The sequence below is a fragment of the Bradyrhizobium sp. HKCCYLRH3059 genome (assembly GCF_051168035.1).
GTDB lineage: Bacteria > Pseudomonadota > Alphaproteobacteria > Rhizobiales > Xanthobacteraceae > Bradyrhizobium.
This window is the reverse complement of sequence record NZ_JBNPUF010000006.1, coordinates 1-227544: the sequence shown is the minus strand read 5'-3', so window position 1 is coordinate 227544 and position 227544 is coordinate 1. Positions and strand designations below refer to the sequence as shown.

Annotated in this window: 211 protein-coding genes and 4 tRNA genes (1 of these 215 only partly in view); 67 read left to right on the top strand and 148 right to left on the bottom strand. The window is 65.5% G+C overall.

Features of this window, described 5'->3' with window-relative positions; all coding sequences use genetic code 11:
• From ACQR13_RS20205 to eno, 20 genes are all read right to left on the bottom strand, one after another.
• On the bottom strand, positions 1–200 hold the beginning of the coding sequence (locus ACQR13_RS20205; protein WP_316172811.1) for a substrate-binding domain-containing protein. Its footprint begins 853 nt before the window's first position; only the first 200 of its 1053 coding nucleotides appear in the window; it begins with the start codon at positions 198–200; its stop codon lies beyond the left edge, outside the window.
• 199 nt (positions 201–399) lie between these two features.
• Positions 400–876: a GNAT family N-acetyltransferase gene (locus tag ACQR13_RS20200; protein ID WP_434863133.1), complete on the bottom strand. Its 477-nt coding sequence runs from the start codon at positions 874–876 to the stop codon at positions 400–402.
• 47 nt (positions 877–923) lie between these two features.
• Positions 924–1640 carry a tetratricopeptide repeat protein gene (locus ACQR13_RS20195; RefSeq protein ID WP_409977886.1) on the bottom strand — a complete coding sequence of 239 codons (717 nt, stop codon included), beginning with the start codon at positions 1638–1640 and terminating at the stop codon, positions 924–926.
• A 103-nt stretch (positions 1641–1743) separates the two neighbouring features.
• On the bottom strand, positions 1744–3468 hold the full coding sequence (gene ilvD, locus ACQR13_RS20190) for a dihydroxy-acid dehydratase (protein ID WP_315711667.1): 1725 nt from the start codon (positions 3466–3468) through the stop codon (positions 1744–1746).
• Positions 3469–3704: 236 nt separating this feature from the next.
• Positions 3705–4676: a tripartite tricarboxylate transporter substrate binding protein BugD gene (locus ACQR13_RS20185; protein WP_315827501.1), complete on the bottom strand. Its 972-nt coding sequence runs from the start codon at positions 4674–4676 to the stop codon at positions 3705–3707.
• A 90-nt stretch (positions 4677–4766) separates the two neighbouring features.
• The gene (locus ACQR13_RS20180; RefSeq protein WP_315750955.1) at positions 4767–6008 is read right to left on the bottom strand and encodes a threonine synthase; all 1242 of its coding nucleotides are present in this window, start codon (positions 6006–6008) and stop codon (positions 4767–4769) included.
• A 125-nt stretch (positions 6009–6133) separates the two neighbouring features.
• Positions 6134–7555, bottom strand: coding sequence for a dihydrolipoyl dehydrogenase (lpdA, locus tag ACQR13_RS20175; RefSeq protein ID WP_316175307.1), 1422 nt, complete (start codon positions 7553–7555; stop codon positions 6134–6136).
• Positions 7556–7587: 32 nt separating this feature from the next.
• Complete coding sequence (locus ACQR13_RS20170; protein WP_315827498.1) at positions 7588–7824, bottom strand: hypothetical protein; 237 nt, start codon at positions 7822–7824, stop codon at positions 7588–7590.
• 39 nt (positions 7825–7863) lie between these two features.
• Entirely contained in the window at positions 7864–9219 is a 1356-nt protein-coding gene (locus ACQR13_RS20165) for a pyruvate dehydrogenase complex dihydrolipoamide acetyltransferase (protein ID WP_434843750.1), read from the bottom strand.
• 2 nt (positions 9220–9221) lie between these two features.
• Positions 9222–9527 carry a DUF5076 domain-containing protein gene (locus tag ACQR13_RS20160; RefSeq protein WP_015666657.1) on the bottom strand — a complete coding sequence of 102 codons (306 nt, stop codon included), beginning with the start codon at positions 9525–9527 and terminating at the stop codon, positions 9222–9224.
• A 12-nt stretch (positions 9528–9539) separates the two neighbouring features.
• On the bottom strand, positions 9540–10937 hold the full coding sequence (locus ACQR13_RS20155) for a pyruvate dehydrogenase complex E1 component subunit beta (protein ID WP_315711660.1): 1398 nt from the start codon (positions 10935–10937) through the stop codon (positions 9540–9542).
• A 30-nt stretch (positions 10938–10967) separates the two neighbouring features.
• A complete protein-coding gene (gene pdhA, locus ACQR13_RS20150; protein WP_315711659.1) occupies positions 10968–11990 on the bottom strand; it encodes a pyruvate dehydrogenase (acetyl-transferring) E1 component subunit alpha in 1023 nt (340 codons plus the stop codon).
• A gap of 198 nt (positions 11991–12188) precedes the next feature.
• Positions 12189–12506, bottom strand: coding sequence for an FtsB family cell division protein (locus tag ACQR13_RS20145; RefSeq protein ID WP_316175304.1), 318 nt, complete (start codon positions 12504–12506; stop codon positions 12189–12191).
• Between the two features lie 84 nt (positions 12507–12590).
• On the bottom strand, positions 12591–13298 hold the full coding sequence (locus ACQR13_RS20140; protein ID WP_434863132.1) for a GNAT family N-acetyltransferase: 708 nt from the start codon (positions 13296–13298) through the stop codon (positions 12591–12593).
• Positions 13299–13324: 26 nt separating this feature from the next.
• The gene (locus tag ACQR13_RS20135) at positions 13325–14116 is read right to left on the bottom strand and encodes an aldolase (RefSeq protein ID WP_316225535.1); all 792 of its coding nucleotides are present in this window, start codon (positions 14114–14116) and stop codon (positions 13325–13327) included.
• 145 nt (positions 14117–14261) lie between these two features.
• Positions 14262–14819 (bottom strand): NADPH-dependent FMN reductase, encoded by a 558-nt coding sequence (locus ACQR13_RS20130; protein WP_316165286.1) that lies wholly within the window; start codon positions 14817–14819, stop codon positions 14262–14264.
• Between the two features lie 147 nt (positions 14820–14966).
• On the bottom strand, positions 14967–16136 hold the full coding sequence (locus ACQR13_RS20125; protein WP_316225536.1) for a serine hydrolase domain-containing protein: 1170 nt from the start codon (positions 16134–16136) through the stop codon (positions 14967–14969).
• Positions 16137–16384: 248 nt separating this feature from the next.
• Positions 16385–17380 (bottom strand): MBL fold metallo-hydrolase, encoded by a 996-nt coding sequence (locus tag ACQR13_RS20120; RefSeq protein ID WP_316186344.1) that lies wholly within the window; start codon positions 17378–17380, stop codon positions 16385–16387.
• 119 nt (positions 17381–17499) lie between these two features.
• On the bottom strand, positions 17500–18642 hold the full coding sequence (locus ACQR13_RS20115; protein ID WP_434863131.1) for a zinc-binding dehydrogenase: 1143 nt from the start codon (positions 18640–18642) through the stop codon (positions 17500–17502).
• A gap of 39 nt (positions 18643–18681) precedes the next feature.
• A complete protein-coding gene (gene eno / locus ACQR13_RS20110; RefSeq protein WP_315738192.1) occupies positions 18682–19965 on the bottom strand; it encodes a phosphopyruvate hydratase in 1284 nt (427 codons plus the stop codon).
• Positions 19966–20134: 169 nt separating this feature from the next.
• Between eno and queF the strand changes: the two genes are divergently transcribed.
• Both queF and ACQR13_RS20100 read left to right on the top strand, forming a co-directional pair.
• Positions 20135–20611, top strand: coding sequence for a preQ(1) synthase (gene queF / locus ACQR13_RS20105; protein WP_316165282.1), 477 nt, complete (start codon positions 20135–20137; stop codon positions 20609–20611).
• 25 nt (positions 20612–20636) lie between these two features.
• Positions 20637–20942, top strand: coding sequence for a hypothetical protein (locus tag ACQR13_RS20100; protein ID WP_316165280.1), 306 nt, complete (start codon positions 20637–20639; stop codon positions 20940–20942).
• A gap of 314 nt (positions 20943–21256) precedes the next feature.
• Here the strand turns inward: ACQR13_RS20100 and ACQR13_RS20095 are convergent, their stop codons facing one another.
• The 6 genes from ACQR13_RS20095 to secG form a co-directional block, all read right to left on the bottom strand.
• Positions 21257–21838 (bottom strand): hypothetical protein, encoded by a 582-nt coding sequence (locus ACQR13_RS20095; RefSeq protein WP_316165278.1) that lies wholly within the window; start codon positions 21836–21838, stop codon positions 21257–21259.
• Between the two features lie 736 nt (positions 21839–22574).
• A complete protein-coding gene (locus tag ACQR13_RS20090) occupies positions 22575–23783 on the bottom strand; it encodes an MFS transporter (RefSeq protein ID WP_316165277.1) in 1209 nt (402 codons plus the stop codon).
• On the bottom strand, positions 23783–24646 hold the full coding sequence (gene kdsA / locus ACQR13_RS20085; RefSeq protein ID WP_316165275.1) for a 3-deoxy-8-phosphooctulonate synthase: 864 nt from the start codon (positions 24644–24646) through the stop codon (positions 23783–23785). The genes ACQR13_RS20090 and kdsA overlap by 1 nt, the downstream gene beginning before the upstream one ends.
• Positions 24647–24763: 117 nt before the next feature.
• Positions 24764–25090, bottom strand: coding sequence for an NIPSNAP family protein (locus tag ACQR13_RS20080; RefSeq protein ID WP_316165273.1), 327 nt, complete (start codon positions 25088–25090; stop codon positions 24764–24766).
• A 198-nt stretch (positions 25091–25288) separates the two neighbouring features.
• Entirely contained in the window at positions 25289–26920 is a 1632-nt protein-coding gene (locus tag ACQR13_RS20075; protein ID WP_315750932.1) for a CTP synthase, read from the bottom strand.
• A 167-nt stretch (positions 26921–27087) separates the two neighbouring features.
• Positions 27088–27471, bottom strand: a complete 384-nt coding sequence (gene secG / locus ACQR13_RS20070) for a preprotein translocase subunit SecG (RefSeq protein WP_315711638.1) — start codon at positions 27469–27471, stop codon at positions 27088–27090.
• 210 nt (positions 27472–27681) lie between these two features.
• Here secG and ACQR13_RS20065 point away from each other — a divergent pair, with 210 nt between their 5' ends.
• Complete coding sequence (locus ACQR13_RS20065; protein ID WP_315711636.1) at positions 27682–28248, top strand: helix-turn-helix domain-containing protein; 567 nt, start codon at positions 27682–27684, stop codon at positions 28246–28248.
• A gap of 2 nt (positions 28249–28250) precedes the next feature.
• Positions 28251–28778 carry a GNAT family N-acetyltransferase gene (locus ACQR13_RS20060; protein ID WP_315711635.1) on the top strand — a complete coding sequence of 176 codons (528 nt, stop codon included), beginning with the start codon at positions 28251–28253 and terminating at the stop codon, positions 28776–28778.
• Between the two features lie 27 nt (positions 28779–28805).
• Here the strand turns inward: ACQR13_RS20060 and tpiA are convergent, their stop codons facing one another.
• Positions 28806–29561, bottom strand: coding sequence for a triose-phosphate isomerase (gene tpiA, locus ACQR13_RS20055; protein ID WP_315750930.1), 756 nt, complete (start codon positions 29559–29561; stop codon positions 28806–28808).
• A gap of 222 nt (positions 29562–29783) precedes the next feature.
• Here tpiA and ACQR13_RS20050 point away from each other — a divergent pair, with 222 nt between their 5' ends.
• From ACQR13_RS20050 to ACQR13_RS20030, 5 genes are all read left to right on the top strand, one after another.
• On the top strand, positions 29784–31691 hold the full coding sequence (locus tag ACQR13_RS20050; RefSeq protein WP_316170138.1) for a peptidylprolyl isomerase: 1908 nt from the start codon (positions 29784–29786) through the stop codon (positions 31689–31691).
• 22 nt (positions 31692–31713) lie between these two features.
• On the top strand, positions 31714–32727 hold the full coding sequence (trpD, locus tag ACQR13_RS20045) for an anthranilate phosphoribosyltransferase (protein ID WP_315711632.1): 1014 nt from the start codon (positions 31714–31716) through the stop codon (positions 32725–32727).
• A gap of 16 nt (positions 32728–32743) precedes the next feature.
• Positions 32744–33562 (top strand): indole-3-glycerol phosphate synthase TrpC, encoded by an 819-nt coding sequence (gene trpC / locus ACQR13_RS20040; RefSeq protein ID WP_315827486.1) that lies wholly within the window; start codon positions 32744–32746, stop codon positions 33560–33562.
• Between the two features lie 2 nt (positions 33563–33564).
• Positions 33565–34059, top strand: a complete 495-nt coding sequence (gene moaC / locus ACQR13_RS20035) for a cyclic pyranopterin monophosphate synthase MoaC (RefSeq protein ID WP_316165272.1) — start codon at positions 33565–33567, stop codon at positions 34057–34059.
• A gap of 152 nt (positions 34060–34211) precedes the next feature.
• Complete coding sequence (locus tag ACQR13_RS20030) at positions 34212–36923, top strand: bifunctional diguanylate cyclase/phosphodiesterase (RefSeq protein ID WP_434863130.1); 2712 nt, start codon at positions 34212–34214, stop codon at positions 36921–36923.
• A gap of 234 nt (positions 36924–37157) precedes the next feature.
• On the opposite strand, the gene ACQR13_RS20025 is transcribed toward ACQR13_RS20030, so the two are convergent.
• Positions 37158–38492, bottom strand: coding sequence for a S41 family peptidase (locus ACQR13_RS20025; RefSeq protein WP_315750922.1), 1335 nt, complete (start codon positions 38490–38492; stop codon positions 37158–37160).
• A gap of 420 nt (positions 38493–38912) precedes the next feature.
• Here ACQR13_RS20025 and ACQR13_RS20020 point away from each other — a divergent pair, with 420 nt between their 5' ends.
• The 3 genes from ACQR13_RS20020 to ACQR13_RS20010 all read left to right on the top strand — a co-directional run bounded on the left by ACQR13_RS20020 (position 38913) and on the right by ACQR13_RS20010 (position 41551).
• Positions 38913–40049 (top strand): alpha-hydroxy acid oxidase, encoded by a 1137-nt coding sequence (locus tag ACQR13_RS20020; protein ID WP_315750921.1) that lies wholly within the window; start codon positions 38913–38915, stop codon positions 40047–40049.
• 45 nt (positions 40050–40094) lie between these two features.
• Positions 40095–40724, top strand: coding sequence for an HAD family hydrolase (locus tag ACQR13_RS20015; RefSeq protein WP_315750920.1), 630 nt, complete (start codon positions 40095–40097; stop codon positions 40722–40724).
• A gap of 182 nt (positions 40725–40906) precedes the next feature.
• Complete coding sequence (locus tag ACQR13_RS20010) at positions 40907–41551, top strand: hypothetical protein (protein WP_316172812.1); 645 nt, start codon at positions 40907–40909, stop codon at positions 41549–41551.
• A 26-nt stretch (positions 41552–41577) separates the two neighbouring features.
• On the opposite strand, the gene ACQR13_RS20005 is transcribed toward ACQR13_RS20010, so the two are convergent.
• A complete protein-coding gene (locus ACQR13_RS20005; RefSeq protein WP_315750918.1) occupies positions 41578–41841 on the bottom strand; it encodes a hypothetical protein in 264 nt (87 codons plus the stop codon).
• On the opposite strand from ACQR13_RS20005, the gene ACQR13_RS20000 reads away from it, so the two are divergent.
• The 4 genes from ACQR13_RS20000 to ACQR13_RS19985 all read left to right on the top strand — a co-directional run bounded on the left by ACQR13_RS20000 (position 41840) and on the right by ACQR13_RS19985 (position 45504).
• Entirely contained in the window at positions 41840–42457 is a 618-nt protein-coding gene (locus tag ACQR13_RS20000) for an alpha/beta fold hydrolase (protein ID WP_315750917.1), read from the top strand. The genes ACQR13_RS20005 and ACQR13_RS20000 overlap by 2 nt on opposite strands.
• A 216-nt stretch (positions 42458–42673) precedes the next feature.
• Positions 42674–43885 carry a molybdopterin molybdotransferase MoeA gene (locus ACQR13_RS19995; RefSeq protein ID WP_315750916.1) on the top strand — a complete coding sequence of 404 codons (1212 nt, stop codon included), beginning with the start codon at positions 42674–42676 and terminating at the stop codon, positions 43883–43885.
• Between the two features lie 205 nt (positions 43886–44090).
• The gene (gene lexA, locus ACQR13_RS19990) at positions 44091–44789 is read left to right on the top strand and encodes a transcriptional repressor LexA (protein WP_172109545.1); all 699 of its coding nucleotides are present in this window, start codon (positions 44091–44093) and stop codon (positions 44787–44789) included.
• Positions 44790–45063: 274 nt separating this feature from the next.
• Positions 45064–45504: a hypothetical protein gene (locus ACQR13_RS19985; protein WP_315711618.1), complete on the top strand. Its 441-nt coding sequence runs from the start codon at positions 45064–45066 to the stop codon at positions 45502–45504.
• Positions 45505–45897: 393 nt separating this feature from the next.
• Here ACQR13_RS19985 and ACQR13_RS19980 read toward each other — a convergent pair whose 3' ends face one another.
• Positions 45898–48189 carry a ComEC/Rec2 family competence protein gene (locus ACQR13_RS19980; RefSeq protein ID WP_315750915.1) on the bottom strand — a complete coding sequence of 764 codons (2292 nt, stop codon included), beginning with the start codon at positions 48187–48189 and terminating at the stop codon, positions 45898–45900.
• Between the two features lie 142 nt (positions 48190–48331).
• Here ACQR13_RS19980 and ACQR13_RS19975 point away from each other — a divergent pair, with 142 nt between their 5' ends.
• A complete protein-coding gene (locus ACQR13_RS19975) occupies positions 48332–48544 on the top strand; it encodes a hypothetical protein (protein WP_315711615.1) in 213 nt (70 codons plus the stop codon).
• Between the two features lie 30 nt (positions 48545–48574).
• Here ACQR13_RS19975 and ACQR13_RS19970 read toward each other — a convergent pair whose 3' ends face one another.
• Positions 48575–50263 (bottom strand): glutamine--tRNA ligase/YqeY domain fusion protein, encoded by a 1689-nt coding sequence (locus ACQR13_RS19970; RefSeq protein WP_315750914.1) that lies wholly within the window; start codon positions 50261–50263, stop codon positions 48575–48577.
• Positions 50264–50399: 136 nt separating this feature from the next.
• Here ACQR13_RS19970 and gltX point away from each other — a divergent pair, with 136 nt between their 5' ends.
• Together gltX and gltA are read left to right on the top strand one after the other, a co-directional pair.
• Positions 50400–51824: a glutamate--tRNA ligase gene (gene gltX / locus ACQR13_RS19965; RefSeq protein WP_434863129.1), complete on the top strand. Its 1425-nt coding sequence runs from the start codon at positions 50400–50402 to the stop codon at positions 51822–51824.
• Positions 51825–52127: 303 nt separating this feature from the next.
• Positions 52128–53432, top strand: a complete 1305-nt coding sequence (gene gltA / locus ACQR13_RS19960; protein ID WP_434863128.1) for a citrate synthase — start codon at positions 52128–52130, stop codon at positions 53430–53432.
• 102 nt (positions 53433–53534) lie between these two features.
• On the opposite strand, the gene ACQR13_RS19955 is transcribed toward gltA, so the two are convergent.
• Complete coding sequence (locus ACQR13_RS19955) at positions 53535–53900, bottom strand: response regulator (protein ID WP_316188245.1); 366 nt, start codon at positions 53898–53900, stop codon at positions 53535–53537.
• A gap of 136 nt (positions 53901–54036) precedes the next feature.
• On the opposite strand from ACQR13_RS19955, the gene ACQR13_RS19950 reads away from it, so the two are divergent.
• Positions 54037–55275, top strand: a complete 1239-nt coding sequence (locus ACQR13_RS19950) for a GAF domain-containing sensor histidine kinase (RefSeq protein WP_434863127.1) — start codon at positions 54037–54039, stop codon at positions 55273–55275.
• Here ACQR13_RS19950 and lpxB read toward each other — a convergent pair whose 3' ends face one another.
• From lpxB to ACQR13_RS19850, 20 genes are all read right to left on the bottom strand, one after another.
• Complete coding sequence (gene lpxB / locus ACQR13_RS19945; RefSeq protein WP_315750911.1) at positions 55276–56433, bottom strand: lipid-A-disaccharide synthase; 1158 nt, start codon at positions 56431–56433, stop codon at positions 55276–55278.
• A gap of 26 nt (positions 56434–56459) precedes the next feature.
• Positions 56460–57317, bottom strand: coding sequence for an LpxI family protein (locus ACQR13_RS19940; protein WP_315750910.1), 858 nt, complete (start codon positions 57315–57317; stop codon positions 56460–56462).
• 4 nt (positions 57318–57321) lie between these two features.
• Positions 57322–58131 carry an acyl-ACP--UDP-N-acetylglucosamine O-acyltransferase gene (gene lpxA, locus ACQR13_RS19935; protein ID WP_315711606.1) on the bottom strand — a complete coding sequence of 270 codons (810 nt, stop codon included), beginning with the start codon at positions 58129–58131 and terminating at the stop codon, positions 57322–57324.
• Positions 58132–58160: 29 nt separating this feature from the next.
• Complete coding sequence (fabZ, locus tag ACQR13_RS19930) at positions 58161–58619, bottom strand: 3-hydroxyacyl-ACP dehydratase FabZ (RefSeq protein ID WP_284418776.1); 459 nt, start codon at positions 58617–58619, stop codon at positions 58161–58163.
• Positions 58619–59686, bottom strand: a complete 1068-nt coding sequence (gene lpxD / locus ACQR13_RS19925; RefSeq protein WP_315711605.1) for a UDP-3-O-(3-hydroxymyristoyl)glucosamine N-acyltransferase — start codon at positions 59684–59686, stop codon at positions 58619–58621. Before lpxD ends, fabZ begins: the two co-directional genes overlap by 1 nt.
• Positions 59687–59803: 117 nt before the next feature.
• Positions 59804–62344, bottom strand: coding sequence for an outer membrane protein assembly factor BamA (gene bamA / locus ACQR13_RS19920; RefSeq protein WP_315711604.1), 2541 nt, complete (start codon positions 62342–62344; stop codon positions 59804–59806).
• Positions 62345–62518: 174 nt separating this feature from the next.
• Positions 62519–63670 (bottom strand): RIP metalloprotease RseP, encoded by a 1152-nt coding sequence (rseP, locus tag ACQR13_RS19915; protein ID WP_315750909.1) that lies wholly within the window; start codon positions 63668–63670, stop codon positions 62519–62521.
• Positions 63671–63709: 39 nt separating this feature from the next.
• The gene (gene dxr, locus ACQR13_RS19910; protein ID WP_315711602.1) at positions 63710–64933 is read right to left on the bottom strand and encodes a 1-deoxy-D-xylulose-5-phosphate reductoisomerase; all 1224 of its coding nucleotides are present in this window, start codon (positions 64931–64933) and stop codon (positions 63710–63712) included.
• 41 nt (positions 64934–64974) lie between these two features.
• Positions 64975–65862, bottom strand: coding sequence for a phosphatidate cytidylyltransferase (locus ACQR13_RS19905; protein ID WP_315750908.1), 888 nt, complete (start codon positions 65860–65862; stop codon positions 64975–64977).
• A complete protein-coding gene (locus tag ACQR13_RS19900) occupies positions 65859–66617 on the bottom strand; it encodes an isoprenyl transferase (RefSeq protein WP_315750907.1) in 759 nt (252 codons plus the stop codon). Before ACQR13_RS19900 ends, ACQR13_RS19905 begins: the two co-directional genes overlap by 4 nt.
• A 12-nt stretch (positions 66618–66629) precedes the next feature.
• A complete protein-coding gene (gene frr, locus ACQR13_RS19895; protein WP_315711599.1) occupies positions 66630–67193 on the bottom strand; it encodes a ribosome recycling factor in 564 nt (187 codons plus the stop codon).
• Between the two features lie 162 nt (positions 67194–67355).
• Entirely contained in the window at positions 67356–68072 is a 717-nt protein-coding gene (gene pyrH / locus ACQR13_RS19890; protein WP_315750906.1) for a UMP kinase, read from the bottom strand.
• Positions 68073–68146: 74 nt separating this feature from the next.
• Positions 68147–69070, bottom strand: coding sequence for a translation elongation factor Ts (gene tsf / locus ACQR13_RS19885; protein WP_315711597.1), 924 nt, complete (start codon positions 69068–69070; stop codon positions 68147–68149).
• Between the two features lie 129 nt (positions 69071–69199).
• On the bottom strand, positions 69200–70189 hold the full coding sequence (locus ACQR13_RS19880; protein ID WP_315711596.1) for a 30S ribosomal protein S2: 990 nt from the start codon (positions 70187–70189) through the stop codon (positions 69200–69202).
• A gap of 154 nt (positions 70190–70343) precedes the next feature.
• Positions 70344–70865 (bottom strand): hypothetical protein, encoded by a 522-nt coding sequence (locus ACQR13_RS19875; RefSeq protein ID WP_315711595.1) that lies wholly within the window; start codon positions 70863–70865, stop codon positions 70344–70346.
• A 90-nt stretch (positions 70866–70955) separates the two neighbouring features.
• Positions 70956–71918, bottom strand: a complete 963-nt coding sequence (locus ACQR13_RS19870) for an FHA domain-containing protein (RefSeq protein ID WP_315711593.1) — start codon at positions 71916–71918, stop codon at positions 70956–70958.
• Positions 71915–73207 carry a S1C family serine protease gene (locus ACQR13_RS19865; RefSeq protein ID WP_315711592.1) on the bottom strand — a complete coding sequence of 431 codons (1293 nt, stop codon included), beginning with the start codon at positions 73205–73207 and terminating at the stop codon, positions 71915–71917. The genes ACQR13_RS19870 and ACQR13_RS19865 overlap by 4 nt, the downstream gene beginning before the upstream one ends.
• Before the next feature lie 182 nt (positions 73208–73389).
• Positions 73390–75699 carry a caspase family protein gene (locus tag ACQR13_RS19860; protein WP_434863126.1) on the bottom strand — a complete coding sequence of 770 codons (2310 nt, stop codon included), beginning with the start codon at positions 75697–75699 and terminating at the stop codon, positions 73390–73392.
• A 170-nt stretch (positions 75700–75869) separates the two neighbouring features.
• On the bottom strand, positions 75870–79400 hold the full coding sequence (gene dnaE, locus ACQR13_RS19855; protein ID WP_316185787.1) for a DNA polymerase III subunit alpha: 3531 nt from the start codon (positions 79398–79400) through the stop codon (positions 75870–75872).
• Positions 79401–79863: 463 nt separating this feature from the next.
• Positions 79864–80577 (bottom strand): outer membrane protein, encoded by a 714-nt coding sequence (locus ACQR13_RS19850; protein ID WP_315750905.1) that lies wholly within the window; start codon positions 80575–80577, stop codon positions 79864–79866.
• 269 nt (positions 80578–80846) lie between these two features.
• Between ACQR13_RS19850 and ACQR13_RS19845 the strand changes: the two genes are divergently transcribed.
• Positions 80847–81182 (top strand): DUF3551 domain-containing protein, encoded by a 336-nt coding sequence (locus ACQR13_RS19845; RefSeq protein WP_315711587.1) that lies wholly within the window; start codon positions 80847–80849, stop codon positions 81180–81182.
• A gap of 106 nt (positions 81183–81288) precedes the next feature.
• On the opposite strand, the gene ACQR13_RS19840 is transcribed toward ACQR13_RS19845, so the two are convergent.
• The gene (locus tag ACQR13_RS19840; RefSeq protein ID WP_315711586.1) at positions 81289–82062 is read right to left on the bottom strand and encodes an outer membrane protein; all 774 of its coding nucleotides are present in this window, start codon (positions 82060–82062) and stop codon (positions 81289–81291) included.
• 445 nt (positions 82063–82507) lie between these two features.
• Positions 82508–83278 carry a helix-turn-helix transcriptional regulator gene (locus ACQR13_RS19835; protein ID WP_315827155.1) on the bottom strand — a complete coding sequence of 257 codons (771 nt, stop codon included), beginning with the start codon at positions 83276–83278 and terminating at the stop codon, positions 82508–82510.
• Between the two features lie 140 nt (positions 83279–83418).
• On the opposite strand from ACQR13_RS19835, the gene ACQR13_RS19830 reads away from it, so the two are divergent.
• On the top strand, positions 83419–84498 hold the full coding sequence (locus ACQR13_RS19830; protein ID WP_315827156.1) for an alcohol dehydrogenase catalytic domain-containing protein: 1080 nt from the start codon (positions 83419–83421) through the stop codon (positions 84496–84498).
• Between the two features lie 12 nt (positions 84499–84510).
• On the opposite strand, the gene ACQR13_RS19825 is transcribed toward ACQR13_RS19830, so the two are convergent.
• The 10 genes from ACQR13_RS19825 to ACQR13_RS19780 form a co-directional block, all read right to left on the bottom strand.
• The gene (locus tag ACQR13_RS19825; protein WP_231324716.1) at positions 84511–85212 is read right to left on the bottom strand and encodes an ABC transporter ATP-binding protein; all 702 of its coding nucleotides are present in this window, start codon (positions 85210–85212) and stop codon (positions 84511–84513) included.
• A 7-nt stretch (positions 85213–85219) separates the two neighbouring features.
• Positions 85220–86503, bottom strand: coding sequence for a lipoprotein-releasing ABC transporter permease subunit (locus ACQR13_RS19820; protein WP_315711581.1), 1284 nt, complete (start codon positions 86501–86503; stop codon positions 85220–85222).
• Between the two features lie 94 nt (positions 86504–86597).
• Positions 86598–87932, bottom strand: coding sequence for a proline--tRNA ligase (gene proS, locus ACQR13_RS19815; protein ID WP_434841176.1), 1335 nt, complete (start codon positions 87930–87932; stop codon positions 86598–86600).
• 207 nt (positions 87933–88139) lie between these two features.
• A complete protein-coding gene (locus ACQR13_RS19810) occupies positions 88140–88637 on the bottom strand; it encodes a TlpA family protein disulfide reductase (RefSeq protein ID WP_434844843.1) in 498 nt (165 codons plus the stop codon).
• The gene (locus ACQR13_RS19805; protein ID WP_434863230.1) at positions 88634–89815 is read right to left on the bottom strand and encodes an exo-alpha-sialidase; all 1182 of its coding nucleotides are present in this window, start codon (positions 89813–89815) and stop codon (positions 88634–88636) included. The genes ACQR13_RS19810 and ACQR13_RS19805 overlap by 4 nt, the downstream gene beginning before the upstream one ends.
• Before the next feature lie 53 nt (positions 89816–89868).
• Positions 89869–92256, bottom strand: a complete 2388-nt coding sequence (locus ACQR13_RS19800; RefSeq protein ID WP_434844842.1) for a TonB-dependent receptor family protein — start codon at positions 92254–92256, stop codon at positions 89869–89871.
• A gap of 91 nt (positions 92257–92347) precedes the next feature.
• Complete coding sequence (locus tag ACQR13_RS19795; protein ID WP_315729327.1) at positions 92348–92788, bottom strand: DUF2946 family protein; 441 nt, start codon at positions 92786–92788, stop codon at positions 92348–92350.
• Between the two features lie 65 nt (positions 92789–92853).
• The gene (locus ACQR13_RS19790; RefSeq protein WP_316170117.1) at positions 92854–93372 is read right to left on the bottom strand and encodes a copper chaperone PCu(A)C; all 519 of its coding nucleotides are present in this window, start codon (positions 93370–93372) and stop codon (positions 92854–92856) included.
• A 135-nt stretch (positions 93373–93507) separates the two neighbouring features.
• On the bottom strand, positions 93508–93873 hold the full coding sequence (locus ACQR13_RS19785; RefSeq protein WP_315711572.1) for a DUF2946 family protein: 366 nt from the start codon (positions 93871–93873) through the stop codon (positions 93508–93510).
• Between the two features lie 544 nt (positions 93874–94417).
• A complete protein-coding gene (locus tag ACQR13_RS19780; protein ID WP_315750897.1) occupies positions 94418–95263 on the bottom strand; it encodes a metallophosphoesterase family protein in 846 nt (281 codons plus the stop codon).
• Between the two features lie 197 nt (positions 95264–95460).
• Between ACQR13_RS19780 and ACQR13_RS19775 the strand changes: the two genes are divergently transcribed.
• From ACQR13_RS19775 to ACQR13_RS19765, 3 genes are read left to right on the top strand one after another with little or no spacing between them, the layout of a single operon-like run.
• Entirely contained in the window at positions 95461–96483 is a 1023-nt protein-coding gene (locus ACQR13_RS19775) for a sugar ABC transporter substrate-binding protein (protein ID WP_315711569.1), read from the top strand.
• A gap of 10 nt (positions 96484–96493) precedes the next feature.
• Positions 96494–97999 carry a sugar ABC transporter ATP-binding protein gene (locus tag ACQR13_RS19770; protein ID WP_316202908.1) on the top strand — a complete coding sequence of 502 codons (1506 nt, stop codon included), beginning with the start codon at positions 96494–96496 and terminating at the stop codon, positions 97997–97999.
• A 10-nt stretch (positions 98000–98009) separates the two neighbouring features.
• Positions 98010–99047, top strand: coding sequence for an ABC transporter permease (locus ACQR13_RS19765; protein ID WP_315711566.1), 1038 nt, complete (start codon positions 98010–98012; stop codon positions 99045–99047).
• A 166-nt stretch (positions 99048–99213) separates the two neighbouring features.
• Here ACQR13_RS19765 and mtnK read toward each other — a convergent pair whose 3' ends face one another.
• From mtnK to ACQR13_RS19660, 21 genes are all read right to left on the bottom strand, one after another.
• Positions 99214–100515: an S-methyl-5-thioribose kinase gene (gene mtnK / locus ACQR13_RS19760; RefSeq protein WP_410052224.1), complete on the bottom strand. Its 1302-nt coding sequence runs from the start codon at positions 100513–100515 to the stop codon at positions 99214–99216.
• 101 nt (positions 100516–100616) lie between these two features.
• Positions 100617–100892, bottom strand: a complete 276-nt coding sequence (locus ACQR13_RS19755; protein WP_315711565.1) for a DUF1467 family protein — start codon at positions 100890–100892, stop codon at positions 100617–100619.
• A gap of 15 nt (positions 100893–100907) precedes the next feature.
• Positions 100908–101312 (bottom strand): methylmalonyl-CoA epimerase, encoded by a 405-nt coding sequence (gene mce, locus ACQR13_RS19750; protein WP_315711564.1) that lies wholly within the window; start codon positions 101310–101312, stop codon positions 100908–100910.
• A gap of 47 nt (positions 101313–101359) precedes the next feature.
• Positions 101360–103030: a ribonuclease J gene (locus ACQR13_RS19745; RefSeq protein WP_315711563.1), complete on the bottom strand. Its 1671-nt coding sequence runs from the start codon at positions 103028–103030 to the stop codon at positions 101360–101362.
• On the bottom strand, positions 103031–103834 hold the full coding sequence (locus ACQR13_RS19740) for a biotin--[acetyl-CoA-carboxylase] ligase (RefSeq protein ID WP_315711562.1): 804 nt from the start codon (positions 103832–103834) through the stop codon (positions 103031–103033).
• Positions 103835–105262 carry an NADH-quinone oxidoreductase subunit NuoN gene (nuoN, locus tag ACQR13_RS19735; RefSeq protein ID WP_315711561.1) on the bottom strand — a complete coding sequence of 476 codons (1428 nt, stop codon included), beginning with the start codon at positions 105260–105262 and terminating at the stop codon, positions 103835–103837. It lies immediately after the preceding gene.
• Between the two features lie 29 nt (positions 105263–105291).
• Positions 105292–106800 (bottom strand): NADH-quinone oxidoreductase subunit M, encoded by a 1509-nt coding sequence (locus tag ACQR13_RS19730; RefSeq protein WP_316185777.1) that lies wholly within the window; start codon positions 106798–106800, stop codon positions 105292–105294.
• Positions 106797–108869, bottom strand: a complete 2073-nt coding sequence (gene nuoL / locus ACQR13_RS19725; RefSeq protein ID WP_315750892.1) for an NADH-quinone oxidoreductase subunit L — start codon at positions 108867–108869, stop codon at positions 106797–106799. Before nuoL ends, ACQR13_RS19730 begins: the two co-directional genes overlap by 4 nt.
• A 65-nt stretch (positions 108870–108934) precedes the next feature.
• A complete protein-coding gene (nuoK, locus tag ACQR13_RS19720; protein WP_315711558.1) occupies positions 108935–109243 on the bottom strand; it encodes an NADH-quinone oxidoreductase subunit NuoK in 309 nt (102 codons plus the stop codon).
• Positions 109240–109878, bottom strand: a complete 639-nt coding sequence (locus tag ACQR13_RS19715) for an NADH-quinone oxidoreductase subunit J (protein ID WP_015666525.1) — start codon at positions 109876–109878, stop codon at positions 109240–109242. Before ACQR13_RS19715 ends, nuoK begins: the two co-directional genes overlap by 4 nt.
• A 9-nt stretch (positions 109879–109887) precedes the next feature.
• Positions 109888–110376, bottom strand: a complete 489-nt coding sequence (nuoI, locus tag ACQR13_RS19710) for an NADH-quinone oxidoreductase subunit NuoI (RefSeq protein ID WP_006611003.1) — start codon at positions 110374–110376, stop codon at positions 109888–109890.
• Positions 110377–110383: 7 nt separating this feature from the next.
• Positions 110384–111454 carry an NADH-quinone oxidoreductase subunit NuoH gene (nuoH, locus tag ACQR13_RS19705; protein ID WP_315711556.1) on the bottom strand — a complete coding sequence of 357 codons (1071 nt, stop codon included), beginning with the start codon at positions 111452–111454 and terminating at the stop codon, positions 110384–110386.
• A gap of 10 nt (positions 111455–111464) precedes the next feature.
• Positions 111465–113534, bottom strand: coding sequence for an NADH-quinone oxidoreductase subunit NuoG (gene nuoG, locus ACQR13_RS19700; RefSeq protein WP_315711555.1), 2070 nt, complete (start codon positions 113532–113534; stop codon positions 111465–111467).
• A gap of 99 nt (positions 113535–113633) precedes the next feature.
• Positions 113634–114959 (bottom strand): NADH-quinone oxidoreductase subunit NuoF, encoded by a 1326-nt coding sequence (gene nuoF / locus ACQR13_RS19695; RefSeq protein ID WP_315750890.1) that lies wholly within the window; start codon positions 114957–114959, stop codon positions 113634–113636.
• Between the two features lie 22 nt (positions 114960–114981).
• Positions 114982–115197, bottom strand: coding sequence for a hypothetical protein (locus ACQR13_RS19690; RefSeq protein WP_315711550.1), 216 nt, complete (start codon positions 115195–115197; stop codon positions 114982–114984).
• A complete protein-coding gene (gene nuoE, locus ACQR13_RS19685; protein ID WP_172109602.1) occupies positions 115194–115805 on the bottom strand; it encodes an NADH-quinone oxidoreductase subunit NuoE in 612 nt (203 codons plus the stop codon). Before nuoE ends, ACQR13_RS19690 begins: the two co-directional genes overlap by 4 nt.
• Positions 115806–115819: 14 nt before the next feature.
• Positions 115820–116779, bottom strand: a complete 960-nt coding sequence (locus tag ACQR13_RS19680; protein ID WP_315750889.1) for an FkbM family methyltransferase — start codon at positions 116777–116779, stop codon at positions 115820–115822.
• Positions 116779–117975, bottom strand: coding sequence for an NADH-quinone oxidoreductase subunit D (locus tag ACQR13_RS19675; RefSeq protein WP_434863125.1), 1197 nt, complete (start codon positions 117973–117975; stop codon positions 116779–116781). The genes ACQR13_RS19680 and ACQR13_RS19675 overlap by 1 nt, the downstream gene beginning before the upstream one ends.
• A 14-nt stretch (positions 117976–117989) precedes the next feature.
• On the bottom strand, positions 117990–118595 hold the full coding sequence (locus ACQR13_RS19670; RefSeq protein WP_315750887.1) for an NADH-quinone oxidoreductase subunit C: 606 nt from the start codon (positions 118593–118595) through the stop codon (positions 117990–117992).
• 12 nt (positions 118596–118607) lie between these two features.
• Positions 118608–119192: a NuoB/complex I 20 kDa subunit family protein gene (locus tag ACQR13_RS19665; protein WP_173424458.1), complete on the bottom strand. Its 585-nt coding sequence runs from the start codon at positions 119190–119192 to the stop codon at positions 118608–118610.
• Positions 119189–119554, bottom strand: a complete 366-nt coding sequence (locus ACQR13_RS19660; protein WP_008964559.1) for an NADH-quinone oxidoreductase subunit A — start codon at positions 119552–119554, stop codon at positions 119189–119191. The genes ACQR13_RS19665 and ACQR13_RS19660 overlap by 4 nt, the downstream gene beginning before the upstream one ends.
• Positions 119555–120143: 589 nt before the next feature.
• On the opposite strand from ACQR13_RS19660, the gene ACQR13_RS19655 reads away from it, so the two are divergent.
• Entirely contained in the window at positions 120144–120344 is a 201-nt protein-coding gene (locus ACQR13_RS19655) for a hypothetical protein (RefSeq protein WP_315711542.1), read from the top strand.
• 193 nt (positions 120345–120537) lie between these two features.
• Here ACQR13_RS19655 and ACQR13_RS19650 read toward each other — a convergent pair.
• Positions 120538–120614, bottom strand: a tRNA-Asp gene (locus ACQR13_RS19650).
• A 681-nt stretch (positions 120615–121295) separates the two neighbouring features.
• On the opposite strand from ACQR13_RS19650, the gene pepT reads away from it, so the two are divergent.
• On the top strand, positions 121296–122552 hold the full coding sequence (gene pepT, locus ACQR13_RS19645; RefSeq protein WP_316170111.1) for a peptidase T: 1257 nt from the start codon (positions 121296–121298) through the stop codon (positions 122550–122552).
• Between the two features lie 17 nt (positions 122553–122569).
• On the opposite strand, the gene ACQR13_RS19640 is transcribed toward pepT, so the two are convergent.
• Together ACQR13_RS19640 and ACQR13_RS19635 are read right to left on the bottom strand one after the other, a co-directional pair.
• Positions 122570–123427, bottom strand: coding sequence for a class I SAM-dependent methyltransferase (locus ACQR13_RS19640; protein WP_316170110.1), 858 nt, complete (start codon positions 123425–123427; stop codon positions 122570–122572).
• Between the two features lie 112 nt (positions 123428–123539).
• Positions 123540–124094, bottom strand: coding sequence for a hypothetical protein (locus tag ACQR13_RS19635; RefSeq protein ID WP_315750882.1), 555 nt, complete (start codon positions 124092–124094; stop codon positions 123540–123542).
• 206 nt (positions 124095–124300) lie between these two features.
• Between ACQR13_RS19635 and ACQR13_RS19630 the strand changes: the two genes are divergently transcribed.
• Positions 124301–125128 carry a metallophosphoesterase family protein gene (locus ACQR13_RS19630; protein ID WP_434863124.1) on the top strand — a complete coding sequence of 276 codons (828 nt, stop codon included), beginning with the start codon at positions 124301–124303 and terminating at the stop codon, positions 125126–125128.
• On the opposite strand, the gene ACQR13_RS19625 is transcribed toward ACQR13_RS19630, so the two are convergent.
• From ACQR13_RS19625 to ACQR13_RS19595, 7 genes are all read right to left on the bottom strand, one after another.
• The gene (locus tag ACQR13_RS19625; RefSeq protein ID WP_316165221.1) at positions 125067–125552 is read right to left on the bottom strand and encodes a Crp/Fnr family transcriptional regulator; all 486 of its coding nucleotides are present in this window, start codon (positions 125550–125552) and stop codon (positions 125067–125069) included. The genes ACQR13_RS19630 and ACQR13_RS19625 overlap by 62 nt on opposite strands.
• A gap of 335 nt (positions 125553–125887) precedes the next feature.
• Positions 125888–125961, bottom strand: a tRNA-Val gene (locus ACQR13_RS19620).
• Positions 125962–126147: 186 nt separating this feature from the next.
• Positions 126148–128571: an endopeptidase La gene (lon, locus tag ACQR13_RS19615; RefSeq protein ID WP_315711533.1), complete on the bottom strand. Its 2424-nt coding sequence runs from the start codon at positions 128569–128571 to the stop codon at positions 126148–126150.
• 327 nt (positions 128572–128898) lie between these two features.
• Positions 128899–130173, bottom strand: a complete 1275-nt coding sequence (gene clpX / locus ACQR13_RS19610) for an ATP-dependent Clp protease ATP-binding subunit ClpX (RefSeq protein ID WP_012044595.1) — start codon at positions 130171–130173, stop codon at positions 128899–128901.
• A gap of 444 nt (positions 130174–130617) precedes the next feature.
• The gene (locus ACQR13_RS19605) at positions 130618–131250 is read right to left on the bottom strand and encodes an ATP-dependent Clp protease proteolytic subunit (protein ID WP_315711531.1); all 633 of its coding nucleotides are present in this window, start codon (positions 131248–131250) and stop codon (positions 130618–130620) included.
• Positions 131251–131548: 298 nt separating this feature from the next.
• Positions 131549–132907: a trigger factor gene (tig, locus tag ACQR13_RS19600; protein ID WP_315711530.1), complete on the bottom strand. Its 1359-nt coding sequence runs from the start codon at positions 132905–132907 to the stop codon at positions 131549–131551.
• Between the two features lie 172 nt (positions 132908–133079).
• A tRNA-Leu gene (locus tag ACQR13_RS19595) sits at positions 133080–133164 on the bottom strand.
• Between the two features lie 174 nt (positions 133165–133338).
• Here ACQR13_RS19595 and ACQR13_RS19590 point away from each other — a divergent pair.
• Both ACQR13_RS19590 and ACQR13_RS19585 read left to right on the top strand, forming a co-directional pair.
• Positions 133339–134643 carry a multicopper oxidase family protein gene (locus tag ACQR13_RS19590; protein WP_434843818.1) on the top strand — a complete coding sequence of 435 codons (1305 nt, stop codon included), beginning with the start codon at positions 133339–133341 and terminating at the stop codon, positions 134641–134643.
• 27 nt (positions 134644–134670) lie between these two features.
• A complete protein-coding gene (locus tag ACQR13_RS19585) occupies positions 134671–135753 on the top strand; it encodes an enolase C-terminal domain-like protein (protein WP_434863123.1) in 1083 nt (360 codons plus the stop codon).
• 106 nt (positions 135754–135859) lie between these two features.
• Here ACQR13_RS19585 and ACQR13_RS19580 read toward each other — a convergent pair whose 3' ends face one another.
• A complete protein-coding gene (locus ACQR13_RS19580; protein ID WP_434863122.1) occupies positions 135860–137359 on the bottom strand; it encodes an NAD(P)H-hydrate dehydratase in 1500 nt (499 codons plus the stop codon).
• Positions 137360–137897: 538 nt separating this feature from the next.
• Here ACQR13_RS19580 and ACQR13_RS19575 point away from each other — a divergent pair.
• From ACQR13_RS19575 to ACQR13_RS19565, 3 genes are all read left to right on the top strand, one after another.
• On the top strand, positions 137898–138236 hold the full coding sequence (locus ACQR13_RS19575; RefSeq protein ID WP_009027873.1) for a P-II family nitrogen regulator: 339 nt from the start codon (positions 137898–137900) through the stop codon (positions 138234–138236).
• Between the two features lie 222 nt (positions 138237–138458).
• Positions 138459–139868 carry a type I glutamate--ammonia ligase gene (gene glnA, locus ACQR13_RS19570; RefSeq protein ID WP_006611030.1) on the top strand — a complete coding sequence of 470 codons (1410 nt, stop codon included), beginning with the start codon at positions 138459–138461 and terminating at the stop codon, positions 139866–139868.
• Between the two features lie 218 nt (positions 139869–140086).
• Positions 140087–140479: a COG4315 family predicted lipoprotein gene (locus ACQR13_RS19565; RefSeq protein WP_434863121.1), complete on the top strand. Its 393-nt coding sequence runs from the start codon at positions 140087–140089 to the stop codon at positions 140477–140479.
• Between the two features lie 426 nt (positions 140480–140905).
• Here the strand turns inward: ACQR13_RS19565 and ACQR13_RS19560 are convergent, their stop codons facing one another.
• From ACQR13_RS19560 to ACQR13_RS19550, 3 genes are all read right to left on the bottom strand, one after another.
• Positions 140906–141481, bottom strand: a complete 576-nt coding sequence (locus ACQR13_RS19560; protein ID WP_410052617.1) for a hypothetical protein — start codon at positions 141479–141481, stop codon at positions 140906–140908.
• 58 nt (positions 141482–141539) lie between these two features.
• Entirely contained in the window at positions 141540–142148 is a 609-nt protein-coding gene (locus tag ACQR13_RS19555) for a hypothetical protein (RefSeq protein WP_434863120.1), read from the bottom strand.
• Between the two features lie 82 nt (positions 142149–142230).
• Positions 142231–143001: a gamma-glutamyl-gamma-aminobutyrate hydrolase family protein gene (locus ACQR13_RS19550; protein ID WP_316175240.1), complete on the bottom strand. Its 771-nt coding sequence runs from the start codon at positions 142999–143001 to the stop codon at positions 142231–142233.
• 235 nt (positions 143002–143236) lie between these two features.
• Here ACQR13_RS19550 and ACQR13_RS19545 point away from each other — a divergent pair, with 235 nt between their 5' ends.
• On the top strand, positions 143237–144385 hold the full coding sequence (locus tag ACQR13_RS19545) for an AI-2E family transporter (RefSeq protein ID WP_315711522.1): 1149 nt from the start codon (positions 143237–143239) through the stop codon (positions 144383–144385).
• An 18-nt stretch (positions 144386–144403) separates the two neighbouring features.
• On the opposite strand, the gene ACQR13_RS19540 is transcribed toward ACQR13_RS19545, so the two are convergent.
• The 4 genes from ACQR13_RS19540 to ACQR13_RS19525 all read right to left on the bottom strand — a co-directional run bounded on the left by ACQR13_RS19540 (position 144404) and on the right by ACQR13_RS19525 (position 147915).
• The gene (locus ACQR13_RS19540; protein WP_316175239.1) at positions 144404–145573 is read right to left on the bottom strand and encodes a M20 aminoacylase family protein; all 1170 of its coding nucleotides are present in this window, start codon (positions 145571–145573) and stop codon (positions 144404–144406) included.
• A 161-nt stretch (positions 145574–145734) separates the two neighbouring features.
• On the bottom strand, positions 145735–146283 hold the full coding sequence (locus ACQR13_RS19535) for an HD domain-containing protein (RefSeq protein WP_434863119.1): 549 nt from the start codon (positions 146281–146283) through the stop codon (positions 145735–145737).
• A 37-nt stretch (positions 146284–146320) separates the two neighbouring features.
• Entirely contained in the window at positions 146321–146623 is a 303-nt protein-coding gene (locus ACQR13_RS19530; protein ID WP_434863118.1) for an antibiotic biosynthesis monooxygenase family protein, read from the bottom strand.
• A 68-nt stretch (positions 146624–146691) separates the two neighbouring features.
• Positions 146692–147915, bottom strand: coding sequence for a diguanylate cyclase (locus ACQR13_RS19525; RefSeq protein ID WP_434863117.1), 1224 nt, complete (start codon positions 147913–147915; stop codon positions 146692–146694).
• 390 nt (positions 147916–148305) lie between these two features.
• Between ACQR13_RS19525 and ACQR13_RS19520 the strand changes: the two genes are divergently transcribed.
• Positions 148306–150405 (top strand): LamG-like jellyroll fold domain-containing protein, encoded by a 2100-nt coding sequence (locus ACQR13_RS19520; RefSeq protein WP_316226256.1) that lies wholly within the window; start codon positions 148306–148308, stop codon positions 150403–150405.
• Positions 150406–150501: 96 nt separating this feature from the next.
• Here ACQR13_RS19520 and rpsI read toward each other — a convergent pair whose 3' ends face one another.
• From rpsI to ACQR13_RS19505, 3 genes are all read right to left on the bottom strand, one after another.
• Positions 150502–150984, bottom strand: coding sequence for a 30S ribosomal protein S9 (rpsI, locus tag ACQR13_RS19515; protein ID WP_172109671.1), 483 nt, complete (start codon positions 150982–150984; stop codon positions 150502–150504).
• A gap of 1 nt (position 150985) precedes the next feature.
• On the bottom strand, positions 150986–151450 hold the full coding sequence (gene rplM, locus ACQR13_RS19510) for a 50S ribosomal protein L13 (RefSeq protein WP_315711511.1): 465 nt from the start codon (positions 151448–151450) through the stop codon (positions 150986–150988).
• Positions 151451–151608: 158 nt separating this feature from the next.
• Positions 151609–152037, bottom strand: coding sequence for a PaaI family thioesterase (locus ACQR13_RS19505; protein ID WP_315750870.1), 429 nt, complete (start codon positions 152035–152037; stop codon positions 151609–151611).
• Positions 152038–152107: 70 nt separating this feature from the next.
• Between ACQR13_RS19505 and ACQR13_RS19500 the strand changes: the two genes are divergently transcribed.
• The 3 genes from ACQR13_RS19500 (at position 152108) to ACQR13_RS19490 (ending at position 155262) form a co-directional block, all read left to right on the top strand.
• Complete coding sequence (locus tag ACQR13_RS19500; RefSeq protein WP_315750868.1) at positions 152108–152929, top strand: enoyl-CoA hydratase; 822 nt, start codon at positions 152108–152110, stop codon at positions 152927–152929.
• A gap of 239 nt (positions 152930–153168) precedes the next feature.
• Positions 153169–153753 (top strand): CoA-binding protein, encoded by a 585-nt coding sequence (locus tag ACQR13_RS19495; protein ID WP_315750866.1) that lies wholly within the window; start codon positions 153169–153171, stop codon positions 153751–153753.
• 225 nt (positions 153754–153978) lie between these two features.
• A complete protein-coding gene (locus tag ACQR13_RS19490) occupies positions 153979–155262 on the top strand; it encodes an O-acetylhomoserine aminocarboxypropyltransferase (protein WP_315750864.1) in 1284 nt (427 codons plus the stop codon).
• A 330-nt stretch (positions 155263–155592) separates the two neighbouring features.
• On the opposite strand, the gene ACQR13_RS19485 is transcribed toward ACQR13_RS19490, so the two are convergent.
• A complete protein-coding gene (locus tag ACQR13_RS19485) occupies positions 155593–155865 on the bottom strand; it encodes a hypothetical protein (RefSeq protein ID WP_315750862.1) in 273 nt (90 codons plus the stop codon).
• A gap of 240 nt (positions 155866–156105) precedes the next feature.
• On the opposite strand from ACQR13_RS19485, the gene ACQR13_RS19480 reads away from it, so the two are divergent.
• Positions 156106–156444 carry a hypothetical protein gene (locus ACQR13_RS19480; RefSeq protein ID WP_315750861.1) on the top strand — a complete coding sequence of 113 codons (339 nt, stop codon included), beginning with the start codon at positions 156106–156108 and terminating at the stop codon, positions 156442–156444.
• A 111-nt stretch (positions 156445–156555) separates the two neighbouring features.
• On the opposite strand, the gene ACQR13_RS19475 is transcribed toward ACQR13_RS19480, so the two are convergent.
• Positions 156556–157188 carry an RraA family protein gene (locus tag ACQR13_RS19475; RefSeq protein ID WP_315750859.1) on the bottom strand — a complete coding sequence of 211 codons (633 nt, stop codon included), beginning with the start codon at positions 157186–157188 and terminating at the stop codon, positions 156556–156558.
• A 130-nt stretch (positions 157189–157318) separates the two neighbouring features.
• Here ACQR13_RS19475 and ACQR13_RS19470 point away from each other — a divergent pair, with 130 nt between their 5' ends.
• Together ACQR13_RS19470 and ACQR13_RS19465 are read left to right on the top strand one after the other, a co-directional pair.
• The gene (locus ACQR13_RS19470; protein WP_315711504.1) at positions 157319–158218 is read left to right on the top strand and encodes a LysR family transcriptional regulator; all 900 of its coding nucleotides are present in this window, start codon (positions 157319–157321) and stop codon (positions 158216–158218) included.
• 172 nt (positions 158219–158390) lie between these two features.
• A complete protein-coding gene (locus tag ACQR13_RS19465; protein ID WP_315750858.1) occupies positions 158391–159299 on the top strand; it encodes an amino acid ABC transporter substrate-binding protein in 909 nt (302 codons plus the stop codon).
• A gap of 175 nt (positions 159300–159474) precedes the next feature.
• Here ACQR13_RS19465 and ACQR13_RS19460 read toward each other — a convergent pair whose 3' ends face one another.
• The 4 genes from ACQR13_RS19460 to ACQR13_RS19445 form a co-directional block, all read right to left on the bottom strand.
• Positions 159475–159711, bottom strand: coding sequence for a transcriptional regulator (locus ACQR13_RS19460; RefSeq protein WP_315750857.1), 237 nt, complete (start codon positions 159709–159711; stop codon positions 159475–159477).
• 109 nt (positions 159712–159820) lie between these two features.
• Positions 159821–160021 carry a hypothetical protein gene (locus tag ACQR13_RS19455; RefSeq protein ID WP_315738305.1) on the bottom strand — a complete coding sequence of 67 codons (201 nt, stop codon included), beginning with the start codon at positions 160019–160021 and terminating at the stop codon, positions 159821–159823.
• A 4-nt stretch (positions 160022–160025) separates the two neighbouring features.
• Positions 160026–160319 (bottom strand): BrnT family toxin, encoded by a 294-nt coding sequence (locus tag ACQR13_RS19450; protein WP_315750855.1) that lies wholly within the window; start codon positions 160317–160319, stop codon positions 160026–160028.
• 638 nt (positions 160320–160957) lie between these two features.
• Positions 160958–162046 (bottom strand): COX15/CtaA family protein, encoded by a 1089-nt coding sequence (locus tag ACQR13_RS19445; RefSeq protein ID WP_315755012.1) that lies wholly within the window; start codon positions 162044–162046, stop codon positions 160958–160960.
• Positions 162047–162148: 102 nt separating this feature from the next.
• On the opposite strand from ACQR13_RS19445, the gene ACQR13_RS19440 reads away from it, so the two are divergent.
• Entirely contained in the window at positions 162149–162370 is a 222-nt protein-coding gene (locus tag ACQR13_RS19440; protein WP_315711497.1) for a DUF2842 domain-containing protein, read from the top strand.
• Here ACQR13_RS19440 and ACQR13_RS19435 read toward each other — a convergent pair whose 3' ends face one another.
• On the bottom strand, positions 162371–163432 hold the full coding sequence (locus tag ACQR13_RS19435) for a polysaccharide deacetylase family protein (RefSeq protein ID WP_315755015.1): 1062 nt from the start codon (positions 163430–163432) through the stop codon (positions 162371–162373).
• A gap of 275 nt (positions 163433–163707) precedes the next feature.
• On the opposite strand from ACQR13_RS19435, the gene ACQR13_RS19430 reads away from it, so the two are divergent.
• Positions 163708–164940 (top strand): GNAT family N-acetyltransferase, encoded by a 1233-nt coding sequence (locus ACQR13_RS19430; RefSeq protein WP_315755017.1) that lies wholly within the window; start codon positions 163708–163710, stop codon positions 164938–164940.
• Here ACQR13_RS19430 and ACQR13_RS19425 read toward each other — a convergent pair.
• Both ACQR13_RS19425 and ACQR13_RS19420 read right to left on the bottom strand, forming a co-directional pair.
• Positions 164937–167240 (bottom strand): GumC family protein, encoded by a 2304-nt coding sequence (locus tag ACQR13_RS19425; RefSeq protein WP_315755019.1) that lies wholly within the window; start codon positions 167238–167240, stop codon positions 164937–164939. The genes ACQR13_RS19430 and ACQR13_RS19425 overlap by 4 nt on opposite strands.
• A gap of 325 nt (positions 167241–167565) precedes the next feature.
• Positions 167566–167718, bottom strand: coding sequence for a hypothetical protein (locus ACQR13_RS19420; protein ID WP_315755033.1), 153 nt, complete (start codon positions 167716–167718; stop codon positions 167566–167568).
• On the opposite strand from ACQR13_RS19420, the gene ACQR13_RS19415 reads away from it, so the two are divergent.
• The 3 genes from ACQR13_RS19415 (at position 167668) to ACQR13_RS19405 (ending at position 171783) form a co-directional block, all read left to right on the top strand.
• Entirely contained in the window at positions 167668–168738 is a 1071-nt protein-coding gene (locus ACQR13_RS19415; protein ID WP_315712597.1) for a glycosyltransferase family 4 protein, read from the top strand. The two genes, ACQR13_RS19420 and ACQR13_RS19415, sit on opposite strands and share 51 nt — an antisense overlap.
• A gap of 153 nt (positions 168739–168891) precedes the next feature.
• Entirely contained in the window at positions 168892–170421 is a 1530-nt protein-coding gene (locus tag ACQR13_RS19410; RefSeq protein ID WP_315755021.1) for an undecaprenyl-phosphate glucose phosphotransferase, read from the top strand.
• Between the two features lie 87 nt (positions 170422–170508).
• Entirely contained in the window at positions 170509–171783 is a 1275-nt protein-coding gene (locus tag ACQR13_RS19405) for an O-antigen ligase family protein (RefSeq protein WP_315755022.1), read from the top strand.
• Here the strand turns inward: ACQR13_RS19405 and ACQR13_RS19400 are convergent.
• The 3 genes from ACQR13_RS19400 to ACQR13_RS19390 form a co-directional block, all read right to left on the bottom strand.
• The gene (locus ACQR13_RS19400) at positions 171780–172958 is read right to left on the bottom strand and encodes a saccharopine dehydrogenase family protein (protein WP_315755025.1); all 1179 of its coding nucleotides are present in this window, start codon (positions 172956–172958) and stop codon (positions 171780–171782) included. The two genes, ACQR13_RS19405 and ACQR13_RS19400, sit on opposite strands and share 4 nt — an antisense overlap.
• Before the next feature lie 39 nt (positions 172959–172997).
• A complete protein-coding gene (locus tag ACQR13_RS19395; protein ID WP_315755027.1) occupies positions 172998–174176 on the bottom strand; it encodes a saccharopine dehydrogenase family protein in 1179 nt (392 codons plus the stop codon).
• A 131-nt stretch (positions 174177–174307) separates the two neighbouring features.
• Positions 174308–175093: a DUF169 domain-containing protein gene (locus ACQR13_RS19390; protein ID WP_315755029.1), complete on the bottom strand. Its 786-nt coding sequence runs from the start codon at positions 175091–175093 to the stop codon at positions 174308–174310.
• Positions 175094–175279: 186 nt separating this feature from the next.
• Here ACQR13_RS19390 and ACQR13_RS19385 point away from each other — a divergent pair, with 186 nt between their 5' ends.
• Positions 175280–177127, top strand: a complete 1848-nt coding sequence (locus tag ACQR13_RS19385; protein WP_315755031.1) for a tetratricopeptide repeat protein — start codon at positions 175280–175282, stop codon at positions 177125–177127.
• On the opposite strand, the gene ACQR13_RS19380 is transcribed toward ACQR13_RS19385, so the two are convergent.
• Positions 177124–177912 carry a YdcF family protein gene (locus tag ACQR13_RS19380; protein ID WP_315755032.1) on the bottom strand — a complete coding sequence of 263 codons (789 nt, stop codon included), beginning with the start codon at positions 177910–177912 and terminating at the stop codon, positions 177124–177126. The two genes, ACQR13_RS19385 and ACQR13_RS19380, sit on opposite strands and share 4 nt — an antisense overlap.
• A gap of 130 nt (positions 177913–178042) precedes the next feature.
• On the opposite strand from ACQR13_RS19380, the gene ACQR13_RS19375 reads away from it, so the two are divergent.
• The 3 genes from ACQR13_RS19375 (at position 178043) to ACQR13_RS19365 (ending at position 180786) form a co-directional block, all read left to right on the top strand.
• Positions 178043–178984: an acetamidase/formamidase family protein gene (locus ACQR13_RS19375; protein ID WP_315711483.1), complete on the top strand. Its 942-nt coding sequence runs from the start codon at positions 178043–178045 to the stop codon at positions 178982–178984.
• Positions 178985–180025: 1041 nt separating this feature from the next.
• Positions 180026–180223, top strand: coding sequence for a hypothetical protein (locus ACQR13_RS19370; protein ID WP_006614936.1), 198 nt, complete (start codon positions 180026–180028; stop codon positions 180221–180223).
• 86 nt (positions 180224–180309) lie between these two features.
• On the top strand, positions 180310–180786 hold the full coding sequence (locus ACQR13_RS19365) for a GcrA family cell cycle regulator (protein WP_434863116.1): 477 nt from the start codon (positions 180310–180312) through the stop codon (positions 180784–180786).
• Positions 180787–180871: 85 nt separating this feature from the next.
• On the opposite strand, the gene ACQR13_RS19360 is transcribed toward ACQR13_RS19365, so the two are convergent.
• On the bottom strand, positions 180872–181303 hold the full coding sequence (locus tag ACQR13_RS19360; RefSeq protein WP_315752903.1) for an endonuclease domain-containing protein: 432 nt from the start codon (positions 181301–181303) through the stop codon (positions 180872–180874).
• 106 nt (positions 181304–181409) lie between these two features.
• The gene (locus tag ACQR13_RS19355) at positions 181410–182378 is read right to left on the bottom strand and encodes an SDR family NAD(P)-dependent oxidoreductase (RefSeq protein WP_315711480.1); all 969 of its coding nucleotides are present in this window, start codon (positions 182376–182378) and stop codon (positions 181410–181412) included.
• A 224-nt stretch (positions 182379–182602) separates the two neighbouring features.
• Here ACQR13_RS19355 and ACQR13_RS19350 point away from each other — a divergent pair, with 224 nt between their 5' ends.
• The 8 genes from ACQR13_RS19350 to ACQR13_RS19315 all read left to right on the top strand — a co-directional run bounded on the left by ACQR13_RS19350 (position 182603) and on the right by ACQR13_RS19315 (position 191916).
• A complete protein-coding gene (locus tag ACQR13_RS19350; protein ID WP_315711478.1) occupies positions 182603–182758 on the top strand; it encodes a hypothetical protein in 156 nt (51 codons plus the stop codon).
• Positions 182759–183157: 399 nt separating this feature from the next.
• Positions 183158–184267, top strand: a complete 1110-nt coding sequence (locus tag ACQR13_RS19345; RefSeq protein WP_315827194.1) for a BMP family ABC transporter substrate-binding protein — start codon at positions 183158–183160, stop codon at positions 184265–184267.
• Positions 184264–185373 (top strand): ABC transporter permease, encoded by a 1110-nt coding sequence (locus ACQR13_RS19340; protein ID WP_315752905.1) that lies wholly within the window; start codon positions 184264–184266, stop codon positions 185371–185373. The genes ACQR13_RS19345 and ACQR13_RS19340 overlap by 4 nt, the downstream gene beginning before the upstream one ends.
• A gap of 3 nt (positions 185374–185376) precedes the next feature.
• On the top strand, positions 185377–186303 hold the full coding sequence (locus tag ACQR13_RS19335; protein WP_315752906.1) for an ABC transporter permease: 927 nt from the start codon (positions 185377–185379) through the stop codon (positions 186301–186303).
• A gap of 15 nt (positions 186304–186318) precedes the next feature.
• Complete coding sequence (gene biuH, locus ACQR13_RS19330; RefSeq protein WP_315752907.1) at positions 186319–187002, top strand: biuret amidohydrolase; 684 nt, start codon at positions 186319–186321, stop codon at positions 187000–187002.
• Positions 187003–187052: 50 nt separating this feature from the next.
• A complete protein-coding gene (locus ACQR13_RS19325; RefSeq protein WP_315753017.1) occupies positions 187053–188528 on the top strand; it encodes an ABC transporter ATP-binding protein in 1476 nt (491 codons plus the stop codon).
• Between the two features lie 153 nt (positions 188529–188681).
• Positions 188682–190241 (top strand): oleate hydratase, encoded by a 1560-nt coding sequence (locus ACQR13_RS19320; RefSeq protein WP_315752908.1) that lies wholly within the window; start codon positions 188682–188684, stop codon positions 190239–190241.
• Positions 190242–190356: 115 nt separating this feature from the next.
• Positions 190357–191916 (top strand): oleate hydratase, encoded by a 1560-nt coding sequence (locus ACQR13_RS19315; protein WP_315752909.1) that lies wholly within the window; start codon positions 190357–190359, stop codon positions 191914–191916.
• A gap of 528 nt (positions 191917–192444) precedes the next feature.
• Here the strand turns inward: ACQR13_RS19315 and ACQR13_RS19310 are convergent.
• The 9 genes from ACQR13_RS19310 to ACQR13_RS19270 form a co-directional block, all read right to left on the bottom strand.
• Complete coding sequence (locus tag ACQR13_RS19310) at positions 192445–193326, bottom strand: AraC family transcriptional regulator (RefSeq protein ID WP_315752910.1); 882 nt, start codon at positions 193324–193326, stop codon at positions 192445–192447.
• A 101-nt stretch (positions 193327–193427) separates the two neighbouring features.
• Positions 193428–194303 carry a class I SAM-dependent methyltransferase gene (locus tag ACQR13_RS19305; protein ID WP_315711465.1) on the bottom strand — a complete coding sequence of 292 codons (876 nt, stop codon included), beginning with the start codon at positions 194301–194303 and terminating at the stop codon, positions 193428–193430.
• Positions 194304–194490: 187 nt separating this feature from the next.
• Positions 194491–194568: transfer RNA gene (locus ACQR13_RS19300), tRNA-Pro, on the bottom strand.
• Between the two features lie 205 nt (positions 194569–194773).
• The gene (locus tag ACQR13_RS19295) at positions 194774–195337 is read right to left on the bottom strand and encodes a MerR family transcriptional regulator (protein ID WP_315752911.1); all 564 of its coding nucleotides are present in this window, start codon (positions 195335–195337) and stop codon (positions 194774–194776) included.
• A 135-nt stretch (positions 195338–195472) separates the two neighbouring features.
• Positions 195473–195829 carry an integration host factor subunit alpha gene (locus ACQR13_RS19290; protein WP_315711462.1) on the bottom strand — a complete coding sequence of 119 codons (357 nt, stop codon included), beginning with the start codon at positions 195827–195829 and terminating at the stop codon, positions 195473–195475.
• Between the two features lie 120 nt (positions 195830–195949).
• Positions 195950–196924 (bottom strand): beta-ketoacyl-ACP synthase III, encoded by a 975-nt coding sequence (locus ACQR13_RS19285; protein WP_316188491.1) that lies wholly within the window; start codon positions 196922–196924, stop codon positions 195950–195952.
• Positions 196921–197982 (bottom strand): phosphate acyltransferase PlsX, encoded by a 1062-nt coding sequence (gene plsX, locus ACQR13_RS19280; protein ID WP_315752912.1) that lies wholly within the window; start codon positions 197980–197982, stop codon positions 196921–196923. Before plsX ends, ACQR13_RS19285 begins: the two co-directional genes overlap by 4 nt.
• Before the next feature lie 319 nt (positions 197983–198301).
• Positions 198302–198928 (bottom strand): YceD family protein, encoded by a 627-nt coding sequence (locus ACQR13_RS19275; RefSeq protein WP_316188492.1) that lies wholly within the window; start codon positions 198926–198928, stop codon positions 198302–198304.
• Between the two features lie 4 nt (positions 198929–198932).
• Positions 198933–199469 (bottom strand): ubiquinol-cytochrome C chaperone family protein, encoded by a 537-nt coding sequence (locus ACQR13_RS19270; protein WP_315711454.1) that lies wholly within the window; start codon positions 199467–199469, stop codon positions 198933–198935.
• A 129-nt stretch (positions 199470–199598) separates the two neighbouring features.
• On the opposite strand from ACQR13_RS19270, the gene ACQR13_RS19265 reads away from it, so the two are divergent.
• From ACQR13_RS19265 to ACQR13_RS19255, 3 genes are all read left to right on the top strand, one after another.
• Positions 199599–200060: an outer membrane protein assembly factor BamE gene (locus ACQR13_RS19265; protein ID WP_315711452.1), complete on the top strand. Its 462-nt coding sequence runs from the start codon at positions 199599–199601 to the stop codon at positions 200058–200060.
• 156 nt (positions 200061–200216) lie between these two features.
• On the top strand, positions 200217–201224 hold the full coding sequence (locus ACQR13_RS19260) for a Bug family tripartite tricarboxylate transporter substrate binding protein (RefSeq protein WP_315752914.1): 1008 nt from the start codon (positions 200217–200219) through the stop codon (positions 201222–201224).
• Positions 201225–201443: 219 nt separating this feature from the next.
• On the top strand, positions 201444–202526 hold the full coding sequence (locus tag ACQR13_RS19255) for a DUF2336 domain-containing protein (protein ID WP_316202687.1): 1083 nt from the start codon (positions 201444–201446) through the stop codon (positions 202524–202526).
• A gap of 85 nt (positions 202527–202611) precedes the next feature.
• Here the strand turns inward: ACQR13_RS19255 and ACQR13_RS19250 are convergent, their stop codons facing one another.
• From ACQR13_RS19250 to ACQR13_RS19195, 12 genes are all read right to left on the bottom strand, one after another.
• A complete protein-coding gene (locus ACQR13_RS19250; protein WP_434863115.1) occupies positions 202612–204732 on the bottom strand; it encodes a sodium-translocating pyrophosphatase in 2121 nt (706 codons plus the stop codon).
• Positions 204733–204933: 201 nt separating this feature from the next.
• Entirely contained in the window at positions 204934–205926 is a 993-nt protein-coding gene (gene thiL, locus ACQR13_RS19245; protein WP_316202688.1) for a thiamine-phosphate kinase, read from the bottom strand.
• Between the two features lie 196 nt (positions 205927–206122).
• Complete coding sequence (gene nusB / locus ACQR13_RS19240; protein WP_315752916.1) at positions 206123–206632, bottom strand: transcription antitermination factor NusB; 510 nt, start codon at positions 206630–206632, stop codon at positions 206123–206125.
• Between the two features lies 1 nt (position 206633).
• On the bottom strand, positions 206634–207125 hold the full coding sequence (gene ribH, locus ACQR13_RS19235) for a 6,7-dimethyl-8-ribityllumazine synthase (protein WP_315752917.1): 492 nt from the start codon (positions 207123–207125) through the stop codon (positions 206634–206636).
• A gap of 182 nt (positions 207126–207307) precedes the next feature.
• The gene (locus tag ACQR13_RS19230) at positions 207308–207916 is read right to left on the bottom strand and encodes a riboflavin synthase (protein WP_315752918.1); all 609 of its coding nucleotides are present in this window, start codon (positions 207914–207916) and stop codon (positions 207308–207310) included.
• Complete coding sequence (gene ribD, locus ACQR13_RS19225; protein WP_315752919.1) at positions 207916–209067, bottom strand: bifunctional diaminohydroxyphosphoribosylaminopyrimidine deaminase/5-amino-6-(5-phosphoribosylamino)uracil reductase RibD; 1152 nt, start codon at positions 209065–209067, stop codon at positions 207916–207918. Before ribD ends, ACQR13_RS19230 begins: the two co-directional genes overlap by 1 nt.
• Positions 209064–209549, bottom strand: a complete 486-nt coding sequence (nrdR, locus tag ACQR13_RS19220; protein WP_006612773.1) for a transcriptional regulator NrdR — start codon at positions 209547–209549, stop codon at positions 209064–209066. Before nrdR ends, ribD begins: the two co-directional genes overlap by 4 nt.
• Before the next feature lie 14 nt (positions 209550–209563).
• Positions 209564–210868 carry a serine hydroxymethyltransferase gene (gene glyA / locus ACQR13_RS19215; protein ID WP_315752920.1) on the bottom strand — a complete coding sequence of 435 codons (1305 nt, stop codon included), beginning with the start codon at positions 210866–210868 and terminating at the stop codon, positions 209564–209566.
• A gap of 459 nt (positions 210869–211327) precedes the next feature.
• A complete protein-coding gene (locus ACQR13_RS19210) occupies positions 211328–211549 on the bottom strand; it encodes a hypothetical protein (protein ID WP_315711437.1) in 222 nt (73 codons plus the stop codon).
• A gap of 25 nt (positions 211550–211574) precedes the next feature.
• Positions 211575–211790 carry a hypothetical protein gene (locus ACQR13_RS19205; protein ID WP_315711436.1) on the bottom strand — a complete coding sequence of 72 codons (216 nt, stop codon included), beginning with the start codon at positions 211788–211790 and terminating at the stop codon, positions 211575–211577.
• A gap of 194 nt (positions 211791–211984) precedes the next feature.
• Complete coding sequence (gene ldtR, locus ACQR13_RS19200; protein ID WP_008962376.1) at positions 211985–212497, bottom strand: transcriptional regulator LdtR; 513 nt, start codon at positions 212495–212497, stop codon at positions 211985–211987.
• Between the two features lie 360 nt (positions 212498–212857).
• Positions 212858–213325, bottom strand: coding sequence for a DUF6163 family protein (locus ACQR13_RS19195; RefSeq protein WP_315711435.1), 468 nt, complete (start codon positions 213323–213325; stop codon positions 212858–212860).
• A 218-nt stretch (positions 213326–213543) separates the two neighbouring features.
• Between ACQR13_RS19195 and hemB the strand changes: the two genes are divergently transcribed.
• The 3 genes from hemB to ACQR13_RS19180 all read left to right on the top strand — a co-directional run bounded on the left by hemB (position 213544) and on the right by ACQR13_RS19180 (position 216201).
• Complete coding sequence (gene hemB / locus ACQR13_RS19190; RefSeq protein ID WP_315752921.1) at positions 213544–214605, top strand: porphobilinogen synthase; 1062 nt, start codon at positions 213544–213546, stop codon at positions 214603–214605.
• Positions 214606–214799: 194 nt separating this feature from the next.
• Positions 214800–215333: an RDD family protein gene (locus ACQR13_RS19185; RefSeq protein ID WP_315827208.1), complete on the top strand. Its 534-nt coding sequence runs from the start codon at positions 214800–214802 to the stop codon at positions 215331–215333.
• Positions 215334–215424: 91 nt separating this feature from the next.
• Positions 215425–216201 (top strand): arginyltransferase, encoded by a 777-nt coding sequence (locus ACQR13_RS19180; protein WP_315711431.1) that lies wholly within the window; start codon positions 215425–215427, stop codon positions 216199–216201.
• A gap of 71 nt (positions 216202–216272) precedes the next feature.
• On the opposite strand, the gene ACQR13_RS19175 is transcribed toward ACQR13_RS19180, so the two are convergent.
• The gene (locus tag ACQR13_RS19175; RefSeq protein WP_315827210.1) at positions 216273–217652 is read right to left on the bottom strand and encodes an Nramp family divalent metal transporter; all 1380 of its coding nucleotides are present in this window, start codon (positions 217650–217652) and stop codon (positions 216273–216275) included.
• A gap of 202 nt (positions 217653–217854) precedes the next feature.
• On the opposite strand from ACQR13_RS19175, the gene ACQR13_RS19170 reads away from it, so the two are divergent.
• On the top strand, positions 217855–218646 hold the full coding sequence (locus ACQR13_RS19170; protein ID WP_316172059.1) for a class I SAM-dependent methyltransferase: 792 nt from the start codon (positions 217855–217857) through the stop codon (positions 218644–218646).
• Positions 218647–218748: 102 nt separating this feature from the next.
• Positions 218749–219975, top strand: coding sequence for an MFS transporter (locus ACQR13_RS19165; RefSeq protein WP_315711428.1), 1227 nt, complete (start codon positions 218749–218751; stop codon positions 219973–219975).
• On the opposite strand, the gene ACQR13_RS19160 is transcribed toward ACQR13_RS19165, so the two are convergent.
• From ACQR13_RS19160 to parC, 5 genes are all read right to left on the bottom strand, one after another.
• Complete coding sequence (locus ACQR13_RS19160) at positions 219972–220406, bottom strand: universal stress protein (RefSeq protein ID WP_315805837.1); 435 nt, start codon at positions 220404–220406, stop codon at positions 219972–219974. The genes ACQR13_RS19165 and ACQR13_RS19160 overlap by 4 nt on opposite strands.
• A gap of 63 nt (positions 220407–220469) precedes the next feature.
• A complete protein-coding gene (locus tag ACQR13_RS19155; RefSeq protein WP_316191345.1) occupies positions 220470–221744 on the bottom strand; it encodes an adenylate/guanylate cyclase domain-containing protein in 1275 nt (424 codons plus the stop codon).
• A gap of 37 nt (positions 221745–221781) precedes the next feature.
• Positions 221782–222186 (bottom strand): arsenate reductase (glutaredoxin), encoded by a 405-nt coding sequence (gene arsC / locus ACQR13_RS19150; RefSeq protein ID WP_315711425.1) that lies wholly within the window; start codon positions 222184–222186, stop codon positions 221782–221784.
• A 206-nt stretch (positions 222187–222392) separates the two neighbouring features.
• Positions 222393–223364, bottom strand: a complete 972-nt coding sequence (locus tag ACQR13_RS19145; protein WP_316191346.1) for a cation diffusion facilitator family transporter — start codon at positions 223362–223364, stop codon at positions 222393–222395.
• Between the two features lie 262 nt (positions 223365–223626).
• Entirely contained in the window at positions 223627–225879 is a 2253-nt protein-coding gene (parC, locus tag ACQR13_RS19140; protein WP_316185752.1) for a DNA topoisomerase IV subunit A, read from the bottom strand.
• Between the two features lie 397 nt (positions 225880–226276).
• Here parC and ACQR13_RS19135 point away from each other — a divergent pair, with 397 nt between their 5' ends.
• Complete coding sequence (locus tag ACQR13_RS19135) at positions 226277–227107, top strand: alpha/beta fold hydrolase (protein WP_315752930.1); 831 nt, start codon at positions 226277–226279, stop codon at positions 227105–227107.
• Positions 227108–227544 lie beyond the last annotated feature (437 nt).

Below are 227544 nucleotides of genomic sequence, written 5' to 3'. Positions count from 1 at the left end.
ACCGCTTCGACCGCGGCCCGACCCGCGCTGGCGGCGGTTGCGCCGGCGTCGATGACGATCAGCTCGACCTGTCGGCGGCGGATGCCGGCGGCCTGGTTCAGCTCGGTCACGGCCAGCCGCCCACAGGCTTCCGCGGAGGGGGCCCACAACCCCGCCGAGCCGCGCTGAGGAATGATCAGGCCGATCCGAACGCTGTGCAAACGTGCCGCCTCTGCTGTTGCAGAGGATTTGCACTCACGAATCGTGCCAAGCGCGTTTTGGCGTCATCGCGGTCGTTCGTGTACCAAAGTTCGCCGATTTTGGTTCTGGAACCTGACGCTGGTCAGAACATCGGCGCGCCGACGCCTATTCGTTAGGCATCCGCTGCCATGGCCTCGATGTGTCGTCGCGACCCGCGACTCACCGCGCGGGACCGAGGGTTTTGCGCATCGGATAGGAGGCCGCGGCGCCGAACTTGCCGGCGGGCACGCCGACATCGGCGTAGCCGCGGGCGAGATAGAATCGATGCGCGGTCTCGGTGCTCAACAAGGCGATCTCCCTTGCACCAAGCGCGAGCGCCCGCCGCTCCAGCTCGGCCACAAGCGCCGAGCTGATGCCGCGAAACCGGGCTCGCGGCGACACGTAGTTGACCGTGATCTCGCCGGGATGGGCGAGCCCGCCGACCGCGAGAATCGCACCATCCTCGACCGCGACCAGCAGTGAGCGCCCCTGCCCGTCCGCCCACTGCGCCACGTTCTGGGGTGTCTTGTTGGCCAGCCAGCGCGCCAGGATCTGCGGGTCGCCGCGGTGGTCGTCCCTGCACAATTCGGAAATCGAGGCCCGCAACACGGCGCAGGCCGCCTCGGCATCGTCAGCCGTCGCATCGCGGATGATCATCGCAGCCCCTCGCTCGAACGGAGGGAACGCGATGCATTCCGCTCCTGCTACTCGCGCTTGCCCTGCACCCAGCTCTCGAGCATCTGCAGCGCCGAGGCGCGGTCATCGTCCGAGGCCTTGGCGAAGGCGCGGTTGTAGCTCTCCTTGATCCAGGCTTCGTCCGGACCGGCGCTGTCGCGCGCCAGCGTGAGCCACATCAGTCCGCGCGCCGGCTGGCGCGGCAGCCGGTCGCCGTTGAACAGCATCTGACCAAGCAGCGCCTGGGCCTGGTGCTGGCCCTTCTGCGCGGCGAGGCCGAGCCAGCGCGCACCATAACGGAAGTCGTCGCGCGAGGCATCCGCGGTCTTCAGGTACATCCGCGCCAGGTCGTACTGGGCGTCCGCATTGCCGAAGTAGGACGCCGCATAGGAGAACATCTCCCGCGCGCGATCCGGATCGGCCTTGACCTTCGTGTTGGGGATGCCGCTCAGGTAATAGCGGCCGAGCGCGACGAAGGCATTGGCGACGATCTGCGCCTGCGGCGCCGACGGGCTGTCCTCCGCATGCGCATTGGCGATGCGGCTGAAATAGTCGAAGGCGCGCATGTCGTCGCGCGCAACGCCATCGCCCGCCGCATACATGCGGCCGAGCTTGAACTGCGCAATCGGGTGACCTTCCTCCGCCGCGTATTGCAGCGCCGTCAGGGACTGCGTGGGTGAGGTCGAGGACGTCGTCGCGGGCAGCGCCTTGCGCAGCGCGCCGGCGCCAGCCTGCTGTCCAGCCACGGGGATCGCCGGCTCCTGGTTGACCGGAGCGCCATCGAACGCGAACGATGGCGTCGGCAACGCGAGCGGGGCAACCCCCAGCATCAATGCGAAAAGGATCCGATCAGATGTCCGCATAGCAATACTTCTCTTGCGCACCACCTGGATGGGTCACGGCGCCCGCCACGGCCGGCCCCACCTGCTGGGCATATTTCCAAAGTGCACCTGACGTGTGATGCGTCTCACGCGGCGTCCACTTGGTCTTGCGTGTCGCCAGCTCGGCATCGCTCAACTTCACGTTAAGGATGCCCGCCTCGGCGTCGATCTCGATGATGTCGCCATCCTCGACCAGCGCGATCGGTCCGCCGACCGCCGCCTCCGGTCCGATATGGCCGATGCAGAAGCCCCGGGTCGCGCCCGAGAACCGGCCGTCGGTGATCAGCGCGATCTTGCCGCCCATGCCCTGCCCTGTCAGCGCCGCCGTGGTCTGCAGCATTTCCCGCATGCCCGGACCGCCGCGCGGCCCCTCGTAGCGAATGACGATCACGTCGCCTTCGCGATAGGTGCGCTTCTGGACGGCGTCAAAGGCGTCCTCTTCCCGATCGAAGCAGCGGGCCGGCCCAGAGAATTTCAAGTTCGACATGCCCGCGACTTTCACGATCGCGCCCTCTGGCGCGAGATTGCCTTTCAGACCGACGACACCCCCGGTTGCAGTGATCGGCTTGTCAGCCGGCACCACCACGTCCTGGTGCGGATTCCACTTCACGCCTTTGAGGTTTTCGGCGATCGTCCGGCCGGTGACTGTGAGGCAGTCGCCGTTCAAATAGCCATGGTCGAGCAACGTCTTCATCAAGAGCGGAATGCCACCAGCCTCGAACATGTCTTTGGCGACATAGCGGCCACCCGGCTTCAAATCCGCGATATAAGGTGTCTTTTTGAAGATTTCGGCGACGTCGAATAAGTCGAACTTGATGCCGGCCTCGTGTGCAATCGCAGGTAGATGCAGCGCAGCATTGGTCGACCCGCCGGACGCCGCCACAACCGCAGCGGCATTCTCCAGGGATTTTCGCGTGACGATGTCGCGCGGGCGGATATTGGCGGCAATCAGCTCCATGACCTGTTCGCCGGCGGTCATGCAGAAGGCATCGCGGATTTCGTAAGGCGCCGGGGCCCCGGCCGAATAAGGCAGCGCCAGCCCGATCGCTTCGGACACCGTCGCCATCGTGTTGGCCGTGAATTGGGCGCCGCAGGCGCCAGCCGATGGGCAGGCGACGCGCTCGAGCTCGTCGAGGTCGTCGTCCGACATCGCACCCACCGAATGCTTGCCGACAGCCTCGAACATGTCCTGCACGGTGACCTGCTGGCCGCGGAAATTGCCGGGCAGGATCGAGCCGCCATAGATGAAGATCGAGGGCACGTTGAGCCGGACCATCGCCATCATCATGCCCGGCAGCGACTTGTCGCAGCCGGCGAGGCCGACGAGCGCATCGTAGGAATGGCCGCGAATCGTCAGCTCCACCGAATCGGCGATCGCCTCGCGCGACGGCAGCGACGAGCGCATGCCGTCATGGCCCATCGCGATGCCGTCGGTCACGGTGATGGTGCAGAATTCGCGCGGCGTGCCGCCGGCGTGGGCGACGCCCTTCTTCACCGCCTGGGCCTGCCGCATCAGCGCGATGTTGCAGGGCGCAGCCTCGTTCCAGCACGAGGCGACGCCGACGAAGGGCTGATGGATCTGCGCCGTGGTGAGGCCCATGGCGTAGAGGTAGGACCGATGCGGCGCACGCTCGGGCCCTTCCGTCACATGACGGCTGGGCAGCCTGCGCTTGATGTCGGTCTTCGCGTCCATCGCTGTTTTGGCCTCCCGGTGCTGCGGAGAACGCTCAAAATCCGGCAAGTGGATTTTCGGCAGCCTCACACGCACTGGTTATGTTCTGATCAAAGTATTTCACGACCAGGTGTGGCTAAAAAGCGGCGCGTTTGCGGAGCGCCGGAGATTGTTACCAAAACTTCGTAAACTGTGGCGACGTCGCAACATTCGTGGCCGATGCGCAACCATGTGCGATTGGGCGTGGCAGGGTGAGCCTACTCCGGCACCACCCCAGCGGCGCGGATCATCGGCCACCATTTGCGGATCTCGGCGCGCTGCAAGGTTCCAAGCGCGGCGGGGCTGCGCTGGTCGGCCGTCGGCATCTGCAACCCCAGGTTTTTCAATTGATTTTTCACATCCGGCTCGTCCAGCGCGGCCACCGCCGCCGCATTGAGGGTGTCGACGATCTCCTTGCTGGCGCCCTTCGGCAGCCAGAGGCCCGACCACAGGGTCATGTGGAAGCCCGGCAGGCCGGCCTCGTCGGTGGTCGGAATCTCCGGCGCGGACTCGAGCCGCTTGGCGTCGGTGACGGCGTAGGCGCGGATCGTCCCGGCACGAACCTGGTTGATGGCGTTGGAGGTCTGGTCGACGATCAGATCGATCTGGCCGGCGACCAGATCGTTCATCGCCGGTCCCGTGCCGCGATACGGCACATATTGCAGCCTGAGGCCGGTGATCTGCTCGAAATAGAGCCCCGCGATGTGGCTGCCGGAGCCATTGCCCGCGGTGCCGGCCGACACGGGATTCGGCTGCGACTTCACCCAGGCGAGAAACTCCGGCAGCGACTTCGCCGGGATATTGTTCCTGCTGACGATGATCATCGGATTGCTCGGCAGCAGCACCACCGGCTCGAGATCGGCTTCGAGGTCATAGCCGAGCCGGTAGACGGCGCCGTTGGCGACATGGGTGCCGAGATGGCCGAAGCTCACGGTGTAGCCGTCGGGCTTCGAGCGGACGGCACGGCCCACGCCGATCGAGCCGCCCGCCCCTGTCACGTTCTCGATCAGAACGGGCTGGCCGAGCGTCTGTCTCATGTGCTCGGCGAGGATGCGCATCATCGCATCCGATGGGCCGCCGGCAGCGAATGGCACGATCACGGTGATCGCGCGCGAGGGATAATTGTCGGCGCGCGCCGGCTGCATCAGCGCAAGACACACCAACAGCACGGCGCAAAGAGCTCGTCGCATCACGTCCTCCCTTGTGTCGCACGCACCGGCGGCAGACGCGAATGCGTCTGCGCCGGAGCATGTGCCCGAGGCCGCGGTGCCGGTTGTTAGTTAGAACTGCCCGAAGTCGATCGGCTGGTGACGATCGAGCGTGCGGGTGACCGGCGGCAGCGGATATTTAAGTCCTGTCGCGCAATTGAACAGCATGACGCGATCGTTTTTCGTTACGCGCCCGTCGGCCAGGCTCTGCTTGTAGGCGGCATAGGTCGCCGCGCCTTCCGGGCACAACAGCAGCCCCTCCTCGCGCGCGACTTCGCTGAGCGCAGATGAAATCTTCTCATCATCGACCGCGATGGCGAAACCTTTGCTCTCGCGCACCGCGCGCAGGATGAGAAAATCACCCACCGCCTGGGGCACGCGGATGCCGGACGCGATGGTGTGGGCGTCTTCCCACCGGGTCGCATGCTCGACGCCCTGCTCGAAGGCCCGCACCATCGGCGCGCAGCCCGACGCCTGCACCGCGACCATGCGCGGACGCTTGGAACCGATGAAGCCGATCTTCTCCAGTTCGTCGAACGCCTTCCACATGCCGATCAGGCCGGTGCCGCCGCCGGTCGGATAGAAGATCACGTCGGGCACGTCCCAGCCGAGCTGCTCGGCGAGCTCCAGGCCCATCGTCTTCTTGCCCTCGATGCGATACGGCTCCTTCAGCGTCGACGTATCGAACCAGCCAACCTTGGCCTTGCCCTCGCCGACGATCTTGCCGCAATCGTCGATCAGTCCGTTGACGCGGTAGACGGTCGCGCCCTGCAGCTCGATCTCGCTGACGTTCACCTCCGGCGTATCGGCCGGACAGAAGATCGTGGTCTTGATGCCGCAGGAGGTCGCATAGGCCGCGAGCGCAGCACCGGCATTGCCGTTGGTCGGCATCGCCATGTGCTTGATGCCGAGCGCCTTGCCCATCGACACCGCCATCACGAGGCCGCGCGCCTTGAACGAGCCGGTCGGCAGCCGGCCCTCATCCTTGACGATGATCTCGCCGCCGCCGAGCTTCTTGGACAGCTTCGGCAGGCTGATCAGCGGCGTCATGACTTCGCCGAGGCTGACGATGTCCTGGCATTTGCGCACCGGCAGCAGTTCGCGATAGCGCCACATGTCGGCCGGACGCTGCGCCAGCGCGTCCTTCGTGAGCGCCCGCTTCACGCCTGCGAGATCGTAGCGCACCAAGAGCGGCTTGCCGGCCTTGGAGAGGTTGTGGACCTGATCCGCCGGATAGTGATCGCCTTCCATCGCGCATTCGAGATGGGTGACGAAGGTCGGACGTTCGATGGTGAGATTGTCGCTGGATTTCACGGCAGTGACTTTCTGGCTGCTGTCGTCATTGCCGGGCTTGACCCGACAATCCATCCGCTTCGCAGAATTTCCCGAAGCGCGATGGATGCGCGGGTCAAGCCCGCGCATGACGAGCGGGGACGGAGCTACATGTTCAGCACGCGGCCGTAGGCGTCGAGCACGGCTTCCTTCATCATCTCCGACAGGGTCGGATGCGGGAAGACCGTGTGCATCAGCTCTTCCTCTGTCGTCTCGAGGTTCATCGCCACGACATAGCCCTGGATCAGCTCGGTGACCTCGGCGCCCACCATGTGGGCGCCGATCAGTTGTCCGGTCTTCTTGTCGAAGATCACCTTGACCAGGCCCTGGTCCTCGCCGAGCGCAATTGCCTTGCCGTTGCCGACGAAGGGGAAGCGGCCGACTCTGACGTCGCGGCCCTGCTCCTTGGCCTTGGCCTCGGTGAGGCCGACCGAGGCGACTTGCGGATGGCAATAGGTGCAGCCCGGAATGAGGTTCTTGTCCATCGGGTGCGGATGCAGGCCCTTGATCGCCTCGACGCAGACCACGCCCTCATGCTCGGCCTTGTGCGCGAGCATCGGGGGACCCGCGACGTCGCCGATCGCGTAGAGGCCGGGGACGTTGGTCTTGCCGTAGCCGTCGATGACGATGCAGCCGCGATCGGTCTTCACGCCGAGCTTCTCGAGCCCGAGATTCTCGATGTTGCCGACGACGCCGACCGCCGAGATCACGCGATCGAACTCGACCGTCTCGGTCTTGCCCTTGCCGTCGTCGATCGTCGCCACCACGCTGTCGCTCTTCTTGTCGAGCTTGGTGACCTTGGCGCCGGTCATGATCTTGAGGCCCTGCTTCTCCAGTTGCTTGCGCGCGAGGCCGGCGATCTCGGCGTCTTCCACGGGCAGGATCTGCGGCAGCACCTCGACCACCGTCACCTCGGAGCCCATGGTGCGGAAGAACGACGCGAACTCGATGCCGATCGCGCCAGAGCCGACCACCAACAGCGACTTCGGCATCTTGTCAGGAACCATCGCCTCGAAATAGGTCCAGACCAGCTTCTTGTCCGGCTCGAGTCCCGGCAGCACACGCGGCCGCGCGCCGGTGGCAACGATGATGTGCTTCGCCTGATAGGTCCCCTCGCCCAGCGCGCCCTTGGGCGCCTCGACGTCGGATTTGGTCACCGTGATCTTGCCGGGCGCGTCGATCGCAGCCTTGCCCCAGATCACCTGGACCTTGTTCTTCTTCATCAGGAAGCCGACGCCGTCATTGAGGCGCTTCGAGACGCCGCGCGAGCGCTGCACAACCGCCTTCGGATCGTAGGAGATCTTCTCCGCCGACAGGCCATAGTCCTTGGCATGCTGCATGTAGTGATAGATCTCGGCCGAGCGCAGCAGCGCCTTGGTCGGGATGCAGCCCCAGTTCAGGCAGATGCCGCCGAGGTAGGACTTCTCGATGATCGCGGTCTTGAAGCCGAGCTGGGCGGCGCGGATCGCGGCGACGTAGCCGCCTGGGCCGGACCCGATGATGATGATGTCGAAGGATGTGTCGGCCATGACGGCTCCCATTCAACTTAAGCAGTCGGAAATCAGACGGTGGGGCTGCGGACGGAGCGTCGCCAGATCATGGCTCGCATGACGGCTTCCAGGAGCATCAGCAGGGTGCAGATAGCGAATCCGGCGAGCGCGATTGGCGCCCAGATGCCGCGCGACAGCGCCTCGCCGGAGAAGAAGGCAGAATAGATGACGTCGATCCCGAGCGGATTGGCGAACAGCGCGGCGCTCACCAGCGCCGTGATCCAGGGCCACCGCGTTCTGATGCGCATGCGTTGGCCCCGTTTGCCATCCCGCTCCGGAAAGCAAGATCACACCATCATCATCACGGGATTCTCGATCAGTTGCTTGAAGGCGCCGATCAGCTCGGCGCCGAGCGCGCCGTCGATCGCGCGGTGATCGCACGACAACGTCACGCTCATCATGCTCGCGATCTCGATCTTGCCGTTGCGCACGACGGGGCGTTCTTCCGAGGTGCCAACCGCGAGGATCGTGGCGTGCGGCGGATTGATCACGGCGGTGAAGTGGTTGATGCCGTACATGCCGAGGTTGGAGACGGCCGTGGTGCCGCCCTGATATTCCTCCGGCTTCAGCTTGCGCGAGCGGGCGCGCGCGGCAAAGTCCTTCATCTCGCTGGAGATCGCCGACAGCGTCTTGGTCTCGGCCTTGCGGATGATCGGCGTGATCAGTCCGCCGGGCATTGCGACGGCGACACCGACATCGGAATGCTTGTGCTTGACCATGCCGCCTTCGGTCCAGCTGACGTTGCAGTTCGGGATCTTCTGCAGCGCCACCGCCATCGCCTTGATGACGAAATCGTTCACCGAGAGCTTGTAGAGCGGCTTCTTCTCCTTGTCCTTTGGAGCTGCCGCATTGATCTCCTCGCGCGCAGCCAGGAGCTTGCCGATGTCGCAGTCGATCGTGAGATAGAAGTGCGGGACGTTCTGCACCGACGCCGTCAGGCGCTGCGCGATGGTGCGGCGCATGCCGTCATGCGGGATGACCTCGTAGGAGCCGGGCTCGAACAGCGCCAGGATCTGCTTGTCCGACATCGACGGCGCCAGCGCGGGCGCGCCTGCCGCGGCGGGTGCCGCCGACGGCGCGGCCTTCAGGCCCTTGCCGGACTTGGCGTCCTCGACGTCGCGCGCAACGACGCGGCCGTGCGGGCCGGTGCCGGTGATGCGGCCGAGATCGATGCCGGCATCCTTGGCGAGACGTCGCGCCAATGGCGACGAGAAGATGCGCGCATGACCGTTGACCTGAGGGGCCGCCGCAGGCGCGGCTGGCGCAGGAGCCGTAGCCGGCTTCGGCGCGGGCGCCGCGGCCGGTGCAGCCGTCGCAGCGGGAGCCGCCGAGGCGATGGGCTTGGCCTCGGGCTTGGGAGCTGCCGCAGCCGGTGCGCTGCCGGCGGCCTTGACGTCCTCGCCCTCGCCGGCAAGCACCGCGATCACGTCGTTCACGGGCACGTCCTGCGTGCCTTCCGGCACCAGGATCTTGGCGAGGGTACCTTCGTCGACCGCCTCGACTTCCATCGTGGCCTTGTCGGTCTCGATCTCGGCGATGACCTCGCCGGACTTGACCTGGTCGCCTTCCTTCTTGAGCCAACGAGCGAGGTTGCCCTTCTCCATCGTCGGCGACAGCGCGGGCATGAGAATGTTGATCGGCATGATCAGTGACCTTGTTTCGACCTGGGGCTGGTGGTGCCCGTATCGGTCGGCCGAGCCAGCTCGGCTTCGAACATCTCGACGATGCGCTGCAGCGCCTCGTCTTCGGAATAATCGCTCTCGCGCGCATAGGCGCGCGCAGCATGACGGGCGACGTCGACCAGGAGCAGCCCCCACACGTCGGGCTCCTCGAACGCGCGCTGGAAGGCGATCGAGAGCCCGCCATCGAGCACGAAGGCGCGCAACACTTCGGTGGCGTCCTCGCGGCCGATGACGTCCGGCGGCAATGGCTGCTCCTTGGGTCCGGCCATCTGGGCTTTCCCTTAGCGGTAGCAGACGGATTTGGCGGCCTGAACGACCTCCGCGGCCGAGGGCAGCGCGAGCTTCTCGAGATTCGCCGCATACGGCATCGGCACGTCCTTGCCGGACACGCGCGCGACTGGGGCATCGAGATAGTCGAAGGCGTGCTCCATGATGCGCGCGGCGATCTCGGCGCCGACGCCGCTCTGCTGCCAGCCCTCCTCCACCGTCACCGCGCGGCCGGTCTTCTTGACCGAGGCGACGATGGTCTCGGTGTCCATCGGACGCAGCGTGCGCAGGTCGATCACCTCGGCCTCGATGCCCTCCTTGGCAAGCTCATCGGCGGCCTTCAGCGCGTAGGTCATGCCGTTCGACCACGAGATGATGGTGACGTCCTTGCCGCTGCGGGCGATGCGCGCCTTGCCGATCGGGATCACGTAGTCGTCGAGCTTCGGCACCTCGCCGGAGTGTCCGTAGAGCACCTCGTTCTCGAGGAAGATCACCGGGTTCGGATCGCGGATCGCGGCCTTCAGCAGGCCCTTGGCGTCCGCCGCGGAATACGGCGCGATCACCTTCAAGCCCGGCACGTGCGAGTACCAGGACGCGTAGTCCTGGCTGTGCTGCGCGGCAACGCGGGCGGCAGCACCGTTCGGGCCGCGGAATACGATCGAGCAGCCCATCTGGCCACCGGACATATAGAGCGTCTTCGCCGCGGAGTTGATGATCTGGTCCATCGCCTGCATGGCGAAGTTGAAGGTCATGAACTCGACGATCGGCTTCAGGCCGGCCATCGCGGCACCGACGCCGATGCCGGCGAAACCGTGCTCGGTGATCGGCGTGTCCATCACGCGGCGGGCGCCGAACTCCTGCAGCAGGCCCTGGGTGACCTTGTAGGCGCCCTGATATTCGGCGACCTCCTCGCCCATGATGAAGACGTCGCCGTCGCGGCGCATCTCCTCGGCCATGGCGTCGCGCAGCGCCTCGCGGATGGTCTGCGTCACCATCTCGGTGCCCGCGGGCACCTCGGGATCGGGCTCGGCCACGCTCTGCGGCGCAGCCACGCCGGTCGGCGCGGGTGATGCCTGCATGGTCGTAGCCGGCTCGGATGGCGGCGCGGATTGCGCGGCCTTCATCTCAGCGGCCGGCGCTGCCGCCTTGCCGAGATCGGCGGCGGTCTCACCATCTGCGAGGATTGTGGCGATCGGGGTGTTCACCGCGACGTCGGCGGTGCCTTCGGGGATCAGGATCTTGCCGAGCGTGCCCTCGTCGGTCGCCTCGACCTCCATCGTGGCCTTGTCGGTCTCGATCTCGGCGATCACGTCACCCGACTTGATCGCCTCACCTTCCTTCTTCAGCCATTTGGCGAGATTGCCCTTTTCCATCGTGGGCGACAGCGCAGGCATCAAAACTTGAATAGGCATATCAGCTCCAGAGAAACAGCTTGCGCGCGCTCAGCGGTAAACGTCGGTGTAGAGCTCGGCGACATCGGGCTCGGGATCGGCCTGCGCGAAATCGGCGGCCTCGTTGACGATCTTGCGCACGTCGGCATCGATCGTCTTGAGATCCTGCTCGCTGACCTTGGCCGCCAGCAGGCGGTTGCGGACCTGCTCGATCGGATCCTGGTCGTGACGGACCTTCTCGACCTCCTCGCGGGTGCGATACTTCGCCGGGTCCGACATCGAGTGGCCGCGATAGCGGTAGGTCTGCATTTCCAAAATGTAAGGGCCCTTGCCCTCGCGGCACCAGGCAACGGCCTTCTCGCCCGCAGCCTTCACGGCGCGGACGTCCATGCCATCGACCTGCTCGCCCGGGATGTTGAAGGAGATACCGCGCTTGGAGAAGTCGGTCTGCGCCGAGGCGCGCGACACCGCCGTACCCATCGCATAGCGGTTGTTCTCGATGACGTAGATCACCGGCAGCTTCCAGAGCTCCGCCATGTTGAAGCTCTCATAGACCTGCCCCTGGTTGGCCGCGCCGTCGCCGAAATAGGCGACGCTGACCGAGTCGTTGCCGCGGTAGCGGTTGGCGAGCGCAAGGCCGGTGCCGAGCGAGACCTGGGCGCCGACGATGCCGTGGCCGCCGAAGAAGTTCTTCTCCATGCTGAACATGTGCATGGAGCCGCCCTTGCCCTTGGAGTATCCACCGCGGCGCCCGGTGAGCTCGGCCATCACGCCCTTGGCGTCCATGCCGGTGGCCAGCATGTGGCCGTGATCGCGATAGCCGGTGATGACCTGATCGCCCGGCTTCAGCGCCATCTGCATGCCGACCACGACGGCTTCCTGGCCGATGTAAAGATGGCAGAAGCCGCCGATCGCACCCATGCCATAAAGCTGACCGGCCTTTTCCTCAAAGCGGCGGATCAGCAGCATGTCGCGGAGCGCAGCCAATTCCTGTTCTCTGGTGAATTCCGGCGGCGGGCCGTTGTCTCTGTCCTGCCCTTGTTCCTTTGCGGCGGTTTTCTTGGGTGCGGCCATGGCAATTCCGGATGAGAGAAAAAGTAGCTCTCTCTAGCTCAACTCCAAGGCACGTAAAAGGACTGCGTGAATTGCGGTTCATTTTGCTTTGCCGCACTGCAAACGAGCGCGAAATAATCGAATGCTGATGAGCGGTTTTTTGAAATTCCCGACGCCACGGCCTGCTAAAGTTTAGGCACCGCGGCGAAGGGACACGCGTCACTGCGGCCGATTGATCCGGATCAGATCACGCGGGTTAGCGTAGCCGAGCTGGAAGCGGGCGCGCTCATCGAGCATGTCGGGATCGACCCGGTCGGAGCGCAGCAGCGACACGCGCTTTTCACCCTCCGCCCGCTCCTGCTTCAGCCGGGCGAGCTCGGAGGTGAGCGCAATGATCTCCTGGTCGAGCTCCTGACGCGCGGTCAGGCCGTAGCGGCCGGTATAGGCGTTGATGCCGAAATAGCCGATGATGGCGGCCGCCATCGTGTAGAGGGCGAGCCCGGTCAGGAACGATTTGAGCCGCGCGCGGGAGACCATGGGCCGGAAGATGGGGGGGGCTTGGTTAAGGATCTGCTAATCTGCGCCGCGGCGGCTTCTTTCCGAAGGTCCCATCACCCGTCACTAGCTGACGGATTGCCGAAGCACCGTGAAACACAAGGTGGCTCGCGACACGAAGCCGAGACGCTCATACAGCGCGATCGCGGCATGATTGTCGTCTATGACGTGGAGAAACGGCGTCTCGCCCCTGCCCCTGATGGCCGTCATCAGGACCGTGACGAGCCTCTGGGCATAGCCAAGGCCGCGATAGTCCGGATGGACACAGACTGCGCTGATTTCCGTGAACCCGTCGAGGCGCATGCGCTCCCCGGCCATGGCCGCCAGTCGCTCCCCGTCGCGAATGCCGATGTAGCGGCCCAGCTCGCGGGTCCTGGCCAGGAACGGACCGGGCTTGGTCAGCGCAGTCAGTTCCAGCATCGCCGGGATGTCGCGCTCGTCCAGCACCTCGACCGCGGCATCCCCCACGGGATCGACCGCCCCGACGGCAACCATCTGGCGGACGCTGGCTCTGAGCCGGGCGTCAAGGCCACGCACATCGCCCGGGGGTGCAGGGGTCACGATCGCAACGACATCCTCGTTGGCAAGGTCGGCGAGTTCAGACCACGCAGCATCGCTGTCGTCCGACATGGCGGCAAATGGCGCAATCGCCGCCGGATAGCGACGAGCATGCGCGGCGCCCTCCGCAAGCGCTCGGTGCCCGGTGGTCAGGGCTGACCAGACGGGGCGATCCAGCGCTGCGTGCTGCTCGGCAGAAAGCTCCAATTTGGACATCGAACCAGCCTCCAGACGATCCGTCCTCAGCTCCGGTAGACCGGCTCTTCGAGGTCGAGCATGCGCTTGACGGCCTCGAGGTGCAACCGAGCCGATTCCGCATCTCCTTCGCGCATCTGGCGATAGGCGGCCTCGGCGATCTCGGGCGCGACCGGCACCACCTTGCGGCCGGTCGACAGCGCCAGGCACTGCACCTGGCAGGCGCGCTCAAGGTAGTAGAGATCGTCCCAGGCTTCGGCGATGGTCGGCGCCAGAACCATGACGCCATGATGCTTCATGAAGACGATGTCGGCATCACCGACAGCCCCGGCGATGCGATCCCCCTCCCGCGCGTCGAGCGCCAGCCCGTTGTAGTTCGCGTCGACCGCGGTTCGCCCATAGAATTTCAGCGCCGTCTGCCCGGCGAAGATCAGCGGGTCGCCTTCGGTCATCGACAGCGCGGTGGCGTAGGGCATGTGGGTGTGGAACGCGACCTTGGCGCGCGGCAGCGCCTTGTGGATGCGGGCGTGGATGTAGAAGGCGGTCGCCTCCGGGCGGCCGTCGCCGGCAATGACGTTGCCGTCGAAGTCGCACACCAGGAGCTTCGAGGCCGTCAGTTCGCGGAACGCATAGCCGTAGGGATTGACGATGAAGAGGTCGTCATAGCCGGGGACCAGCGCCGAGAAGTGGTTGCAGATGCCCTCCTCGAACCCGTGCCGTGCCGCCATCCGGAAACAGGCCGCGAGGTCGATCCGCGTCTGCCAGACGGCCTCCGAGTCGAGATCCGGCTGGTTCGGGCCGGGCCTCGACGACGACGCGGGTGTGAACGAATGGGCCATCGTGCTTCCTTGGCAACGCGCATCCTTGCGCAAGTCCGGCATCGCCTTGAAACGGATCGGGCAAGGCGCGTCAACGCCCTGCCCGCATCATACCCGTCATGCAGTTGCCGACCGCCGCAGGTGGACGCGGCGGCGGCGAACGCGATCAGCCGTTCTGCTTGGCCACGAATGCGGCGAATGCATCCAGATATTGCTGCAACACCGTCTTGAGCGAATCCTTGACCAGCTCGCCCTGGGCGTCGAAGGCGTCGCCGACGCCATTCAGGTAGATTTCCGGCTGCCCCATGACCGGGCCAGAGATGCCAGGCATGATGTTCTGCAGATGCTTGGCCGCCGCCACGCCACCGAGCGGGCCCGGCGAATTGGAGATGAGGCCGACCGGCTTGCCCAGGAACGAACTCTGCCCATAGGGACGCGAGGCGACGTCGATCGCATTCTTGAGCACGCCGGGAATCGAGCGGTTGTATTCCGGCGTCAGGATCAGCACGCCGTTCGAGGCCTTCAGCTTCTCCCGCAGGGCGAGCCAGTCGGCCGGCGGATTGGCTTCGAGATCCTGGTTGAAGAACGACAGGCCGTTGAGCGTGGTCACGTCGATCTTCAGGCTGGCCGGCGCCAGCTTGGCGAGCGCATTGGCGATCTTCAGGGTGAAGCTCTCCTTGCGGAGACTGCCGACGAGGGCGACGATCGAATAAGGTGCGGGCATGGGGAATCCTTTGAGGAGCGGGGTGTGGAGCGCACTTAAGGCGCGCGAGCAGGAACATGCAAGTGCATGGACCATCCTCACGCGAAACACTGCGTTTCATCGCAAGCAACGCCCGAGTGTTCCCGACCCTTGCCCGCGTCGTGGAGCTCAGCCGGTCCCCTTGAGACAGCGCGTGAATTCCGCCACCGCCTGATGTGTGAGCCAGATCGCCTGCCCGTCGACCGGCTGCGCCCATGACGAGACCTTGGCGATCACGATGCCGTTGGCGGCATCGACGAACAGGTTCTGGCCGTGAATGCCCATCGCGAACATCAGCTGCGGCGCGTCGTTTGTGACGTACCAGCCGCTGCGATAGTGCATGTTGCGGCTGATCGCGGCAAAACTGTCGCGCCATTGGCCGTCGCGCCAGGCCTGCACATCGCCATTGTGCCTGATGTCGTCGATCCAACCTTCGGGAATGATCGTGTGAGAGCCCCGCCGCCCGCCTGACAGCACGAGCTGGCCGAGCCGGGCGACGTCGCGCAAGGTGGCGCAGAAGCCGCCGGTGCAGCGCGGCGCGCCGTTGCGGTCGAGGGTGATGAAGGCCTCGCCGCTCGCCCCCATCGGCTTCCACAGCAGGCTGCCGGCGAGGCTCGCGAAGCTGCGGCCGGTGGCGCGCTCGATCGCCCATCCCAGCAGATCGGTGTTGGACGAGACGTAGCTGAAGGCGCCGCCATGCGGCGCCGCCTGAGCGCGCATCGTCGCAAAGAAATCGTGCAGGTTTGGCGTCGTGCCCGGCGCGACCGGCTCCCAGCCCGCGGCGTCGGCATAGGCCTGCAGGCCGGCACCATCGAACACGACGCCCGCACGCATGTCGAGCAGCTGCCGGATCGTGGCGCCGCGATAGGCCGTGGCGGCCACTTCCGGCACATAGCGCGTGACCTCGGCGTCGACGTCGAGCTCGCCGCGATCCGCGAGGATTCCGACCATCAGCCCGGTGATCGACTTGGTCGCCGACATCAGGATGTGCGGCGTGTCGCGGTCGGTGCCGCCGTCATAGTGCTCGAACACGATGCGGCCGTCGTGGAGGATCAGGAGCCCGTCCGTCGCCGTCGCTTTCAGGAATCCGTCCAGATCGAGCATGCCGCCCTTCGGCAGCCGCAGGCTGAACTGATCGAAGGAGATCGGACTTGCCGGCAGCGGCCACGCGCTGCCGGGCGCGCTCTCGATGTCGGCGACCGGGAGGATCGACCGAATGTTGTGGAAGGCCCAGCGGCTGAACGGCGCGGAGCGCCAGTTGGAAAGATCGGCGCTGGAAGCTGAGAGATCGGTCGACATGCAAGGCCCTGCGGACATCCCGGGAGGTTCGACATAGGCGCTCGCGCGAGCCGCGGAAAGCCCGACATTTCGCATATGCAAAAACGAGCAGGCCGCCCGAAGGCGGCCCCCTCTCTCCTCCGTCATTGCGAGCGAAGCGAAGCAATCCAGGGCTCGGTTGGGAGTCTGGATTGCTTCGTCGCGGAGCCTGTCCTCGGGCTCGCCGGAGGCGAGACCCGGGGGCTCCTCGCAATGACGCTAACCGATATTCAGATCACCGGATTCCACGGCGCCGGAATCAGCCGGTACTTGGCGCCGTCCTTCTCGACATAGCCCACTGAAGGGAAAGAGAAGTGGAAGCCGATCACCTTGGCCTTCTCGGCGGCGGCCATGTCGTAGAACCTGTGCCGCGTGGCCTGCGCCATCTCGGCATCGGTGTCGAACATCACGTGCCAGTCGGGGTTGCGCAGGAACAGCTCGGGGACGTTGGTGACGTCGGCCTGGATCAGGACCCTGGCGTTGCCGGACGCGACCGCGAACGAGGTGTGTCCCGGCGTGTGACCGGGCGTGCCGAGCGCGGTGATGCCGGGCGCGACCTCCTTGTCCCACTCGTACTGAGTGACATTGCTCTCGAGCCCGCCGAACACCTTCTTGAAGTTGGCGAAGTTGCCCTTCATCAAGTCGGTCTGCGCCTTGGCGGCGTTCTCGTCGCTATTCCAGAACGCCCACTCCTTGGCCGGCACCTTCAGCTCGGCGTTCGGGAACGCCAGCGAGCCGTCCGCGAGCTTGAGGCCGTTGATGTGGTCGCCATGCATGTGGGAGAGCACGACGACGTCGATGCTCTTCGGATCGACGCCGGCGGCAGCGAGGTTCTGCAGCGTGCGGCCAACCGCGCCCTTGCTGGCCTCGAAGGCGCCAGCGCCGTTGCCGGTGTCGATCAAGACCAGCTTGGAGCCGGTGTTGATCAGCTGCGGATTGAAGGGGATCGTGATCATGCCCTTCGGCATGTAGGCGCTTTCGGCAGCCGCGAGCGCGTCGTCCTTCGCCGTGTTGACGACGAACGTGTCGGGCATCGGGAAGGTGCGCGCGCCGTCATTGACGGAGGTGCATTCATAGTCGCCGACCTTGTAGCGATAGAAGCCGGGCGCCTGCGCGCCGGCGGGTGCAACCGCTGCGCGTGCCCGTCCGGCCAGCGGCGGCAAAGCGGTTGCAGCCCCGGCGAGGGCCGCACCGGCCAGAAATCGACGGCGATCCAATCGGGTCATGACAAATCTCTCCTCAGTGCTCCATGCGGCTGACACCGCCCCCAGACAAACGGGGCGGATTGTCTCCGCATGCGGGCCAAACGCAAGCCCGTCAGCAACGTCCGAGGAGCGACGTTAGGTCACTTCTCTTTGTTGGGGTCGATGAGGAATTTTTCGCCGGTGGCCCGTTTGGCGTACGCGGCGAGGTTGGCCGGATCGAGCGCCTCGGACAAGGAAACGACCTTGGTGTAGTGGCTCGCAAAGGTCGTCTTCAGCTCGTCGACGACGCGCTGGCGCAGCCGCTCGGTATCCGCCTTGCCGATCTTCATCAGGAACGGAAACAGCAGCCAGCCGCCGACGCTCCAGGTCATGCCGAAGCCGCGCGTGATCTCGGTCGGGCGCGTGTCCAGGCTGCCGTAGATGTAGACCTGCTTGTGCACGTTCGAGCCGTAGCGGCTGTAGGGATGCTTGCCGGACTTGTTGATCGCGGCTTCCATCGCGTTGAGGATCTGGCCGGCGAGCTTGCCGCCGCCGATCGCATCGAAGGCGATGGTCGCGCCGGTCTCGACCAGCGCCGCGATCAGGTCGTCCATGAAGGTCGGCGCCGTCGAATCCACGATGTATTTCGCGCCGATGCCGCGCAACAGCTCGGCCTGATCAGCGCTGCGCACGATGTTGACGAGCGGGATGCCGTCCTTGAGGCAGATCTTGTTGAGCATCTGCCCGAGATTGGACGCGGCGGCCGTGTGCACCAGCGCAGTATGGCCCTCGCGCCGCATCGTCTCGGTCATGCCGAGCGAGGTCAGCGGATTGACGAAGCAGGAGGCGCCCTCGGCCGGCGTGGTGCCGGCCGGCAGCGGCAGGCATTCGGAGAGCTTCAGGCAGCGATACTGGCTGTACATCGCGCCGCCGATGGCCGCGACCGTGCGGCCCATCAGCGCCTTGGCGGCATCCGAGGAGCCGGTCTTGACCACCACGCCCGCGCCCTCGTTGCCTACGGCCAGGGACTCGTCGAGCCGGCCGGCCATCGCCCGCATCCCCGCCTCCGACACCTTGGCGGTGATCACGGGCCGCTCCTTGGTGCCGGACGCCTGCATGGTCGCGAGGTCCGCCGCGCCGACGAGGAGGCCGAGATCGGACGGGTTGATCGGCGCCGCCTCGATCCGCACCACGACCTCGTCTGGTCCCGGCTCGGGGGTCGGCACGTCGACCAGCGAGAGCTCGAGCTCGCCGCTGCGCCTGATCAACGTCCGCAGTTGCAGGCCCTGTGTCTCGACACCCATGCGTGCCTCCCTTTTTCTTTGCTTTAGCTTGGTCCAGACTCAGGCCAGCGCCTTCAGCGCCGCCCTGCCCGCATACTTGGCCTGCGCGTCCAGCTCCTGCTCGATGCGCAGCAACTGGTTGTACTTGGCGGTGCGGTCGGCGCGCGCCAGCGAGCCGGTCTTGATCTGCCCGCAATTGGTGGCGACCGCGAGATCGGCGATCGTGGAATCCTCGGTCTCGCCGGAGCGATGCGACATCACGGCGGTGTAGCCGGCCTTGTAGGCCATCTCGACCGCGGCCAGCGTCTCGGTGAGCGTGCCGATCTGGTTGACCTTGATCAGGATCGAGTTGGCGCGGCCGTTGCGGATGCCGTCGGCGAGACGGTTGACGTTGGTGACGAACAGGTCGTCGCCGACGAGCTGGCACTTGTGGCCGATCAGGTCGGTCAGCTCCTTCCAGCCGTCCATGTCGTCCTCCGACATGCCGTCCTCGATCGAGGCGATCGGGTAGCGGGCGACCAGATCCGCAAGATACTTGGCCTGCTCGGAGCGCGAGCGCGACTTGTTCTCGCCCTCGTAGACGTACTTGCCGTCCTTGAAGAATTCGGTCGCGGCGCAGTCGAGCGCCAGCATGACGTCCTCGCCGGCGGTGTAGCCGGCCTTGCCGATCGCGCTCATGACGAAGTCGAGGGCTGCGTCCGCCGACGGCAGGTTCGGCGCGAAGCCGCCCTCATCGCCGACATTGGTGTTGTGGCCCGCCTTCTTCAGCTCGGCCTTGAGCGTGTGGAAGATCTCCGAGCCGCAGCGCAGCGCCTCCGCGAAGCTCGGCGCGCCCACCGGCATGATCATGAACTCCTGGAAATCGATCGGATTGTCGGCGTGGACGCCGCCATTGACGATGTTCATCATCGGCACCGGCAGGGTGCGGGCCGAGGTGCCGCCGACATAGCGATACAGCGGCATGTCGTAGGAGATCGCCGCGGCCTTGGCGCAGGCGAGCGAGACGCCGAGAATCGCGTTGGCGCCGATCCGGCTCTTGTTCTCGGTGCCGTCGAGCTCGATCAGGATCTGGTCGATCTGGACCTGGTCCTGCACCGACATGTCGCTGAGCGCCTCATAGACCTCGTCGTTGATGGCTTCGACGGCCTTCAGCACGCCCTTGCCGAGATAGCGGTGCTTGTCGCCGTCGCGCAGCTCGACCGCCTCGTGGGCGCCGGTGGAGGCGCCGGACGGCACCGCGGCGCGGCCGACCGAGCCGTCCTCCAGCACGACGTCGACCTCGACCGTGGGATTGCCGCGGCTGTCCAGGATTTCGCGGCCGATGATGTCGACGATGGCGGTCATGGGGTCCTCTTACGGCGTTTCCGGGTGGGCATTGCTGCGCCGCTTCTACCGCAAGGTCACGGGGGCGAAAAGGCCAAGTGGAGCAGAACTCGCGTCGAAATCACGAACCGGATGACGCACGCCCGGCGATTGGCTAAACGGGCGCCAATCGCGACAGGTGACACGACATATGGCGAAAAGATCCAACACCACCATGACATCGGCCGGCCTTCAGCTGGGCCGCCATGTGGCCGCCCCCGACAGTCCGGAAACGGCAACGCTCGACCGCGTTCCCAATCCGCAGAAGGACACGGATTACCTGGCCCGCTTCACGGTGCCCGAGTTCACCTCGCTGTGCCCGGTGACGGGACAACCGGATTTCGCCCATCTGGTCATCGACTATGCCCCCGGCCCCTGGCTGGTGGAATCCAAGTCGCTGAAGCTCTATCTGGCCAGCTTCCGCAACCATGGCGCGTTCCACGAGGACTGCACCGTCGCCATCGGCAAGCGCCTCGCCGCCGAGATCAAGCCGAAATGGCTGCGCATCGGCGGCTACTGGTACCCCCGCGGCGGCATCCCGATCGACGTGTTCTGGCAGACCGGCAAGCTGCCGAAGGGCCTGTGGGTGCCAGACCAGGGCGTGGCGCCGTATCGTGGGCGGGGGTGAAGCTGATCGAGGAAGGAGGTACGCCGTGAACGGCGCAGTAAAGCATGCCCGCCTGTCGGTGCACTGTCCCAAGTGCACCATAACCGTCACGTGGCCGCCCTCGCTGTCAGCAGAACACAAGGCGAGGATCGCAAGGGAAATCCGCCGCAGTCAGATTGCGGGCCACAAATTGCTCGCCGCCGAGTTCGGCTTCTCCATGGCGGAAGCAAAGGCCCTGACGCTACACGTCACACAGACCGCGGGCACGTGTCACCGCTGCCGCCGTCCCCTTTCCCGGAAGGACGATGTGATCGTCTGCGAGATGTGCCGGTCGGCAAATCTCGACTGGTAGTCGCCGATCGCGCGCGGGCCTGAAGGCCGCCGGTCCCCGGCGCCTCGTACGCACTTTCGCACTACCGCTAAACTACATTATTGAGAAGTGCTTCCAAACCTCTCCCAGGCGGGTCTTACGAGATTCAATTTGCATGGATTTGATCTCTTTCGTTTTTACATCTCTCCCCCGCATCACACATCCTTCTCCGCTTATGACAAACTTGCTTTCCTGCAAAAACGACTTCGGGAAAGGAGTCGCCAAAACGAAATCCAGGAGGGAGGCAAGATCGCTTTTCGATCGATTCGAGTTCTTCTTCGACCCCTTCAACATGATTACCCCGTACATTCTTCCGTTTGAAAACGGGTAGGCTGCATCATCATTGAAGTCGGTATCAAAAGAGACGAGCGTGTATCCGAGCCGCGAGCAGTACTGGAATGAAAGTCGTCAGACCGACCCTGATTGCCTAGCTCTACCGCACTAAGCACCTTCACCTTCTTTTTCCACCAAGATCGCTTCCTAAAATTATCAATGATCGACGCTGGAATATTTTCGTCGAAATACAAGAGCGGCTTCTGCTTGCCCGTTTCGCCGGTGCTTAGCCTAATACCACTCAAGCTCAACCGAGGTGCTTCGGCAACGCCAAAGGTTGCGCCACAAAGGCTTTCAATGACCGCCGGAACGAACCCAGTGAACTCCAAACGCTTCTTTGCTTGGGTCCTCGCGATGGCGTTGCAGCGTCGTGGGACGACCAGCGGTGGCGGACCGTAAATGCGGGTACAGCAGCCGCAGCCCAGCGTCGATCCATGGTTCTGAGTCGCCCGACGGGTGCGTTCCCGTTTGACTTTCCCGTTCTCTGCAACCACCAAACCGCTGCTCCTGAAAGCCGATTTTTCCTGCGCCTTCAAACCGATCACCCCTGTCCAGACCTTCCGCGAAAAATATTCTACTTTCGTTTTATCAGAATTCGTGATTGACTATCGTCGTCCCGTCTCGATCAGAGGGGCGCTTCGCGGTCGTCACGGACGTTGAGGCGGGATGCGGTGGGCGTGTCGGGTTCGCAGCGTGATCAGTCATGCGGACGAACGAGCCTGATACGCCGGCGAAGTCGTATGGTCCTGGCCTCCCGACGCTGAGGCTCCGCTGGCGGTGATGATGATCCGCCGGTCACGGGGGCAAGACAGCCCGGTCCCCGGGGAGAGTACGTATAAGCCGCCCAACCATCGCGCGGGGAATGCCGGGATGTCTCGGCTGAACCTGTGGTTCCTGCCGCCTGCATTTTTTTCTGCAGGCGGGCCATGGGGGCGGCCAGCTCCCGGCATTCCCCGCGCCCTCTTCTCAGAAAGAGGGCATGTCCCAAGGCAAAGCTCGGACGCAGACGCGCCGCGAGATGGCGGCGGTGCGTCCCGCGGCCAACGAAAGCGCCGATATGTCTCAGCCGCGCATCTTCAGCATCGAGAGCGAGAAACGCCCTCGCCGCACTTCCCCAGGACCATCGCAGCTAACGATGGGCATTTTACCCTCGCCCGTCTCCACGTCGTCATGCCCGGGACAAGCCCGGCCATGACAGAGCAACAAATTAGCAGGCGTTGCTGCCGCGACGGGACCATGTCTTCAGATGCAATGGGCCCGCGCCCGTGTCCGACATGGCCGTCAGCTGACCGCCGCATCTGCCGGCGGCCGCTGCCGCAGCAGCGCGGCGCAGGCGAAGCCGAGCACGACCATCATGATGGCGGCGATCAGCAAGGTCGGCTGCTTGCCACCGTGGACCAGGCCGAAGCCGTAGGCGATCGGGCCGACCGTCTGGCCCATGAAGAAGAAGAACGAGTGCAGCGACATCGCGGTCGCGCGCGCCCCGATCGACAGCTCGCTGGCGAACACCTGCAGGCAGCCATGGATCATGTAGAAGCCCCAGCCCATCAGCAGCATGCAGCCGAACTGCAGCTTCCAGCCCGGGCCGAAGGCGAGCGCGGCGAGCTGCAACCCGACCAGGGCAGCGCCCGTGATCATCATGCCCTTGACGCCGAGCCGCGGCAGGAAGTTCGAGACCGTGAACGTGTAGAACAGGCCGCCGACCGCGAAGCCTGCGATGACGATGCCCGCGATCGACAGCGAGGTCTCGCCGAGATCGAACAGGAACGAGGCGATGAACGGAAACAGCCCGAACACGCAGCAGCCTTCGACGAACACCGCCGAGAAGCAGAAGCGCGAATTGGGGTTGGTGAAGATGGTGCGGTAGCCCTTCCTCAGCGCGGCGAGATCGGTGGTCGGCGCATGCGTGACCTTGGCGCCGCGAAAGCCTGCCGCCACCGCGAAGGAGGCGATCAGCCCGAGCGCGCCGAGGATCGCGAGCACGCCACGCCAGCCGATGAAATCGCCGATGATGCCGGATGCCGTCGCGCCGAGCAGGTTGCCCGCCATCGAGCCCGCGAGCGTGCGGCCGATCGCGACCTGCCGCTTGTCGGGCGCGACGAGATCGCTGGTCAGCCCGAGCGCCACCGGAAACACGCCGCCCGAGGCGATGCCCGCGAGGATGCGCGTCGCGAACAGCAGCGGAAACGAGGTGGCGAGCGCACCGAGGATGCTGGCGACGCCGAGCAGCGCCAGGCACAGCGTCATCAGCCGCGCCTTGCCGAACAGATCGGCGGCGGCGCCGATTGCCGGCTGGATCAATGCGTAGATCAGCGCATAGCCGGCGGCGATGCTCGCCGCCGTGGTGATGCTGATCGCGAAATCCTCGGCGACATGCGGCAGCACCGGATCGAGCGCCCGCGTCGACAGCGCCGCCGAGAAGCCCGCCAGCGCGATGATGTTCACCGCTGGTGGAAACTTTCCCGCGGACTTGGCGACGGTCTGGTGCATCAGCGCCCGGCGTCCGCCGACGGCGCCTTGGCGAGTGCGTCGAAGGCCATCAGCGTTCGCAGCAGCCCCTCGAACTGCGCGAGCGGGACCATGTTCGGCCCGTCGGAGGGCGCGTGATCGGGATCGGGATGGGTCTCGATGAACACACCGGCGACGCCGACGGCAACGGCCGCGCGTGCGAGCACCGGCACGAATTCGCGCTCGCCGCCCGAGGACGTGCCCTTGCCGCCCGGCTGCTGCACGGAGTGGGTCGCATCGAAGATGACCGGCGCGCCCGTCGTGCGTGCCATGATCGGCAGCGCGCGCATGTCGGAGACCAGCGTGTTGTAGCCGAACGAGACGCCGCGCTCGGTGACCAGCACGTTGCGATTGCCGGAGCCCGTGATCTTGGCGACCACGTTGGCCATGTCCCAGGGCGCCAGGAACTGGCCCTTCTTGACGTTGACGACCTTACCCGTCGCCGCGGCCGCGAGCAGCAGGTCGGTCTGCCGGCACAGGAACGCGGGGATCTGCAGCACGTCGACGGCCTGCGCCACCTCGGCGCACTGGCTGGCGTCATGCACGTCGGTCAGCACCGGCAGGCCGAGCGAAGACCGGATCTCGGCGAAGATCGGCAGCGATTGCGAAAGCCCCAGCCCGCGGGCCGCCGAGGCGGAGGTGCGGTTGGCCTTGTCGAACGAGGTCTTGTAGACGAGGCCGATGTTCAGCCGCGCCGCGATCGCCTTCAGCGCCGAGGCGACCTCGAGCGCATGCGCGCGGCTCTCGAGCTGGCATGGGCCGGCGATCACGGCGAGCGGCAGGTGGTTGCCAAACTTGACGGAGCCGAGGCTGACGACCGGCGCGGCAGAGATCGAAGCGTTCACGACATCATCCTCATGAGAGCGCGCGACCATGGCCCAGCGCCGGCTGCCGGATCAACCGGCGTTTGCCAGCGAATAGCAGGGTTGCGGGGATCGGTCATCCCAGCCCCTCCCCGGGCTCTATTTCAACGCCGAGAACGCCGTCGGCACCAGGAACTGGCTGGTGATGTTGGCAACGATCTGGCCGTCCTCCTCGCTCTTGGCACGCGCCGAGATCCAGTCGGGATCGGACATGAACTTGGTCCACTTGGTCTCGCGCTCGGCGAGCGATTCCCAGGCCAGGAAATAGGTCAGGTCCTGGTTGGATTCGCCGATCAGGGTCGTGAAGAAGCCCACGGGGCGGATGCCGTGCTTCTCCCACAGCTTCAGCGTCGTGGTCTCGAAGCGCTTCAGCAGCGCCGGCAGCCGGCCCGGAATGCAGCGATAGATGCGGCTCTCGTAGATCATCTGATCCTCCCTGATCTTTTCTGGCTTCGCGCGATCGGGGAGCGTTGTCGCAACAATCGTCGCGGCCGTCAAAGGTCGCGTTGCGCGCCTCGGCCGTCATTGCGAGGAGCGTCAGCGACGAAGCAATCCGGAGTCCCGCCCGCGACTCTGGATTGCTTCGCTCCGCTCGCAATGACGGCACTTGGCGACAAAGGCCTGCTACACAAGCCGGCTCTGCACCACCGCGGCCTGAATGAACGACGCGAACAAGGGATGCGGCTCGAACGGGCGCGACTTCAGCTCGGGATGGAATTGCACGCCGATGAACCAGGGATGGTCCTCGTATTCCACGATCTCCGGAAGCACGCCGTCCGGCGACAGGCCGGAGAACTTCAGACCGTGCTGCTCGAGCCGATCCTTGTAGGCGGTGTTGACCTCGTAGCGGTGGCGATGGCGCTCGGAGATCTCGGTGGCGCCGCCATACACCTCGGAGACGCGGCTGCCGCGCTTGAGCGCCGCAGGATAGGCGCCGAGCCGCATCGTGCCGCCGAGATCGCCGCTCTTCGAGCGCTTCTCCAGCTCGTTGCCACGCAGCCATTCGGTCATCAGGCCGACCAGCGGCTCCTTGGTCGGGCCGAACTCGGTCGAGTTGGCCTCGGTGATCCCAACCAGATTGCGCGCCGCCTCGATCACCGCCATCTGCATGCCGAAGCAGATGCCGAAATACGGCACGTCGCGCTCCCGCGCGAATTGCGCCGCACGGATCTTGCCCTCGGCGCCGCGCTGGCCGAAGCCGCCGGGCACCAGGATGCCATTGACGTGCTCGAGGAACGGCGCGGGGTCTTCGTTCTCGAACACCTCGCTCTCGATCCAGTCGAGCTTGACGCGGACCTTGTTGGCGATGCCGCCATGCGACAGCGCCTCGATCAGCGATTTGTAGGCGTCCTTCATGCCGGTGTACTTGCCGACGATCGCGATCGTGACGTCGCCTTCCGGGTTGCGGACGCGCTCGTTGATCGTGTGCCAGCTCGAAAGCGCCGGCGGCACCCGCGGCTCGATGCCGAACGCGGCCAGCACCTCGTCGTCGAGGCCGGCGGCATGATAGGCCTCCGGCACGGCATAGATGTTGTCGACGTCACGCGCCTCGATGACGGCGCTTTCGCGCACGTTGCAGAACAGGCCGAGCTTGCGCCGTTCCTCCTTCGGGATCGGGCGGTCGGTGCGGCACAGCAGGATGTCAGGCTGGATGCCGATCGAGCGCAGCTCCTTGACCGAATGCTGCGTCGGCTTGGTCTTCAACTCGCCGGCGCTCGGGATGTAGGGCAGCAGCGTGAGGTGGATGTAGATCGCGTGATGGCGCGGCAGCTCATTGCCGAGCTGCCGGATCGCCTCGAAGAACGGCAGGCCCTCGATGTCGCCAACGGTGCCGCCGATCTCGACCAGCACGAAATCGTACTCGTCATTCCCGGACAGGACGAAATCCTTGATCGCATTCGTCACGTGCGGGACGACCTGGATGGTCGCGCCGAGATAGTCGCCGCGCCGCTCCTTGGTCAGGATGTCCTGGTAGATCCGGCCCGTGGTGATGTTGTCGGCCTTGGTCGCCGGTCGGCCGGTGAAGCGTTCGTAATGTCCGAGATCGAGATCGGTCTCGGCGCCATCATCGGTCACGAACACTTCGCCGTGCTGATACGGCGACATCGTGCCTGGATCGAGGTTGAGATAGGGGTCGAGCTTGCGAAGCCGGACCTTGTAGCCGCGGGCCTGCAGCAGCGCGCCTAACGCGGCTGAAGCCAGACCCTTTCCGAGCGAGGAAACCACGCCGCCGGTGATGAAGATGTACCGCGCCATGGGACCCTACCTTTAATGCCGCGCGCTCGATTCGCCAAAACGAATCGCTTGCAGCCCGCAACGCTGTCGCGGGCCTGTGGGTTACTTCAAAATCTGAATGGTCTCAGGTACTTGAGACCGCCTCATGACGCAGGACGCCAATTGCGTTCCTGCATGGCTTATCCGCGTTATTGCGATTGCGGTGCCTGCGGCGCAGCCGGAGCCGCGGGAGCCTGCTGCTCGTCGGCCTTCTTGAGCTGGTCGAGCACGCCGCCCCCGGTCGGCGCCACCGGCGTCGCACCGCCTGACTGGGTCTGCCCAGGCAAGGTGCCGAGAATCGAGGTCGGCTTGCGATCCAGACCCGCGAGCCAAGTCAGCGCCAGGCTGGTGAGGAAGAAGAGGAGTGCCAGGATCGCGGTCGTGCGCGTTAACAGGTTGGCCGTGCCGCGGCTCGACATGAAACCGGCGCCGCCGCCCATGCCAAGGCCACCGCCCTCGGATTTCTGCAACAGCACCGTACCGATCAGGACGGCGACAATCATGAGGTGGATGACGATCAAGACAGTCTGCATGGTGACCTTCCGTCACAAGCCCTCGCAGGCCCCGGCCGGAGGCCGGGATCGCGAGAGCTTCGCGGGCTATTCGGAAATTTGCGCGGTGTTACACGATCATGTCGGGCAACGCCACCCCGCAGATAATCGCAGCCGCGCTTCTCACAAGCGCTGCCGCGCCGCCCGTCGTCGAGGCTTGCCCGACCATCCATTTTCTACTATTAGAGACATATGGATCAAATAATAGACGACTTCAGCCAGCGGCTGGCGCGCCGCCTGCTGCTGGAACGGGACAGCCGCGGCTGGTCGCTGGCCGACCTTGCCGAGCGCTCGGGAGTGTCAAAGGCCACCATCAGTAAGATCGAGCGCGCCGAGGTCAGCCCGACGGCGGTCATCCTGGTCAAGCTGGCAAGCGCGTTCGATCTCACGCTGGCCGGCTTGATGCTCCGAGCCGAGGCCCAGTCGGAGCGCCTGTCCAAGGCGGCCGAGCAGCCGGTCTGGCGCGATCCGGACACGGGCTATGTCCGGCGCCAGGTCTTTCTCAGGCCGGATCATCCGATCGAGTTGGTGACCGTCGAGATGCCGGCGCACCGCAGCGTGACCTTGCCGGCCTCCTCATACATCCACATCCGCCAGCTTCTCTGGGTGCAGAGCGGGCAATTGACCATCACGGAAGGCGCGGAACGCCACGTCCTCGGCCCCGGCGACTGCCTCGGCTTCGGCCCACCGATCGACACCACCTTTGCCAACGAGTCGGACGCACCCTGCGTCTATGTCGTGGCGCTTGCCCGGAGTTGAGAATGTCCGCGATTCGAATTGCATCCCTATCGGACACACCGGTCGTTCGAAGCGCGCTTCGCGCCATGCTGATCGAGACGGTCGCCGATGGTGGCTCGGTCAGTTTCATGCACCCGCTTCGCGAGGAGGATGCCGACGCCTTCTGGCGGGAATCGCTTTCGGCCGCGGCGCGCGGCGAACGAGCCGTTCTTGGCGCCTTCGACGGCGAGGATGTGATCGCGACCGTCACGTTGCAGCTGAAGCTGCCGCCGAACCAGCCGCACCGCGCCGAGATCGCAAAGATGATGACGCGCATCAGCCACCGCAAACGCGGAATCGCGACCGCGCTGCTGCGCGCGGCCGAAAACCTCGCCCGCGCGCACGGTCGGACGATGCTGGTCCTCGATACCGCCGAGGATGGGGGCGCCTCACGGCTTTATGAAAGCGTCGGCTTCCAGCTGAGCGGAACCATTCCGGACTATGCCTTGAAGCCGCATGGCGGCCTTACCGGCACGAAGATCTATTGGAAGCGAATCGAACAGGCGGACTGAGGCGTGCGCTTTCGCTCACGTTGCTTCTCAACAGCCCTTCGCAATGGCGAGAAAGTCTGAGGCTTTCAGGCTGGCGCCGCCGACCAACGCGCCGTTGACATTCGCGACCGCCATCAGCTCGGCCGCATTGGAGGGCTTCACCGAGCCGCCATAGAGGATGCGCGTCCGCGCTCCCTCCTGCTTGAAGCGATCGATCAGCAGCTCTCTGATAAAGGCATGAATCTGCTCGACATCCTTGGCAGTCGGGGTCAGGCCGGTGCCGATCGCCCAAACCGGCTCATAGGCCACGACCAGGTTGCCGGCCCGTGATTCCTGCGGCAGGCTGAGGTTGAGCTGGCCGCGCAGGATGTCGAGCGTCTGCCCTGCATCGCGCTGCTGCTGGGTTTCGCCGACGCAAACGATCGCGACCAGCCCGGCGCGCCACACCGCCTCGGTCTTCTGGTGCACCACAACATCGCTTTCGCCATGATCGGCACGCCGCTCGGAATGGCCGACGATGATGGCGGTGGCGCCAGCATCGGCCAGCATCTCCGCCGAAATGTCCCCGGTATGGGCTCCCGACGCCTTGGGGTGGCAATCCTGAGCGCCAACCGCGATCGCGTGGGAGCCGCGCGCCCTTTCGGCGAAGCCTGCCACCAGGGTGGCGGGAGGACAGACCAGCAGGTCGGCCTTTCCGGTGACCTCGGCGGCTCCGGCCAGCATGGCGTCGAACTCGGCGGTCGAGGCCTTCAGGCCGTTCATTTTCCAATTGCCGGCGATCAGCGGCCGGATGCGGTCGGTCATGGCGGGATTCCAGCAAATGTTGTGACAGACATCGGCTAGCAGAGCCCTTCGACGAGCACCAGAGCGGGAGCCGTCTTCCCACCGCTTCAATCGGCCTCAGGGCCGAGGTTGCGACCGGGCGGCCGCCTCTTTATAAGCCGTTTCAACTCGGTGACGGCCTTTTGCGGAATCTGCTTTAAGGCGCGGCCTCTTCATCCTTTTTCCTGCAGACAGACTGGACCCATGCTTCGAGGATTACGCAAGGCCTCATCAAACTGGCTCGGCAAGACCATCATGGCGGTGGTCATGGGCGTTTTGATCGTCAGTTTCGGCATCTGGGGCATCGCCGACATCTTCCGCGGCTTCGGGCAGTCGACGGCTGCAACCGTGGGACGCACGGAGATCTCGGTCAACGAGTTCCGGCAGATCTATACCGACCGGCTGCAGCAGATCGGCCGCCAGCTCGGTCGTCCGCTGACCACCGAGCAGGCCCGCATGTTCGGGCTCGACCGCTCCGTGCTGCAGCAGACGATTGCGGAAGCCGCCCTCGATGAGCAGGCTCGCCGTCTCGGTCTCGCCCAGTCCGATGCGGAGACCATGCGGGTGATCCTCAGCGATCCCAACTTCAAGGGCCCGAACGGGGCGTTCGACCCGCAGCGCTTCCAGGCCATCATCCGCAATTTCGGCTTCACCGAGCAGCGCTACCTGGCTGACCAGCGCCGACAGTCGCTGCGGCGGCAGATCACCGGCACGATCGCGGCCGGGCTGGAGCCGTCCAACACGATGCTCGAGGCGCTCGGCCGCTTCCAGAACGAGCAGCGCTCGATCGATTACATCAAGCTCGACGCGGCGCAGGCCGGCACCATCGATGCGCCCTCGCCCGAGGTTCTCGCGTCCTATTTCGAAGAGCACAAAGCCCAGTTCAAGGCGCCGGAATATCGCAAGATCTCCTTCGTCGTGGTGACGCCCGAAGAGATCGGCAAGTCGACCGACGTTTCTGACGAGGACGCCAGGAAGCTGTTCGACCAGCGCAAGGCGCTGATGGGCACGCCGGAGAAGCGCCAGGTCCAGCAGATGACCTTCCCCACCATGGAGGAGGCACAGGCGGCGCGCGCCCGGATCGCCGCGGGTGAAGTCACGTTCGACGAGCTCGCCAAGGAGCGCAACCTCAACCCGGCCGATCTCGATCTCGGTCTGGTGACGAAATCGGCGATTCTCGACCCTGTCGTTGCCGATACCGCCTTCTCGCTGCCGACCGGCGAGGTCAGCCAGCCGGTCAAGGGCGCATTCAACGTGGCGCTGGTCAAGGTCAGCGCGATTCAGCCGGGCCAGCAGCCCGAATATGAGAGCGTCGCTGCCGACATCAAGAAGGAGATCGCAGCCGACCGCGCCAAGTCGCAAGTCGCCAATCTTCGTGACAAGATGGAAGACGAGCGCGGCGGTGGCGCCAGCGTCGCCGAGGCAGCCAAGAAGCTCGGTCTCAATGCCATCACGCTCGAAGCCGTCGACAGGTCCGGCAAGCAACCCAACGGCCAGCCCGTTTCGAACATCCCGCTTGGCCTCGATGTCGTTGCGCAGGCCTTCACCAGCGATGTCGGTGTCGACAACGAGCCGATCTCGTTCCGCGGCGGTTATGTCTGGTTCGAGGTTCTCGGCATCACCCCGCCGCGCGATCGCCCCCTCGACGAGGTCAAGGATCAGGTCGCCGCGCGCTGGCGCGATGACGAGGTCGCCACCAAGCTGCGCGCAAAGGCCACCGAGCTGGTCAAGAAGCTCAGCGAGGGCGGCAAGCTCGCCGACGAGGCGGCATCGCTCGGCGTGAAGGTCGAGACGGCCAGTGCGTTCAAGCGCGACGCCTCGGTGCCCGGCGTCCCCACCGGCGCGATCACCGCCGCATTCCGCACGGCGAAGGACGGCGTCGGCCAAACCGAGGCTGATGGCGGCCGGCGGTGGATTGTGTTCCGTGTCACCGACATCATCGAGCCTAAGGTCGACCTCGCGTCCGAAGATACCAAGAAGCTGAAGGACCAGTTGCAGCGCGCGCTCGCCGACGAGCAAGGCACGGCCTATGTCATGAAGCTCGAGAAGGACATCGGGACGACGATCAACGAGGCTGCGGTGGCCCAGGTGGTCGGCGGCAACAATCAGTGACGGTTTGCTAGGGGCACGCGTGATGGACGATCTCAAGTCGATCATTGGCAAGGTGGCGACCGGCGCGCCGCTGTCCCGCGAGGAGGCGGCGTCCGCCTTCGACAGCATGATGTCGGGCGAGGCGACGCCGTCGCAGATGGGCGCGCTGCTGATGGCGCTGCGCGTGCGCGGCGAGACGGTCGAGGAGATCACCGGCGCCGTCAGCGTGATGCGGGCGAAGATGCTGCGCGTCGATGCGCCGGCGAGCGCGGTCGACATCGTCGGCACCGGCGGTGACGGCTCCGGCTCGGTCAACGTCTCGACCTGCGCCTCCTTCATCGTGGCCGGCGCCGGCGTGCCGGTCGCCAAACACGGCAACCGCGCACTGTCGTCCCGCTCCGGCGCCGCCGACGTGCTCGCCGCGCTCGGCGTCAAGATCGACCTGAAGCCGGACCAGGTCGGGCGCTGCGTGCGCGAGGCCGGCATCGGCTTCATGTTCGCGCCCGCGCATCATCCGGCGATGAAGAACGTCGGGCCGACCCGGGTCGAGCTCGCCACCCGCACGATCTTCAATCTGCTCGGTCCCCTGTCCAATCCGGCCGGCGTCAGGCGCCAGATGGTCGGCGTGTTCTCGCGGCAATGGGTCGAGCCGTTGGCCCACGTGTTGAAGAATCTCGGCTCGGAGGCCGCCTGGGTCGTGCACGGCTCCGACGGGCTCGACGAGATCACCTTGACCGGCCCGACCTTTGTCGCCGCGCTGGAGAACGGTCATATCCGCACCTTCGAGGTCACGCCCGAAGAGGCCGGGCTTGGCCTGTGCGGCAGCGACGGTCTGAAGGGCGGCGACGCCGAAGCCAACGCGGTGGCCCTGCAGAGCGTGCTGGACGGCCTGCCGAGCCCCTATCGCGACGTGGCGCTGCTGAATGCCGCGGCGGCGCTGGTCGTTTCCGGACGCGCCAAGACGCTGAAGGAAGGCGTCGCAATCGGCCGGGATTCGCTCGACAGCGGCGCCGCGGCGGCGCGGCTGAAGCAGCTGATCGAGGTCTCCAACAGCTGATCCACCGGAGCGTGCCATGTCGGACATCCTGACCAAGATCGAAGCGTATAAGCGCGAGGAGATCGCGGCCGCCAAGCGGGCATGCCCGTTGCCGGAGCTCGAGGCCCGCGCGCGTGACGCTTCGCCGCCGCGCGGCTTCGTTGCCTCGATCCGAGCCAAGCATGCGAACGGCGACTACGCGCTGATCGCCGAGGTGAAGAAGGCCTCGCCGTCCAAGGGACTGATCCGCGCCGATTTCGATCCGCCGGTGCTTGCCAAGGCCTACGAGGCCGGCGGCGCGGCCTGCCTGTCGGTGCTGACAGATACGCCGTCGTTCCAGGGCCATCTCGACTTCATGGTCGCCGCGCGGGCCGCGACCGCCCTGCCCGTGCTGCGCAAGGACTTCATGTTCGACACCTACCAGGTGATCGAGGCGCGTGCTCACGGCGCCGACTGCATCCTCATCATCATGGCCGCGCTGGACGATGCCGCCGCTGCGGACATCGAGGCTGCCGCGCTCGCCCACGGCATGGATGTGCTGATCGAAATCCATGATCGCGCCGAGCTCGATCGCGCGCTGAAGCTGCGCTCGCCGATGATCGGCATCAACAACCGCAACCTGCGAACCTTCGAGACCACGCTGGCGACCTCCGAAGCGCTGGCGCCGCTGGTCCCGGTCGAGCGTCTTCTGGTCGGCGAAAGCGGCATCTTCACATCGGCCGATCTCGCGCGCCTGGCGCGCGTCGGCATCCAGACCTTCCTGGTCGGCGAGAGCCTGATGCGGCAGGCGGACGTCACGGCGGCGACGCGCGCGCTGCTTGCGCGCAATGCCGCCTCCGCCAGCGCGGCTGAGTGACCATGGCCGACAAGTCGCCCGACGCTCCCGCCCTGACCCACATCGACGCCCGCGGTGAAGCCCGCATGGTCGACGTGTCGGACAAGGCCGCGACCGAGCGAACCGCGACCGCCGAGGGCCGCGTCGTCATGAGCCCGGCGACGCTCGAGCTCATCCTGTCCGGCAACGCCAAAAAAGGTGACGTGCTCGGAACTGCCCGCATCGCAGGCATCATGGCCGCCAAGCGGACCTCCGAGCTGATTCCTCTGTGCCACCCGCTGGCGCTGTCCAAAGTCACCGTCGACATCACGCCCGATGCCGCACTACCCGGCTGCCTTGTCAGCGCCACCGTCAAGGTGACCGGGCCGACCGGCGTGGAGATGGAAGCCCTGACGGCCGTGTCCGTCGCCTGCCTGACCATTTACGACATGATCAAGGCGGCCGAGCGCGGCGTACGCATCGAAGGTATCCGCTTGACCGAAAAGATCGGCGGCAAGTCCGGGCACTATCGCGCCTGAAGAGATTACCAAGCCAAATACAACTTCGAATTAATTGTTCGCTAACTCAACTTCCTAACCTCACTTCCATTGCGGACCGATAGCAATGGTTGTGGGAGGGACATCGTAGCGGTTCCATCCCGAAGCGCCGATCGCAAGCGTATTCAGGACCGATGACGACCAACGCTAGTCCAGGGAATGCCCTCAGAGCTTCGACCGACCGCGGTGGACCGATCCGCTGGCTGGTCGGCGGAGGCCTCGTGCTGATTGCAGCCATCGCGATCGGTACGACCATCATGGCCGACAGTTTCCGGGAACGCGCGCTGAACAGCGCGACGCGTGAGCTGGAGAACACCGTCCTTCTGCTGGCGCGCCATTTCGATCAGCAGATGGAGGATCTCGGCGCGATCCAGCGCGATCTCGCCAACTACGTCCGACAGAACCACATCGACAGCGGCGCCCGCTTCAAGGAGCAGATGGGAAGCGCCGCCGTCAATGCCATGCTGAAGGACAAGCTGAGCGCGGTGACCTATGTCGGCGGTTTGAACATCTTCGACTCCGACGGCAACCTGATCAACTCCGGAGCGGCCTGGCCGGTGCCGCCCGTCAACATTGCCGATCGCACCTTTTTCAAGCGGCTGAAATCCGATCCGACCGCGCCGCAACTGCTGATCGAGCCGGTGGTGGGCCGGATCACCGGCACATATGTCGCAGTCATCGCCCTGAAACTGACCAGTCCCAACGGCGAGTTCCTGGGCATCATCAGCCGCAGTCTCGAACCCATCAATGTCGAGCGGTTCTTCGCCTCGGTCGCGCTCGGGCCCGACGCGGCGATCTCGATGATGCATCGCGACGGAACCCTTCTGGCCCGCCATCCACGCCATGAGGGCATGCAGAACCAGAACTACAAGAACGCGCCGATCTTCCGCCAGATCCTGGCCGGCGATGGCAACACCACGGGCATTTTCAGCAGCCCCGTCGACGGCGAGCACCGCATCGGCGCATCGCACCGGCTGACGAGCTATCCCTTGATCGTGACTGCGACGACGACGGTCTCGGCGGCGCTCGCCGACTGGCGCGAGCAGATGCGCTTCCTGATCGCCGTCGGCGTGACGTCGGTGCTGCTGATCGCCGGCATGCTTTACGTCGTGGTGCGCCGGCTGATCAGCGACCACGACGCCTCCAGCCGCCGCTTGACGCTGGAGAAGGAACGGCTCGACAAGGCCGTCAACAACATGACCCAGGGCCTCTTGCTGTTCGATGCATCGGAGCGCCTGGTCATCAGCAACCAGCGCTACGTCGACATGTACGGCCTGTCTGCTGACGTCGTGAAACCAGGCTGCACGTTTCGCGCGCTGATCGCGCACCGCAAGGTCACCGGCTCGCTGGCGGGCGACGACGTCGAATATGCCGATGCGGTGCTGCGCGACATCGGCCGCAAGACCTCGCAGATCATCGAGACCACGGACGGTCGCTGGACCCAGATCGTCAACGAGCCGATCGCGGGCGGCGGCTGGCTCGCCACCCACGAGGACATTACCGAGCGCAAACGGTCCGAGGAGCAGATCACGCATCTGGCGCACTACGACGCCCTGACGGATCTGCCGAACCGCACCCTGTTTCACGAGCGCCTCAAGGAGGAGCTGACCGGCGTCCCCCAAGGCCGGCGCCTCGCGCTGCACTACATCGACATCGACGAGTTCAAGGGCGTCAACGATTCGCTCGGCCACCTCATCGGCGACGAGCTGTTGAAATCCGTCGCGGCGAGCCTGAGCGCCTGTGTCGGCACCGCGGGGTTCGTCGCCCGCCTTGGCGGCGACGAGTTCGCCGTGGTCCAGACGGCGATCCGCAACCGGGAGGATGTCGAACAGCTGATCGAGGATATTCTCGGCGCGATCCGCGCCCCGCGTGACTGCCTCGGCCATCAGCTCACCGCCGACGCCTCGATCGGCGTGGCGCTGATCCCCGAGCACGGCACCGATCTCGACCAGATCATGAAGAACGCCGATCTGGCGATGTACGCCGCCAAGGCCGCGGGACGCCGCACCTGGCGCTTCTTCGAGCCCGAGATGGACGCCCAGATCAAGGCGCGCCACCAGCTCGAGGTCGACCTGCGCCAGGCCATGGCCGACGATCGACTCGAGGTCTACTACCAGCCTTGTCTGAGCCTGCAGGACGACCGCATCGTCGGTTGCGAGGCGCTGGTGCGCTGGAAGCATCCGACCCGCGGCGCCGTCTCGCCGGCCGAGTTCATTCCGATCGCCGAGGACACCGGCCTCATCAACCTGCTCGGCGAACGCGTCCTCCAGGTCGCCTGCACCGAGGCGGTGAGCTGGCCGGACGACATCCGGCTCGCCGTCAACGTCTCGCCGGTGCAGTTCAAGAGCGGCACCCTGGCGCTCAAGGTCGCCAATGCACTTGCGACCTCCGGCCTGCCGCCGCATCGGCTGGAACTCGAGATCACCGAAGCGGTGCTGATCCGCGACGACGACGCGCTCGACACCCTGCACCAGTTGCGCGCGCTCGGCGTCCGCATCGCGCTCGACGATTTCGGCACCGGCTATTCGAGCCTCAGCTATCTCCAGCGCATTCCGTTCGACAAGATCAAGATCGACCGCTGTTTCGTCAAGGACATCACCGATAGCGAGGGTTCCGCGGCGATCGTCCAGGCCGTGGTCAACATCGCCGCCATCCGCAAGATGTCGACGACCGCCGAGGGCGTCGAGACCGAGGCGCAGCGGCAGGTGCTGAAGCGGCTCGGCTGCTCGGAGATGCAGGGCTATCTGTTCAGCCCTCCGAAGCCCGCAGCCGACGTGCGGCAATTGTTCGCTGCGCAGCGCGCCAATCCCTCATCCGGCCGCCGTTCGCGCTCGGACGCCGCCTGAGCCGGTTCCGAACCGATAAATACCGTTGCAATTTGAGGCTTTTCCGCAAGCCAGATTCAAACCCTGCCGACCGGTCGTGCCTTGAAGTCCACGGCTCCGCCATGATCTACGGGACACAGACGGACATACTCCGTGTTCGCCTGTACACACTGGTCGAAAACCACGGCGGGACGGCCTCAGGGCCGCCCCGTCGGGTGTGAGCATCGCAAGCCGCGCACCCGCCCGCTTCGCAGATCAGTTCGGCACCGCCGCCTTGGCGCGGACGTCAGCGTTCACCGTGACGCCCCGCAGCACGTTGAATGCGGCGTGCAGCGCCTTGTCGTCCTTCTCGTCCGGCGGAACGTAGGACTGCGAGCCGGTCTGCTCGGTGCCGTCGGGCGCCGAGAGATGGCCGCGCATGCCGGCCTCACCCTTGAGATCGCCGCGATCCTTCAGCTCGTCCGGCACGTCCTGCTTGACCTCGATGTCCGGCGCGATGCCCTGCGCCTGGATCGAGCGTCCCGACGGCGTGTAGTAGCGCGCCGTGGTCAGCGCCAGCGCGCCGTTGCCGGCGCCGAGCGGAATGATGGTCTGCACCGAGCCCTTGCCGAACGAGCGCGTGCCGACCAGGGTCGCACGCTTGTGATCGTGCAGCGCGCCGGCCACGATCTCCGACGCCGAGGCCGAGCCGCCATTGATCAGCACCACCAGCGGCTTGCCCTTGGTGAGGTCGCCGCCGCGCGCGGTGAAGCGCTGCGTCTCCTCCGGATTGCGGCCGCGGGTGGAGACCACCTCGCCCCGCGGCAGGAATGTGCTGGAGACCGACACGGCCTGATCGAGCAGCCCGCCCGGATTGTTGCGCAGGTCGACCACGTAGCCGGCGAGCTTCTCCTGCGGGATCTCCTTGGAGATGCTGGCGACCGCCTTGCGCAGACTCTCGGTGGTCTGCTCGTTGAAGGATGTGATGCGGATATAACCGATGTCGCCGCCTTCGGTGTGATAGCGCACCGGGCGCACCTTGATGATCTCGCGCGTCAGCGTAACGTCGAGCGGTGCGTCCTTGCCCTTGCGCATGATGGTGAGCTTGGTCTTGGTGTTGACGCCGCCCTTCATCTTGGCGACGGCCTGCTCGAGCGTCAGTCCCTGCACCGCCTCGCCGTCGATCTTGGCAATGAGATCGCCCGAGAGAACGCCGGCCTTGGACGCGGGCGTGTCATCGATCGGCGCGACGACCTTGACCAAGCCCTCCTCCATGGTGACCTCGAGACCGAGTCCGCCGAACTCGCCGGACGTGGTCTCCTGCATGTCGCGCCAGGACTTGTCGTTCATGTAGCGCGAATGCGGATCGAGCGACGACACCATGCCGTTGATGGCGCCTTCGATCAGCGCGGGATCGCTCGGCTTCTCGACATAGTCGGCGCGAACACGCTCGAACACCGCGCCGAACAGATTGAGCTGCGAATAGGTGTCGGCCATGCCGGCCGCGGCCTTGGCCTTCGCAACGAGTTGCGCGCCGTCGGGACCCGTCACCATCAGGGTCAGACCGACGCCGGTCATCGTGCCCGCCAAGAACAGCCAGTTTTTTCGCATTGTTTGCTTCCCGAGCGTTTGTTGGATGGCCGGCCGATCAAATGGTCCGCACGCATCGCCGGCGCGATTTGTGTTGCGAACACACACCACATTTCCGGTTTCTTCAAGGCCGATATTGCGCCGCCGTACCGGGGCCCGACCGCCGGCGCTCGCATCCGAAATGGACGTTCACAGGCTGAAATCAAGCTCAAGGCTGCGCCGGCGCCGGGCCCGGCTGAACATACCCCGGCTTTCACGGACACCCATGATCACAATTCGACGAGCCGTGTACCACGCCGCGATTTGATGGCCTGGGCCTGCGGGGCGCCGCTCCCCGCGCGCGCCCGGGAAGCTCGAGTTCGGAATGGCTTGCTCCCGGCCCGCTCGATGGGCAATGCTCCGCAGCAAAACCGCAAGCATGACAGTCGCTGGGAGGCAAACATGAACCAACGGACCCCGATCGAAGCCGGGTGGCGGAACGTCGAACTCGGCTCGAGCGACGAGAAGTTCCAGAACCTGCACGAGCTCATCCGCAAGGCGCGCGCCCAGCTCAACCAGAACGCCTGGGACTACATCATCGGCGGGGCCGAAACCGAGACCACGCTGCGTCGGAACCGGATGGCGCTCGACGAGATCGCGTTCCGTCCGCGCGTGCTGCGCGACGTGTCCAGGGTCGATGCCTCGGTCGAAACTTTCGGACGCAAGCTGCGCCTGCCGGTGGTCATGGCCCCGGTCGGTGCGCTCGAAATCTTCGATCCGGCAGGGGCGGCCAGCGTGGCCCGTGGGGCGGGCCGATTCGGAGCCGCGCACATGCTGAGCTCGGTGTCGGAACCCGGGCTGGAGAAGACCGCCGAGGCCGCGCCCGACGCGCTGCGAATCTTCCAGCTCTATGTCCGCGGCGACGACGCCTTCGTCGAGGACTATGTGAGCCGGGCGGTCGCCAACAGCTACACCGCGTTCTGCCTGACCGTCGACACCGCCCATTACAGCCGGCGTGAGCGCGACATCGCCAAGCGATACGTCCGCGAAAGCCGGCTGCGCGCAACCGGCGGCGACCACCAGAAGGCGCTGAGCTGGCACACCGTCAAGCTGATCAAGGACAAGTTCAAGCTGCCGCTGATCATCAAGGGCATCGCGACCGCCGAGGACGCGCAGATTGCGGTCGATCACGGCGTCGACTGGATCTACGTCTCCAACCATGGCGGCCGCCAGCTCGACCATGGCCGCGGAGCCATGCATGTGCTGCCGGAGATCGTCGCCGCCGTGAAGAGCCGCGCAAAGATCATGGTCGACGGCGGCTTCTGCCGCGGCACCGACATCGTCAAGGCGATCGCCTCCGGCGCCGACCTCGTCGGCATCGGCCGGCTGCAATGCTGGGCGCTCGCCGCGGCCGGCGAGGACGGCATCCTGCGCATGCTCGAGCTGCTGGAGGACGAGGTCATCCGCGCGCTCGGCCTGCTCGGCGTCACCTCGTTCGCGGAGCTGAACGCGTCCTATCTGCATCCGGCGGCCGCCACCAACCTGCCGAGCGTGGTCAGCGCGTTTCCGCTGGTCGACATCGAGCCCTACCGGTATTGAGGAGGCGCCGCTTCCGTCCCACGCAAGGCATCGTCGACCCGCCCCATGCCCGCCTCCGCTCTCCGCCCCGGCGCCGCCGACGCGCTGCTGTTCGACCTCGGCCGCGTCGTCATCGACATCGATTTCGTCCAGGTTGTCTCGCGCTGGGCAGCGCATGCCGGCTGTCCGCCGGAGCGCATCGCCGCGCGCTTCGTGCGCGACGAGATCTATCACGGGCACGAGCGCGGCACCGTCTCCGATGCCGCGTTCTTCGCCAACCTGCGCCGGCAGCTCGGCATCGACATCACCGACGCGCAGTTTCTCGAGGGCTGGAACGCGATCTTCGTCGGCCCGATGCCGGGCATCGCCCCGCTGCTCGCACGCGCGGCTTCGAGACTGCCGCTCTATGCCTTCTCCAACACCAACCAGCCGCACATCGATCACTTCTCGCCGCGCTATGCCGACCTGCTTGGTCACTTTCGCGAGATCTTCCTGTCGTCGTCGATCGGCCTGCGAAAGCCGGATGCCGAGGCGTATGATCACGTGGTGCGGGCGATCGGCGCGCCGGCCGAGCGGATCGTTTTCTTCGACGATCTCGCTGAAAACATCGACGGCGCGCGAACGAGCGGGCTGCAGGCGGTGCTGGTGCGCTCGACGGCCGACATCGCCGCGGCGCTGGAGGCGCTCGGGATCTGATCGCGTCGCGCAAGGGTGCGTCATGGCCGGCGGCGTGACGTTCTGAAAGGCTGCGCTCGCAATGACGGTGCCCACTCGTGCAAAATTGTTCTCGCGACACGATGTGCCCGAGCTTTGCTGCTCTCATTTCACCCTCCTCCAATCGGAGGGCGCAGGGAATGCCGGGCTGCAGGCCGCAACCCATGGCCCGCCTGCAGAAAAAAAGCAGGCGGCAGTCACCACAGGTCCAGCCGACATCCGGCATTCCCTGCGCGATGGTCTTCACGCTTATACGCGATCTCCCCGGTGCCCGGCTTGTTGGCCACCGTCGCCGACGGGATCATCAGCACCCTTCGGCTTGGCATCAGCTTCGGGATGCCAGGACCACGCGACTTCACGTCCGCGCCATGCCGTTCGTCCGCGCGCCATCAGGGCACGCTGCGACACGTCGCGGCCACCGCATCCCGCGCTCCACGTCCGTGACGATCGCGAAGCGCCCCTCCTGTCGAGCACGGGACCAAATCAGCATAGCAGCTTTTTCCGAAAAAGCGAATCCTAAATGCGACCGCCGGCAACGGCGCCATCCGGCCCGTCTCCCGCCACATCCGCTGGCCGCAGACGAGCCGGCGCCTAAGCGCATCGGCATCGGCGGCGAGATCGTCAAGATCGCGCCGTGCTCGATGACCATCGTCGGCACGCTCGCCGATTGGTCGCAATGGACCGGCGTGACCTTCGACAGCTCGGGCGAGATCGAGGTCCCCGGTGCTCTCGTGCCCGTGCTCGCGTCGGTCGAGCACGACCATGCCGCCTATGTCGAGCCGAATGTCTGGATTCGGCATCCGCTCTGACGCGGTGCAGGTCGTCCGCGCGACGATCAACGCGCCGGCACGACGCGCTCGTTGAGAAATCCGATCACCACGTCGAACGCCTGCCGTCGATTCCGCTCCATCAGGATCATGTGCGTGCCCTGCCCGATCTCGACCAGGCGCTTGTATGGCGCGCTCACGAGGCGAACGAACAGGTCGTGCGCCATCCCGAAGCGGACATCCACATCCCATTCCGTCGCGAGCACGAGAACCGGGCAGTCGATCGTGCTGGGATCGTAGATCGGCTGGTCCACGGTCCAATGCTCGTCCATGTGGCGCGTGCAGATCGAGGGCGTCGCGGCAACGCATATGACGATCGCCTATGACCGGCGCGGATTTGGTGAGACGGTCGCCTATGAGGAAGCTCATTCTCCGGTCGAGGACCTGCTCGCCGTCGTCGACGCGCTCGCGCCGGCGCGGCCGGCGACGCTGATTGCCTGCTCGCAAGGAGGCCGCATCGCGCTCGACTTCGCGCTTCGCCATCCGTCACGTATGGCATCGCTGGTGCTGATCGCACCTTCGATCAGCGGCGCGCCGGAGCCGGTCTATCCACCGGAGATCAAGGCGCTAACGGCGTCGTTGGCCGCTGCCGAGGCCGCACAGGATTGGGATCGGGTCAGCGCTATCAAGGCGCATCTGTGGGTCGACGGTCCCTTGCAGCGCGAGGGACGCATCTCCGGCGAGCCGCGCGAGACGTTCCTGAAGAAGAACGCCGCCGCACTCCGCGCGCCGCCAACCGGCGCGACTCTCGATGTGGCACCAGCCTTCCCACGCCTCGCGGAGATCGTCGCGCCATCGCTCGTCATCCGGGGGGACTTGGACTTTCCTCACATCCAGCAGCGAAGCAGGCTGCTCGCCGCAACAATGCCGAACGGGGTCAGGACATGAGCTGGCCGGAACGGCGCACCTGCCGAGCCTGGAACGTCCGCAGGAGGTCATGCGGTTGATTGCGGACTTTCTCGCGCGATCGTGAGGCAGCGGCCCGGAAACGGCCCACAGCAGACGGTCAGAACGCAGGGAGCGGCCTAGGCCCTTGGCCGCGCCGTGCGCGTTCGGTTAGAAGGCGATTCATTCGATCTGCCGTCTCCGTCCGAAGGAAATCCCATGGCCCTGATGCCGGTGTCTGATGCGTTGTCCGCCGTGCTCGCCGGCGCCGAACCGCTGGCCGAGGAGCAGGTCGGGCTGGACGAAGCGTTTCACCGCATCCTGGCGCGGGACATCGCGGCGCTGCGGACGCAGCCGCCCGAGGCGATGTCGGCGATGGACGGCTATGCCGTGCGCGCGGCGGACGCCGCCCAGGCCAAGGCGCGGCTGAAGATCATCGGCGAGGTTGCGGCGGGGCGGCCGTTCGATCGCGTGGTTGGACCCGGCGAGGCGGCGCGGATCTTCACCGGTGGCGTTGTTCCGGAGGGCGCGGACGCGGTGGTGATCCAGGAGGACACGATCGCCGAAGATGGCCACGTCGTGATCACCGAGGCCGCGATCAAGGGCCGGCATATCCGGCCGGCGGGCGTCGACTTTCACCAGGGCATGGTGCTGCTGAAGTCCGGGCGCCGGCTCAGCGACCGCGACCTGTCGCTGGCGGCCAGCATGAATCATCCGGCGCTGCCGGTGCGGCGCCGGCCGAAGGTGGCGCTGCTCGCCACCGGCGACGAGCTGGTGATGCCGGGCTCGACGCCCGGCCCGGGCCAGATCGTCTATTCCAACGGCTACGCCTTGCGGGCGCTGGTGCGCAACGAGGGCGGGACCCCGATCGATCTCGGCATCGCCGCGGATACGATGGAGGCGACGATCGCCGGCATCCGCCGGGCCCGAGAGGCCAAGGCCGACATCTTGATCACGACCGGCGGCGCCTCGGTCGGCGATCACGACCTGGTCAAGCAGGCGCTCGAAGCCGAGGGCGTCGAGATGGCGTTCTGGAAGATCGCGATGCGGCCGGGCAAGCCGATGATGCACGGACGGCTCGGCGACATCAGGGTGATCGGACTGCCCGGCAATCCGGTGTCGTCCTATGTCTGCGCCCTCCTGTTCCTGGTGCCGCTGATTCGGCGGCTGCTCGGCCGCGACGAGGCCGTGATGCCGCGCGAGGCCGCCCTGCTCGGCCGCGAGCTCGGGCCGAACGATTCGCGCGAGGACTATCTGCGGGCGCAGCTCGAAGAGCGCGCCGACGGCACGCTGGTTGCGACCCCGGTGAGCCAGCAGGATTCGTCGCTGCTTGGGAATCTCGCACTCTCGCAGGCGGTGGTGATCCGGCCGGCGTTTGCGCCGAAGGCGCCTGCCGGCAGCCCGTGCGAGATCCTGCGCCTGCCGAATTGAGCCGCTTCCCCGGTAAAGCCCGGTCTGTTCATCATATTTTTAGGATTGCGGAACACACATCGAACATATAGTGTCCGTTCATGATTTGTTTTTAGTATGTTGCGGGCGACGCGATGACGGTCCGACTCCAGGGCGCTCTCAGCCAGTTTGTGCGCGAGGCGCAGCTCTTGGACTCGGACGACAACAAACCGGGGACCAGGTCGAGATGCTGACGCGCAAACAGTACGAACTTCTGCGGTTCATCAACGAGCGGCTCAAGGAAGCCGGCGTGCCGCCGTCCTTCGACGAGATGAAGGATGCGCTCGATCTGCGCTCGAAGTCCGGCATTCATCGCCTGATCACGGCGCTCGAGGAGCGCGGCTTCATCCGCCGGCTGCCCAACCGCGCCCGCGCGATCGAGGTGATCAAGCTGCCCGAGCTGTCACAGGCCGCCAACAACCGCCGCGGCTTCACCCCATCGGTGATCGAGGGCAATCTCGGCAAGGTGCGCACCAGCACTCCCGCGCTGGACGATGGCGAGCGCCCCGTCGCAGTGCCGGTGATGGGCCGCATCGCCGCCGGTACCCCGATCGAGGCGCTGCAGACCCGCAGCCACACCATCAGCGTGCCTGCCGACATGCTCGGTAACGGCGATCACTACGCGCTCGAGGTACGCGGCGACTCCATGGTCGATGCCGGCATCCTCGACGGCGACATGGCGCTGATACAGCGCAACGAGACCGCCGACACCGGCGACATCGTGGTGGCGCTGATCGACGATGAGGAAGCGACGCTGAAGCGCTTCCGCCGCCGCGGCGCATCGATCGCGCTGGAGCCGGCCAACACCGCCTACGAGGTACGCATCCTGCCGCCGAACCGGGTGAAGATCCAAGGCAAGCTGGTCGGGCTGTACCGCAAGTACTGATCGCGAATGGGATCGGTCGATGGGCGGCGGGCGCACGCGCTTTCGCCGCCGATCGGAGGCTGCCCAGCAAAATACGTCACGCGCGAATGCACCTCATGATGTGCAGCGCGGCATGCTCAAACGCTTGTGATCGGCCGCGGGCACACGCGATGCAGATCAGCGCAGAATTGCCGCGAAGCGCGCGCTAACATCACCATCGATGTCCACTCTGATAGAGGCCTGCGCCTGTCCGGGGGGAGCGTGGGTCGGCTATCTCTCAACGAGGAGCGATCCGATGTGTGACTACAGCCTCCATGCGGTTGCGTCCCGTCCCGCCAAGGTCGGCGAGACGTTGATCTCGATGACCTTCCGTGGCACCGCCACCCGCGGCTTCGCGCTGGAGAGCGAGCCGACCGTCGCAGTTTGCATGCTGCCCGGCACCGAGTTGGCCTTCGCCGAGGACGTCCGCTACGACAGCCGCTGGCTCTGGACCCGGACGATCCGCGAGCGCGTCGCAAAGTTCAACAGCATCGAGACTCACATTCCCGATCGCCATCACGACGCGATCGAATTCGCCGATGGCCGCCACGTGCTGGTGACCCAGCTCTGCGAGGGCCAGCGCGTCACCGTGCTGCAATTGCCGGTCAGCAAGCAGCCGGCGGAGCGACGCCCGGACATCGCCGAGGACGTGCCGCCTTCGCAGGCCACACCGATTCGCCGCATCAGCATCACCTGAGGGGTCTCCGCATCGGCATTTCTCTCGGTCGTGAGCGAGCTTTCGACCGTGGGAGATTTGGGTTCTGCAAGCGCAAAGTCCTCTCAGGCGAACCTCACGCCCCGGCATCGCATCGAATAGGAACGACATCCCTCGGCCGGCATGATGTGCCGGGGGAGCCTGCCGCCGTGGTCAACAAGATCGATTGGAACAAGGCCGCCGGGATCACCGAGCCCGGCTGCAATATGCTTGTGTTCGGATGGCTGACAGTCACGGCTGACGACATCGCCATCTGGCAACGCTATCCGCGCGCTGCGTTCACGCTGGCCGAAAGCCCCTCGCTGTTCGATGGACTTGGCAACATGGACCTGGCGACACCGAGTATCATCTCGGCACGTTCGAGCTGCCCGGCACTCAGTCTTCCTCGCCCTGCTCCGTCTCCGGCGGCGTCGCGTCCTGAGGCCGCACGGCCGGCGCGCGCGGCGTCAGCGTCGTGTCGAACTCGCCGGCCTCGGCGGGCGCCGGCCACCATGGGCGGTCGGTGCCGCCGGCGCGCGCCGGCGTGACGGCGAAGCTCCTGCCCCGCTGCACCAGCATCAAGGCGCCCTGCTGCCGCAGCCGCCCGCGATCGATGACGGCCGCCGCGCAGGATGACGGCGCGGCGCGCGCGGTGACGATGAGCGCGACGCGGGCGCAATCATCGGCGAGCGCCTCGGCGCGCAGGGTCAGGGCGGCGAATCGGCCGTCGGCCATTGCGACCACGCAGCCCGCCTCGTCGCAGGAGACGCCATCGGTGAGCGATGAATCCGCCGGCAGCCGGGCATCGGCGTCGGCCGCGAGCCACTCCTTGGTGGCGAACACGTCCTTGCCGATGCGCATCGCATGCAGACGCCCGTCACGGCCGCGCACCGCCACCGCGCGCCCATCGCCGGCGATCAGCACGTCGGGCAGCGGCGTCGCGGCGGCCCACACGGTGGCCACCACGAGCCCCACGGCGCCCGACCAGCGCAGCGGTGTGCGCAGCAGGCCGATCAGGATGACACCGAGGCTGGCCAGGATCAGTGGACCGATGCCGAAGGCCGGGATGCGCCCGACCGCGCCGGGCAGCGCCGCCACCCAGCGCGTCACCGCGATCATCCAGTCGATGCCGAGGCCCATCAGCGTCCACCAGGGACCGTCGAGCCCGAACGGCGCCGCCACGAGGCCCATCAGGCCGGCCGGCATCACCAGCGCCGAGACGACCGGCATCGCTGCGAGATTGGCGAGCACGCCATAGGGCGTGACGCGATGGAAATGGAAGGCGGCATAGGGCGTGGTGGCGAGCCCCGCGATCAGCGAGGCCAGCAACAGCATCGCAAGCTCGCGGCCGCCCCACAGCGCGATGCGCTGGGTGGCCGAGCTGTCCGGCGTCGCGAACAGTCTGGGCAGGCCGAACTGCACCAGCGCGACCAGGCCGAGCGTTGCCGCGAACGACATCTGGAAGCTCGGATGCACGAGCGCTTCCGGGGCCGCCACCAGCACGATCATCGCCGCGACCGCGAGCGTGCGGAAGGTGACGGCGCGGCGGTCGACCATGACCGCGATCAGCACGACGGCCGTCATGAAGAACGACCTTTGGGTCGCGACCTCCGCGCCTGAGAGCAACAGATAGAACGCCGCCGCGACCAGCGCCGCGGCCGCCGCCCATTTCTTGATCGGATGGCTGATGGTGAGGCCGGGGATCAGCGCCAGCAGCGCGCGCACGGCGAAGAACACGACGCCGGCGACGACCGCCATGTGATAGCCGGAGATCGACAGCACATGGCCGAGACCGGAGACGAACATCGCGTCGTTGACATCGGGCGTGATGGCGTCGCGCCGGCCGGTCAGCAGCGCGGTGGCGATGGCGCGCTCGTCGCCCGACAGGCGGCCGCGGATGCGTGCGTCGATCGCATCGCGCAGACCCTGCATGGCCGCCGCATAGCCCAGGCCGAAGCCGGCGGCCTGCGGCGGCGTCGCCGTCGTGATCGCGCCCATCACGAAGCCGGAGGCGCCGATGCCCTGGAAGAACATGTCGCGCGCGAAGTCGTAGGATCCCGGCCGCACCGGGGCCATCGGCGGCAGCAGCCGCGCCTTGAGCTGCACGAAGCTGCCGACCTCGGGCGCCGCGCCCTTGCGCACCGCGAGCCTGACACGCGCGATGGTGACGGCGTTGCGCGGGCTCTCCATCGACGTCACCCGCAGCACGATGCGGTCGCTGCGCTCGCGGATGTCGCGCGCCTCGACGAAGCCGGACAGCGCCACCGAATACAACGGCCGCGCCAGCACCGGATGCGCGACGCGCGCGGTCTTGACGGTCGCCGCGGCGAAGCCGCACGCCGCCGCCGCGATCATCACGGCAACCGGAAACAGCCGATGCCGCCGCATCATGATGGCGACGATGCCGAGCAGCGCCGCGGTGGTGGCGGCAATCCAGAGCACGGGCTCGTGATCGGCGGTGAAGTACAGCGCGATGCCGGCCCCGAACGCCACCGGCACCCAGGGTAGCAGCCGGCCCGCCCCGGCCTCCTCGGCCGCCCAGCTCTTCAGGCGGGCGGCGAACACCGACGACGCACCGGCCCCGATCGCGGGCCAGCCGCCGGCCAGCGCGCCGCGCGGCGGCCAGACATCGGCCATCACGCCCGCGATCCCGCGACGCCCTCCCGGCGGCCTGACCGGCTCCGCCATTGCCCCCACACCACCCGTTACCCGACGGGCGGAAAGGCTACCGGAAGCTGCGCGAGCGCGCCTAGCAGAACGGAACGGGAATCCTGGAAATCTGCACGGCCGCTGCGGGGGAACTTTTTGCGCCGCACGTGCTTTTCAGGGGATGGACGCCCACGACCCTGAAGACCCCTTCGCCGACCTCGCGCTCGAGAAGGCGATCCACCTGCGCTGGACTCTCCGGGACATCAAGGCCCACCGGCTGACGCTGTCCCCTGTCGCCGACGAAGATCTTTCGCTGCTCACCGAGCGCGGCCTCGTCGAACTCACCGACGGCGTGCCGACGCTGACCGAGGCCGGGCAGGACGCGATCAGCTGAGCCACACGCGTCCCGCGGTCTCCGCTTGCCTCACCCCTTCGCGACTTCCTTGGCGAAGGTGTCGCGCAGGCCGATGGTGCGGTTGAACACGAGCTTGTCGGGTGTCGAATCCGGATCGCGCACGAAGTAGCCCTGGCGCTCGAACTGCATCGGCGCGTCGGAATTGCTCTCGGCGATCGCCGGCTCGATGCGCGCGTCGGTCAGGACCTCGAGCGAGTTGGGATTGAGATCGGCGGTGAAGTCGGCCGCATTGGGGCTCGGATTGGCGAACAGCTGGTTGTAGAGGCGGATCTCGGCGGTCAGCGACTGTGCAGCGGGCAGCCAGTGCATCGTCGCCTTGACCTTGCGGCCATCAGGCGCGTTGCCGCCCTTGGTCGCCGGATCATAGGTACAGCGCAGCTCGACGATCTCGCCGGCGTCGTTCTTGATGACGTCGCGGCACTTGATGAAATAGGCGTAGCGCAGCCGCACCTCGTTGCCCGGCGACAGACGGAAGAACTTCTTCGGCGGATTCTCCATGAAGTCGTCCTGCTCGATATAGAGCTCGCGGCCGAACGCGATCCTGCGCGTGCCGGCTGCGGGATCGTCGGGATGGTTGATCGCCTCGAGCTCCTCGACCTGGCCTTCCGGATAGTTCTCGATCACCACCTTCAGCGGCCGCAGCACCGCCATCCGGCGCAGCGCCGTGCGATTCAGCTCCTCGCGGATGCAGAATTCGAGCATGCCGACGTCGACGATGCTGTTCGCCTTGGCGATGCCGATGCGTTTGATGAACTCGCGCACCGCCGCCGGCGGCACGCCGCGCCGCTTCAGGCCGGCGATGGTCGGCATGCGGGGATCGTTCCAGCCGGAGACATGGCCGTCCTGCACCAGCCGCGTCAGCACGCGCTTGGATAGCAGAGTATAGGTGAGATTGAGGCGCGCGAACTCGTACTGGTGCGGATGCGACGGCACCGGCAGCTTGTCAAGGAACCAGTCGTAGAGGGGCCGGTGATCCTCGAACTCGAGCGTGCAGATCGAGTGCGTCACGCCCTCGATCGCGTCGGACTGCCCGTGCGCGTAGTCATAGCTCGGATAGATCTTCCAGGCGTCGCCGGTGCGCGGGTGGTGGGCGTGCAGGATCCGGTACAGCACGGGGTCGCGCAGGTTGATGTTGCCGGCGGCCATGTCGATCTTGGCGCGCAGCACGCGCGCGCCGTTCGGGAATTCGCCGGCCTTCATGCGCCGGAACAGGTCGAGATTCTCCTCGACCGAACGGTCGCGGAACGGGCTGTTCCTGCCGGGCTCGGTCAGCGTGCCGCGCGACAGCCGAATGTCTTCCTGAGACTGGTCGTCGACATAGGCCAAGCCGGCCTTGATCAGGCCCTCGGCCCAGTCGTAGAGGCGTTCGAAGTAATCCGACGCGAAGAACAGGTTGTCGCCCCAGTCATAGCCGAGCCAGCGCACGTCGGCCTGGATGGAATCGATATATTCCTGCTCTTCCTTGGTCGGATTGGTGTCGTCGAAGCGCAGATTGCAGCGGCCGCCGAACTCCTGGGCAATGCCGAAGTTGAGGCCGATCGACTTGGCATGGCCGATATGCAGGTAGCCGTTCGGCTCCGGAGGGAACCGGGTGACGACCGTCTTGTGCCTGCCGCTGTCGAGATCGGCCTGGACGATGTCGCGGATGAAGTCGCGCCCTGCCTCTGCCGTCGCCGCCGTGTCTGTCGTCGTGGTCATCAAGAATATCCTGCTCCGGAATTTGGCAGCCTATCTGCCAAATCCGCTTCCCCCAAGGAAGGCTTTAGTTATGCGATAGGCCTGCTATACACCCCCCGCCCTCTTGAGCCCCTGCCTGGATTTCGTGCTGCCGCCCATGACCACCCCGATCGTCACGCGCTTTGCCCCCTCCCCGACCGGCTTTCTCCACATCGGAGGCGCCCGGACGGCCCTGTTCAACTGGCTGTATGCGCGCGGCCGCGGCGGCAAGATGCTGCTCAGGATCGAGGACACCGACCGCGAGCGCTCGACCAGTGCGGCGATCGACGCCATCCTCGACGGCCTGAAATGGCTCGAGCTCGATTGGGACGGCGAGGTCATCTACCAATATAGCCGCGCCGCGCGCCATCGCGAGGTCGCCGAGCAACTGCTCGCCAGCGGCATGGCGTATCGCTGCTATGCCACCGCCGAGGAGCTGGCCGCGATGCGCGAGAAGGCGCGCGCGGAAGGCCGCACCCGGCTCTACGACGGCATGTGGCGCGACCGCGATCCCAAGGAGGCGCCCGAAGGCGTCAAGCCGACGATCCGGCTGCGCGCGCCGCTGACCGGCGAGACCGTGATCGAGGATCAGGTTCAGGGCCGCGTGGTCTGGCAGAACGAGAACCTCGACGACCTCGTGCTGCTGCGAGGCGATGGCAATCCGACCTACATGCTGGCGGTCGTCGTCGACGACCACGACATGGGCGTCACCCACGTCATCCGCGGCGACGACCATCTGATCAACGCCGCGCGCCAGAAGCAGATCTACGATGCGCTCGGCTGGACGGTGCCGTCGATGTCGCACATCCCGCTGATTCACGGGCCCGACGGCTCGAAGCTGTCGAAGCGCCACGGTGCGCTCGGCGTCGACGCCTACCGTGCGATGGGATATCTGCCGTCGGCACTGCGCAATTACCTGGTGCGGCTCGGCTGGAGCCATGGCGACCAGGAGATCTTCTCCACCGAGGAGATGATCAAGGCGTTCGACCTGCCGGCGATCGGCCGCTCGGCGGCGCGGTTCGACTTTGCCAAGCTGGAAAATCTCAACGGCCACTACATCCGCCACAGCGACGATGCGGCGCTGGTGCGCCAGTTCGAGGACGTGCTGAATTACGTGCCGAACGGCGCGGCTCTCAAGGCCAAGCTCAACGACGCCACGCGCGCGCAGCTCACTTTGGCGATGCCGAGCCTGAAGGAGCGCGCCAAGACGCTCTTGGAGCTGATCGACGGCGCCGCCTTCATCTTTGCCGACCGGCCGCTTCCGATCGACGCCAAGGCCGCGGCCCTGCTGACGCCGGACAGCCGCGCCTTGATCGGCCGGCTGCGTGACGCGCTGGCCGCTGTCGAGTCCTGGAGCGGACCGGCCACGGAAGCCGCGCTGCGTGCGTTTGCTGAAGCCAACAATCTCAAGCTGGGCGCGGTGGCGCAGCCGCTGCGCGCGGCGCTCACCGGCCGAACCACCTCACCCGGTATTTTCGACGTTCTGGCGATCCTGGGGCGTGATGAATCCTTGGGCCGTCTGGAGGACCAGACCACCTCATAAGGTCTCATGGTCCCCCATCTTGCAGCGCACAGGGCAATACGATACGCATTTGCGCGGCACCCACTGGTTTTCCCGGCTCGAACATCCTTCACACGTTGCGGCGGGCTCGTTGACGGATGTTAGGGCCGAAGGACACTAGTAAGTATAAGATTCCAGTACGGTTTCGGATTTGACCCTCGCTTAAGCTGTTGGCAGCGACAGTGACGCGAATGTCAAAGCCACCGCACTGGATAAAGTCCACCTGCCCTGCCATCTCTCAAAAAGAACAAGGGCCAAGCCTAACGATCTCATCGGGGACAAACGATGGACGCAAAATCCGCAAGCAAGACCGCGACCCTCACCGTCGGCAACAAGAATTTCGATCTTCCGATCCTGAGCGGCACCGTGGGTCCCGACGTCATCGACATCGGCAAGCTCTACGCCCAGACCGGGATGTTCACCTATGATCCCGGCTTCACCTCGACCGGCAGCTGCCAGTCCAAGATCACCTATATCGACGGCGACGCCGGCGTCCTGGAATACCGCGGATATCCGATCGAGCAGCTCGCCGAGAAGGGCGACTTCCTGGAGACCTGCTATCTGCTGCTGTACGGGGAGCTTCCCACCAAGGCCCAGAAGCAGGATTTCGACTATCGCGTGACCCACCACACGATGGTGCATGAGCAGATGTCGCGCTTCTTCCACGGCTTCCGCCGCGACGCGCATCCGATGGCGGTCATGGTCGCTTCGGTCGGCGCACTCGCCGCGTTCTACCACGACTCCACCGACATCAACGATCCGAAGCAGCGCATGATCGCGTCGATGCGGATGATCGCGAAGATTCCGACCCTGGCGGCGATGGCCTACAAATACACCATCGGCCAGCCTTTCGTTTATCCGAAGAACTCGCTCTCGTTCGCCGAGAACTTCCTGCACATGTGCTTCGCGGTGCCGTGCGAGGAGTACAAGCCGAACCCGGTTCTCGCCGACGCGCTCGACAAGATCTTCATCCTGCACGCCGATCACGAGCAGAACGCCTCGACCTCGACGGTGCGCATCGCCGGCTCGTCGGGCGCCAACCCGTTCGCGTGCATCGCCGCCGGCATCGCCTGCCTGTGGGGTCCGGCGCATGGTGGCGCCAACGAGGCGGCGCTGAACATGCTGGCCGAGATCGGCAGCGTCGACAAGATTCCGGACTTCATCGCCAAGGTGAAGGACAAGAACAGCGACGTGCGCCTGATGGGCTTCGGCCATCGCGTCTACAAGAACTACGACCCGCGCGCCAAGATCATGCAGAAGATGTGTCACGCGGTGCTCAAGGAGACGGGCCACGCCGACGATCAGATGCTCAAGGTCGCGATGGAGCTCGAGAAGATCGCGCTCAGCGATCAGTACTTCATCGAGCGCAAGCTCTATCCGAACGTCGACTTCTACTCGGGCATCACCCTGAAGGCGATGGGCTTCCCGGTGTCGATGTTCACCGTGCTGTTCGCCGTCGCCCGCACCGTCGGATGGATCAGCCAGTGGAGCGAGATGATCGAGGATCCGCAACAGAAGATCGGCCGTCCGCGCCAGCTCTACACCGGCGTCGCGACGCGCAACTATGTCGAGATGGACAAGCGCGGCTGAGCGCAGCGCAATTCCGCTTTCGAACGGCGCCGTCGATCCCGACGGCGCCGTTTCGTTTGTGAGGTCGCACCTTTCTGACTCGCGGCATCGGCCGGGAGTGCATCAGGCCAGCGCCTCGAGATGAGACCTGAGCTGCTCGGCCCCGTATGGCTTGGCAAGGAAGCGCGCGCCGGACGGCAATTCCGAAGGGGTCACCTGACCTGACGTCACCAGGAGCGCGACCGGGGGCCAGCGGTCCCGGATGACGGCGACCAGCCGCAGGCCGTCCATCGAACCGGGCATTTGGATATCCGTGAAAACGACCGATATGCGTTCACAGCGTTCGAGAAGGGAAATGGCCTGATCGGCGTCAACGGCCTCGATGACCTCGAAACCGAGGTCTCTGATCATATCGACGGCATTGGCACGGATGAGACCCTCGTCCTCAACGACCAGAACTGTTTTTCTTGTGCGCAGAACGCGGGACACGGCGTCTCCTGTCCAATCCGATTCAATCGCACCACGATCATTTGGTTCCGGCGAACGTTCCGACGCTCCGTGCGTTGAACGGTGCAAGTTGATGATCCGGCTTGCATCCTGGATCGGGGACCAGCTCGAGCATACGATGACGCCCAATTCCAACCCGGACGTCGACGCTGTCCAGCAGCTCGGCGCCGTTCCCAAAATTCTGGACTCGGTGAGCAGGATCACCGGGATGGGATTCGTTGCGGTCGCGCGCGTGACCTCGGATCGATGGGTCTGTTGCGCGGTTCGCGACGACATCAATTTCGGCCTGAAGAAGGGCGGCGAGCTGCGCGTCAAGACGACGATCTGCAGCGAGGTCCGGGAGCGAGGCGAAGCCGTCGTCATCGGGGACGTCGAGACGGATCGCCTGTTTCGCGATCACCCGACGCCAAAGCTCTACGGCTTTCGCAGCTACATCTCAGCTCCGATCACCCTGTCCGACGGGACCGTCTGGGGCACCCTGTGCGCGATCGATCCAGCGCCGCGCGAGCTCGACCGGCCCGAAATCGTCAGCACGTTTCAGCTGTTCGGGGAGCTGATCGCCGCCCAGCTGGAGCTTCATCAGCGCTTCGCGCTCAGTCAGGCCAGCCTCGGCCTCAGCGAGAAGCGCAGGTTTTCGACCGAGGAACGGCTGAAGATCACCCAGGCTGACCTGCTCGACGAGCGCCGGACCGCCGAGCTGAGAGAGCAATTCATCGGCGTTCTCGGCCATGACCTCCGCAATCCACTGGCTTCGATCGACGCCGGAATGCGCGTGCTGCTCCGCAGTCAGGACAGCGCCAGAGCGCCTGAGATCATTTCCATGATTCAGAAATCAGTCATGCGCATGGCCGGACTGGTCGACAACATCATGGATTTCGCCCGGGGGCGCCTCGGCGGCGGCCTGACGATCAAGCCCGACGCGCGGCAACCGCTGGCGCCGGTGATCGAGCAGGTCATCTCCGAGATCCGGCTGACCTGGCCCGATCACGAGATCGAGACCCGGATCAACATCGCGGAGCCGGTCAAATGCGACCGCAGCAAGATCGGGCAATTGTTCTCGAACCTGCTCGGCAACGCCATCTCCTACGGCGACAAGGACAAGCCGATCCAGGTCTCCGCAACAACGAGCGAAGGCTCTTTCGTGCTCGCCGTCACCAATCACGGACCGCCGATCTCGGACAAGGCGATGCAGAATCTGTTCAAGCCCTACATGCGTGGCGAGCGTCCGAGCCAGCATGGTCTCGGGCTCGGACTCTACATCGCCTCTGAGATTGCGCGAGCGCATGGCGGCACGCTCCAGGCCACGTCGACCGGCGACAGAGCGACCTTCGAATTCAAGATGCCGCTTCAGGCCTGATCAGCGCCGTCCGTTGCGCATCGTTGCCAGCACGATGTCGGCCGCGCGCACGCTTGGCGAGGCCGCGCCCGTGGACATGATCGCGTCGAGGCGATCGAACGCTTCGACCTGGCGCGAACGTATCGGACCGTCGCCCAGGAGATCGGCGAGAACGGGCGCGAGATTGTCGGCCGTGCAGGCTTCCTGAAGGAATTCCGGAATGACGTTCTCGCCGATCACGAGATTGGCGAGAATGACCGATTGCACGTTGACGACTCGCCGGAGAATGAACGCCTCGATCTCGCCGACGCGATACGCCGTCACCATCGGCACGCCGGACAGCGCGAGCTCCAGGGTCACCGTGCCGGACTTGGCGAGCGCGGCGCGCGCGCGCCTGAAGGCTGCCCGCTTCTCGGCCTCGCCCGTGATGATCTCCGGAACGAGCGGCCAGTTTGCGACTCCAGCCCGCACCGCGGCTTCGAGATGCGGCGTGGTGGGCAGCACGGCTTCGAAGGCCAGGTTTTGGGCGCGCAGCCGCGCCAATGTCTCGCCGAACACGGCGATGTGGCGAGCGACCTCGCTGCGCCGGCTGCCAGGAAGCACCAGCAGAACGGGAGGGGCGGCATCTCGGCGCGCCTGCTCTGCCGCATTGGGCCGCAGGTTGGCGAGCTGCTCGATCAGGGGATGGCCGACATAGGTACAGGGCGGACCATTGAGCCTTCGGAACGCCTCCGGCTCGAACGGCAGCAAGCCCAGCACGTGATCGACGTAGCCGCGCATCGCGCGTGCCCGGCCCGGGCGCCACGCCCATACGGTCGGTGCCACGTAGTTCACGATCGGAATCTCGGGATCGCGCGCGTGAACCCGCTTCGCCACGCGCTGGGTGAAATCGGGACTGTCGATGATGACGAGCACGTCGGGCTGGTCCGCAACGATCGCATCGACGGTGCCGCGGATCAGGCGGAGGATCTTGGGCAGCTGCTTCAGCACCGCCGCGAAGCCGACGATCGAGAGCTCCTCGATCGGAAACAGCGAGGCGAGCCCCTCGCGTGTCATGCCGCGGCCGCCGACGCCGGAGAATTCGACGCCGTCGCCGAGCCGCTGGCGCAGCACCTTCATCAGGCTGGCGCCGAGGCGATCACCGGACTCTTCGGTCGCGACCAAGCAGATCCTGCGCATGGCCGGGCCTGCCGGAGGCCGGGGCGTCACGCCGTGACACCCGTGATGAACACGCCTGCCCGATCGGCGGCAGCCACTGTCTCCTGGGGATCGGCGAGCAGAGTATAGGCGGCAGCGACGGCGACTCCGGCGAGACCCGCGGCCGAAAGTCCCTCGATGGTTCGCGGACCGATGGTCGGCAGGTCGTAACGCAGGTCCTGGCCAGCCTTGGGCGCCTTCACCAGCACGCCGCGCCCGGCAGCAGCACGAATGCGGCGATCGGCGCGCAGCCGCGCCACGCGGGCCAGCAGCCCGTCGGTGCCCTCGATGTCCTCGAGCGCAACGACGTGGCCGTCGATCACGACCACGGCCTGCCCGACATCGAACGGCGCCATGGCGCGGAGCACGGACATTCCTTTGGCGATGTCGCCAGTCACCAGATCGTTGGGCCCGCTCCGCGTCAGCCGCCCTTCGGGCACGAGCAGATTGGGGGCGACGTCCTTGACGCCGATCATGTGAAAGCCGTGACGCTCGAAGATGCGGCCGACGCCGGACAGCAGATGATCGTCACCGCCGCGAAAGGCCGACCAGATGTAGGGCAGCTCGCGCAGCGTGCCCCAGTCGAAGCGGATCTCCGACACGGCCGGACGAACGAGATTGCCGATGAACATGAGATCGCGAACGCCCTCGGCCTTCAGGAGCTTCAGGGCATTGCCGAGTTGGCCGAGGCCGATCCAGTGATGACGGAAGCGCGCCAGCGGCTTTGGATCGCAGATGCCCTTCAAGGCGAACAGCACCGGCGTCTGGCCGCGCGCGACGATGGCATCGGCGACCGCGAAAGGCAGCACCCCGCCCGCGGCGATCATGCCGATCGGCGGAGAGGTCACGGCGGCCGGCGTCGCCATGGCGCTACGGCTCGATGGCCGGCCTGCCGATCTCGGGCAGGCACAAGGCGCGATGTCGGCCGCCATCGATGAAGGCGAGGATCTCGGCAATGGCGGGATCCTCGCCGGCCAGCGGCCGCACCGCCGCGAGGCGATCGGCGAACACGCCGGGGCCATGGAAAAGCTTTTGATAGAAGGCACGCACCGTGGCGAGGCGCTCGCGTGTGAACTTGCGGCGCTTCATGCCAATGACGTTGAGACCTTCGAGCGCGGCATACTGGCCGTTGGCGAGGCCATACGGAATGATATCGCCGCGTACGCCGCAGACGCCGCCGACCATCACGCCATGGCCGATGCGGGTGAACTGATGCACCGCGGACAGACCGCCGATGTAGACGGAATCACCGACCTCGACATGGCCGCCAAGTGTCGCCGAGGTCGCGAAGATCACGTTGTCGCCGACAACGCAATCGTGGGCGACATGGGCATTGTTCATGAAGAACCCGGCATTGCCGACCTTGGTCAGGCCGCCGCCTTTCGTGGTGCCGATGTTCATCGTCACGCCTTCACGGAAGGTGCAGCCGGAGCCGATCTCGAGCCGATGCGGCTCGCCGCGATAGCTGAGATCCTGCGGCGCGCCGCCGAGCACGACGAAGGGCGAGATCACGTTGTCATCGCCGAGCGTGGTGTGGCCCATGATCTGGACGTGGCTGATCAGCTTGCAGTTGGCCCCGATCACGACGTTGGGGCCGACGATGCAGTAAGGACCGATCACGGTCCCCTCACCGATGACGGCGCCATCCTCGACGCGTGCGGTGGGATCAATCTTGCTCATTTCGACGCAATCAACTTTCTACCAGCCCGTCAGTCGGTCAGCATCGCGCCGACATCGGCCTCGGCGACGACGACGCCGTCGACCTTGGCATCGCCGTGGAACCACCACATCGTCTTGCGCCGGCCGATCGAGCGCATGTGATACTCGATGGTCTGGCCGGGCAGCACCGGCTTGCGGAACTTGCACTTGTCGATGGTGAGGAAATACACCGCGCGCGGCTTTTCCGTGCCCTCGACCGACTTGATGCCGATCACGCCGGCGGTCTGGGCCATGCCCTCGATCATCAGCACGCCCGGATAGACCGGCCGCTCCGGAAAGTGCCCCTGGAAGCAGGGCTCGCCGATCGAGACGTTCTTGACGCCGATGCCGCTGTAGTCGGCCCGGATGTTCTTCACGCGGTCGATCAGGAGAAATGGATAACGGTGCGGCAGCGTCTTGAGAATCTCGTTGATGTCGACGTCCGCAAACCTGATGGGTGACTCCTCCATCACTCCCGTCCCTCGTCCCTGTTCGTCGCGGTCGAATCTCGCACCAGCCGTTCCACCGCAACGATCTCGCGGAACCACTGCTTGGTCGGCTTGGCGAAGAAACCGCCCCACCGGCCGTTCGGCGGAATGTCGTCCTTGACGCCGCTCATCGCCGTCACCTGCGCACCATCGCCGATCGTCAGGTGATTGTTGATACCAACCTTCGCCCCGAGCGCGACGTTGTCGCCGATCGTGAGACTTCCTGCCAGCCCGATCTGGGCCGCCAGCAGGCAATGCCGTCCGATTGTGACATTGTGGCCAATCTGCACCTGGTTGTCGATCTTGGTGCCCTCGCCGATCACCGTGTCGCGCAGGCTGCCACGGTCGATCGTCGTGCCGGCGCCGACCTCGACATGGTTCTGGATCAGCACCCGCCCGGTCTGCGGCACCTTGGTGTGCCCATCCGCGCCGAAGAAGATGAAGCCGTAGCCATCCTGGCCGATGCTGCAGCCAGGATGGATCAGGACGTCGTTGCCGATCAGCGCGCACTGGATGACGGTGCGGGCGCCGACATTGCAGTCGCGACCGATCTTGACGTGGGGACCGATCACGGCACCCGCACCAACGATCGTCCCCGAGCCGATCTCGACATGGGCGCCGATCACCGCCAGCGGCTCGACGATGACGCCGTCCTCCAGCCGCGCGGTGGGATCGATGATGGCTTGAGGCGAGATTCCATCGTCGCCGAACCAGGGCTGCGGCCGCAGTGCGTCGGCATGGAACTCGCGCGCGAGCTGCACGAAGGCGCGGAACGGCTGATTGGCGCGAAGCACTGCGACGTGGGACGGCACGCGCGCCTCGAATCGCGGACTGACCAGGCAGGCGCCCGCTTTGGTCCCGGCGAGCTGGCCTGCGTATCTGAGGTTGTCGAAGAACGCCAGATGCATCGGGCCGGCCTCGTCGAGCGACGCCAGTCCCTTGACGACCTGCTCGCCGCGGGATGGGTCGACCAGGGTGGCCTTGGCGGCGGCGGCGATCGCCGCCAGGGTCGTGGGCGGCGGCGATTGGAAGAAGGTCGGCTGGGCCATTCCGTCGTACTCTCAAGACAAAAAGTCAGAGCCCGGCTCCGGTGTCCCGGAACCGAGCTCCCATTTCTTACACCGGCGAGGTTGGTCGATGCCAACCCGGATTCGATCGGCCCAGGCTCAGAACGAGGTACCGCCGCCGAACCGGAATTCCTGCGTCCGGTCGAACTGACCCTTGGTGAGCGGGATCGCGTAGTCGAAGCGCAGCGGACCGAACGGCGACGCCCACACCAGACCCACGCCGACCGAGGTCCGGACCTTGTTCTGGTCATCGAACTGCAGACCAAGGCAGGTGCCGGCGTTGTTCGGGTTGCGCGTCGGCTTGATGCAGCCGGGGGTATTAACCTCGCCCGTCGCAGCCCAGGACGTCGGACCCTGATAGCCCCACAGGCCGCCAGCGTCGGCGTAGACGGCCCCCTTCAGGCCCGTCTCCTTGGGCAGGAACCAGAACGGCATCTGCAGTTCGAGCGAAGCGCCCCAGTACTTGGTGCCGCCCAGCGCGTCCTGCGTGCCGAACGGATTGATATCGCGCGGACCAATGCCGTTCGGAGCGAAGCCGCGAACCAGGTTTGGACCCATCTGGAAGTGATCGAGCATGCGCAGCTGCGTATTGCCGATCTTGTTCAGGATGCCGCCCTGGAGGTGGACGATGCTGACGATGTCCGACACCAGCGGGGTGAAGTACTTCGCATCGAACGCGGTCTTCAGGTACGACACGTCGCCGCCGACACCCGCGAAGTCCTGCTTGAAGTCGACCAGCAGGCCGTCGGTCGGGTTCTTGTTGTTGTCGAGCGTGTTGTAGTTCAGCGTGTAACCGAGCGCCGAGGTCAGCGTCGCGCCGTTCGCCAGCTCCTGGCGGACCGGCAGCGAGGCCTCGCCATTGGCAAAGCAGCCGAGACCGCCGTTCGGATCGGCGAGACCATTGGCATTGATGAACGCCGGCGTCGGATTGAACGGCACGAAGCGGTTGCCGATCAGGGTGCCGGCCGCGACGTTGTTACAGTCCGACAGCGTCGCCGGCAGCGAGATCTCCTGGCGGTAGATCGAGTAGCGCAGTTGCAGCGACAGGTCTTCACGCAACTGGAAGCCGAGGCGCGGGCTGAAGCCGAGCGTCTTGGTGCCGTAGGAGATGAAGTTGTTGGCGAGCTGCTGGCGCTGGTACAGGTCGAGGCCCAGCGCGACCCGGTAGTCGAGCAGATAGGGCTCGACGAACGACAGCGAGTAGCCGCGGGCGAACTGGCCGTAGGTCACCGACGCCTTGGCGAACAGGCCGCGGCCGAGGAAGTTGCGCTCGGAGATCGAGACCTCGGCGAGCGCACCGTCCGTGGTCGAATAACCGCCGGAGATCGAGAAGTCACCGGTCGACTTCTCTTCCAGGTTGACGTTCAGGACCACGCGGTCGCTCGAAGAGCCCGGCTCGGTGACGATCTTCACGTCCTTGAAGAAGTCGAGGTTCTTCAGGCGGCGCTCGGCACGGTCCACCAGGGCGCGGTTGTAGGCGTCGCCCTCGGAGATGTCGAACTCGCGGCGAATGACGTAGTCACGGGTGCGGGTGTTGCCGCGGATGTTGATGCGCTCGATATAGGTGCGCGGGCCCTCGTCGATGGCGAACACGACCGACACCGTATGAGCCTCGAAGTTGCGATCGCCGCGCGGACGGACCACCGCGAACGCGTAGCCGCGCCGCGAGGCCTCGATCTGCATCTCCTCGACCGACTTCTCGATGTTCTCGACGTTGTAGAGCGAGCCGACGCTGACGCGCGAATATCCGCGCAGCGTGGTGGCGTCGAGCGTCGCGATCGACGACTGGAAGTCGACCGAACCGACCCGGTACTGCTGGCCTTCCTCGATCTTGAAGGTCACGAGGAAGCCCTTGCGCTCCGGATCGTACTCGCTGAGCGCAGCCACGACCTGCACGTCGGCATAGCCGTTCTTCAGGTAGAAGCGGCGAATCAGGTCGCGGTCGGCCTCGACACGGTCCGGATCGTAGACGTCGCCCGAGCCGAGGAAGCTCAGGAGGTTGGTCTCGCGGGTCTTGATGACGTCCTTGAGGCGATAGGACGAGAAGGCGTTGTTGCCGACGAACTCGATCGACTTCACGCCGGTCTTCGCGCCTTCCTCGATCGTGAAGATCAGGTCGACGCGGTTGTTCGGCTGCTCGATCATTTCCGGCGTGACGCGCACGTCGTAACGGCCCGAGCGGCGATAGATCTCCGCGATGCGCTGGGCGTCGGACTGCACCATCGGGCGCGACAGCGTGCCGCGCGGCTTCGACTGCACTTCCGCCTGGAGCTGCTCGTCCTTGACCTTCTTGTTGCCCTCGAACGCGACGCGGCCGATCACCGGGTTCTCGACGACCGTGACGATCAGGCGCCCGCCCTGGCGGTTGATCTTCACGTCGGAGAACAGGCCGGTCTCGATCAGCGCCTTGAGGCCGTCATCGACCCGGCCGGCGTCGAGCGTCCCGCCGGGGCCCGGCTTGAAGTACGAGCGGATGGTCTCCAGCTCGACGCGGCGGTTACCGACCACTTCGATCGAGTTGACCGTCTGAGCCGCAGCTGGCGACGAAAGAACCACGCTCGCCAGCGGCAAAGCCACCGGGCCGGCGAACATGATAAAGGCGGCCGCCAAGCCCCCCCGCACCCGCAATCCGAACTTCATGCGCTACGCGCCCTTATATTCCGTTGCCGGTTCCGTACCCCTACGAACCCGACAGATTCCCATTTGTCGTTCGCTTGTAGCCAATTTGGACCCGGCGGCAAACGCCGGATCTCTCTGAATTTTCAAATTCGTTTCAAAACGTTGCCCAACGGCCACGTCGTAAAAAAGCCGCGCTCAGGACCCGGCGAGGTGAAGGATATCGTTATAGGTTGCAAAGACCATCAGCATGAGGACCAGCCCGAGGCCGATTCGGAACCCCATCTCCTGCGCCCGCTCCGACAGCGGCCGGCCGCGGACGGCCTCGACCCCATAGAACAACAGGTGTCCGCCATCGAGCAGCGGAACCGGGAACAGGTTCAGGAGCCCGATCGAGACCGACAGCGTCGCGCACAGTTGCACAACGAACTGGAAGCCGAGGCTGGCTGCCTGTCCCGAGAGTTGTGCGATTCGGATCGGACCGCCGACGTCGCCAGCGCTTCCGGCGCCCGCGAACAGCGAGGCGATGAACTTGAAGGTCGTGGAGATGATGAACCAGACCTGCTCGAAACCGATCTTGATCGACTCGAGGAACCCAACGGGGATCGACCGCGATTCGTCCGGCTTGGCGTTGTACTGGATGCCGAGCACGCCGATCCGGTGGCTGTTGCCGAACAGGTCCTTGACCTCCTTGAGCGCCGGCGTCGCCTTCAGGGTGAGTTCCGTGCCGTCCCGCTTGATCAGGAAGGACAATTCGGTGCCGGCGCTGACCGAGACGACGCGCTGCATGTCGGCGAAGGTCTCGATCGCCCGGCCGTCGATGGCGGCGACGACGTCACCGTCCTTGAAGCCGGCCTGGGCCGCGACGCTGTCCGGCTGGACGGCATCGACCCGCGGGGTCGTGTTCGGCTTGCCGAAATACAGCGCCATGCCGGCGAAGATGATGACCGCGAGGATGAAATTGGCGATCGGGCCGGCCGCGACGATCGCAGCGCGCTGACCGACGGTCTTGTGGTGGAAGCTGTCGGCCCGCTCCTCGGCCGTCATCTTGGCGAGCGCCTCGGCCGAAGGCGTCGAGGCCTCGGATTCGTCGCCGAAGAACTTCACGTAGCCGCCGAGCGGGATCGCCGAGATCTTCCAGCGGGTGTTGTGGCGGTCGTTGAAACCGATCAGTTCTGGGCCAAATCCGAGCGAAAACGTCAACACCTTCACGCCGGCCCAGCGTGCGATCAGGAAATGGCCGAGTTCGTGGAAAAACACCACGATCGTCAGCACGAACAGGAACGGGACGATGTAGCCGAGAAGGCCGTGGCTCAACGTATTGAAGATATGGTGGAAAAATTCCGACATCGATGACCTTCCCGATGGGCCGGTGGCCCGTCCAACCCTTTAAGATGCTTTTGCGGCGATTTGAGGCAAGAGGCCGGAGGCCCTTTTTCGCGCGTCATGGTCAATGGCGATGGCGTCGTCCGCCGAGGTCAACGGTGCCAGATTACCCGAACGCGTCCAGTCCTCGAGGGTCGCCTCGACCAGCCGGGCGATCGCACCGAACCGGATGTGACCAGCGATGAAGGCCGCGACGGCGACCTCGTTGGCCGCGTTGAACACCGTCGTCGCGCCGCGCCCGGTGCGCAGCGAATCGTACGCCAGCCGCAGACCGGGGAACCGCTCGAAGTCCGGGGCCTCGAAGGTCAGCGTGCCGATCTTGGCGAGATCGAGCCGGGCCGACGGCCCCTTGATGCGCTCCGGCCAGCCCAGGCAATGGGCGATCGGAATCCTCATGTCCGGCGCGCCGAGCTGCGCCACCACCGAACGGTCGGAGAACTCGACCATGCCGTGGACGATCGACTGCGGATGCACCAGGACGTCGATCTCGTCGGGCGACAGCGCGAACAGGTAGGACGCCTCGATCACCTCGAGGCCCTTGTTCATCATCGAGGCCGAATCGATCGTGATCTTCTGGCCCATGCTCCAGTTCGGATGTTTCAGCGCCTGGGCCAAGGTCGCCTGCTCGATATCGGCCGGCGCCCAGGTGCGGAACGGGCCGCCCGAGGCGGTGATGATCACCCGCACCAGTTCCTCGCGATTGCCCGAGGACAGCGCCTGGAACAGCGCGTTGTGCTCCGAATCGGCCGGCAGGATGCAGGCGCCAGCCCGCGCGGCCCGCTCCATGAAGAAATCGCCGGCACAGACCAGGCATTCCTTGTTGGCGAGCGCCACGGTCGCGCCGCGGTCCACCGCGGCGAGCGCCGGCTTGAGGCCGGCGGCGCCGGAGACGGCGGCCATGACCCAGTCGGCGGGACGGGCTGCCGCCTCGATGATGGCGCTCTCCCCTGCCCCGCATTCGATCCCGGTGCCCGCCAGCGCGTCGCGCAGCTCGTCGAGGCCGGCCGGATCGGCCACCGCCACGAAGCGCGGGTTGAACTCCCGGGCCAGCTTCACCAGGCCCTGGACGTTGCTGTTGCCGGTCAGCGCCTCGACGCGGTAGCGCTCCGGCGCGCCGCGCACGAGGTCCATGGTCGAATCGCCGATCGAGCCGGTGGCGCCGAGCACGGTGACGCTGCGCACCTCCGCGAGACCGGCCTTGTTGTTCCGCAATGGCACTGCGCTCATGTTCTCACCAAACAATCTCGACCGGCCAGCCGCGCTGCCGGTCACCAAACCAGAAGACCGCGGCCGACGCCATCGAGGCCGCCGCGCAGCAAACCGAGCAACGCGGCGACGACGATCGCCGCGACATAGCCGTCCAGGCGATCCAACAGACCGCCATGGCCGGGAATGATGTGACTGGAGTCCTTGACCCCGAACTGCCGCTTCACCGCAGATTCGAGCAGGTCGCCGAGCTGCGAGACCACCGACAGCGCCGCGGCGAGCATAAGCATCGCCATCAGGCCGCCGGCGCCGGCCATCGACCAGGCGGCCGCGGCGACGAGGCTGGCGGCGAAGCCGCCGACGGCGCCGGCCCAGGTCTTGTTCGGGCTGATCCGCGGCGCGAGCTTCGGCCCGCCGATGCTGCGGCCCGCCACGTAGCCGCCGATGTCGCTGGCCCATACGACCAGAAACACCAGCACCAGCGCATGCCATCCCTCGGCGGCATCGAAGCGCACCAGCACCGAGCCGAGCTCGGCGGCCGACGCGTAGGCGAAGCCGGCGGCCACCCAGGCGCGACGTCCCGCAGCGAGCGCAGTGACGGCGACCAGGCCGAGCCCAAGCACGACGACGGCGAAGTCGATCAGGCCATAGGCGCAGCAAAGGCCGGCAACGCCGATGGCCAGTGCGCCGGCCGTGCCGACGCTGGCCGTGCGAACCTCGCCCACCACCATCAGCCATTCGAGATACAGGCCGACCGCGACCACCGTGACCAGTGCGGTCCAGAATACGCCGCCGGCATAGGCGGCGCCGAGCGCCAGCGGCACCAGCACCAGCGCCGCGGCAACCCGCATCACCAGATTGCTGGTTGCAGCCTTTTTCGGCGGCGCGGGATCATTGCGCTGCGCGGCGTTGGCGGCGTCTCTCACGGCAGCGGTATCCCGTTTGGTCACGAGGCGGTTTTCGCCACGAGACCGCCGAAGCGGCGTTCACGCCGGCCGAACTCGGCGATCGCGCCCTCCAGCGCGGCCTTGTCGAAGTCGGGCCAATGGATCGGCACGAACACCAGCTCGCTATAGGCCGCCTGCCACATCAGGAAGTTGGACAGCCGCTGCTCGCCGCTGGTGCGGATGATGAGATCGGGATCTGGAATATCGGGCGCATCGAGATGAGCGCCGATCGCATCGGCATCGATCGAAGCCGGATCGCGCCGGCCCTCGGCGACCTCGCTGGCCAGACGCTGCGCCGCGCGCGCGATCTCCTGGCGCGAGCCGTAGTTGAAGGCGACCACGAGCGTCAGCTTCGTGTTGCCCCGGGTCAGTTCCTCGGCCTCGCTGAGGAGCGCGCAGATGTCGGGCTCGAGCCCGTCGCGCTCGCCGATCACCCTGACACGCACGCCGTCGCGATGCAGGGTCGCGAGATCGTTGCGGATGAAGCGGCGGAGCAGCCCAAACAGGTCGCCGATCTCGCTGGCCGGACGCGACCAGTTCTCGGACGAGAACGAGAAGATGGTGAGATAGCGAATGCCGAGCTCATGCGAGGCGCGCACCACGCGGCGCAACGCCTCGACGCCACGGCGATGCCCTTCCGCGCGCGGCAGCCCGCGGGCCGCAGCCCAGCGGCCGTTGCCATCCATGATGATGGCAACATGGGCCGGTCCGTCGGACCGGTCCGGCGCCTCCGTCATCGGGGCCGCGGCATTGGACATCAAGCGCATCCTTCAGACGGTGAGGATTTCCTTTTCCTTCGCCGCCAGCAGCTGGTCGATCTCCGAGATCACGCTGTCGGTCGCCTTCTGCACATCGGCAGCGAGGCGCTCCTGATCGTCCTCGGACATCTCGTGATTCTTCTCGAGCTTCTTGAGGGTATCGAGACCGTCGCGGCGGACATGGCGGACGGCGACACGGGCAGCTTCCGCATATTTATGCGCGACCTTGACCAGCTCCTTGCGCCGCTCCTGGTTGAGCTCGGGAATGCGCAGCCGGATCACCTGGCCTTCGGTCGCCGGCGACAGGCCGAGGTTGGAATCGACGATCGCCTTCTCGACGGCCTTGACCATGGAGCGGTCCCAGACCTGCACCGAGAGCAGGCGCGGCTCGGGCACGGAGACGGTCGCGAGCTGGTTGAGTGGCATGTGCGAGCCATAGGCCTCGACCTGGACCGGCTCCACCATCGATGCCGAGGCGCGGCCGGTGCGCAGGCCGCCGAGCTCGTGCTTCAGCGCCTGGGTCGCGCCCTGCATGCGGCGCTTCAGTTCGTTGAGGTCGAAATTGCCCGTGCTCATCACGCTTTCCTTTCTGCAATCCGGAGCGTTGCGGCCGGCTCTGCCAGGCCTTGAAATGCCTGCGGCCGGACTCGGGCGACTCCCGGATGAATTCCTGTCTCGCTTACGCTTCTACCGCAGGCTCGGGATCGGTCCAACACCGGCGGCCGACGGTGCCGCGGCTCACCCCGCGACGATGGTGCCGCGCCCTTCGCCCTGCAGCATCGCGCCGATCGAGCCCGGTTCGGCAATGGAGAACACAATGATAGGCAGCAACGTTTCCCGGGCAAGGGCGAATGCGGTCGCGTCCATGACCTTGTAGCCGCCCTCGATGGCCTGCGAATGGGTCAGCCGGTCGAAGCGCTTGGCGGCCGGATCCTTCTTGGGATCGGCGCTATAGACCCCGTCGACATTGGTGGCCTTGAGCACGGCCTGGGCACCGATCTCGGCCGCCCGCAAGACCGCTGTGGTATCGGTCGTGAAATAGGGATTGCCGGTGCCGCCCCCGAGCACGACGATGCGTCCTTCGGCCAGCGACTTGTGCGCCGCAGCGCGCGTGAACAGCTCGCACACCTCCGGCATGACGAAAGCCGAGAGCGCCTGCGCCGGGGTGCCCTTGCGCTGGATGGCGGCTTCCAGCGCCAGGCAGTTCATGACGGTGGCGAGCATGCCCATGGTGTCGCCGGTCGGACGCGACACGCCCTGCGACGAAACCTCGACGCCGCGCACCATGTTGCCGCCGCCGACCACGACTGCGATCTCGACGCCGAGCTTCTGGGCCGCGATGAGGTCATCGGCGATGCGATCGACGGTCGGCTGGTCGATGCCGAAGGAATGAGGGCCCGCGAGATATTCGCCGGACAGCTTGACCACGACGCGACGATAGACCGGCTCAGCCATGTGCCAATGCTCTCCTATCCCGCGCGTTGAGATCCGGCGCGAACGCCGCGCCGGATCGTGACTGTGCTCAGTCGTTACTTCTTGCCGCTGGCGGCGGCGACTTCGGCAGCGAAGTCGGTCTCTTCCTTCTCGATACCCTCACCGAGGGCATAGCGGACGAAACCGGCAACCTTGATCGGACCGCCGACCTTGCCTTCGGCTTCCTTCAGCGCCTGCGCGACCGACTTGCCGCTGTCGTGGATGAAGGCCTGCTCGAGCAGGGTGACTTCCTTGTAGTAGGTCTTCAGACCGGACTCGACGATCTTCTCGATCACGTTTTCCGGCTTGCCCTGCTGACGATACTTGTCGGCGAGCACGTCCTTCTCGCGCTTGACGAGCTCCGGATCGAGACCCGCCGCATCGATCGCCTGCGGATTGGCCGCGGCGACGTGCATCGCGAGCTGACGGCCGAGCACGGCGAGCTCGTCGGTCTTACCGGGCGACTCCAGCGCCACGATCACGCCGAGCTTGCCGGCACCCTCGATGACGGCGCCATGGACGTAGCTCGACACGACGCCTTGGCTCACTTCGAGCGAAGCCGCACGCCGCAGCGTCTGGTTCTCACCGATGGTGGCGATCGAATCGGCAATCGCGGCCTCGACCGTGATGCTGCCCACCTTGGCGGCCTTGATCTTCTCCACGTCGGCCCCGACGTCGAGCGCGACCTGGGCAATCATCTTGACCAAACCCTGGAAGTGCTCGTTGCGGGCGACGAAGTCGGTCTCGGAATTGACCTCGACGACCACGCCCTTCTTGCCGGAGGTCAGCGCGCCGATCAGGCCCTCGGCCGCAACGCGACCGGCCTTCTTGGCGGCCTTCGACAGGCCCTTCTTGCGCAGCCAATCCTGCGCGGCCTGCATGTCGCCGCCGTTCTCGGTGAGCGCGGCCTTGCAGTCCATCATGCCCGCGCCGGTCGACTCGCGCAGGTCCTTCACCATCGCTGCGGTGATATTAGCCATCGTTGAACGTCCTTTTGCCTGTCCAAAGCGCGACGCAGCGGATGGCTCGTCGCCGCCCGCTGCCAGGAAAAACCTATCTCAGTCGCGATGGCCGGCGTGAGACGCCGGCCAGAATGGTGTTGTGTCGTCTTACGCGTCGGCGAGCGACTTGGCCTGCGCGACCCAGGCATCGGCCCGGCTCGGGAGACCGACTTCTTCGCCGATCTGGTGCGCGGTGTCGTGGTTGAGCTCGGCGAGCTGCCAGTAGTGGAAGATGCCGAGGTCGTTGAGCTTCTTCTCGATCGCACCGGACACGCCGGTGAGCTTCTTGAGATCATCGGCGGTGCCGCGCGGACCAGGCAGACCCTGGAACGTCGAAGTGGACGCAGCCGGAAGATCTTCCTCGAGCGGAGCCGCCGAGGCGCCGACGTCGATCCCGAGCTCGCCCTGCGCGCGCGAGATGCCGTCGATGGCGGCCCGCGCGATCAGGTCGCAGTACAGCGAAATGGCGCGGCCGGCGTCGTCATTGCCGGGCACGACATAGGTGATGCCCTTCGGATCGCAATTGGTGTCGACAATCGCGGCCACCGGGATCTTGAGGCGCTGGGCCTCCTGGATCGCGATGTCTTCCTTGTTGGTGTCGATCACGAAGATCATGTCGGGCAGACCGCCCATGTCCTTGATGCCGCCGAGCGAGCGGTCGAGCTTGTCGCGCTCGCGCTGCAGGGTCAGCCGCTCCTTCTTGGTGTAGGAGTTGGCTTCGCCCGAGGACAGCACCTCGTCGAGATGACGCAGGCGCTTGATCGAGGCCGAGATCGTCTTCCAGTTGGTCAGCGTGCCGCCGAGCCAGCGCGAATTGACGAAATACTGCGCGCAGCGCTTGGCTGCATCGGCCACGTTGTCCTGCGCCTGGCGCTTGGTGCCGACGAACAGGATGCGGCCGCCCTTGGCGACGGTGTCGCTGACGGCCTGCAGCGCCGTGTGCAGCAGCGGCACGGTCTGGGCGAGATCGATGATGTGGATGTTGTTGCGGGCTCCGAAAATGAAATCGGCCATTTTCGGATTCCAGCGGTGAGACTGGTGACCAAAGTGCACGCCAGCTTCGAGCAGCTGACGCATCGTGAATTCAGGCAGCGCCATTGGATATTCTCCGGTTGATTCCTCCGGAAACGCGTGAGCAAAAACGGGCCGTCAAGGCCCGGCTTGCCACCGGACGCCCTCTAGGAGAGCCAAGTTTCCGTGTGAGATGGCGCGCTATATAGCCGGATTTTGGCGCAACGCAAGGAAAATGGGCTCATTCGGCCTGCAGAAGCTCGACCATCGCCGTCCGGGCCTGCCCCTCCTGCAGCGGAACGAAGTCGACCGGGCCCTTGTTGTCAGCGCCCGACGAGGCCGCGGCCATGACGCCCATGCCGAGCAGGCCGAACGCCATGCCGCCGCCCTGCATGGCCCTGGACCGATCACTGGGCCTGATCGAGAAGAAATAGGTCCGCCCCGGCTCGGTGTTGAAATCGAGCACCGAGTCGCCTGGGAACAGGGTCTGGGTGGCGACGAGGTGGTGCGGACCGGCCGGACGGTCGACGTAGACATAGGTTCCGGGGATCAGGCGACTCAGCGCGACGCCGTCGACCTTGGCGTCGCACGTGGTCCGGTCCAGCCAGGCATCCTTCAAGCTCATGATGATGATGCGGGACTGCCCGGCACGCGGTGCCCCGATCTTCTGTGACACCACAGCGTATTCGGTGCCTTCCTTGCCTGTCAGGCATCCTGATACCAGAAATGCCGCTCCCAATCCCAGCAGCGCTCGCCTGTTCATTGCCCCCTCCCCGTAGAAACCCGGGGTTCGAGGCTATGACGGGAACCAGGGAACTTTCAACCTCCGGGAGCAAAGACAGTGGAACTGTGATCAGCGCTCCACACCGGCCGGGGCCAGCGCGGCGCGGTCGGCATCGAGCTTCGCCCTCAGCCGCGCGGCGTCTTCGAAGAAGGTCTGCTCGTCCTGCACCGGGACCAGGCGCAGGGACGGCGGCATCAGCACGTGGCTGACATTGGGACGGCCGGAATTCGCCAACGCCTCCGACCGCTGCACGGTCTGGATCGCGATCGCGACCACCAGCAAAAGGCCGACCACCAGGCCCTTGGCGAGCATATGGGTGCGTCCGACCTCACGCAGATGCAGCAAGCAGGTCGCGGCGAGAACGATCCACGAAACGACGTAGCCGTAGGTGAAGACAGCGCTCCAGGTCAGGGCGAACGAGGCAATCTGGGCGAACTCGCTGTAGACCCAGAACGCAATCAGACCCGCCTGCGCGATCAGGAGGTGGCGCAGAAAATGCGAGCGGCCGGAAAACAGCCGCGCCAGCAGCGCCCAGACGCCAACCCATGCGACGACCACCCCGATCATCGTGACGGTCGGCACAAGATAATCGGACAGATGCGCCTCGGAGGTCTGCGCAAACCAGGTCATCACCGCGTTGATCGCGAGCAGGACGACACCGAGGGCGATCGCGGCGATGATCGGCAGCGCCCCGCGTTCGGAGCCCGCGAGCCGCTCCGGCTCGACGGCATGGCCGGCGTCGCGGATCCGAAGCAGCGTCTGGCCGATCCGGATCGGCTTGGCGCCGTCGAGGACGAGCTGCGGCTTCCGGCTCTTGCCGCGATCGAGAAAGAGGCCATTGGCGCTGCCGAGATCCTCGGCGACCAGGCGCCCCTCGCCGTCGCGGAAAATTCGCACATGGCGCGCGGCGACATAGGGATCGTCGAGGATGACGTGATTGTCGTAGCCGCGGCCGATGCTGATCTCGGCGGCATCGACGCGGAAGCGGCCGGCGACGTCGCGATGCTTGGAGAGGATCTCGATCCAGATCATCGTGCGACCTGCAGGCGTTCGAGGAAGCTCTTGCCGAGGCGCAAGGCGTCGTCATAGGCGATCGCCTGCAGGTTCAGCCGCGACACCAGCGCCTCGTCGGCATGGTCCTGCGTCACCGCGACCAGCACGACGTCATAGAGGCCGTCGAACTCGCGATAGCCCTGCGCACACCACAGCACGCGTAGCGACGGATGAGCGGCCGCCGGCGTCACGCCGACGAAATCGGCATGGCAATGCTGCGGCGTGTACCATTTGCGAAAAGAACCGCCCTGGGTGAGTCGCGGCTGCGCCAGCTGCGTCAGCACGGTCGCGAACTGGAATTGATTGAGGTCGATCGATTTCGCGTAGGAGTGGCTGACCTCCACCACGCCGGTGTTGAGGTCGGAGGCGACATAGACGCTGGCCTCGGCCTTGCAACTGGTCGAATTGATGCTGGCGCGCGGCTTCGGCGATGCGCTGACATTGGTGCTCGCCCAGCATTCGAACCAGCCCGCGCGCGTCTCCGGCGCCTGATAGGACCCGAACACCCGATCGCGGAAGCCCTCCTCGCCCAGCGACTTGTAGAGCGCTCCACGCCAGCTCGTAAGCTGCGCGATCACGTCCTTGCGCAGATCGGCCGCGGCCGGCCTGGCGTCCTGGCCGCGCGCCAGGAGCGCGGCCGCGAAGCGGGCGGGCACCAGGAAGCTGATGAGCTGGCCGCCGCGGCGCGTGGCGACGTTGATGCCGACCACCTGGCCTTGCGCATTCACCGCGGGCCCGCCGCTCATGCCGGGATTGAGCGCGCCGGTGAAATGGATGTGATCGTTGTAGCTGTGCTCGACGAGACCGTTATACGTTCCCTCGATGATGGTGAAGCCGAGGTCGAGCGGGTTGCCGAGCGAATAGAGCCGCTCGCCTTTCGGCAGGCTGCCGTCGAGCGCGGCCTTGTCGAACGAAAAGAACGGCGCGTTCTGCTTGTCGACGCGAACGAGCGCGAGATCGTTGGGCAGGTCGACAGCGAGCAACGTGACGCCGCCCTGCGTGCCATCGGCTCCCGTATATTCGAGCCGGTATGTCTTCGGCTCGAGTGCTGCATCCGACACAACGTGATAGTTCGTGACCGCGAGCCCGTCGGCGGAGACCAGAAAGCCGGATCCGGTCGAGGTCTGGCGGCCGGCATCGGCCACGAGCGTGCGGATCTGGAGCAGGCGCGGCGGCGCCGAGGCATAGACGGCTTCGGCGCCCGGCAGCGCTTGAGCATCGCTTGGCGATGGCAGGCCGGCGATACCGACGCCGCAAAGCGCGGCCATGATTGAGCTTCGCAAAGACAGCGTGCGCAAGGTCCCGACAAACGCTGATATCACTGATGCCCCCGCAACACGTCGTCGGCCGCCGACGTCCTGCGCCCACGATCGATCAGTCCGGCGGTCCGGCCATATCGAAAACAGGCCGATGTTGCAACCGCGCCGACCTCAGGCCAACGCGCCGCGGCTCAGCAATGCGGGACGTTCGGCGGACATCTCTTGCCCGGCGGCGGGGCCGCCGGACGTGGCGGCGGCGGCGCGGGCCGTGCCATCGGCGGCGGTGGCGGCGCTGGCCGGGCCACGGCGGCCATCGGCGGCGGACTGGGACGCGCCATCTGCGGTGGAGGCGCAGGACGCGCCATCGGTGGCGGAGCGGACGGACGCATGACTTGCGGCGGCGGCGGCGCCGGCCGAGGTGGCGGAGCCGCCCGAACCATCGGTGCAACCGGCGGTCGTGGCGGCGCCGGTGGCGGGCTCAGACGCGCCGTCGCCGGTGGTGGCGGCGGGCGGCGCTGGATCTGCGGTGGCGTCGCCTGCTGAATGCGCGGGCTCACCTCAGGCCCGCGCGGAGCGGCTGACGGCATGACCTGACGGGACGGCGTCACCGATGGCCTTGCGGGCGGCGGCACGACTGCGCCCGGCGGCGTGCGGTTCGCGCGCAGATCCTGGCGCGCGGGCGGTGGCAGCGCGGCAGAGGGCGATGCCGGTGCCGGCTGGCGCAGACTAGGAGCCTGAACCGATGGTGGCACCGGCGGACCACCGCGACCGGGCACCGGCAGCGGATTGACATTGGCATGCCCCTGCCCGGGTCCCGTCATGGCGGGCGAGGGTCCGCCCGGCGGAGCGTTGGCCTGAATGGCCGGTGCTGCACCGGGCCGGACCGTGGGATTGGTGAGCGGTCCTCCCGGCGGCGGGACCTTGCCCTGCTGGATCAGCGTGGCGCGCTGCGCGACGGCCGGCGGCAAGGCCGGTGCCACCGCCACGGCCGGCGTCGTCACGGCCGCGGGGCCGGCAGTGATCGGCGCGGCCGGCGGCGCCGGACGATTGATCACGGTGTTGATGACGGTCGGGTTGTGGATGTTCTGGTAGATGATGTTGTTCGGCGGCGGGGCAACGAAAGCCGGCGGCCGGACATAGACCGGGATCGGCACGAACACCGGCCGCGGCAGGATGAACAGGCCGACCGGAGCGAACGGCGGCGGCAGCTCCACGAACTCCGGCAGAGGCGGCGGCAGGATGTAGACCGGCGGCGGGGGCGGCGGCACGAAATCGAATTCGGGATCCGAGAACAGCAGCACCGGACGTTCGACATAGATCACCTCGTCGAGCGGCGGCGGCGGCACGTCATATTCGATCATCGCGAAGGTCGGCGGCGGCGCCGGCTGTGCCGACAACATCGCCAGCCGCCGCCGGGCGTCCTCGGCATGCGCGCCATAGGGATAGCGCTTCAGGTAGGACCAATAGGCCTCAGGGCTGTCGGTGCGAAACGTCCGTCGCCAGGTCAGCGCCTCGCGGCGAGCGGCGACGAGGGCGCGCACGCGCCGCGCCAGCGGGTCGCTCGGATAGGCGGCGATGAAATCCTCATAGCCCTGCAGCGTGTCGCGCTCCAGCGCCGCGGCATAGGCCTCCTGCACCGGCAGCTCGCGGATCGGGCGCGAGCGCAGCGCCGCGGTCTGCTCCGGCGAATCCGGCGTGGCGGGCGCGTCCGGCGCCCGCTCGAAGAAGGTGAAGGCGGCCTGGATCTTCTGCGCATCCCACGGCACCTGCGCGCCCTTGGTCTCCTCGTTGACGCGCAGCCGCAGCCGGTCGAACACCTCCGGCAGCGACAGGCCGCCGGTGCGGATCATCTCCGCGAGCGAGCGCGCGTAGACGCCGTAGGCGCCGGTCTCGTTCGGCGCGATCGTGCCCGGCGCCGCATTGAAGGCGATCAGCATGTTGGCATCGGGCTCGACCAGCGCCAGGCCGCCGGCGATCGCCGGACCGCTGGCGATGAAGGGCTGCTGGCGGGCGGCATCGAGCACCACCACGCTGGCCTTCACCGGCGTCGCCGCAAGCTGGCGGATGTAGTCGCTGAGGCGCAGGCCTTCGGTCGGAATGTCGACGTCGCTGCCGATGTTGGCGTCGACGGGAAGAAAATAGTTCTCGCCGGCGAGCTGCATGCCGTAGCCGGCGAGATAGACCATCGCGACGGTGTTGGTGTCGGCTGACTGGGCCTTGTGAATGAAATCGCGAAAGCTCTTGCGCAGCGTGTCGGCATCGAGATCGCGCGCGCCGACCACATCGAAGCCCGCGGCCTGCAGCGTCTGCGCGATCAGACCGGCGTCGTTGGCCGCCGTCGCCAGCGGGCCCTTGGCATAGGCCCCGTTGCCGATCACCAGAGCGATACGCTTTTCGGCGCCGGGCTGCTGCGCTGCGGCAAGCCGCGGCAAGGCCGCCAAGGCGAGCAGGCAGAGCGAGACACTCAGGACGATCTTCGCGGTGATCTTGGTCAAGCGCATGGTTCAAGCCCCTTCGAGGCACCCGCCGCGGATTCAGCGGGAGAATGGCTGAACCGCGGTTGAACGGAGGCATGTCCGTACAGCCCGCGCGCAGCTTTTTTGTTCCTCGTCCCCCCGTTCGACCAGCAAGATCGCCGAACGCAGCCGCTCCAGCGGAACGATCGCCTCGATTACAGCTGCTGCACGTCGACCACGCCGGTCACCGCCTTGATGGCACCTGCGATTTGTGGCGAAACCTTGAAGCGCCCCGGCAGTTTCATCTCGACCTCGGTTTCGAGGTCCAGCATCATGACCAGCGACACCTCGCCTTCGCCTGCTGCGGTGCGGGGCGCCAACGGCGGCGCGGCGCTCTTGGCGATCGCCCCGTTGCCATTGACCGCGGCACCTTCCGGCCCCTGCAGGCGCTTGACGATGGAATCGAGCGGCTTGGTGTCGCGCAGGAAGATGCGCAATCCGCGCTGCGTCTTGGCGGCGGCATCATCGAGCGGCTCGGCATGCAGCACCCGCGCGCGGACATCCTCGCCCTGCAGCTCGGCGCCGAGCTGCAGCAGCACCGCCGCGCCCGGCTCGAGCACGTCGCGATATTGTGCGAGGCCCTCAGAGAACAGCACGGCCTCGAAATGGCCGGTCGGATCCGACAGACCCATGATGCCCATCTTGTTGCCGGTCTTGGTGCGCCGCTCCATGCGCGACACCACGGTGGCGGCAACCTTGCCCGCGGTCGCGCCGGTCTTCACCGCACGCGAAAACTCGGCCCAGCTCTGCACGCGCAGGCGCTTCAGCGCCGCCGCGTAGTCGTCGAGCGGATGGCCCGACAGGAAGAAGCCGATCGCATCATATTCGCGCCGCAGACGCTCGGCCGGCAGCCAGTTCTCGATGTTCGGCAGGATGATCGCGGGCGCATCGGCGGCGTTGCCGAACATGTCGTTCTGGCCGGAGGTGGCGGCCTCGTGCGCGCGCTGGCAGGCGGCGACGATCGCGTCCGCGCCGGCGAACACGCGGGCGCGGTTCTTGTCGAGCACGTCGAACGCACCGGCCGCCGCCAACGTCTCGATGATGCGCTTGTTGATCGCGCGCGGATTGACGCGAGAGGCGAAGTCGGCGAGCGAGGTGAACGGGCCGCCCTTGTTGCGGGCCTCGACGATCATCTCGATCGCCTGCGGGCCGACGCCCTTGAGCGCGGCGAGCGCGTAGAAGATGGTGTTGCCGCTGACCTCGAAGGTCGGCCCCGAGCGGTTGATCGACGGCGGCTCGACCTTGATGCCGAGGCGCTGCGCCTCGGTACGAAATTCAGAGAGCTTGTCGGTGTTGTTGAGATCGAGCGTCATCGACGCCGCGATGAACTCCACCGGATAATGCGCCTTCATGTAGGCGGTGTGGTAGGACACCAGCGCATAGGCGGCCGCGTGCGACTTGTTGAAGCCGTAGTCGGCGAATTTGGCGAGCAGGTCGAAGATCGTGTCGGCCTGGTCCTTCGGCACGCCGTTCTTGACGGCGCCTTCGACGAAGCGGACGCGCTGCTTGTCCATCTCGGCGCGGATCTTCTTGCCCATGGCGCGCCGCAGGAGGTCGGCCTCGCCGAGCGAATAGCCGGACATCTGCTGCGCGACCTGCATCACCTGTTCCTGGTAGATGATGACGCCGAAGGTCTCCTTCAGGATCGGCTCCAGGATCGGGTGCAGATATTCCGGCTCCTCCTCGCCGTGCTTGCGGGCACAGTAGGTCGGGATGTTGGCCATCGGACCGGGACGATACAGCGCCACCAGCGCGATGATGTCCTCGAAGCGGTCCGGGCGCATGTCGATCAGCGCACGCCGCATGCCCTGGCTTTCAACCTGGAACACGCCGACCACGTCGCCCCGCGCCAGCATCTGATAGCTCGGCGCGTCGTCGATCGGCAGGGTCGCGAGATCGACGTGGACGTCGCGCTGCTTCAGCAGCTTCACGGCGACGTCGAGCACGGTCAGCGTCTTCAGGCCGAGGAAGTCGAACTTGACGAGGCCGGCGGGCTCGACCCACTTCATGTTGAACTGGGTGACCGGCATGTCCGATTTTGGATCGCGATACATCGGCACCAGCTCGCTCAGCGGCCGGTCGCCGATGACGATGCCGGCGGCGTGGGTCGAGGCATGCCGCGTCAGGCCTTCGAGGCGCATCGCGATGTCGAAGGCGCGCGCCACCACCGGGTCCTCGTCGCGGAAGGCCTGCAGCTTCGGCTCGCCCTCGATCGCGGCGGCGAGCGTCACCGGCGCGGCCGGATTCTGCGGCACCAGCTTGGTGAGCTTGTCGACCTGCCCGTAGGGCATCTGCAGCACGCGGCCGACGTCGCGCAGCACGCCGCGCGCCTGCAGCGTGCCGAAGGTGATGATCTGCGCCACCTGGTCGCGGCCGTAGCGCTGCTGCACGTAGGAGATCACCTCGCCGCGGCGGTCCTGGCAGAAGTCGATGTCGAAGTCCGGCATCGAGACGCGCTCGGGATTGAGGAAGCGCTCGAACAGCAGCGCGAACCGCATCGGGTCGAGGTCGGTGATGGTCAAGACCCAGGCGACCAGCGAGCCTGCACCGGAGCCGCGCCCCGGTCCCACCGGGATGCCGTGCGCCTTGGCCCATTTGATGAAGTCCGACACGATCAGGAAGTAGCCCGCGTACTTCATGCGCATGATGACGTCGAGCTCAAAGGCGAGCCGCTTCTGATAGTCCTCCTCGGTCATGCCCGGCGCCATGCCGTGCACCTTGAGGCGCCGCTCCAGACCCTCCTCCGCCTGTCGCTTCAGCTCGGCGGCCTCGGCGCTGGCGGCGTCCACGGCATCGCTGCCGGTGCCGGCGCCGACCGTGAAGAACGGCAGGATCGGCTTGCGCGTCCGCGGCCGGTACGAACAGCGCTCGGCGATCTCGACCGTCGAGGCCAAGGCCTCCGGAAGGTCGGCGAACAGCACCGCCATCTCGGCACGGGTCTTGAAGCGGTGATCCGGCGTCAGCTGCACGCGCTCGGTGTCGGCGATCAGATGGCCGCCGGCGATGCACAGCAGCGCATCATGCGCCTCGTAGTCGTCGGCGGTCGCGAAATACGGCTCGTTGGTCGCGACCAGCGGCAGGCCCTTGCCATAGGCGATATCGATCAGGCCGCCTTCGACGCGGCGCTCGCGGTCGACGCCGTGGCGCTGCAGCTCGATGTAGAGGCGGTCGCCGAACAGGCTTGCCAGCCGCTCGCAGCGCTGCGTCGCAAGTGCCGCCATGTCGTGCTGGATCGCGAGCGAGATCGGCCCATCGGGCCCGCCCGTGAGCGCGATCAGACCATCGACACCCTCGTTCAGCCACTCGAACTTGATGTGCGGCGCCTGGTGCGTCGGCGTCTCCAGGAAGGCGCGCGAGTTCAGCCGCATCAGGTGGCGGTAGCCCTCCTCGCGTGCGGCGAGCAGGACGATTCGCGAGGGCTGCGCGACCGCGCCGGCATTGCGGGCATTCGGGTCCATGTCGCCGAAATCGATGGCGAGCTCGCAGCCGGCAATCGGCTGGATGCCATAGCTCGCCATCTTGTCGGAGAATTCGAGCGCACCGAACATGTTGTCGGTGTCGGTCAGCGCCAGCGCCGGCTGGCGGTCGGCCTTGGCGAGTTCGCCGAGCTTGCCGATCTTGATCGAGCCCTTCAGCAGCGAATAGGCGGAATGGACGTGGAGATGGACGAATCCGGCGCTGGACATGCTCGCCTTGCAGCTTCCCTGGGGCTTGTTCCGAGATCACGGTGCGGGGCCAAGCCTTGGGCTTGGCTCGAAGTCATGAACCGCCATGCCCCCGACCCCGACCGACTCGCTCCGCATCATATCGGACGACCTCCGGCGAGTCCGGCGCCCTCGCCTGCCTTGTCCCCAGCCGCTGCGCTCGGAAAACTAAAGCTGTGGAATGATTTGCGCCCAGAGCGCGATCATGCCGACGAACAGCGTGATCGACGCCAGCGCGGCGGCTTCTTGAACGAAAACCTTCAGCATCGGGACCTCCCTGAGTCAGAACATATGAAGAACAATGTTCCTTTTCTGTTCTCAGGTCAAGCGCGCTGATCGGCTCATCGCCGCGCCGGCACAGCAAATGGTTAACCCGCCTCCGCAAACAAAAAGCCCCGGCGCGAACGCCGGGGCTTTCCAATCCGCCGATCGAGCGAGGATCGACTCAGTACCGCGTCGCGACCGGGCCGCCGAAGCGGTAGTTCAGGCGGGCGGTGAACAGATCGACGTCCTGCTTGATGCTGTCGGAGCCGAGCGCGCCGAAGCTGACGGTCTGGCGGTCCATGAACAGATGGTCGTACTCGACGCCCAGCGACCAGTTCGGCGCAAAGCCGTATTCGACGCCGGCACCGACCACGCCGCCCCAGCGCGTGTCGTCGTTGGAGGCGAGGAACGCGCCGGTCGCCGCATTGGTGATCGTGTACTTGTTGCTGGTCACGGCCGCGCCGCCCTTGGCGTAGAGCAGCACGTTGTTGATGGCGTAGCCGACCTGGCCGGTGAACAGGCCGAACGCATCGGTCTTGGTGCGGTTACGCGTTCCGAACAGCGCGCTCTGATTGTCGCCGGTGAGGTCGGCCCAGTTGCCCTGCGCCTCGACGCCGAACACGATCTGGCCCATCTGCCAGCGATAGCCGACCTGGCCACCGACGGTGCCGCCGGATGCATCATGCGAACCCTCGCGGCCGCCGCCGACCAGATCCCAGGTGTTCTCGCTCCAGCCGCCGCCACCGTTCGCGCCGATGTAGAAGCCGCTCCAGTCATAGATCGCAGCCATCACCGGCGGCGGTGCCTTCGTGTAGGGACGCGCAGCGAGATCCGCGGCAAGCGCCGGCGAGGCCAGCACCACGAGCGCCGTCGTCGTCAACAGAAGTTTCTTCATCACAGGTCCAGTCTCGTCTCATTTGGCCCCCAGGCCAGCCGCACCTCTTACCGATCTGCGCCACAATTGCTGTAGCCGCTCGGTCACAGCTCGCTGCTGAAAGGCCACGAGACATGTTAGGAAATTAATCTTTAATCACAGTGTGTTGATGGAACTTTCCAGCTTGCAATCGAGGGCCGACCGACTACACACGCGTGAGGGCCGTCGCGCCGGCGCTTCGCCATGAAGCGCGCGCGTTCTGGTCATCAAGGGATGAAGGGAGATCGTTGATGCGTGAGGTTTTATTTGCGGCCCTGGCTGCAGCCGGCCTCGTGGTCGCAACCCATGCGCCGGCTCACGCCGTCGGTGTCAGGCATGCGTTCTGTCTGCAGGGTGATGAGTTTCCGGGCTTGAGCCACTGCACCTTCGACACTTACGCGCAATGCCAGGCGACGGCGTCGGGACGCCTGCTGAACTGCATCGCGAACCCCTATTTCGCCGGTGTCAGCAATGACCCGCGCGCGACGCCCTATCCGTATCCGCACAGGCAGCGGATCAGGCCGCGTCCGCCGGCGCCGAATCCCTACGCGCCGTTCCCCAACCCGTTCGTGTTCGAAGAGGACTGACCCGTCCCCGCCTTCGACGCAGCGAGCCGCCGTCTCAGGCCACACCATCGAAGGTTCGTCGAAGCCGCGGCTTCGACGAACCGGAGCAATCGAGGGTGACGTTGCGTCAGCGCATCATCCCGAAACCCGGACCGAACTTGTAGTTCAGCTTCACGAGCCCGATGTCGACATCCTGCTTGATGCGATGAGTCATCGCGGGCGCGCCGGCCGCGGCGACGAAGTTCAGGTTCTTGTTGCCCAGGAAGATGTGGTCGTACTCGACGCCGACCGACCAGTTCGGCGCAAAGCCATATTCGAGGCCGGCACCGATCGTACCGCCCCAACGCGTCGTGTTGGCGCGATCGAGCATCACGTTGGTGCCCGTGGTGAAGGTGTCGTAGCGATCGCCGACGACCGCGGCACCGCCCTTGATATAGCCGAGAATGTTGTCGAAGGCATAGCCGACCTGGCCGGTGAACAGGCCGAAGCCGTTGGTGCGTGAACGGTCGCTGACATTGGGAAGAATCAGGTTGCGATTCGTGCCCTTGAAATTCGCCCAGTCGCCCTGCGCCTCGACGCCGAACACCCAGTTGGCCATCTGATAGCGGTAGCCGACCTGGCCGCCGACGGCCGCGCCGCCGCCCCCGGAGCAGCCTTCGCGGTTGGCTGCCGGGTTCACCGCCACACCGGCGTTCGAAACCAGATTCCAGCAATCCCGGCTGGAACCTCCGCCGGCGTTGAAGCCGACATAGAAGCCGCTCCAGTCATACACCGTCGCCACGACGGCGGGCGGCGCCTTGGTGTACGGCCCCTTCTTCATTGGAAGATCAGCTGCGAATGCAGACGTCGCCGCGGCGATTGCGCCGAGCCCCACCGTTGCGCCGAAAAGCGTCTTCATCATCGAACTCCGTAGCTTCTGTCCCAAAGTCCCCAGGCCCCCTGGTTCCGTGCGAAAAACATGCAGCGCGACGAAGCGACTATGCCACCCGCATTCGCTCCGCCGACATCAACCGATGTGCAGATCAGAACCATTCTTTCCGGCTTTTATGGGATTGGACGCAAATGCCTGTTTTTCAAGGCTTTGCCGGCAACATGAACAAACAACTAATAAGATGTAAGGAGGAGTCGTGGCCGGCGTCCATCCATGGCCACAATGCGAGCGACGGCAAAATCGTGATCGGGAAACTCCCGGTCACGGAACGACCCCTGTCACGTCTCAGTCGTGAATTCTTCAGGGCAGCACGACGAGTCTTGCGAATGCGTAGCATCATCATGCGCAAAGCGGACGAATGTGTGGTGCTTCCCGGCCGACGCGGAATGCACGCTCGTCCGGAGCGGCATCGTCATCACGTGTAGTAGATCGCCAACTTCAGCGCGGGATCGTCGTTGGACTGGAAGGTCGCGTATCGCAGCCTCACGCGGCCCTTCTTCGGATGCTCGAGCAGCTTTTCGCCCGCAGCAAGCGCATTGACGTCGTGCGCCGCCCACAAGCCATCGAACTCGCGGCTGCCACGCCGCAGCCGCGCGATCAGATCGACGAAGGCGGGATCGCCCGCCCACAGATCATAGGTCGCGCGAAACTGCGCGACCATGCGTTGCGCCAGCTCCTTCCATTGCGCGCCGAACAGCCGGCGCACGCCGGGCTTGCACAGCATCAGCACCAACGTGTTGCGCTCATCGTCGGCGAGTTGCGAGAAGCCGAAGATCTCGTCCGCCGCCGCATTCCAGGCGAGCACATCCCATCGCCGTCCGGAGATGTAGGCCGGCTGGTTCAGACTCTGCACGAGTTCGCGCAGTCGGGGCGGCACCTGCTCGCGCACGAACGGCTTGCGCGCAGGATCGCGCACCAGCGCCTTGAGATGAGCATGCTCGGTTCGGCTCAGGCGCAGGGCGCGCGCCAGCGCATCGATGGTGGATGAGGACGGCTTCACCGCACGGCCCTGCTCGATTCGGATGTACCAGTCGACGCCGATGCCAGCGAGCTCGGCTACTTCCTCCCGCCGCAGCCCTGCGGTGCGTCGCCGCCGCCCGGCTGCGAGCCCGACCGCCTGCGGCGTCAGCTTCTCGCGCCGCGAGCGCAGGAAGTTTCCGAGTTCGGCATGTCTTGGATCACTCATCTCCGAGATCACTCATGGTTCGCCCCCGATGGCGGTGCGCCCAGCCTGGGCTTCTTCAATCCTAGGATAATACCAGGCCTTCTTGCGCGTAGGATAGACCGGCAGACTGGTGCCTCGCCATCGCGAAAATGGAGAAGATCATGAAGGCCGCAGTGCTCAAACGATTTGGATCGCCGCTCGAGATCGAGCATGTCGAAGACCCCGTGCTCGGCACCGGCGAGGTGATCGTCGACATCGCCGCAGCCGGCGTGCTGTCCTATGCGAATGAAGTGTTCAGCGGAGAACGCAAATATCTGCTGGAACTGCCGGTCATCCCGGGAACGAGCGGCATCGGCAGGGTCAGCGCGCTCGGTCCCGATGCCACGCATCTTGCGATTGGCGACTGGGTGTTCTGCGATCCGACGGTGCGCTCACGTGACAATGCGCTCGCCCCCGACATAACCCTGCAAGGCCTGAGCGCGCGCGGACCGGGCGGGCTCAAGCTACAACGGCATTTCCGGCACGGCTCGTTCGCCGAGCGCATGCGGCTGCCAACGGAGAACGCCAAGCCGATCGGTGTCATCGATGCCCGCGACGCGGCGCGGTGGTGCGCGCTCGGCACCCTGCTCGTGCCCTATGGCGGCTTTCTTGCCGCCAATCTGCAGGCGGGCGAGACCGTGCTGGTCAGCGGCGCCACCGGCAGGTTCGGCAGCGCCGCAGTCGCGGTGGCGCTCGCCATGGGCGCCGCTGCGGTCGTGGCGCCCGGTCGCAACGAGGCCATGCTGGCCGAGCTCAAGCGCCGGTTCGGCGCACGCATCCATCCAGTCAGGCTGTCGGGCCATGAAAGCGAGGACACCGAGCGCATGAAGCGCGCCGCGCCCGGCCCGATCGACTGCGTGCTCGACATCATGCCGCCCTCCGTCACGACCAATGTCGTGCGGACCGCCGTGATGACCGTACGTCCCTATGGGCGCGTGGTGTTGATGGGCGGAGTCGGCATGCTCGGCGGCCCCGGGCTCGAGCTGCCCTATCCCTGGATCATGCGCGACTGCATCACCATCCGCGGCGTTTGGATGTGCCCGCCGACAGCGACAGTGAAGATGGTGGGACTGATCAGGGCCGGACTGCTCGACCTCGCGCAGTTCGAGCCGACCTGTTTCGACCTCGACCATGCCAACGACGCGGTCGCCCATGCCGCCGCCCATCGCGAGCCGTTCAAGATGACGGTGATCAGGCCCTGACTGCGGCCGGACTCAGTCGAGCTCGACGACCTTGCCGCCGACGATGGAGACGCGCCGGTCCATGCGGCCGGCCAGCTCCATGTTGTGGGTCGCGATCAGCATCGCGACCCGCGTGGCCTTCACGAGCTGCATCAGCGCGTGAAAGACGTGATCGGCGGTGCCAGGATCGAGATTGCCGGTCGGCTCGTCCGCCAGCAGCGCACGCGGCGCATTGGCGACCGCACGCGCGATCGCGACGCGTTGCTGCTCGCCGCCGGAGAGCTCGGCCGGGCGGTGCTTGATGCGCTCGCCGAGCCCGAGATAAGCCAGGATCTCGGTCGCCCGCTTCACCGTCTCGGACCGTTTCAAGCCGCGGATCATTTGCGGCAGCATCACGTTCTCCAGCGCCGTGAACTCCGGCAGCAGCCGGTGCGACTGGTAGACGAAACCGATGTCGGTCCTGCGCATCTGGGTGCGCTCGATGTCGGTCAATTGCGACGTCGGCACGCCCCCGACATAGACCTCGCCCTCGTCGGGACTCTCCAGGAGACCCGCGATGTGCAGCAATGTCGACTTGCCCGAGCCCGACGGCGCCACCAGCGCCACCGACTGACCGGCCCACAGCGCCAGCTTGGCGCCGTCCAGAATGGTCAGCTGCTGCTCACCCTGCATGTACCGCCGCTTGATCTCGTGGAGATAAACGACCGGCACATCCTCGGCCCCCTGCTCGTCCATCAGCGCCTCACTCGTAGCGAAGCGCTTCGACCGGGTCTAATCGGGCCGCGCGCCAGGATGGATACAGCGTAGCCAGGAAAGACAGGGTCAAGGCCATGATCAGAACGGCCGCAGTCTCGCCGGCATCGATCTCAGCCGGCAGCTTCGACAGGAAATAGAGTTCATTGGGAAACAGATCGGTGCTCGTCAGCCAGGACAAAAACTTCCTGATCGAATCGATGTTCATCGAGATCAGGAGGCCGACGACGAATCCGGTGAGCGTGCCGACCACCCCGATCGAGGCGCCGGTGATCAGGAATATCCGCATGATCGCCCCCTGCGAAGCCCCCATGGTCCGCAGCACGGCGATGTCCTGGCCCTTGTCCTTGACCAGCATGATCAGTCCCGAAACGATGTTGAGCGCGGCGACCAGCACGATCAAGGTCAGGATCAGGAACATCACGTTACGCTCGACCTGCAGCGCATTGAAGAAGGTCGAGTTACGCTGGCGCCAGTCGACGAGAAAGATCGGGCGGCCGGCCGCCTCGGTGACCGTCTTGCGAAACTCCTCCACCTTGTCGGGATTGCTGGTGAAGATCTCGATCGCGGTGACGTCGTTGTTGCGGTTGAAATAGGCCTGCGCCTCGGCCAGCGGCATGAAGACGAAGCTGGCGTCGTATTCCGACATGCCGATCTCGAACACCGCCGCGATCTTGTAGGGCTTGATGCGCGGCGTGGTGCCCATCGGCGTCACGGCGCCCTTCGGGGCGACCAGGGTGATGCTGTCACCGGCATGCAGCGACAATTGGTCCGCGAGCCGGCGGCCGATCGCGACGCCCTGGCCTTCGTCGAAACCTTCCAGCGAACCCTGCTTGATGTTCTTGGCGATCGACGTCAGGTTCGTGAGGTCCTGCGCGCGAATGCCGCGGATGAACACGCCTGACGCATTGAATGGCGACGAGCCCAGACCCTGTCCGTCAACCACCGGCGCGGCAAGTCGGATGCCCTGCACCTGCGCGATCCGCTCGGAGACGTCCTTCCAGTCGGTGAGCGGCGACTCCAGCGGCTGCACCAGCAGATGCCCGTTCAGACCGAGGATCTTGTCGAGCAGCTCCTTGCGGAAGCCATTCATCACCGCCATCACGATGATCAGGGTGGCAACGCCGAGCATGATGCCGAGGAAGGAGAACCCCGCGATGACGGAGATGAACCCCTCCCGGCGGCGCGCACGCAAATAGCGCCCCGACAGCATCCACTCGAAGGGAGCGAAGGGGGTGGTGGTCTGCACCGGTTCGGTCATGGCGTCATCCATTGTGCGATCATCCCATGATTCGGGCCGAATGTGGCCGGATTGGCCTGAAGGGACGGGCAGCCCCGGTGGATAATCCGATGATCGAACGCGCGTCTCAGCCAGCCAATGTCCCGCCGCCGAGCCGTGCCACGACGTCCGCGGGGGACATCATCTGGCGGGCGCCGTCGCTGCGGGTCTTCACCTCGACCTTGCCTTCGGCGAGGCTCTTGGGTCCGACCATGATCTGCCAGGGGATGCCGATGAGGTCCGCCGTGGCGAACTTGCCGCCGGCGCGCTGCTCGGTGTCGTCGTAAAGCACGTCGACCCCCTTGGCGAGGAGATCGCGATAAAGCTGCTCGCAGGCGACATCGGTGTCGGAGCCGCCCTGCTTCAGGTTGAGGATGACGGCACGGAACGGGGCGACCTCCTCCGGCCATTTGATGCCGGCCTCGTCGTGACAGGCCTCGATGATCGCACCAGCCAGCCGCGACACGCCGACGCCATAGGAGCCGCCATGGATGGTGACCTCCGCCCCATCGGGGCCGGCGACCAGCGCCTTCATCGGCTCGGAATATTTGGTGCCGAAATAGAAGATCTGGCCGACCTCGATGCCGCGGGTATGGACCCGCCGCTCGGCCGGCACCTCGGCCTCGAACCGGGCCGCGTCATGGACGTCCTCGGTCGCCGCGTAGAGCGACGTCCATTGCTTGATGATCGGGGTCAGGTCGCCGTCATAGTCGACGGACGCCGGCGGGATCGGCAGATCGAGCACGTCGCGGTCGCAGTAGACGCCGGATTCACCGGTCTCCGCGAGCACGATGAATTCGTGGCTGAGATCGCCGCCGATCGGACCGGTCTCGGCGCGCATCGGGATGCCCTTCAGGCCCATGCGCGCGAAGGTGCGCAAGTAGGCGACGAACATCTTGTTGTAGGCACGCCGCGCGCCAGCTTCGTCGAGATCGAACGAATAGGCGTCCTTCATCAGGAATTCGCGGCCGCGCATCACGCCGAAGCGGGGACGCTGCTCGTCGCGGAATTTCCATTGGATATGATAGAGATTGAGCGGCAGGTTGCGGTAGGACTTCACATAGGCACGGAAGATCTCCGTGATCATTTCCTCGTTGGTCGGCCCGTACAGCAACTCACGCTTGTGGCGGTCGCTGATACGCAGCATCTCCGGGCCATAGGCATCGTAGCGGCCGCTCTCGCGCCAGAGGTCGGCGAGCTGCAATGTCGGCATCAGCAGTTCCAGCGCTCCGGCGCGGTTCTGCTCCTCGCGCACGATCTGCTCGATCTTCTTCAGCACCTTGAAGCCCAGCGGCAGCCAGGCATAGATGCCGGCCGCCTCCTGCCGCAGCATGCCGGCGCGCAGCATCAACCGGTGCGAGACGATCTCGGCTTCCTTCGGATTTTCTTTCAGAATGGGCAGGAAAAACCGCGACAGACGCATGGGCGAGGCCTTCGAGATTCGGTTCGGGCTGGCGCAGTCAAACCGGATCAGGCGGCAAAACACAAGGCTGGGTTTGAAAAAAGGCGGCTAAGCCGCCGGATTCCCAATCAATTTACCGGTTCCGCTGAAGTGGAGGATGAACGGCGCACGTCGCCGTGATGAGGCTCGCGCAGGGCGACCGAGCAAGATCCCCGCGCCCCGGCCGTCTTAGGGCCCCCGCCCCTGCTCCGAGGACCATTTGTCGAGATCGCCGATCTCGGCGCTGCCTTCGATGGTCGAGACCGCGCCCTCGCGGGTCACGAGTATCGTGCGCGGGATATCACCCTGCCAGGACGGATCGATCTCGAACCGGAGACGCTCGACATATCCGTCGTTGAAGATGAAGTTCTCCGCCGTGGTGAGTCCGGCCTTGTCCAGCATGGCCTGGGTCGCAGCGTTCAGGTTCGGCACCAAATCGGCGCTGACGGTGACCACGTCGATCTCGGGATGATCGGACATGAACTTGCCGAGCTGCGGCAGCTCGATCTTGCAGGGGCCGCAGGTGACGCCCCAGAAATGGATCAGCGTCGGACGACCCGCATGGGCCCGCAGCACCTCGCGCCAGGTGCCGCGCTCGAACGGCTTGAGCGATGGCGGTGCTGCGGTGCTCGACGCCGTCAAGGCGACGAGGCCAAAGATCGCAAGGGCGGCGAATGGGCGTTTCATGACTCATCTCCGATCGGCTGCAACCGATAGCCATCCGACTTGGTCATCCAGGACAGGAAGATCTGCCTGCCATGGGCGACCAGCAGCGGGTGATCCGACGCATTGTCCGTGCTGGCAAGGGCGCGCGGCTTCGACCACGTCTCGCCATCGTCCCGCGATTGCATTCCCATCACCGTGGTGCGCTCGCCGTCGAACTCCTTCCACACCAGCGTCGTGCTGTCCTGGGTCGCGAGCACATAGGGCCGCGTCGGATTGCGGTCGGCCTGGCCGATCGCCATGGGTTCCGAGAACGTCCGGCCACCGTCGCGCGAATGCGCGTAGAACAGCCCTTTGCGAACCTTGCCGCTGGTGAACCAGGCGACATGATACGTGCCCGCCGGCGACACGGTCAGGCTCGGCCCCTGATGCGGGCAGGCCTTGATCTGCCAATCATCGGTGCTGACCCGGTGGACCTCGCCGGGGGTGCCGAGGTCGCTGAACGTGACCACCGCATGGTCGCGCACGCTGCCTTCGAAGATGTTGCGGAACATCACGACCGGACGTCCCGGCCCCGCGAAGGCAACGCCGAGCCGGCAACATTCGCAGGTGTTGTCCTGGGCCAGCGTCGCTTCGGCATAGGTGGCGCCGCCATCGCGCGATGATGAGAAGAACAATCCCGCGCCCTCGTAGGCGCGCCCGGCGGCCTTCGCCGGCACCCGATTGCGCTTGTCGAGCCACGCCACGAAGACGGTGCCGTCCTGGTCCAGCGCCAGCGCCTCGAAGCGCTGGCTTTCGTTGTTTGGCGTGATGGGACGAGGCGCCGCGAAGCTTTTGCCGCCATCCTCCGACCGGGAGTACAGCACCTGCCCGTTGAACGCCTGGTCGCGGAAGATCGAGAACGCCACCGCTATGACGCCTTTGCCGTCGACCACCAGCTTCGGACGGGCATCGGGCCCCCAGTCGAGATTGAGCTGCTGCTCGGTGACCGGTACGGCGGCGGAATACGTTTTCCCGCCGTCGGTCGAGCCCGCCACCGACACCCGTCCTCCGGCCATCCAGACGAGCCAGAGCTTGCCGTCTTCAGCGAAGAACGGCGTCACCTTGGTGGCGCATCGGAGCTCGGTGCCCTCGCATGCTGCGTCCGATCCGTGCTGATGTGCCATCTGGGCCCGCACGGACAGCGGCCACATCAGGGCCATGGCGAGTCCGACGACGCAGCCTCGAAGCAATGACGTGCTTGTCATGTTGTGCCTCATCGGAATGCCACCTTCATGCCAGCGACGAAGGCGCGCGGTGAGCCGGCATAGATCGAGCCGGTGGTATTGGCCAGAACGCTGGCGGGATTTTGAACGCCTGCAGACGTGACCGAGTTCGCGATGTTGTTGGCCGACGCAATATAGGTGCGGTCGAACACGTTCCTGACCTCGAAGAAGACGTTGAGCGACTTGAAGGCTTCGGACGCAAGCTCGGTCCTGTAATGGACGTTCAGATTGACCAGCTCGTAGCCGGGCGCCCTGAGCAGGTTCGCATTGTCCATATAAAAGGAATCCTTCCATTGGACCTCGACGAAGGCACCCAGCCCTGCAAGCCTTCCGCTGGCGTGATCATACCCCAGCCGGGCCGTCAGCTCGTTCGGGGAGATCCCTGGGATCTTGTTGCCGGCGCGGTTGAAGCGGAAGACCGTGCCATTTGTCAGGTTCTCGGTATAGTCGGTGTAGATTTCGTCGAGATAGGTGTAGGCGGCCGTGAAGCGCCAGCCGGACAGGAATCTCCAGTCTGCTGCCAGCTCGACCCCGCGATGCTCCGAGCGCGGGGCATTGAACGCATAGGTCACGCCGGCAACCGGCGTTGCCTGGTTGACGATCTCGTTGCGGAAGAATTCGTAGAAGCCGGTTGCGCTCAGGGTGACCGACTTGTTGGGAGTCCAGTCGAAGCCCAAATCGTAGCCAAGATTGCTTTGCGAGGCGAGATTGGTGTTGTTTCCGGCTGTGCCGCTCGGGAGCACAAACAGGTTCGAGACCTGCGGCGTGCCATATCCCGATGCGACGCGCGCCCGCACCAGCCAGTCGCTGTTCACCTTGTAGAGCAGCGCAAACTCGGGCGCGAGATTGTCGAACTGCCGGTCCGCGGTCGTGAGCGTCGTCCCTGTCCCCCCTGCCGTGTTCACGCCGCGCAGATGGGTGCGCTCCCAGCCGAGACCGGCCACCGCGGTCAAGGCCGACGTCAGCTTGAGCTCCTCGCGCGCCCGCACGCCGAAATTCGTCGTCTCGCTCAGAAGGTTGGTCGACAAGCGGCCGAGCGTGCCGTTGCCGCCCGGCATGACGTTGAACGTGTCTCCGGACGCGGTGAGCGTATTGTAGAAGGCGCCGAAGAAGCTGGTCGATTCCAGGCCGAAGATCTCGCCCCGCCGGGTGATGTCGCTCATGTAGTTGTAGGACGGATAGTCGCCGACCGCGCTGGTCGACCCGGTCGGCTGGCTGATGTTGCGGTCATCGAACACGAACTGATTGCGCCAGGTCGTGTTGTTGTCGAAATCGTGCTCCCAGCGCCCGCCGGCGATGGTGCGGCGGTCGTTGCGGCCGAGCCCGGCCTGCAGCGCCGTCTCTTTGTCCGTTCCAGCCGAGTTGTTGAACCCGTTGTTGAACAACGTGACGCTGCCGCAGCCCGCGGCAGCTGCCGTCCATGTCGCGCAGCCCTGCTGATAGGGATTCTGATAGTACTGATTCAGCGACGACCGGATCGGCAGCCGCGTGAACAGGTCGTTGTTGATGATCTTGACGGTGAAGCGGTCGTCGGGCGTCGCCTTGTAGGTGCCGAGGAAGTTGACGGTCTGGGTGTTGAACCAGCTGTTGCCGAGATAGCCATCGCCGCGGACGTCGCTGGTGAACAACGAGCCCTCGAAATTGCCGACCTTCTTGCCGAACGTCATGTAGTTGCTGAGATAGCCGAAGCTGCCGCCTTCGCTGCCTATCTCCGCACCGTCGATGCTGCTGCCCGGGCGGGTGCGGAAATTGATCGCGCCTCCGGTCGCATAGTTGCCGTAGAGCGCCGAGGACGGCCCGCGGATCACGTCGACCGCACCATAGGCGTGGGGATCGATCAGGTCGCTGCGCGACAGCCCGTCCGGCTGGGTGACTGGAAATCCGTCCTCGAACAGCACGATGTTGCGGATGCCGAACCCGTTGCGGGCATTGGAGCCGCGGATCGAGATGCCAAGGTCGCGCGGTCCGTTGCCCTGCTTGAGCGAGACGCCGGGGCTTTCGCGCAGGATGTCGCCGACGGAAAACGCAGGCCGGTCATCGTAGCGGCTGCGGTCGATCGTGGTCGCGGTCTGGCCGGTCGGCGACTGGCTGAGCTGGTTGCGGGCGGCGCCGGCACCCGAGGCTGGATCGGACACCGCTCCTCCCTGTCCGGAGCTGCTGGCCACGGATGCGGCAGCCGGCTTTGGCGCGCGCGTGCGGACGGACGTTGCCTGCGTGACCGGCTTGCGCACGGCCCGTTGTGGTGCGGCACGCGGCGCGTCGACGGTGACTGACGGCAATTCCTTCTCGGTCTCGGCGCGCGCGATCGTGGACGATTGCAGCAGCAAGAGCTGCAGTGCGAGCACGCTCACACCACCCAGGGCATGACGACGGAACATGTTTGACTTCCCCGATGCCGGCTCTGCACGGCCGGTCTTCCTGATTCAAAACGGATCGGCGCGCGGCTGCGGCCGATGACGATTTCTGTCCTCAGGAGAGGGAGGGAGGTCCTCTTGGTTGCGCCTGTGCCCGGGCAAGCAGATGAACGAGGCGGAGCTCGCGCGCCGTCCAGACGATGGACGCCGTCAGACGCAGCGGAGCCGCATCGAACGGCGCGGGCGGCGCATCGAGCGCCGCGGCGGCGTGCAGCACGCAGCACATGACGCAGTCAAGGCCGCAGGCGGTGCGGTCGGTATCGCCACCAGGGGGCGCCGCATCCGTCTCGGCATGACAGATCGCCATCCCGCCGAACGGATCGGCCGTCGCGATCGTCGCGGCGCTCAGGGCGGACGCCGCCACTGGCGCCAGCACCTGCAACAGCATTGCTAGCAGCGCGACCGGCAGATATCGGCCGAGCTTCTGACGGACATTGGCAGGACGTCGGGCGCGGTCAGCCGCCACCAGCCGGCTCGCGCGCGAACCGGCTGTCATGGCGGCGTTCAACACCCGTTGGTTCATCGAGGCCGGCCCTCCGTCGGAGTCGCGAGGCGCCCGGCCTACATCTTCATGCCGGAATGATCGTGCTGCTTCATCATGCTGCCGCCCTCGCCCCCCGGCCCCTTGGCGCCGACCGCCTGCACCTCGAGCGTCACGGACACCTTGCCGGCCTTCTCGAACTCCAGCGTGACCGGCAGCTTGTCGCCCTGCTTCAGCGGGCTCTTCAGATCCATCAGCATCAGGTGATAGCCGCCCGGCGCCAGCGCGACGGTCTTGCCCGGCTCAATCGTGAGTCCCTTGTCGAGCGGACGCATGGTCATCACGCCGTTGGTGACGGCCATCTCGTGAATCTCGACCCGCCCGGCGACAGCGCCGGTCACCGCGACGAGGCGGTCCGGCGCGCTGCCCTTGTTCTCGATGGTCAGATAGCCGGCGCCCGTCTTGGCGCCACCCGGCGTGGCGCGGCTCCATGGCTGGGTGATGACGAGGTCACCGGCCTTCACGTCCGCGGCGAAGGCGGCAGAAGATCCTCCCAACAGGAGAGCGAATGCAAGCAGAGAGCGTCCGAGGAAGGTCATGTCGTCATCCTTTTCTTGGCGGCGATGCGCCAGCTTGATCGATTGGCGCGTATCCGCACGGCTAGGGCCGAGCAGACAACGCAGGTCGTAATCTTGCGATTTGGAGATGAGGGCCGCACAGCGGCCAGCGCGGCGTCACGCTGCGGGCGGAGCCCTTGCCTGCGCGTTCGAGAAGGCCTTGGTCATCCGGCCGGCCGGATCACCGGCCCGCCACACGACCTCGCCCGAATCCCGTTGCGGCGTGGCGATGACGGACAGCTCCGGCCCATCCAGGGTGACCGGCTGCGCCAGGCAGCACAGCGAACAGCCGTGGAGCGCGGGCTTAGCCGGCGACTCGTCGTCCACCGACTGGGAACCGGGCTGGCTGTGGCAGATTTCGAGGCCGTGCAAGGGATCAGCCACGGCTGACGCGGCCGCCCAGGCAACGCCGATCGGCGCCAGGATCTGCACCATCAGTGCGATCAGCATGATCGGGAGAAACGCCTGCAGCCGCTGCCGCATGAAAGCCTGCCAAATGAACTGAATTGTTGTGCCCGAGCGAACGCCCGGAGTCGAGGTCGCGCAGGGCACAGTCAGCACATTTCGCCAGCGGTCGTTGATTAAGAACAATCCGCTACGCCCGGATGGGCCTTCGCGGGACGCCAGCCTCCAAGGTAATTCAGCACCTACCGCGAGAAGACTCGAAAATAAAGCTCGTCAATTGCAAGCACTTACCGATCATTTCAGGAAGTGCGCGAAATTTGAACAATCGTTGCCGAAAAGGATGACAAACGCCAAAAGATCGTCTACGAATTCGGGCCTCAGGCTATCGCTTGCGGAAGTCTGGTGGTCCAAGTCTCGGGAGGAGCCCTGGCGCGCAACAAGCAGCGTCACCCCGCTTAACAAGATCAAATCTGAACTTGCGGGATATCTAAAGGGTCGACACAATTTCCGAGCAGGGCCCGCTGCCCTGCTCTATTTTTTTGGCAGTCATCGCAGCGCGCCACGATATTCTCCGTTGACGGTATCGCGGGCCGCATGAACGCTGTCTGAACACGCAATCACCTCAGGCCATCGCAGCAGTCGCAAAGCACGACAACGGAGCGCACCACCGCGCCTTGGCCCTCGGCCATGGCAGTGTCACCGACAGCGGTTCGCGGCCAGTCACCGTCCAGCGCAACGAACCATCGCCGATCGTCAGGATGCCCGCCGCTTCGGCTGGATCGCCCGAGATGAACGTCTCCGTCAGCGACTGCAAGGTCAGATGCGGTGTGCCATCGACCGTTGTCAGCGTATTCCAATGAACGTGGCCGGCGAGTCCGACGATCGGGCACGGCGCATCCGCGATCGCCGCGCGGATCGCGTCGGTCTCGGCATAGGCCGCGTGTCCCGGATTGGCTTCGAAGTAGTAGTTGCCGGTCTGAGCATGTCCTGACAACGGCACGTGGCTGACGAGCAAGGTCGGCCGGTCATCCTGAGCGAGCAGCTGGACCAGCGCGTCGAGATCGCTCGCGGACAGGCGAAAGCCGCGCGTCGGCGTCAGACTCACGTCGGGCTGCCAGAACACACATCTGACATCACCGACGATCACCGCGCGCGATCCGCTCGGACGATCGAGGATCGCTTCATTGTCGGCGAGGCTGAGCAATGCGACATCATGATTGCCACTGACGTGATGATGCGTCGGTGCGAGCTTCGCGAAGCACATCGCGACATCGCTTTGCAGCAGCCGATCGCGCTCGGGATCTTCGTCAGAAATCCGGTCGCCGAGATCGATGACCGCATCGATGTCTTCGGCATTCACTTCCGTGACGAAGCGCTCGAGCAATTGCAGCGCCACCGATCCCCGCTTCGTGGGCGTATCCCGGCCGTGATGGATATCGGCGATCACGGCGATGCGCGTCGTTGCCAAAGGCTCTCTCCCAAAGCTGCGCTGCCGCGTACCACGGGCGCATCACGGTTTTCTGACATCGCGCGTGCAGCGCGAAGGTCACTCGGTGCAACGCACAACATCCGGCTGTGGCGTGATCAATGGGGTTGTGAAACACTGCTGCTCTCGGCGGCGCGATCAATGACGCCGCCGGACAACGATGGGACAGGGAGCACGGGATGTCCGGCACTAAGAAAACGTCCACGACGAGGCGCGATCTTCTCCAGGCGGCGACGGCCGCGGGCTCTGCGGCGGCCCTTCTCGCCGGCTTTGGCATCAATCCGGCGATGGCTGCCGAGATGGGCCGCTCCGAAAAGCCGCTCAAGGCAGCCTTCTCCAATGCCGGCTTGCAGGCGACCTGGTGCGCCCAGGGCAAGCAGGCCGCGGAATGGTGGGGCAAGCTGCTCAATGTCGAGGTGACCTGGTTCGACGGCCAGCTCGATGCGGTGAAGCAGCGCGCCGCGATCGACAACATGGCGTCGCAGAAGTGGGACTTCGTCGCGATCCAGGCGTTCGGCATCGGAACCCTGACTCAGCCGGTGCAGAAGATGATCGATGCCGGCATTCCCGTGATCGACATGGACACGCTGATCGCGCCGCTCGATCAGATCAACGTCCACTCCTTCCTCGCACCCGACAACGAGTTCATGGGCGCATCGGTCACGCAGGCTCTGGCGACTGCGATGGGCGGCAAGGGCAAGATCATCATGACGCAGGGCGCGCTCGGCCACACCGGCGCGCAGGGCCGCGCCAAGGGCTTCAACTCGGTGATCAAGCAGTTCCCGAACATCGAGGTGCTGGACACGCAGCCGGCCGATTGGGACGTGTCCAAGGCGGCACGGCTGTGGGAGACCTATCTCACGAAATATCCGCAGATCGACGCGGCGTTCTTCCACAATGACGACATGGCCCTCGCCGCCTACAACATCATGAAGGCGCGCAACCGCACCAACATCCTGATCGGCGGTGTCGACGCCATGCCGCCGGCGATCCAGGCGGTCAGCGAGGGCCGCATGTTCGCGACCGTGCGCAATCCGTCCTGCCGCATCCATGGCGGCGCGATCGTCGCAGGCGTCGCCGCGGTCACCGCCGGCGAAAAGAGCGGCCAGGGCATTCCGAAGCACGTCATCACCGACGGACCCGTCGTGACCAAGGCCAATGCCGCCGGCATGCAATGGATGGAGGATCACTTCCTGATCTGAAGTCCCTCCCATGTCGAACAGCCGCCCGCCTCTTCTGGAATTGCAGGACATCACCAAGTCGTTCGGCGGCGTCACCGCGTTGCGCGGCGTCGACTTTACTCTTCGCCCCGGCGAGATCCATGGTCTCGTCGGGGAGAACGGCGCCGGCAAGAGCACGCTGATGAAGATCATCGCCGGCGTGCACACCGGTTTCTCCGGCCGTTTCCTGCTCGACGGCCGCGAGGTTCATTTCAACTCCGTGCGGGACGCTCGCGCGGCCGGCATCGCGATGGTGCACCAGGAACTCAGCGTCGCGCCGGACCTCACCGTGGCCGAGAACGTGTTTCTCGGCAACCAGCCGACCAATGCGCTGGGCATCGTGCAGTGGCGTCGCATGGCACGCGAGGCCACCGAGCAGCTCAAGCGACTCGGCATCGACGCCGATCCGATGAGCCGGCTGGGAGATCTGCCGATCGGCGTTCAGCAGCTGATCGAGATCGCGCGGGTGCTGTTCTCCGGCGCGCGCATCATCATCCTGGACGAGCCGACCTCGGCGCTGTCGCCGCCCGAGGTCGAGCGGCTGTTCGCGGCGTTGCGCAGGCTGCGCGAGCAGGGCACCGGGATCGTCTTCATCTCACACTTCATCGAGGACATCCTGCTGATCTCCGACGAGGTCACGGTGTTCCGCAACGGCCGCAAGATCATGGAAACGCGTGCCGCCGACACCAGCAAGGCCGCGCTGATCGAGGCCATGATCGGCAAGGGACGCGATGCGCTGGAGGACAGCTACACCCACGACATCACCCTGCCCGCGCCGACGGCCGACAAGCCCGTGGTCGTCGAAGCCGACGGCCTGTCGCTGGCGCGCAATCTGAAGCGCGTCTCGTTCGCCGTGCGCGCCGGCGAGGTGCTCGGCATCTACGGCTTCATGGGCTGCGGCCAGCTCGAGCTGGCGCGCATCCTGTTCGGCAAGCTTGCGCCCGACGCCGGCGAGCTGCGCGTATCAGGCCAGCGCAACCGCTTCAAGAGCACGGCGGATGCGCGCCGCGCCGGCATCGCCTTCGTGCCGGAGAGCCGGCGCGACATGCTGTTCCTGCAGGAGCCCGTCTACAAGAACATCTCGATCAGCATCCTCGACCGCATCAACGCCGTGCTGTTGAAGCCGGCGCGCGAGCGCGCGCTCGCCAAGCGCCAGGTCGAGCAGTTGCAGATCAGGCCCGCGGATGTCGAGATCGACCTCGGCCTGCTCTCCGGCGGCAACCAGCAGAAGGTCGCGCTGGCCAAATGGCTGAGCCATCCGCCGCGGCTGCTCGTGCTGTGCGAGCCGACCCGCGGTATGGATGTCGGCGCCAAGAGCGACGTCATCGGAATCGTGCGGAAGCTGCGCGACCAGGGCATCGCCGTGATCGTGCTCTCGACCGAGCCGGAGACCGTGCTGTCGATGGCCGACCGTGTCATCGTGCTCAAGCGCGGCGAGGTCGTGCGCGAATTTGCCGGCGAAACCATCAGCAAAGACCGTCTGCTCGAGGCGGCGTAGGGAGATTGTCATGGCGCATGGCGAGACCGTTCCGATGCCGGAGGCGCCGTCGCGGCGCGCAGGCGGGGTCGCATCGCTGCTGCGTTCGCAGATGCGCAACATCGCGCCGTTCCTGACCTTGATCTTCCTCACGGCGTTCTTCGCGATCGCGAGTCCGTCCTTCGCCACGCTCGACAACGTCGGCAACATCCTGACCCAGGTGTCGGTCACCGGCATCATCGCGGTCGGCCTCACCTTCGTGATCCTGTGCGCCGAGATCGACCTGTCGATCGCCGCCATCGCCAACGTGACCGGCATCGCCGTTGCCTACTTCACGATGCAGGAGTCCTACGTCAACATCGCCAACGTGCCGATGCCCGGTTTTGTCGCCATCCTGCTCGCGCTGGCGCTGTGCGCGTTGCTCGGGCTGGTCAACGCCTTCGGCCTGACCGTGATCGGCATTCCCTCCTTCATCATGACGCTCGCGATGATGCAGATCGCCGCCGGCATCTCGGCGATGCTGGTGCGCGGCCAGATCGCCTACAAGGTTCCCCCCATCATCACGACGCTCGGCTCCAGTTCCGTGGCGGGGGTGCCCTGGATCGTGATCGTGGCCGCCCTGATGCTGTTGCTCGGTCACCTCGTGCTGACCTACACGCGGTTCGGCCGCTACGTCTACATGGTCGGCGGCAACCGCGAGGCGGCGGAGTATTCGGGGCTGAACGTCAAGCTGATCCTCGGCAGCGTGATGGTGATCTCAGCCGTCTGCTCGGGGATCGGCGGCATGCTCGGCGTAGCGCATTTCGGCAGCGCGCAGCAGAACGAGTTCGACACCTACCTGCTGGATTCGATCGCCGCCGTCGTGGTCGGCGGCACCAGCCTGTTCGGCGGCCGCGGGGGCATCGGCAACACCATCGTCGGCCTGTTCGTGCTCGGCGTGCTCAACAACGGCCTCGACCACGTCAACATCGACAGTTTCCTGAAGATCCTGATCCGCGGCCTGATCCTGCTCGCCGCCCTGGTGATCAACGTCTATGCCCAACGGCTGCGGGCGAAGGCGGCGGATTGAGCGGGCTGCGACGCGCGCTGCCGTAGCCCGGAAGCGACATCCGCGATCACACGAGCCGTATCGGAAAACCCGGATGTCGCTTCGCTCATCCGGGCTACGAGCTCTTCCGCGACGTTGCGAGCGCAACTCGCTCCTCATAACGACGCAAAAAAACGAGGCGACGAAATTAAAGCCCCGGCTGCCAGTGGCGCAACTCGCGGGCAGCCCGCGTCACCGCCCCGATCGTCGTGAACGTCGTCGTCTCCACCATCAGCGACCGTGCCAACCGCAGTGCCCGCACCTCGCAGGTCGCGCGCCGCTTGGCGTCCTCGATCAGTTCGAAATCGATGTTGTGAGCGAGGCCGAGGATGCGACGAATGATCTTGGCTGCGGTGAAACCGATGGCGTCCTGGAACAATCTCGCCACGTAGGCCTGACGCTCGGTCTCCAGGCGTGCGGCGCCCGCTTCACCCGGAAACAGTGACCGCGGATACGCATCGCCGGTCGCCTCGCTGCGCCACAGCGCCAGGAACTTGTCCGCGAAACCGTTCCAGACCTCATCGACTGCCGCCAGCACCCATCCCTCGAAGTGCTCCCGCTCGCCCGCCCGCTGCTCGTGTCCTTCGGACGCAAAATAGGCCATCAGCAGATTGGCGAGGACCGCACCGACGTCGAATCCCATCGGACCGTAGAAGGCGAATTCGGGGTCGATCACCTTGGTCTCGGTGTCCGTCACCATGATCGACCCGGTGTGCAGGTCGCCATGGATCAGCGCCTCGGCACACGACAGGAATTTCAGCTTGAGCCTGGAGATCGCGACGTGCAGATCGAGATCGCCGCGAATGTCGGCCGCGGTCGCGTCGAGCCACGGTGACGTCCAGCGATTCTGTTCGGCGATGCGATAGGGATCGGTGAAGATCAAATCCTCGGTGATCTTGCACAGCGCATGATTGCCGGCAAAGCTTGCGATCGCCTCCTTCTTCTCGGCGGCAGACAGTGCGAGGTCGGACGAGAAGAACAGCGTCCGCGCCATGAAGGTCGTGATGTGATCGACGAAGGCCGGATAGGTTGTGCCCGCGACCAGCCCCTTGCGCATGATGATGTGCGGCTCCAGCAACTCCATCGCCGTCAGCGCCAGCGCCGGATCATGATGAACGATGGCCGGCACGAGGCCGGGGGCAAGGCGGTTCTGATGCGTCAGCGCCAGATGCTCATAGTGGGCGCGTGACAGCGGCAGCGGCCAGCTCTCGCCGACCAGCCGCACGTAAGGCAGCGCCTGCTTCACCGCGAGACCGCCGGACGATCCCTTGACGATGAAGACCAGATTGAGGTTGCCATCGCCGACCTCGGTGATTGACCAGCGCTCGGCCGGTCCGCCGAGTTGCCCTGCAACTGAAGGGATCCCCGCGAGATAGTTTCGAAGATCAACCTCGTTCAGAATGCGATAGCCCGATTGCGTCCCGTTCCGGGCCTCGGCCGATGTCATCACGCGCAACCTCCCTGTCGGTCTTGTTTTGACCTCCTATAGCAAAAAAGCCGACGCACGTCCGCGCATCGGCTTCGAGAGAACGTTGTGCGATGCGAGCGGGGCTAGAACGGAATCCCCATCAGCCGCGAAAGCCGCTCAACGCTGAGATAGCCGGCCTGATAGGCCACGAGTGACAGGGCGAAGATCGCGGCCGACAGCAGCGTCGTCCAGATCAGGCGCCGCCCCATTCGGCTGATCGTCGGCGCACCGGGGTCGGTGCCTAGCGGGCCTCCGCCGGACTCGTGCTGGCTGCGGATGCCGAACGGCAGGGTCACGAACAGCGTGACCCACCACATCACGAAGTAGATCGCGAGCCAGGTGGAGATCGTATAGGCCATGGTCGCCCCGCTGCCTCAGGCCTGCTCGATCTCGACGAGCGCGCCGGAAAAATCCTTCGGATGCAGGAACAGAACCGGCTTGCCATGCGCGCCGATCTTCGGCTGGCCGTCGCCGAGCACGCGGGCACCCTCCTTGATCAGGGTGTCGCGCGAGGCGATGATGTCGGCCACCTCGTAGCAGACGTGATGGATGCCGCCGTCCGCGTTGCGCTCGAGGAATTTGGCGATCGGTGACGCCTCGCCCAGCGGCTGGATGAACTCGATCTTGGTGTTGGGCAGAGTGACGAACACCGTGATCACGCCATGCTCCGGCAGCGGTACCGCCGCCGAAATCTCAGCACCGAATGCCGCGCCATAAATCCTGGCGGCCTTTTCGGCGTCCTTGACCGCGATGGCGACGTGGTTGAGCCGGCCCAGCATGACATCCTCCACTTCTTCTTTTTGAAAGGCCGTTCAGCAGGCCCGCGTCAGACTTCCAACACATGGACGAGACAGATCGGCTTCTTGCCCCACTGCTCATTGACCGCCGAACGCACGGCCCGCCGGACGGATTCTGCCGCTGCGTCAGAATCGCGCCGACGCGCCCGCGGAAGACCTTCGAAGGTGGAAACGACAGCATCGAAGACGATGTCGTCCATCTCCTCGCCCGCCGCATTCTTCTCGGGGATGCCGACCATGTCGACCTCGGGATCGTCGGCCAGCTCGCCCTTCTCGGTGATGGCAAGCGCCACGAAGATGCAGCCGGCAAAGGCCATCTTGCGACGCTCGACCACGGCGCGCGACTTCGAATCCTCGACGATGCTGCCGTCCTTGTAGAGCCGCCCCGCCGGCAGTTGGTCGATGATCCCGGGATCACCGGGGCCGAGCTTGACGAGGTCGCCATTGCGGCAGGTGATGACCTTGGGCACGCCGCAGGCGCGCGCCAGCCTCGCGTGCTCGTGCAGATGCAGCGCCTCGCCATGCACGGGGATCAGGAGCTGCGGCCGCGTCCACGCGATCATGTCGCGCAGCTCGTCGCGGCGCGGGTGGCCGGAGACATGGACGAGATGGTTGCGGTCGGTGATGATCTCGATGCCCTGCTGCACCAGCCCGTTGATGACGGCGCCGACCGCCTTCTCGTTGCCGGGGATGGTGCGCGACGAGAAGATGACGGTGTCGCCCTTGTTCAAGGTGACCAGCGGATGATCGTCATTGGCGATGCGCGAGAGCGCCGCGCGCGGCTCGCCCTGGCTGCCGGTGCAGAGCGCGAGCACCTTGTCGGCCGGGAAATGGCCGTAGAGATCCATGCCGCGGAAGTTCTGCACGCCGTCGAGATAACCGGTCTCACGCGCGACCTGGACCACGCGTTCCATGGCACGGCCGACGATGACGACCTCGCGCTCGGCCTCGCGCGCCGCTTCGGCAACGGCGCGGATACGCGCGACGTTGGAGGCGAAGGTGGTCACGGCCACGCGGCCCTTTGCTTCCTTCACCAAAGCCGCGATCGTCTTGGCAACCTCGGCCTCGGACGGCGAGCGTCCCTCGCGCACGGCATTGGTGGAATCGCCGATCAGTGCGAGCAATCCGGCATCACCGAGCTCGCGCAGCCGCTTCTCGTCGGTCGGCGCGCCCAGCACCGGCGTCGGATCGATCTTCCAGTCGCCGGTATGCAGGACAGTGCCGACCTCGGTGTGGATCGCCAGCGCGTGCGATTCAGGGATCGAATGCGCGACCGGAATGAACTCGACGTTGAACGGACCGATGTCGACGCGGCCGCCGGAGGGGATCACCTTGACCGGGATCTTGGCTGGGAGGCGCTCGGCCTCGCACTTGGCCTCGAACAGTGCGGCGCTGAACTTGGTCGCGTAGATCGGGCATTTCAGCCGCGGCCACAGGTCTATGATCGCGCCGAAATGATCCTCATGCGCGTGGGTCAGCACGAGGCCGACGAGATTGTTGCGCTCCTTCTCCAGGAAAGCGACGTCGGGCATGATCAGGTCGATGCCCGGCAGATGCTCCTCGTCGCCGAAGGAGACGCCAAGATCGATCGCGAGCCACGAGCGCTGGTGGCGATTGCCGAGCCCGTAGATCGACAGGTTCATGCCGATCTCGCCGACACCTCCGAGCGGCGCAAATGTCAGTTCGTCGGGACGTGCCATCTAGACCGCTCCTTTGGATGCGACCGAGCCGAAATGAACATCACCGGCCGTGATCGGCTCCAATCGTCCCTCCGCGGTCCGCACCAGCATACAACCCTGTTCGTCGATCGTGTCGAAAATCCCCTCGATGATAGCATGTCCGGACCTGATGGCGACCGGCTGGCCGAGGCCTGCGGCGCGCTCGAGCCAGAGTTTCCGGATGTCACCGAAGCCCCGTCCCTCGTTCCAGATGCCGAAATACTCGACCCAGGCATCCGACAGCGCCGAGAACAGGTCCTCGGCGGTCACCTGGATGCCGAGGTCCGCCAACGACACCGCCGGTGTCGGGGTATCCAGCGGCGCCGCGACCACGTTGGTTCCAATACCGGCAACCACCGCAAGCCCTTGAGCCACCTGCTCCGCCTCGAGCAGCATGCCGACGATCTTGCGGCCGTCAGCCAGCACGTCGTTGGGCCATTTCAGCGCGAATGACGCGCGTGCTCCGGACCGCAGCGCGGCCTCGATGCTCACCTGGCGCAACGCGCTCTCGATGGAGAGGCCGGCGGCGAAGCCGAGTGTGGCTGCGATCGCAGGAGCCACGTTCAGCACTTCCAGCACGCTCGAGGCCAGATTGCCGCGCGGGGCGATCCACGGGCGCTGGCGCCGGCCGCGCCCGGCCGTCTGCTCAGATGTGACAAACCAGCACGGCGCCTTGCCGCCCTCTCGGGCCGACTTCAGCGCCTCGACATTGGTTGAGCCGGTCTGGTCGAACGTGACGAGTCGGTAGCCAGCCTTGTCAGCCTGGGACCCTAGCGCAAACGTCATCTAGAACAGCGACTTCGCCGCGGCCGCGGCCGCGCTGACCAGCGGGCCGGGATAGGCGAAGAACAGGATGTTGAAGACGCCGGAGATCGCGAGCACCGTGCGCAGCTCGATACGGACCGGATCGAGCGTCGGCAGCGGCTCGTCGAAATACATCGTCTTGACGATCAGGAGATAATAGTAGGCGCCGACCACGCTGGTGAGCACGCCGATCACCGACAGCGTGAACAGCCCGGCCTTGATGGCAGCGACGAAGACGTACCATTTGGCGAAGAAGCCCGCGAGCGGCGGCACGCCGGCCAGCGAGAACAGCAGCATCGCGAAGAAGAAGGCAAGCAGCGGATTGGTGCGCGACAGCCCCGAGAAGTCGCTGATCTTCTCGAACGACTGGCCGTTGCGCTTGATCGCCATGATCACGGCGAACGAGCCGAGCGTCATCGCGACATAGATCGCAATATAGGTCAGCACGCCCTGCGCGCCCTCGACCGTACCGGCGGCGAGACCGACCAGCGCGAAGCCCATGTGGCCGATCGACGAATAGGCCATCAGGCGCTTGATGTTGGTCTGGCCGATCGCGGCGAACGAGCCGAGCGCCATCGAGGCGATCGAGACGAACACGATGATCTGCTGCCACTGGAAGGTGATGCCGGGAAACGCCGTCAGCGCGACGCGCGCGAACACGGCCATCGCCGCGACCTTGGGCGCGGAGGCGAAGAACGCCGTCACCGGCGTCGGCGCGCCTTCATAGACGTCCGGTGTCCACATGTGGAACGGCACCGCCGAGACCTTGAAGCACATGCCGGCGAACAGGAAGACGAGGCCGAAAATGATGCCGACGCTGCCGGTCTTCGTCGCCGCCGCGATCCCGGCAAAGCTCACCGTGCCGGTGAAGCCGTAGATCAGCGAGGCGCCGTAGAGCAGCATGCCGGAGGACAGCGCGCCCAGCACGAAATACTTCAGGCCGGCTTCGGTCGACTTGACGTTGTCGCGATGGCTGGCCGCGACGACGTAGAGCGCGAGCGACATCAGCTCGAGGCCGAGGTAGAGCGTGATCAGGTCGCCGGCCGAGATCAGCACCAGCATGCCCAAGGTCGAGAGCAGCACGAGGATCGCATATTCGAAGATGCGACGATCGGGCTTCGACAGGAACTCCGCCGACATGATCAGGGTCGCGATCGAACCGATCAGCGCCAGGATCTTCAGGAAGCGCGCATAGCTGTCAGCGATGAAGCTGCCGCCGAAGGCCTGGCCGCCCGGCTGCCTGAGCACGAGGATGCCGACCACGATCAGCAGAGCGACCGCCAACCACGTGACGAGCCCCGTCGTCTCCTGCCCGCGAAACGCGCCCAGCATCAACAGCGCCATGGCCCCCACGGCCAACAACAGCTCCGGCAGCACCACCCAAAGCTGAGGCCCAAGATTCTCGATCATCGTCTGTGTCCCGACCCCTCAAGGTCTCATCATTGGAGCAGCGCGGCGGCCTTCACGGCCGTCACGGCGGTATTGTAGTTGTTGACGAGCTGCTGCACCGACGCCGCCGACATGTCGAGGATCGGCTTCGGATAAACGCCGAACAGGATGGTCAGCGCCACCAGCGGAAACAGGATCACGCCCTCACGCAGGGTGATATCTTTGATGCTGGCGAGCGACGGCTTGGTCAGCGCACCGAACACCACCTTGCGGTAAAGCCACAACGCGTAGGCCGCCGAGAGGATGACGCCTGATGTCGCGAAGAACGCGGTCGGGATCGACACCTTGAAAGTGCCGAGCAGGGTCATGAACTCGCCGACGAAGCCGGACGTGCCGGGCAGGCCGACATTGGCCATCGTGAACACCATGAACACCAGCGCGTAGACCGGCATCCGGTTCACGAGGCCGCCGTAGGCCGCGATCTCGCGGGTATGCATGCGGTCATAGACCACGCCGACGCAAAGGAACAGCGCGCCCGAGACGATACCGTGCGAAATCATCTGGAACACGCCTCCGGCGACACCCTGCATGGTGCCCGCGAAGATGCCCATGGTGACGAAGCCCATATGCGCCACCGATGAGTAGGCGATCAGCTTCTTGATGTCCTCCTGCATCAGCGCGACCAGCGAGGTGTAGATGATCGCGATCGCCGAGAGCGTGAACACCAGCGGCGCGAAGTCGTGCGAGGCCAGCGGGAACATCGGCAGCGAGAAGCGCAGGAAGCCGTAGCCACCCATCTTCAAGAGGATCGCGGCCAGGATCACCGAGCCCGCGGTCGGCGCCTCGACGTGCGCGTCCGGCAGCCAGGTGTGCACCGGCCACATCGGCATCTTCACCGCAAAGGAGGCGAAGAACGCCAGCCACGCCCAGGTCTGCAAGGACCGCGGCACCGCCGTATGCATCAAGGTCGGAATGTCGGTCGTGCCGGCGTTCCAGTACAGCGCCATGATGGCGAGCAGCATCAGCACCGAGCCGAGCAGCGTGTAGAGGAAGAACTTGAACGAGGCGTAGACCCGGCGCGGACCGCCCCAGACGCCGATGATCAGGAACATCGGGATCAAGCCGCCCTCGAAGAACAGATAGAACAGCACGAGGTCGAGCGCCGAGAACGTGCCGACCATCAGCGTTTCCAGGATCAGGAACGCCATCATGTATTCGCGCAGCCGGTTGGTCACCGACTTCCAGCTCGCGATGATGCAGAACGGCATCAGGGCGGTGGTCAGGATCACGAACGGCAGCGAGATGCCGTCGACGCCCATGTGGTAGCTGATGCCGGCCGCCAGCCAGTTCGACTTCTCGACGAATTGGAAGTCGGTCTGGGCGGGATCGAAGCGCAGCACCAGGATCACCGACACCCCGAACGTGATCAGCGTGGTCCACAGCGCGATCCAGCGCGCATTGCGCCTAGCCGCCTCGTCGTCGCCGCGGACCAGATAGATCAGCAGCGCACCGACGATCGGCAGGAAGGTGACGACGGAGAGAATTGGCCAGGTGGTCATTGCTGGCCCCCCATGAACATGAACCAGGTGATCAGGCCGGCGACGCCGATCAGCATGGCAAAGGCGTAATGATAGAGGTACCCGGTCTGGATCTTGACGACGTTGCGCGTGATGTCGAGCACCCGCGCCGAGACACCGTCCGGACCGAAGCCGTCGATGACGAAGCCGTCGCCCTTCTTCCAGAGGAAGCGGCCGAGCCACTTCGCCGGACGGACGAAGATCACGTCATACAGCTCGTCGAAGTACCACTTGTTGAGCAGGAACTTGTAGAGCAGCGGCTGCTGCGCGGCGAGCTCCTCCGGGATGTCCGGACGTCTGACGTAGAAGATGTAGGAGACCACAAATCCCAGCACCATCATGACGAAGGGAAGCTGAGCGAGCCAGGCCGGCATGTGCTCCATGTCTTCGAGAATGTGCGGGTTCATCTTCAGCGACTCGCCGAAGAAGTGCTCGACGCCATGGGGATCGGTGAACACGCCCTTGAACGGGAGGCCGGCCAGGATCGAGCCTGCCGCGAGCACGCCGATCGGGATGAGCATCCAGATCGGGCTCTCGTGTGCGGCATCATAATGATGCTGATCGTGCGGCGTGCCGAAGAAGGTCTTGAACACCAGGCGCCAGGAATAGAACGAGGTCAGGCCGGCGGCGACAATGGTGAGGAAATACGCGTAGGTCGCGAACGGATTGTGCGCGGCGTACGCCGCCTCGATGATCGCATCCTTGGAGAAGAAGCCTGCGAAGCCGGGGAAGCCGGTGAGCGCCAGGGTGCCGACCGTCATCACCGCGAAGGTGTATGGGATCTTGCGCCACAGGCCGCCCATGTTGCGGATGTCCTGCTCGTGATGCATCGCGTAGATCACCGAGCCAGAGCCCAAGAACAGCAGCGCCTTAAAGAAGGCATGCGTGAACAGATGGAACATGCCGACCGAATAGGCCCCTGCTCCCATCGCCACGAACATGTAGCCGAGCTGCGAGCAGGTCGAGTAGGCGACGATGCGCTTGATGTCGTTCTGCACGAGGCCGACGGTCGCAGCGAAGAACGCCGTGGTCGCGCCGAAGAACATCACGACGGCCTGGGCGTTCGGGGCGAGCTCGAACAGCGGAGACAGGCGCGCGACCATGAAGACGCCGGCGGTGACCATGGTCGCGGCATGGATCAGCGCCGAGACCGGGGTCGGACCTTCCATCGCGTCCGGCAGCCAGGTATGCAGCAGGAACTGTGCCGACTTGCCCATGGCGCCCATGAACAGCAGCAGGCAGGTCAGGGTCAGCGCGTCGGCATGCCAGCCGAGGAAGTTGATCGTCTTGCCGGCAAAGCTCGGCGCGGCGGCGAAGATGGTCTCGAAGTCGGTCGACTTCGCCAGCAGGAACACGGCGAAGATGCCGAGCGCGAAGCCGAAATCGCCGACGCGGTTGACGACGAAGGCCTTGATGGCGGCAGCGTTGGCCGACGGCTTCTGGAACCAGAAGCCGATCAGCAGGTAGCTCGCCAGACCGACGCCCTCCCAGCCGAAGAACAGTTGCACGAGGTTGTTCGCGGTCACCAGCATCAGCATCGCGAAGGTGAACAGCGACAGATAGGCGAAGAAGCGCGGACGGTTCGGATCCTCGTCCATATAGCCGATCGAATAGAGGTGGACGAGCGAGGACACGCTGGTCACAACGACCAGCATCACCGCCGTGAGCGTGTCGACACGCAGCGCCCAGGACACCTGCAGCTCGCCGGAATTGATCCAGGGCAACAGCTCTTTCACACCCGCCTCGTGGTGCATGAAGCCGACGCTGATCAGCATCGCCCAGGACAGGCCGGCCGACACGAACAGCAGCGCCGTCGTGATCACCTGCGCCGCCCAGGTGCCGGAGGCCGGCGGCTCGGCGACATGATGGTCGTCGTGTCCGTGGCCGTGATCGTCATGCGCGTGCGCGTCGGCGGCGCCGTGGTGATGACCGTCGTCGTGATGATGCTCGACCGTATCACCGCTCGGATGGCGCGCATGCGCGCCGAGCAGCGCGATCAGGCCGGCCAGGATCGCGCCCAGCAGCGGCAGAAAGACAATGGCCTGGATCATTCGCCCGTTCCCTTACGCATGACCTTGCCGGCGAGCCGGCCCCCATCTGTGCGGATCATGCGCCCTTAGCCCTTCATCATATTGACGTCTTCGACCGCAATCGAGCCGCGGTTGCGGAAGTAGACCACCAGCACGGCAAGGCCGATCGCGGCTTCCGCCGCCGCAACTGTCAAAACCAGCAGCGCGAACACCTGCCCGACGATGTCGCCCAGGAATGTCGAGAACGCCACCAGATTGATGTTCACCGCGAGCAGGATCAGCTCGACCGACATCAAGATGACGATGATGTTCTTGCGGTTCAGGAAGATGCCGAGGATGCCGAGCGTGAACAGCATGGCCGCGACGGCGAGATAGTGCCCCAATCCGATGGTCATTTCACCCACTCCGCCGCGTCCGTGTCCTGCAGCCCCTGCCCGACCGCGACCTTGCGGACCGCCATCGCCATCTCCGGCGTGCGCGCGTTCTGGACGTTGATGTCCTGGCGCTTGACGCTCGCCTTGTGGCGCAGCGTCAGCACGATCGCGCCGATCATCGCCACCAGCAGGATCATGCCGGAGAGCTGGAAGTAATGGATGTACTTCGTATAGAGCACGAGGCCGAGCGCCTCGGTATTGGTGACGTTGGTCGGGATCGCCGCGGTGATCGCCTTCGGCGTCGTCGGGTTGATGACCCAGTAGGACACCGTCAGCAGCAGCTCGAACAGGAAGATGCCGCCGATGACCAGTCCGATCGGCATGTACTGCAGGAAGCCCTCGCGCAGCTCCGTGAAGTCGACATCGAGCATCATGATCACGAACAGGAACAGCACCGCGACCGCGCCGACGTAGACGACCACGAGGATCATCGCCAGGAATTCGGCGCCCATCAGCACGAACAGGCCGGAGGCGTTGACGAAGGCGAGGATCAGATAGAGCACCGAGTGAACGGGGTTCTTCGAGACGATCACCATCACGGCCGAGGCCACGCAGACCGCCGCGAAGAGATAGAAGAAGAGCGCAGGAAGGATCATCGGACGGCCTCAGCGGTACGGCGCGTCGAGCGCGATGGCTTTGGAGATCTCGCGCTCCCAGCGGTCGCCATTCGCGAGCAGCTTGGCCTTGTCATAATACAGCTCCTCGCGGGTCTCGGTCGCGAACTCGAAGTTCGGTCCTTCGACGATGGCGTCGACCGGACAAGCTTCCTGGCACAGGCCGCAATAGATGCACTTCACCATGTCGATGTCGTAGCGCACCGTGCGACGGGTGCCGTCGTTGCGGCGCGGACCGGCCTCGATCGTGATCGCCTGCGCGGGACAGACCGCCTCGCACAGCTTGCAGGCGATGCAGCGCTCTTCGCCATTGGGATAGCGCCGCAACGCGTGCTCGCCGCGGAAGCGCGGCGAGATCGGGCCCTTCTCGAACGGATAGTTCAGGGTCGGCTTCGGCTGGAAGAAGTAGCGCATCGCGAGGAAGAATGCGGAGACGAACTCCTGCAGCAGCAGCGACCGTGCGGTGGCGGAAATGTTCATGACAGCCTCATTTCGGCGCGATGCCGGCGAAGTGCAGCACGCCTGCGACGATGACCACCATGGCCAGCGACAGCGGCAGGAACACTTTCCAGCCCAGTCGCATCAACTGGTCGTAGCGGTAGCGCGGCACGATCGCTTTCGCCATCGCGATCAGGAAGAACATGAAGAACAGCTTGAGCGAGAACCAGATGACGCCCGGCACCCAGTTGAACGGCGGCAGGTCGATCGGCGGCAGCCAGCCGCCCAGAAACAGGATCGTCGCCAGCGCGCACATCGTGGTGATCGCGACATACTCGCCGAGCATGAACAGGAGATACGGCGTCGAGCCGTATTCCACCATGAAGCCGGCAACGAGCTCCGATTCCGCCTCGACGAGATCGAAGGGCGGACGGTTGGTCTCGGCCAGCGCCGAGACGTAGAACACCACGAACATCGGGAACAGCGGCCAGACGTACCAGTTCAGGATCGTCAGCTGCGGCAGGCCGATCAGGCTCGCAAGCCCGCGGGCATGCTGCGCCTCGACCACCGCCGACAGGTTCAAGGTGCCGGCGCAGAGCAGCACGGTGATGATGACGAAGCCGATCGAGACCTCGTAGGACACCATCTGCGCCGCCGAGCGCAGCGCCGCCAGGAACGGATACTTCGAGTTCGACGACCAGCCGGCCATGATGATGCCGTAGATCGACAGTGACGAGATCGCGAAGATGAAGAGAATGCCGACATTGATGTCGGCGATCGCCCAGCCGAGATTGGTCGGAATCACCGCCCAGGCCGCCAGCGCCAGCACGCAGGAGACCAGCGGTGCCAGCAGGAACACGCCCTTGTTGGCGCCGGCCGGAATGATCGGCTCCTTGAGCACGAACTTCAGCAGGTCTGCGAACGACTGGAACAGGCCCCAGGGCCCGACCACGTTGGGACCCCGGCGGATCTGTACCGCCGCCCAGATCTTCCGGTCGGCCAGCAGGATGTAGGCGATCGCGACCAGCAGGACGACGAGCAGCAGGACGCTCTGCGCGACCATGATGATCAGCGGCCAGAGGAAGCCGGTCCAGAACGAGCTTGCGAAGAAATCAGCCATCAGGTCACGCTCACTCCGCTGCCGTCAGCATCTGCCCGGAAGCCAGACGGGAACATTCCGCCATGACCGCCGATGCGCGCGCGATCGGATTGGTGAGATAGAAGTCGTCGATCAGCGGCTTGAACGGTGCCTTCTCGAGGTTGCCGCCCTTGCCAGCCAGGGTCTTGATGTCGGCGATCTTGCCCGCCTCGATCTGGTCGACGCGGCCAAGATGCGGCACGGCCTTGATGATCGCAACGCGCAGCGCGGCCAGCGAGTCGTAGCCGAGCTTCCTGCCGAGCACGTCGGACAGCGCCCGGATGATCGCCCAGTCCTCGCGTGCCTCGCCCGGCGGGAATGACGCCCGGCCCGTCATCTGCACCCGGCCCTCGGTGTTGACGTAGAGCCCGGACTTCTCGGTGTAGGCAGCCCCCGGCAGGATGACATCGGCACGATGGGCACCGCGGTCGCCATGGGTACCGATGTAGACGACGAAAACGCCCTCGGGCACATCGACCTCGTCGGCGCCGAGCAGGAACATCACGTCCATGGTGCCGAACGTCGTCATCTGCGCAGCCGTGAGGCCGGTGCCGTTGAAGCCGATGTCGAGGGCGCCGACCCGCGAGGCGGTGTCGTGCAGCACGGCAAAGCCGTTCCAGTCGTCGCGCACGGCGTTGACGTCCATCGCGATCTTGGCGGCCAGCGACAGGATCGCGCCGCCATCGTGGCGCGCCGCGGCGCCGGCGCCGACCAGCACGATCGGGTTCTTGGCGTTGCGGAAGGTGGTCGCAAACGAGTGCTTGCCGGCGGCGACGTCGCTCAGCGAGTCCGTGCCCGCGCCGATGTGCTCATAGGCATAGGTCAGGTCGGCCTTGGGACCGACCACGCCGACCTTGAGCTGGCCCGAGCGCCAGCGCTTGCGGATGCGGGCGTTGAGCACGGCCGCTTCCTTGCGCGGATTGGCGCCAATGATCAGGATCGCGTCGGCCTGCTCGATACCCGCGATGGTCGGATTGAACAGATAGGACGCACGGCCGAGCTTGGCATCGAAGCTGTCACCGCCTTGCACCGCGACGTTGGTCGAGCCGAGCTTGGCGAGCAGATCCTTGAGCGCGAACATCTCTTCGACCGCGGCGAGATCGCCGGCGATCGCGCCGATGCGCTTGCCGTCGATGCGCGACAGCTTGGTGGCAATCGCCTTGAACGCCTCCGGCCAGGAGGCGGCGCGCAGCTTGCCATCCTCGCGAACGTAGGGACGATCGAGCCGCTGCGTGCGCAGGCCGTCGACGACATGGCGGGTCTTGTCGGAGATCCACTCCTCGTTCACGGCATCGTTGATGCGCGGCAGGATGCGCATCACCTCGCGGCCGCGGGTGTCGACACGGATCGCCGAGCCCACGCCGTCCATGACGTCGATCGACTGCGTCTTGCCGAGCTCCCAGGGGCGTGCGGCGAAAGCGTAGGGCTTCGAGGTCAGCGCACCGACCGGGCAGATGTCGACCAGATTGCCCTGCAGCTCCGAACTCAGCGCCTGCTCGAGATACGTCGTGATCTCCATGTCCTCGCCACGGCCGATCGCGCCCATTTCCGGCACGCCGCAGACTTCCGCCGAGAAGCGGACGCAACGCGTGCACTGGATGCAGCGGTTCATCGAGGTCTTGACCAATGCGCCGAGATACTTGTCCTCGACGGCGCGCTTGTTCTCGGCGAAGCGGCTGGTGTCCACACCATAGCCCATCGCCTGGTCCTGCAGGTCACACTCGCCGCCCTGGTCGCAGATCGGGCAGTCCAGCGGATGGTTGATCAGAAGGAATTCCATCACGCCTTCGCGCGCCTTCTTGACCATCGGCGACCGCGTCGAGATCTCCGGCGGCTCGCCCTTCGGGCCCGGCCGGCAGTCGCGCACGCCCCAGGCGCAGCTCGCGACCGGTTTCGGTCCGCCCTTCACCTCGACGAGGCACATCCGGCAGTTGCCGGCGATCGACAGCCGCTCATGATAGCAGAAGCGCGGGATCTCGGCGCCCGCCGCCTCGCACGCCTGCAACAGCGTGTACTCCGGCGGCACATCGATCTCTTTGCCATCGATGATGATCTTGGTCATTGCCTCACATCTCTCTCAAACCACGGGCCACCGCGCCGCTGCGCACCGTGAGGGCGCGAGCGCGGGGAAAACGTTGCTGGCGAACCGGGCCGCCATCACCTACTCCGCCGCTACCATGCGCGCGGGATCGCGCACGCCCACGTCGTCGACATCGGCCTTGTGCGAATACTGGTCAATGCGCGCCTCGATCTCGTGACGGAAATGCGTGATCAGCCCCTGGATCGGCCAAGCTGCCGCGTCGCCCAGCGCGCAGATCGTGTGGCCCTCGATCTGCTTGGTGACTTCGAGCAGCATGTCGATCTCGCGCTTGTGCGCCCGGCCCTCGGCCATGCGCGTCAGCACGCGCCACATCCAGCCGGTGCCCTCGCGGCACGGCGTACACTGGCCGCAGCTCTCATGCTTGTAGAAGTAGGAAATGCGCGCGATCGCTCGGATCAGGTCGGTCGACTTGTCCATCACGATCACGGCCGCGGTGCCGAGGCCGGAGCGCAGCTTCGACAGGCTGTCGAAATCCATCGGCGTATCGATGATCTGCTCGGCCGGCACCATGCGCACGGACGAGCCGCCGGGGATGACCGCCTTCAGATTGTCCCAGCCGCCACGGATGCCGCCGCAATGCTTCTCGATCAGCTCGCGGAACGGGATGCCCATCGCCTCTTCGACGTTGCAAGGCCGCTCGACGTGACCGGAGATGCAGAACAGTTTTGTGCCGACATTGTTCGGACGGCCGATGCCGGCAAACCACGCGGCGCCGCGGCGCAGGATGGTCGGCGCCACCGCGATCGACTCGACGTTGTTGACGGTGGTCGGGCAGCCATAGAGGCCGACGTTCGCTGGGAAAGGCGGCTTCAGCCGCGGCTGGCCCTTTTTGCCTTCGAGGCTCTCCAGCAGCGCGGTCTCCTCGCCGCAGATATAGGCGCCGGCGCCATGCGCGACATAGAGATCGAACGGCCAGCCATGGATGTTGTTCTTGCCGATCAGGTTGGCCTCATAGGCCTGATCGATCGCCGCCTGCAGCCGCTCGCGCTCGCGGATGAACTCGCCGCGCACATAGATGTAGCAGGCATGCGCGTTCATCGCGAAGCTGGCCAGCAGGCAGCCCTCGACGAGATGATGCGGATCGTGCCGCATGATCTCGCGATCCTTGCAGGTGCCGGGCTCGGACTCGTCGGCGTTGACCACGAGGTAGCTCGGCCGACCGTCGGTCGATTCCTTCGGCATGAACGACCATTTCAAGCCGGTCGGGAAGCCGGCGCCGCCGCGGCCGCGCAGGCCGGAAGCCTTCATCTCGTTGATGATCCAGTCGCGACCTTTTTCGATCAGCGCCTTGGTGCCATCCCAGCTGCCGCGCCGGCGTGCGCCTTCGAGGCCCCAATCATGCAGGCCATAGAGGTTGGTGAAGATGCGGTCCTTGTCGTCGAGCATGATCAGACGGCTTCCTCGGGTGTCAGCGGTTCGACTGCATGGTGGCGATGAAGGCGGCGCAGCCGCCGAACACCAAGGCCCACAGCAGACTGGACTCCAGCGTCGCATTGAGCGCGAACCGCTGCAGCACGAAAATGAAAGCGGCGGCTGCGAGCGTATGCAGTGCCACGTAGCGCCAGTTCTTCATTGCGGCGCCCTCTTCGGTCAGGGCCGCAACGCGGGTGCGATTGCGGCTCATGTCTTCTCCTTCAGCGTGGTCGGCCCGCCCGCCGGCGCCGAGAACTGGCGGCCATTCTGCGGACCCGGCGTCGGCAGGTTGCCGGTCGCGAAGCCGTCGAGCACCTTGCCGAAGCTCTCCGGCGTCAGATCCTCATAGGTGTCCTTCCAGACCTGCACCATCGGCGCGTTCACGCAGGCGCCCAGGCACTCGACCTCTTCCCAGCTGAAGTCGCCGTCCTTCGACAGGTGGAAGGGATCGTGATGGATGCGATGCTTGCAGACCTCGATCAGTTCTTCGGCGCCGCGCAGACGGCACGGCGTGGTGCCGCACACCTGCACATGCGCCTTCTTGCCGACCGGCTGCAGCTGGAACATCGTGTAGAAGGTCGCGACTTCGAGCACGCGGATGTACGGCATGCCGAGCATGTCGGCGACGACGCGGATGGCCGCCTCCGACACCCAGCCCTCGTTCTGCTCCTGCGCGCGCCACAGGATCGCGATCACGGCCGAGGCCTGGCGGCCTTCCGGATATTTCGCGATCTGCGCTTTGGCGAAGGCAAGGTTCTCGTCCGTGAACGCAAAGCTCGCGGGCTGGACTTCCTTCGGGGCAAGACGGCGGACGGACATGGCTCTTCAATCTTTCATTGCATGCGGCGCGCGGCACTTGCATTGAGCGCTGCGACGCGATTCTGCCAGAAGGCACTTGCAGTTCCGAACACGTTATAGCCGACGTGGGCGGACGCCTTGATCCGGTCGAGGATCGACAGCTCTGTCACGGTCTCAAGGCGGCCGCTTGCGGGGTCGTAGACCATCAGTTGCATCGGCGTCTGATCGAGGATGTAGCGCGAAACCGTATGGTTGCGATCCTGGCCGTGCTCCTCGCACAGGATCATGCTGTCGGTCGCGAGCAGCCGCGCCCCGCCCTTGATCGCCTCGATCTCGACGCCCTCGACGTCGAGCTTGATCAGGTACTTGCCGGAAGCGGCGACCTTGCCGTCGTCGATCAGATCGTCGAGCGCCATCACCGGTACCTGCTCGCCGCCGGCGCTGTCGCCGGCGATACTGAAGGCCTCGTGCTTGGTACCGGTGAGATGCGCGACGCCGCGGCGTTCGCCGATGGCGCACTTCATCACTTCGAAGCGGCCGCCGTTGATCTGCGCATTGTTCGCGAGCTTGGCGAAGTTCGCCGAGGACGGCTCGATCGCGATCGCCTTGTGCGCGCCGTAGGGCGTGCTCGACACCAGCACCGACCAGTAGCCGTAATTGGCCCCGCCGTCGATGAAGGTGTAGTCGACATCGACAGTGCCGAGAAACAGGAACTCGAGTTCGTCCTCATAGTGATAGTCGCGGTTGAGCAGCTTGCTCCAATAGCCGTCGCCATAGGGAAACTCGAACACGGCGTCCGGGTTGAGCTTCACCGCGATGTCGCGTTCGGGCAGCGCCAGGCGCAGCAGATTGGCACAGCGGTTGTAGCCGCGATGCGAGAAATGCGAGGAAATCTTCGAGCCGGTCGACAGCGCCAATGCAGCCGTGCGCTCCCAGAGGTTCGCTCCTTCGAGCGCTCCAGAAGCACGATCGAACTGGATCGGCGCATGGCCCATCAGCGGTCCACCTCTCCGAACACGATGTCGAGCGAGCCGAGAATGGCCGAGACGTCGGCGAGCAGATGGCCGCGGCAGATGAAATCCATCGCCTGTAGATGCGCGAAGCCCGGAGCGCGGATCTTGCACTTGTACGGCTTGTTGGTGCCGTCGGCGACGAGATAGACGCCGAACTCGCCCTTCGGCGCCTCGACGGCCGCATAGATCTCGCCTGCCGGCACGTGCACGCCTTCGGTGTAGAGTTTGAAGTGGTGGATCAGCGCTTCCATCGAGCGCTTCATCTCGCCACGGCGCGGCGGAGCGATCTTGTTGTCGGTGATCATCACCGGGCCCTGCCCGTCCGGTGCTCGCAGCTTCTGGATGCACTGCTTCATGATCCGCACCGACTGCCGCATCTCTTCCATGCGGATCAGATAGCGGTCGTAGCAGTCGCCGTTCTTGCCGATCGGAACGTCGAACTCCATCTCGGCATAGACGTCGTAGGGCTGCGACTTGCGCAGGTCCCAGGCCGCGCCCGAGCCGCGCACCATCACGCCGGAGAAGCCCCACTCCCAGGCCTGCTTCAGGGTCACGACGCCGATGTCGACGTTACGCTGCTTGAAGATGCGGTTGCCGGTGAGGAGCCGGTCGAGATCGTTGACCACCTTCAGGAACGGATCGCAGAATGCGTCGATGTCGTCGATCAGCTTCGGCGGCAGGTCCTGGTGGACGCCACCGATGCGGAAGTAGTTGGCGTGCATGCGCGAGCCGGAGGCGCGCTCATAGAACACCATCAGCTTCTCGCGCTCCTCGAAGCCCCACAGCGGCGGGGTCAGCGCGCCGACGTCCATCGCCTGGGTGGTGACGTTGAGCAGATGCGACAGCAGCCGTCCGATCTCGGAGTAGAGCACGCGGATCAGCTGGCCGCGGCGCGGAACCTCGATGCCGAGCAGGCGTTCGGCGGCGAGGCAGAAGGCATGCTCCTGATTCATCGGCGCGACGTAGTCGAGCCGATCGAAATAGGGCATCGCCTGCATGTAGGTCTTGGTCTCGATCAGCTTCTCGGTGCCGCGATGCAGCAGGCCGATATGCGGATCGACGCGCTCGACCACCTCGCCGTCCAGCTCCAGCACCAGGCGCAGAACGCCATGGGCCGCCGGATGCTGCGGGCCGAAATTGATCGTGAAGTTGCGGAGGGCCGGGCTCTGCTCGTTCATGCTCGCGCTCCCACTCACTTCGTCGCCTTCTCGTCGCCGGGCAGCGGATAGTCCGCACCTTCCCAGGGCGACAGGAAATCGAACTTGCGGAACTCCTGGTTGAGCCGCACCGGCTCGTAGATGACCCGCTTCTCCTGATCGTCGTAGCGCACCTCGACGAACCCCGTCGTCGGGAAGTCCTTGCGCAGCGGATGGCCGTCGAAGCCGTAATCCGTCAGCAGGCGGCGCATGTCCGGGTGGCCGACGAAGATCACGCCGTAGAGGTCGTAGGCCTCGCGCTCGAACCAATCGGCGCCCGGAAAGACATCGATCAGCGACGGCACCTGCGTCGTCTCGTCGGCCTCGGCCTTGAGCCGGATGCGCGCGTTCAGCGTCGGTGACAGGAAGTGATAGACAACATCGAAACGTTTGGCGCGCTCAGGATAGTCGACCGCCGTGATGTCGGTGATGTTGACGAAGCGGAGAGCCGGATCGTCGCGCAGATGTGTCACGACCTCGACGATCCGGGCGGACTCCACGTTCACCGTGAGCTGATTGAAAGCGACCGTATGGCCGATCGCGGCGCCCGGGAGCGCGCTTACGATCGTCTGCCCAAGGGCGTCGAGCCTGCCGTCGTCCATAACGAAAAACCTTCAGCGTTCGATGGTGCCGGTGCGCCGGATCTTCTTCTGCAGCAGCAGCACACCGTACAGCAGCGCTTCGGCGGTCGGCGGACAGCCGGGCACGTAGATGTCAATGGGAACGATGCGGTCGCAGCCGCGGACCACCGAATAGGAATAGTGATAGTAGCCGCCGCCATTGGCGCACGACCCCATCGAGATGACGTAGCGCGGCTCCGGCATCTGGTCGTAGACCTTGCGCAGCGCCGGCGCCATCTTGTTGGTCAGCGTGCCGGCGACGATCATCACGTCGGACTGGCGCGGCGAGGCGCGCGGCGCGAAGCCGAACCGCTCGACGTCGTAGCGCGGCATCGAGACCTGCATCATCTCGACGGCGCAGCAGGCTAGGCCGAACGTCATCCACATCAGCGAGCCGGTGCGGGCCCAGGTGATGAGATCGTCAGCGGTGGCGACGAAGAATCCCTTGTCCGACAGTTCGTGCCTGACCTCGAGGAAATACGGGTCGTTGGCACCGATCGGCCTGCCGGTCGCGGGATCGAGAATGCCCTTCGGGGCCGGAGCGATCGCCGGCCCGGTCGAGGACGTGGTCGGGCTCAATCCCATTCAAGCGCGCCTTTCTTCCATTCGTAGGCAAACCCGACCGTCAACACGGCCAGGAACACCAGCATCGACCAGAAGCCGGCCGCGCCGAGCTTGCCGAATGCGACTGCCCAGGGGAACAGGAAGGCGACTTCGAGGTCGAAGATGATGAAAAGGATGGCAACCAGATAGAAGCGGACGTCGAACTTCATGCGGGCGTCGTCGAACGCATTGAAGCCGCACTCGTACGCGGAGAGCTTCTCGGGATCGGGCTGCTGGTAGGCGACCAGGAACGGCGCGATCAGCAGCACCACCCCGATGATGGCTGCGACACCTATGAAAACGACGAGGGGGAGATAGTTCTGAAGGATGCCGGTCATCGGCGCCACTTTCCTCTGCGGTTTCGGTGCAAACCGCAGACTCGTTGCATTGGAATTGGTCGAAGCCTTAGCGCAGCGCACCAAGCCGCGCAAGACAAGCCGTCTCGCCGGTGTCATCCCTCCCCACATTGCGGAAACCCGGACACACCGAGCAACGGCGCCGCGGATGACGCGTGCAGGAGCCGCATTGCAGACCCGCAGCATTACGGTGCCGCACGGTCCAACGCAGGACGCTGAGGCGATCCGCAATCGCGAGGACGCACGCCGGTGTGCGCAGGCTGGCTGGTCGGAGACGGATGCGGATCAGCGCTCGATCGGGAGATCCAAACGAGGCGACGAGACCGTCACCCGATAGGCTTCCGTTACCGCGGGAGATGGTCACGATGGGCCACCGGATCAAGATCATCCGCGGCCGCCGTCGATACCGGCACCGCCGCGCGCTGTTAGCCCCGGCCGCATACTCCCGATTGCCGCCGCGACAGCTGCAACCGATGAAACCATTTTGAGGAAACGAAGAAACGGGATCGAAACAAAGCGGGGGTACATGTCCAGGCAACAAAGTGGCGCTCTGAGACGCCGGGAGGCTGACATGAACCACTCGCTGCATTCCGCAGACCGATCGACCCATCTGAAGATCGTCGTCGTTGCCCTGGTCGCCGGCATCGCGGTGACCGCTTTCGGCATCGCGACCCGCGCCAACGTCGACTACAGCCAGACGGCATCGCACGTCGTGAAGGCAGGCAAGCCGGTGACCATGACGAGTTCCAGCGACTCGATGGTCGTCCGCTGAGGCCACTGCTCCGCTGCCATCTGACGGCAATCGCAGGCCACCCGCCGGGTGGCCTTTTTCATGCCGATCGGAAAATCGGCGACGGAGCACTTGCAGTCCGGCGGAGCGCCAGGTCGTAGACGGGAAGGGATCGCGCGGCGTCGCTGATTGCGCCAGCGGACAGATCACATCAAAAGCTAAGCCATTGAAAACATGGCGCGAGAGACGGGGCTCGAACCCGCGACCTCCGGCGTGACAGGCCGGCGCTCTAACCAACTGAGCTACTCCCGCGTGATCGCGAAATCCGCGGAGGAGTGCGACTTAAAGGGGCGATGTTTCGAAGTCAAGGACAATGAACCGACAGCTGTGCGAAGTCCTTGATGGGGGAGCAATGCAGGACGCCCGATCTCCTTGGCTGGGCCCGGGCAGCCGACGTTAGTCGCCGCACGGTGATGGGCCAAATCGACCTGTCCCGCGTCTCTCCTTCCGGACCGCGGCAACCCCGCCCCGCGGCGGCGGCGCTGGCGGTCGCTTCGCGACGACGTCGCAGGCCGGATATGGCAAAATGGGCGCCAAGTCCGACCGCGCATGCTTCCGACCGGGCATTGAAATTTCCGGCCGCGGTCCCCACCGAGGCGCACTTGCTGACCAGGAAGCGAGTGAGAGGAGATTCCTCGCGGACGCTGCCCACGAATCGCCCGCCACCGGTGCGAGGAAGATGAGCTTCGAATCGCCGGAGTCGGTATCCTGCAGGTGGCGCGCGCCGGAGTGCGCAATCCTGCTGTCGGCGAGGCGGTGCTGATCAACGCCGGCCCGCGACCCGCCGTATTCCGCACGGGAGCTGGCGGACGATCTTTGATCAGAGCGGAAACCATTGATAGGTTGCCACCCCCTGGTATCTGGCATGCAATAACTGATATATTAGTATACTGATACCTCCAGTAACGTCTCCCTCTCTCTCTCTTGGTGCCCATGTCCGACCCGCTTCGCAGCTACACCCACTCCGTCACCGAGCGCCTGCTCCGCTACGCCGCGATCGACACCCAGTCGGACCCGACGTCGCCGACCTGTCCTTCGACGCTCAAACAGAAGAATCTCGGCCGGATGCTCGCAGCCGAGCTGCAGGCAATGGGCCTCTCGGACGCCCACCTGGACGACCATGGCTACGTCTATGCGACCATCCCCGCCACCACCGACAAGGCCGTGCCGGTGATCTGCTTCTGCTCGCACATGGACACGTCGCCCGATTGCTCCGGGGCCAACGTGAAGCCGCAGATCGTGCGCAACTACCAGGGCGGCGACATCGTGCTGCCGGGGGACCCGAGCCAGATCATCCGTGCGGCTGAGCATCCTGCATTGAAGGACCAGATCGGCAACGACATCGTCACCACCGACGGCACCACCCTGCTCGGGGCCGATAACAAAGCCGGCATCGCCGAGATCATGGACGCGGCGCAGTTCCTGATCAGCAATCCGCAGATCAAGCATGGCACCATCAAGATCCTGTTCACGCCGGACGAGGAGATCGGCCGTGGCGTCGACCGGGTCGACCTGAAGAAGCTCGGCGCCGACTTCGGCTACACGATGGATGGCGAAACCGCCGGCAACATCGAGGACGAGACCTTTGCCGCCGACGGCGCCACCATCCTCATCAACGGCGTCAGCGCCCATCCCGGCTTTGCCAAGGGCAAGATGGAGCACGCGATCAAGATCGCGTCCGCAATCGTCGATCGGCTCCCGAAGGATGGCTGCTCGCCGGAGACGACGGAGGGCAAGGAAGGCTTCCTGCATCCGGTCGGGATCTCCGGCGCGCTCGAACAGGCGCGACTCGACTTCATCGTGCGCGATTTCAGCGAGCAGGGCCTGCGGCAGAAGGAAGCGCTGCTCGAGGACATCGTCAGGGATGTCCTGAAGGACTATCCGCGCTCGAGCTATCGGATGGAGGTTCGGCAGCAATACCGCAACATGAAGGAGGTCATCGATCTGCATCCGGAGATCGTGACCTATGCCGAGGAGGCGATCCGCCGCGCCGGCCTGACGCCGGTCAGGACATCGATCCGCGGCGGCACCGACGGTTCGCGGCTGTCGTTCATGGGACTGCCCTGCCCCAACATCTTTGCCGGCGAGCATGCCTTCCACTCGCGTCTCGAATGGGTCAGCGTCCAGGACATGGAGAAGGCGGCGCAGACCATCATCCATCTGGCGATGATCTGGGAAGAGCGATCCTGAGCGCCGTCCGGCGCGCGTCAGACGCGCGCCGTCACCAGCCAGATCGAGCCGGCGAGCGTCACGCTGTCGCCGCGTACATGCTGCGTCAGCAGCTCGCGGACCGACTGCCGCGCCGCCTCGCGCGTCTCCTGGGGATGCCCCTCCAGCGCGCGGCTGGCGGGGCCGATTTCGAAGGCCGACTCCACTGCCGCCTCGAGACCCTGCCCGCGGGCGATGTCGAGTGACAGCGCATGCGCCTCCAGCGCGACGTCGCTGAAGCCGGCCTCGCCCAGGATCCGCGCCACTCGCGCTTCGGATGCGAAGGCGAACGGGCCGGGATCCTCCGGCGCCATCTCCGGCAGCTTCGGGACGTGACGATAGACCGCCTGCAGCGGCGCGATCATCCAGGGATTGGCCTTCGGCTCGCGCCAGCAGGCGAACACGACCCGGCCGCCCGGCTTCAGCGCACGGCGGATGTTGGCGAACGACGCCACCGGATCGGCAAAGAACATCACCCCGAACCGCGACACCAGCAGATCGAAGCTCGCCGGCGCGAACGGATGCACGGTGGCGTCGGCCAGCACGAACTCGGCGGGAAGCCCGGCCGGCGCCACCGCGCGCGCCCGCTCGAGCATCGGTGCGGAGATGTCGACGCCGAGAACGGAGCCGCCGGGCGCCGCCTGCCCGGCCAGTGCGATCGACAAACCACCACAGCCGCAGCCGATGTCGAGAATGCGATCACCCGGCTTGGCGGCGATACGCTCGATCAGGATCTGCGACACCGGTGCGAGCAGGATATCCTGCGCCTCCTGGCGATCGGACCAGCGCTGGCCGCCGGGCCCGTTCCAATAGGCGATCTGGTCGGCGTTGCGGTCGTCCCCTGCCGGCAATTGCATGATGTGCCCTGTCTGATTGAGGTCATCGCAAGAGCCGGCATGGCGCATGCAGCCGCCTGTCCTGTCAAGGCACGAGGCCGCGATGCGCTTGAGTAAGAAAGTGGGCCGTTCCTCACCACGGTTCGGAGAGACTTTCGCCGATGGCGAGAGCGCTCCAACGTCGGCTCAGACGCGCGAACTCCTGTCGGATGGCGTCGCGCCGCGCCGGCGTGTAGGCCGCGCGCTCCTCCGCTGACATCCCGTCCAGCAGACTGCGCGCCGACGGTGCCATCTCGGCCCCGCGCGCCCGCAGCGCCGGATCGTCAGCCTGCTGCAGCCAGTCCTGCCAGCACACATATGTAGCGCGCTCGGAGCGGGCATAGTCCTCGCTGCGATCCGGCATCAGGCGCTGGTCCCTGGTCTCATGCCTGCGACGCAGCCGCGCGGCCTCGCGGGACGAGGTCGCATGCGGGACCAAATGAAAGGTCCCGGCCGTGCCGCCGGCCGCGAGCCGCCCGAATACGGCGCCGTCAATCCCGAGATGCTTTTCGACGATGAAGTGTTGCAGATCATGCGGCATCCAGGGATCGAAGCCAGGCGCCGGGCTCATTTCGAGGGTGTGTCCGTCGCCGAGCGTCGCGCGCACCGCGTAGCGGCGTTCGCCGGTGCGGACGAAGGAAACAGTCATTGGCGGTCGCGGACGACGAGACATGGGACACTCGCAATTGGCAGCTGCGGCTGAACAACGGCCCCATCATACCGCCGCGGGTGAGGGATCGATAGATGCGCGCGGACCTGCTGGCGAGCGCCGTAGCGCAATGCAATAGCGGGACAGCCTCTGGTGTCGTCGGGTCTGGTCTCGCTCTTGCTTCGATCAGGTGCGTCAGGAGCCACATGCGCGCACTCCTCGTTGCCGATCTTCATTACTCGCTGCCGCAGTTCGACTGGCTGGTGGCGGCTGCCGATCATTTTGATGCGGTGGTGTTCGCCGGCGATGCGCTCGATCTCGCCTCGATCGTCGACATTCGCGCCCAGATCGTGGTCGTGAAGACATATCTCGCGCTCCTGGCGGCCAAGACGCGGGTCATGATCTGCTCGGGCAATCATGACCTGGAGGAGCGCAACCCGGATGGCGAGAAGATCGCGGCCTGGATCAGGACGGTCCGCGAGCTCGGCATCGCAGCCGACGGCGATGACCTTCTGATCGGCGACACGCTGTTCTCGGTTTGCCCATGGTGGGACGGTCCTCTCGTCAAGGCCGCCATCGCAAGCCAGCTCGATGCCGCCGCGAGGCGCGACACAGCCCGCTGGATCTGGGTGCATCATGCGCCGCCGGCCAACTCGCCGGTGAGCTGGGGCGGCAAGCGCTTCTTCGGCGACACCGAGCTCGAAGGCTTCATCGCGCGGCACCGCCCGGCGATGGTGATCTCCGGCCACGTCCACCAGTCGCCCTTCATCACGGATGGGTCCTGGTTCGATCGCGTCGGTGAGACTTGGGTCTTCAACACCGGGCGGCAACCCGGGCGACCGCCGACCTACATGGTGCTCGACACCGACGAAGGGCGCGCCTTCTGGTTGGCGGCGGGGCAAGCCGAATGGATCGATCTCGCCGGCCCCCTGCAACGCCCGGCGCAGCCGGTGACGGCGGCGCCGGACTGGCTCAGAGTCGTGGATCGGATTCCAGATCCGTTCCTGGCGAAACCTGCTGCGGCGGCAGGTTGATCATGCCCTGCAGCACCTCGCCGACCATCGAAAGATGGGTGCCATGGCCGGCATATTGCCGCTTCAGGTCGGCGAGATAGCTGTTGGCGACGTTGAGGCGCTGCGCCAGCATGCGCGCAATCGCGAGCGTCGCCTCGGGATTTTCACTGAGGAAGCGTGGCGCATCCGGGATCTCGTAGATCCGGCAATCGACGAGCGCCCGCACGGTCGCCGTGTGCGGCTGCTCCAGCAGGAGCGACATCTCGCCGAACAGCGCGCCCGGCTCGGAGATGACGGCCACCGTGGCGCCGGCCTTGATCACCTCCAGCTCTCCGTCGAGCAGGATGTAGAGATGCCCAGTGTTGTGCCCCTCCTCGAGCAGCATGGTGCCCGCCGGAATGGCGCGCTCATGTCCGCCGGTGCAGTGGCGCAGGAAGTCGGTCATCGGTTCGCCCGCGATGTTCACGCCGCGCGCCAAGCTAGCCGAAGAACGGTTCATCGCCACGCGAAATCGTCCGGGCGCTTCGCACCAGCTGTCGCAAAGGATTTTGAACCCTTGTCCGAATTGAGCACTCGGCGGCGCCATCATCGTGATCGGGACGTGGGTTTGGCTCAGCCGCCGAGGCTCGATGGCAAGGTGGCTCAGCTTGGAGAGCAGCAGATCGATGAAACCCGACGCACAAACGCGCTTCTGGAGAGTATCGCCATCAGCTTGGAAAATCGACGCACCACAATCGCAGCGTCACCATTGCGAGGGTGCGTCCCAGCGGATGCTAATCGTAGGCGGCGAGAGATTCGAACTCCCGACCCTCTCGGTGTAAACGAGATGCTCTAACCAGCTGAGCTAGCCGCCCTCACGTCGCGCTTCTTTACCCCCTGCCCGATCCTCAATCAACGCCGGAACCACGCGGCGGCAGCGAGAAACCGCCGCAGCGGGAACGGTGGGGGCAGACCACGCACGCTCGAAGGGTCGGTGGCTCGATCCCCCAAAACGAAAACGGCGCCCTTACGGGCGCCGTTTCCTTGGATCAGTTCGGACCTCAGTGGGCGGTCAGGCCGCCGGCGGCTTCGTCGCCATCGGCCTTCACCGGGACCTTGGTGTCCTCTTCCCAGACGATCGGCACCGGCTTGCGGACCAGGGCCCGGGCGACGACGTCGTCGAGACGGGAGACCGGGATGATCTCCATGCCGCCCTTGATCGCATCGGAAATCTCCGTGAGATCCTTGGCGTTGTCCTCGGGGATCAGCACCGTCTTGATGCCGCCGCGGGCCGCGGCCAGGAGCTTCTCCTTCAGACCGCCGATCGGCAGCACGCGACCACGCAAGGTGATCTCACCGGTCATCGCGACGTCGTGACGGATCGGAATGCCCGTCATGACCGAGATGATTGCGGTTGCCATCGCGACGCCCGCCGACGGACCGTCCTTCGGGGTCGCCCCCTCCGGAACGTGGACGTGGATGTCGCGGCGGTCGAACATCGGCGGCTCGATGCCGTAGACGATCGCCCGCGAGCGGACGTAGGACGCCGCCGCCGAGATCGACTCCTTCATGACGTCGCGCAGATTGCCCGTCACCGTCATCTTGCCCTTGCCGGGCATCATGACGCCTTCAATGGTGAGCAGCTCACCGCCGACATCGGTCCATGCCAGACCCGTGACGATCCCGATCTGATCGTCGCTCTCGATCTCACCGAAGCGGAACTTCGGAACACCCAAGAATTCCTCGACGGTCTTCTCGGTGATCTTCACCGACTTCTTCTTGGACATCATGAGCTCCTTCACGGCCTTGCGGGCCAGTGTGGAAATCTCACGCTCCAGATTACGTACGCCCGCTTCGCGGGTGTAGCGCCGGATCACGAGCAGCAATGCGTCGTCGTCGATCGACCACTCCTTCGAGTCCAGGCCGTGCTTGGAGATCGCGCTGGGGATCAGATGCTTGCGGGCGATCTCGAGCTTTTCGGTCTCGGTGTAGCCTGCGATGCGGATGATCTCCATGCGGTCCATCAGCGGCCCGGGAATATTCAGCGTATTCGCGGTCGTGATGAACATGACGTTCGACAGGTCGTAGTCGACCTCCAGATAGTGATCGTTGAAGGTCGTGTTCTGCTCGGGGTCCAGGACCTCCAGCAGCGCCGACGACGGGTCACCCCGGAAGTCCGAGCCCATCTTGTCGATCTCGTCCAAGAGGAACAGCGGGTTCGAGGTCTTGGCCTTGCGCATCGACTGGATGATCTTGCCGGGCATCGAGCCGATATAGGTCCGGCGATGACCGCGGATCTCCGCCTCGTCGCGCACTCCGCCCAGCGACACGCGAACGAACTCGCGGCCGGTGGCCTTCGCGATCGACTTGCCGAGCGAGGTCTTGCCGACGCCGGGAGGTCCGACCAGGCACAGGATCGGGCCGGTCAGCTTGTTGGCGCGCGACTGCACCGCCAGGTACTCGACGATACGGTCCTTGACCTTCTCCAGCCCATAGTGATCCGCATCCAGAACCGCCTGCGCGGCCTCCAGATCCTTCTTCACCTTGGACTTCTTGTTCCACGGGATCGACAGCAGCCAATCCAGATAGTTGCGCACGACAGTCGCTTCCGCGGACATCGGCGACATCTGGCGTAGCTTCTTCAGCTCGTGCTGGGCCTTCTCGCGCGCTTCCTTGGAGAGCTTGGTCTTGTTGATGCGCTCTTCCAGATCGGCGAGCTCGTCGCGGCCGTCCTCGTCGCCCAGCTCCTTCTGAATGGCCTTCATCTGCTCATTCAGGTAGTACTCGCGCTGGGTCTTCTCCATCTGGCGCTTGACACGCGAGCGGATGCGCTTCTCGACCTGCAGCACCGAGATCTCGCTCTCCATCAGGCCCAGCACCTTCTCCAGGCGCGTGGTGACGGACAGCGTCTCCAGGATGCCCTGGCGATCGGCGATCTTGACGGCGAGATGCGAGGCGACGGTGTCGGCCAGCTTACCGAAATCGGTGATCGACTGAACGACGCCGACGACCTCTGCAGAGATCTTCTTATTCAGCTTCACATAGCTCTCGAAATCCGACACGACGGAGCGCCCGAGTGCCTCGGCTTCGACCGACTTGGCGTCGGTGTCCTCGAGCGCAACGGCAGTGGCTTCGTAGTAGTCGGCACGATCGGTGTATTTCTCGACGCGCGCGCGCTCCAGGCCCTCGACCAGCACCTTCACGGTGCCGTCGGGCAGCTTCAGGAGTTGCAGCACGCTGGCGAGCGTCCCGGTCTCGTAGATCGCATCCGGAGCTGGATCGTCGTCGGACGCGTTCTTCTGCGTCGCGAGCATCACCAGCGCGTCGTTCTTCATCACCTCTTCGAGGGCGCGGATGGATTTCTCGCGGCCGACGAACAGCGGAACGATGTTGTGCGGGAAGACGACGATGTCGCGGAGCGGCAGAACCGGATAGGCGTGGCTCTCGCCGTAAACGATGGTCGGCCGGGGTTTGGGGGTCGTCATGGCCTGTTCCTTTTGTTTAGCCCCCTTGCACGCAGTCCGCCATCGTGCGCAACCGCCACAAGGTGCGATCTGATCCGGACATCACTGACGCGTCGATATCGCCCGCTTGTTTCGGATCGTTGTTGAGGCGAATCCCGGGATTGAGATTTGTATCGCCACGCGACATTAGGTGGCTATCGACCCGGGGGGTGTCAAGTATCGGTAAACACCCGCCAAAAATGGCTTTACGCGGCGGGACGCTGAAACGCGGCGATGCCGCGGACATGACGTCCGCGGCGATCGCCGATCTAATAAATCGAGGTCTTCTGTCTCTCGTACCAGCGCGCCTCACGCGCTGGCGCTGCTTTCCACCGCGCGATCGGAGCGATCGGCGTAAATGTACAGCGGGCGGGCGGTGCCCTCGACCACCTCGCGCGAGATGACCACTTCCTCGACACCCTCGAGACCCGGCAGGTCGAACATCGTCTCGAGCAGGATGCTCTCGAGGATCGACCGCAGACCACGCGCGCCGGTCTTGCGCTCGATGGCCTTGCGCGCCACCGCGCCCAGCGCCTCGTCGGCGAAGGTGAGCTCGATGTTCTCCATCTCGAACAGCCGCTGATACTGCTTCACCAGCGCGTTCTTGGGCTCGGTCAGGATCTTCTTCAGCGAGTTCTCGTCGAGGTCCTCGAGCGTCGCAACGACCGGAAGACGGCCGACGAACTCGGGGATCAGGCCGTACTTCAGGAGATCCTCAGGCTCGACGTGACGGAAGATCTCGCCGGTGCGGCGGTCCTCCGGCGCCAGAACCTGGGCGGCGAAGCCGATCGAGGTCGACCGGCCGCGCGCCGAGATGATCTTCTCGAGGCCGGAGAACGCACCACCGCAGATGAACAGGATGTTGGTGGTGTCGACCTGCAGGAACTCCTGCTGCGGATGCTTGCGGCCGCCCTGCGGCGGAACCGACGCAACCGTACCCTCCATGATCTTGAGCAGCGCCTGCTGGACGCCCTCGCCCGACACGTCGCGGGTGATCGAGGGATTGTCCGACTTGCGACTGATCTTGTCGATCTCGTCGATGTAGACAATGCCACGCTGCGCGCGCTCGACATTGTAGTCGGCCGCCTGCAACAGCTTCAGGATGATGTTCTCGACGTCCTCACCGACATAGCCGGCCTCGGTCAGGGTCGTCGCATCCGCCATCGTGAACGGCACGTCCAGGATGCGGGCGAGCGTCTGGGCGAGCAGCGTCTTACCCGAGCCGGTCGGACCGATCAGCAGGATGTTCGACTTGGCGAGCTCGACGTCCGAGTGCTTGGTCTGGTGATTCAGCCGCTTGTAGTGGTTGTGGACCGCGACCGAGAGCACCTTCTTCGCATGGTTCTGGCCGATGACGTAATCGTCCAGGACCTTGCAGATCTCCTTCGGGGTCGGAATCCCGTCGCGCGACTTGACCAGCGAGGACTTGTTCTCCTCGCGGATGATGTCCATGCAGAGTTCGACGCACTCGTCGCAGATGAAGACGGTTGGACCTGCGATCAGTTTGCGGACTTCGTGCTGGCTCTTGCCGCAGAACGAGCAATATAGCGTGTTCTTCGAGTCGCTCGTGCCGACCTTACTCATTCCTGTCTCCGTCCGCGGTTCGCTCTTGTCCGCTCGTTCGTCCCGATCCGGCACGGGCCGGACCAGACTGGTGAAAGAGCAAATTTCGTACCAAAATTAACACCTTGTTCTTCACCTGTCGTGAACCCACGACCTACGCGAATCCCCCACGATCCATAACTCGACACTCTAGCCAATCATGCTGTCATCCGACTATCAAGAATTCGCTAATCGGAGCACAGACCCTAGACCGTGACATTACCGTGATTTTGGGGCTTGACACGGCAATAACACGCGAAATCAGCGGAGCGTTGCGTGTTTGCCACGCCTATTTGCCGGCCGCACGGCAAGGTTGCGGCTCTTTTGGGACCCTACCTCAGCACCTTTGCCGACCGAAGCCGGTAAAGTAGCCGCCGTTACATCCCCGAGGCCCGTCCATCGGGCCCCGCGTCGCTTACTGGTGGCTCACTTGCCCATCGCCGCCGGATCTTCCGGCCGCTTGTCGATGACCTTGTCGATCAGGCCGAACTCCTGGGCGGCTTCCGCCGTGAGGAACTTGTCGCGCTCCAGGGCGTCCTCAATCGCCTTGTAGGGCTGGCCGGTGTGCTTGACGTAGATCTCGTTCAGCCGCTTCTTCAGGTTCAGGATCTCCTGGGCGTGCAGCATGATATCGGTCGCCTGGCCCTGGAACCCGCCGGACGGCTGATGCACCATGATGCGCGAGTTCGGCAGCGAGAAGCGCATGTCCTTGTGGCCGGCACAGAGCAGCAGCGAGCCCATCGAGGCCGCCTGGCCGGTGCACAGCGTCGACACCGCCGGACGGATGAACTGCATCGTGTCGTAGATCGCGAGGCCCGACGTCACCACGCCACCGGGCGAGTTGATGTACATCGCGATTTCCTTCTTCGGGTTCTCGGCCTCGAGGAACAGGAGCTGAGCGACGATCAGGGTCGCCATGCCGTCCTCGACCGGACCGGTCACGAAGATGATGCGCTCCTTCAGGAGGCGCGAGAAGATGTCGTAGGCGCGCTCGCCGCGGTTGGTCTGTTCGACCACCATAGGCACAAGGTTCATATAGGTTTCGACGGGATCGCGCATGAATCACCCAAGGGTTGGACCAGCAGTTGAGACGACCGGCCGCCGCAGGTGAGGCTCATTTCAACGAGCAGCGACGGACAGGTGTCCCGTGATGCAGAACTTCAAGACCGAGCCCACAGATATGGACCAATTTGCCGGTGACAAGACCGGGTGCCCTGGCCCGCCGCAAGCGAGGTCGTTGCCCTGTTCAAGCTGATTCCCGCGGCGGCGGCCAGCGCCGGAACCTGGACGACCGGCGCTTTCGCCGGTCAACCTTAATCTCGCGCTTATGTCGCGAACCCTACGATGGACAGCCTGATCAGGCCGCCTTGTCGCTGTCGTCGTCCTTGAACAGCTCGTCCTTGGAGACCTTCTTCTCGGTCACGTTGGCGAGTTCGAGGATGAAGTCGACGACCTTGTCCTCGTAGATTGGCGCGCGCAGCTGCGCGAGCGCCTGCGGGTTGCTGCGATAGAAGTCCCAGACCTCCTTCTCGCGGCCCGGCATCGAGCGCGCACGCTCGATCACGGCGCGGCTGACCTCGTCGTCGGTCACGGTGATCTTGTTCTTCTCGCCGATCTCCGACAGCACGAGGCCGAGGCGCACGCGGCGGTCGGCGATGGTGCGGTACTCCTCCTTCGCCTTGTCCTCGGTGGTGTTCTCGTCGGCGAAGGTCTTGCCGCTGGAATCCATCTCGGCCTTGACCGAGTTCCACATCAGGTTGAACTCCTCGTCGATCAGCGACGGCGGCGCATCGAACTTGTGGGTCTCGTCGAGACGGTCGAGCAGCGCGCGCTTGACGCGCTGGCGGGTCGCCTGGCTGAACTCGCCGGCGAGACGATCGCGCATCAACTGCTTCAGCTTGTCGAGCGATTCGAGGCCGAGCGTCTTGGCGAACTCATCGTCCACCACCTTGTCTTCGGGCGCCTCGATGGCGGTGGCGGTGGTTTCGAACTCCGCCGCCTTCCCGGCCAGCTCGTTGTTGAGATAATTGGTCGGGAACGTGACCTTCAGGGTGCGGGTCTCGCCGACGCCGATACCGATCAGCTGGTCCTCGAAGCCGGGAATGAAGGTGTTCGAGCCGATCACGACGTCGATGCCCTCACCCGTGCCGCCCTCGAAGGCGACGCCGTCGATCGTGCCCTTGAAGTTGATCTTCACGCGGTCACCGCTCGCGGCCTTCGCGCCCTCGGCCTTCGCCGCGTAGCTGCGGTTGGCATCGGCCAGGCGCTTGATCGCCTCATCGACATCGGCATCGGTGATGTCGGCCACCGGCTTCTCGACCGAGAAGGTCTTGAAGTCGGCGAGCGCAATCGCCGGCACGACCTCGACGGCCACGGTGTAGGTCAGGTCCGACTGGCCGGAGAGGATCTTCTCGACCTCGGCCTCCTCCGTCGGCATCGTCACCTTCGGCTCGGTGGCGAGCCGGAAGCCGCGCTCGGTGAAGATCTGCGTGTTGGTGTCGCGGATGGTCTGGTCGATGGTCTCCGCCATGACCGACTTGCCATAGATCTTCTTCAGATGCGCGACCGGCACCTTGCCGGGGCGGAAGCCGTTGATGCGGACCTTGTCCTTGAGATCGACCAGCTTGGCGTCCGCCTTGGCGTCGAGATCCGCCGCCGGAACGCTGATCTGGAACTCGTGCTTCAAGCCTTCCGACAAGGTTTCTGTGACCTGCATGGCGTCAATCTTCTTCCGCTTCGGTCCGAACCCTTGCGATCCGGACACATCTGACTCAATTGTGGACGACGCGCAGCAAAAGGCTTTGCGCCGGTGGGATCGGCGGCCCCGCTTCTCTGTGCGAGAGAGCGGGTCTGCCGGTAAAACTTGGGGCAAACGCCGGAGAAGCGCTTGGTGCGGGCGGAGGGACTCGAACCCCCACAACTTTCGTCACTGGAACCTAAATCCAGCGCGTCTACCAGTTCCGCCACGCCCGCGTGAACTGCATCGATAGCCCGGCCGCGGTGCCGCGGGCGGCGCGGCTTATACCACGCACGAAACCGTCCGCAGCAAAAAAATGGGCTGTCGAAAGCACCACCGGCAGGCCGATCGACCGTGTCGCACGCACAGATAAGGGAAAACAGCATGATCCGCATCCCCCTCATCGCACGATGTTTTGTCGCATGACGGAACCGTCGGAGGGGCTCAGCCGCCGCGCCCTGCTCGGCGGCCTTGCGGCAGCCGGCGCGGCCTCGTTTACCCGCTCGGCTCGGGCCGGTGGCCGAATCTCGGTTTCGTTGAACGCTCGCGGCGAATCTCTGGTGCTGGCCCAGGGACGCTCGGCCAGCCCGCTCTGGCGGCTGGCTGCACCGGCCCCGGTGGTCCGGCTCGCCCGCGGCACGGCGCTCGATCTTGACCTTTCGAATGGCCTTTCGATCCCGGCCGCATTGTCCAGCCGCGGCCTCGCTTTGCCCGCACCGCTGCTGGCGCAGGCGGAGATCGGCCCCGGCGGCCGGGCCACCATTCCAGCCCTGGCGTCGCGCGCCGGGACCGGCCTGCTCGACCTGCGGCTGCTCGCCGACGCCGTGCCGATCCGCCCGCTGCCTGTCATCGTCGATGAGGCCGCGACGGTAACTGTCGACCGCGACGAAATTTTCCTGGTCGAGGATTTCAGGCTCAAGGCGGACGGCACCGCGGTTGCGCCAAGAACCGAAGCGCAAGACACCGAGCTCATCTACACCGTCAATGGGCACGTCCAGCCCGAGATCGCGCTGCGGACCCATGAGCGGGTCAGGCTGCGGTTCATCAACGGCTGTCAACGCGCTGTGATTGCGATCAAAATCGCCGACCTCGACGCCGTCCGCGTGATGGCCATCGACGGCCAGCCGGCCGAGCCTTTCCTGGCTCGAAATGGCGCGGTGGTGCTGCCGCCCGGCGGCCGCACCGACGTCTTCATCGACATGCCCGCCGCCAAGACGGTGCTGGCCGTGCTGCTGCACGACGGCAGCAATCCGCGTCCCCTCGCCCGGCTGGTGGCATCGAGCGAGCCGCCGCTCCGTGCCGCCCCACTGCCGCCGGCGCCGCCTTTGCCGTCGAACGGGTTGCCGGACAAGCTGGACCTGAGGACCGCCGCTCGGGCCGAGCTCGCGCTCGACGGCGCCGGCTGGCAACCGCCCGCCGCGTTCAACGCCGCCGGCGCCCCCACCTTCCAGGCCAAGGCCGGCCAAGTGGTCGTGCTGGCATTGGCGAACAAGACCGCCGGCACCCATGTGGTCCACCTTCATGGCCAGCCGTTTCGGCTGCTCGACCGGCTCGACGACGGCTGGAAGCCCTATTGGCTCGACACGCTGGCGCTGGAGGCCGGCCAGACCCAGCGCATTGCATTCCTTGCCGAGCAATCCGGCCGGTTCCTGGTCGAGAGCATGGCGACCAACTGGGCGGCGCCGCGGCTGCTGCGGTGGTATGAGATCAGGTGAGGAAACGAACCTGAGGGAACAGTCCCCATGACCACTGCCGCCATCACCGGGGTCACGGCGCGCGCCGTGATCACGCCCATGCAGCGCCCCCTGCGCAACGCGTTCGGCATCATCGACTCCGGACCGCTGGTGCTGATCGACGTCGCAACCGATCAGGGGGTTACCGGCCATTCCTACCTGTTCGCTTACACCAGGCTCGCCTTGAAACCGCTGCTGCATCTGGTCGAGGAGATCAGCCGAGAGCTCAAAGGCCAAGCCCTGGTCCCGTTCGACCTGATGAAACTCATGGACGCCAAATTCCGCCTGCTCGGCTGGCAGGGCCTCGTCGGCATGGCCGTCTCGGGCCTCGACATGGCGTTCTGGGATGCGCTCGGTCAGCTCGCGGGCAAGCCCGTCGTCGAGCTGCTCGGCGGCACGGCGCGGCCGATTCCGGCCTATGACAGCTATGGCGTGCTCGATGCCAAGGACGACGAGCGCACCTTGCGCGCCGCGCGCGACGAGCACGGCTTCCGCGCCATCAAGACCAAGGGCGGTCATGGCGATCTCGCGACCGACGAAGCGATGATCAAGGGCCTGCGCGCCCTGCTCGGCCCGGACATGGCGCTGATGCTCGACTTCAACCAGTCGCTCGATCCCGCTGAGGCGACACGTCGAATTACCAACCTTGCTGCCTACGACCTGACCTGGATCGAGGAGCCGGTGCCGCAGGAAAACCTCTCCGGCCATGCCCGGGTGCGCGAGCGCTCGGAGATCCCGATCCAGGCCGGCGAGAACTGGTGGTTTCCGCGTGGCTTTGCCGAGGCGATCGCCGCCGGCGCCTCCGACTTCATCATGCCCGACCTGATGAAGGTCGGCGGCATCACCGGCTGGCTCAACGTCGCGGGGCAAGCCGACGCCGCCTCGATCCCGATGTCGAGTCACATCCTGCCCGAGGCGAGCGCCCATGTGCTGGCAGTGACGCCGACTGCGCACTGGCTCGAAGTGCTGGACTTCGCCGGCGCCATTCTCGCCGAGCCGCTGCGGGTGGTGGATGGCAAGGTGACAGCCAAAGGTCCCGGCCTTGGGCTCGCCTGGAACGAGAGCGCGGTGGCGAAATATCAGGTGACGTGAGCGGGTTCAGCCAAGAGCAGGACGCGCCGTCGCCGCCTCACCCCCAACTGTCATCGCCCGCCTTCGCGGGCATGACAGCGTGGTTGAGGCGACGACTCGCCCCTAATCAATACTCGACGCCGAACCGGTCATAGAGCCGCCGGAACACCGCAGGCAAGGTCTCCGTCAGATCCTCCGCGATCAGCCCCGGTCCCGCCTCGTTGCCCGCCTCGCCATGCATCCAGACGCCGATGCAGGCGGCCTCGAACGCCGGCACACCCTGCGCCAGCAAGCCGGCGATGATGCCGGCGAGCACGTCGCCGGCGCCGGCGGTGGCGAGCCAGGGCGGCGCGTTGGCGGCGATCGCGGCGCGGCCGTCGGGCGCGGCCACCGTCGTGTCGGCGCCCTTCAACAGCACCACGGCGCCGCAGCGCGCGGCCGCCGCGCGGACGCGCTCCAGCTTGGAGCGGCCGGGATGCTTGTTGCTGAGATCCGAGAACAGCCGCGGGAATTCGCCCTCGTGCGGCGTCAGCACGATCTGCGCCTCGGTCATCGCCCTGATCTGCTCGAACAACCGCTCCGGCGCATCGGCGAAGCTCGTCAATGCGTCGGCATCGAGCACGAGATGACGCTGCGCCGTCAGCGCGGTGTAGACGAGGTCGCGCGTGCGCTCGCTGACGCCGGTGCCGGGTCCGATGATGCAGGTGTTGTAGCGCTTGTCGCCGAGCAATTCGCCGAACGCGATCGCGGTGTCGGCGGCGCGCACCATCACCGCCGTCAGCGCCGCAGCATTGACCGCCAGCGCATCGCGCGGCGAGGCCAGCGTGACCAGGCCGGCGCCCGCCCGCAATGCGGCCCGCGCGGCCATCCGCGCCGCGCCCGTGGCGGTGACGTCGCCGGACATCGCCAGCACGTGCCCGCGGGCGTATTTGTGGCCGTCGATGCGTGGCACCGGAAAATGGCCCTCCCACAGCTCGGGATCGTTCTCGAAGGCCTGCGGCCTGATCTCGGCGAGCACCTGGGGATCGATGCCGATGTCGGCGAGCCGGACGCGCCCGCAATGCTGGCGGCCCGGCAGCAGCAGGTGCGCCGGCTTCTTGCGGAAGAAGGTCACCGTCTCGGTGGCGCGGACCGCGATGCCCATCACCGCGGCCGTGGTGCCGTTGATGCCGCTCGGCAGGTCGACGGCGAGCACCGGCGCGCCATTGCCGTTGATCGCTGCGATGACGTCATGGGGCTCGCCGGTGACGGGCCGGCTGAGACCTGCGCCGAACAGCGCGTCGATGATCAGCGCCGGCTTGCCGATCGCCTGCGGCGTGAACGGCAGCACCGGAAACTTCCAGCCCTTGGCGGCGGAGGCCGCGTCGCCGTGCAGCGCGTCGCGCTCGCACATCAGGATGACCGACACGTCCCTGCCCTGCGCGGCGAGCTCGGCCGCGGCAACGAAACCGTCGCCGCCATTGTTGCCCGGCCCACACACGACCACGATCGGCCCGGTCTCGACCAGGTCCATGGCCGCCTCGGCCACCGCCTGTCCGGCGCTCAGCATCAGCGAAAAGCCCGGCGTGCCGGCCGCGATGGTCAGCCGGTCGGCGCGCTCCATTTCGCTCGTGGTCAAGATGTCCATTACCGCTCTCGTCCCCAGCCGCCGTCTTGCGCCGGCTGCGTGATGTCGTCCCCGTCGCCTCGCAGCGGACGTCGGCGCCCCGTCCCTCGGAGCCGGTGCGGGCGAATCCCGCGCTCCCTATTGCCGCGCCAGCCCGCAACTTCCAAGGGCGCTGCACATCTGGCAAGACGCGACGAAACCCGGCACGTCGCCTTTTCCCTGGGCATTTCGGACAGCGCGCGGCCCCGCCGTCAAGACCTGCACAATGTTTGATCTGTTTGCCTAATCTCAAGGCTCCGGTATTCTAGACGTTCCTTGAGGGAATCGTCGGGTGCTGGTGAAATGCCTGAATATCGGCTCCATTTGGGCCCGTTAACGACTTGGCATAGACCCTGCTTTTGTGGAGCCACTTCGGCACGGGGCAAGTCGGGCAATCAATCACCGGGCCTCCGCCGGAGCGTGTTGGGCCCGGTAACGAAATGATCGAACGACTTGCGCGTGGGCGCAGCCTGACGATGACCCACATGTTGTTTATAGCGGAATGCCCGGGAGGCGCTCAGTGAAGAAGATCGAAGCCATCATCAAGCCGTTCAAGCTCGACGAGGTGAAGGAGGCGCTTCAGGAGGTGGGACTTCAGGGCATCACCGTTACCGAAGCGAAGGGTTTCGGCCGGCAAAAAGGCCATGCCGAGCTCTACCGGGGCGCCGAATACATCGTTGATTTCCTGCCCAAGGTGAAGATCGAGATCGTGATCGGCGACGACCTGGTCGAGCGCGCGATCGAGGCGATCCGCCGCGCCGCCCAGACCGGCCGCATCGGCGACGGCAAGATCTTCGTGTCCAACATCGAGGAAGCCATCCGCATCCGAACCGGAGAATCCGGGCTGGACGCGATCTAGCCTGATCGGGGGGCCTCAACGGACCGTCCGCTCCAGGCCCCCCACGGAACGTTTGCTGCGCCAGCAGCCCCCACGGCAGCTCGAGTGTCCTCTGCGAGGCGCTTGCACGCGGCCGTTTTGCCGTTTCCGATGTTGTCTTGGCTCCCGCACGAGGCTATGGAGCATGACCCGCGGACGCCGTCCCGCGCCGGGCCGTGACGTTATAAGCCAAGAGGGGTATTCATGAAGACCGCCAAGGACGTCTTGAAAGCAATCAAGGACAATGACGTCAAATACGTCGACCTCCGCTTCACCGACCCGCGGGGCAAGTGGCAGCACGTCACCTTCGACGTCAGCATGATCGACGAAGACATTTTTGCCGAAGGCACGATGTTCGACGGCTCCTCGATCGCCGGCTGGAAGGCGATCAATGAATCCGACATGTGCCTGATGCCCGACCCGGTGACCGCGACGATCGATCCGTTCTTCGCCGAAACCACCATGATCATCACCTGCGACGTGCTCGAGCCGACCACCGGCGAGCCGTACAACCGCGACCCCCGCGGCATCGCCAAGAAGGCCGAGGCGATGGTGAAGTCGATGGGCGTGGGCGACACCGTGTTCGTCGGCCCCGAAGCCGAGTTCTTCGTGTTCGACGACGTGCGCTATAGCTCGTCGCCCTACAACACCGGCTTCCGCCTGGACTCCTCGGAGCTGCCGACCAACTCCGACACCGAATATGAGGGCGGCAATCTCGGCCACCGCATCCGCACCAAGGCGGGCTACTTCCCGGTGCCGCCGCAGGACTCGGTGCAGGACATGCGCTCGGAGATGCTCGGCGCCATGGCCCGCATGGGCGTCAAGGTCGAGAAGCACCATCACGAGGTCGCTTCCGCCCAGCACGAGCTCGGCATGAAGTTCGACACGCTGACCTTGATGGCCGACCAGATGCAGATCTACAAATACTGCATCCATCAGGTCGCCCACATCTACGGCAAGACCGCCACCTTCATGCCGAAGCCGGTCTATGGCGACAACGGCTCGGGCATGCACGTCCACCAGTCGATCTGGAAGGACGGCAAGCCGGTGTTCGCGGGCAACAAGTATTCCGACCTGTCGGAGACCTGCCTGTCCTACATCGCCGGCATCATCAAGCACGCCAAGGCCATCAACGCCTTCACCAACCCGTCGACCAACTCCTACAAGCGTCTGGTCCCGGGCTATGAGGCGCCGGTGCTGCTCGCCTACTCCGCGCGCAACCGCTCGGCGTCCTGCCGCATCCCCTACACCTCGTCGCCGAAGGCCAAGCGCGTCGAGGTCCGCTTCCCCGATCCGCTCGCCAATCCCTATCTCGGCTTTGCCGCGATGCTGATGGCCGGCCTCGACGGCGTGAAGAACAAGCTCGATCCGGGCCCGGCGATGGACAAGGACCTCTACGACCTGCCGAAGGAAGAGCTGAAGCAGATCCCGACCGTCTGCGGCAGCTTGCGCGAGGCGCTCGAGAACCTCGACAAGGACCGCGCCTTCCTGAAGGCCGGCGGCGTGTTCGACGACGACTTCATCGACAGCTACATCGCGCTGAAGATGACCGAGGTCGAGCGCTTCGAAATGACCCCGCACCCGGTCGAGTTCGACATGTACTACTCGGGCTGACAGCCCGATTGATCGGCGGATGACGACACCAGGGCGCCCCTCACGGGGCGCCCTTTTCATTGGTGTCGCAGTGCCGTGCTGCGAATGCCAAGGCCGGCATGAGCGCCAGAACGGCGGTACGACATTCCTCCCAATGACGAATATGGACAGGCGCAAGGAATAGATCGGGCCGGAATGAGTTTCTATCCCTGTGATCCACACGCATTGGGAGATTTCGAATGACCAAGCTTTCGATCTCGCACCTCTTCCTGACCGCCGCAATCTCACTCGCGGCGATCTCGTCCGCCAGCGCGGCGCCTCCAACCAAGAGCGGCAGCAGCACGAAGGGTGACATCCTCACCGACAACAAGGGCATGACGCTCTACACGTTCGACAAGGACGTCGACGGCAAATCAGCCTGCAACGGTCCCTGCGCGACCAACTGGCCGGTCCTGAAAGCCGAAGCCAGCGACAAGGCCGACGCCAACTACACCATCATCACCCGGGACGACGGCTCCAGGCAGTGGGCTTACAAGGGCAAGCCGCTCTACACCTTCGCCAAGGATCAAAAGCCCGGCGACATCACAGGCGACGGCTTCCTGAACAACGCCTGGCATCTCGCAAAGCCCTGATCGCAGCCGCGCTCTCGCCACGCGCGGGACGAACTGCACGGATTGGGCTTGGCCGTAGGAGACGGCCGCTCTCGGAGAATCCGCCGGACGCGCCTGCGACCGGCGCCCATTGACGAGCGCTGCGTTGTCGTGGCTATCGAGAAACGCGGCAAGCTTTCCTGATGGAGATCTTGCCGCACCACCCCTGCCCCCAGCGCCCTTCACCGGGCGCCTTTTTTTGGTGGCTGCTCATCTGCGATGATCCAACGGGACTCGTCCTTCGAGACGCTCGGCTATCGCCAAGCTCCTTAAGGATGAGGAGATGGAGGTCGCGCAAGGCCGCGGTTTCTCCTCATGGTGAGGAGGCGCGCGCCCATGAGTCAATGAGATCATCCGACAGAAGTGCGCGCTATCTCGAACCATGAGGCCCGACGGCGCACTCAGCCGCTATTTTTCGGGAAAGCCCACCACGATCTGCTCGACCACCGGTCCCCATTTGCGCAACTCCGCCTTGTCGGATGCGATGCGATCACCGATCGGATTTCCCTCGTGGTCGTCACTGCCGAAGCGAACGCTGACGGAGCATCCACCCGGCAAAGGACGGCTCAGCGTGCCGCCTTTCCAGTCGACAACGAAGCCGCCACCATCGGTGAAGAACTCGCGGATCAGAAACGGCCTGCCATTGATCTTCTGCACCTCGGCCAAAGTGGAGCCGAGCGTCACGCCGGCAACGTTCCAATGACTCGTCTTGGAGTCGATCAAGGTGAGACGTGACACCCGCCGCATCGTCTCGTCAGCAAAGCCGATCTCGATACGCCAGTCCGGCACTTTTGGCGACAGCACGACGCCTTGATAGGTGATGTCCTCCACCCCGGTGAACAACCGGTCGTCTGTCACCGCCTCCTGGCCGTAGCGCTGCATCAGGCTCTTGGCGGAGTCCGTGACCGACACCGGCGAGGTGCAGGTGATCGGCCCATCGGCAGGCGGCGCGGTCTGTGCCCATGCCGGCGCAGCCAGAAGCATCAACAACAAGCTCGTTCGGCGCATGCTCATCCCGGTCAGTCCTGCGACTATGAAGCCATCACTTCGCGGCGAAATTGATGCCGATCTCGGTGACGACGGGCGCGAATTTCACCAGCGCCGGATTGTCGGACGACACCTTCACACCATCGCCCGAAAGCGCCCGCGGCGCGTCCTTGTCCCTGCCGAAGCGCACGGTGACCGAGCAGCCGCCCGGCAAGATGCGTCCCAGCGTGCCGTTCTTGAAGTCGGTGACGAAGCCGCCATAGTCCCAGCCGAAGCCTGAAACGACGAACGGCTTGCCATTGGCCTTCTGGACTGCGGCAAGGCTCGCACCGATCGTGATGCCTGCAACGCTCCAGCGGCTCGTCTTGGCCGTATCGCGCAAGGTGAGCCCGGACACCGTCGCGACCTTATCGTCGATGAAGCCGACCTCGATGCGCCGGTCCATCGCCCGCGGAAACAGCACGAGGCCCTTGTAGGTCTCGCCCTCGGCGCCCGGCAGATCCTGAACCACGGCCTCGTCGCCATAGCGCTGCTTGAGGCTGTTTGCCGAATCGGTGGCCGCGACCGGCGACGAGCAGGTGATCGGGCCTTCCATCGGCGGCGTGCCTTGGGCCAAGGCCGGAGCGGCGAGGAGCACAATGGCGACAGTCAGGACGTGGCGCATCACGGATTCCTTGTGACGAGCTCACGATGAGCCGTCTCTGCAGCTTCGTCTGCCGTTTTGGAAACCCGGTTCAGCCCCGACGTCAGGATGACAGATGCCGCTTCCTCACCGCCTCACCGAACGCCTCGAACAGCTTGCGATTGATCGGGTTCTTCTGCGGGTCATATTCGGCATGCCATTGCACGCCGAGCGCAAAGGATGGCGCGTCGGCGATGCGGATGGCCTCGATGGTGCCGTCCTCGGCGATGCCCTCGATCACGACGCGGTCGCCCGGCTCCAGGATGCCCTGACCATGCAGCGAATTGACCTTGATGCTGTCGCAGCCGAGGATGCTGGCGAAGGCACCGCCCGGCGTCAGCCGCACCTCGTGGCGATCGGCGAACACGACGTTGGGATCGGGATGGATCTCGCCGTTCTCCAGCCTCGGCATGCGGTGGTTCATGCGGCCGGGAATTTCGCGAATCTCCGGATGCAGCGAGCCGCCGAAGGCGACGTTCATCTCCTGCAAGCCGCGGCAGATGCCGAACAGCGGGATGCCTCTGGAGACGCAGGCTTCCGACAGCTGCAGCGCGACCTCGTCGCGGTGGACGTCGTAGGGCTCGTGCTTGAGGCTCGGCTCGGTATTGAAGCGGGTCGGATGCACATTGGCGCGGGCGCCGGTCAGCACCACGCCATCAACGACATCGAGCAGCGCGGCGATGTCGGTGATCTCGGGAACGCCGGCAAACATCAGCGGCAGCGCGCCCGCGACCTCGGCCACGGCGCTCAGGTTGCGCTCGCCCACCATCTGCACGGTGAACCTGTTCTCGACGCGATGGCTGTTGCCGATCACGCCGACCACCGGACGTTTCATTGTTTTTGTTTCTCTCCCCTCTTATGTGGCCGTTGGCGGCCGCGTCCGCCAGTGTGGCAGGCACAAATCATGCCCGCGTCGCACGGCAGGATCAACATATGGCCACGCGGGTCCCCAATGCCAATTCCGGACACCCCCGCAAGCGTCCTGCAGCGCCCCGCTTCCCCAAGCCTGCGCTTGATCCGCCAGCCGTTTTCGCCAATGTGTGGGGGCCGATCAGCACAGAGGATGCCTCATGACCGCCCCCGCCGACCCACGCCTCCAGGCCCGCAGCGACCTGGCCTGGGCCATTGCCGTGGGCGGCATCGGGGTAACCCTGTTCATGGCCGGCATGGCCTTCACCTGGTATTACGCGGCTGCGATCTTCCTGTTGTTCGCGGGCATGCTGCTCGGCGTCGCGCTCAACGCGATGACCAGCCTGCTCGGCCGCGTCCTGCCCTGGCCGCATCCGGCGCGGCTCGTCATCGTCTGCCTGGCGCTCGCGGCCGTGCTCGTCGGCATCGTCTTCCTCGGCGGCACCACCATCGCGGACCAGGCCAAGGTGCTGAGCGATACGATCAAGTCGCAGCTCGGCAACATCAAGGGCTTCCTCGACCGCAACGGCATCGACACCAGCTTCTTCGACTTCAACGCCGCGAGCACGGCCACTGCCGCGCCTGATGGCGGCTCGACCACACCGACCCAGACGCCGTCCCATGGCCTGCCGGGCGGCCTGCCCTCGCCGAGCGCGCTGGCCTCCTCCGGCGGCGCCATCGTCAGCCAGACCTTCAAGCTGCTGCTCGGCACCGTCAGCGCCGTCGGCAACTTCTTCATCGTGCTGTTCCTGGGATTGGCCTTCGCGGCCCAGCCGGCGGTCTACCGCAGCGGATTGCTTTTCCTGGCGCCGGCGAAGTACCGGGACCAGGCCACCGTGATCGTGGACCGCATCAGCTACACGCTGGAACGCTGGCTGATCGCCCAGATCACGACGATGTTCGCAGTCTTCCTCGTCACCTGGATCGGCCTCGCCATCATCGGCGTGCAGAGCTCGTTCATCCTGGGCATCCAGGCCGGCCTGCTGGCGTTCATTCCGACCGTCGGCGCGATCATCGCCGGCGTCATCGTGGTGCTGGCGAGCCTCGCCTCCGGCTGGGTCGCAGCGGTCAGCGCCTTCGTGCTGTTCCTCGGCGTGCACGCGATGGAGAGCTACGTGCTGACGCCGCTGATCCAGCGCCAGGCGCTGGACATCCCGCCGGCCACGCTGTTTGCGTTCCAGATCCTGCTCGGCATCGTGTTCGGCGTCTGGGGCCTGACCCTGGCGCTGCCGCTGATGGCGATCGCCAAGGTCATGATCGACTATTTCAAGAGCGACCGCCGCACCGAGGACGCCGCGGCCGCGATCTGAGGCCCGGTCAGAGCTCGCTCAGCCGGCCGGCATCGCGGTCTCGACCAGCTTGGCCCAATAGCTGATGCCGTGCGGAATCACGTCGTCGTTGAAATCATATTCCGGGTGATGCACGCCGGCCCCATCGCCGATGCCCATGAAGACGAACGCGCCGGGCCGCGCCTGCAGCATGTAGGCGAAGTCCTCGCCGCCGAGCCGGGGCGGCATGTCGATGATGACCTGATCCGGCCCGACGACGCTGCGCGCCACGTCGGCCGCGAACGCGGTCTGCTCTGCATGGTTGATGACGACCGGATAGCCCCATTCGTAGTCGATTTCCGCCTCCACGCCCATGCCGCTCGCGAGCGCCGTCACCAGGCCCTTGAAGCGTTCGTCCATTAAGCGGCGGATGTCCTCATCGAGCGTGCGCACGGTGCCGCCGATGACAGCGGTCTGCGGAATGATGTTGTCGGCGGTCGTCCCCGCGTGAAAGCGCGTGATCGACAGCACCGCGCTTTCGACCGGATCGACGTTGCGCGCCACGATCGTCTGCAGCGCGGTCACGATCTGCGCGCCGGCGATGATCGGATCGACGCATTTGTTCGGCCGCGCGGCGTGGCCGCCGAGGCCCTTCAGACGCACCTCGAAGGTGTCGGCCGCGGCCATCACGGCGCCGGTGCGCGTCGCGACCGTTCCGAGCGGCAGGCCCGGCGCATTGTGCAGGCCGTAGACCTCCTCGATGCCGAAGCGCTCCATCAGGCCATCCTCGACCATCGCACGGCCACCGGCCCCACCCTCCTCGGCTGGCTGGAAGATGACGATGGCCGTGCCGGCGAAGTTGCGCGTCTCGGCGAGATAGCGCGCCGCGCCCAGCAGCATCGCGGTGTGGCCGTCATGGCCGCAGGCGTGCATCTTGCCGGGAATGGTGGACTTGTGCGGGATGTCGCTGACCTCCTGCAGCGGCAGCGCGTCCATGTCGGCGCGCAGGCCGATCACCCGCGGCGACGACTCGCGGCCGCGGATGACGCCGACGACGCCGGTCCGGCCGATGCCGGTGACGACCTCGTCGACACCGAACGAGGTCAAGAGCTCGGCGACGCGCCCGGCCGTCCGATGCACCTCATATTGGAGCTCGGGATGCTGGTGGAAATCGCGGCGCCAGACCTTGGCGTCTTCCGCCAGCTCGGCGGCGCGGTTGATGATCGGCATGACGGAGTTCCAGAAAATGGGGAGCACGTCATGGCGACGCGCATGTCATCTCATTGCATGTCGGGCCACGGCAAAAGACAAGCGCTATCAGCACATGCAATGCTGCACGGGCTGCATTGCCGCGGCGACGCGGCCGCGCGAAACGCCTGAGCCGATCCTGCTTATGATCGAAGGCCGTGCAGCTCGCGCGCGAGGTTGGCCCGCGCCTTCTGGTCGAGCGCAGCGGCAAAGCTCGCATCCGGATAGATCACGGGGCGCCGCGCGAACCGCTCCAGCACCGCCGCGCGCCCGGCGCGGTAGGCGTCGTCCGGCACATCAGCATATTCGCGCCGGATCGCATCCGCGTAGACGTCGTAGCTGGCCTCGTCGGTGCCGAGAATGGCGAGATCGATCGAGACGAGCAGCGCGCCAAGCCGATCGTCGGGCGCGACATCGTGCGTCCGGGTCAGCCGGATCAGGCGTCCGACCTCGTCGCGCAGCGCGGGCGCGACGTGACGCTCGGCAAGGATGGCGCTCTGCTCTTCATTGTCGGACCGCGTGGGATCATACACGGCGTCGTGCCACCAGATCGCCAGCGTTAGGACCTCGCGCTCGCGGACGCTGAGGTCCGCGACGCGATCGAGCTGGTCCAGGCAATCCTGGACGTGGCGAAGATCGTGGTAGTGCCGTCCCCCGGCAGAGTAGGCTTCGACCAGATCGTCATGCGTCATGTTGTGTTCCGTGGCGGAGCAGCGCTGACGCGCGGCCTCAGCCGGCCGAGGTCAGCACCGTCTCGGTGTGCTCGACATCCGGAGGATTGGCAAAATACTGCCCGACCAGGCCGCGCCATTCGGTGAAGTTCTCCGAGCCGCGGAAATCGACCGTATGGTTTTCGAGCGTTTCCCACTTCACCATCAGGCGGTAGCGCTGCGGCTTCTCGATCGATCTGTGCAGCTCGAAGCCGTGAAAGCCCTTGGAGCGGCCGAAGGCGGCGCGTGCTTTCGCGACCGCGGCCTCGAAATCCTTCTCCGTGCCCGGCTTGACGTCGATCTGGGCGATTTCCGTGATCATGTTCTGTCGGCCTCCCCTGGTGTGGGCCGCTTGTCTAGCCCAGACCTCGGGAGAGCGAAAGCCGCACCTCAGCTGGACAACACCGCCTCTCCCGACTGCGGCAGGCTGGCAGCCGCGGCAGCGCGCTGGCGGCGGTAGCGGTCGAGCGACAGCGGCAGCTCCGCCGAGGCCTCGACCCGGTTGCGACCGGAGCGCTTGGCCTTGTAGAGCGCGGTATCGGCGGCCGCGAGCAGCACGTCGAGATCGGTCCCGCCCGGCCCGCCGGCGACGCCGATGCTGACGGTGGTATCGACCGGCTTGTCCTCGCACACCACGCCGGAGGCCGCGAACGCCTCGCGGACACGCTCGGCGGCGACCATGGCCTCTTCGATGGAACAGGGCAGAAGTGCTGCGAACTCCTCGCCGCCGATCCGGCCCGAGAGATCGGTGAGGCGCAGATTGTTGACCACGACGTTTGCGAACAGCTTCAGGACCTCGTCGCCCTCGGCGTGACCGAAGCGGTCGTTGATCGACTTGAAATGATCGATGTCGAAGATCAGCACGCTGACCGGGCGCTGCTCGCGCGCCTCGCGCTCGATCAGCTGCGCGCAGGACTCGGCAAAGCCGCGGCGGTTGAGCAGGCCCGTCAACGGGTCGGTGGTCGCCGCGCGCTTGTGGGCGCTGACGATGCGCTCGGACACCAGCATGAAGATCACGAACACGGTGCCGACCGCATAGAGCACGAGCTCGATCGAGAAGATCGTGACCCAGGCCGCGGCGAAGGCGCCGTCGGAATCGCGCAGCACGTTGCCGAGCAGGATCGGCAGCATCAGCACGAAGCCATGCATCACCGGCACGATCAGCGCCGGCCAGCGCTTGTGCAAGGTCCGCCGCCGCTCCTGCCACAGCTCGGCCGCGGTCAGCATGGCGTAGATCACGACGATCGCTGCGCCGATCGTCAGCCGCAGCGCCTGCGCCGACGCATCGAGCAGCATGCCGCTGGCGATCCAGACCGTCGCGCCGAGCACGAGCCCGGGCACGCTCGCCGGCTTGCCGTGGAACACGCGCGCGGCGTTCCACACCATGGCGGTGGCGATCAGGCCGATGGAGCTCAGGAACAGCGACACCACCTCGCCGTAGAGCTCGCCGATCAAGGTCCACAGCGCGATCGCGACCGCGCCGAGGACGTAGGCCGCGCCCCACCAGCGCAGCGCCGGCGTGTTCTCCTGCCGGCCGAAGTGGAGCAACATAGCGCCAAGCAGCGCTGCGACCATGGTCGCTACGATGTCGAGCGTCATGCTATCAAGCGCCATCGATCACCTCGCTTGCTGCGGCGGCGCGGAAATTCAGGGTTAGCGCGGCCTTATCGCGATCAACCTAGCGGGCGGTTTGTTGGAAAGAGGTTTGCCTGGGATACCAAGTTTTCTCGAAAAGCTCGGCACAACTCGTCAGCAAATTGCTGCGCAAGAAATCTGCAAACAGGATTCAAAAATGCCGGGGCAATCCGCGCGACCGCCCGCCCTGATTGTACACGGCACAGCGTCATTCATTGATAGTTGTGCGCCCCATCGTGCGGAATCAATGGTTTCCCGTCCTGCGGCGAACACTCATCGAAACGATAAGAAACCTTCTCAAATTTGAGATCATCTCTCCCTAACACGTCCCGACCGCGGCGCGATCCGCCGCTCGAGGTGGGGACAAGGATGTCTTTCGACGACGATTCATCGAACAACAAGGCGGCCGCAGGCGATCATCCGGCGCGCGACCCGCAGCCGGCGCAGGGCGTCGATCGCCGCACCCTGCTGCGCAATGCCATGGGCGTCTCGGCGCTCGGCCTCGGCGCCAGCCTGCTGCCCGGCCAGGCGGCGCACGCGCATTGGCGCATGCACCGTCACCATCGTCACGTCACGACCAGCTTCGCGCTCGCCGTCCTTCCCGATACGCAGTTCTACTCGCGCTATGCGACGTCAGAAGAAGGCCAGGCCTATCAGCGGCAATATGGCAGCACGCCCTACCCCGCGCAGACGCAGTTCATCGTCGACAACGCCGCGAAGTACCACATCCCGTTCACGATCCACCTCGGCGACGTCGTCGACCAGTCCAAGCATCCGCAGCAATGGGCGGTCGCCGATGCCGCGATGAAGCTCTTAGAGAACGCCGGCCGGCCGTATTCGGTGCTCGCGGGCAATCACGACGTGCTTTCGGCGCTGGAATTCGAGAACGCGGCGAGCCAGGGCGCGGGCACCGATGCGCAGCGCGGCGCGTCCGAGCCTTATCTCACATGGTTTCCGACGAGCCGCGCCGCGAAGCAGCGGACCTTCCTGGAGCGGCATCCGAGCGGCTGGCACGAGGCGCATGTGTTCCATGCCTGCGGCGTCAGTTTCATGGTGCTGTCGCTGTCGTGGCGCGCCTCGGACGATGCGATCGCCTGGGCGCGCAGCATGATCGCGCGGCATCCGATGCTGCCGGTGATCCTCGCCAATCACCAGTTGCTGAACATCGCCAATGACGGCACGAGCCCGCTCGAGGTCGCCTACGGCCAGTACCTGTGGGAGAAGCTGATCCGCAGCAACGACCAGATCTTCATGACCCTGAACGGCCACTATCACGGTGGCGCGCTGCTGACGAAGATCAACGACTTCCACAACCCCGTCCACCAGATGGTGGTCGACTATCAGATGGCCTATCAGGGCGGCAACGGCCTGATGCGGCTGTACGAGTTCGACTTCACGGCCAACAAGATCGACGTCGCCTCGTTCTCGCCCTGGGTGGTCGAGAAGCCGAAGGACAGCCTGAAGCAGTTCGACCGCGCCTGGCTGTCCGAGGACAATCACGCGTTCTCGATTCCCATCGACTTCCACCGGCGGTTTTCACGCTTCACCAATTTCAGCCATCTGCCGGCCTTCGCCGGCACGCCGATCCTGCCGCGCCTCAAGCAGGATCTCTACGCCAACTACACCGAGGCGCCCGAACCGGTGGTGGTGCCGCCCGCGAACGAGCAGGACTATCCGCTCGTGGCCGAGACCGTTGCGCATTGGCGGATCACGTCGTCGGCGATCGGCAGGGCCGTGGCCGCCGGCACCGCGCTGTCGGACCTCACCGCCGCCAACCCGATGCAGCGCGCCACGCTCGCGGGTGCCGCGGAGGTCGCCGACGTCGTCTTCACAGCCGACAAGCATCGCCTGTCGTCGGCGCCGGGCAGCGTGCAGTTCCTCAACACGACCAAGCAGGGCGCCGGCCGCTTCAGCTGGTTCACGACCGCGGCCAACGCGCCGATCAACGCGGCAACGTTCGCATCCGGCTACACCGTCGAAGCCTTCGTCAAGATCGATCCGAACTGGAAGGCCGCCGACCACGCCTGGTGCAACATCCTGACCCGCTTCGGCAACCGCGGCTGGCTGCCGGGCTACGCCGGCGGCGATCCGGAATCGCCGCCGATCCTGTTTGCGATCTCGAACCTGCGCGAGGTGCAGTGGGAGATCGTGCCGTCGAGTTCGACCCAGCAGCCGCAGACCGACTGGTCCGGCGAGATCATGCTCGACACCTGGTATCACCTCGCGATCGTCAACGATCCCGCCGACAATTCGACCGTGCTCTACATCGAGGGCGCGCCGGTCGTGCGCAGCGTCATCGGCGGCAACGGCATCGCCTCGACGGCGGCGTCGCAGCCCTGGGCACTCGGCTGCGGCTGGTGGGACCGCGCGCCGTCGGACGGCTTCATCGGCAGCATCGGCGAGGTCCGCGTGGTGTCGAAACCGCTGGCGCCGAGCCAATGGCTGACCGCGCGCCGCGCCAGCGCCTGACCCGCGCAAGCCTGCGTCAAAAGCAAAACGGGCGCCCGCGAGGGCGCCCGTTCGTATTTGAAGCTGATGGATCCGGGCGGAGCCGGAGCCAGGCGATCAGCGCTTCGAGAACTGGAAGGAGCGGCGGGCCTTGGCCTTGCCGTACTTCTTACGCTCGACGACGCGCGAGTCGCGGGTCAGGAAGCCGCCCTTCTTGAGGACGCCGCGCAGCTCCGGCTCGAAATTCGTCAGCGCCTTGGACAGGCCGTGACGGACCGCACCGGCCTGGCCGGACAGGCCGCCGCCGGCGACCGTGCAGATCACGTCGTACTGGCCCTTGCGGGCAGCGACGACCATCGGCTGCTCGATCATCATGCGAAGCACCGGACGGGCGAAGTAGACCTCGATGTCGCGGGTGTTGACGGTGACCTTGCCGGAGCCCGGCTTGATCCAGACGCGGGCGACCGCGTCCTTGCGCTTGCCGGTGGCATAGGCGCGGCCGAACTTGTCGACCTTCTTCTCATACTTCGGAGCGTCGGGAGCCGTGACGGCACCCTTGAGCTGCGACAGCTGATCGAGAGACTGGATGCTTTCGGCCATCTTATGCGGCCCTCGTGTTCTTGCGGTTCAACTTGGCGATGTCGATCTTCTCGGGGTTCTGCGCTTCGTGCGGATGATCGGGTCCGCCATAGACACGCAGATTGCCCATCTGCACGCGGCCGAGCGGCCCGCGCGGGATCATGCGCTCGATGGCCTTCTCGATCACGCGCTCGGGGAAGCGGCCCTCGAGGATCTGGCGCGCGGTGCGCTCCTTGACGTGGCCGACATAGCCGGTGTGCTTGTAGTACACCTTCTGCTCGCGCTTGCGGCCGGTCAGCACGGCGTGCGCGGCATTGACGATGATGACGTTGTCGCCGCAGTCGACGTGCGGCGTGTAGATCGGGAGGTGCTTGCCGCGCAGCCGCATGGCGACCAGCGTGGCGAGACGGCCGACGACCAGACCCTTGGCGTCGATCACGACCCACTTCTTCTGGACCTCGGCCGGCTTTGCCGAAAAGGTTTTCATGAGAGATATCCGTGACAGGGAGAATGCGGCGCGGGTGACGCACCGAACTGGTCGCAGCTTCTAGAGAAGCGGCCTGCATTCGTCAACGCCATCGGCGTCAAATTAATGCAACAAAAACAGCAGCTTGCAAATATGGTGCAATAATACCCTCGAAAACCCTACGCATTCGGAATGGAATAGGTCGCCGTGACATGGGCGATCGGATCGGGCGATTCCCCTGACAGCAGCATGACTTCGCCGACCGCGAGCCGCTTGCCGAGCTTGAGCAGCCGCGCCTCCGCCAGCACATCGGCGCCGGCCGCGCCCTTGCGCAGGAAGTTGATGTTGAGATTCGTGGTCACCGCAAGACCGACCGGACCGATCGCCGACAAGAGCACCACGTACATCGCGAAATCGGCCAGCGCCATCAATGTCGGCCCGGAGACGGTGCCGCCGGGGCGCAACATGCGCTCATTGAAGCGCTGGCGCATCCGGCAGCTCTTGCCGTCGGCGCTCTCGATCGAAATGTCACCGCCGGTGCGGAACGCCTGGGGAAATTCCGCGTGCAGGAACGCTTCCAGCTCCGCGATGGTCATCTTCGCCGTCATCTCTCCCCCTGCTCTCGTCGTTGCTCATCTGTTACATTAGCTGCATCGATGCGCCCATATGGAAATCGCAATGTCCGTCCCTGCCCTCGCCGACGCCGCCGATACGCCGATTCTGTTGCGCGAGATGGCGGGCCCCGTCGCCGTGCTCACGCTCAACCGCCCGGCACAGCGCAACAGCCTGTCGGAGCCGCTGATCGCAGAGCTGCATCGGGCCCTGGCCGAGATCGGCGCCGACAAGGCCGTGCGCGCCGTGGTGATCGCAGCGAATGGCCCTGCGTTCTGCGCCGGCCATGACCTCAAGGAACTCACCGCGCATCGCAGCGAGGCCGACCGCGGCCGCGCCTTCTTCGCCCGGCTGATGAACGCCTGCAGCGCGATGATGCAGGCGATCGTGCATCTGCCCAAGCCGGTTGTCGCGTCCGTGCAGGGCATCGCCACCGCCGCCGGCTGTCAACTGGTCGCGAGCTGCGATCTCGCCGTCGCCTCCGAGCGCGCCTCGTTCGCCACGCCCGGCGTCGACATCGGCCTGTTCTGCTCGACGCCGATGGTGGCGCTGTCGCGCAACGTACCCCGCAAGCAGGCGATGGAGATGCTGCTGACCGGCGAGCCGGTTCCCGCTGTCCGCGCCCGCGAATTGGGCCTCGTCAACCGCGTGGTCACGGCCGGCACGGAACGCGACACCGCGATTGCGCTGGCACAACAAGTGGCGCGCAAATCGGCCTATACGATCAAGCTCGGCAAGGAGGCATTCTACCGCCAGGCCGAGATGAGCCTTGCCGACGCCTATCGCTATGCGGCAGAGGTGATGACGCAGAACATGCTCGCCCGCGACGCCGAGGAAGGCATCGGCGCCTTCATCGAGAAGCGGACGCCGAATTGGCGGGACGAGTGAAGCTCGCCCTGCTCTCTCCTTCGTCATTGCGAGCGCAGCGAAGCAATCCAGAGTCCCGCTCGAGCCCCTGGATTGCTTCGTCGCAAGTGCTCCTCGCAATGACAGAAACTGAAACTGGCTCGTCATTCCGGGGCGCCCGGAGGGCGAGCCCGGAATCCATAACCACGATCGGGAGTATGGATTCCGGGCTCGTGCTGCGCACGCCCCGGAATGACAATAACTAATAGAAGCGTCCCGCCATGAATCACGACACCTATCCCGACGACTACATCCGCGGCATTCTCAACGGCGTGAAGGTGATCGCGATGGTCGGCGCCTCGCCGTCGGAGATCCGGCCGAGCTTCTTCGCCTTCAAATATCTGGTGCAGCGCGGCTACGACATGATCCCGGTGAACCCCGGCCATGTCGGCAAGAGCCTGATGGGCCGCCCCTTCGTCGCCTCGCTCGCCGACATTGGCCGCCCGCTCGACATGGTCGACATCTTCCGGAGCTCGCAGCACATCATGCCCGTCGTCGACGAGGCGCTGAAGCTCTCACCTTTGCCGAAGGTGATCTGGATGCAGCTCGGCGCGCGTGACGATGCGGCGGCCGAAAAGGCCGAGGCCGCTGGACTGAAGGTCGTGATGAACCGCTGCCCCAAGATCGAATATGGCCGGCTGTCGTCGGAGATCTCCTGGATGGGCGTCAACTCGCGCACCATCAGCGCCAAGCGCGCGCCGATCCCGACCCAAGGCATGCGGCTGTCGCTGAACCGCACCAGCGTCGGCGGCGGCACGACGGCCGCGGCCGACCGCGCCGCGAAGAACAGAAGCGATCCCGCCTGACGCATCTGCGAAAGGAACGTGTCGCGACGACGGCGCGACACAGCAGCGCATTTCAAATCGGAGCGATCGGCGCCGGCAGCCTTGACGCCATCCTGGCCGCTGGCAAATGTCCTCCGCCGGGATGACGCGGAGGCGCACGATGCGCGCTATCGACACCGTCTCCCATCATCGATCCCTGCGCCAGCCGGCGCCGGCGCGCAACGGATCAAGCCAAGAGGAAACACCATGACCGAACGTCCCCCGGGATTTGCCACCCTTGCCATTCACGCCGGCGCCCAGCCCGACCCGACCACCGGCGCGCGGGCGACGCCGATCTACCAGACCACGTCGTTCGTGTTCAACGATGCCGACCACGCCGCCTCGCTGTTCGGGCTGCAGGCATTCGGCAACATCTACACCCGCATCGGCAACCCGACCAACGCCGTGCTGGAGGAGCGCGTCGCCGCGCTCGAGGGCGGCACCGCCGCGCTTGCCGTTGCCTCGGGCCATGCCGCGCAGGTCGTGGCGCTGCAGCAGTTGCTGTCCCCCGGCGACGAGTTCATCGCCGCGCGAAAACTCTATGGCGGCTCGATCAACCAGTTCACGCATTCGTTCAAGAGCTTTGGCTGGAACGTGGTGTGGGCCGACACCGATGACGTCGCGAGCTTCGAGGCGGCGGTGAGCCCACGCACCAAGGCTGTATTCATCGAGTCGATCGCCAATCCCGGCGGCACCATCACCGACATCGAGGCGGTCGCGCAGGTGGCGCGCAAGGCGGGCGTGCCGCTGATCGTCGACAACACCTTGGCCTCGCCCTATCTGATCCGCCCGATCGATCACGGCGCCGACATCGTCCTGCACTCGCTGACCAAGTTCTTGGGCGGCCACGGCAACTCGATCGGCGGCGTCATCGTCGACGCCGGCACCTTCGACTGGGCCGGCAGCGGCGACAAATACCCGATGCTGACGCAGCCGCGTCCGGAATATCACGGCATCCGGCTCCACGAGACGTTCGGCAATTTCGCCTTCGCCATCGCCTGCCGCGTGCTGGGCTTGCGTGATCTCGGACCGGCGTTGTCGCCATTCAACGCCTTCATGATCCTGACCGGCATCGAGACCCTGCCGCTGCGCATGCAGAAGCACTGCGACAACGCCAAGGCGGTCGCCGAATATCTCAGCAAGCATCCCGGCGTGGCCTCGGTGAACTACGCCGGCCTGCCCGAGGACAAGTATTACACGTTGGCGCGCAAATACTGCCCGAAGGGCGCTGGTGCCGTGTTCACCTTTTCGCTCAAGGGCGGCTACGACGCCGGCGTCAAGCTGGTGTCGAACCTGAAGCTGTTCTCGCATCTCGCCAATGTCGGCGACACCCGCTCGCTGGTGATCCACCCGGCCTCGACCACGCACAGCCAGCTCGACGACGCGGCGAAGATCAAGGCCGGCGCCGGCCCCGACATCGTCCGCATCTCCGTCGGCATCGAGGACAAGGAAGACCTGATCGCCGACCTGGAGCAGGCGCTGAGCGCGTAAGGCGCGTTTCGCTCCACGGATCGCGCCGCGCGTCGACATGCGGCATGACGAGCGCATCTCTCACCACGTCATGGCCGGGCTTGTCCCGGCCATTCATGTCTTTGCCTCGGCAATGACGACGTGGATGCGCGGGCCGTCGCCGCGCCGAAGGGGCTTCGGCCCCGCAGGCGGGAAAAGCCCGCGCATGACGAACAACTGACAGCTGAGGCAGCAAGCGGCCCCGAAAACAAAGAGAGCGCGGGCGGCCCCCTTGGGCTTCCGCGCTCTCCTTCGTCCCACGGCCGGGCCGTTGCCGGCTTCTCGGACCGCGCCCTCGTTAACTCCAGGTGATCATCCCATCAGCTGCAACAGGCGCGCGTGCATCTGGCCGGCCAGAGGCAGCGCGGAGGCCGCGATCAGCCGGCTCGCCGACAGCGCCTGCAGGCCGGCGGCGCCCTCGTCGATGGCAGCGAGTTCAGCGTTGACTGAGCCGGTCCGTGATTTGAGATTTTGGCGCGCCGACGCCGAAAACATGATCACCGACATGCTCGAAACCTTCTGGTCTGAGACTCTGATGAAATGCAGCAGAGATTTTCGCGCCCGGACGCAGCGGCCGGGCTGCATTCGGCCGACCTTCAAAATCGCCGGCAGCAGTAAGCTTGCACCCGCAGAACTTAACAAAAGCTGAAAATGCCCGTCCTTCTACGGATGATTGCAGCCAACTGTCGGATGCCGGAAGGATTTCGTTAACCATACCCGGCTCATCCTGCCGCCCGTGGAATCGCCTTCCGGACCCGCGTGAAAGCAGCGGTGGATGTATCGCGAAGCGCCGACGCCACCCGAGCAGAAGTCGAGGAGAGCAGGATGCGAACGTTGGTGATCATGATGCTGCTGGCGGCCATCGCGGCGAACGGCGTCGTGCTCGCGGCCGACCTGCCGGCCGTCCACGACAAGATCGTGCACACCAAGGCCCGCCGCGCCGTGAGAGCGCCGCCGCCGACGGTCGTCGTCGTCAGGGACCAGGACTCGCTGATCTCCCCGATGTGGCCCTCGACGCCGCTGCTGTTCGGCCGCCAGGAGCTGCCCGGCTATTACGGCCGCGCCTTCTCCTACGACTACCAGGGTCCCTATTACGGCGGCGAAGGCTATACCAACTATATGTTCCGCCTGCCCTACGCGTGTGGCGTGTATGGGTATTGCTGAGCGGGGTGCCGTTGGCATGTAAGTAGCCCGGATGAGCGAAGCGACATCCGGGACGACGAGGACGAGGTCCCGCATACCGCCAAGGCTCGTACGGATGACCGCAATAGACGCCTATTTTGCGTAGGCACCGCCATAGCGCCCCGCGCGGATGCTCGCCAGGATTTCGGCTTCACGCTGCTCCTGCGCGCGGGCGGAGGCGAGCAGTTCGGGTGCGATCGCCGGCGCGAAAGCGACCACTCCGTCGGCGTCGGCAACCACGATATCGCCTGGCGTGACGATCATGCCGCCAATCGACACCGGCACGTTGATCGCACCCGGACCGTTCTTGTAGGGGCCACGGTGATTGACCGCACGCGCGAACACGGGGAAGTCGGACTTCATCAGCACGCCGGAATCCCTGATCGCGCCGTCGACGACGATCCCGGCCGCGCCGCGTTCCCTCGCGATGGCGGCGATGATCTCGCCGACCAATGCCCGCGTCTCGTCGCCGCCGCCATTGACGACGAGGACGTCGCCGGGCGTGATGAGATCGAGCGCGCGATGAATGAAGAGATTATCCCCCGGCGCCGTATTCACGGTCAGCGCGATCCCGGCCATCGGCGAGCCCGTATAGAATGGCCGTAGACTGGCTGCACCAGGCAACCGCTGAAGGTTGTCACTGATCACGGCCGTGGAAACGCTCTTGAACGCGGCGACGACCGCCGCATCGATCGGCGCACCAGGCTGCGCTTGTCCCTCACCCATTCTCGCTCCCCGTCTTGCACAGTCCAGAGCGTCGCCCGATAGCGACCCGCCTCGGCGGTGTAGGACTCGTCTTGAATTCAGAAAACCGATAAATGGAGATATCAATCCATCTCTTTTTTGAATGCGAAAAATGGTCACCCTGAAGCAGCTGGAAGCTTTGAACTGGATCGCGGAGCTTGGCACGTTCGAACGCGCCGCGGCCAAGCTGAACACGACGCAATCGGCGATCTCGAAGCGCATCCAGGAGCTGGAGGCCTCCGCGCGCGTTCCGCTGTTTGATCGCAGCCAGCGCGGGGCTCGTCTGACCGAACGTGGCGAGCAGATTCTTGCTCTTGGCCGACAGATGTTGGCGTTGCAGGACCAGATCCTGGAGTTGAAGGACGGCCGGCAGTCACCGGCCCGCCGCCTGCGGCTTGGGGCGACGGAGCTGTCAGCGCTGACATGGCTGCCGCGTCTGGTTTCGGCGATTCGCGAAGCCCATCCGGCGGTGATGATCGAGCCTGAAGTCGAAACCTCCCGAAGCCTCTACGATCGGCTGATCGAGGGCAGCCTCGATCTCGTCGTCATCCCGGACGTCTTCTCCGACCCGGAGGTGACGTCGGTGCGGCTTGCCGAAGTGCAGAACGTGTGGACGGCGCGCCCCGGCCTGGTCAGAGCGCGCCGGAGCCTCGATTTCGACGAGCTTGGTCATCATACGATTCTGATGCAGGGCCGTCGCTCGGGCTCCGGCCTCTTCGTCAACAAATGGCTCGCGGCCAACGGCGTCTCGTTCAAGCGCGCCATCTCGGTCGACAATCTGACCGCGCTGGTCGGGCTCGCCGTGGCCGGCCTCGGCATCAGCTATCTTCCGCAACGCTGTTTTCGTCCTCTCTTCGAGCAGAAGAAGCTGGTCATCCTGCCCGTCAAGCCGACGCTGCCGGCCGTGCCCTATGCGGCCATGTATCGCAACGACAGACCCTCGGCCTTCGCGGCCGCCGTAGCGGAGCTGGCGCGCCAGACCTGCGATTTCGGCCGTCAACTCGAAGGTTAGACCGGGCAGGTGAACCCGGCGACGACGCCCGGCGCGGCGATCCATCACCTCCAGGAATGAGAAAGAAGGCGGTTTTATCCCTTTTCATCCAGGCTGGACGCAGCGAGGCTGCATCGTCGCTGCGCGTGCAACGCTGCACGCGCGAAGAGGATTGCTGCGAGGAGAGGCTTTGATGCGCATTTGGGGACTTCTGCTGACGGCAGCGCTCGCTGCAAACGCCGCCGGCGCCGAGGAACTGACCGGCACGCTCCAGAAGATCAAGGAGACGAACAGGATATCGATCGGCTTCCAGGAATCGTCGGTGCCGTTCAGCTATCTCGACGGCAACCAGAAGCCGGTGGGCTACGCGCTCGACATCTGCGGCCGGATCGCGGATGCGGTCAAAAAGGAGCTGGGGCTTCCTGACCTCACGATCGAAACCGTTCCGGTGACGTCCTCCAATCGCATCCCGCTGATGACGAACGGCACGATCGACCTCCTGTGCGCCTCCACCACCAACAACGCCGAACGTCAGAAGCTCGTGGCCTTTGCCAATACGCACTTTCTCAGCGCCACACGCTATGCGGCCAAGAAATCGCTCTCGCTCCAGACGATCGACGACCTCAGGGGAAAGACGGCCGTCGCGATCGCCGGATCGACCAACATCGCCCAGCTGAACAAGGTCAATGTCGAACGCAAGCTCGGCATCAACATCGTTCCGGCCAAGGACCAGGCCGAGGCGTTCCTGATGCTGGAGACCGACCGGGCGCAGGCCTATGTGCTCGATGACGTCCAGCTCGCGGTCGCCATCGCGCGGTCGAAGGACCCGGCGGCGTACATGATCAGCAACGACGCATTCTCCAAGCCCGAACCTTTCGGTATCATGCTGCGCAAGGACGATGCGCCGTTCAAGGCCATCGCCGATCGCGTCACCGCCGAGCTCTATCAGAGCCCCGCCATCGACGCGCTCTACAAGAAATGGTTCGAGTCACCCGTGCCGCCGACCGGGATCAACTTCAACTACCAGATGCCCGCCGCTTTACGCGCGGCGTTCAAGTCGCCCAGCAGCAGTCCCGACCCGGACGCGTATGCGCCCGATTGAAGCTCGCGATATCCGTGCCAACGGCAACGGCGGAGACTAGCCTCATCCGCCGTGGTCGCCTGCGACGGACGGCCATCGGATATTGCCGAGATCAGCGGCGGCGTTCGAGAAGTCGTATTCGTTCTTCATTGGTTGAGAGCAGCTGTGATCTTGTTGATCCGCGCGCGCCAGTAACTCACTCCGCGACCACGACGCGCACGTCGAACTGCACGCCTGTCTCTGCCTGCAACACGCCGATCACGCCAAGCAGGTTCTCGGCCGTGGGATTGCCGGATGGCCCTAACATGCGCATCAGGCTCTTCGACGGCCGCCCGAGCGCGTTGCTCAACGCCTCGAAGCCGATCGTTGCGTTGATATACGCACGCAGGCCGGCGCGGCCGTCATCGACCTCTCCGCGCAGCAGCGCACTCACGGCTTCCTGGAACAACGCCTCGCGAAACGCCGGATCGCGGTCCGAGCGCGCCCGAACCGTGTCGCGGTCGCGAAGGCATCATGAGGTGCTCGCAGAAACTCCCAAAGAGCTATTTCGCAGCCTCGATCCGCTCAATATCCTCCTTGAGAAGCGTGTTGACCAATTCGGTCAACGATACGCCCCGCGCGCTGGCCAGCCCGGTCAGGTGATCGAGCACATCAGGCTCGAGATGCACCGGAGGCAGCATTCGCGCGCCCTTGCGAAAGAACTTGCCGCGTTCGGCGTTCGAGAAATCGTATTCATCCTTCATCGGATCACCCATTCTCGTAGGAGCGGATTTCGCGCCGGGTCGGGCGACGGACAGAAATGATGCGGATCGCTGCGCGGTCTGCCGATAGCTCCGTGTACGTATGCACGACCAGCAGTAGCTCGTGAGCAATATTGCGTCCCATCGTAACCCATCGTTCCTCGCCTGCGCCAGATCCGTCATCGAGACGCGAGAGCGCCAACGGATCGCCGAAGATGCTCATCGCCCGCTCAAACGCAACGCCATGCTTGCGCAGATTGCTCTCTGCCTTGGCCGGATCCCAATCGAACTCGAATTGCATGGTCCGCCCCACCCGGCGATGTCCGCGACACGCCACGCTTGCCAAACGACGCAAATCAGCTTATGTTCTCTTTTTGTTCCTGTCCAGCCGAGGGGCGCTTCCGGATCGTCCAGTTGCGTGGGATTGGGAATGCGGTGGACGTGGCGGGCCGTGTGCGGACGAAAGTTCGCGCGGACGAGCGGCTTGTCACGGACGGCGAAATCGCGTGGTCCTGGCGCCCCGACGCTGGCGCTAAGTCTCGTGTCGGTGCTCACGCATCGCATGAGGTGACGGGGGCAAGACAGCCCGGTCCCCGGGGAGATCGCGTATAAGCGTTAAAACCATCGCGCGGGGAAGGCCGGGTGTTTTCGGCCGTACCTGTGGTGACCGCCGCGTGCTTTTTTCTTTGCACGCGGGCCATGGGTGCCGGCCAGGCATCCGGCCTTCCCCGCGCCCTCGCGTGTTTTCGAGGGTGAAACGATCGGCAAAGCTCGGCGTGATCGCGCGCGAGGATGAAAACTGATGTCTCCACGTCATTGCGAGCGAAGCGACTTGTCCGCCGAAGCTCGAAGAGCGAAGGCGGAAGCAATCCAGAGTCCCGCGCGCGACTCTGGATTGCTTCGTCGCCTTCGGCTCCTCGCAATGACGGAAGAGAAACTCTACCCCACCTGCCCCGCAGCCACCGCCGCCTGCGGCACGGCGACAACAGCCGTACGTCGCGGCGACAGGCGCTCGGCTTGCAGCACGGCGAACGTCAGCACGATGATGGCCGTGCCCTGATGCAGCAGCGCGAGCGAGATCGGAACCAGCGCCAGCAGGGTCAAGATCCCAAGCACGGCCTGCACCAAGATCGCGGCGAGCAGCCGGTGCGCGCCGCGCACCACGTCGCGGCCGACGCCGGCACGCATCACGTCGAAGGCGTGCCAGGCTGCCAATGCCAGCAGCGTGTAGGCGGTCATGCGATGCATGAACTGCACCGTCAGGTCGTTCTCGAACAGATTGATCCACCACGGCGAATGGATCCACAGATTGGCCGCCTTCGGGATCAGGCCGCCGTCGATCTCGGGCCAGGTGTTGTAGACGAGGCCGGCGCGCAGGCCGGCGACCAGCGCGCCGAGATAGAGCTGCACGAAGGTGACGCCGACCAGCACCCAGGCCGTCAGCCGCAGCCGCGCCGGCACCTCGGCCTCCTCGCGCGGCGCGAGCCGCCGCAGCGTCCAGACGATCGACGCATAGATCAACAGCGCCAGCGAGAGGTGCGTCGCGAGACGGACCGGCGCCACCTCGGTGCGCTCCGTGAGGCCGGAGGCCACCATCCACCAGCCGACCGCGCCCTGCAGCGCGCCGAGGCCGAAGATCAGCCACAGCCTGCGGCCGAGCGGCCCGGAGACGGCGCCGCGCCACAGGAACCACAGGAAGGGCAGCAGGTAGACCATGCCGATGACCCGGCCGAGCAGCCGGTGGCTCCACTCCCACCAGAAGATGGTCTTGAATTCGTGCAGGGTCATGCCGGCGTTCATCTGCCGATACTGCGGAATGGTCTTGTAGGCCTCGAAGGCGTCGGTCCAGGCCTGCGCGGACAGCGGCGGCAGGGTGCCGGTGACCGGCTTCCATTCCACGATCGAGAGCCCGGATTCGGTCAGCCGCGTGGCGCCGCCGACCAGCACCATCAGCGCGATCAGGCCGGCGACGGCGAGCAGCCAGATGCGGATCGCGGCGAGATCTCGTGTGCGGGGAACCGTGGTCATGGACGTTGAACGCTCGATTGAACCGGGGCTGACAGGCCCTTATAATCCCGGGGAAATCGCGCGCAAGCCGCGCCGCCCCCAGCCGAGGCTGACAATCCCGTCATGACGATCCGCACCCGCAAACTGATCGGCGCCGTCGCGCTGCTCCTGCTCGCCTTCGCCTGGTCGATGATGGGCATGGTGATGGCGCAATTCCCCCTGATCGCCAATTCCGGCTGGCTGCAGGCGGTGTATTACGTCGTCGTCGGCATGGGCTGGGTGCTGCCGGCGATGCCGATCGTGAGCTGGATGCTGCGCCCGGATCCGGAGCGGCAGCAGGGCTGATCAGCCGAGATCGAGCTTGGGCGGCGGCGCGGATTTTTCCCGCGGCAGGGTGATGCCGGCCATCAGCACCTTCAATGCGCGCAGCGAGCGCGAGCGGCCGTCCCAGGCGATCCGCGGCAGCATGTGCAGATGCGTGCGGCCCTCGCTCTGCACGACGCCTGGCATCGTCGAGGCCGCGCTGACGAAGCCCGCCTGCTCGGCGAGCACGACGTCGCTGCGGCGGAACGAATAGCGGTCGCCGAACGGATACGCCATGTGCCGGACCGGGCGGCGCAGCGCCGTCTCCAGCACCGCCTTGCCCATCGTGATCTCGCGCTGGGCGTCGGCATCCCGGAGATTGGCGAGCACGGGATAGTGCACGGTGGCACTGCCGATCGTGACGTTGGGGTCGGCGGCAAGACGGGCGATGTCGGCCCAGTCCATCGAGGCCTCACGGCTGAGGGCGGCGAGATCGACCGAATGGCGCGAGCAGAGGTCGCGGATCGCGATCGACAGCTCGGCCGGTGGCAGCTTGCGCAGCCACGCCGAAAGATACGCGAACAGCTCATATTTTTCGGCCGGCGTGACCACGTTGAAGCGCTGCTCACGATGATCGATCACAAGGCTGATGCGGGCCTCGCGCGCGATCACGGCCTCCAGCGCCAGCCACCAGGCTTCGCCGAGCCCATCGGGGAAGGCCGAGGGCACGTAAACGGTGAACGGCACGCCGTGGCGCGCCAGCACCGGATAGGCGTGCGTGATCAGGTCCTTCGCGGTGCCGTCGAAGCTCAGGCAGGCGAAGCGGCTGCTTTGGGGAAGGCGCACGGCGCGGTCGCAGGCCTCGTCGAGCGAGACGATGTCATAGCCCCAGCGCCTCAGCGCCCGGATCACCTTGTCGAGGAAAACGGGGGTGATCTCCGCGCATTTCAGCGGCTGGAACGCGCCCTTGCGCCGCGGGCGCACGCGCTCGAACCGCAGCACGGCGCCCGCGCCACCCGTGGCGCGCGACGCGAGCAGCGTGCCACCGCTGAAATAGGCCAGCTCGAGCCGGGCGCTGCGCAGCCACCTGTTGTCCGACGACAATTCCCGCGCCCCTTCCCCGAATCCCACTTGAAACCAGACCGTCCGCGCCCACCTGATGCGGACAGACCGTGGCGCGATCGCGTCATGATCACCGCCATCCGATGATAGCGATCGTCCGCCGTCAAGATCGCGTGGCCGCTGCCGATTTGAACAGGTCTTTGTTTGTGCCATTCCCGATTTGGGACGACGTCATTGCCATTACCTTTTGTTGAGACTTCTTTGCGAGGGTCTCCTGACGTCAAGCAACAAAATTCCACGACAACGCGAGCTGCGCGATGACCATGGCCGCCGTGATCGAGAGCCGGACGGCGCAGGCGCCCGCGCGGCGGCTGCCGTCGGGGCTCGCGCGGGTGGAGATCGTGTCCGATCTGGCTGCCGCCGAGCCGGTCTGGCGCGCGCTCGAAGTCCCCGAACATGTCTCGACGCCCTACCAGCGCTTCGATCTGCTCGGCGCATGGCAGCGCGACGTCGGCGCGCGCGAACATGCGACGCCGTTCATCGTCATCGGGCGTGATGCCGAGCAACGCCCGCTGCTGCTGCTGCCGCTGACGTTGCGGCACGCCTGCGGCGTGCGCATCGCCACCTTCATGGGCGGCAAGCATACGACCTTCAACATGCCGCTGATGGATCGCGAATTCGCCGCGCGCGCCAGCGCCGGCGATCTCGACGTCCTGCTCGCAGGGCTGCGCGATCGCGGCGGTGTCGACCTGCTCGCCTTGACACAGCAGCCGGAGCGCTGGCGCGATCTCGCCAATCCGCTGGCGCAATGGCCGCACCAGCCGTCGGTGAACGACTGTCCGGTGCTGTTGATGCCGCCGGGGGCTGCGCCGACGGCGCTGTTGTCGAATTCGTTCCGAAAGCGGCTGAAGAGCAAGGAAAAGAAGCTGCAGACGCTGCCCGGCTACCGCTACATGGTCGCGAGCAGCGACGCCGAGATCGCCGAACTGCTCGACTGGTTCTTCCGCACCAAGCCGATCCGCATGGCCGAGCAGAGGCTGCCGAACGTGTTCGCCGAGCCCTGCATCGAGGCCTTCGTGCGAAGCGCCTGTATGGCAAAGCTCGACTGCGGGCATCGCGCCATCGATATCCACGCACTGCGCTGCGACGCCGAGATCATCGCACTGTTTGCCGGCGTGGCCGACGGGGCGCGCTTCTCGATGATGTTCAACACCTACACGTTGTCGGAGAATGCGCGCTGGAGTCCCGGACTGATCCTGATGCGCTCGATCATCGATCACTACGCGCAACAGGATTTTCGTGCCCTCGATCTCGGCATCGGATCGGACGACTACAAGCGGATGTTCTGCAAGAATGACGAGCCGATCTTCGACAGCTTCATGTCGTTGACCGCGCGGGGGCGCGTCGCCGCGACGACGATGGCTGCGGTTGGACGGGCCAAGCATGCCGTCAAGCACAGCCCTGCCCTGTTCCGTCTGGCACAACAGCTGCGTGGCGCGCTGCAATCGCGCGGCGGCGCCGCCAAGGCTGACGAGAGGGCCGAAGATTAGGCGGCGACGCCGCGCGGCCCCGGCTGGTTGCGGTTGGCGCCTCCGGCCGGTGCCTTCAGCATGGTGACGGCGCCGAAACCGACCTCGCGCAGCTGCTCGCTCATCTGGCTGCGCGCCTCGGCAGCCATCTTGGGATCGGGCACGACGACGGCGCGCGCGCCCGCGGTCAGCAGCTCGGCCGGCAGGTCGGAGGCATTGCCAGCGTCGAGCAGGACGTGGTCGTAGACGCGCAACAGTGCGTCGATCGCGAGCGCGAGCCGCGGCGATTGCAGTTGGCTGCGGTCGGCGCCGGGACGGCCAGCATTGACGATGTGCAGCCGCGAGGCCTGGTCCTTGGTGATGATGGACGCGAACGATGCCTCGCCCAGCATCAGCTCGATCAGCCCGGGCGCGGCCGGATCGACCGAGACGCCCGCAAGCAGTTGCGGGCTGCCGGCGAGGTCAACCAGCACCACGCGCGCCTGCGCCGCCATGGTGCGGGCGATCGCGAGCGCAGTGGACGTGACGGCCTCGCCGCCGGCCGTGCCGAGCACGGTGACCTTGCGGGCGCCCTCGCTCGCGCCGAGCAGATCGGCGGCGAGTTGCTCGAACTCGTTCAGCGGTGGCGGCGCAGGCTTGACCGGCTCGGCCGACGGCGCCTCGGCTGGCTGCATGGCCGTGGGGGGCGGCGGTACCGAAGCCGGACGCGCGGCCTCAACCGGCGCCGACGTCGAAGGTGGTGCAACGGCCGGCGATGCGGAGACCGTACGCGGGGCGATCATCGGCTCGACCCGCGCCGCGAGCACCATGACATCGGCCATGCTGCTCATGGCCGGGGCGGCCGGGCCCACCGCACGCGGAGCCGTGAGGCGCAGCAGCTCGCCGGTGATGACCACGCCCGAGGTCAGCATCAAGGTCGCCAATGTCGCGATCAGCACGATCGGCAGCTTCTTCGGATACGCCGGCGTGTTGGACACCACCGCCCGCGAGATGATCCGCCCATCCGCCGGCGGCGTGTCGAGCGACTCACGGGTGTTCGCCTCGCGGTACTTGGCGAGATACGATTCCAGCAGGTCGCGCTGCGATTTGGCATCCCGCTCCAGCGCCCGCAACTGGACATCGAGGCCATTGGTGGAGGTGGCCTGCTTCTTGGCCTGATCGAGGCTCTGGCTCAGCATCTGCACCCGCCCGTCGGCGATGCGCGCGTCGCTGTCGAGCGAGCGGGAGATCTTGCCGGCCTCGTCGCGGATCTGGCGGTCGAGATCAGCCAGTTGCGCCTTCAGTTCCTTGATGCGCGGGTGATTGTCGAGCAGCGTCGACGACTGTTCCGCAAGTTGCGCGCGCAGGCTCACGCGCTGCTCCGACAAGCGCCGCATCAGCTCCGAATTGAGCACCTCGGACGCCTCGATCGGCTGGCCGCTCTGCAGCATCTCGCGGATCAGCCGCGCCTTGGTCTCGGCATCCGATTTCAAGGCGCGCGCATTGTTGAGCTGGGTATTGACCTCGCCCATCTGCTGGTTGGACAGCGAGGTGTTGTTGGTCCCCATGAACGAATTCGACTTGGCGCGGAACTCCTCGACCCGCGATTCCGCCTCCTCGACCTTCTTGCGCAGGCCCTGGATCTCCCCGGCCAGCCACTGGCTGGCGGACTTCGCCTGCGCCTGCCGAGCGTTCTGCTGAACAACGAGATAGCCGTCCGCGATCGAATTCGCGACCTTCGCCGCAAGCGCCGGATCCTGCGACTGGAACTCGACGACGAGGACGCGCGATTTGTCGACGGCGTAGACGGTCAGGCGTTCGTAATAGGCATCCATGACGCGTTCGTCCGGCGTCATGGCAAGCGGGTCCTTCACGAGCCCGACCATCGCCAAGACCGACTTCAGCGGCGACACGCCGCGCAGGACGGGATCAAACTCCGGCAGCTCGCCCAACCTGTTCTTCGCGATAATGTCGCGCGCCAGATCTCGCGACAGGACCAGTTGCACCTGGCTCGTGACCGCCTCGGCATCGAGTGCCGTCCGCTCTTCGGTACGCTCCCCGTTCGGCCGCACGAACACGTTCTCGCGTCCGTCGATCAGGATCCGCGCTTCGGACTTGTAGCGCGGCGTGATCATGTTGACCGCGGTGATCGACAGAACGAGAGCGAGCAGCGTCGGCAAAAGAATGAAGCCACGCTTTCGTGCCAAGGCGCGGCCGACCAGCCGGAGATCGAGATCGCCGGCCGGGCCCGGCTCCGCCGACGATGGCGAGCCTGTCACGGGTCGGACGGAGGCTCCGTCAACCTGTGTCTTCTCGCCGGCACGCCAGAACGCCAACCGCATCATCCACTCCCGCGAGACCTACGCCACGCCGCTACCATACGTGGTACAATTACACTCCATTAAGGTTGCTGACGGGTTAACCGGAGCGCCTGCAACCTCGCCCTATCGAACAATCGTCATCCTTCGCCAAATGCTGCTTGCAACACGTAGGCTTGCGCCAGATCGTCACAATGCTGGAGCGAACCTGCCCGGCAGTGACGACAAGTGAGACTTTGTTAACCATCAAGCCTCTATCGAGGTTGGAGCTATCAATATTCAGCGACGAGAGGCGCCCGTGCTTCCTCTATCCGCCAGTCGTCAGATCAGCTCGCGCAGCGACGCCTGGCTAAACCACGCGCAGGCCGATGGCGCGGGCGAGTTCGACATGGCACCGTCGCAGAACAAACCTCTCAAAATCCTTCACGCGGTCAGAGCTCCCGTCGGCGGCATCTTTCGGCACATCCTCGACCTTGCCAACGGCCAGGTCGATCGCGGGCATGACGTGGGCATCATTGCGGACAGCCTGACCGGCGGCGAACGCGCCGATGCCGCGCTGGCCCAGATCGCGCCTCGCCTGACACTCGGCGTGCACCGCGTTCCCATTCATCGGGAGCCTTGGCCGAGCGACATTCTGGCACTCAGCCGATTCCATCGCCTCTCCCGCGCGCTCGCCCCCGACGTGCTGCACGGCCACGGCGCCAAAGCCGGCGCGTTCGTACGCCTGCTGCCGCATCGGCCAGGAACGATCCGCATCTACACGCCTCACGGCGGCTCGCTGCACTACCCGCTCGACACGCTCAAAGGCGCGCTGTATGGCCGGCTTGAACGTGCGCTGATGAACCGGACGGATCTCTTCCTGTTCGAGAGCGCCTTCGCCCGCGATACCTATGAGCGCATGATCGGCCATCCCAACGGATTGGTGAATTGCGTCTTCAACGGCGTCACTGCAGGCGAATTCGACCCGGTCACGCCGGCTCAGGACCAGACCGACCTGGCTTATGTCGGCGAGTTCAGGCACATCAAGGGCACGGATCTGCTGATCGACGCTGTCGCGCAGTTGCGCTCCCGTGGCCGGCCGCTGACGCTGACCTTGGGCGGCGACGGCGAGGAGATGTCGAAGCTCAAAGCCCAGGTCGAACGCCTCGGTCTTGCGGCCGCGGTGCGTTTCATCGGCCATGTGAAGGCCCGCGACGGATTTTCCAAAGGACGACTGCTCGTCGTTCCGTCGCGCGGCGATTCCATGCCCTATGTCGTGATCGAGGCGGGAGCCGCTGGGGTTCCGATGATCGCGGCGAGGGTCGGCGGCATCCCCGAGATCTTCGGGGCGCACGACGACGCGATGTTCATGCCAGGCAACGCGACCGCGCTGGCCGACGCCATTGCAGCCGCACTGGACGATCCGGCTACCGCGCAGCTGCGCGCCAAGGCGCTGCGCGAGCGGATCTTCCAGCATTTCTCGCAGAAGGCGATGGTCGAGGGCGTGCTCGACAGCTACCGCGAGGCGTTTACCAAGACCTGACGTCATTTACCATCGCTAACCGTTTCTTCCGATTTGGCCCTTAATCCCGCCGGTGGGGAATTTCCCCCGGCGCTATCAGCGCTTACATGACCACAAATACTAACAAACATAATCCGGGCTTGTACGACTGTGGAACCGATCAACGCTCGCTCGATGTTGGATGCTGCTGCGGCCACGGCCGCATCGACGGCCGCGGCAGGCAAGCCGGCCGTTGAACGGCGTCGCCGCCTGTCGCCGGCGGCCCTGGCGGTCGCCAATCAGAAGGTTCACCGCGCCTACTCTCCGATCGTCCTCGCCGGCATCGTCCGCATCACCGATTTCGTACTGCTGAGCGTCGTCGGCAGCGCCGTCTATTTCGGCTACGTGGTGCCGCTCAGCGGCTTCCATTGGGAGTATCTCGTTGCCATCGTCGGCCTCGCCGTGAGCACGGTGGTGTGCTTCCAGGCCGCCGACATCTACCAGATCCAGGTCTTCCGCGCCCAGGTGCGGCAGATGACCCGGATGGTCTCGTCCTACTGCTTCGTGTTCCTGCTGTTCATAGGACTGTCCTTCTTCGCCAAGATCGGCAGCGAAGTCTCCCGTCTCTGGCTCGCCGCGTTCTTCTTCGTGGGGCTCGGCGCGCTGATCGCGAGCCGCGTCGTGCTGCGCAACCTGATCCGCAGCTGGGCTAGGCAAGGACGTCTCGATCGACGGACCATCATCGTCGGAGCCGACCAGAGCGGCGAGGACCTGGTGCGTGCGCTGAAGGCGCAGGACGACTCCGAGATCGAGATCCTCGGCGTGTTCGACGACCGCAACGACTCGCGATCGCTCGAGGCCTGCGCCGGTGCGCCGAAGCTCGGCAAGGTCGATGATATCGTCGAGTTTGCCCGCCGCACCCGCGTCGACCTGGTGCTGTTCGCGCTGCCGATCTCGGCGGAGACCCGCATCCTGGACATGCTGAAGAAGCTGTGGGTGCTGCCGGTCGACATCCGCCTTTCGGCCCATACCAACAAGCTGCGTTTCCGCCCGCGTTCCTACTCCTATCTGGGCGCGGTCCCGACGCTCGACGTGTTCGAGGCTCCCATCACCGACTGGGACCTGGTGATGAAGATGCTGTTCGATCGACTGGTCGGCGGCCTCATCCTGCTGCTCGCACTGCCGGTGATGGCGCTGGTTGCGCTTGCGATCAAGCTCGACAGCCCGGGACCGGTGCTGTTCCGGCAGAAGCGGTTCGGCTTCAACAACGAGCGCATCGACGTCTTCAAGTTCCGGTCGCTCTATCACCATCAGGCTGATCCCACGGCGTCCAAGGTCGTCACCAAGAACGATCCACGCGTGACCCGCGTCGGCCGCTTCATCCGCAAGACCAGCCTCGATGAGCTGCCGCAATTGTTCAACGTGGTGTTCAAGGGCAACCTCTCGCTGGTCGGTCCGCGGCCGCACGCCGTGCAGGGCAAATTGCAGAACCGGATGTTCGACGAGGCCGTCGACGGCTACTTCGCCCGCCACCGCGTCAAGCCGGGGATCACTGGATGGGCCCAGATCAACGGCTGGCGCGGCGAGATCGACAACCAGGAGAAGATCCAGAAGCGAGTCGAGTTCGACCTCTACTACATCGAGAACTGGTCCGTGCTGTTCGACCTCTACATCCTGCTCAAGACGCCGCTGGCGCTGATGACCAAGAGCGAGAACGCCTATTGATTGCGGGGATCCGGAGCGGGCCCACGTCCGCTTCGCGCGCGTGTCTGGCCGATCCCGCCGTGCGTTGCGTATGAGTGTGAGTTCGCGATGGCCGTGACGGCAGCAGCCGAAGAGTTCGCATCCAGGCCGATGGCCCCTCCGGGCGTCGTCGCCCTGCAGCGCGCGCTGGTCTGGCTGGTCGGGGTCTCCGGCGCCATCGTGTTCATCGAACCGAGCCCCTATGAGCTTGTCACGCTCGCCTCCGCCGCGGTGTTCTTCGCGACCGGCATGAGGCTGCGCCTCGTCTTCCTGCCGCTCCTCCTGTTGCTGGTCCTGGTCAATCTCGGCTACACGATCAGCGCGATACCGCTGCTCGACGATTCCAAGATCGCGACCTGGATCGCCACCTCCTGGTACATGGCGTTCACGGCGATCTTCATTGCCATGCTCACGTCGGACGACACCGAAGCGCGGCTCGACATGCTCCGGCGCGGCCTCGTGATGGGCGGCGCGATCGCGGCCCTCGCGGGTGTCGCCGGCTACTTCCATCTGGTGCCCGGAGGCTACGATCTCCTCACCTTGTATGGCCGCGCGCGCGGCACGTTCAAGGACCCCAACGTGCTCGGCGCGTTCTTGATCCTGCCGGCGCTGCTCGCGCTGCAGAACGTCGTGACCGCCCGCTTCGCCGCGACATTGCGCGCCAGCTTTGCGCTCGGCGTGATGGCGCTCGCCATCCTGCTCGCCTTCTCGCGCGCGGCCTGGGGCGGCCTCGTCCTCACCGCCGCCTTCATGCTGGCAATGATGGTGCTCACCAGCCAGACGCGGGGCGAGCGCTCCCGCATCATCTTCATGACGTTGGCGGCCGTCGTGGCCGGCATCGTCCTGATCGGCGTTCTGCTCTCGATCGATTCCATCGCCGACATGTTCAAGCAGCGGGCAAGCTTCGACCAGAGCTATGACGAGGGCCGCTTCGGACGCTTCGGACGCCACATTCTCGGCGCCGACATGGCGCTCGACCTGCCGTTCGGGATCGGGCCGCTGCAGTTCCACAACTACTTCCCCGAGGACACCCACAACTCCTATCTGAACGCCTTCATGTCGGGCGGCTGGCTGTCCGGCATCTGCTATCCCGCGCTGGTGTTCACCACTGTCATTCTCGGCTTCCGCTATCTGTTCGTGCGCGTGCCCTGGCAGCGCACCTACATCGCGGTGTTCTCGGCGTTCCTCGGCACCGTCGGCGAAAGCTTCATCATCGACACCGACCACTGGCGACACTTCTTCCTGATGCTCGGCACGATGTGGGGCATGATCGCCGCCACGCGCGCCCATCAGGCCGAGGCGAACCGATCCGCAGGGATCGGCCCGCACATCGCAGCCTACTAATCCTCCACCGTGAACGTCAGGCAGGCGTGGTCGACCAGCCGCTTGATCAAGCTGTCGCCGAGCGCGGCGCCGGGCGTCCAGAAACCGCCCTTCACAACGGCACCATCGCGCTGCAGGCCGATGGCGCATTCGCTGATCATCCTCGCCGTCAGACCGTAGCCGGGATCGCCCTTCCCTTTCACCGACGCGCAAACGCGCCGTCCGTCGGGAGACACTGCGACGTACAACAGGTCGAAGTATCCGTTGTCCCGCATCTCCTTCGAGGGCCCCTCCCCGACCTTGGGCGCATTCGGGCCGGTCTTCTCGGCATTTGCCGCCATGACCAACTTGGCGTTGGCTTGGCCTTCCTCTCCATCGCCCGTCAGCACCATTTCGTCGTAGACAAAGTCCTGCCCGTACGGAAAACCCATCAGCACGTTGGCACGATGGACGTTGCGTGTGTTGACCAGCGCCATTGCAAACGGCGCGGCCCAAGACTGGAGATCCTCCTCATAGATCGGTCGGTTGGCCGGTGGCTGCTTCGGGCCGGTGAATCCCGGCGTCAGCGCGAACGGGTCCTTCATGATCGCCACAAGGCTCAAATCGGCGGTCAATGCCGCCGCTGTTGCCTTGGCGCTCGCCGAAGTGCCGCCCGACAGCGAGCCGCTCATGCCGCGAATGCGCCCCTTCACGCGCGGCTGTGGCGCACCTAGCACCTGTTTTGCCTGCTGCTGCACGAACAGCACGCCGAGCTCGAACGGCACCGAGTCGAAGCCACACGAGAACAGGATTCTTGCACCGCTGTGCTCCGCCTCATCTCGATGCTTCTCGATCATCTGGCGCATCCACAGCGGCTCGCCACAGAGATCGACATAATCGGTCCCCGCAGCGACGCAGGCGGCGAGCACATCGGCCCCGTAGAGCTGATAGGGTCCGACCGTAGTCAACACCAGTCTAGCCTGATCGACCATCGTGCGAATGGAGCCGGGGTCGCTGGAATCGGCCACGATCAGCGGCAGATCAGGCGGCGCTCCGACCGCATCGCGCACCTTGGCGAGCTTGTCGCGGCTGCGCCCAGCCATGGCCCAGGTCAGCTTGGCTTCGCCGCTACCGCGCGCGGCGAGATACTCGGCCACGAGTTGGCCGGTGAAACCGGTTGCACCATAAACGACGATGTCGAATTTAGCCGACGTCATGGTTGCTCTCTGGGCCGCGGCGGATGGATTCCACCGCTCTTAGCCCTCCACCGTGAACATCAGGCCGGCGTGGTCCACCAGCCGCTGGATCAGGCTGTCGCGGAGCGCCGCGCCCGGGGTCCAGAACCCGCCCTTCACGCCGGCGCCGTCGCGCAACAGGCCGACGGCGCATTCACTGATCATCTTCGAGGTCGAACCGTAGCCGGGATCGCGGTTGCCCTTCACGGATGCGCGGACCTGGCGGCCGTCGGGGGCTATCGCGACGAAGAGAAGATTGTAGTAGCCGTTCTCGCGCTCCTCCTTCGAGGGACCCTCGCCCGGCTTCGGCGCGTTGGGGCCGGTTTTCTCGGCATTCGCCGCCATCACCTTCTTGGCGTTGGCCTCGCCCTTCTCGCCCGGGCCGGTCAGCACCATCTCGTCATAGACGAAGTCCTGCCCGTAGGGAAAACCCATTAGCATGTTGGAGCGGTGGACATTGCGGGTGTTGATCAGCGCCATCATGAACGGCGCCGTCCAGGACTGCAGATCTTCCTCATAGACGGGCTTGTTGCCCGACGGCTGCTTCGGACCCTTGAAGCCGGGCGTCAGGGCGAACGAGTCCTTGAGGATCACGACCAGGCTCAGATCCTTGGCGACCGCATCGAAGGTCGCCTTGGCGCTCGCCGCGGTGCCGCCCGAGAGCGTGCCGCTCATGCCGCGGACGCGGCCCTTCACACGCGACGCTGCGGCGCCGAGCACCTTCTTGGCCTGCTGCTGCACGAAATAGACGCCGAGCTCGAACGGCACGGAATCGAAGCCGCAGGAGAACACGATGCGCGCGCCGCTCTTCTCGGCGGTGGCCTGATGCTTGTCGATCATCTGCCGCATCCACACCGGCTCGCCGCACAAATCGACGTAGTCGGTGCCGGTCTCGGCGCAGGCCGCGACGAGCTCGTTGCCATAGAGCTGATAGGGACCGACGGTGGTCAGCACCAGCTTCGTCTGCGCCACCATGGCCTTTAGGGATGCAGGATCGGCGGCATCGGCCGCGATCAGCGGCGTATCGGCGGGCGCGCCGATCGCATCGCGCACGGACGCGAGCTTGTCGAGGCTGCGACCAGCCATCGCCCAGCGCAGCGAGCTGTCGCCGCGATATTGCGTGGCCAAATATTCAGCGACGAGCTGCCCGGTGAAACCGGTCGCGCCATAGACGATGATATCGAACTTGGATGACGTCATTCTTGTTCCCTAGCGATCAGCTGCGATTTTAGTGCCCCGTCATTGCGAGGAACGCAGCGACGAAGCAATCCAGAGTCCCGTCCTCAGCCCTGGATTGCTTCGCTGCGCTCGCAATGACGGAGTTTGCGGGTCTACTTTTTTCCATAAGACACATTCATTCCGGCGCGGACGTCGTTCTGGATGCCGTAGGGGGCGATCGGGTAGCGCAGGCCGTTCCTGGCAAGCTGTTTCATGCCGGCGATCGCCTTGGCGAGATCGGATGGCTTCAGCGCCATCAGCATCTCTTCGTCCGGCACGCCGCCATAGCGGCGCTCGGCGAAGCATGGCAGCGACAGGCTCGGCTCGCCGGTTTTCAGCGCGCGTCCCCAGGAGTCGGCGCAGGCGGTCTCGCCGACGACGCCCCATTCGAACTTCTTGTAGCCGACATATTGCAGGCCGTTGATCAGGATGATCATCTGTCCCGGCGTCGCATAGACTAGGCAGATGTCCGGCGGATCCAGCCGGCCGCTCGACAGCGGGCTGACGGCCATGGCCTGGTAGCGGCCGAACGGCACGACATCCAGCGCCTCCTGTCGCTTGCGCGCGTCCTCCGCCGTGCCGTGCCAGACGCCGACATAGTTCGCGCCCTCGAGCCAGGTGTCGTCCTGCGGGCCGAGCCCGATCACCGCGCGGCACTGCGCGCCGACCAGATCATCTCCGGTGATGCCGACTGTCCAGCCGAGCCGCGAGGCCATGCTGACGATCTGGTCGGTGGTGTGCACCGCGTTGGGCCGGCGGATCTTCTCCACCTCTTCCATGTCCTCGACGCGGGCGAACATCTTGATGCCGATCACGGTCGTCTTCAGCCGCAGCAGGCCGTTGAGATCGGCCACCATGGCCGCCAGATCCAGCCTGTCCGTCCCGTTCGGCTGTTGCATGTGGCGCTCCCTCCCTACCGCACCGCCTGCCGGTCCAATGCGTGGTTCGACTTCGGGGCGCTTGTTAGACCCTCGCACCGCGTGATGCCAGTATTTCCGCCCTCCGGGCTCGCCCGCCATACCATGATCCTTCTCGATATTACGGGAATCACTTATGAATTTTCGATCCTCGGACAGGATCAGTCGATGACCCGCAGCGACCGGAAGGAAGGCGCCAAGAGCGCAACGGCCGGCCCCGGCGGAACGCTCGTGCTGTCGCCCGCCGCGCTCTACGAGGCGGGACTGCATCACCTCGGCGGAGGGCGTCTGCTCGATGCCCAGATGTGCTGCGAGCAGGCGCTGGCGGCCGACCCGGCCCACGCCGACAGCCTTGCGCTGATGGGCATCATCGCGCTGCAGACCGGCCAGCACGACCATGCCGTTGCGTGGTTCTCGCGCGCGATCCGACAGACGCCGAAGATCGACTATCTCACCAGCCTCGGCTTCACCCTGAAGCAGATGGGCCGGCTCGACGACGCCCTCGCCGTCTTCGACAAGGCGATCCAGCTCAAGCCCGACGAGGCCGAGTTGTGGAAGCATATGGGCGGCGTGCTGCTGGCGCTCGACCGTGGCGCCGAGGCGCTGCTGAGCTATCAGCACGCGCTGACGATCGATCCTTCGCACCGCGAGGCCGCGTTCCAGAGCGGCCTGCTGCTGCATCAGCAGCAGCGTTATGAGGAAGCCGCCCAGGCGTTCACCATCTGCCTGACGCAGCAGCCGAATGACCTGCAGTCGCTGCAGATGCGCGCCCGGTGCCTCCGCGAGCTCAAACACTACGACGCGTATCTGGCCGATTGTGAACGCGCGCATGCGCTGGCGCCGACCGAGGCGATGGTCTGCAACAATCTCGGTGATGCCTTTGTCTGTCTCGGCCGCAGCGCGGAGGCGCTGCCGTGGTTCGATCAGGCCCTGGCGTTGCGGCCGGACTTCGTCGAGGTGCTGCTCAACAAGGGTTTTGCGCTGATGCAGCTCCTGCGTTTCGAGGATGCTGCTGCCGTCTACCGGCAGATTCTCGCGCTCGTCCCCGATCATCCCAAGGCGGCGTGGCAGCTCGCGCATATCGAGCTGCAGTGCGGCGACTTCGTCTCCGGCTGGGCCCGGCGCGAGGCGCGCTGGGCCATGCCGGATTTCTCGATCGACTATCCGCGCTTTGCCGAGTCCAAATGGCTGGGCCACGAGGACATCGCCGGCAAGACCATCCTGATCGAGGAGGACGAGGGTTTCGGCGACACCATCCAGTTCGCCCGCTACGTGCCGATGGTCGCCGCGCGCGGCGCCAAGGTGATCTTGGTGGTGCGCGAGGCGCTGCGGCCGCTGATGGCCGGCATCGACGGTGTGACGCAATGCCTCGCCTACGCGCCGGACCTGCAGCGGCCGGTCTTCGACATGCACTGCCCGGTGATGAGCCTGCCGCTGGCCTTCGGCACCACGCTCGATACCATTCCACCGCCAAGCTATCTCCCGCCACTGCCGGCCGAGCGCATCGCGGCCTGGGAGCGGCGGCTCGGAGCGCATGACCGGCTGCGGGTCGGCCTCGTCTGGTCCGGCAATCCGCATCAGGGCAACGATCGCAACCGCTCGATGCCGCTTGCGACCCTGCTGCCGCTGCTCGATCTCGGGGCGGATTTCATCAGCCTGCAAAAAGAGCTGCGGCCAGCCGACAAGGCGGTGCTGGCGCAGCAGAGCGGCATCCGCGACCTTACCGTCGAGTTGACCGACTTCGTCGAGACCGCGGCGCTGATTTCCTGTCTCGACGTCGTGGTCACCGTTTGCACCAGCGTCGCGCATCTCGCCGCGACGCTCGGACGGCCGACCTGGATCATGCTGCCCCACCTCGCCGACTGGCGCTGGCTCAGGGATCGCGACGACAGCCCGTGGTATCCGAGCGCGCGGCTGTTCCGGCAGGATTCGAGCTGCCGCTACGAGCCGGTCGTCGCGCGCGTGCGCGGCGAGCTGGCCGCGAAAGCGGCGAGCTTCAGCAAGACGATTGCCTAGGCCGGTCCCGGAAACAGATCGTCGATGCGGCCGCGCAGGCGGTAGGCCACGAGCCCGACCCATTCGCGCACCGCAATGTCGGCGCGGCGCAGGCCGAGCAGCGAGATGCCGTCGAAGTCGAGCACGCGGCCGACGCGCCAGTCCACCGGATAGGGCTCGACCGGAAAGCCGGCCTTGCGGAACAGCCCGACCGAGCGCGGCATGTGATAGGCCGAGGTCACCAGCAGCCAGCGCTCGCCCGGCTTCGGGGAGATCATCGCCTTGGAGAAGATCGCATTCTCGTAGGTGTTGCGCGACTGCCGCTCCAGCAACAGCCGCTCCTTCGGCACGCCGAGGCTGAGCAGGATCTCGGCGCCGACGTCGGCCTCCTTGGCCTCGGTCGCGATCAGATTGGCGCTGCCGCCGGTGAACAGGATGCGCGCGTTCGGATAGCGCCGCGCCAGCGCGGCGGCCTGGATCACCCGATCGGCGCCCGCCACCGTCACCGGCATGCCGTACATCACCGAGAGATCGGAATCGACGGGACCACCGAGCACGATGATGCCGTCGGGCGCACCGTTCGCCGGGTCCCATTTCGGAAACCGGCTCTCCAGCGGATAGAGCATCAGGCTGCCGAGCGGCGTCAGGCCGACGATCGCCAGCAGCAGCATGGCAGACACCACGAGCCTGCGCCCCAGCACGGCAAAGCGGGTCAGCATCAGGATGGCGCCTGCGAGGCCCAGCGCGATCATGAAATTGGTCGGCAGTGCCAGCAGGCCGAGCGTCTTCGACAGCACAAAGAACATTGCGAGCTCCGGCGCGGAGTGAGGTGCCACGGCCGCCCTCATACACGACAGCGGCCATGCGTCGCCATCTCTCTGCGGCGGCCGGCGGATGCGCTATGCTCGGTCCCGAACCGGTACGAATGAGAGGACCATGGCCCATCACCATCTGCACGCGAGCCCCGAGACCTGCCACTGGGGCTTCTTCGAATCCCGGCTGAAGCCGGTGCTCACGATCGACAGCGGTGACGAGGTCACGATCGATTCGATCAGCGGCGGGCCCGACGTGGTGCCCGACACCAGCAAATTCCATGTGCCGCCGGAATTGTTCGACGTCCACGCCCGCAGCGAGCGCATGGTGCCCGGCCACATCCTGACCGGCCCGATCGCGGTCAAGGGCGCGGAGGTCGGCGACGTGCTCGAGGTCGACATCCTCGACGTCCAGCTGCGGCAGGACTGGGGCTACAATTTCATCCGGCCGCTGGCGGGCACCCTGCCCGACGATTTCCACGAGAGCCGGCTGATGAACATCCCGCTCGACAAGGACCGGATGGTCGGCAAGCTGCCGTGGGGCCTGGAGCTGCCGCTGGCGCCGTTCTTCGGCGTGATGGGCGTGGCGCCGCCGCCGGCCTGGGGCCGCATCACCTCGCTGATCCCGCGCGCGATGGGCGGCAATCTCGACAACAAGGAGCTCGGTGCCGGCGCCAAGCTGTATCTGCCGGTGTTCGTGCCCGGCGCGCTGTTCTCCTGCGGCGACGGCCACGGCGTGCAGGGCGACGGCGAGGTCTGCGTCACCGCGATCGAGACCGCGCTGCAGGGGCGTTTCCGTCTCACCGTGCGCAAGGATCTCAACTTCGACTATCCGCGCGCCGAGACGGCCACCCACTACATGACCATGGCGATGGACCCCGACCTCGACCAGTGCGCGGTGAAGGCGCTGCGCGACATGATCGTCTTGCTCGGCGAGAAGCGCAATCTGTCGCGCGAGGACGCCTATACCCTGTGCAGCCTCGCCGCCGACCTGCGGGTGACCCAGACCGTCAACGGCTCCAAGGGCATTCATTGCATGATCGCGAAGGCGGTGGTGCACGGGTGAGAAGACAGGGCTGAGCGTCGGGCCAAACACACTGCTGTCGTCCCTGCGAACGCAGGGACCCATAACCACCGAACCAAGTCGTGACGCGAGGTGGTTGGACTTGCGCAAGCCAACTGCTCCCTGGGGTTATGGGTCCCCGCGTTCGCGGGGACGACGCCATTGATGCCGCGCGAGGGAGCGCATCGAACGACGCGTGACGTCGCGCTGCCGCGGCAGATCCTGCCCGGGTCATGCTGCAGATCTCACCCTCTGAAATGTCGGAGGGCGCAGGGAAGGCCAGGCGCCGGCTGGCGCCTGCGGCCCGCCTGCGAGAAAAAATGCAGGCGGCAGGTACCACAGGTGCAGCCGAGAACGCCCGGCCTTCCCTGCGCGATGGTCTTCACGCTTATACGCAGTCTGCCTGGTGCGCCGGGCTTGTTGGCCACCTCCGCGCGAGGCGAAGCCTCGTCGCGATCGCGACAACGCGCAGAGCGCGTTGCGCGGATAACACCAGCGTCGGGGTGTCAGCACGCTGCGACTTCACGTCCGCGCCGAGCCGTTCGTCCGCGCACCCGAGAGGATACGCTGCGGCTCCATCGCGGCCATCGCTCCCCGCCTCGCGTGTCGTGACGATCGCGCGCAACGCCCCTTCCGAGTGAGGCGGGATGGCGGCATCCAAAGCACAATTTCCGGAAAAGCGAAAGCGTTATTTCTGGAATGACGAACTTTTCTCGCCGTGACCGCGATGACCCGTCTGCCTGCTCTGCTTAAAATTCACCAAGGGGATCCCGAAGCAGGCGCCGCGGCACGGCGGTGGTTGAAGCGACCATCGGGCACCGCGGCTAACGCGAATCTTCCCGGCCCTTGCTTTCCCGTACCATTCCGGCCCCGGACTCGCCGAGCGGGCGGAGAGTCACCATCGCGACCTCGCCGATTCGTCATATTACGATAAAATTCAATATCTTAACCAGTTATCCCCAAGCCGCTGTACAACCTATTGAATTCCTAATAGAGTCTAAAAAGTTACTTTTCTGTACACCGGTTACGGACTAGCTTTTAGGCATGGCGACGGAAAAAGCCGAAACTGACCGCATCCCCGTAACCCTAGCCCTGGCAACCATCGGCTATCTCGAAAAGCTCGTGAAACAGGGAACCCACGGCACCAGCGTTCCGGGTGTCTGCAGAACGTTGATTGAAGAAGGCATCCGGCTCGCCATCAAGGATGGGCTGCTGTCGATTCGCGACAACGGACGGGCGTAAGCTAGGGACACGCAACGCGGACAACAGTTTCGGTGCAGCCGTCGGCCAGGACGATCCAGGACGGATCAAACTTGGAAGCGACAACAATGCCCGCCGAACGACAGACACTCCCCACCTGGACCGAGGAACGGCTCCAGGCCCTGAAGCAGCACTTTGAGGCCGGGCTGACCTGCCGAGAGATCGCCGCCGAGCTCGGCGTCAGCCGCAACGCCGTGATCGGCAAGATCTCCCGCCTGGCGCTGACGCGCGACAATGGCGGCGACACCAGGCGCGTGGTGCGCGCCGAGACGACACGCGATGGCGCACGCCGTCCCGTGCCAAAGCTGCGCCGCCGCATCCTGCGCGCGATTCAGAACGACCCGCCGCCTGTGATCGTCGAGGAGCCGGTCGGCACCGTCGTGAACGGCTGCTCGCTGTTCGAGCTCTCCAAGGAACGCTGCCGCTGGCCGATCTCGACGCCCGGCGCGGATGATTTCTGCTTCTGCGGATCGAAGCCGATCGAGGGGCTGCCGTATTGCCCGAGCCACACGCGGATGGCGTACCGGGTGGCGTCGTCGCGGTAGGCAACAATCTGCCGAGCTCCTTGTCGGAGCCTTCCCCGCGCGGGCAGCAGAGCCCGCATAGAGCTAGCTGACGCGCTACGCCTTGCTAAGTCTCCGCGTTCTGCGGGGACGGCGCGGCGGTCTCGTCTCCCCTCCCCCTTGCGGGGAGGGGTCGGGGGTGGGGGTCCACGCGCACCGGACTTCGTGAAGCACACCTTCGAATGTTGCCCAGCACGTCATTGTTCCAGAAGCGAAGAACGCGATAGCCGGCGGCTTCGAGCTGTCTGGTGCGCACAGCGTCCTCTTCTTTCCGCCAGTCATGCTGGCCACCATCAACTTCGATCACCAGCTTCGCTTTGCGGCTAGCGAAGTCGACGACGAAGGGACCAATCTGCGCCTGGCGGCGGAAGTGAGAGCCCGCCAGCTTGAGGTCGTTGCGAAGATGCTGCCAGAGGACGCGCTCGGCTTCGGTTGGCTCGGCGCGCATGTGGCGGGCGAAGGATCGTCGGCTGTCGTCCATGGCATCCGGTTTCATCATTGGCAGCGGGACTCGGGGACCCCCACCCCCGACCCCTCCCCGCAAGGGGGAGGGGAGCTCACCGTCTGCGTAGCGAGAGCAGCGATCTTTAACTAACAACAATCCCCTATCCCAGCTTCCACCCCGCCTCCTGCGCGAAGCGCTGGAAGAACTCGGGCTCGTAGGCCTGCTCCGGCGACTGGCGGACACGCAGGTCCAGCAGCTTGGCGTCCTCGCCGACGAGGATGCGCCATTGCTCCGCCTTGACGCCGTCGAGGATGATCTTGGCCGCCTGTGCCGCCGTGGTCGGCGCGTCCTCGAGGAAGCTGCGGGCGCGCTCGCGGGCGGCAGCCTGGATGTCGGCATCGCTCATGGCGGCGACGTCGATGCCCATGCCCTTCATGCGCTGGCGCGCAAGCCCGATCTCGGTCTCGCTCAGCTCGTCGGACTCGGTGCCGCTCTGCACCTTGCGCGAGTTCGACACGATCGAGGTGCCGATGTGGCCGGGCATCACCACCGAGCATTTGATGTGCGGGGCGTTGAGGCGGAGGTCGTTGATCAGCGCTTCGGTAAATCCCTTCACCGCGAACTTTGCGGCGCTGTAGGCGGTGTGCGAGACGCCCATGCCGACCGAGGCCCAGAAGCCGTTGACGCTCGAGGTGTTGACGATATGGGCCTCGTCTGCCTTCAGCAGCATCGGCAGGAAGGTGCGGACGCCGAGATAGACGCCGCCCCAGCAGATGTTGAAGGTGCGCTCCCACTGCTCCCGGGAGTTGGTGAACAGGCTGCCGCCGCCGCCGATGCCGGCATTGTTGAACAGCAGGTGGATCCTGTCCGTGGCCTGCTGCTCGGCGAGCTCATCGCGAAAGCGCTGCAGCTGCGCTTCGATCGAGACGTCGGCGACATGGGTGGTGACACGCAGGCCCTGCGGCAGCTTCTCGGCCTCGCACAGCCGCTTGGTTTCGGCCATCGCCTCGGCCGAGACGTCGCACATGGCGACGTTGCAGCCTTCGGCAACGAGCTGGCGCGCGAGCTCGCGGCCCATGCCCGTGCCGCCCCCGGTGATCACGGCGATCCTGCCGGCGAAATCCTTCATTGGATGGTCTTCCTTCCCTGCTGCGGGACGGCCATGCCGTCCCGGCGACTTGCTCGTTCTCTTCGCGGAACGCGTTCCGAGCTTAGGACGTTTCGCCGGCCTGACCAGAGGGGATGTCGGGGATTTGCGTTGCAGCGCATGCAACGAAGATTTCAGCTTGGGGTTGAACCTTCTCGAGGGGCGTCCGACTTATTCCACTGGGAGGCAGGCTCGAGGAGGTTCGCATGGCGTACCAACAGGGGCACTGGCAGGACGAAGGCTGGCGCGACACGATGGTCGATCCCGCGGGATCTGACGACGGCGCCTATGTGACGGGCTGGACGATCAGCGGGCTCGCAGTGATCGGCACCATCGTCGCGGTCTGGCTGCTCGGGATCTGAGACCCGAGACGGTCTGCAGCAGATATGAAAAGGCTCGCCACCGGCGATCGGCCTGCGCAGGACGATTGCGCCGCCTCTCCTCCTCGCCGCGACGTTCGTTCTGCACCGCTTTGAGCTGGAGGCCGCCGCCGCGTCGCAGGCAGCGGTACAGGTCCCATCCGGCGAACTCGTTGCATACAATTAAAGTCAATTGACTAGATTTTAGGCTGATATCGAGCAGGAAATTCGTCTACCTAAGCTGCGATCATCTGCAAAATGTTGCCATTTCAACAGCTTGGTGCGCCTGCCTTCCCGCGCGCCGCTGGCACAAAGCTTGCGATCACCCCCTTCAAGGCTCCGCCGTGGCGGTGAAGCCGAGATGACAGCGCGGGCGGACCGACCCGCCGAGGGAGCTCACCAATGGACTTTGGCAGGATTTCACGACGGCATCTGTTGCAGGGTGGCGCGGCGCTGACGCTCGGCGCAGCCGCGGGCCTGCGGCCGGCCTTCGCAGCGGAGACGACGATCGGCTTCATTTATGTCGGCTCGCGCGACGACTACGGCTACAACCAGGCGCATGCGCAAGGCGCGGCGGCGCTGAAGAAGCTGCCCGGGCTGAAGGTGATCGAAGAGGAGAAGGTGCCGGAGACCGACGCGGTCGAGAAGACGATCGAGTCGATGATCAATCTCGACGGCGCCACGCTGCTCTTCCCGACCTCGTTCGGCTACTACAATCCGCACATGATCAAGATGGCCGCGAAGTATCCGAAGCTGCGCTTCGAACACTGCGGCGGCCTGTGGAGCGAGAAGGACCCGAAGAACGCCGGCTCCTATTTCGGTTATATCGACGAGGCGCAATACATTGCCGGTATCGTCGCCGGCTATACGAGCAAGAGCGGCAAGCTCGGCTTCGTCGCCGCCAAGCCGATCCCGCAGGTCCTGCGCAACATCAACGCCTTCACGCTCGGCGCCAAGCTCGCCAATCCCAAGGCCACCACGCAGGTGATCTTCACCGGCGACTGGTCGATGCCGGTCAAGGAGGCCGAGGCCACCAACAGCCTGATCGACCAGGGCGTCGACGTGCTGACCTGCCATGTCGATGGTCCCAAGACGATGGTGGAGAATGCCGCGCGCCGCGGCGCCTTCGTCACCGGCTATCACGTCAACCAGTCGCCTTTGGCACCGAAAGCGTATCTCACGGGCGCAGAATGGAATTGGGAAGCGCTGTATCCGAAGTTCGTCAAGATGCTCCAGGCTGGCGAGAGCATTCCGAACTTCTATCGCGGCGGCCTCAAGGAAGAAGTGGTCAAGATCTCGGCGTATGGCGAGGCGGTGTCCGAGCAGGCGCGCAAGCATGCCGACGACATCAAGAGCAAGTTCCTCGGTGAGGGCTACACCATCTTCAAGGGCCCGATCAAGGACAACAAGGGCAACACCGTGATCACCGCCGGCACCGAGCGCGGCCAGAAGGATCCTGAGCTCGAGAAGATGGACTACCTGGTCGAGGGCGTGATCGGAGCCACGTCGTGACATCAGAGGCGGCCGATCCGGTTGATGCGGCCGCCATCGCGCCGGCCGCCGACGCAGGTTTCCTGCAACGCCATGGCGCGAGCATTGAATACATTCTCATCCCGGGCGCGGCGCTGGTCGCCGCGCTCATCGTGTTCGGCATCTTCGTCGCGCTGTTCGGCAAGAACCCGCTCGACCTCTATTGGTACATGTATTACGGCGCGTTCGGCACCTGGTTCTCCTGGCAGAACACGCTGAGCCGCGCCGCGCCGCTGATCCTCACCGCGCTGTGCACCGCCCTGCCCGCGCAGCTCGGCATGGTCATCATCGGCGGCGAAGGCGCGCTGCTGATCGGCGCGCTCTCGGCGACCTCGGCGGCGCTGGCGCTGCAGGGCCTGCCGCCGCTCGTCGTGCAGATCGCGATGGTGATCGCCGGCATGGCCGGCGGCGGGTTGTGGATCCTGCTGTCCGGGGCCTTGCGGCAGTATCGCGGTGTCAACGAGACGATCTCGAGCCTGCTGCTGGTCTATATCGCGCTCGCGATCCTCAACCATCTCGTCGAAGGCGCGATGCGCGATCCGGCCAGCCTCAACAAGCCGTCGACGCGCGAGATCGGCGCCGCCAACATGATCGGCAGCATTCCCGGCACCGACGTGCATTGGGGCCTGGTGTTCGGCCTGATTGCCGCCATCGCGGCCTATGTGCTGATCTACCACACCACCTTCGGCTTTGCCGCGCGCGTCGCCGGCGGCAACATCCGCGCCGCCAAGATCGTCGGTCTGTCGGTCGGCAAATTGATCCTCACCGTCTGCTTTCTCGCGGGCGCCTGCGCCGGCCTTGCCGGCATGGTCGAGGTCGCCGCCGTGCAGGGCCGCACCAATGCCAACCTCGCGGTCGGCTACGGCTTCACCGGCATCCTGGTGGCGTTCCTGGCGCGGCAGAATCCGCTCGCCATCATTCCGGTCGCGATCCTGCTCGGCGGCATCAATGCGTCGGGAGGACTGCTGCAGCGCCGGCTCGGCCTGCCCGACGCCTCGGTGCTGGTGCTGCAGGGCATCATCTTCATCTCGGTGCTGGCGAGCGACGCGCTCTATGGCCGCATCGGTTTCCTCAAGGGAAAGTCCTGATCCATGGCTGACGGCAATATCGGGCTCTGGACCGTGCCGCTCGCGGTGCTCGGCGGCGCCATCCGCGTCTCCACGCCGTTCCTGTTCGTGAGCCTGGGGGAATGCATCACCGAGCGTTCGGGCCGCATCAATCTCGGCCTCGAGGGCACCCTGGTGATGGGCGCAATGAGCGCCTATGGCATCTCCTATCTCACGGGATCGCCGTGGGCAGGCGTGCTCGCCGCTGGCCTCACCGGCGCGCTGCTCGGCGCGCTCCACGCCGGCATCTGCTCGCTGCCGCGCGTTAACGACGTCGCGGTAGGAATCTCGCTGATGCTGTTCGGCACCGGCCTCGCCTTCTTCCTTGGCAAGCCGCTGATCGAGCCCACCGCCGCGCGGCTGCCGGCGATCGATTTCGGCCGGTGGAGCGACGTGGCGCAGGTTCGCGCCGCGCTGCGCATCAACGTGCTGTTCCTGCTTGGCGTGGCACTCGCGCCGTTGCTGCTATGGGCATTCAAGACCACGCGCTGGGGCCTCCTGATCCGCACTGCCGGCGAGAGCGCCGACGCAGCGCGGGCGATGGGCCATTCGGTGCTGATGATCCGACTGCGCGCCACCATGGCCGGCGGCTTCCTCGCCGGCATCGGCGGCTCGTTCCTGTCGCTGTTCTATCCCGGCAGTTGGAACGAGGGCTTGTCGTCGGGACAAGGCATCACGGCGGTGGCGCTGGTGATCTTCGCACGCTGGGACCCGATGCTGTGCCTGTGGGCCTCGCTGGCGTTCGGCGGCGCCGCCGCGCTCGGACCGGCGCTGCAATCCGTCGGCGTCACCTCCGGCTATCACTTGTTCAATGCCGCGCCGTATATCCTGACGCTGCTGATCATGATCATCACCTGCTCGCCGAAACGCACCCTGAGCGGCGCGCCGGCTGAATTGTCCATCACCCGCTGATTTCGGAGGTCCATCATGACCACGCGCACCATCCGCTCCGAGCCCTATGCCTGGCCCTACAACGGCGATCTCCGTCCAGAGAACACGGCACTGATCGTGATCGACATGCAGACCGATTTCTGCGGCGTCGGCGGCTATGTCGACAAGATGGGCTATGACCTCTCCTTGACCCGCGCCCCCATCGAGCCGATCAAGACGCTGCTGACGGTGATGCGCGCGCAGGGCTTCCTGATCATACACACCCGGGAGGGCCACCGCACCGATCTCTCCGACCTGCCCGCCAACAAGCGCTGGCGCTCGCAGCAGATCGGCGCCGGGATCGGCGATCCCGGGCCGTGCGGCCGCATCCTGATGCGCGGCGAGCCCGGCTGGGAGATCATCCCGGATCTCGCGCCCCTGCCCGGCGAGATCATCATCGACAAGCCCGGCAAGGGCTCGTTCTGCGCCACCGACCTCGAGCTGATCCTGCGCCTCAAGGGCATCCAGAACATCGTGCTGACCGGCATCACCACCGACGTGTGCGTCCACACCACGATGCGCGAAGCCAATGACCGCGGCTTCGAATGCGTGCTGCTGTCGGACTGCTGCGGCGCCACCGACAAGGGCAATCACGATCACGCGCTGAAGATGATCAAGATGCAGGGCGGCGTGTTCGGCGCGGTCGCGACCTCCTCCGCGCTGATCGAGGCGCTGTCGTGATCGGCGACGATCCGACGCCTGCGGGCGCGTTCGGCGTCGAGGCCATCGCGATGACGATGCGCTTCGGCGCGTTCACCGCGCTCGACAATGTCGAGCTGAAGGTCAGGCCCAGCTCGTTCCACGCGCTGCTCGGCGAGAACGGCGCCGGCAAGTCGACCTTGGTCAAATGCATCATGGGCTACTATCGGCCGACCGAGGGCGACGTGCTGATCGCCGAGCGCGAGCGCGCAATCGACAACCCCAGGGATGCGCATGCGCTCGGCCTCGGCATGGTCTACCAGCACTTCACGCTGGTACCGGCGATGACGGTGGCCGAGAACCTGGTGCTGGCGCGTGACGACGTACCGGCAGTGGTCAACTGGGCCAAGGAGAAGAAGGAGCTGGAGGCCTTCCTGGCGCGCATGCCGTTCCGCGTGCCGCTCGACGCCAAAGTGTCGGACATCTCCGCCGGCGAGCGGCAGAAATGCGAGATCCTCAAGCAGCTCTATCTGAAGCGGCGCTTCCTGATCCTGGACGAGCCGACCTCGGTGCTGACGCCGGGCGAGGCGGATGAAGTCCTGGGCATGCTGCGCAAGATGGTCGAGGCCGGCGAGCTGACCATTTTGATGATCACCCACAAATTCCGCGAGGTCATGGCGTTCGCCGACGAGGTCACGATCCTCCGGCGCGGCAAGCTCGCCGGCCGCGGCAAGGTCGGCGAGCTCACCCCCGACGACATGGCGCGGATGATGATCGGCGCCGAGCAGCTCACCGTACAGCCGGCGCGCACCGGCGCGGCCGGTGCGATCAGGCTCGCGATCGACAAGCTGGTCGCCCGCGACGACGCCGGAGGCCTGGCAGTGCATGACCTGTCGCTGACCGTACGCGCCGGCGAGATCGTCGGCATCGCCGGCGTCTCCGGCAACGGCCAGCGCCAGCTGGTCGAGGTGCTCGCCGGCCAGCGCGAGGCCGAGAGCGGCGCTGTCAGAGTTTCCGGCGCAGCCTATTCCGCCACGCGCGACGAGATGCGCCGGCACAAGATGTCGCTGCTCCCCGAGGAGCCACTGAGGAACGCCTGCGTCGGCGGCATGAGCGTCGCAGACAACATCGCGCTCCGCGATTTCGACCGCGTTCCGTTCGCGCGCGGCGGCTGTTGGCTGAACAAGTCCGCCTTCCGAAAGGACGCGACCGCCAAGATCAACCGCTACAAGATCAAGACCCGCACGCCGGACACGCCGATCTCGGCACTCTCAGGCGGCAACGTGCAGCGCGCCGTGCTGGCGCGCGAGCTCGGCCACGACGTCGAGGTGCTGATCGCCGCCAATCCCTGCTTCGGCCTCGACTTCGCGGCGGTGGCGCAGATCCATGCCGAGATCATGGCCGCCCGCAACCGCGGCGCAGCCGTGCTCCTGGTCAGCGAGGACCTCGACGAGCTGCTCGAACTGTCGGACCGCCTCGTGGTGATGTTCCACGGCCAGCTGGTCTACGAGACCCGGGCGAGCGGTGCCGATCTCACCGAGATCGGCCGCCACATGGCGGGGCATTGAGCCGGCCCCGCGAAACGACTTCAACGTGTTGACGACTAATTCATCGCGCCGGGGTAACATGGCTCCCGGCGGGCTTTGATCGGCCTGTGATACGCCGCGCCTGCCCGCATTTTCGTTATTGTGTTTCAAACCCTTAGATTGCAGGTCGGTCTCATGAAGGCCTATTTCATCGGCGGCGGCATCGGTTCGCTCTCAGGCGCAGCATTCATGATCCGCGACGGCGGCATCTCCGGATCGGACATCACCGTCTTCGAGAAGCGCCTGCCCTATGGCGGCAGCCTCGACGGCACGCGTCTTCCGGACGGCTCCTACTCGATGCGCGGCGGGCGCATGCTGACGACCGAGCAATACGAATGCACTTGGGACCTGCTGTCGACCATTCCCTGCGAAACCAACGCTCAGGAGACCATCCTCCAGGAGACCGTGGCGTTCAACAAGCTCCACGTCACCCACGCGCAGGCGCGGCTGGTCGACGGCAACCGGCACAAGGTCGACGTCTCCACCATGGGCTTCTCGATGCAGGACCGCATCGAGATGACCAGGCTCACCGAGGCCTCCGAGGAGAAGCTCGGCAATTCCTTGATCTCGGACTGGCTGTCGCCGCCTTTCTTCACCACCAATTTCTGGTACATGTGGCAGACGACGTTTGCCTTCCAGACTTGGCACAGCGCGGTCGAGTTCAGGCGCTATCTGCGCCGCTTCATGAACGAATTCCCGATGATGGATACGCTTGGCGGCGTCAAGCGGACGGTGCACAATCAGAACGACTCGATCGTCAAGCCGCTGGTCCGCTGGCTCGAAGGCCACGGCGTCAACTTCGTCGGTGGCACGGATGTCACCGATATCGAGCTCGTCACCATCAGCGGCAAGCACCGCGCCGTCAGGCTTGCTCTGACGCAGGACGGCGCGAGCCGCACGATCGATCTCGCCGACGACGATCTGGTGTTCTACACGGCCGGCTCCATGACGGATGCGACCAGCCTCGGCAGCCACGGGGCTCCGCCGCAACAGCTCACCAAGGACGACAGCCACGGCTGGACCCTGTGGGAGAAGCTCGCACAGGGCCGCCCCGAGTTCGGCAATCCGGTCGCGTTCAATTCATCGGTCCCGGAATCGAGCTTCGAGTCGTTCACGGTGACCTGCCGCAATGCGCGCTTCTTCGATGCGATGCAGACTTTCACCGGCAATGTCGCCGGCACCGGCGGGCTCGTCACGTTCAAGGATTCGAACTGGCGGATGTCGATCGTGCTCTACACCCAGCCATACTTTCCGGACCAACCCGACAACATCAGGATCTTCTGGGGCTATGGGCTCTATCCCGATCGCGTCGGCAATTTCTTGGGGAAGCCGATGTCCGAGTGCAGCGGCGCCGAAATCCTGAAGGAGCTGTGCGGGCATCTGCGCTTCCCGCTCGCCGTGTTCGACGAGGCGACCTGCGTGCCGTGCTGGATGCCCTACATCATGAGCATGTTCATGCCGCGCAGCTTTGGCGACCGGCCGCTACCGGTGCCGCTCACCTCGCAGAATCTCGCCTTCATCGGCCAATATGTCGAGCTGCCTGAGGACGCCGTTTTCACGATCGAATATTCGGTGCGCGCGGCCATGCATGCGGTCTATCAGCTCTTGAAGATCGACCGGGCCATTCCGCCCGTGACGCCCTACGACAAATCGCTGAAGGTGCTGCTGCAGTCGGTGGTGAAATCATTCGCCTGACGGACCACGCGAGATCGTGATCACCGCGCGTCGCAGCGCTTGACCTGGATCAGTTCCATGAGGGAACACAGCGGCTAAGCCCCGGATCGTAGCACACGATCCCGGGTGAACCATCATGAAGGCGTATTTCATCGGCAGCGGCATCGGCGCATTGGCCGGCGCGGCATTCCTGATCCGTGACGGCGGCGTCGAAGGCCGCGACATCACGATCTTCGAAAAGCACCTGCCCTATGGCGGCAGCCTCGATGGTGCGCGGCTGCCCGACGGCTCCTATTCGCTGCGCGGCGGCCGCATGCTGACGACCGATCACTACGAGTGCACGTGGGACCTGCTCTCCACCATCCCCGATGCCGGCGATCCCAACCGCACCGTGCGCGACGAGACGATCGCCTTCAACAAGGTCCATGTCGCGCATTCGCAGGCGCGCCTCGTCGACCGCAACCGGCACAAGGTCGACGTCTCGACCATGGGCTTCACCATGCAGGACCGTCTCGAATTGGTGCGGCTGACCGAGGCCTCCGAGGAGAAGCTCGGCAACTCCCGCATCACCGACTGGCTGTCGCCGCCGTTCTTCACCACGAACTTCTGGTTCATGTGGCAGACGACGTTCGCGTTCCAGCCCTGGCACAGCGCGGTCGAGTTCAAGCGCTATCTGCATCGCTTCATGAACGAGTTTCCGCGCATCGAGACGCTGGCTGGCGTCAAGCGCACCGTGTTCAATCAGTACGACGCGATCGTCGTGCCGCTCGTCAAATGGCTGGAGGGCCGTGGCGTGAATTTCGCTGGCGGCGTCGACGTCACCGACATGGAGATCGCGACGGAAGCCGGCAAGCACGTCGTCAAGCGCCTGATGCTGGATCGCAACGGCCAGCCGGAGACGATTGCGCTGTCGAGCGACGATCTCGTCTTCCTGCAGAACGGCTCGATGACGGACGCGACCAGCCTGGGCACCCAGGATGCACCGCCGCCGCGGCTCACCAAGCAGGACAGCCAGGGCTGGACGCTGTGGGAGAAGATCGCGAAGGACCGCCCCGATTTTGGCAATCCCGCGGCGTTCAACTCATCGATACCGGAATCCTGCTGGGAATCGTTCACCGTCACCTGCCGCAATCCGCGCTTCTTCGACGCGATGGAGGCGTTCAGCGGCAACGCCGCCGGCACCGGCGGGCTCGTCACCTTCACCGAATCCAACTGGCTGATGTCGGTCGTGCTGTATCACCAGCCGCATTTCGTCGATCAGCCTGCCGACGTGCAGGTGTTCTGGGGCTATGCGCTGCATCCCGATCGCATCGGCAATTTTGTGCCGAAGGCGATGGCCGATTGCGGCGGCGCCGACATTCTCAAGGAGCTCTGCGGCCACCTCAACTTCGATCTCTCGGTGTTCGACCAGGCGACCTGCGTGCCCTGCCGCCTGCCCTACATCACCAGCATGTTCATGCCGCGCAACAAGGCGGACCGGCCGCTGCCGGTGCCGGCGAACTCGAAGAACCTCGCCTTCGTCAGCCAGTTCGTCGAGATCCCCGACGACGTCGTGTTCACGGTGGAATACTCGGTGCGCGCGGCGCAGATGGCGGTCTATCAGCTGCTCGGCATCACCCGGGCGATCCCGCCGATCACGCGCCACGACAAGTCGTTCCGCGTGCTGATCGAGACGATGGAGAAGGCCTTCGCATAACGCCTCTCGCATCGGCAAGAACGAGCGCGCCCGGATCAGTCTCGATCCGGGCGCGCTTTCCGTCTCGCGAGGCACAGATGCGCCTCGATCCTTGTTGCGTGAATTGTCAGTAGCCGAGCAGTGCGAGACCGACCCAGCTGACGGCAAACAGCGATACCACCGAGGTTGCAGCGGCGAAAACGGACAGCGAAACTTTCAAAGTCCTGAGGACCATACGCGCCTCCTTCAACGACAATGAACAGCACATCGGGGTGAACCCCGATGTCAGTCTGAAATTTCCTGGAACCGGCTCCACAACGAGCCGAACACAGGTTTGGTGCGCGCGTGCGCGCAAAGGTTCAATGTCAGGGTGTGGGGCCTCAATTGAGCTGCTCGATCGTTAACGGACATGGCCGATCGCGGTTCCCGAATGGAACAGGAATCGCTCCAACGAAGGCCCCTCTCCCCTTCAGAGCCGCCTTCTGCGGGGCTCGAAGGTTGAGAAGGCTCCTGGCTGCAAGTTTTTAGGATGGATCCGGCCGTCAGGCGCTATTTCAGCGGCAGGAACAGGTCCGCAGCCATTTCGTGCTCGGGAACCTCCGGGAAGAAGTTCAGCCGCTGGCAATAGATCGGGAAGTCACGCGCCTCCTCGCCGCTGGCCGGAAGCCAGTCGCGATAGAGGAACAGCGCGGCCGGCTCCAGATTGTGGGTGTTGCCGACGACACGCAGCACCGCGCAGCGTCCGCCGGGGATCACGCCGGCCCTGATTGTCGCGTCCTGCGTTTCGACCGGCTGGTCGGTCCCGACACAAAGGTCCACGCTGTAGTCGGCAGGCGAGGCCGGGCGACGCTCGGAGCGCCAGACCGTGAAGGTTGGATTGGCTCGGGGATGTAGGCCGGCGGCCTTGCGCCAGGCGATGAAGCGCTGGATCGTGGCGCCGAGCGTGGCCGGGTCGCCGCGATGCTCCATGATCGCCACCGGCGTGGTCGGCACCTCGCGAATCGTCACGTCGTCAGGGGTATAGGTCGTCCGCATCAGCTTGCTCCTTGCGTCGTCGAGAGGCCCGAAGGCCGCAAGCCACGGCTCCCAGTCGGGAGATTTCCGGAACGATGACGGCGATTGCCCGAACCGTTGCCGAAAGGCGCGGGCAAAGGCGTCCGGCGCATCGTAGCCGGCCTCCATCGCGACCTCGGTGACGCTTTGGGCATCGCTGTAGGCCAGCTGATAGGACGCCCGCTTCATGCGGGCGAGCTGGATGTAGCGATTCACGGACAGACCGAAGGTCGCCGTGAACTGCCGGTGGAAATGATATTTCGAGTAGGCCGCGATGCTGCTCAGCGCGTCCAGATCGAGATCATCCTCCAGATGCCGGTCGATATGATCCAGCACCCGCTGCATCCGCGCATGGTAGTTTCGCAGCGCCGCCTTCATCGTTCCGTGCTCCGTGGCGGCTGCAGCTAAGCGCAGGCGGACATGACGCGCTCGACCGATCTTGCGACTTTGTCACGGGACGCAGTGATCAAGACCGACTTTCACGGATCGACGGCCGTCACGGTCCAGAACGAAGCGGGCACCATGACGCCCGGGCCCTTGGCGTAGCGCGCCAACGCCTTCCTCACGGCGGCCGTCGCGGCCTCCACCGCCTCGGACGACTGCCCGGCCACGGCACGGCCGGCGGGCCCGATCGCGAGAGCCGTCTGCACCGCGCTATCGAGGCCGGCGCCCGCGCCGAAGTCGAGCGCGACGTCGTGACGCTCCAGCCGGATGCGCCGCAGCCCGGCATCGGTCGTCACCTTCTCCATCCACTCGGGAGCACCGAACGCGAAATCGTCCGGCGCGTGCGGCGGCAAGCCCGGCAGCTTCGGCACGTGGTCATAGGCCGCCTGCAGCGGCTCCAGCGCCCACGGGTTGTCGCGCAGCTCGCCCCAGCAGGCGAACGCGACGCGCCCCTCCGAATGCAGCGCATTGCGGATGTTGAGCACGGCGCGCACCGGATTGGCGAAGTACATGACGCCGAGGCGCGAGATCACGAGATCGGCGCTCGCGGCCTTGAAGTGGTGCACCATGGCGTCGCCTTGCACGAAGCTCACCGGCGCATCGGCAGGGGCGAGCTCGTGGGCCGCGGTCAGCATGGCTGCGGACACGTCGAGGCCGAGCACGCTGCCGCCGGGGCCGACCTTCTCGGCCGCCGCGATCAAGGTCGCCCCGCAACCGCAGCCGATGTCGAGCACCCGTTCGTCCGCCTGAATTGCCGCGCGCTCCAGCAGCGCCTCCTGCACCGGCGCCAGCAGCGCATCGATCTCGGCGCGGCGCGCGACCCAGCGCCCGCCGCCCGCACCGTTCCAGAAGGCGATCTGCTCGGCGTTCTCGAAATGCCCAAAGGAGATGTCGGCGACGGCGGCGTCCATGAGGGAAGTCTCGGCAACAAAGTTCACAAATGAAACGAGCCGGCTCGAACAGTGTCCAGCGGCGCCCAGTTCGGGGAGTTTAGGGGGCGGTCTGCAGCTTGAAAAGCCAATCTCACGGACGAAGCGGTCGTGGCAGGTGCGCGCAAAACCGCATCGGCCGACGTCAAATACAGCGATTTGAGAAAAATGGTCGGAGCGGCGGGATTCGAACCCACGACCCCTAGTCCCCCAGACTAGTGCGCTAACCGGGCTGCGCCACGCTCCGATGGCCGTTCCTCTAGCCGTGATCGGGGCGGGATGCAAGGCGCGGCGGGAGGGTTTCATAGTGTGATCGGATGGAGCGGAGATCGTGGCCCTCCGCCCCCTTCCAGAACGGTGGAGAGTGCACAGCCGACTCGCGGCGCTCGGCGTGGCTCAATGCAACGGACACCTGCCGCCATGCTGGCGCATTCTGACGACCAGCCCCGCCCTCAGACTTCCCTCATCGCCCGGTCGAGCAGCGCGCGGCAGTCGACCAGCTCCTTGAGCACGCCCTGGAGCTTCTCCCGCTCCTCCGGCTTCATGCCGGCGCGGGTCGGTGGGCCGACGCGAAAGGTGTCGAGAATGTCGTCCTCGGTGTCGACGAAGCGGAAGTCGATGCCCTCCTCGTCGGAAGCCTCCTCCTCCTCGTCCTCCGATTCGACCTCGGCCTCGCCGATCGGCTCCTCTTCCATCATCGCCTGGCCGAGCGTCTCCTCCATCGCGCCAAACGAGACCGCGGCCGAGCTGTCGGCCAGTCCCTGGACCGATTTGACGCCGTGCTCCTTCAGGATGCGCTGCACACCCTTGATGGTGTAGCCTTCGCCATAGAGCAGACGCCGGATGCCCTTGAGCAGGTCGACGTCGTCGGGCCGGTAATAGCGCCGGCCGCCGCTCCGCTTCATCGGCTTGATCTGGGCGAACCGGGTCTCCCAAAACCGCAGCACGTGCTGCGGAATGTCGAGCTCCTGCGCGACCTCGCTGATCGTCCGAAACGCATCCGGCGCCTTGTCCAAATGCCCGTTCCCCTTCGACCGTGCTGACAAGAAAGTGGGAGACTACGCTGAAAAGACTGGACGAACTGTACGCGGGACGAACGATACGCGTTCGACACGGCCCTGCCGACATGCGGCGGGGCGACGGCCTCGGCCCTAATCCGGCTCGGCGCCGAACTCGGCGCTGGCCTCGCCGTTCATCTTGCCGCTGCCCTGCTGGCCGTTGATGCGCTGCTTCAGGATCGCGGACGGCTTGAACACCATGACCCGCCGCGGCGAGATCGGCACTTCCGTGCCGGTCTTGGGGTTTCGTCCGATGCGCTGTCCCTTCTTGCGCACCATGAACGACCCGAAGGACGATAGCTTGACCGTCTCGCCGCGCTCGAGGCAGTCGGTGATCTCCTTCAAGACCAGCTCGACGAACGCAGACGACTCCGTCCGCGACAGCCCCACCTTCTGGTAGACTGCCTCGCAGAGATCGACGCGTGTGACTGTTTTTCCGGTTCCCGCCATCGCCTGCCCCAAACTCACGGCGAATAATTCGCTCCGGAAATTAAGAGGTTAAGCGTCGGTGGTCAACAGCAGCGTGAATAGAAGTACAGGCCTCAGGCGTAATCCCGCCGCGCGGCAGGCTCACCAGCGCACCAAAGCCGAGCCCCAGGTGAAGCCGCCGCCCATCGCCTCCAGCAAGACCACGTCGCCCTTCTTGATGCGGCCGTCCTTGACGGCCACGTCGAGAGCCAGCGGGATCGAGGCAGCGGAGGTATTTCCATGCCGATCGACCGTCAATACAACCTTCTCCGGCGCGATGTGCAGCTTGTGCGCCGAAGCGTCGATGATTCGCTTGTTGGCCTGGTGCGGCACGAACCAGTCGATGGTCTCGGCCGACAGGCCGGTGGCATCGAAGGCGTCGACGATCACGTCGGTGATCATGCCGACGGCGTGCTTGAACACCTCGCGGCCTTCCATCCTCAGATGCCCGACGGTCTGGGTCGAGGACGGACCGCCGTCGACATAGAGCTTGGCCTTGTGACGGCCGTCGGAGCGCAGATGCGTGGTCAATACGCCGCGATCGGCTGCCGTGCCGCCCTGCTCCTGGGCGTCCAGGATCAGCGCGCCCGCGCCGTCACCGAACAGCACGCAGGTGGTGCGGTCGTTCCAGTCGAGGATGCGCGAGAAGGTCTCGGCGCCGATCACGAGCGCACGCTTGAACGAGCGGCTGCGCAGGAAATTGTCGGCGGTCGCGAGCGCAAAGACGAAGCCCGAGCAGACCGCCTGCAGGTCGAACGCCGCGCCATGATGGATGCCGAGCCCGTCCTGAACCGCCACCGCAGTCGCCGGAAAGGTGTTGTCCGGGGTCGAGGTGCCCAACACGATCAGATCGATCGACTGCGGATCGACGTCGGCCGCGGCCAACGCGGCACGGGCCGCGTTGATCGCCAGATGCGAGGTGAACTCGCCGTCGGCTGCGACGTGGCGCTCACGGATGCCGGTGCGCTGCACGATCCACTCGTCCGAGGTCTCGATGCGGCTTGCCAGCTCGGCATTGGTCACGACCCGCTGCGGGAGGTACGAGCCACAGCCGAGCACGACCGAACGAATTGTCACGAGACAGCCTCCTGGGCGACGGGTTCGGACGCTGGCGCGCCGCCGTCGGGATTGAGTGTTTGATTGATCTTGGTCAGGAGATCGTAGCGGGCCATCTCATAGCCAACCCTGACCGCCGAGGCAAAGCCCTCGGCATCGGTTCCGCCGTGGCTCTTGACCACCATGCCCTTGAGGCCGAGCACCACGCTGCCATTGGATTTGCGCGGGTCGAGCCGGGCCCGCAAAGCGGCGAAGGCGCCGCGAGCCAACAGATAGCCGATCCGGGCAAGCCAGCTCGCCTGGATCGCGCCGCGCAGGAAGTCCGTGACCTGGCGGACGGTGCCCTCGGCCGTCTTCAAAGCGATGTTGCCGCTGAAGCCTTCGGTCACGACCACGTCGGCGGCGCCCTTCCCGATGCCGTCGCCCTCGACGAAGCCGATATAATCGAGCTGCGGCAGGTTCATCGCGCGCAGCTGCTCGGCCGCCTCGCGGATCTCCTCATGGCCCTTGATCTCCTCGACACCGATGTTGAGAAGGCCGACGGTCGGCCTCGGCTTGTTGAACAGCACGCTCGCCAGCGCGCCGCCCATCACGGCCAGCGCGACGAGGTGGTGGGCATCGCCGCCGATCGTTGCCCCGAGGTCGAGCACCACCGATTCGCCGCGCGCGGTCGGCCAGATCGCGGCCAGAGCCGGCCGGTCGATCCCGTCCAGCGTGCGCAGGCAGAAGCGCGCCATCGCCACCAGCGCGCCGGTATTGCCGGCGGACACGGCGACGTCGGCCTCTCCCTTCTTCACCGCCTCGAGCGCGAGCCACATCGACGAGGTCTTGCGGCCGCGCCGGAGCGCCTGGCTCGGCTTGTCCTCCATGCTGACGGCGACATCGGTGTGAATGACGCGCGAGACCGCCTTCAGCCGCGGATGCCGGTCGAGCTCGGGAACGATCTTGGCACTGTCGCCGAACAGCAGAAACTCTGCATCCGGATGGCGGCTCAGCGCGATCGCGGCACCGGGGATGACGACGGCCGCGCCGAAATCCCCGCCCATGGCGTCCAGCGCGATTCGAACCTTTTGAGGCATGACGTCCCGGAAACCTGATCTCGAGCTTTGTCTCGTCTTGGCCTTGACTTGGTTGGCCGTGTTTGGCGGTCGTTCAGAGGCATTGCGCGGCCGGTGGACGGGCCAGAGGCCGTCCGGGCCTTTTCGTCGCACCCCGACCCGGGCGCGACAATAGCGTCTCTCCGTGTCGAAACAACCTCCCGGGAGCGATGCATTTTGCAACCGCCGCGCCGGGCCGGGGCCGGCAGGGACCCGCCTTTGCCATCGAAATCAGCAGCTTGAGAGGATTTCGAGAGGCTTTGTGACAGGATCGATCGTTTCCGGCCTGCCCAACGGCGCGTCAATCCTCACCCGTTTTCTTCGCTTTGACCGCGCCCGGCCCGGCGGCATCTGCCGATTTCAGCGCCTTCAGCGCCGCGAAGGGATGGTCCTCCGGCTCGGCGGCCGCAGCCACCGGCTGCTCGAACACGGCGCCCGGCTTGCGCGGATAGGGATCGATCCCCAGGAGCAGCGCGTCGGCGGCGAGCCGGCCGAGATCGATCTGCCCGCCGATGATCGGCTCCGGCGGATCGGCCGTCTCCACCTCGCTGTTGGGATCGTCCTCGACCAGATCGGCAAGCTCCGGAATCTGCTCCGGCGGGGCGAACATCTGGTCGATCGGCTCGTCGATCTCGATCTCGATCGGATCCAGCGTGACGACGCAGGTCTGACCGATCCGGGCCTGCACACGGCCCTCGACATGCACCTTGCCGTCCCGCTTCTGGACGACGTCGAACGAGGCATGGGCCGAGATGACCTCGCGCAGATCGGCAATCGCGGCGAGCGCGTTGCGCGTGGCCTCGTCGGCCTCGATCTCGCGATGCAGGCCGGCATCCGGAATCTGCGCCACGATCACCGGCGGTGCCCGCCAGGGGTCCTTGGAAGGGTCTCGCGCCGTTTCGCGCGAGGTGTCTCTGTTTCTGGTCATGTCGCTAGTCCTGCTGAACCGGCCGCGGGAAGCTCCAGCCGGCGCCGAGCAGCCTGTTGTCGTCGAGAGCGGCGAGGTGCGCGGCCACCCGCGCCGCATAGGCGGCAAGTCCGGCCGCGCTGTCCGGATGCTCCCCGTTCAAGATATTCTTCTGCAATGCGTCCGCCAGCCGGGCCTCGCTCTCGGACCAGGCAAGGTCATAGGCGGCGGTGCGGCCATAGAACGCCTCGCCGAACTTCTGCATCCGCTTGGGCACGGTGAGATCCCCCACCCCCATCTCGCGCAGATTGTCGTCCATGTCGTCGCAGAACCGGTCGAACAGCGCCTGCGACAGGTCCGATCCCACCCCGCGCAGCCGCCGCAGCACCAGCCAGAGGTGCAGAATCAGCAGATCGAACCGCCCGTCGACCGTGTCAGGGACATTCAAGTGTCTATAAAACAACGGGTCTCGGGTTTGTGCCACGATCGTGCCATAGATCGGCTCGATGGTCCCGCGCGGGGACGGTCGGGATTTCCTGAGATGGTTGAATGGCCAGAGCATGACGGTTCCGCGGTCGAGTTTCCCTGACCCTGTTCAGGGGCATGTTGCAATCCGCAAGTTTGCCCGGTACGTCAACGCCCTGCCCGACGCAAGGGGACGGGATCCGATCTGAAGAAGATGACCCAGACAATGCGAACGACTGCCCGCCTGCTCTCCCGTGGCTTGAGCTCCCGTCTGCGCACCCTTGGTGCGATCGCGCTGACCTGCCTGGCGCTCGGCGCCTGCACCGGCGAGCAGTTCCAGAAGGGCTACATCATGCCGCCGGGCGCGCTGGAGCAGATCCCGATCGGCGCCAGCCAGGACCAGGTGCTGATCGTGATGGGCACGCCCTCGACGGTGGCGACACTCGACGGCGAGGTATTCTACTACATCTCCCAGCGAGCCGAGCGCCCGGTTGCCTTCATGAACCAGAAGGTGGTCGATCAGCGCGTCATTGCGATCTATTTCGACAAGAACCGCCAGGTCCGCCGCCTCGCCAATTACGGCATGAAGGACGGCAAGATCTTCGACTTCGTCAGCCGCACGACGCCGACCTCCGGCCAGGAGCTCAGCTACCTGACGCCGCTGTTCAAGCTGCTCAGCTTCAACTGATCCGGGCCCGATCGCCGCGGTCCGGAATATGTTTCCGGGTGACGGCACAAAGCCGGTGAACTGCGCTGATTGGCGCAGCTCGTGCGCCATTCGCCTGCTTGCTCTGGCGCCGCAATCTTCCCTACCCTGCCGCAAAACACAGGCAGGGAGGAATCATTGGCTCTTCGTATCGCGCTGTCGCGCCGCAAGCTGCTGTCCGGAGCCGCCGCGCTGTCCACAGCCGCCATCCTGCCGCGCGCGAGTCTCGCCGACTGGCGTCCGACCGAGACGGTCAAGCTGATCGTGCCCGCCGCGCCCGGCGGCAGCACCGATGTGATGGGACGCTTGCTGGCCGCGCATCTGCAGACGGCGTGGGGACAATCGGCGGTGGTCGAGAATCGCTCCGGCGGCGGCGGCACGATCGGCGCCGCCGAGGTCGCGCGCAACACCAAGGGCGACGGCCATACGGTCCTGATCGGCAACCCCGGTCCCAACGCGATCGCCTATTCGATCTTCCGCAACCTCGCCTACAAGCCGGATCAGTTGCAGGCGGTCTCCAACATGATCCGCATCCCCAACATCGTCTCGGCGCATCCCTCGACCGGCCTCAAGTCGATCCCGGAGCTGATCGCTTTTCTGAAGGCCAATCCCGACAAGCTGAACTACGCCTCGTCCGGCGTCGGCCAGAGCCCGCATCTGACCGGCGCCTGGTTCCTGCAGCTCACCGGGCTGAAGATGACGCACATTCCGTTCCGCGGCGCCGGCCCGGCGCTGCAGGCCGCCCTCGCCGGCGACATTCAGATTCTGTTCGATAATCTGTTTCCATCGCTGCCGCAGGTGCAGGAGGGCAAGCTGACTGGCCTGTGCGTCACCACGCCGGAACGCAGCGCCAATGCGCCTGACCTGCCGACGATGCGCGAAAGCGCGCCGGAGCTGGCCAAGTTCGACGTCTCGTCCTGGTTCGGCGTATTCCTGCCCAAGGCCTGCCCGCCCGAGATCGTCAGCGCGCTCAACCTGCAGGTCAAGGCGATGCTGGAGCGCGAGGACATCCGCAAGAATATCGCCGCGATGGGCGCGCGGGCCGATTACGGCACGCCGCAGCAGTTCGGCGACTTCGTCCAAGCCGAGACAGCCAAATTCGCGTCGATCATCCAGAAGGAAGGCCTGCAGATGGACGTGAAATAGCCCTGGGCCCGGCGGCGCCGCGTCTCGGCGGAGCATTGGAATGGGGGGTCGTGGTGTAACGGCACCTTAAGCGGGATGATGCGATAGATGGCGGCCGCGTGTCTTTGATCTGGTTGCGAGATACCGTCGGCGGATGCCGGGCCGACAACCTCGCGTGGATGCGGTCCGATCATCGTCCGAGGGGCAGGCGTCGGCGTCGTCCATCGCGTGAGCCGTGCCTTGCCCAACAGCGTCCTCCATCAGCTCGAAGACATTCTCGCCAGCCGCTACGTCTCCCGGCGCGCCGAGATCCTGGAGCGCGTCACCGACCTGTTCGTGGTGGGCTCGGGCAAGTTCACCGAAGAACATGTCGATCTGTTCGACCACGTGCTGTCCAAGCTGCTCGACAATGTCGCCATTGCGGCGCGGGCGCAGCTCGGCAGCCGGCTCGCGGTACTGCCTGATGCACCGCCGCGGCTGCTCCGGCTGCTCGCCAGTGACGAGACGATTGCGGTGGCAGGCCCCGTGCTGCGCCAGAGCGACCGGCTCGACGACGAGATCCTGGTTGCGACCGCGCAGACCCAGGGCCAGGAGCATCTGCTCGCAATCTCCGACCGCAAGATCCTCACCGAATCCGTCACCGACGTTCTGGTCGATCGCGGCAATCAGGCCGTCGTTTCGAACACCGCCAACAATGGCGGCGCGCGCTTCTCCGATCACGGCTTCTCCGGCCTGGTGACGAAGGCGTCCGACGATCCCGGCCTCGCCTTGAAACTCTGGAGTCGACCCGACAGCCCACGCGAGGTGCTGGTTCGGCTGTTCGTCGAAGCCTCCGACGCGGTGCGCAGCCAGCTCGCCAGCGCCGACGCGGCGCGGACCGAGATCGTCGAGCTCGCCGTGGCGCAGGCTTCGGATCATCTGCATGCCGCCGCGCGGACACGCTCGGCCGACTTCGTCACCGCCAGGGACTATGTCGAGCTGCTGCACGCGACCGGCCAGCTCCACGAGGCGCAACTGCACGGCTTCGCCAAGGAAGCCAGCTTCGACAAGGTCACGCTGGCGCTGTCATTGATGTGCAAGCTGCCGCTCGACGTGGTCGAGCGCGCCTTCGTGCGCAACCAGCCGGACCAGCTCCTGGTGCTCGCCAAGGCGCTCGACTTGTCCTGGGTCACGACGACGACGCTGCTGTTCATGCAGGCGAGCGCCAGCGGCAGCGCACGCCCACAGCTCGACCAGCATCTGGCGAGCTTCTCGCAGCTGCAGCCGCGCATGGCGCAGAGCACGTTGCAGAGCTATCGGACGCGGCAGCGCGCGGCCGAGTAGCAAACAACCAAACAACACAGCCTCATGAAAAGACCCCGCGGCTCGCGCCGCGGGGTCTTCGCTCGTCAAGACGCGTCGGCGCGCCTCAATGCGCGAGGATCGCCAGCAGCAGCAGGGCCACGATGTTGGTGATCTTGATCATCGGGTTCACCGCGGGGCCCGCGGTGTCCTTGTAGGGATCGCCGACGGTGTCACCGGTGACCGCAGCCTTATGAGCATCGGAGCCCTTGCCGCCGAAATGGCCGTCCTCGATGTACTTCTTGGCGTTGTCCCAGGCGCCGCCGCCGGAGGTCATCGAGATCGCGACGAACAGGCCGGTGACGATGACGCCGAGCAGCATGGCGCCGACCGCCGAGAACGCCGCCGACTTGCCGGCCGCGCCACCGCCCGCGATCGCGTAGATCAGGAAGTAGACGACGATCGGCGACAGCACCGGCAGCAGCGAGGGAATGATCATCTCCTTGATCGCCGCCTTGGTCAGCAGGTCGACGGCCTTGCCGTAATCCGGCTTGTCGGTGCCCTGCATGATGCCGGGCTTCTCGCGGAACTGGCGGCGCACCTCCTCGACGATCGCGCCGGCGGCACGGCCGACTGCGGTCATGCCCATCGCGCCGAACAGATACGGCAGCAGGCCGCCGAACAGCAGACCGACCACGACATACGGGTTGTTCAGCGAGAAGTCCGGCTTGATCCCCGCGAAATAGGGATGGTGCGCCGAATCCGCGACGAAGAACTGCAGGTCCTGGTTATAGGCCGCGAACAGCACCAGGGCGCCGAGACCGGCGGAGCCGATCGCGTAGCCCTTGGTGACCGCCTTGGTGGTGTTGCCGACTGCGTCGAGCGCGTCGGTCGACTTGCGGACCTCCTTGGGCAGGCCGGCCATTTCGGCAATGCCGCCGGCGTTGTCCGTCACCGGGCCGAAGGCGTCGAGCGCGACGATCATGCCGGCCAGCGCCAGCATCGTCGTGGTCGCGATCGCGATGCCGAACAGGCCGGCGAGGCTGTAGGTGACCAGGATGCCGGCGATGATGACGATCGCGGGCAGCGCAGTCGACTCCATCGAGATGGCGAGGCCCTGGATCACATTGGTGCCGTGACCGGTGACCGAGGCGGCCGCGATCGACTTCACCGGGCGGAAGTCGGTGCCGGTGTAGTATTCGGTGATCCAGATGATCAGGCCGGTGACGACGAGACCGACGACGCCGCACATGAACAGCGCCGTGCCCGTGTAGTCGACGCCGTCGAGCTTGCCGAAGCCGATCAGCCACCCGATCGCCAGCGCGACGCCGCCGAGCGAGAGCACGCCGGTGGCGATCAGGCCCTTGTACAGCGCGCCCATGATCGACTGGCTGGCGCCGAGCTTGACGAAGAAGGTGCCGGCGATCGAGGTGATGATGCAGATGCCGCCGATGGCGAGCGGCAGGGTCATCATGTTGGTCAGCAGCGACGACTTGGCGAAGAAGATGGCCGCCAGGACCATGGTGGCGACAGCGGTCACCGCGTAGGTCTCGAACAGGTCGGCGGCCATGCCGGCGCAGTCACCGACGTTGTCGCCGACGTTGTCGGCGATGGTCGCGGGGTTGCGCGGATCGTCCTCGGGAATGCCGGCTTCGACCTTGCCGACGAGGTCACCGCCGACGTCGGCGCCCTTGGTGAAGATGCCGCCGCCGAGACGGGCGAAGATCGAGATCAGCGAGGCGCCGAAGCCGAGCGCGACCAGCGCATCGATCACGGTGCGGCTGTCGGGCGCGAGCTTCATGAAGCCGGTGAGGATGCCGAAGTAGATGGTGACGCCGAGCAGCGCGAGACCGGCCACGAGCAGACCGGTGATGGCGCCGGCCTTGAAGGCGAGCTCGAGGCCGCCGGCGAGCGAGGTGATGGCCGCCTGTGCCGTGCGGACGTTGGCGCGCACCGACACGTTCATGCCGATGAAGCCGGCCGCGCCGGAGAGGATCGCGCCGATCGCAAAGCCGATCGCGACGAGCATGCCGAGGAAATACGCAAGGAGCACGAAGATCACCACGCCGACGATTCCGATCGTCGTATATTGGCGGCGAAGATAGGCCTGCGCGCCCTCACGCACCGCCGCCGCGATTTCCTGCATGCGCGCATTGCCGGCGTCCGCGCTGAGCACCGATTGTGTGGCCCAGATCGCATAGACGATCGACAGCGCTCCGCAGAGCACGATCACCCATAAAGCTGACATTTAGTTTCCTCGGCTCTTTGCTTTTTCTAACTACGTCACGCCGCGATGGTGCGACGCACGCCCCCTGTCAGGCCGCTCCGGGCGGAGCCGCCTCGAACATATGAAGCTTGCCAAAATCGCCATGATGACGCAACGCCGCGACGCCTGAACCGCTCCAAATTCAGACGCTTCTTTGGTCGCATTGTGCGGTGCAAATAGGTGTCAGAAGTGGCTGAAGGACAACCGCGTCAGTGTGACGGGACGGCCCTGCCCGTCCAGGAAGCGCGGGGCTCGCGCCCCTTCGACGATGGCGCCGATGTCGGTGACGGCAACGCCCGCCGTCTCGGCTGCAGCACGGAACGCTGCGCATTGCGCTGCGGGAACAGTGCAGAGGATCTCGTAATCGTCGCCGCCGGAGATCATGCCTTCAAGCTGCGCGGCCCCGACAGCAAGCAGCTTCGCCGCTGCCGGCGATCGAGGAATGTCGGACAGCGCGATGTCGGCGCTCACGGAAGAGGCGGCGCAGAGCTTGGTCAGGTCGCCTGCGAGGCCATCAGAGACATCCATCGAGGCGGTCGCGCAGTCTCTCACGGCCGCGGCCAGTGCATTGCGCGGCTGCGGCTTGCGATAACGGCCGATCAGCATATCCCGCGCGGCGGCATCGTCGGCCAGCGCCGTGGCGTCGGCCGTGCCCGTCAGGATGCGCAGGCCGAGCAAGGCGTCGCCGATGGTCCCGGTCACCATCACCCGGTCGCCGGGACGCGCGCCGAAGCGATGCACCATCCGGCCCCTGGGCACCCTCCCCCAAGCCGCGATCGAGATCATCACGGGACCGGGCGTCGACACGGTGTCGCCGCCGAGCAGCGGACAGCCGAACGCCGCCGCGTCCTCGCCGAGGCCACGCGCGAACTCCGACAGCCACGCGTCGTCCTTCTCGCGCAGCGCCAGCGTCAGGACGAAGCCGGCGGGCACCGCACCCTTGGCGGCGAGATCGGACAGGTTCACCCGCAGCGCCTTGCGCGCGATGGTGTCGGGGGGATCGTTGGCGAGATAATGGACGCCTTCGACGATGGCGTCGGTCTTGACGACGATGTCGTCACCATTGGCCGGAATGATCGCGGCATCGTCGACGAGGCCGAAGGCGCCGGGGTCGGTCGCCAGCGGCTTGAAGTAGCGGGCGATCAGGGAATCTTCGCCGGAGGCGTCGCGGGTCACGCGCTCGTCCCCCACACTTTGCACACTCTGCTGTCATCGCCCGGCTCGACCGGGCGATCCAGTACGCCGCGGCCCTTCCCTATCCCTTGAACGTCTGTGGAATACGGGATCACCCCCCGTCGCGGGAGATGACAGTCGAGGAAAGAGACTGGCATCGCGCCGGTTCGCAGCGATCGTGCTCCGGCGCCGCCCATCGCTACTTCGGCCCCATCTCGTCGGCGCGGTATTGCCGGGCGAGTTGCTCCAGCACCGCGTTGACCATGCCGGTCTCGTCGCGCTCGACGAAGGCATGGGCGATGTCGACATATTCGGACACGACGACCCGCGCCGGAATGTCCTTGCGTCGCTCCAGTTCATAGGCGCCGGCGCGCAGCACCGCGCGCAGGATCGCCTCGATCCGCTGCAGCGGCCAGCCGCGCTCCAGCGCCGTATCGAGCACCGGATCGATCTTGGTCTGGTCGCGCACCACGCCGGAGACGATGTCGCGGAAGAACGCAGCCTCGGCCGGCAGATACTGCTCGCCCTCGACCTCGTTGCCGAGCCAGTGGCTCTCGAACTCGGCCAGGACGTCGTTGATGCCGGCGCCTGCGATGTCCATCTGGTAGAGCGCCTGCACGGCGGCGAGACGGGCGGCGCCACGGCGATTGGCCTTGCGGTCGCCGGCACGGACCGGGCCCTTGATTGGCTTGTTGCTGCTCTCGGCCATGTCAGCCTCGCGCCAGACGGCGTTTGATGCGCAGCACGGCGAGCGCGGCGCGGGCGGCATCGCCGCCCTTGTTCATCTCGGAGACGCGGGCGCGCGCCCACGCCTGGTCCTCATTATTGACGGTGAGGATGCCGTTGCCGAGCGGCAGGCCGCGCGCCACCGACAGATCCATCAGGGCTCGCGAGGATTCCTGCGACACGATCTCGAAATGGATGGTGTCGCCACGGATGACGCAGCCGAGCGCGATCGCGAGGTCATAGGGCTTGCCGGCCTTCGCGGCAGCATCGAGCGCAATGGCAATAGTCGCCGGAATCTCCAACGAGCCGGCGACGGTGAGAACATCATAGCCCACGCCCGCCGCCTTCAGCTCGGCGGTGGCGCCCTCCAGCAGGGCGTCCTGAAGGTCATCGTAGAAGCGGGCCTCGACGATCAGCGCGCGGGCGCCGGAGATGTCGGTCTGGTCTTTGAGCGGCGCGCGCCGTGCGTCTGCCATGGTTCTGTTTCCATTGTCTTCAGGTGCCTCGCCCCAATGGAGCGGCCATCCGGCCGCGTCGCGAAGGGCGAGATGAAATCGGCCTCATGCTGCGAGACGACACATCGGCGCCTCCTCGCCATGAGGGCTGGCCTTGTAGGCGCGAGCGCCCGCAAAGCCAAGACGGAAAGCCCCCTTCGAGGCTACTTCATTTCCGTGAGGCGCGCGGCATAGCGCGCCATCAGGTCGACCTCGAGATTGACCTCGCTGCCGGCCTGCCAGGACGACAGCGTGGTGACCGACAGCGTATGCGGAATGATCAGCACCGAGAAGACCAGTTCGTCGACGGTGTTGACCGTGAGCGAGACGCCGTCGAGGGTTACTGAGCCCTTGGTGGCGATGAAGCGCGCCAGATCCCGCGTCGTCCTGAAAACGAACCGCGCCATGTCCGGCAGGTTCTCTCGGCTGACGATGGTCGCAATGCCATCGACATGGCCGGAGACGATGTGGCCGCCGAGCTCGTCGCCGATCTTCAGCGCCCGCTCGAGGTTCAGCTTCGTGCCGACGCGCCAGTGCTTGGCGGTGGTCAGCGCCAGCGTCTCCGCGGCGGCATCGACCTCGAACCAGGTCTTTCCATCGGTGACGCCGGACTGCACGACCGTGAGGCAGACGCCGTTATTGGCGATCGACGCGCCATCGGCGATGCCGGCCTGATCATAGTGGCAGGCAATGCGCAGCCGATGCAGCTTTCCTTCGGTCCGCGGCGTCAGGCTGACGATCTCGCCGATGTCGGTGACGATGCCTGTGAACATTAGGCGCGCTCGTAAATCGTAAGGGTATCGGGATCGAGCGTCTCGCTAGCACGAACGCGATAGGCCGGCGACTGCGTGATTGCGGTCAGCGGCAATGCGTCCAGCGCAGCGATCCCGTCAGCTCCGATCTCGCCGGGGCCGCGCAGGAGCCAGATCTCATCGACCAGGCCGCTTGCCATGAAAGATGATGCGACGCGGCTGCCGCCTTCGATCATCAGACGCGTGACGCCGCGTTCCGCCAGCGCCTTGAGCACGGCCGGCGGCTCCAGCGCCGACGGGTCGGCCTGCGGCGGGACACGGATCACCTGCGCACCGGCGGCGCCCAGCCGGGTCGCGGTAGCCGGCTCGGCCACCTCGGACGCGACGAGCCAGAGCGGCGTCGTGCGCGCGGATTGCATCAATCGGCTCGCAGCCGGAAGGCGGAGCATCGGATCGAGCACGATCCGGACCGGCGAGCGCGCCTCCATGCCCGGCAGCCGGCAGGTCAGCAGCGGATCGTCGGCGATCGCGGTGCGCACCCCGATCAGGAGGGCGTCGCTCTGGGCCCGCAGCAGATGCACGCGGGTCCGCGCTGCCTCGCCGGTAATTGCCACCGGCTTGTTGCCGGCGGCTGCGATCTTGTCATCGGCGGAGACCGCGAGCTTCAGGATCACGTGCGGCCGTCCGTCGCTGATGCGGCGGAAATGGCCGGCATGATCACGCTTGGCGTCCGCCGAGCAGAGGCCGACCTCGACCTGAATACCCGCGGCGCGCAGCTTCGCATGCCCCTGCCCTGCGACCTCGGGATTGGGGTCCTCGATCGCCGAGACGACGCGGCTGATGCCGGCGGCGATGACCGCATCCACGCAAGGCGGCGACTTGCCGAAATGCGAGCACGGCTCCAGCGTCACGTAGAGGGTGGCGCCCTTGGCGGCCTCGCCGGCGCGCTTCAAGGCCTCGGGCTCGCCATGAGGGCGTCCACCGGGCTGGGTCCAGCCGCGGCCGACGATCACGCCGTCCTTGACCACCACAGCGCCGACGGCGGGATTGGGCCAAGTCCGCCCCAGCCCACGACGGCCGAGCGACAGCGCCAGCTGCATGAAGCGGCGGTCGGCGTCCTTCTGCGCCTTCAGCTTCTCGCCGACCTGATCGACCAGAACCCGGAAGATCATTTGCGGACCGGCGCGAGGCGCGGTGCTTCGTCCTCGGCCGAGAGCTCGCCGAGCACGGCCTCGAAATCCTTGGCCTCGCGGAAATTGCGATAGACCGAGGCGAAGCGGACATAGGCGACGTCGTCGAGATCGCGCAGATGCTCCATCACGATCTCGCCGATCGCCTCCGAGGACACCTCGGATTCGCCGCCACTCTCGAGCTCGCGCACGATCGCCGAGACCATCTTCTCGACCCGCTCCGGATCGACCGAGCGCTTGCGCAGCGAGATCTGCACCGAGCGCATCAGCTTGTCGCGGTCGAACGGCACGCGACGGCCGTTGCGCTTGATGACGGTCAGTTCGCGCAGCTGCACCCGCTCGAAGGTCGTGAAGCGGAAATTGCAGGTGACGCAGACCCGCCGCCGCCGGATCACCGAGGAATCCTCGGTGGGGCGGGAGTCCTTCACCTGCGTATCGAGGCTGTTGCAGCTCGGGCAGCGCATTGTGGCTTCAAGCCTTACTGGTAGATCGGAAACCGGTCGGTCAGCGCCTTCACCTTCTGCTTGACCGCGGCTTCGACCAGCGGCGCGCTGCCGTCCGGCGCCTGCGCGATCGCGTTCAACACCTCGGCGATCAGGCTGCCGACCTGCTGGAATTCGGCGACGCCGAAGCCGCGGGTGGTCGCCGCCGGCGTGCCGAGGCGCAGGCCGGACGTGACGAACGGCTTCTCGGGATCGAACGGGATGCCGTTCTTGTTGCAGGTGATGCCGGCGCGGACCAGGGCCTTCTCCGAGATGTTGCCCTTCAACCCCTTGGGCCGGAGGTCGACCAGCATCAAATGGTTGTCGGTGCCGCCGGAGACGATGTCGAAGCCGTGGGCGCGCAGCGATTCCGCCAGCGCCTTCGCGTTCTCGACGATGTTCTTCGCGTAAGTCTTGAACTCCGGCCGCAGCGCCTCGGCGAACGCCACCGCCTTGGCCGCGATCACGTGCATCAGCGGGCCGCCCTGCAGGCCCGGGAAGATCGCCGAGTTGAACTTCTTGGTGAACTGCTCGTCGTTCCACAGGATCAGGCCGCCGCGCGGGCCGCGCAGCGACTTGTGGGTCGTCGTCGTGGTGACGTGGGCATACGGCACCGGCGAGGCATGGACGCCGCCGGCGACGAGGCCGGCGAAGTGGGCCATGTCGACCAGCAGGTACGCACCGACGCTATCGGCGATCTCGCGGAAACGCTTGAAGTCCCACGGGCGCGAATAGGCGCTGCCACCGGCGATGATCAGCTTCGGCTTCACTTCCTCAGCCTGCTTCGCCACCGCATCCATGTCGATCAGGTGGTCGTCGCGGCGCACGGTGTAATGCGCGGCCCTGAACCACTTGCCGGACATGTTGACCGGCGAGCCGTGGGTGAGATGGCCGCCGGCGGCGAGGTCGAGGCCCATGAAGGTGTCGCCGGGCTGCAGCAGCGCCAGGAACACCGCCTGATTCATCTGGCTGCCGGAGTTCGGCTGGACGTTGGCGAAATTGGCGCCGAACAGCTTCTTGGCGCGGTCGATCGCGAGGTTCTCGGCGACGTCGACCCATTCGCAGCCGCCATAATAGCGCGCGCCCGGATACCCTTCCGCGTACTTGTTGGTCATCACCGAGCCTTGGGCCTCCAGGACCGCGCGGCTGACGATGTTTTCCGAGGCGATCAGCTCGATTTCGTGCCGTTGCCGACCGAGCTCACCCTTGATGGCGGCGGCGATCTCGGGATCGGCCTCGGCCAGGGTGGCGGAGAAGAAGGAATCGACTGACGAGGCGGGCTTGGCGCTGGAAGCGGTCATCGGCGGAATATCTCCACGTCCGCAAGGCCTTAGGTGGCCTGCGGTCGGTTCAGTGAAGGCGGTCGGAAAAGACCCCTGCCCTTACCATATGGGCGGCGGCAGGCCAAGGGACAGACCAAGCGGTTGCGGGTCAAACCGGATATTTGCGCCAGATATGGTGGACGAGGTCCGGGGCAAGCCCTGCTCAAGCCAGGCGCCTATTCTGGCCCGTGCTTCTCGACTGTTCGGTCCCTTCTGGGACCAAACCGTCTCAACCATACTCCTCGTGGGCAGGCTCAGCTCACCGCACGCGACGGCCAAGAATCCGCGATGACCAAGAATCCCGCGATGACGATGACTCGGGACACCAAATGCATCGATCCCCCAAGAACAAACAACCCGCATGAAACCGGAAGGTCTCATCCAGGTTGTCGGGTATTATGAGGCAAGCGTCGCGCGAGCAAAGTCGCGCCGAACACATCAGAGGCCGGTGTAGCCCGCCTTCACCGGATCGACGCGGCCGTCGAGCTGGCGAAGATAGGTCAGGCCGCACACCGTGAGACGATGCGGATCGCGCTCGCCGGCTTCGAACAGCGTCTGGATGTAGGCGCTCACCTTGCGACGCGCCTCGTCGCTCGCCGCAGCGGTGCGGTTCGCCAGCAGGTCGTAGGTGTGCATGATGCGATCGATGGCGGCTTCCATATCATCCCCTCTTGAACGTCAGCCGTCAGGCAGACTTGAACATCGAAATCGCCTTGTTGGCGAGCTTGAGCTTGTTGAATTCTCCGCGGTGAATCAGTTGAACGATGATGTCGACAAGTCTTTCGTTCGGCGTGAACTCCTCCGGCATCTCGCCAGAGAGACGCAGATAGTTGGAGGCGATGGCATAAGCATCGCCGACCATCGCCACGTTCATGACTTGCATTCCGGCATCGTGCAGCATGGTCCGACCTCCGGTCCAAGGACATAAGCCCAGGAGCCTTGATTGGTTCCAATTCGGACCGGGGATTTTGCCAAACGAACACGAAAAAGCGCCGGCCGAAGGGGCCGGCGCAAGAACGACTTCCAGACGATCAACGACTGTCCGGTCTTGGCTCTCGAGGTCGGAGCCGGCTCAACCGAGACGATGAGGCCTGCTCAGAGGCGATAGAGGATCTGATCGGTCCAGAACCGCTCGAGACGATGCAGCGACTTGTTCAGCGTCGAGAACTCCTCGCTGGAAATGCCGCCGACCTGCTCCACGGTCTTGACGTGCTTCTGATACAGCGAGTCGACGATGCGGCGGATCTCCTGGCCCTGCGGGGTCAGGCGGATGCGGACCGAGCGGCGATCGACGCGCGAGCGCTGGTGATCGAGGAAGCCGAGCTCGACCAGCTTCTTCAGGTTGTAGGAGACGTTGGAGCCGAGATAGTAGCCGCGCGTGCGCAGCTCGCCCGCGGTCAGCTCCTTGTCGCCGATGTTATAGAGCAGCAGCGCCTGGACCGAATTGATGTCGGAACGACCACGGCGGTCGAACTCGTCCTTGATGACGTCGAGCAGGCGGCGATGCAGCCGCTCCACCAGCGTCAGAGCTTCCAGATAGAGCGACTGGACGGTGCCGCCCTGGCCCGGCGCAGCAGTCTCCACGGCCGTCGCAACGGCTTTCATCATGACACTTCCCCTGTCGTCGTTTTTGTCGACTTATTCGACGAAACTTTTGTCCCGTCTGATAGAACGAACTTAAGGGGCGTGCTTTGAAGATCGCCTTAAATAAGAGCATAAAGAGAGAATGAATCGCGGAGAGTGAATCCTCTTTTAATTCAGTAATTACAGAGGCTTTTGCAATAGTCCGTTGACGGTCGAGGCGCGATGTTCGCGCTCTGTTTCACCCACCTGTCGCATTCCAAAACACGCTTGGGTAGCGCCGCTAAGGTCTCTGTAACAGCTGTGGCAGGCGCTCTTAAGGTGTTCGAAACATTACTTGCATGGCGCTGAAAAGATTTACAGCGTGCAACGAATTTTCCGCACGACCTATGGTGGCCGCTCCCGGGCCGCCATCCAGGCCAGCACGAGGTAGGCGGCGAGCATGATTGCCTCGCCCGCGACCACCAGCAGATTGCCGCCGTAGATGCCCGGGAACATCAGCTCGATCACCGCCATCGACACCACCGTGGTGAGCCACACCACTGCGCCCCACGGCGTGGCCAGCCACAGGCCCACGGCGGCGACGAGCTCGATGACCGCGAAATAGACCGTCGCAGCCTGCCAGGCCATCGCCTGGTTTTCGAACGCGTCGTCCTCGCCGCCGATGAAGCCGGTCACCTGGGCCCAGTGGTACAGGCCCTTGGCGATCGAGAGCATGGCCATGACCCGCAAAAACAGCACGAGCCGCCGCGTCCAGACATTGTCGTCGCTCTCGCGCCGATCCGAGGACATGGCGGCAATCGACATGGCGGCGTTGTCACGTGCCAGATCTCGCGCCGAGGGAATCTCAGCCATGGCAGCTCGAGCAGAACAGGATGGTCGTCATTGGGGCCTCTCAAGACCAGGAGCATGGCGATTCTTGGCCGGCCGGCACCGTGAAAGCAACCGGGTAGGAAATCAACCGGGCCGCTTGCGTCAGGTCAAGTGACGGGCGACGGCCGAAGTGCTACAGATTGTTGGAATTACAACAAATCAAATCCGGCTCGCCGGCCAGCTCAAGGAGCCAGCACCCCATGGCGATCAAATTCGGCCGCCCGATCGACCTGCGCGACACCGCGCGCAACCCGGCCACTGCACCGACACCGGCGCTCGAGCTGACCATCCGCCCCCGCCGCAACCGCAAGGCCGAATGGGCGCGCCGGCTGGTGCGCGAGAACGTGCTCACCACCGACGATCTGATCTGGCCCCTGTTTGTGGTGCAGGGCGACCGGACCCGCAGCACCGTCGCCTCGATGCCGGGCGTGGAGCGGCTGAGCGTCGACGAGATCGTCCGCGATGCCGAACGCGCGGTTAGGCTCGACATCCCCTGCATCGCACTGTTCCCCTATACCGAGCCGTCACTGCGCGACGAGCACGGCTCCGAGGCCTGCAACCCGGACAACCTGGTCTGCCAGGCGGTGCGCGCGATCAAGAAGGAGTTCCCGGAGATCGGCGTGCTCTGCGACGTCGCGCTGGACCCTTTCACCAGTCACGGTCATGACGGCCTGATCCGGGACGGCCGCATCCTCAACGACGAGACCGTCGCCGTGCTGGTGCGCCAGGCCCTGGTCCAGGCCGAGGCCGGCTGCGACATCATTGCGCCGTCGGACATGATGGACGGCCGGGTCGGCGCGATCCGCCAGGCTTTGGATCAAGCCGGTTTCCTCGACGTGCAGATCATGGCCTATGCAGCCAAATATGCATCCGCCTTCTACGGCCCGTTCCGCGACGCGATCGGCTCGGCCAAGACGCTCACCGGCGACAAGCGCACCTACCAGATGGACAGCGCCAATAGCGACGAGGCCCTGCGCGAGGTCGAGCTCGACATCGCCGAGGGCGCCGACATGGTGATGGTCAAGCCGGGCATGCCCTATCTCGACGTCGTCAGGCGCGTGAAGGACACGTTCAGCATGCCGACCTTCGCCTATCAGGTGTCGGGCGAATACGCGATGATCGCGGCGGCCGCCAACAATGGCTGGATCGACGGCGATCGGGCGATGATGGAGAGCCTGCTGGCCTTCAAGCGCGCCGGCGCCGACGGTGTGCTCACCTATTTCGCCCCGCAAGCCGCCGAACGGCTGCGGCAGCAGCGTTGAGGAGGCGCTGGGATCTTTCGGGACCCGCCGGTCTTTGAGCACGCCGATCCTTTCGCGTGCGCGAACCGCCGGGTCGCGGAAAGGGCTCAGAAGTCGCGAAATGGCCGGAAATTTGCCGCGCCTCCTGCAAGAACGGCCCTTGCAAGCGCAAGTCGGGTTCCCATGTGCTGGGTGCCAATCCGGAGGGCTTATTCATGGCGTATATGGGCTCAGGCGATAGCAATGACGGTCCCGGTGCTCGGCCGCACGCCTACGATCCCTATCAGCAGCCGGAATTGTTTCGCGGCGTGCTGACGCGGCGGATGATCGCATTCCTGATCGATCTCCTGGTGCTCTCGGTCCCGGTGATCCTGGCGGTGATCTTCATTGCCGTATTCGGCGTGGTCACGCTGGGTCTCGGCTGGGCGTTGTTCTGGCTGGTGTCGCCGGCTTCAGTGATCTGGGCCATCGTCTACTACGGCGCAACGATCGGCGGGCCGAACTCGGCGACGATCGGCATGCGGGTGATGGATCTGGAGGTGCGGACCTGGTACGGCGCGCCGGGCTACTTTGTGCTCGGTGCCGTGCATGCAGTCTGCTTCTGGATCTCGGTCTCGGTGTTGTCGCCGCTCGTGCTGCTGGTCGGACTGTTCAACAGCCGCCGCCGGCTGCTGCACGATTTCGTGCTCGGCACCGTCGTGATCAACACGTCTGTGCGCTCGCAACTGACTGAACCGGCTCGTACCTGATGAGACGTCCGGTGGCACAGCAAAAGCGATTGACCGGCCGCCTCCGGAGCGCAATTCTGTTGATGATCGCCTCGGAGGCTCACGACGTTCCTTGACCCAGCATTCGCGTGACACCCCGCAATTCTACCTGACCGCGCCCTCGCCCTGCCCGTATCTGCCGGGCCGGCAGGAACGCAAGGTGTTCACGCATCTGGTCGGCGACAAGGCGACCGATCTCAACGACCTTCTCACCCATGGCGGCTTCCGTCGCAGCCAGTCGATCGCTTACCGGCCGGCCTGCGACCAGTGCCGCGCTTGCGTGTCCGTCCGCGTGATCGCCAACGAATTCCGCCCCTCGCGCAACTTCCGGAAGGTGCTCGCGCGCAACTCCGATCTGGTCGGCGAGCAGCGCAGCGCCGTGCCGACCTCCGAGCAATATTCGATCTTCCGCGGCTATCTCGATCAGCGCCATCGCCATGGCGGCATGGCCGACATGACGGTGCTCGATTACGCCATGATGGTCGAGGACAGCCATGTCGAGACGAGAATCATCGAGTACCGCCGCCGCAATCTGAGCAACGGTCCGAACGCCAGGGGCGGCGAGTTGGTCGCGGTCGCCCTGACCGACGTGCTCAGCGATGGCCTGTCGATGGTGTACTCGTTCTTCGACCCGTCGGAGACCACGCGCTCGCTCGGCACCTTCATGATCCTCGACCACATCGCCCGGGCGCGGCGCCAGGGCCTGCCCTACGTCTATCTCGGCTATTGGATCGAGGGTTCGAAGAAGATGGACTACAAGAGCCGCTATCTGCCGCAACAACGGCTCGCGGCTGCCGGCTGGCTGCGCGTGGATGCCGAAGGCGACATCGCGCCCGAGCCGCAGGACTAGAGGGAGGCAATAGCGAGGGGGAGTAGAGGTCTTTCGACATCCCCTGGTTCGCTGCTCCCTGCGCGCCATCCCTATCCCGTGGCCAGATCCCACACCAGCTTGGCATTGAGCGCGATGATCACCACCGCGATCAAGGTCGCAATCGCCGTCAGCCAGCGCGGCGCCACGAACTGCCCCATCTTGGCCCGGCTCGCGGTGAGCAGCACCAGCGGCACGATGGCGAACGGCAGTTGCAGGCTGAGCACGACCTGACTGAGGATCAGGAGCTGCCCGGTCGCCTTCTCGCCGGCCCAGATCGTCACCACCACGGCCGGCACGATTGCGATCATGCGGGTGATCAGCCGGCGCAGCCAGGGCGCGATCCGCCAGTGAAGAAAGCCCTCCATCACGATCTGGCCGGACAGTGTCGCGGTGATCGTCGAATTCAGGCCGCAGCACAACAGCGCGATCGCAAACAGCGTCGGCGCCAGCGTCGACCCGAGCAGCGGCGCCAGGAAGGAATACGCCTGGTCAAGCTCGGCGACGTCGCGTTGTCCGGTGCGGTGGAACGTCGCCGCCGCCAGGATCAGGATCGAGGCGTTGATGGTCAGCGCCAGGCACAGCGCGATGGTGGAATCGATCGTGGAGAGCGTGATCGCCTCGCGCTTGTCCTCTGGGCTGTCGCCGTAGCCGCGAGTCTGGACCAGGCCCGAGTGGAGATACAAATTGTGCGGCATCACGGTGGCGCCGAGAATGCCGAGCGCCAGATAGAGCATCTCCGGATTGGCGATCAGCTGTCCGCTGGGAACGAAGCCCTTCACCACCTCGGCCCAGTCCGGCTGCGCCATCGCGATCTGGATCGCGAAGCACAGCGCGATGATGCCGAGCAGCGCGACCACGAACGCCTCGATCCAGCGGAAGCCGAACGCCTGCAGCGCCAGGATCAGGAAGACATCGAGTGCGGTGACGCAGACGCCGATCGACAGCGGCAGCCCGAACAGCAGGCTGAGACCGATCGCAGTACCGATCACTTCCGCGAGGTCGGTGGCCGTGATCGCGATCTCCGCCGACAGCCAAAGCGGCACCGAGACCCAGCGCGGGGTAGAGTCGCGACAGGCCTGGGCGAGGTCGCGGCCGGTGGCGACGCCGAGCCGTGTGCACAGCGACTGCAGCACGATCGCCATCAGGTTGGACAGCAGCGCGACCGAGAGCAGGACGTAGCCGAACTTGGCACCGCCGGCCAGCGACGTTGCCCAATTGCCGGGGTCCATATAGCCGACGGCGACGAGGTAACCGGGTCCGAGAAAGGCCAGCAGCTTGCGCCAGAGCGACCCTTTTGTCGCGGTTCGTACCGTCGCGAACATGTCGCCGAGAGACGGATCGCCGCGCTCACCGCGCCAGCCTCCGTTCAGGCGGTCGCTCGGCGGAACCATGGCGTGCAGCTGCGAAAGGTCTGACGATTTTGCGTCCATGGCGCTATCCTGGACGAAACCGACGTTTAATGCAACTTACTTGCAAGTGCGACTTGCCCATGTGGCGGTGCCGCATAGAGATGCTGGAAATCCTCCGATACCGCTTCATCATTGCGAAAGCTCGTCCCTGCCGATTCGCGGCCCGCCTCCTCGAGGCGGCCCATCGGCGACGGGCGCCACTGCCCCACTGACGGGATCCACCATGCTCTCTACCCAACTCGGGCTCCGACCGGTCACGAACGCGCCCGTGCCTTGCAAGATCTGTGACGGTCCTGCCTCGCTCTACGGCGTGGTCGACATGAACCGCCCCTGCCAGACGGCCCATGCCCATCGCCCGCCGCTGGCCGGCGTACCAATCTACTACCGGCGCTGCGCGGATTGCGGCTTCCTGTTCACGGACGCCTTCGACGACTGGAGCATCGAGCAGTTCAAGACCCACATTTACAACGACGGCTACGAAGCCGTGGATCCGGACTATCGGATCAAGCGGCCGACCGACAATGCGGCGGCCGTGGCCCGCTTCTGGGCGCCACACAAGGCCGGAATGCGGGTGCTCGACTTCGGCGGCGGCAACGACTTGTTCTGCACCGGCCTGCGCGCTCAAGGCTTCGCGGAAGCGGTCACCTATGATCCGATGGTGGCCGAGCACGCAACCCAACCCGATCGCAAGTTCGATCTCGTCACCTGCTTCGAGACGCTGGAGCACGTGCCCGATCCGCTGGCGACGATCGGAGCCATGGCAGCCTGCGTGGCCGAACCGGGCGCGGTATTCTACTCGACGTTGACCCAGCCGGACGACTTCGAAAGCCAGGGCATGTCCTGGTGGTACATCGCGCCGCGCAACGGCCACATCTCGATCTACACCCAGCATGCGCTGGCGCTGGCCTGGCACCGGTTCGGCTTCAAGACGGCGCCGCTGAATGCCGGCACGCATCTGGCGTTCCGCACGCTGCCGCCGGAATGGGGATTGGCCGAGGCACCGACCGCGGCGTAGGCCGTCCGCAGCACGACGGCCGATGCCGGAGATCAGGAAGCGGGTGGGCGCAGGGAGGCTGAGCGGCGATGATGGCCACATCATCACATCAGGTTCCTCTTCATGACTCCCTCGCCCGCCCTGCCCGCCGCCTTCCACCGCCTCGCCTGGTCGAACCTCACCGCGCAATCGGCCGAGCAGATCGCGCTCGCCGCAGCGCCGATCGTCGCGGTGCTCGCGCTCGGTGTCGGCGAGGGCGAGACTGGACTCTTGCAGACGGCGCTGACCGCGCCCTTCGTGCTGTTCGCGATCCCTGCGGGGCTGCTCGCCGACCGGATGTCGCGACGGCTGCTGATGGCGCTGGCAGAGATGCTTCGCGCGCTGGCGCTGCTCGCGATCCTCATCGCCTTCGCGGCCGGCGCGCTCACGCTGCCGTTGCTGGCGGCGCTTGGATTCGCAGCGGTGTGCGGCACGGTGGTGTTCAGCGTCGCCGCGCCGGCCCTGGTGCCGAGCCTGGTCGCCCCCGCCCAGTTGGCGCCTGCGAATGCGCGCATCGAGCTTGCCCGTACCGTCGCCTTCGCCGCGGGGCCCGCGCTCGGCGGCGTGCTGGTCGGCTGGATCGGCGGCGCGCCCGCCTTCGGCTGCGCCGCTGCGCTCTCGCTGGTCGCAGCCGTCTGCCTGGCCGGCATCGCCGAGCCCGCCCGCGCGCCCGTGCCGCGCCGCCATCCGCTGGCCGACATCAGGGAAGGCGCCGCCTTCGTGCTGCATCATCCGCTGCTGCGGCCGGTGTTCGCAACCCAGTTCATCTTCAACACGGCCCATTTCCTGCTGCTCGCGGTGTTCGTGCCCTATGCAGTCCACCGGCTCGGCCTGTCGGCAGGAGGCGTCGGCTCGGTGCTGTCGATGTTCGGCGTCGGCATGGTGTGCGGCGCGCTGCTGGCGACGCGCATCATGCGGCTTCTGCCGTTCGGCACCGTCATCGGGCTCGGCCCCGTCACCGGCTTCGCCGCGGCGCTCGTGATGGCACTGACCACGTTCGTTCCCTCGCCTGTCCTTGCCGGGCTCAGCTTCTTCCTGCTCGGCGCCGGGCCGATCCTCTGGGTGATCTCGACCACGACGCTGCGGCAGTCGGTGACCCCGGCCGGCCTACTCGGGCGGGTGTCGGCCATCAACATCCTGAGCTACGGCGCCCGTCCGCTGGGCTCGCTGCTCGGCGCGGTCGTCGGCGGCCGCTACGGCGCCGACACGTGTCTCTACCTCGTCGCCGCCATCTTCGGCCTGCAGGCGCTCGTCATCCTCGCCTCGCCGGTCGTGGCGATCGCGCGGCAACCGGAGCCGCAGCCCGCCTAGCGATAGACCAGGATCGGCACGGTCGAATGCGTCAGCACCTTCAAGGTCTCGCTGCCCAGGATCGCCGAGACGCCGCGCAGCCCATGCGAGGCCATCAGCACCAGATCGCAATGCTGCTTGCGGGCGGTCTCGACGATCGCCTCATAGGGCTTGTCGTGCTCGACGCAGAGCGTGGCGCAGGCGACGCCGGCCTGCTCGGCATCGTCCTTCACATGATCGAGATATTTCGCGGTCTGATCGGCCACCAGCGACTTGTATTGCGCGAGCGCCTTGGTCGCAGCGTGAGGATCGACGACCAGCGAATGCAGCGGCGTCGACACCACCAGCGCCGTGACCTTTGCGCCGGTCGCCTTGGCGAGCGCAATGCCGTGCTTGATCGCGGCCTTGGACAGATCGGAGCCATCGGTCGGCAGCAGAATATGTTTGTACATGAGCTTTCATCTCCCGGCAGAGGGATGCTGGGCAGACTCGCTTCGGCTGGGCATTGACGTGGGTCAAGGGTGCGACATCTCGTCCGCCAGGTAGTTCTCGTAGGCCCGCGTGGCCAAGGCGCTGCCGGCAATTTCCGGATCGAGCGTGAAGAGATCCTGCGCGCGGCCGATGCCGCGCAGCGCGTAGCGGCCGGTCGACACCAGGTAGCGGCGACCTTCGTCGTCGAGCCCCTCGCAGAATTCGGCGGACGCCAACAGTTCGCGATCGACCGAGCGGCACATCGAGGCGATGCGGCTGACCTCGTTGACGGCCGGTCCCACGACGGTGAAGTCGAGCCGGTCCTCGCTGCCGATATTGCCGTAGAACACCTCGCCGACATGCAGGCCGACATAGGCCGAGGTGACGGGCCGTCCCTCGCCGGCGCGCCGTGCGTTCAGCTTCAGGATGTTCAGCCGAAAGCGATGCTCGGCACGCAGCGCAGCCCGGCGAGCCGAGGCCATGTCGCCTCCGGTGAAGATCGCCAGCACGCCGTCGCCGATCAGCTTCAGCACGTCGCCGCCGGACTCGTAGATCGCGTCGATCGAGGCTTCCGCATAGTCGTTGAGCAGCGGGATGATCTCGTCCGGCGATATGCTCTCACTGATTGCGGTCGAACTGCGCAGGTCGGAGAACCACAGCACCGCATTGATGCGCTCGGTGACACCGCGGGAAATCCGGCCGCGCAGCACCTGCTCCGACGCATCGCGGCCGAGATAGACGCGGCCAAGGGTTCGCACGATGTCGACCTGCTGCGCGGATTTGATCGTCAGCGCGAGCAGCGGGACCAGGTCGCGCAATGCGCCGACCTGCGTGTCGGTGAAGCCGCCGTCACGCCGCGTCAGCCAGTTCGAATAGAAGCAGTCCATCTGGCCGAGCGTGCCGGCTTCCCCGAACCGGTGCACGAAGGCGAGATAGTGCCGATGTCCCTGTGCGGAAAGCTCCTCGATGATCGGAAAATCGAGATGCGCACAATTCATGAAGTCAATGCTGAACTCGTCATGGCCGTTCTCCAGCATGTGGTGGAAGACCGAGCGCCGCCAATTCTGGGCCGCCTCTCCCTCATTGCTGGAGCCATATTCAAAGCTGTCGGCTTCGTTCGTGTCGAAATCGTTCCAGCGGAAGCCACGCCCCTCGAAAATCGGATGCAGCGTATCGATGATCGCAAGGCTGCGCGACAGTTCAAGCCCGGCCGCGCGACAGCGCTCGCAGAAACCGCGCAGGATCTCGTTTTCCGGCGCGCCGGTCAGGCTCTGACCTACGAGCCAGTTCGCCACTTCGAGACGGGTCGCCGTATCCATGGTTTCAACTCACCAACGCGTCACGATCCGGAAGGCTTCAGGCAGGCCGGCTCACCACCTCGCCGTCCTCCTTGGTGAAGGAGGAGACGGGATGATCGAGCAGGTCGAGCACGAGTTCGGACGGGCGGCAGAGCCGCGCACCCCTGCTGGTCACCACGATCGGCCGGTTGATCAGGATGGGATGCGCGAGCATCGCCTCGATCAGCTGGTCGTCGGTCCATTTGGGATCGCCCAGCCCAAGCTCGGCATAGGGCGTGCCCTTCTCACGCAGCACGTCGCGCACCCTGACGCCCATCGCGTTGATCAGCGCAATCAGCTGTTCGCGGCTCGGCGGCGTCTTCAGATATTCGATCACCTCAGGCTCCTCGCCCGAGGCGCGGATCATCGCGAGCGTGTTGCGCGACGTGCCGCAGGCCGGATTGTGAAAGATCGTCACGGGCATGGGCTGTCCAGTCGTTGCGTTCCGAAGGCACATTCCCGTGCCGTGCGTCTCACCCCAGACATCGTGTCCCTGATGGTGCGGCCGCGATGCGGGAGATGGTCACTGTTATCACGGCGCCGCCGCCGGCCGGAATGGGAACTCCGCCGGTCGAGGGAAATCGCCGGCGCGATGTGCAGACTGGCAGGAAGGAGCTGACCCATCGCGGCTTACACCACGTCGGCAGGAGCGAGCTTGCAGGCGCAGCCATCGGCCTCGATCTGCAGGGTCGGATGCTGGATGTTGAAGCGATGTGACAGCTCGGCGCAGACGCGATGCAGGAACGCATCATCCGTTCCGCCTGCCCGGACCAGATGCGCCGTCAGCGCGGTCTCGTTGGTGCTCATCGCCCAGACATGGAGGTCGTGCACCTCGCTGACGCCGTCGAGGGAGGCGAGATAATCGCGCACCTCGGGAAGCGCGATGTCGCGCGGCACGGCGTCGAGCGCCAGATTGACGCTGTCGCGGGCGAGCTCCCAGCCACTCAGGAGCACGACGAGCGCGATGACAAGGCTGACCACCGGATCGACCCACAGCCACCCGGTCCAGATCGTGACCAGCGCCGCGACGACGACGCCGAACGACACGGCGGCATCGGCGGCCATGTGCAGGTAGGCGCCGCGGATGTTGAGGTCGGTGTCGCGGCCGCGCATGAACAGCAGCGCGGTGGCGCCGTTGATGGCGATGCCGAGCGCGGCGACCCACAGCACGGTGATGCCGGCCACCTCGCCCGGATTGCGCAGGCGATCGAACGCCTCGACGGCGATGCCGCCGACCACCACCAGCAGCACCCCCGCATTGATCAGCGCCGCCAGGATCGAGGCGCGGCGATAGCCGTAGGTATGGCGGTCGGTCGGCCGCCGGCCCGCCAGCCACAGGGCGCCCCAGGCCAGGAGCAGCGACATCACGTCGGACAGATTGTGGACCGCGTCCGAGATCAGGGCCAGCGAATGCGCGGCGTAGCCGAAAACGAGCTCGGCGATGACGAAGCCGGTGTTGAGCGACACACCGATCGCGAAGGCCGCGCCGAAGCTCGCCGGCGCATGGCTGTGGCCGGCGTGGCCGTGGGCGTGGGAATGTGAGTGGCCGTGCGAATGATCATGGTCGCGGTGGTCGTCGTGATGCTGGTGTGAGTGCGCCATGCGATCTGACCTACTACTCGCTGCTGATGAGCGCTCTCGATGTCGTCCCGGCGAAAGCCGGGACCCCATAGCCACCGGCGGCAATCGGTTGGCACGCGCGTCGTTCCAGCCTGCCCATTCCCACGTCCTGTGGTTATGGGTCCCGGGTCGGCGCCATCGGACAACGCTACGCGTTGCCGATGGCTTGCCCGGGACGACAGTCTTGGTGTCGTCCCGATGAGTGGCAGACCGAAGGGGCGCTCGATCTTCACTCTCCCGCGCCTCACTCGATCGGCCGGTTGAACTTGTTCGACTTCGGCAGGCCCTGCGCGATGCGGCCGGCGTCGGCGCGGTTGCCCCGGTAATCGGCCAATTCCTTCCAGCTCAGACCCTGATCGCGGCCGGCGGAATCCTTCCAGGCCAGCCCCTGCTTCTGCTCGAAGGTGGTGACGTCGGACAGCTGCGCGCTGGTGTATTTCTGCAGCCGGACGCCGCGGCCACGCGCCATCTCCGGCACCTGGTCGAGCCCGAACACCACCATCTTGTGGTTGGTGCCGATGACCGCGACCTGATCGCCCGTGACGGTGGTGATCGCGCGCGCTTCCGCTGGCGCGGTCACGTTGAGCACCTGCTTGCCCTTGCGGGTGTTGCTGACGCAATCCTCTTCCTTGACCACAAAGCCCTGGCCGTCGGAGGCCGCCACGAGGAACTTGCGCTCGCCCTTGGCGACGAACATCGACACGATCGAGGCGTCCTGGTCGAGGTCGATGAACATGCGGATCGGCTCGCCATGGCCGCGGCCACCGGGCAGCTTGCCGACGTCGAGCGAGTAGAACTTGCCATTGCTGGCGAACAACAGCACCTTCGAGGTGTTCTCGGCGAAGAACGCCTGGCCGAGCTGATCGTCGGTCTTGAACTGCAGGTTCGACAGGTCGGCGACGTGGCCCTTCAAGGTGCGCACCCAGCCCTTGTCGGAGACGACGACCGTAACCGGCTCGCGCTCGATGAAGGCCTCCTCGATGGCGGCGAGATCGTGCTCGGGCGCGTCGGCGAAATTGGTGCGGCGCTTGCCGAGCGGCGTCTTCGGCCCGAACATGTCGCGCACCGTCTTGACCTGCTCGCCGACCTTGGCCCATTGCAGCTGCTCGGATCCGAGCAGCGCATTGATGCCCTTCAGCTCGCCGCGCAGGTTCTTGTCCTCGGTGCGGATCTCCATTTCCTCGAGCTTGCGCAGAGAGCGCAGGCGCATGTTGAGGATGGCCTCGGCCTGGACCTCGGTGAGCTTGAACGTCTTCATCAGGACCGGCTTGGGCTCGTCCTCGGTGCGGATGATCCGGATCACCTCGTCGATGTTGAGGTAGGCGATCAGGTAGCCGCCGAGAATCTCCAGCCGGTTCTCGATCTGCTTCTTGCGGTAGTTCGAGCGTCGCAGCAGCACGTCGCGCAGATGGTCGAGCCATTCGCGCAGGCACTCGGCGAGACCCACCACCTTCGGGATCTTGCCCTTGATCAGCACGTTGAGGTTCAGCGGAATCTTGCTCTCGAGATCGGTGAGCCGGAACAGCGATTCCATCATCAGCGCCGGATCGACGTTCTTCGACTTCGGCTCGATCACGAGCCGCACGTCCTCGGCGGATTCGTCGCGGACGTCGCCGACCAGCGGCAGCTTCTTCTCGTTGAGCAGCTCTGCGATCTTCTCGACCAGGCGCGACTTCTGCACGAGATAGGGAATCTCGGTGATGACGACGATCCAGGTGCCGCGGTTGCCCTCCTCCTGCTTCCACTTGGCGCGGACACGGAACGAGCCGCGGCCGGTGGTGTAGGCCTCGATGATCGATTCCTTGGAGTCGATCACGGTGCCACCGGTCGGGAAGTCCGGGCCCTTCACCCAGCGCAACAGCGCGCGCGACTTGGCGTCGGGCTTCTCGATCAGATGCAGCGCGGCGTCGCACAGTTCGGCGGCATTGTGCGGCGGGATCGAGGTCGCCATGCCCACGGCGATGCCCTGGGCGCCGTTGGCGAGCAGGTTCGGGAAGCCGCCGGGCAGCACCACCGGCTCCTTCGACTGGCCGTCATAGTTCGGCCGGAACTCGACGCCGTCCTCGTCGATGCCGTCCAGCAGCAGCCGCGCGACGTCGGTCATGCGCGCTTCGGTGTAGCGGTAGGCGGCCGGGTTATCGCCGTCGATGTTGCCGAAATTGCCCTGGCCGTCGACCAGCGGATAGCGCGAGGAAAAGTCCTGCGCGAGGCGGACCATCGCGTCGTAGATCGCCTGGTCGCCATGCGGATGGAACGAGCCCATCACATCGCCGACGATCTTGGCGGATTTCTTGAAGGCGGTGCCGGGATCGAGCCGCAGCAGCCGCATGCCGTAGAGGATGCGCCGATGCACCGGCTTGAGGCCATCGCGCGCGTCGGGCAGCGCGCGGTGCATGATGGTCGAGAGCGCGTAGGCGAGATAGCGCTCCTCCAGCGCCTCGCGCAGCGCGACCTCGTGAATCTCCGCCGGCTCCGGCGGAATCAGTGATTTTCCCATTAGCGTTTAGCTTTCAGTGGGTTAGCCCAGGAGCTTGAGCTGGCGTGAACGATTTGGGAACAGGCTTTATGCGATGACGCGCCGGGGCGCAATGACGGCCCTGCCCGGTTCCAGAAGGAAAAAGCCGGGTGTCCGGCCGCGGAACCGCAAAGGAGCCCGCAAATCATGCAGATCACGCGCCGCAGATGCATGTGGCTCCGCTCACGGATTGAGCAGCCAACGCGGGTCCCGTTGAGGTGCAACGCTGTCGCACACGAGTCTGTGTTGCTGAGATCGTCACGCTCCGTCGCTAAGGTGGCAGCGGGCATCCTTCGTTGCGTACCGACGCGACGAGGCGCGCCATCACGCCGCGCCTTGAACGCGGCAGATTCCATCCAGTGAGAAAGGCAGACACTCCATGAGCTCAGGATTCGTGACGACATCGGACGGCACGCAGATCTTCTACAAGGATTGGGGCTCGGGCCAGCCGATCGTCTTCCACCACGGCTGGCCGCTGTCGTCCGACGACTGGGACGCGCAGATGCTGTTCTTCCTCGACAAGGGCTTTCGCGTCATCGCGCATGACCGGCGCGGTCACGGTCGCTCCAGCCAGACGGAGACCGGCAATGAGATGGACACCTATGCGGCCGATGTCGCCGCGCTCGCCGCCAAGCTCGACCTGCGAGACGCGGTCCATGTGGGCCACTCGACCGGTGGCGGCGAGGTCGCGCGCTACGTGGCGAAGCACGGCAAGGGCCGCGTCGCCAAGGCTGCCCTGCTCGGCGCGGTGCCGCCGATCATGCTGAAGACGGAGAGCAATCCCGGCGGGCTGCCGATCGAGGTGTTTGACGGCTTCCGCGCGGCGCTCGCCGCCAACCGCGCGCAATTCTTCCTCGATATTCCGACCGGCCCGTTCTACGGCTTCAATCGCAATGGCGCCAAGGTTTCCGAAGGCGTGATCCGCAACTGGTGGCGCCAGGGCATGATGGGCGGCGCCAAGGCGCATTACGATTGCATCAAGGCGTTCTCCGAAACCGACTTCACCGAGGACCTCAAGGCGATCGACGTGCCGGTGCTGCTGATGCATGGCGAGGACGACCAGATCGTTCCGATCGACGATTCCGCGCGCATCGGCATCAAGCTGTTGAAGCATGGGACCTTGAAGACCTATCCGGGCTTTCCGCACGGCATGGCGACCACACATGCCGACGTGATCAATGCCGACCTGCTGGCCTTCATCAAGGGGTAGCTCGATCGTTGCAATTCGCCGAATGAGCATTCCGATGCCGATGAAGCGATAGATCTCAAATCCTGCTCGTCATGGCCGGGCTTGTCCCGGCCATCCACGCCGCACCGCACACGCCGAACGACGTGGATGCCCGGGACAAGCCCGGGCACGACGAGTTCGGGGCTACCATTGATCCACTATCTCAATTTCCGCGTCGGAGACGTCGTCCTGCCTTCTCGCGACGCGCTCCGCGCCCGAGCTATCAAGATCGATTACCCTCTTCGGACAGAGGGCACAGGGAAGGCCGGACCTCGACTGAGGCCCGTGGCCCGCCTGCTCAAAAAATGCAGGCGGCAGGTACCACAGGTTCAGCCGAGATCACCGGCGGATTCAATTGGTCGTCGCAACACTCGATGAGGAGGTTGCGATGGGCATTCGAAAGAAACGGTCAACGCGGG

Coding starts and splice junctions, on each gene's coding strand:
- queF (WP_316165282.1), top strand. CDS start 20,135: ATGGCGAAAAGATCCAACACCACCATGACATCGGCCGGCCTTCAGCTG.
- ACQR13_RS19670 (WP_315750887.1), bottom strand. CDS start 118,595: ATGGACGACGGCAGGCTCGACGCCCTTGGGCAGACGATCGTAAGCGCG.
- lpxA (WP_315711606.1), bottom strand. CDS start 58,131: ATGAGCAAGATTGATCCCACCGCACGCGTCGAGGATGGCGCCGTCATC.
- glyA (WP_315752920.1), bottom strand. CDS start 210,868: ATGACCGCTTCCAGCGCCAAGCCCGCCTCGTCAGTCGATTCCTTCTTC.
- ACQR13_RS19975 (WP_315711615.1), top strand. CDS start 48,332: ATGGACGCCCACGACCCTGAAGACCCCTTCGCCGACCTCGCGCTCGAG.
- ACQR13_RS20025 (WP_315750922.1), bottom strand. CDS start 38,492: ATGCGAAAAAACTGGCTGTTCTTGGCGGGCACGATGACCGGCGTCGGT.
- hemB (WP_315752921.1), top strand. CDS start 213,544: ATGGCGATCAAATTCGGCCGCCCGATCGACCTGCGCGACACCGCGCGC.
- pdhA (WP_315711659.1), bottom strand. CDS start 11,990: ATGGCCGCACCCAAGAAAACCGCCGCAAAGGAACAAGGGCAGGACAGA.
- ACQR13_RS20145 (WP_316175304.1), bottom strand. CDS start 12,506: ATGGTCTCCCGCGCGCGGCTCAAATCGTTCCTGACCGGGCTCGCCCTC.
- ACQR13_RS19775 (WP_315711569.1), top strand. CDS start 95,461: ATGTCCGGCACTAAGAAAACGTCCACGACGAGGCGCGATCTTCTCCAG.
- rplM (WP_315711511.1), bottom strand. CDS start 151,450: ATGAAAACCTTTTCGGCAAAGCCGGCCGAGGTCCAGAAGAAGTGGGTC.
- ACQR13_RS20155 (WP_315711660.1), bottom strand. CDS start 10,937: ATGCCTATTCAAGTTTTGATGCCTGCGCTGTCGCCCACGATGGAAAAG.
- plsX (WP_315752912.1), bottom strand. CDS start 197,982: ATGCCTCAAAAGGTTCGAATCGCGCTGGACGCCATGGGCGGGGATTTC.
- ACQR13_RS19160 (WP_315805837.1), bottom strand. CDS start 220,406: ATGTACAAACATATTCTGCTGCCGACCGATGGCTCCGATCTGTCCAAG.
- nrdR (WP_006612773.1), bottom strand. CDS start 209,549: ATGCGCTGCCCGAGCTGCAACAGCCTCGATACGCAGGTGAAGGACTCC.
- ACQR13_RS20160 (WP_015666657.1), bottom strand. CDS start 9,527: ATGGCCGGACCCAAGGAGCAGCCATTGCCGCCGGACGTCATCGGCCGC.
- ACQR13_RS19715 (WP_015666525.1), bottom strand. CDS start 109,878: ATGATCCTTCCTGCGCTCTTCTTCTATCTCTTCGCGGCGGTCTGCGTG.
- clpX (WP_012044595.1), bottom strand. CDS start 130,173: ATGAGTAAGGTCGGCACGAGCGACTCGAAGAACACGCTATATTGCTCG.
- ACQR13_RS19865 (WP_315711592.1), bottom strand. CDS start 73,207: ATGGCCGCGCTTTGCGGCGTCGGTATCGCCGGCCTGCCATCGCCAAGC.
- ACQR13_RS19335 (WP_315752906.1), top strand. CDS start 185,377: ATGGCTGACGGCAATATCGGGCTCTGGACCGTGCCGCTCGCGGTGCTC.
- ACQR13_RS19345 (WP_315827194.1), top strand. CDS start 183,158: ATGGACTTTGGCAGGATTTCACGACGGCATCTGTTGCAGGGTGGCGCG.
- ACQR13_RS19805 (WP_434863230.1), bottom strand. CDS start 89,815: ATGGCCCTGATGTGGCCGCTGTCCGTGCGGGCCCAGATGGCACATCAG.
- ACQR13_RS19465 (WP_315750858.1), top strand. CDS start 158,391: ATGCGCATTTGGGGACTTCTGCTGACGGCAGCGCTCGCTGCAAACGCC.
- ACQR13_RS19495 (WP_315750866.1), top strand. CDS start 153,169: ATGAATCACGACACCTATCCCGACGACTACATCCGCGGCATTCTCAAC.
- ACQR13_RS19690 (WP_315711550.1), bottom strand. CDS start 115,197: ATGAGCCGCAATCGCACCCGCGTTGCGGCCCTGACCGAAGAGGGCGCC.
- ACQR13_RS19565 (WP_434863121.1), top strand. CDS start 140,087: ATGACCAAGCTTTCGATCTCGCACCTCTTCCTGACCGCCGCAATCTCA.
- ACQR13_RS19900 (WP_315750907.1), bottom strand. CDS start 66,617: ATGTCCAATGCCGCGGCCCCGATGACGGAGGCGCCGGACCGGTCCGAC.
- ACQR13_RS19205 (WP_315711436.1), bottom strand. CDS start 211,790: ATGCTGCACGATGCCGGAATGCAAGTCATGAACGTGGCGATGGTCGGC.
- ACQR13_RS19445 (WP_315755012.1), bottom strand. CDS start 162,046: ATGACCACGGTTCCCCGCACACGAGATCTCGCCGCGATCCGCATCTGG.
- ACQR13_RS19640 (WP_316170110.1), bottom strand. CDS start 123,427: ATGCAATTGCCGGCAGGGGACGACCGCAACGCCGACCAGATCGCCTAT.
- ACQR13_RS19170 (WP_316172059.1), top strand. CDS start 217,855: ATGCTCTCTACCCAACTCGGGCTCCGACCGGTCACGAACGCGCCCGTG.
- ACQR13_RS19840 (WP_315711586.1), bottom strand. CDS start 82,062: ATGATGAAGACGCTTTTCGGCGCAACGGTGGGGCTCGGCGCAATCGCC.
- ACQR13_RS19485 (WP_315750862.1), bottom strand. CDS start 155,865: ATGCAGCCCGGCCGCTGCGTCCGGGCGCGAAAATCTCTGCTGCATTTC.
- ACQR13_RS19765 (WP_315711566.1), top strand. CDS start 98,010: ATGGCGCATGGCGAGACCGTTCCGATGCCGGAGGCGCCGTCGCGGCGC.
- bamA (WP_315711604.1), bottom strand. CDS start 62,344: ATGAAGTTCGGATTGCGGGTGCGGGGGGGCTTGGCGGCCGCCTTTATC.
- ACQR13_RS19145 (WP_316191346.1), bottom strand. CDS start 223,364: ATGGCGCACTCACACCAGCATCACGACGACCACCGCGACCATGATCAT.
- ACQR13_RS20170 (WP_315827498.1), bottom strand. CDS start 7,824: ATGCGCATCAGAACGCGGTGGCCCTGGATCACGGCGCTGGTGAGCGCC.
- ACQR13_RS19540 (WP_316175239.1), bottom strand. CDS start 145,573: ATGCCGATCATCAACCGCGCCGCCGAGCTGGCGGAAGACGCCAAGGTC.
- nuoG (WP_315711555.1), bottom strand. CDS start 113,534: ATGACCAAGATCATCATCGATGGCAAAGAGATCGATGTGCCGCCGGAG.
- ACQR13_RS19535 (WP_434863119.1), bottom strand. CDS start 146,283: ATGACGCATGACGATCTGGTCGAAGCCTACTCTGCCGGGGGACGGCAC.
- ACQR13_RS19835 (WP_315827155.1), bottom strand. CDS start 83,278: ATGAGTGATCCAAGACATGCCGAACTCGGAAACTTCCTGCGCTCGCGG.
- ACQR13_RS19850 (WP_315750905.1), bottom strand. CDS start 80,577: ATGAAGAAACTTCTGTTGACGACGACGGCGCTCGTGGTGCTGGCCTCG.
- ACQR13_RS19355 (WP_315711480.1), bottom strand. CDS start 182,378: ATGAAGGATTTCGCCGGCAGGATCGCCGTGATCACCGGGGGCGGCACG.
- ACQR13_RS19625 (WP_316165221.1), bottom strand. CDS start 125,552: ATGACCGACTTCCTGCGCCACTGCACCGGCGGACATGAGCGCGCCATT.
- tig (WP_315711530.1), bottom strand. CDS start 132,907: ATGCAGGTCACAGAAACCTTGTCGGAAGGCTTGAAGCACGAGTTCCAG.
- ACQR13_RS19845 (WP_315711587.1), top strand. CDS start 80,847: ATGCGTGAGGTTTTATTTGCGGCCCTGGCTGCAGCCGGCCTCGTGGTC.
- secG (WP_315711638.1), bottom strand. CDS start 27,471: ATGCAGACTGTCTTGATCGTCATCCACCTCATGATTGTCGCCGTCCTG.
- ACQR13_RS19135 (WP_315752930.1), top strand. CDS start 226,277: ATGAGCTCAGGATTCGTGACGACATCGGACGGCACGCAGATCTTCTAC.
- mce (WP_315711564.1), bottom strand. CDS start 101,312: ATGCTGGGCCGGCTCAACCACGTCGCCATCGCGGTCAAGGACGCCGAA.
- ACQR13_RS19505 (WP_315750870.1), bottom strand. CDS start 152,037: ATGACGGCGAAGATGACCATCGCGGAGCTGGAAGCGTTCCTGCACGCG.
- ACQR13_RS20135 (WP_316225535.1), bottom strand. CDS start 14,116: ATGGCCCATTCGTTCACACCCGCGTCGTCGTCGAGGCCCGGCCCGAAC.
- nuoH (WP_315711556.1), bottom strand. CDS start 111,454: ATGGCTGATTTCTTCGCAAGCTCGTTCTGGACCGGCTTCCTCTGGCCG.
- rpsI (WP_172109671.1), bottom strand. CDS start 150,984: ATGGCCGAAAGCATCCAGTCTCTCGATCAGCTGTCGCAGCTCAAGGGT.
- ACQR13_RS20200 (WP_434863133.1), bottom strand. CDS start 876: ATGATCATCCGCGATGCGACGGCTGACGATGCCGAGGCGGCCTGCGCC.
- ACQR13_RS19740 (WP_315711562.1), bottom strand. CDS start 103,834: ATGACGTTTGCGCTAGGGTCCCAGGCTGACAAGGCTGGCTACCGACTC.
- ACQR13_RS19425 (WP_315755019.1), bottom strand. CDS start 167,240: ATGCGGTTGGCGTTCTGGCGTGCCGGCGAGAAGACACAGGTTGACGGA.
- ACQR13_RS19450 (WP_315750855.1), bottom strand. CDS start 160,319: ATGCAATTCGAGTTCGATTGGGATCCGGCCAAGGCAGAGAGCAATCTG.
- ACQR13_RS20185 (WP_315827501.1), bottom strand. CDS start 4,676: ATGCGACGAGCTCTTTGCGCCGTGCTGTTGGTGTGTCTTGCGCTGATG.
- ACQR13_RS19250 (WP_434863115.1), bottom strand. CDS start 204,732: ATGTCAGCTTTATGGGTGATCGTGCTCTGCGGAGCGCTGTCGATCGTC.
- eno (WP_315738192.1), bottom strand. CDS start 19,965: ATGACCGCCATCGTCGACATCATCGGCCGCGAAATCCTGGACAGCCGC.
- ACQR13_RS19985 (WP_315711618.1), top strand. CDS start 45,064: ATGTGTGACTACAGCCTCCATGCGGTTGCGTCCCGTCCCGCCAAGGTC.
- nuoI (WP_006611003.1), bottom strand. CDS start 110,376: ATGAACATTTCCGCCACCGCACGGTCGCTGCTGCTGCAGGAGTTCGTC.
- ACQR13_RS19810 (WP_434844843.1), bottom strand. CDS start 88,637: ATGAAACGCCCATTCGCCGCCCTTGCGATCTTTGGCCTCGTCGCCTTG.
- nuoN (WP_315711561.1), bottom strand. CDS start 105,262: ATGATCGAGAATCTTGGGCCTCAGCTTTGGGTGGTGCTGCCGGAGCTG.
- ACQR13_RS19970 (WP_315750914.1), bottom strand. CDS start 50,263: ATGACCACGACGACAGACACGGCGGCGACGGCAGAGGCAGGGCGCGAC.
- gltX (WP_434863129.1), top strand. CDS start 50,400: ATGACCACCCCGATCGTCACGCGCTTTGCCCCCTCCCCGACCGGCTTT.
- ACQR13_RS19940 (WP_315750910.1), bottom strand. CDS start 57,317: ATGGCGACGCCGGCCGCCGTGACCTCTCCGCCGATCGGCATGATCGCC.
- ACQR13_RS19230 (WP_315752918.1), bottom strand. CDS start 207,916: ATGTTCACAGGCATCGTCACCGACATCGGCGAGATCGTCAGCCTGACG.
- ACQR13_RS20090 (WP_316165277.1), bottom strand. CDS start 23,783: ATGCACCAGACCGTCGCCAAGTCCGCGGGAAAGTTTCCACCAGCGGTG.
- ACQR13_RS19270 (WP_315711454.1), bottom strand. CDS start 199,469: ATGCTCTGGCCATTCAACCATCTCAGGAAATCCCGACCGTCCCCGCGC.
- ACQR13_RS19590 (WP_434843818.1), top strand. CDS start 133,339: ATGTTTTGTCGCATGACGGAACCGTCGGAGGGGCTCAGCCGCCGCGCC.
- ACQR13_RS19185 (WP_315827208.1), top strand. CDS start 214,800: ATGGCGTATATGGGCTCAGGCGATAGCAATGACGGTCCCGGTGCTCGG.
- ACQR13_RS19310 (WP_315752910.1), bottom strand. CDS start 193,326: ATGAAGGCGGCGCTGCGAAACTACCATGCGCGGATGCAGCGGGTGCTG.
- ACQR13_RS19305 (WP_315711465.1), bottom strand. CDS start 194,303: ATGGACGCCGCCGTCGCCGACATCTCCTTTGGGCATTTCGAGAACGCC.
- ACQR13_RS19525 (WP_434863117.1), bottom strand. CDS start 147,915: ATGGCGCTTGATAGCATGACGCTCGACATCGTAGCGACCATGGTCGCA.
- arsC (WP_315711425.1), bottom strand. CDS start 222,186: ATGCCCGTGACGATCTTTCACAATCCGGCCTGCGGCACGTCGCGCAAC.
- ACQR13_RS20140 (WP_434863132.1), bottom strand. CDS start 13,298: ATGTCCAAATTGGAGCTTTCTGCCGAGCAGCACGCAGCGCTGGATCGC.
- ACQR13_RS19745 (WP_315711563.1), bottom strand. CDS start 103,030: ATGGCACGTCCCGACGAACTGACATTTGCGCCGCTCGGAGGTGTCGGC.
- ACQR13_RS20050 (WP_316170138.1), top strand. CDS start 29,784: ATGCTTCGAGGATTACGCAAGGCCTCATCAAACTGGCTCGGCAAGACC.
- ACQR13_RS19580 (WP_434863122.1), bottom strand. CDS start 137,359: ATGGACATCTTGACCACGAGCGAAATGGAGCGCGCCGACCGGCTGACC.
- ACQR13_RS19545 (WP_315711522.1), top strand. CDS start 143,237: ATGACCGCCCCCGCCGACCCACGCCTCCAGGCCCGCAGCGACCTGGCC.
- ACQR13_RS19755 (WP_315711565.1), bottom strand. CDS start 100,892: ATGGCCTATACGATCTCCACCTGGCTCGCGATCTACTTCGTGATGTGG.
- lon (WP_315711533.1), bottom strand. CDS start 128,571: ATGACGACCCCCAAACCCCGGCCGACCATCGTTTACGGCGAGAGCCAC.
- ACQR13_RS19360 (WP_315752903.1), bottom strand. CDS start 181,303: ATGATGAAACCGGATGCCATGGACGACAGCCGACGATCCTTCGCCCGC.
- ilvD (WP_315711667.1), bottom strand. CDS start 3,468: ATGGACGCGAAGACCGACATCAAGCGCAGGCTGCCCAGCCGTCATGTG.
- ACQR13_RS19480 (WP_315750861.1), top strand. CDS start 156,106: ATGCGAACGTTGGTGATCATGATGCTGCTGGCGGCCATCGCGGCGAAC.
- ACQR13_RS19675 (WP_434863125.1), bottom strand. CDS start 117,975: ATGAACGAGCAGAGCCCGGCCCTCCGCAACTTCACGATCAATTTCGGC.
- ACQR13_RS19560 (WP_410052617.1), bottom strand. CDS start 141,481: ATGCTTCTGGCTGCGCCGGCATGGGCACAGACCGCGCCGCCTGCCGAT.
- ldtR (WP_008962376.1), bottom strand. CDS start 212,497: ATGATGAAAGCCGTTGCGACGGCCGTGGAGACTGCTGCGCCGGGCCAG.
- ACQR13_RS19520 (WP_316226256.1), top strand. CDS start 148,306: ATGTCTTTCGACGACGATTCATCGAACAACAAGGCGGCCGCAGGCGAT.
- nuoL (WP_315750892.1), bottom strand. CDS start 108,869: ATGATCCAGGCCATTGTCTTTCTGCCGCTGCTGGGCGCGATCCTGGCC.
- nuoE (WP_172109602.1), bottom strand. CDS start 115,805: ATGTCCGTCCGCCGTCTTGCCCCGAAGGAAGTCCAGCCCGCGAGCTTT.
- biuH (WP_315752907.1), top strand. CDS start 186,319: ATGACCACGCGCACCATCCGCTCCGAGCCCTATGCCTGGCCCTACAAC.
- ribH (WP_315752917.1), bottom strand. CDS start 207,125: ATGGCAGACGCACGGCGCGCGCCGCTCAAAGACCAGACCGACATCTCC.
- dnaE (WP_316185787.1), bottom strand. CDS start 79,400: ATGTCCAGCGCCGGATTCGTCCATCTCCACGTCCATTCCGCCTATTCG.
- ACQR13_RS19730 (WP_316185777.1), bottom strand. CDS start 106,800: ATGACCACCTGGCCAATTCTCTCCGTCGTCACCTTCCTGCCGATCGTC.
- pepT (WP_316170111.1), top strand. CDS start 121,296: ATGTCCGACCCGCTTCGCAGCTACACCCACTCCGTCACCGAGCGCCTG.
- ACQR13_RS20115 (WP_434863131.1), bottom strand. CDS start 18,642: ATGGGTGTCGAGACACAGGGCCTGCAACTGCGGACGTTGATCAGGCGC.
- ACQR13_RS19995 (WP_315750916.1), top strand. CDS start 42,674: ATGGCCCTGATGCCGGTGTCTGATGCGTTGTCCGCCGTGCTCGCCGGC.
- trpD (WP_315711632.1), top strand. CDS start 31,714: ATGGACGATCTCAAGTCGATCATTGGCAAGGTGGCGACCGGCGCGCCG.
- glnA (WP_006611030.1), top strand. CDS start 138,459: ATGAAGACCGCCAAGGACGTCTTGAAAGCAATCAAGGACAATGACGTC.
- ACQR13_RS19275 (WP_316188492.1), bottom strand. CDS start 198,928: ATGACCAGAAACAGAGACACCTCGCGCGAAACGGCGCGAGACCCTTCC.
- lexA (WP_172109545.1), top strand. CDS start 44,091: ATGCTGACGCGCAAACAGTACGAACTTCTGCGGTTCATCAACGAGCGG.
- ACQR13_RS19500 (WP_315750868.1), top strand. CDS start 152,108: ATGTCCGTCCCTGCCCTCGCCGACGCCGCCGATACGCCGATTCTGTTG.
- fabZ (WP_284418776.1), bottom strand. CDS start 58,619: ATGGAGGAGTCACCCATCAGGTTTGCGGACGTCGACATCAACGAGATT.
- ACQR13_RS19860 (WP_434863126.1), bottom strand. CDS start 75,699: ATGCGCTTGACCAAGATCACCGCGAAGATCGTCCTGAGTGTCTCGCTC.
- nusB (WP_315752916.1), bottom strand. CDS start 206,632: ATGGCCGAGAGCAGCAACAAGCCAATCAAGGGCCCGGTCCGTGCCGGC.
- ACQR13_RS19385 (WP_315755031.1), top strand. CDS start 175,280: ATGACCCGCAGCGACCGGAAGGAAGGCGCCAAGAGCGCAACGGCCGGC.
- ACQR13_RS19175 (WP_315827210.1), bottom strand. CDS start 217,652: ATGGACGCAAAATCGTCAGACCTTTCGCAGCTGCACGCCATGGTTCCG.
- ACQR13_RS19430 (WP_315755017.1), top strand. CDS start 163,708: ATGACCATGGCCGCCGTGATCGAGAGCCGGACGGCGCAGGCGCCCGCG.
- ACQR13_RS20125 (WP_316225536.1), bottom strand. CDS start 16,136: ATGTCGACCGATCTCTCAGCTTCCAGCGCCGATCTTTCCAACTGGCGC.
- rseP (WP_315750909.1), bottom strand. CDS start 63,670: ATGTCGGAATTTTTCCACCATATCTTCAATACGTTGAGCCACGGCCTT.
- ribD (WP_315752919.1), bottom strand. CDS start 209,067: ATGATCTTCCGGGTTCTGGTCGATCAGGTCGGCGAGAAGCTGAAGGCG.
- pyrH (WP_315750906.1), bottom strand. CDS start 68,072: ATGGCTGAGCCGGTCTATCGTCGCGTCGTGGTCAAGCTGTCCGGCGAA.
- frr (WP_315711599.1), bottom strand. CDS start 67,193: ATGAGCACGGGCAATTTCGACCTCAACGAACTGAAGCGCCGCATGCAG.
- ACQR13_RS20065 (WP_315711636.1), top strand. CDS start 27,682: ATGGATCAAATAATAGACGACTTCAGCCAGCGGCTGGCGCGCCGCCTG.
- ACQR13_RS19290 (WP_315711462.1), bottom strand. CDS start 195,829: ATGGCGGGAACCGGAAAAACAGTCACACGCGTCGATCTCTGCGAGGCA.
- ACQR13_RS19350 (WP_315711478.1), top strand. CDS start 182,603: ATGGCGTACCAACAGGGGCACTGGCAGGACGAAGGCTGGCGCGACACG.
- ACQR13_RS19795 (WP_315729327.1), bottom strand. CDS start 92,788: ATGACAGCCGGTTCGCGCGCGAGCCGGCTGGTGGCGGCTGACCGCGCC.
- ACQR13_RS19155 (WP_316191345.1), bottom strand. CDS start 221,744: ATGGATACGGCGACCCGTCTCGAAGTGGCGAACTGGCTCGTAGGTCAG.
- trpC (WP_315827486.1), top strand. CDS start 32,744: ATGTCGGACATCCTGACCAAGATCGAAGCGTATAAGCGCGAGGAGATC.
- ACQR13_RS20005 (WP_315750918.1), bottom strand. CDS start 41,841: ATGGACGAGCATTGGACCGTGGACCAGCCGATCTACGATCCCAGCACG.
- ACQR13_RS20130 (WP_316165286.1), bottom strand. CDS start 14,819: ATGCCCGCACCTTATTCGATCGTCGCCCTCGTCGGCAGTCTCCGCAAG.
- ACQR13_RS20010 (WP_316172812.1), top strand. CDS start 40,907: ATGGCCCGCCTGCAGAAAAAAAGCAGGCGGCAGTCACCACAGGTCCAG.
- ACQR13_RS19165 (WP_315711428.1), top strand. CDS start 218,749: ATGACTCCCTCGCCCGCCCTGCCCGCCGCCTTCCACCGCCTCGCCTGG.
- ACQR13_RS19770 (WP_316202908.1), top strand. CDS start 96,494: ATGTCGAACAGCCGCCCGCCTCTTCTGGAATTGCAGGACATCACCAAG.
- ACQR13_RS19980 (WP_315750915.1), bottom strand. CDS start 48,189: ATGGCGGAGCCGGTCAGGCCGCCGGGAGGGCGTCGCGGGATCGCGGGC.
- parC (WP_316185752.1), bottom strand. CDS start 225,879: ATGGGAAAATCACTGATTCCGCCGGAGCCGGCGGAGATTCACGAGGTC.
- ACQR13_RS20165 (WP_434843750.1), bottom strand. CDS start 9,219: ATGCCGATCAACATTCTCATGCCCGCGCTGTCGCCGACGATGGAGAAG.
- ACQR13_RS19825 (WP_231324716.1), bottom strand. CDS start 85,212: ATGGACGAGCAGGGGGCCGAGGATGTGCCGGTCGTTTATCTCCACGAG.
- ACQR13_RS19800 (WP_434844842.1), bottom strand. CDS start 92,256: ATGTTCCGTCGTCATGCCCTGGGTGGTGTGAGCGTGCTCGCACTGCAG.
- moaC (WP_316165272.1), top strand. CDS start 33,565: ATGGCCGACAAGTCGCCCGACGCTCCCGCCCTGACCCACATCGACGCC.
- ACQR13_RS19875 (WP_315711595.1), bottom strand. CDS start 70,865: ATGAACAGGCGAGCGCTGCTGGGATTGGGAGCGGCATTTCTGGTATCA.
- ACQR13_RS19390 (WP_315755029.1), bottom strand. CDS start 175,093: ATGCAACAGCCGAACGGGACGGACAGGCTGGATCTGGCGGCCATGGTG.
- gltA (WP_434863128.1), top strand. CDS start 52,128: ATGGACGCAAAATCCGCAAGCAAGACCGCGACCCTCACCGTCGGCAAC.
- ACQR13_RS19195 (WP_315711435.1), bottom strand. CDS start 213,325: ATGGCTGAGATTCCCTCGGCGCGAGATCTGGCACGTGACAACGCCGCC.
- ACQR13_RS19785 (WP_315711572.1), bottom strand. CDS start 93,873: ATGCGGCAGCGGCTGCAGGCGTTTCTCCCGATCATGCTGATCGCACTG.
- tpiA (WP_315750930.1), bottom strand. CDS start 29,561: ATGACCGACCGCATCCGGCCGCTGATCGCCGGCAATTGGAAAATGAAC.
- ACQR13_RS19455 (WP_315738305.1), bottom strand. CDS start 160,021: ATGAAGGATGAATACGATTTCTCGAACGCCGAACGCGGCAAGTTCTTT.
- ACQR13_RS19470 (WP_315711504.1), top strand. CDS start 157,319: ATGGTCACCCTGAAGCAGCTGGAAGCTTTGAACTGGATCGCGGAGCTT.
- ACQR13_RS19660 (WP_008964559.1), bottom strand. CDS start 119,554: ATGACCGGCATCCTTCAGAACTATCTCCCCCTCGTCGTTTTCATAGGT.
- ACQR13_RS19370 (WP_006614936.1), top strand. CDS start 180,026: ATGGCGACGGAAAAAGCCGAAACTGACCGCATCCCCGTAACCCTAGCC.
- ACQR13_RS19315 (WP_315752909.1), top strand. CDS start 190,357: ATGAAGGCGTATTTCATCGGCAGCGGCATCGGCGCATTGGCCGGCGCG.
- ACQR13_RS19630 (WP_434863124.1), top strand. CDS start 124,301: ATGCGCGCACTCCTCGTTGCCGATCTTCATTACTCGCTGCCGCAGTTC.
- ACQR13_RS19870 (WP_315711593.1), bottom strand. CDS start 71,918: ATGATCTGGATCGAGATCCTCTCCAAGCATCGCGACGTCGCCGGCCGC.
- ACQR13_RS19395 (WP_315755027.1), bottom strand. CDS start 174,176: ATGACGTCATCCAAGTTCGATATCATCGTCTATGGCGCGACCGGTTTC.
- ACQR13_RS20060 (WP_315711635.1), top strand. CDS start 28,251: ATGTCCGCGATTCGAATTGCATCCCTATCGGACACACCGGTCGTTCGA.
- ACQR13_RS19585 (WP_434863123.1), top strand. CDS start 134,671: ATGACCACTGCCGCCATCACCGGGGTCACGGCGCGCGCCGTGATCACG.
- proS (WP_434841176.1), bottom strand. CDS start 87,932: ATGCGTCTGTCGCGGTTTTTCCTGCCCATTCTGAAAGAAAATCCGAAG.
- ACQR13_RS19555 (WP_434863120.1), bottom strand. CDS start 142,148: ATGCGCCACGTCCTGACTGTCGCCATTGTGCTCCTCGCCGCTCCGGCC.
- ACQR13_RS19830 (WP_315827156.1), top strand. CDS start 83,419: ATGAAGGCCGCAGTGCTCAAACGATTTGGATCGCCGCTCGAGATCGAG.
- ACQR13_RS19680 (WP_315750889.1), bottom strand. CDS start 116,779: ATGGGCCATGCGCCGATCCAGTTCGATCGTGCTTCTGGAGCGCTCGAA.
- ACQR13_RS19320 (WP_315752908.1), top strand. CDS start 188,682: ATGAAGGCCTATTTCATCGGCGGCGGCATCGGTTCGCTCTCAGGCGCA.
- ACQR13_RS19550 (WP_316175240.1), bottom strand. CDS start 143,001: ATGAAACGTCCGGTGGTCGGCGTGATCGGCAACAGCCATCGCGTCGAG.
- lpxB (WP_315750911.1), bottom strand. CDS start 56,433: ATGCGCAGGATCTGCTTGGTCGCGACCGAAGAGTCCGGTGATCGCCTC.
- ACQR13_RS19790 (WP_316170117.1), bottom strand. CDS start 93,372: ATGACCTTCCTCGGACGCTCTCTGCTTGCATTCGCTCTCCTGTTGGGA.
- lpxD (WP_315711605.1), bottom strand. CDS start 59,686: ATGGCCCAGCCGACCTTCTTCCAATCGCCGCCGCCCACGACCCTGGCG.
- ACQR13_RS19365 (WP_434863116.1), top strand. CDS start 180,310: ATGCCCGCCGAACGACAGACACTCCCCACCTGGACCGAGGAACGGCTC.
- ACQR13_RS20080 (WP_316165273.1), bottom strand. CDS start 25,090: ATGATCTACGAGAGCCGCATCTATCGCTGCATTCCGGGCCGGCTGCCG.
- tsf (WP_315711597.1), bottom strand. CDS start 69,070: ATGGCTAATATCACCGCAGCGATGGTGAAGGACCTGCGCGAGTCGACC.
- nuoF (WP_315750890.1), bottom strand. CDS start 114,959: ATGCTCGACGACAAGGACCGCATCTTCACCAACCTCTATGGCCTGCAT.
- ACQR13_RS20120 (WP_316186344.1), bottom strand. CDS start 17,380: ATGACCCGATTGGATCGCCGTCGATTTCTGGCCGGTGCGGCCCTCGCC.
- ACQR13_RS19400 (WP_315755025.1), bottom strand. CDS start 172,958: ATGACGTCGGCTAAATTCGACATCGTCGTTTATGGTGCAACCGGTTTC.
- ACQR13_RS19655 (WP_315711542.1), top strand. CDS start 120,144: ATGAACCACTCGCTGCATTCCGCAGACCGATCGACCCATCTGAAGATC.
- ACQR13_RS19375 (WP_315711483.1), top strand. CDS start 178,043: ATGGCCCATCACCATCTGCACGCGAGCCCCGAGACCTGCCACTGGGGC.
- ACQR13_RS19490 (WP_315750864.1), top strand. CDS start 153,979: ATGACCGAACGTCCCCCGGGATTTGCCACCCTTGCCATTCACGCCGGC.
- ACQR13_RS19530 (WP_434863118.1), bottom strand. CDS start 146,623: ATGATCACGGAAATCGCCCAGATCGACGTCAAGCCGGGCACGGAGAAG.
- ACQR13_RS19210 (WP_315711437.1), bottom strand. CDS start 211,549: ATGGAAGCCGCCATCGATCGCATCATGCACACCTACGACCTGCTGGCG.
- ACQR13_RS19420 (WP_315755033.1), bottom strand. CDS start 167,718: ATGCCCGCGATCGACCTGGCCGTTGGCAAGGTCGAGGATGTGCCGAAA.
- ACQR13_RS19380 (WP_315755032.1), bottom strand. CDS start 177,912: ATGTTCTTTGTGCTGTCGAAGACGCTCGGCCTGCTGGCACTGCCGACC.
- ACQR13_RS20020 (WP_315750921.1), top strand. CDS start 38,913: ATGAACCAACGGACCCCGATCGAAGCCGGGTGGCGGAACGTCGAACTC.
- ACQR13_RS19325 (WP_315753017.1), top strand. CDS start 187,053: ATGACGATGCGCTTCGGCGCGTTCACCGCGCTCGACAATGTCGAGCTG.
- ACQR13_RS19405 (WP_315755022.1), top strand. CDS start 170,509: ATGGCCGTGACGGCAGCAGCCGAAGAGTTCGCATCCAGGCCGATGGCC.
- ACQR13_RS19635 (WP_315750882.1), bottom strand. CDS start 124,094: ATGACTGTTTCCTTCGTCCGCACCGGCGAACGCCGCTACGCGGTGCGC.
- ACQR13_RS19605 (WP_315711531.1), bottom strand. CDS start 131,250: ATGCGCGATCCCGTCGAAACCTATATGAACCTTGTGCCTATGGTGGTC.
- ACQR13_RS20030 (WP_434863130.1), top strand. CDS start 34,212: ATGACGACCAACGCTAGTCCAGGGAATGCCCTCAGAGCTTCGACCGAC.
- ACQR13_RS20015 (WP_315750920.1), top strand. CDS start 40,095: ATGCCCGCCTCCGCTCTCCGCCCCGGCGCCGCCGACGCGCTGCTGTTC.
- ACQR13_RS19440 (WP_315711497.1), top strand. CDS start 162,149: ATGACGATCCGCACCCGCAAACTGATCGGCGCCGTCGCGCTGCTCCTG.
- lpdA (WP_316175307.1), bottom strand. CDS start 7,555: ATGGCCGACACATCCTTCGACATCATCATCATCGGGTCCGGCCCAGGC.
- ACQR13_RS20000 (WP_315750917.1), top strand. CDS start 41,840: ATGTGGCGCGTGCAGATCGAGGGCGTCGCGGCAACGCATATGACGATC.
- ACQR13_RS19410 (WP_315755021.1), top strand. CDS start 168,892: ATGTTGGATGCTGCTGCGGCCACGGCCGCATCGACGGCCGCGGCAGGC.
- ACQR13_RS19950 (WP_434863127.1), top strand. CDS start 54,037: ATGACGCCCAATTCCAACCCGGACGTCGACGCTGTCCAGCAGCTCGGC.
- ACQR13_RS19880 (WP_315711596.1), bottom strand. CDS start 70,189: ATGGCGCTGCCTGAATTCACGATGCGTCAGCTGCTCGAAGCTGGCGTG.
- ACQR13_RS19820 (WP_315711581.1), bottom strand. CDS start 86,503: ATGGATGACGCCATGACCGAACCGGTGCAGACCACCACCCCCTTCGCT.
- nuoK (WP_315711558.1), bottom strand. CDS start 109,243: ATGACCATCGGATTGGGGCACTATCTCGCCGTCGCGGCCATGCTGTTC.
- ACQR13_RS19475 (WP_315750859.1), bottom strand. CDS start 157,188: ATGGGTGAGGGACAAGCGCAGCCTGGTGCGCCGATCGATGCGGCGGTC.
- ACQR13_RS19265 (WP_315711452.1), top strand. CDS start 199,599: ATGCGAACGACTGCCCGCCTGCTCTCCCGTGGCTTGAGCTCCCGTCTG.
- ACQR13_RS20075 (WP_315750932.1), bottom strand. CDS start 26,920: ATGGCGCGGTACATCTTCATCACCGGCGGCGTGGTTTCCTCGCTCGGA.
- dxr (WP_315711602.1), bottom strand. CDS start 64,933: ATGAGCGCAGTGCCATTGCGGAACAACAAGGCCGGTCTCGCGGAGGTG.